Below are 230686 nucleotides of genomic sequence, written 5' to 3' on the forward strand. Positions count from 1 at the left end.
ATAGTAGTAGGAAACTCAGGTAGAAGCGGCTGGGAAAAAGTAAGACTAGGAAGCGTGGCAGAAGGAATCGTTAAAAAAGCAAGCCACCCAGTACTTGTAACACGGGTAAAAAACGACGACTACCTAAAAGACATACTAGAAATAGCCCGCCAAATGCCACTACCACGAATCGAAGAACTCGAAGAGATAAAAGACATAGATCTCGAAGAACTTGAAATCAAAAAACAACTCGGGCTCGCGTTCGGAACACTACTCGCATTTCTAATACCATTTTTCGGACTCGCATCAATGGTTTCATGGGCTCCCGATCTCGCAGCAAGAGAAATAATAGGATACAGTTTAAACACCGCTCTTTTCTGGATACTACTTATCTTCCCACTAGGATGGGTCACTGCAATACTCTTCAACCAATATGCAAAACGATACGACAGAGCCAAGGAGAGCTAAATAATGAATGTAATCGCATTATCAATCGTTTTAGTACTCGTCAGCATTACAATAGGAATAGCTTGGTACAGCAGACGTTGGACCAGAACAACATCAGAGTTCTACGTAGCAGGGCAAAAAATATCATGGGTGCAAAACGCACTCGCCCTAACCGGAGACTACCTAAGCGCAGCCAGCTTCCTCGGAGTAACCGGAGCTATAGCAATATTAGGAATAGACCGAACATGGGATGCAATCGGATACTTCGGAGGATACATAGTCCTACTAGCTCTCCTAGCAGTACCGCTACGTAAAGTAGGGAAGTTCACAGCATCAGAAATATTAACAACAAGGTTCCGAGCAAGTAAAACAGTAAGAACAAGCGCAATGCTAGGCAGCACAATAATATCATCATTCTACATAGTGCCACAGCTCGTTGGAGCAGGAGCTTTGATGCAGATATTATTAGGATGGGACTACGTTTTCTCAGTTCTCATCATCGGAACCATAGTTATAATATACGTCGTAATGGGTGGAATGCGAGCAACCACCTACAACGCTGTTATACAAGCCATAGTACTATGGTTCGCAATGCTACTCATACTCCTACTAACAGTGATACTCTTCTTCGACTACAACCCAATGAACATAATAGACTCAGTAAGCGGTTTAGTGCCACCCGAAGTAGCAGCTGGAATGATATCAGATGGAGCCGTGGTTGAAGGAAACTACCAAGAGGTAATAAATGAAGTTTCCGACAAACTAACCGGAGGTGCTGACACAGCACTAACACCAGGTGCTTTCGCACCCGACTGGATGAATCTGTTCGCACTAGCCACAGGACTTGTCTTCGGTACAGCTGGACTACCACACGTCCTCAAAAGATACTACACCGTTGACAAACCAAAAGACGCAAGAACAAGCACAATAGGAGTTCTGTTCGCAATAGGATCATTCTACGTAATGGCAATATTCGCAGGACTTGCAGCAATGGTATTGCTCTACCCAGACCTAATAGGGTTCTTCCAAGCAGGAGAAGAATCGGTCGCCCAAAACATGGCTATACCACTATTAGGAGAGTTAGTTGGTGGAGACGTACTACTAGGTCTCGCGATAGGTGGAGCTTTCTGTGCTATACTCAGTACAGTTGCAGGCCTACTCATGACAATAGGAACAACACTCACACACGACTACTACATGGAACTAATAAACCCAGATGCAAGTGAAAAGAAGGAAGTCTTCGTAGCCAAACTCTCAATAGTCGCAACCGGAATAATAGCCGTTTTAGTAGCTCTCGCCCTCGGAGATCAAAACGTCAGCTTCCTTGTAACACTCGCATTCGGAATAGCAGCAAGCGTATTCTTCCCAGTCCTATTCATGTCGGTCTGGTGGAAAGGATACACACGGCAAGGTGCAATCGCAACAATGGCCACCGGACTGATAATAGCTGTACTATTCGTAGTAGCACACCTAGTAGGAATGACAAGCGTGTTAGGACTTCCAGTGTTAGTCAACCCAGCGTTATACAGCTTGCCTTCAGCAATAATAGCCGGTATAGTTGTCAGCCTATTCACAAATGACGTAGGAGAAGTCGATAAGTTCATGGCGCTCGCCCATAGAAAAGAAGAATAAATTTTTTAGGTGGCGCTATCCCAACACGGATAGCCCACCACAATAAAATATAAATGAATAATCATTATAGAAAGGATTGTGTTAAATTTAATTTAATGAAAATGATTTGAGGTGTAAAGATGGAAAATTGGGACGAAACCCGAATTAAAATGGGTAAAAACGCAGCAAGACACTCTGAAGATTACGGAAAACAATGGGTAAAAGAAGACCCAGAACAAGAAGGAATATACTGGCCAACCGAAGAGATGAAGAAGAAAGCACACATAAACAACCCCGAAATATACAATGAAGCACGTGAAAACCCACATAAGTTCTGGGCGGAACAAGCAAAAAAAGAATACAGTTGGTTCGAAGAATGGGACGAAACATTCGAATGGGAACCCCCCTTCTTTAATTGGTTCTTAGGAAGCAAAACAAACCTCGCATACAACTGCTTAGACAGACATCTAGAAGACAAAAGAAACAAAGCAGCAATCATATGGGAACCTGAACCACTCGAAGAAGAGAAACGAATACTCACATACCAAGAACTCTACAACATGACAAACAAATTCGCAAACGCACTCAAAGACCTTGGAATAGAAGAAAACGAGCCAGTAACCTTCTGGATGCCCATGGTGCCAGAAACAGCAGTAGCAGCACTAGCATGCCAGAGGATCGGAGCATGGCACTCAATCGTATTCACAGCATTCAGCCCAAACGCAGTTAAACAAAGAATGGAAGACGCAGGATCAAAAACACTCATAACAATAGACGGGTTCTACAGAAGAGGCAAAGTAATCGAACTCAAAAGCCAGATAGGTGAAGTCCTAGATGAAGTAGATGCAGAAAACTGCATAGTCGTCAACAGAGCAAACACAGAACCACCAATGAAAGAAGGAAGAGACGTATACTTCGACGAAGTCGTAGAAGAAGCAGACAACTACTGCAAACCAGTAGAAAAAGAAGCCGAAGACACAGGATTCCTACTATACACCTCAGGAACAACCGGAAAACCAAAAGGAATTAAACACAGCTGTGGAGCATACGGAGCACAAGCCGCAATAACAATGAAATGGATATTCGACCTCCATGAAAACGACGTATTCTTCACAAGCGCAGACATAGGTTGGATAACAGGTCATAGCTACGCCCTATACGGACCACTCTCACTCGGAGCAACAGAGATCTGGTACGAAGGATCCCCAGACTACCCAGACCCCGACAGACTATGGAAAATAATCGAAGAAAACGGGGTAACCCAATTCTACACAGCACCAACAGCAATCAGAGCATTAAGACAAAAAGGAGACGAATGGGTAGAAAAACACGACCTAGGTTCACTAAGACTCCTAGGATCCGTTGGAGAACCAATAGACCACGACACATGGATGTGGTTCTTCGAAAAAGTCGGTGGAGGAAGATGCCCAATCGTAGACACATACTGGCAAACCGAAACTGGAGGAATACTACTAACATCACTACCAGGAATCGGGCCATTCGTACCAGGAGTAGCAGGACCAGCAATGCCCGGAATCGGATACGACATACTAGACGCAACAGGAGAGCCAGTAGAGCCAGGCGAAAGCGGAGAAATAGTAATAAAAGGACCAAACTTCGGTCCAGGAATGCTGAGAGGCGTATACAAAAACCCAGACAGATACGAAAACACATACTTCAGTGAATACGGAGACGAAACATACTTCAGCGGAGACGGCGGAGTAAAACGAGAAATGGAAATAGGCGGACAACAACTACTAGAGATCACAGGCCGAATAGACGACGTCCTAGAAGTAGCTGGACACAGACTCGGTTCAGCAGAAATAGAAGACGCAGTAGACCGAATAGACGAAATAGTAGAAGCCGCAGTCGTAGGAGAACCACACGAAGTCAAAGGAGAAGTCCCCGCAGTATTCGCAATCCTACAAGACGGTGTAGAACCATCCGAAGAACTAGAAAAACAGATAGTCAAAGTAGTTCGAGAAGAAGTAGGTCCAGTCGCAACACCACACGTAGCATACTTCGTATCAGACCTACCAAAGACAGAAAGCGGGAAAATAATAAGAAGATTCCTAAAAGGACTCGTCAGAAACACAGAACTGGGAGACATGACAACAGCAAGCAACCCAGAATGCCTCGTAGAAATCGCAGAAAAAACAGAATACGACGGCCCACAAGAAATACCAGGATACAACGCATAAAAAACAAAATTATCAACCCCACCCCATTTTTATTTATATTTTAATTTTTATTTTTTAGATCAAACCAGATAAAATACAATACACCACTAGTTTTAATACAATACACCACTAGTTTTAAACAATCCAAATACATCTTCAAGTAGTGATAAAATGGATATAGACAAAACTGCATATATCTCAGAAACAGCCTACGTAAACGGAGATATAACCATAGGCCGTAACTCAAGCGTCTGGCCCAACGCTACAATCAGAGCCGATTCACCCATCAAGATCGGAAGATCAACCAACATACAAGACAATGTAGTATTACACTCAATGGGCAGCGAACGCACAGAGATAGGAGATCGAGTTTCAATAGGACATTCAGCAGTCGTACACGGATGTGAAATAAAAGACGAATGCCTAATTGGAATGGGAGCAGTTATACTAAACGACGCAGTAGTAAACAAAAACTGCATAATAGGTGCACAAGCACTAGTTCTAGAAAACCAAGAAATACCTCCAAACTCACTGGTTGTAGGAGTCCCTGGAAAAATTGTACGAGAACTTAAAGAAAAAGACATAAAAAGAATAAAACAAAAAGCAAGTGAATACGAAGAACTCGCACAGAAATATAAAAACAAGGAATAAAACCATATAGAGGAATTTATTTTGAACCCAAGAATATTGATAGCAGGAACAAAAAGCGGTGTTGGCAAAACAACAATCACCATCGGCCTGATGGGAGCATTAAAACAAAAAGGATACGACGTACAGCCATTCAAAGTAGGTCCAGACTACATAGACCCTGGATTCCACACAAAAGTAACCGGAAACCGCTCCAGAAACCTAGACAGCTACCTACTAAACGAACAAGTAATCAAAGAAAGTTTCCACAATGCATCAAAAAACTCAGACATCTCAGTTATAGAAGGCGTCATGGGTTTATACGACGGCAAACACGCAAAAAAAGAATCCGGCGAATCAGGTAAAGGAAGTTCAGCAGAAATAGCTAAAATACTAAACACACCAATCATCTTAGTTCTAGACGCAGGTAAGATGGCGCAGAGTGCAGGAGCAATGATACATGGATACAGCACTTACGAACAAGATATCAATATAGCTGGAGTCATATTGAACAACATCAACAGCGAAAGACACTACCAAATGATAAAAAACTCAGTAAACCAAGAAATAAAATTCCTTGGATACCTACCTTGGAACGAAAACCTAGAACTACCTGAAAGACACCTAGGGTTAGTACCAACATACGAAAGCGAAAACCTAGATAAATACTTAAAAAACCTATCAAACTTCATATCAAAACACATAAACCTAAACCAACTAATAGAGATCTCCAACCAAACCCAAAAAATAGAACCCCAAAAATGGACCGTCTTCAAACAAAATAAAGACAAAAAAACTAAAATCGCAGTCGCATTCGACAAAGCATTCAATTTCTACTACTACGACAACCTAGATATACTGAAAACCATGGGTGCAGAAATAATCGAATTCAGCCCTATAAAAGACAAAAAACTACCCAAAGCTGACGCACTATACATAGGTGGAGGTTTCCCCGAAACATTCCTCCCCGAACTCGAACAAAACAAAACCATGAAAAAATCCATTAAAAAATTCCATAAAAACGGAAAACCAATCTACGCCGAATGCGGAGGACTAGCATACCTATCAAAACAGATAACAGACTTCGATAAAACAAAATACAAAATGGTAGGCCTCGTACCCGGAACAGTAGAGATGACCGAAACACTACAAGCAATGGGATACGTCGAAGCAAAATCAACCACAAACAACATACTAATGGACAAAAACACATCTACCAAAGGCCATGAATTCCACTACTCAAAAATAACAGGCATAGAAAAAAAAGACACCACATACAAACTATATGGAGGAAAAGGCGAAGACGGTAGACACGAAGGATACACAAATAAAAACCTACTAGCCAGCTATGTACACCTACATTTCGGTACAAACCCACAGATACCGAAAAAACTACTCAAAACAGCAATAAAAACACAGAAAACAAATTAAAAACAAACAAAAACAAGAAAAACCTCCAAACAACCACTACAAAAAAGATAGAATTCCAAGACACAAACTCAACCAAAAACATATTTTTTAAAAAACATCTCTTCCCAAAAACAGAATGGTCTCAACCTAAATTTAAAATAAACTAAATAAACCAATCAACTATAGAAACGAGAGGATAATGTGAGAAAGATATTAGTTACCACTGCATGGCCATACGGAAACGGACCAATACATCTAGGTCATTTCGCTGGAATGGTGTTGCCAGCAGATATTTTCGCCCGATACCATAGAATGAAAGGAAACAAAGTCGCTATGGTTTCAGGAACAGATATGCACGGCACACCAATATCATTAAAAGCAGAAGAAGAAGGAATGACCCCAAAGGAACTATCAGAGAAATACCATAAAATAATCAAAAAGTCATTACGCGACATGGGAGCTTCATACGAACTATACACAAAGACAACAACTGAAAACCACTACGAAACAACCCAAGACATATTCAAGACACTAAAAGAGAAAAACCACATCTACAAAGACACCATGGATCTTTTCTATTGCCCAAACTGCGATAGATTCCTCCCAGATAGATATGTAGAAGGAGTCTGCCCACACTGCGAAGCCGAAGACGCAAGAGGCGACCAATGCGACGAATGTGGAATGACCTTAGACCCAATAGACCTCAAACAACCATACTGTTCAATCTGCAACACAACCCCAATCGAAAAACAAAGCGAACACCACTTTCTAAAACTTTCAGAATTCAACGAACCATTATCAAAATGGATTAAAGAAAAAGAAGACGAATGGAAACCTAACGTAATAAATTTCACAAAACAATGGCTAGAAGATGGTTTAGAAGACAGGCCAATAACCAGAGACATGGAATGGGGAGTTCCAATACCCAATGGAGAAAAAGGAAAAAGCATATACGTATGGTTCGACGCAGTAATCGGATACCTATCCGCAACAAAAGAATACACAGAAAAATGGAGAGAATATTGGCAAGACGACGAAGCTGAAACATACTACTTCATTGGAAAAGACAACATACCCTTCCACGCAATCATATGGCCAGCCATGTTAATGGGATACAGCGGACTAAACCTACCCTACTGTGTATCTGCAAACGAATTCCTAAATCTAGAAGGCCGACAGTTCTCAACAAGCCGAAACTGGGCCGTATGGCTAAACGACGTCCCCTTCGACCCCGACGCAATAAGATACTACCTAACAAGCATAATGCCTGAAAACAAAGACTCAAACTTCACATGGGAAGGCTTCCAAACCAAAAACAATGAAGAATTAGTCTCAACCTACGGAAACTACGTACACAGAGTACTCACATTAACAGAAAACAAACTCAACGGAGAAATAAAAACAAATAAAAACGAAGTCGACCCCGAAGTCCAACAAAAAATCAACGAAACAGTAGAAGAAGCAGGAAAAAAAATAGACAACAGAGAGTTCAAAAAAGCACTCGAAAAAATCATATCACTAGCAGCATACGGAAACACATACCTAAACCAAAAAGAACCATGGAAAAACAACAACCCCTCCAAAACACTGTACAACTGCCTCAACATAGTAAAAACACTAGCAATAACAACAGCACCATTCATGCCAAACTCCTCAAACCAACTATGGAAAACACTCAACAACAACACCTCAATACACCAACAAAAATGGAGCGAAGCAAAAAAACCAATAAAAGACACAAAAATACACAAACCAAAACCACTATTCAAAAAAATAGAAAACGAAGAAATAGAACAACAAATAAACAAACTAGGAAGTGAAAAAATGGAAGACAAACAAGAAAAAATACCATTCGAAAAATTCCAAGAAATGGATATACGCATAGTAAAAATCAAAAAAGCAACACAAATAGAAGGATCAGACAAACTACTCAAAATCAAAGCAGACATAGGAAACGAAGAAAGACAGTTCGTAGCAGGACTAGCCAAAACACACAAACCACAAGAACTAGAAGGCAAACAAGTAGTAGCAATAACAAACCTAGAAGAAGCCAAAATATTCGGAGAAAAATCCCAAGGAATGATACTAGCAGCCGACGAAAACGACAAACCAATACTACTACAACCAGAAAACGAAACAAAAACAGGAACACCAATAAAATAAAACAAAAAAACCAAAACAAAATGAAACAATGAGGGGGAGAAAACCCCTCACAAAACCAATTTATCTAAAAAAACAAAGTAGAACCAAACTGAGCTAAACTAAACTGCTTTGCGTTTTGATTTAATAGAGAAATAGTTATTTTATTTTTTTGTGTGGATCGGTTTTTGGACTGTAGGTTTTTTATTCTTTTTTATGTTTTCTAATATTGTGTTAGGGTTGGCCGCTGTTGCCAGCGGCGTTTCTAACTAGAAAATGTTTATCGTGGTCCGTGTTCGTATGGGTTTCTCTCTAATGCTGTTCCTTCAGTGTTGTGTTGCCAGATCTCGTCACCCCATATGTATGCGTTAACGTTTGGTTGTGGTCCTATGTCTGTTAGTTCTATCTCTATTACTTGGCTTTCACCTGGTTCTAGGGAGGGTATTGTTTGTGTTTCGTTTCCTACTAATTCGCAGTTTATTGGTTCTACTTTTAGGTTTAGTTCTCCGGTTGAGTGTGTACTATCTTGGTTTGTTATTTGGAGTTGTAGTGTTTGGTTTGCTTCATCTGGTTCGAAGCCTGTTAGGAATTCGGCTTGTATTTCAGCGTAGTTTTGTTTTGCGAAGTATTGTGGGAGGTCATCCATAGCTAGGTATGTTATGAAGCCTAGGCTTCCTACTAGTAGTATTCCTATAGCTACTATTTTGCTTACTTGCCAGAACTCTTCTTTGTCTGGTTTTCTAGCTAGTTTTAGTACTCGTATGTATTCTGATAGTTTGTTTTTGAGGCCTTGTATGGCCTCATCCATGTCTTTATCCTTGCCTTTACCGCTACGTCTTGCCAACTTTTCACCGCCTTTTTTTAGTTTTGGTAGGAGTGTTCATCCGACGAAATCGATTCCATGTTTTTCGATTTCCTCCTTTTCTGCTTCTTTTGTTTTTCCTAATATTTGGGATGATTTTACTCCTGTTACGACTAACATCACTCTTACAGTATCTTCAAGGTTTTCTTCGATTTGGGCGCCCCATATGATCCGGCTTTCTTTGCTTATTCTATCGTGTACTTCTTTTACTACGCTTTCTGATTCTGAAACGCTTATGTCTGGACCGCCTGTGACGTTTATTAATGCTGCTTCTGCACCGCTGATGTCGACGTCGAGTAATGGGCTTTGTAGGCTTTTTTTAACTGCTTCGTGGGCTCTTTCTTCTCCTTCTGCTTGGCCTACCCCTATCATTGCGACTCCACCGCCTTCCATTATTGTTCTTACGTCTGCGAAATCGAGGTTTACGAGTCCTGGTTTTGTTATTAATTCGGTTATTCCTTTTACAGCTCTCATTAATACTTCGTCTGCAACTTTGAATGCTTTTTGCAGTGGTAGTCTTGGTACTGTCTCTGTTAGTTTGTCGTTTGGTATGACGATCACTGTGTCTGCTACGTTTCTTAGTCTTTGGAGACCTCCTTCTGCGTTCTCCATTCTTATTCTGCCTTCTACTTCGAACGGTAGTGTTACGACTGCTATTGTTAATGCTCCAAGTTCTTTGGCTACTTGGGCTACTACTGGTGCGGAGCCTGTTCCGGTACCTCCACCTAATCCACAGGTTACGAAAACCATGTCGGAGCCTTCTAATATCTGCTCGATTTCTCTTATGTTCTCTTCAGCGGCTTCTTTACCTATTTTAGGGAGGCTACCTGCTCCGAGGCCTTTTGTTCTGCTTTTTCCTATGAGTATTTTTCGGTGAGCTTCTGTTGTGACGAGGTGTTGTGCATCTGTGTTCAATGCTATCATTTCGGCTCCTTTGATTCCGGCTTCCATCATTCGGTTTACGGTGTTCGATCCACCTCCTCCACAACCAACTACTCTTATGGTTGTACCGATTTCTTTTATTACTCTCTGCAGCTCTTCGTCTTGTTCTTGTTTCTCTGGAGGTTTTATAGGTCTCGTTACGTCTTTGTTGTTTATTGAATTCTCTTCTTCATCTTCTGTTCTTTCTAAAGCTTCTTCAACTACGGATTTCATCCTAATCCCCATTTATCAACTGTTAGTTTGTTTATAACTCTAATTTAAATTTAAACCCGGGCCTACTTCATCGAGGACCTTGGGAGGGTATTTTACATTAATCGTTTTTTTATTTATATTATGTACCATAGCAGGTGTTATAGTTTTACCTTCTATCTCTAGTTCTCTGCCTCCAGAGAGGACTCCAAACTTGTTTTTTTCAATGCCAAGCGAGATTGCTTTGTCAGGATTAAATTTCTTTTCGGTTACTGTAATTTGTATGTGTCCGTCCTCCCTTGATACCTCTATGGGTTTTTCTTGTTCTATAGTTTTAATAGCACAGTTTATTAATTTTTCAATTCTATCTTTAAAACCTTTCGAAGGAACAAAGAACTTGTTCGTTATTGTTCCATTTTTTCTTTTATAATAAATGATTTCAAAACTATTTAAGCAATCTTTAAAGCCTTTAGGTTTTGAATCAACTCTTTGAGCCATGTTAATTAGTTTTTGATTTATTTTAACAAGTTTAAATTTATTGTATTGTTTTTTACCGGTGTATATCGGTTTTGAGTTCTCTGAAGCATTTTGGATAAAAATATCCCAATAATCCGGGTCGATTGGCTCTAGATCTCTAATCTCTCCCTCACGATATACAGGGATTTCAAACATTGACACTTGGTTTCTATCGATTTTATCTCCACATAGATGTATGAATCTACATCCCGGTGTTTTTTTTATCATCAACTCAAGCATTTCAGGGTCAAATGCATAATCCGGCATTATATGTCCTAAACCGATGTTTGTTTCTAACAAAAGACGGGTTTGTTCAGGTGCATAATGACCTCCTCCAACACTAACCCCATTTATAGGAGGTTTTTCAACATCTCTGATATTCAATATGGTTTCAGCTACAATCTCCCCTGCGACCGGGTCACGCCACTCATCTTCACCACTACCTATCTCAATGAACAATGTTGGTATCTCTATATTGGATGGACCATGGTGTGTAGCTTCTAGAGACGTTTTGTAATCAGTTTTTTTAGAAAGTTGTTTTAGTGTATTCAGAGCTATTTTTATTCGATTAGGCTCTGAACAAGAAATCTCTCTTGGATTCCCACCAACACTTGCCTCATCTCCTAAATTTCCTGGTGTATGTATCGACAGGAGTTTATCGCCATTATCACTACTGTGTCTAGATGGAAAAACAATACAATCTGCATCGATACCGTTTTCCCTTAACTCCTTATCAAGCCCATTTTGATCGATATGCCTATCTCCAACAACCATCAGATACTTATCGTTTTTAAATACCTCTCCATCCCTAAAAACACCTTCAACAGTCCATTCTGTTTTATCCAATAATCTTTCTTTGATGTTATAACTGGCTGGGTCTTCCTTAGAAATATAAATTATTATCGTCAATGTGGAAATGTTTTTGAGTCAGACCTGTAAATAATTTAAGCGTGAGTGAGAGATAGGTCGCTTAAGAGATGATACCTATGGAAGTTTCTAAAACTGCTGAAAAAATCAAAAAAATGGAGATTAGAGGTGCAGGAGACATAGCTCGAGCCACAGCCCGAGCACTACGTGATACGGCTAAAAAATCTGACGCAACTAATTTAGAAGAACTTAAAAAAGATATAGATGAAGCTAGTGAAACCTTACTATCCTCAAGACCTACGGCAGTATCGCTACCCAACTCAATTAGGTTGATAACTAAAAACCTAAAACAATATCAAACTTTAAATGAAGGCCGTAATGACGTAATAGAACGCGCAAACCGATTTATTGAGAGATCTAAAAAATCACTGGAAACCCTAGGTCGGATTGGCAGTAAACGAATACGAGACGGCGACACCATTTTAACTCACTGTAACTCTGAAGCTGCATTATCAATAATCAAGACCGCAGACAAAACAAAAAACATAAAAGTGATCGCCACCGAATCAAGACCCAGACTCCAAGGTAAGATAACTGCACGTGAACTAGCCGAAAACAACATCCCTGTAACATTAATAGTCGATTCCGCTGTCAGGTCAGCAATGAAAAATGTAGATATAGTTGTCGTAGGTGCAGATGCAATAGGAGTTAACGGAGCAGTTGCAAACAAAATCGGTACATCCCAGATAGCTTTAGCCGCAAACGAAGCAAGAGTAACATTTATGGTTGCAGCTGAAACATACAAATTCTCACCTAAAACAGCTGTTGGAGAGCCAATCAAAATAGAAGAAAGATCAGAAAAAGAAGTATGGGAAAAATGTCCAAACAACATCTGCATAAGCAACCCAGCATTTGATTTCACACCACCAGAATACATAGACCTCATATGCACCGAAATAGGGATGATATCCCCCCACATGTCATACTCAATACTCAAAGAAGAATTCGATTGGACAATCGAAGAACTAAAAAACGAATAAAAAAAACCAAAAAACCAGATAAATAAAAAAATACATTCCTAACAGTGATTGGATGAAAATAAAAATAAAAAAAGGTGATATAACACAGATAAATACGGAAGCCATCGTAAATCCATCAAATCCCTACTGCACTATGGGAGGAGGTTTAGCCAAACAGTTATTAGAGAAGGGTGGAACTCAAATAAAAAAAGAAGCAATTAAGCAAACACCAATCCAAATCGGCAAAGCTATAGTTACCGATGCAGGTAACCTACCCTCAAGATACATAATTCACACACCAACAGTTGAAAACCCAACCGGTAAAAGCAGTGAAGAAATAATATCAAAAGCCACAAAAGCAGTGATACAAAAATCAATCGAAAAAAACATAAAAACAATAGCAATACCCGGTTTAGGAACCGGAACAGGAAAACTACCATACGAAAAAAGCGTAAAAACTATCTACAAAATAATAAAACAAACCAACCCAGATATAGAAATCACATTCGTTTATAAAAACAAAGAACACGGCAGACAACTAAAAAAACACTTCAAAAAAATAACTAATTAAAAACAACCACCAAAACACCTAACGAATACTAAAATATTATCACTAACCGAATACATTAAACTTATTTCTGATTAATTGGATTCATTGATATCTGGGTCTAAATAAATTAAAGACCAAGTTATTTAGTCTAGGAGTTGGAAAGTCTTGTCAATCTATGATTTAATTGTTGTCGGTGCTAGTCCAGCTGGATTGCAGACCGCTATAGTAGCAGCAGAAAACGATCTCAACGTACTGATTATTGAAAAGAGAAGTGATTTTTCTGTAGACCCCGGACCTGCCGACACTTCTTTCTACGGTTTTTTCAAAAAAATGGGTTTCGAGCCTAAAGAAAAATATATTATGCATCATTTAGATGGAATGCGAATAACATCAGCATTAGGCACCACCATCGAAATTAATACACCTGGTTTCTCTATCGATCGAGAAAAATTTGACAAACATTACTTAAACAAATCGATTGATTGTGGAGCAACTGCACAACTCGGAAAAAGAGTAAAAAAAATCGATATAAACAACAAAGTCTCCATAGGAATGGAAGATGGTGAAACTTACAACTCCAAACTTGTTGTAATATCATCAGGTACAAGAGATAAATTAATAGAGAAAATCGGTTTAAACACAATGCGATACCCCAAAGACCTAGCAAAATCAATACAACTAGAAATGAAAAATGTTGACATACCTGAATCCCATTTCCACTACTATATAGGAAAAAAGATATCACCTGGATGGAAAGCAACAATCTCACCAAAAGGAGACGGAAAAGCAAGTATCGGTTCTTTTGTTAGAAACACAGACCCACAAAAATACATAGACCGTTTCCTAGATAGAGAGATGTTTAAAGACGCAGAAATCATCAGAAAACAAAAAGGAGAAGACCAAATAATAACAATACCAAGCCAGCTAGTAGGAGAGAGAGTAATGGTAGCCGGAGGAGCAGGTGGGCAAGCAGGAATACCCTTCGCAATGGCAGCAGGAAGACTAGCAGGCAATGTAGCAGTCAGAGCACTAAACCAAAACAACCTACGCAAAGAAAGCCTAATGGAATACCAAGACAGATGGCGTAAAAAATACCTAAAATACTATAGACTAGCCCGTTTCTCACTAAAAACAATCGAAAAAATGAACGACCAAGAAATAGAAGAAGTAATGAAAGCATTAAAACCAATCAACCTAACAAAACACCTCCAAAACAATAGATGGCTAACCACAACAGGGCTATCAATAGGTACAAAAGCCCTAATAAACAACCCATACCTACTGAAACACACAAAAAAACTAATCTAAAAAACCTCCCCCCCTATTTCTTAAATAAAAACAACCTTTTTTCAAAAAACTTATCCCCAACCATGTAAACTTGGTTACCAAAGAAGTACACCACATCCTGAAGTGGGAGGAAGTTTAAAATCCAGGACTCTAAGAGGTACTTAAATGAATAAGAAAACACGAGCCCTGAAAAACATAAACGGAAAAAACCAGTCTTATACAGCGCAATATCACCTAGCAAAACATTATACAACGAAACCCCCAACAGATAACAAAAGCAGTTAAAAACGACTACAAAGCAGGCGTAGACGCAACAATACCAGGAGACAATGTATCGCCGTTAACACAAAAAAAACAACCAGACAGTTATAAAAACAACCAAAAAAAAGACAGGAAAACGAATTAAAATAAAAAAAATAATTGGTTGGAGCTTCAAATCTCCAACCAAACCTACCGTTTATCAATTACCTATACAGCGAAATTACAAACCGTAGTTTTTGGGGTTGAATTTTGGTAGGTCGCCGTATTCGTTGAGGCATTCTTCTACGAATTTGTCTTCGTCTTCTGGTAGTGCTCTTAGGTCGGTGACTACTTTCTCTAATGTATCTTTTTCGTGTGCGCTGAGTTGGAGTTTTCCTTGTTCTTGTGCGTCTTCGATTAGTTCGGCTGCTTTGATTGCTGCTGCTTTGGATCTTCTGTAGTAGCTGTCTCCTTCTTCAACCATAGCTTCTCCTATTTTGTAGGCGTTGTCATATGCAATGATGTAGCTTTCTGGTGATCTGTATCTGTCTGAGGCCATGTAGATGTCTCTTAGTGTTTTGTCTTCTCCTAGTTCTTTGGCTGTGTTCATGAGGGATACTTCGTATCCTACTGCTTCTGCCCATGTTCCGCTGCTCCATCCACTGAATTCTTCATGGAATTCGGCTGACTCGTTGGACCATCCGTCACATACTTGAGCCGCTAGGTTACCCATCAAATCAGCATGCGCAACACTGCAATCCTTTCCCTCCATTACGGTTGGTTTGCCTGCTATTGCTTTTACGATTGGTCCTTCGTATCCGCAGTCTTTGTCTGGGCCGGTTGCTCCTTGTTCCCAGGCGACTATTGTTCGTCCTGCGCAGATTGCTCTTGTGATTGCGCTGAATGTTCTTGCTATGTCTTGGTCTAGGTATCCTCCGGCTATGAACATTGCTGTGTTTGCTGCTGGGCAGTTTGTGTCTCCTCCGGGTATTACGTTGTTTTTTTGTGCGATGTCGACTATTTGGCTCCAGAGCCATTCCATGTCGATTGATCCTAGGTATCCGATTCCGAATAGGAATGCTTTTATGTCTCCTCTTTGTATTCCGTAGTCGGCTAGTTCCATTCCGCCTGAGGATTCTATTTTTAGTACGTCTGCTCCGTTTTCGGCTGCTATTTCGAAGCTGCCTATTACTTTTTCTGGGTAGTATGATTCTCTGTCTTGTCCGTGTCTTAGTCCTTTTTCGGAGACTCTTAGGTCTGGTATTGTGTGTGTTGTTGCTGTTGCTATTCCGTATTCGTCCGCAAACTCCTCGGCGATTGCTGCTTGTTGTGCGATTGCTGGTTCTTGTGCGTATTCTACTGGGTTTTCTCCCATTTGGTGTACCCATTCGTTTTCTATTTCTTGTGTTGGGAAGCCTAGTGTTACTGCTCTTTGTAGTATTGTTTTGGTTATTTTTCGGAATTCTGTTTTGAGTTTTTCGGGTCGTGCTTCTGCTCCTGGTCTTGGTGCGATCTTGGTTACTCCGAATACTTGGCCGCCTCCTGCGGTTATTTGTGGGCCGTGTCCGTATGTTACAGGTTCTTTTGCTTCTCCGAACACCATTTCTTCTGCATCGTCATACGCCATTTCAGTATATTTAGCCATTTTTAACACCTCCATTTATGCTGCAGAAGGCACGATTTCGTCGTACTCTTCTCTTATTTCTTCCCAAGTCTTTCCTTCTTTAACTGCTTCGCAGATGCTTGGTCCGTCTGCTGCTTCATCTGCAAATATTCCCATTGGGAAACTGTGTACGAATGATTGGTTTACGGCTCCACCAGCTCCGATGAAAGCAACATCAAGTCCTTCTTCTTGTAGTCTTTTGGCTACTCGTGGGAAGGCTGTTTGTGTTGTTGTCATTAAGGCTGTTCCTGTAAGTACATCTGGGTTTTCTTTCTTGACTGCGTCTACTACGTCTTCGACTGGTACGTCTCGCCCCATGTCAATGACTTCGTAACCTTGTGCTTTGAGCATTGCTGCTGCGATGTCTTTTCCTATGTCGTGTGGATCTCCTTCAGCAACATGCATTAACACTTTTCCTTTTGCCTTTCTCTCTTGACCAGCTTCTCTCATAGCTTCTTCACAGAGTTCTATACCTTTACCCATCGCGTCTCCTGCGATAATGAGTTGTGGTAGGTAGTATATTCCTCTTGCATAGAGTTCTCCGTTGATGTCCATTCCTGGGATTAGTCCTTTGTTTATGACATCCTCAGGGTCATATTCATTTAGAGCTTCCTCTACTTCGTCGGTTACCTCTTCTAGGAAAACTAGTTTTTGTGTTATTGTTCTCCATGGTTCTTCTTTGGGCGCCATCTCCTCGAACAGTTCTTCAGGAGTGACTTCCTTCTCTGCTACGATATCATATCTGTTGAAGATATTATCGTAGCTTATGCCACTTATGTCTAACATTTTATTCCCCCTTTCATTATACATTTAAATAAAACCCGATATAAATAAGTTGTGACGTAGACATCACGGTGTGAAATATTTTTTGGTTGAAATCTAAATTAAAAAGTATTTTCAAATAAAAACAAAGTAAAAAAATAAACCCAACAGATTGACAATAAAATATAAATATAGGGAAAACGGGTATTTAAAAAAAATAGAATTATGAAATTTAATTTACTTTATTTCCAGTTAGGTATGCAAATGTATATCCATCTATCTTGATTTTATATTCACCACCTATTTTAACCGGGTTTTTAACGACAACTGGATTATAATCTCTGTCTCTACCTATATAAGTGTCTTTTTTACCTTCTTTAGTGACTAAAACAGTTCTTTTATCCCCTAATAATTTTTCTTTGTTTTTTTTGCCGTATTTTTTACGTAGTTGTGTCATTTTTTTGGATCTTTTCTTTTTTTCTGAAGATTCTATCTCTTCAAGTACATATGCATCGGTTTTTGGTCTAGGAGAATATCTAGTTATGTTGATTATGTCAGGTTCTATTTTTTTTATTATTTCAACTGTCTTTTGAAAGTCTTCCTTGGTTTCCCCCGGGAAACCAGTTATTATGTCTGTGGAGAATGACCCACCAACCTTTTGTTTATAACTATCCACAAGGTTCAGGAAATAATCTGGTGAGTATGGTCTATTCATTTTTTTCAATATTTTTGGTGAACCTGATTGTAGTGGTAGGTGAAGAAAGTTGTATACTTTGTCATGGCGGTACATATCGATTATTTCTTTTTCAATTCCTTTTGTATTGAAAGGATTCATCATCCCAACTCTTATTTTGAAATCCCCCTCTATATCTATTATTTTTTCCACGAGTTCTGGTAGGTTTTTATCGATATCCAATCCATATGCAGCAGTATCTTGAGCCGTTAACTGAATTTCCCTAACCCCTTCACCAACCAGAGACCTTACTCGATTCAATATTTCTTGTATAGAACTGCTTTCTAAACTTCCTCTAGCTTTTTTTGTTATACAGTAAGAACAACTGCCCTTGCAACCATCAGCAATCTGAATTCTACCAATAACCCCATCAACCTCCATCGGTGCAACCCATTTTTCAAAACAAACACCACCATCTAAATGTTCCAAGATATCTCCAACCCTTTCTGGAGGAAGAAGGTTTATCTGACTGTCTATATCTTTGATTAAACCTGGTTGAGCAGACGCAAGACACCCAGCAACAATAATATTTTTATCTTTCAATTCCTCTATACGTCTCAACATTCTTTTTTCGGTTTTATCAATCACCGTACAGGTATTTACAACTACATAATCAGCTTTATCAGGAGACTCAACTAACCGATATCCCGACGCCCTTACTATACCTTTCATAACATCTGTATCGGCTCGATTAGTAGTACAACCATAAGTTTCAAAATAAATCGAATTCATTCTATCCAAATATATTACATTTAAAATTTATTTATGACATCCTTCCCAAAAAAGAGAAGAAATCAACCCTGAATTAAAAAAGACAAAAATTAAATCCAATAACATCTCAACTAATTTCCTTTACTTTCATTTTATTTTATTTTATTTTTGTTCATAAACTCGGGTCATGCATCCAGCTATTAATCCTCCGATTACGTCATCTAAAAATATGTCGTTGTTGTCTAGTTTTTTTAATATTCCTGGTTTTTCTTTGTCATATCGAACGAAGTTGAATAGGGCATTTCTACCTCCAATGTATTGGGCTATTTCCATGCCTATTAGTTCGTCTGCTACGATGTATGCTTGGTCTTTTTTGTTTTGTATTTTTGCTCGTCTTCCGAGATACATTCCTGATTCTATTAGTGATTTGATGTTTTCATCTTTACATTTTTGTTTTAATAAATTTTGAAAGGCTTTTTTTTCGGTTTCTGAATACTGTCCGCCTTCATATAGACTGAATGCTGCTTCTGTCATATCTTCGATTTTTATTTCTTTTTCTTTTAGTTTATGTAGTATAGGGCGGTTGACTGAGTATCCTTCTTGTTTTTCTAATGCCTCAATAACTCCTTTTTCTACCAAGCTATATACTGTTTTACCTAAAGGGGTTGCGACACCTGAATATTTGACTATATCGCCTTTTTTTGAATTTTTAGCTACCGCGATAGCATCGGTGGGAGTTCCGGTAATTAGATCTCCATCGTGTGTTATCTCTAGGTATCTTAGTGCATTTGACTTTGCTTCAGTTATTACTATGAATAGGTTTGCCATTGCTGTTTGGCTTAAATTGATATCTGTAACGAGAATTATGTTTATAGTGTTGGTATCCTTCTCTAGACTGCTGCCAATGCCTGCTGTAATCCAGATATGGACTGTACCAATGTCGATATCTGCAGATCCTTGGTAAAATTTAGATACATCTGCACCTGTCATGAAACCAACAATACTGTCTAGATTTGTTTCATTTAAATCAAGGATTTCTGTGAAACTATCGGAAATCGGTTTATCGTTACTGCATTGACTACCATCTACATTTATATTAACTATTTTATTGCATTCACAAAATCCACCGTTAAGTGGAGCAGAACTTAAAACTTTGAAACTACCCGTGATTTCAAGATAATTTTTATATGAATTGAATTTCATTAAAATCAAATCCTCTGAAACCCTCTGAACCAAAACCATTAATTTTATATTTTAGAATTGTTTCGTTTGAAACAATCTAACCCCTCCCCTCACACCTAATTACTTCTCTTAGATAAAGATATTTTACTTCAAAAAAGTTTTCTGGAAAAAACTTATTCCTTATCAAAAAAGAAAGGTATAAATTCTAAACCACAAATAATCAATATGTGGATGCTTTATTGGTGTGAAGCATTTATTCAAGATCTGGTTACCATTTAAAAATTTACTCATCATTTCATACACCTTGGAAACCAGGTCTTTTAAAATTGAATAAGAGTTTCTATGCCATATTTAGAGTTTTATGGTTTTTTGTAGTTATGGTTTGATATATTTTAGGTATTTTGATGTTTTTACATTTTTGTTTCTGTAGGTTTTTTATTTGTTCCTTGGTTTTTCGATGTTTTTTTGTCGTTTGAGGTTTATTTCAATTTGGTGTTTGGATGGAAGATGATATGGATGATATTAAAGATGTTGAGGAGTTGGAGAAAGAGCTTCAGAATCTAAAGTCAACTGCTGTTTGGGTTGTAATTGCTTTAATTGCTGGTCTTTTCGGCTTGATTGCATTTGCATTCACATTCTAAGTTTATAGTTTGTTAGTTTATAGATTTCGTTGTTTTTTTATATCATCTTTTTTAAGGTGTGTTTAAGTTTGTTTTTTTGGTGTTATTTTTTGATCTTAATTTAAGGTTTAAAAACTATTCGTTTATAGATTGGATGCAGCTTGATAGATAGAGAAATCACTTATTGAAATCTTCCCCAACCTAAAGGAAGAGGTTTTACATCTTTTCATCCAATAAAAAAGGACTATGCGATAGTTAGTAGCCTATATCCTCTATCTAAGAATCCATACAACGAGACGTTACAAGAGATGGATCAGTATTTTTTCAATAAAGGTGGATATCTAAACTACTACAACGCATCGGAGAGATTAAAAAACGAAAGTTGGAAGTACAAAACTAACCTTATAAGGTAGGGCAGAATACTATGAAAAATTAACAAATACTTTCGATCTTATTTCAAGCTGTTGGAGAAAATTAGAGAAGGTAAATCATGACTCTAACAAGATACCTTAACCGAACTATCGTGGTAAGAATGGATTCTATTTACTTTACTTCTCTAAACAAATGTTCCAAATTAAAGATAACCGTTTAAGGATTGGGATTGCTAAAAAGTTTAGAGAAGAATTTGAATTTAAAAAGAAGGAGATTCCGGTGCATTTCACATGCCATAAATTGATGGAGCTTTAATTTGATGTTGGTTTGAACGGTGTTTTTAATATATAGGAAGGCCTGTGCCTGAAATCAACATGGGAGTGGAGAGTGGTGTTTTGGCAATGTTACAGAGAATTAAAATGTATCGAGACACTGAAATTTTACGGAACACCCTGGTCTTTAAGTTGGGAAGGATGTCACAGAGGTAGGTCTATGTTTAGTTCTTTTGCGAGTTCTTTGTATCTGTTTCTTATTGTTACTTCTGTTACTGAGGCTATTTCTGCGACTTCTCTTTGGGTTCTTTTTTCTCCGCATTTTAATGCGGATATGTATATTGCTGATGCTGCCACGCCTGTTGGGCCTCTACCGCTTACTAGTCCTTTTTCTATTGCTTCGTTTATTACTTCGTGTGCTACTTTTTCTACTGATTCTGATAGTTCGAGTTCGCTGCAGAATCTTGGTATGTAATCTTTTGGTGAGATTGGTAGTAGTTTGAATCCTAGTTCGCGGGATATGAATCTGAATGTTCGGCCTATTTCTTTTCTTGATACTCTTGCTACTTCGGCTATTTCGTCTAGTGTTCTTGGTACGTCTCTTTGGCGGCATGATGCGTATATTACTGATGCTGCGACGCCTTCTATGCTTCTTCCTCTTATGAGGTTTTCTTTTATTGCTTGTCTATATAAGACTGCTGAATCTTCTCTTACGCTTTGAGGTAGTTTTAGTTGTGAACACATTCTGTCTAGTTCGCTTAATGCGAAGGCTAGATTTCTTTCCATTGCGTTGCTTACTCGGACTCGTTTTTGCCATTTGCGCATTCGGTATAGTTTTGCTCTTTTACTTGATGATATGCTGCCGCCTTGGAAATCTCGGTTTCTCCAGTCTATCATTGTGGATAGACCTTTGTCGTGTATTGTGAATGTCATGGGTGCTCCCACTCGGCTTTTATTTTCTCTTTCTGAGCTGTCAAATGCTCTCCATTCTGGTCCGGTATCTATAAATTCGTCGTTTACTACTAAACCACATTTTTCACATATAAGTTCGGCTCTCTCATGGTCTACTGAGAGTTTGTTAGAACCGCATTCAATGCATTTGGTATCTTCTTCATACTCTCCAATAGATTCTCTTTTTATAATAGAGGGAGACCCCTCATCCCCCTTAGAGTTAGGTTGGTCATGGGAGTCTGTCAATATAAATCCTCCTTTAAAAAAACAGTTTCATTAAAATTCAGAGCAAGATAATAGCCCTTCACGATGTTTAGTAGTACTCTATGTTTAATAAAACTTCTTATAGTTTTGAAAAGAATTAAATTGATTTTTGTTGGTTTTTATTGGTTTTTATTGGTTTATTGTTGTTTTTTGGTGTTTTTTGGTGTTTTTTGGTGTTTTTTTTTGGTTTATTGGTTTTTGTTGTTGTTTTTTAGGTTTATTGTGTGGTAGGTTAGTTTAGAGTTTTTTTAGTTACTTTGTTTTGTAAAGTTTGATTGGTTTTGAAAAATAGGTTGTTTTTTTGTTGTCTAGAGTTTTTTTTGTTGTCTAGATTTATTGTTTTGGAGAGATGAATAGTATGTAAAAAATTTTTTTAGTGATTTTATGAAGATTGGTTTTGTAGGTGGAACTGGACATATTGGTAAAGGACTTGCACTCAGGTGGGGGAAAGGCAGTAACCATGAGATATTTATTGGGTCTCGTAATGAAAGTCGAGGTAGGGAAGCTGCTGAGGAGTACAGCCGGCTTCTTGATGAAGCTGGGTATGAGCATGAGATTAGTGGTGGTGATAATAGGTTTGCTGTTGAAAACAGTGATGTGGTTTTGGTTTGTATTCCATATAAATCGGTTTTTGAGACTATGGAGTCGCTTAGCAGTGTGTTTGATGATCAGGTCTTGATTTCTCCAGTTGTCCCTATGTTTAAGTCGGAAGGCCAGTTTGGTTGTGATGATTGTTGCGCTGCATTAGATATTGATAATGCGACTCCAGAAGGAGTTAGGGTTGTATCTGCTTTTCACACGGTTCCGGCTAAGCCTTTGTATGAGTTTGATAACCCGCTTGAATGTGATGTAATTGTTTGTGGGGAAAACGATGCAAAAATGGTTGTTTTTGATTTAATTGATGATATAGATGGTATGAGAGGGTTGGATGGTGGTGATTTATCTGTATCTAGATTGACTGAAGCTGTTACACCACTTCTTTTGAACGTGTCTATCAATAACGATATAAGCCATCCGATGATTAAGTTCATTTCACCCTGATTTTTTCTTGAATTACTAGGGGTGTTTCGAGAGATAGGAGGTGGTGGTTTCAGCCTTTCTTTTTTATTTTGGTTTTTTGGTTTTAGTTAGGGAGGTATTTATGTTTTTTTGGGTCTTTGGGTTTTGGTTGGTTTCTGGTTTTTTTGGTTTTTCTGTTTCTTGGTTTTTCGGTGTTTTTTTGTATTTGTTTACCAAAGGATTTTAAGGGTCTAGATACAAGTTCATAGGAAAAATTTTTAGTATTGCTAATTGGGGCAATCAGTATGAAAGATGCATTTCTTGCCTTGGAAGATGGCACGGTTTTTAGGGGCGAGGCTTTAGGTTCTGAGGGACTCGCTCGGGGTGAACTTGTTTTCAACACTTCTTTTACTGGGTATGAGGAGGCTATGACCGGCCCTTCATATAAAGGACAGCTATTGATGTTCACTTATCCATTGGTTGGTAATTATGGTTTGAGTTACGAATCGATTCAGTCTGATGAAGTGGGTGCTGAAGCTGTTGTAGTCAAAGAAGCTTGTGAAAAGCCTTCTCACAGAGATTCAAAGGCTAGTTTGGATGAGTTCCTCAAGGATATGGATACCCCTGGAATAGAGGGAATAGACACTAGGATGTTGACGATTAAAACTCGAGAGAGAGGGGTTCTTAAAGCCGCTGTCGCTGTTGGGGATTATAGCGTTGAAGAGGTTGTTGAGTATGCTAAAGGAGCTCCAGACATACAGGACCTAGATCTTGTAAGCCAGGTAACTTGTGAAGAAAGTTATCGAGTCAAGGGGGATGGTTCTAGAATCGCTGTTTTAGATTGTGGTGTCAGGAAAAGTATTTTAGATAGATTGAGCGAACATGGTTTTGATTTGAAGGTTTTTCCAGCTGATAGTTCTAGTGAAACTATTCGGGAGTACAATCCAGAAGCACTGTTTGTTTCAAATGGACCTGGCAATCCAAAGATGGCTAAAAACCCAATAAATCTGGTTAAAGAGTTTGTTGGAGAGATACCGGTTTTTGGTATTTGTTTTGGAACTCAAATCATCTCGCTTGCAGTTGGAGCAGATACATATAAAATGAGTTTTGGACATCGAGGCGGTAACCATCCAGTCAAAGACCATGAAACAGGTACAGTTCACATTACGTCTCAGAACCACGGTTTTGCAATAGATAAGGAAAGTCTCAATGGAACCGGCTTAGAAGTTACACAGACAAACGCTAACGACGGTACAGTAGAAGCGGTTGAATCTAAAAAACAAGAGATATACGGTGTTCAATATCATCCAGAAGCATATCCAGGTCCAAGAGACACAAAGGACCTGTTCTTAAATAAAATTTATAAAATTATTGAGGGTTAAAATGCCGAAGCGATCAGATATTAATAAGGTCTTAATGATTGGGAGTGGCCCTATACAGATTGGACAGGCGGCTGAATTCGATTACTCGGGCTCACAAGCATGTAGAGCTCTTCGTGAAGAAGGGATAGAGGTAGTTCTTGTAAACTCGAATCCAGCCACCATAATGACAGATCCGGAGATGGCTGACTCAGTCTACATAGAGCCATTAACAGTTGAATCTGTTAAAGAGATAATTGAAAAAGAAAAACCAGATGGAGTTGCAGCAGGTCTTGGAGGACAAACCGGATTAAACTTAACAGCCGAGCTCTCAGAAGCCGGTGTTCTCGATGAATACAACGTAGAGGTTTTAGGAACACCTATAGAAACTATCTACGACAGTGAAGATAGAGAGCGTTTCAGAAAGATGATGAATGAAATAGGAGAGCCTGTCGCAGAAAGCCAAGCTGTCGAATCAATAGAAGAAGCTAAAGAAGCTGCAAAAAAACTCGGACTACCCATCGTCGTCAGACCAGCATACACACTAGGAGGAACTGGTGGAGGTATTGCTAAAAACGAAAAACAACTTGAAGATATTGTTGAACGTGGATTAAAACTATCAAGAATCGACCAGGTTTTAATTGAAGAAAGCGTTCTTGGCTGGAAAGAGATGGAATACGAGGTTATGAGAGATGCAAACGACACCTGCTTAACAGTAGTTAACATGGAGAACTTCGATCCAATGGGTGTGCACACAGGTGAATCCATGGTCGTTGCTCCAAGCCAAACACTATCAGACGAAGACCACCAAAAAATGAGGACAGCGGCAATAAAAATAATAAGATCCCTCGGTATCGAAGGAGGATGCAACATCCAGTTCGCATTCAACTCCGAAACAGGTGACTACAAAATAGTTGAAGTAAACCCCAGAGTCTCCAGGTCTTCAGCCCTAGCATCCAAAGCAACCGGATATCCAATAGCAAGAGTATCAGCTAAAATCGCCATAGGCATGACATTAGATGAAATACCAAACGACGTAACAAAATCAACACCAGCCGCATTCGAACCAACAGTTGACTACACAGTAGTTAAAATCCCTAGATGGCCATTCGATAAATTCAGAGATATCGATAGAACACTGTCAACACAGATGAAAGCAACTGGAGAAGTAATGGCAATAGGCAGAACACTTGAAGAAAGCATCCAAAAAGCAGTTAGATCACTCGACATCGGAGAAGACGGATTAAAACCGAACAAAAGACGTGTATTCAAAGAGGAAGACGAAATAACTGAATACCTTGAAACACCAACCGACTTAAGATTGTTCGCCATCTACGACGCTCTCAAAAACGGATTCACAGTTGAAAAAATCAATGAAATAACTGGAATCGACCCATTCGTATTAAACAAAATCAAAAATATACAGGATTTTGAAAAAACAATTGAAGAAGATTGGAAATCCTGCATACAACAAGCCAAAAAACTCGGTTTCACCGACAGACAGATAGCAGATATAGCAGAAGTAGATGAAAAAATAGTACGTGAACATAGAAACAAAGAGACAACCCCTACATACAAAATGGTCGACACATGTGCAGCCGAATTCAAAGCTGAAACTCCCTACTACTACTCAACATACGAAGAAGAAAATGAATCCAAAGGAGAAAGCGACAAAGAAAAAGTATTAATACTAGGTGCCGGTCCAATCAGAATCGGACAAGGAATCGAGTTCGACTACTGCTGTGTACACGCAATCTCCGCACTTAAAGAAGAAGGCATCGAGACAATGATAATGAACAACAACCCAGAGACCGTTTCAACCGACTACGACACAAGCGACAACCTATTTTTCGACCCATTAACACTTGAAGACGTAATGAACGTTGTTGAAACCGAAAAACCAGATGGAGTCATGGTTCAATTCGGTGGCCAAACATCCGTAAACCTAGCCGTAGAACTAAAAAACGAATTAGAAGAAAGAGGATTGGACACCAAAATATACGGTACAGACCCTGAAAAAATGGATATGGCCGAAGATAGAGACCGGTTCAACAGATTACTTAAAAACATGGATATACGACAACCTGAAAGTGGAATAGCTTCATCAAGAGAAGAAGCTTTAGAGGTTGCAGAAAAAATCGGATATCCATTGCTTGTAAGACCATCATACGTATTAGGCGGTAGAGCAATGGAGATAGTTCACGACAACGCAGAACTAGAAGAGTATATCGAAGAAGCGGTTAAAGTAAGTCCAGACCACCCCATACTTATCGACCAGTTTATCGAAGACGGAATAGAGATAGACGTCGACGCAGTCTCAGATGGAGAAGAAGTCCTCATAGGCGGAGTAATGGAACACATCGAGCAAGCCGGAGTACACTCAGGAGATTCAGCATGTGTTTTACCACCACAATCCATATCACAAGAAACAATAGATGAAATAAAGAAATACGTACGAGAAATAACAAAAGAACTGGAGGTTATAGGTCTAATCAACATACAGATGGCTGTCAAAGACGGCAAAGTCTACCTACTCGAAGCAAACCCCCGATCAAGTAGAACAATACCATATGTAAGCAAAGCAACCGGCATCCCACTAGCAAAAATCGCAGCAAAAACAATGGTGGGTAAAACCATCAAAGAACTCGGATACGACGAAGTTGAAGACATAAAACACGTAGCAGTAAAAGAAGTAGTAATGCCTTTCGATAAACTACCTGGAGTAGACGCAGTACTAGGACCTGAAATGAAATCAACAGGTGAAGTAATGGGAATCGACTATGAATTCGGAAAAGCCTTCTACAAAGCCGAAATAGCAGCAGAAAACGAAATACCAACAGAAGGAACCGTATTCATGTCAATAAAAGACGAAGACAAAGAACCAATGGTTCCAATAGCAAAAAAATTCGAAGAATACGGATTAAAACTCGTAGCCACAAAAGGAACAGCCAAATACCTACGTAAAAAAGGAATAAAAATAGACACAATACAGAAAGTAAGCGAAGGCTCACCAAACATAGTAGACTGGATCCGTAAAGGAAAAGTCGACCTAATAATAAACACACCAACCTCCGGAAAACAACCTAAAAACGATGGATACAAAATAAGAAGAGCAGCCGTAGACCTAAAAACACCATACATAACAAACATACAAGCAGCTAAAGCAGCTGCAGACGCAATCGAAGCCATAAACAAAGGCGAAATAATAACAAAATCAATAAACAACTACCAAAAAGGAATAGGAGAAAACTAAGATGAAAAAAGTAATACTCGCATACTCAGGAGGACTAGACACATCAGTCTGCGTACCCCTACTAGAAGAAAAATATGGGTACGATGAAGTAATCACAGCAACGGTTGACGTAGGACAACCAAAAGAAGGATTAAAAGAAGCAAAAGAAAGAGCCGAACAAATGGACGTAAAACACTACGAAATAGACGCAGTCCAAGAATTCGTAGAAAACTACCTACACCCATTAATACAAGCAAATGGAAGCTACGAAGGCTACTACCTAGGACACGCAATAGCCAGACCACTAATAGCTAAAAAAGTATGCGAAATAGCCAAAAAAGAAAACGCAGACGCATTAGCCCACGGATGCACAGGCAAAGGAAACGACCAATTCAGATTCGAAACAACATACAGAATACACTCACAACCAAACACCAAAATAATAGCTCCAGTCAGAGAACTAAACATGACAAGAGACGAAGAAAAAAAATACGCCAAAAAAAGAGGATTAAACGTAGACTTCGAAGAAAAAAAATGGAGCATAGACGAAAACATATGGAGCCGAAGCATAGAAGGCGGAAAACTAGAAAACCCCAACTACATACCACCAGAAGAAATATTCCAATGGACAAAAAACCCAGAAAAAGCCCCAGACAAACCAGAAATACTAGAAATAACATTCAAAAACGGAACACCAACAAAAATAAACGGCGAAAAACACAACCCCGTAACACTAATACAAAAACTAAACAAAAAAGTCGGAAAACACGGAGTCGGCAGAGTAGACATGATAGAAGACCGAATACTAGGCCTAAAAGCAAGAGAAAACTACGAACACCCCGCAGCAACAGCACTAATAACAGCCCACAAAGACCTCGAAAAACTAGTACTAACACGAAAACAACTAAAATTCAAAAAAACAGTAGACCAAGAATGGGCCGAACTAGCATACAACGGACTACTATACGAACCACTATACAACTCACTACAAGCCTTCATCAAAAACACACAAAAACAAATGAATGGAACAGTTAAATTAAAGTTATACAAAGGCTCAATACAAGTAGTCGCAAGAGAATCCAAAAACGCCTTATACTCAAAAGAACTCGTATCATTCGATGACAAAACAATAGACCAAAAAGACGCAGAAGGAGCCCTCAAATACCACGGATACCAATCCAGACTCACAAAAACAAGACAAAATAAAAAATAAAAAAACAAAATAAAATAAAATAAAATAAAAGATACAAAAGAGGAAACAAAATGGCATTATATCACCATAAATCAAAAAGAAGACAATCCGGTGGAAGAAGAAGACCAAAAAGAAAAAAACGAAAATACGAACTCGGTTCAGAACCAATGCCCACCCAAGTAGGCGAAGAAAAAACCAAAAAAATACGAACAATGGGTGGAGACAACAAAACCAGACTACTAAAAACCAACAAAGCAAACGTAACAAACCCAGAAACAGGAGAAACAAACCAAACCGAAATCGAAGAAGTAACAGAAAACCAAGCAAACCCACACTACGTAAGAAGAGACATAATAACAAAAGGCGCAATAATACAAACAAAACAAGGAAAAGCAAAAGTAACAAACAGACCAGGACAAGACGGAGTAGTAAACGCCAAAATAATCAACTAAAAAAACAAAAAATCCATCCCAAACCGGGATGGATAAAAAAACAACAACACAACTACTCTCGCACTATCCCAGTAATCAATAGCAACTCTTTTTTAGAACCCTAACCCTAATCAGTAAATCTATCTTAAACCTCTATATAGATAGATTGATTTAGATTTTTTTATATCAAGGTTGTCAGGGTGTTTAGTGTTTAACACCCTTTAACCTATTACTTGTTTGATTAAACAGTTATTTAACCAGAATCTTGGTATTTAGACATTTCTGCTGTTAAATTCTGGATAGGCATTGTCTGTAGCCATATCTTTCCAGGTCCAACAAGGGTGGTTAAAAACATTCCTTCACCACCAAACAACATGTTTCGAGCCCCTTTAACTCGATCAATACTCATGTCAACTGTTTCTTCGAACATACCAACTGACCCAGTTTCAACTTTAATTTTCTCGCCAGGACCAAGCTCCACTATGTGGCATTCTCCATCAATCTCTACAAACGCATCACCTTCTCCTGATAGTTTTTGGAGAACAAACCCCTCGCCTCCGAAAAAACCAGTCCCAACTTTTTTCTGAAACGCCACATCATAATCTACAGTTTCTTCAGCACATAAAAAAGATCGTTTCTGGCACAAAACACTTTTCTCAGAAACATCTACCTCCAATATCTTACCGGGATATGTATGGCCAAAAGAAACTTTAGCTCCATCCTCTAAGCCTTCAAAGAAATTTAAAAAGGTTCCACCACCAGAAATTCTTCTCTTCAAAGCCTTAGTGATACCCCCCATCGATTTAGTTTCCATATTCACATTTGAATCCATCCACTTCATATTTCCAGTTTCAGAATAAACAGTCTCACCCTTATCTAACGTTAGCTCTACAAAAGGCATTACAGTACCCTTAATCTCATATTTCATATCGATTAAACACCATGAAAAAAAACTACCCTATAACATAAAAAACTTAGCTATAAAAAAACTCTAAAATACCTTTACCAAAAAACTGTTACACAAAAAGTAGATAATATTAGAAAAGTTGTAAACAAAAATAAACGTTATATTAAGTCGAAGAATGGATCAAAGAAATTAGTAGTTAAAAATAGTGTAATCAACGTAATCTCTTGGTAAGTTTGTTAGGTAGTGATGTTGGTTTTCTGTTTTTAGAAAAAAGAAGATATAGATTCCATTTCATTTAATATACAACTTCAAAATAAAAATATCATTTTTCAACAATACAATACAGTTTGAATTGCTTTGAATATTGAAGAATGGAAAAGAATTAGGTAGATTAAGCAGCTACTAAAAAACACCAAACTGGATATAGTTTTTTGTTTCTTTTTTAGTGGTAAATATAATATTTCTTGAGTTCCTATTTCTGGTGAAGTGTTATGTTATGGCCTGTGTTTTTTAAGGCCTTCGATTTAATTTATATGGGTTGACAGTTATTCAACCATGTATTTGGCTAGCAGTGTATTGATGAGTTCAGTTTGATTAAGTTCAGTTTGTTGTATTGTTTGGTGTGTTTGAGTGTTGTGATTTATTGTTTTGATGTTTTTGGAGTGTAAGTATGATCGATAAAGTAGATTTGGATTACGATCCTGAAGTGATTGAAGGGAGAGTCAGGGAGTTTTGGGAAGCGAATGATGTGTATGAGCGGTCGAGGAAGAGGGATCTTGATGTTGAGGAGAGATTTTATTTTGTTGATGGACCGCCGTACACTACGGGTAGGATTCATTTAGGAACTACTTGGAACAAGATTATTAAGGATGCGGTTTTGCGGTATACTACTCTTAAGGGGATTCCTGTTATGGATAGGGCTGGTTGGGATATGCATGGCCTGCCGATTGAAGTTAAGGTTGAGAAGGAGTTTGATTTTGAGAGTAAGCAGGATATTGAGGATTTCGGTATAGATAATTTTGTGGATGAATGTAAGAACTATGCTTTGCAGTATAAGGAGAGTATGACGGAGCAGTTTAAGGAGTTGGGGGCTTGGCTTGATTGGGATGACCCCTATATGACGATTAACAATAATTATATTGAGTCTGCTTGGTGGACTCTTAAACGTGCAGATGAACGTGGTTTGCTTGAGAAGGGTAAGAGGATTGTTAATTGGTGTCCTAGATGTGAAACTGCTTTAGCTGATAGTGAAGTTGAGTATGATGAGGTATTAGATCCTTCGATATTTGTTAAGTTTCCGGTTAAAGGTGAGGAAAACAGGTTTATCGTTATTTGGACTACAACTCCATGGACGATTCCGTCAAATCTTGCGGTGGCTGTAAATCCAGATTATGAGTATTCTGTAGTTAAAGCATATAGAGACGGTGATTCGGAAGAGCTGATTGTTTCGTCAGAACTTGTCGAAAATGTTTTAAAAGAAGGTAGGTATGAGGATTATGAGGTTTTAGAGACTTTTGAAGGTAGTGAACTAGAGGGGTTAAAGTATGAGTTCCCACTAGCAAGTCAGGTTCCTGAACAAAAAGAACTTGAATCTGATTTAGTTCACACGGTTTTTGCAGAAGAGTTTGTTACAGTTGAGAAAACCGGGTTGGTTCATTCAGCACCAAGCCATGGACATGAAGATTTTGATATGGGTCAAAAGAGGGGGCTGCCTTTATTCAGTATTGTAAACGCTGAAGGACGTTATACAGATAAAGGCGGTAAGTACAGTGGAAAGTACGTTAAAGATGCAAACTCAGTGATAATAGACGATTTAAATGAAAATGGTTTACTACTTTCAAGCGACGAAATCACACATAGATATGGACATTGCTGGAGATGCGATACTTCAATTATATATCTAGCAACGACACAGTGGTTCCTTAATGTTTCTCAACTGAAAGATAAAATGGTTAGTGAAGTAGATAGGGTGGATTGGACACCAGAGTGGGCCGGCTCTTCCAGATTTAAAGATTGGGTGTCAAACGCCAAGGATTGGTGTATATCTCGTCAGCGATATTGGGGAATACCACTGCCTGTCTGGGAATGTAGTTGTGGTGCTAGAGAGACAATTGGAACGATAGAAGAATTAAAAGAAAAATCAATAAATTGTCCGGAAAGTGGTTTAGAACTGCATCGACCTCATGTGGATAAAATAAAGTTAGAGTGTAATGATTGTGGCCTTAAAATGCAGAGGGTTGAGGACGTTATAGACGTTTGGTTCGACTCTGGAGTAGCGAGTTGGGCTAACCTAAAATTCCCTCAAGAAGAAGACGCTTTTGAAGAATGGTGGCCTGCAGACTTCATTGTAGAGGGTCACGACCAAACTAGAGGTTGGTTCTATTCACAGTTAGGAGCAGGTGTCCTAGCTTTCGACAGAGCACCATATGAATCGGTTTTAATGCATGGCTTTGTATTAGATGAAAACGGAAAGAAAATGAGTAAGAGTGTCGGAAACGTAGTACAGCCCGAAGAAATAATAGAGAAATATGGAACCGATACATTAAGACTCTACCTACTTAGCGAATGTGCACCATGGGAAGACCTGAAATTCAATTGGGACGAATGTCAGAACGTGAAGAGAACACTAAATGTTTTCTGGAACGTCTATAAATTCGCTTCAACATACATGGCACTCGATGAATTCGAACCAAAGAAAGACCTTAAAAAAGAAGACTTAAAAATCGAAGACAGATGGATACTCAGTAAACTCAACAACCTAATGAAAAATGTAAAAACAGCAATGGAAAACCGTCAGATACATAAAGGCGCTAGATACATTAAATCATTCATCCTGGAAGACCTATCCCGTTGGTACGTCCGGTTGATTCGAGACCGAACCTGGGTCGAAGCAGAAGACAAGGACAAATACACAGCCTACGAAACACTTCACGAAGTAATGCATAAAACACTCATAGTGATGTCACCATACACCCCATTCATAACGGAAAACATATACCAAAACCTAGTTAAAAACCTAAGTTTTGGAAAAGAATCTGTGCACCTCGAAACATACCCAACCCAAAACAAAGAGTTCATAGACAACGAGCTGGAACAACAGATGGAGATTGCTCGAGAAATAATAGAATCAGCATCACATGCCAGACAACTCATAGAACTAAACCTAAGATGGCCAGTTAACAAAATAACAATAGAGCCAAACAACAACGAAATCGTCGAAGCAATAGAAGCCATGGATGAAATAATAAAAGACCAAGTAAACACTAAAAAAATTGAAACACTAACCCCTAACAGTGAGTTCCCAGAACTACAGACAGTTTTACAGCCAGATATGGGAGTAATAGGCCCTAAATTCAAAGGAAAAGCAGAAAAAGTAATGAACATTATCAAAGAAAAAAACATAAAGCCTGAAGAACTCCCAAAAACAATAGAAGTTGACGGCGAAGAGATAGAGATAACAAAGAACATGGTGAACCAAGAAACAAAAGTACCAGAAAGATACTCCAAATCCAGTTTCACAAACGGAGAAATATACGTAGATGGAGAACTAACCGAAAAACTAAAACAAGAAGGATACGCTAAAGAAACGATACGAAGAATACAAGAAATGCGAAAAGAACTAGACCTACACGTAGAAGAATATATAGAAGTTCAAATAGACATACCCAACAACGAACTAGAAACATCAATAACTGAATGGAGAGACCACATATCCCACGAAACAAGAGCCAAAAAACTAGAGATAGACACAGCCAATGGAAAACTCACCAAACAATGGGAGATAAATGGAAAACCACTAAAAATCGCAGTAACACCAACAAAATAAAAACCCATAAAAAACCTAAAAATATTTTTTCCCTATTTTTTTGTTTTATTGATCTACATGGAATGAATTAAAATGGATTACAGCGAATGGCTACCAATCTATAGAGAGATCGCCGAAGATCTAGATATATCGATGGCTGAAGATAGAGCGTCAGCAAGAAAACTAGAAAAAAAACTAACGAAAAAACCAAACCTAAAAAAACTAGAGAAAACTGTCAAAGAAAAAACAATAGTACTCGGAGACGCACCAACACTACAAAAAGAAATAAAAAAAATAAAACATGAAACAGATATTAAAACAGTTATAGCAGCAGACAACGCAACAAAAACAGCTTTAGAACACAATATAACTCCAGACATCGTTACAACAGATTTAGACGGAGACATAAACTCAATTCTAGAGGCTGACAAAAAAGGAGCTATAACAATAGTGCACGCCCATGGAGACAACCAACAACTTATAGAAAAATGGACACCACAAATAAAAAACATAATCGGTTCAACACAAAACCAACCCACAGATAAACTAATAAACTACGGCGGCTTCACAGATGGAGACCGAGCAATATATATAGCACATGAATTTGGAGCAAGAGAGATACACCTAATAGGTTTCGACTATGAAAAAGCAGAAAAAAATAAAAAAAAGAAACTAAAATGGGCTGAAAAACTGATAAACAACCTAAAAACAAAAGGCGTTAAAATCACCTCACAAAAATAACAATAACCCATAAAATCACGGAAAAAATTAAATGAATATAGCTACAAATAATAAACACGATCAATTATGACTAAAACTGAAGATGGCCTGAAAGAAGCTTTTGCTGGTGAATCACAGGCTAGAAATAAATATGAAGCTTATTCAAGAAAGGCCGAGAAAGATGGATACACACAGATAGCTAAACTATTCAAGGCCGCATCAGAAGCTGAAAGAGTTCATGCTAAAAACCATTTCGAAAACCTAGATAAAATCCAAGAAACAAAAGAAAACCTCAAAGACGCCATAGAAGGCGAAAAATTTGAACACGAAGACATGTACCCCGAGTTCGTTGAAGCAGCTAAAGAAGAAAACGAGGACAGTGCACTAGAATCATTCATGTACGCAATGGAAGTTGAAAAAATACATGAAACCCTATACAAAGAAGCTCTAGAATCAGTTCAAAACGACGAAGACCTCGAAGAAACAGACATATACGTCTGCCAGATATGTGGTAACACAGTTTTCGACGAACCACCAGCAGCCTGCCCAATCTGCGGATACCCCAAAGACGAATTCAAAAAAGTCGAATAAACAATAAAACCCACGGACAACCTCCGTGGGACCCATAAACCAAAATTATAAACCAAAAAAACTCTTCTGCGTTTAATATACTATATTTCTAAATCTTTTAATCGACAACCTTCCTACGATAAATCATCTAAATTCCATACAAGGGCCCCAATACCAACCCACAAAGGATGGTATTGAGTTTATACAGAGTTATTTGAAATTTTCATGGTATATGTAGTTAGTTATATGTGGTTTGATTTCTCTCTGATAAGTCTTGTTAGCCTTGTTTGAATCGCATAAGACGTGGGATAGGTCGTACTTCACAATTCTTTTTTTCTGAAAAACCGTATCTAGTGCAATACTTATGTATACCTATAAGGTAATACTGTTTAATTTCGGAACCCTTCTTATAAATCATTGGAGGTTGAGTACTGTTTGTCGGTTTGATATTGATATTTAAGGCCGGTGATTCTTGATGAATTTTCTGTATAAACCTGGTTTTGTTATCTTTTTTTGAAAAACTTTATTTAAATCTATTTTATAGGTATGCATTGATGGATGGTGATGAAGGGTCAGATTTAACTGAGTTGGTTAGGGAGTTTGAAAAACTTGAAGACTCGGTTGAATCTAAAAAGCATAAAACACATATACAGGGTTTGAAGGAAAAAGCTATTCAGTTATCTAAACCAAGAATATTTGGTGTTGTAGTTGAGGATTTTAATCGACGTGACATTGTTGAAGCTTTTTTAGGCAGTCTATTAATCGGGATACCTGTGATCATAGAGGAAGGAACTTTGGAGATTGGGGAGTATATAGCTCAACACCCGATATTTCTGATAGGCACCATTATATTTGGGGTTCTAATTGTAATTGGAATTCTTTACTACACAGATATACAGGAAGTGAAGATTAAAAATCCGTTTTTTGGGGTAATACCTAGAAGGTTGGTTGGAATTATTTTAATTGCCTTCTTAAGTGCTTTATTGCTCATGACAGTTTGGGGTAGAGTTGACTGGAGTGAACCAATGGTTGCATTATCCCAATGTGCTTTTACCTTTGTAGCGATGGCTATTGGAGCTGCTTTAGCAGATATACTACCCGGCACGTAACATCCTAACCAGCCAGATCTTACGGTTTGGAAGATGGTTTATCGGGTAAAAAGTTAGAATTTCAATATAAATAGTATGGATTGGATTATATGTGAACTACCTCGGGGTAGAGCCCCGAGGAACTCTCCCTTCTAATCTGTAGATAGGTTGATATTCTCCAGCTCTAAAGATGGGGGGGATGTTAATTTTGAGTTGAGGTAAAAAAAAGGGGTTTTTTAGTGAGAAACCTGTTTTTATTTTTTTAGGGTTCCTTCGTATACTGTTTTGGCTGGGCCTTCCATGTATGCGGTGTTGTTTTGGAAGATTATTTTTAGTTCTCCTCCTTTTGTTTCGACTGGGATTGTGTTTTTGTCTATTAAACCTGTTTTTCTGGCTATTGCTGCAGATGCTACTGACCCTGTTCCACAGCTTAGTGTTTCTGCTTCTACTCCTCTTTCGTAGGTTCTTACTAATATTTTGTTTTTGTGTTTTTGAATGAAGTTGACGTTTGCTCCTTCTGGGAATATGGGGTTGTTTCTTATGGGTGGTGCTTCTTGCATTATGTCGATTGATTCGATGTCGTTGGTTTGAACTACTGCGTGTGGAACTCCTACGTTGCAGGCGCTTACTTCATGGTTTGTGTTGTTTATTTTTTGTTTTATTAGTTCGCCTTTGTGTTTGGCCGGTATTTTTTTTCGGTTGTAGAGTGGTTTACCCATATTTACTTTGGCCCAAAACTTGTTGTTTTGTTTTGTTTCTATCTCTAGTGTTCCTGCTTTGGTTTCTATGTTGACTGTGTTGTTTTTTGTTTTGTTTTCGACTGTGTATTTTGCTGCGCATCTTATTCCGTTTCCACACATTTCTGCTTCGGTTCCGTCTGAATTGAATATACGCATTTTTAGGTCGGCTTTTTTTGATGGTTGTAGGTATAGTATTCCGTCTGCTCCTATGTTGAATTTTCTTTTGCAGTGTTTTTTTGTGAAGTTTGGTTTTTTTGATTCGGGTATCAATGTCTGATCGATTTCGTCGATTATTATGAAGTCGTTTCCGTTTCCATGCATTTTTGTGAATTTTATTGTTTTTGTCATGTTGGTTACCTTTAGTTGGTTTTCTGTTTTGAAAGTAGGTCTCTGTGTGTTTCTCTTTCTCTAATGAGTTTTGTTTCACCGTTTTCGATGAGTATTTCTGCGGGTAATGGCCTGCTGTTGTATCTTGATGCCATGCTGTATCCGTATGCACCGGTGTCTAGTATTGCTAGTATATCTCCTGCTTTGGCAGTTATCTCTCGGTTTTGTGCTATTATATCTCCTGATTCACATAGTGGTCCAGCTATCTCTGCTTTACGGTCTACTCCTTCTTTTGGTGCGTTTTTGATGTAGTTTCCTGCGTTTTTTGGGTTTGATGCGTTTACGACTCCGTGGTGGGATCCATACATTGCTGGTCTTTGTAGTGTGTTGAATCCAGCGTCGATACCTATGTATCTGTGGAATGGGTTTTCTTTTATGTCGTTTACTTTTGTGAGCAGTATGGATGAGTCTCCGACTAAGTATCGGCCTGGTTCTAAGGCTAGAATGGGTTGGTTTAGGTTGTGTTGTTTGAGTCCTTTTTTATATTCTTTGGTGACCATTTCGGCGAACTTATCGATGTTTAGTGGTTTTTCGTTTGGTTTGTATGGTATTCCTAGGCCTCCGCCGATGTCTATGAATTCTAGGTCTATATCTACTTCGTTGGTGATTTTCCCTACTAACTCCATCATTTTTTGGACTGCTGGCCGGAACTTTTCTACTTCTAGTATTCCGGAGCCTATGTGCATGTGTATTCCTATGGGGGTTAGTCCTAGGTCGATTGCTTCTTTGTATGTGTCTATTATGTCGTCTTCCCATATACCGAATTTGCTTTCTTTTCCTCCGGTTATGCAGTGGTCGTGGTGTCCTGCTCCTACTCCGGGGTTTACGCGGAAGCTTACTTTGGTTGATGTTATTTCGCTTAGTCTACGCATTTCGTGTGCGCTATCGAGGTTTATCATGACGCCTTTGTCTGCTGCGTATTTTAGTTCTTGGTTGCTTACGCTTGTGCCGGTGTATAATATTTTTTCTGGAGAGTATCCTGCTTTTAATGCGCTGTATATCTCTCCGGTGCTTACAGCGTCTATGTGGCATCCTTCTTGTTCTAGTATTTTAAGTATGTTTATGTTTGTGTTTGCTTTGCAGGCGTAATGTAGTCTTATTTTTGGGTAGTGGTTTTGTAGTGCTTGTTTGAGTTTTCTGTATTTTTGTTTTATTCGGTCGCCGCTGGTTACGTATAGTGGTGTGTCGTGTTTTTTGGCTAGTTCGGTTGTGTCGACTCCATCTATTTTGAGGTTTTTTTCAACTTTTAGGTGTGGTCTAGTCAAATTTTATTCCCTCCATTCTTTCTACGGCTTCTTCTATTCTGCCTAGGCTTCTTGTTAGGGCGAATCTTATGTATCCTTCTCCGTGTTCTCCGAATCCGGATCCTGGTGTTGCTACGATTCCTGCTTCGTTTAATAGTTTTTTAGATGTTTCCATGGAGTTGTATCCTTCTGGACATTTTGTCCATATATAGAATGTTGCTTCTGTTTTTGTTGGTTCGAGGTCGGTTGTTTGTATTCCTTCTAGTAGTAGGTCTCTTCTGTCTCTGTATGTATTGTTGCTTTGTTGGACGCATTCTTGTGGACCTTCTAACGCGGTTATTGCTGCTTTCTGTATGGCTTGGAATACACCGCTGTCTACGTTTGTTTTGACCTTTCCGATTCCTTTTATGATTTCTGGGTTTCCTACTACGAAACCGATTCTCCAGCCTGTCATGTTGTATGTTTTGGAGAGTGAGTGGAATTCTACTCCTACTTCTTTTGCTCCGTCTACGTTTAGGAGGCTTGGTGGTTTATGTTCGTAGGATATTTCTGTGTATGCTGCGTCGTGGCATATTATTATGTCATGTTCTTTTGCGAATTCTACTGCTTCTTGGAAGAATTTTTGGTTGGCTGTACCGGCTGTTGGGTTGTTTGGGTAGTTTAAGTACATTATTTTGGCGTCTTGGGCGTCTTCTTCTGTTATTTCATCTAGGTTTGGTAGGAAGTTGTTTTCTTCTTTTAGTGGCATAGGTACTGGTTCTCCACCGGAGAGTATTGTGCCGATTTTGTATACTGGGTATGCTGGGTCTGGGACCAATGTTTTATCGCCTGGGTTTACAAAGGCTAGTGGCATGTGGGCGATGCCTTCTTTGCTCCCTATTAATGAAATAGCTTCTGTTTCTGGGTTTATATCTACTTTAAATCTATTTGAATACCAGTTTGATACTGTTTCTCTATATTCTTTCATTCCTTTGTAGCTTGGATAGCTGTGGGTTGATGGGTCGTTTACTGCGTTCTGCATCGACTGCACGATGTGGTCTGGTGTTGATAGGTCGGGGTCTCCTACGCCGAGGTCTATTATGTCGATTCCTTGTTTTTCTTTTTCTTTTTTCGCTCTATCGAGTTCTGCAAATAGGTATGGTGGTAATGAGTTAATCCTGTCTGAATACATTTTATCCCTTATTGTTTTTTTATAGATTTTTGATTACTCTGTTGGGCCTTATCTCTTTATTCCTTTAGTTTTATTATTTTGCTGGAGATAAGGAATGGATTTAAAAAAAATATAGTTTTTTTTGTTTTTTTTTGTTGGTTTTTTATGTTGTTTGGGTTCGGTTTTTTTGTTTTATCTCCATCTTCTTTTAGATCCTTGTATCTTTGTTTTTATGTTTTTTCGGAGTTTTTCCAGTGTCACGTTTTTTTCTTTGTCGGTGTGGTATTCTATATCTTGTTTTGTTTTTTTACCTACCCCGCATAGTGACATCATGCCGCTTTGGTCTTTGTAGAAGACTTTGAACCATTCTTCTGAAAATGCTATTTCGGCTATTTCGTTTCCTTCGTTTTTTTGGCTGAAGATAAGATGGTTTTTTTGGTTTTCCTCTGTTACTGTTTTTTCGAAGTCTCCTGTTTGGTCTATTATTTCGTATATTTCTTTTACGGCTTGTCTTAGTTCTTGTGGGAGGTATGCTGCTAGTTTGTCTATTTTTGGGCCTGGTATTATTCCTAGTTCTTTTCTTAGGACGTCGTTGAATGTTTGCGCTCCTGTTTCTCGTTTTAATCTTTCTAGTTCTCTATGTACGCTTTCGTCTACTTTTATGTTCTTAGTTGGCTGAACCATTGGTAACCTCACTTCCTATTTTGGTTTTCCTTTTAGTTTTATTCTTTTTGTTTTTGGATGTTTGTTTCCGGGTTTGTTACCGCGGTTTTCTATGTTTATTCTTGAGTGATATTAACAATATCCTTTATCTCCAGTATACTGATTATCTTTTAGATAAACAATATATTTTTGCATAAAATTTATATTGGATAAAAACATTATTACTTAGTGGAGGCAATAACAATGGAAAACAACAGTATACACAAAACAAAAGGACTGAATAAAGACATAGAGAACCTAACAAAATACGACCTCCTTTTGACGGCGATACCCGCAATACTAATAAGCATGTTTTTAATAGGGTACGCAGCGCCAATACCAGTCGAATTAGGAATTATAGCAGCATCGCTATTATCTTCAGGCCTCATATTATTCGGAATACTAGACATAGCGCCTGGACAAAAAAACAAACCACAGGGAAATTAAACCATATTTCCCATTCAGTCTCTTAAAAAAGATTGATAAACCCGCTCGAAAACCGAGAGCGGGTGTAAAATCAAAAACTCATTTTTTCTCTACAAAACCTTTAACAACAAAATAAAAACGACAACACATACAATATTTTTTAATTGGATTTTTCTACTTCTTCTAAACATTTATTTCTGAACAATTAAACAATATCACTATGTTTACAGTTGATTTGTTGTTAAAGTATTAATTGGATTTACGATTATTTTTAAATGGGTGATTGTGAGTTGACGGAGTTTGAACGGGATTTGGTTAAAAGTTTCAATAGTTATTTTGAAAAAAATGGTGTTAGGGCTATAGCTTATCGAAGAAAACAACATCGTTTTTCTAGCCAGTTTGTAGATATATTGGTTGATTCAATAAAACCTGACTATTATATAGCGATTGAGAATAAATCGATTTCAACTGCTAAAGGAGCAAAGAAACTATATTTTTCTCAACATTTTTCAAAAAACCAAGTTGAAAGGATAGATACTTTCTTGAATAAAAGCGGTCGAAATGGCTATCTAGCCGTCGAACTTAAACAAGGAAGAGGTAAACCTCGACAGGCCTTCATGATCCCATGGAATGTAATCATTAAGCGTTATCATGAAGATGAAAGTGGGTTAGGGGTTAAAGAGATAAAGAGGTTTATGGAGATTGAGAGAAATGGTGAAAAATACAAGGTAGGGTCTTTCTTTAACGAGGACCTTTGATAAAAAATAAGGGTTGTAGTTTATTCTACCTTGTTTCACCAAGGTTTTTTGGTTGGTTTGTTTAGGTTGTCTGTATCTTCTTACCTGTGTTTATGCTTTCCATCACTTGTTGGGCGATTGCTGTTCCCTTTCTTATCTTAATTGTTCCGTCTTGGCCAACAGTGGCTGTTAAGAGGTATTCATCACTGGCATGGATATCTACTGTTTCGCCTGATTTTTCTTTACCCAAATCTAATACTACTTGATCGGATTTTATTGAGACGTTTACGTTATGAGTTCCCATTTCTTTGGATTTGTTCTTAGTTCGTTTGTTTTTCATTTCTGAGAAGGGTCTGACATCTATGCTTAGGCCTAAGTCTTCTTCAACCATCGATATGTTTTCTCCTCCTCGACCTAACAATCGGGCTATCTGGTTTTCAGGTACGTAGACTATTGTGCTGTCGTCTGATTTAATTTCAGCTTTTACGTTTCCACCTACGTATTTTCTTATTTCCCGTTCAACCTGTTTTTCTGCCATTTTCCATACCGGTTTTGTCGTCTCAGATTCTTCGATTGGCATTACAACTACCTGTTCGCCATATGTATATATCTCATATTCTACTTCGTCGGTTTCAAAGTTTTTTACCTCTATTACCGGTCTGGCTAGGTCTTTCTCCATCATTCCCGCAGGTACTTTTACTGTGAACCCTATGTCGTATACCTTAGCTATTTTAGCTTCATCCAAGAACACAACTGTGTCAACAACTTGTGGAACCATACCTAGTTCTACTCTACCTATTAATCTCTGTAATGCATCTATACCTCTGTTTGCGTGTGTTACACCTATCATTCCTACACCGGCTAGACGCATGTCTGCAAATACTTTGAAGTCTGATGTCTTTCTGACTTCGTCATATATAGTGTAGTCGGGTCTGACTAGGAGTAGTAGGTCTGCTGTCAGGTCTATCCTACCTTCTAGTGAAGTGTATTGGGTTATTTCATCCGATACCTGAAGGTCTCTTGGATCTTCCATTGTCTTGACTACATAATCTTTTTCAAGCAGGTAGTCTGCAATTGCTTGAGCTAATGTGCTTTTACCCGCTCCTGGAGCTCCTGCAAGCAATACTCCTCTTTGTTTCTCCGCCAACCTGTGTTTTAGTTCGGTGGATAGTCGATAGTCATCTAGGGATACCTTTGTTATGGGGCGTACAGCGGTTATTTCAAATCCATCGGCAAATGGGGGTCGAGATATAGAAATACGCATGTCTCTTAGTTGTACTACAGTGGCCCCACCTTTATCAAACTCTATGAATCCTTTAGAACTACGTTTTGCTTTTTCAACTATCTCTCTAGATAGTTTCTGAACCTTGTTTGCAGTCATTATCTGGTCATCAATTACCTTCATCTTCATTTCACCAGGAACACCAACTTTACCTTTGACTTTAGTGCCCTGTTTTATGTGAACCGACATCACATTATCCATCGAATTGAAGTAATCTATAAGCCTTATATCCGTTTCAGTGTCCTCAGTTTCGGGCTGTAGGTATTTCACCTCCAATCCTTTGACCCTACCAATTTCAGCTTGAACTACATCACTTGTTAAAAGCATTGCATTCTCTTCAATCGCTAGATCTCTAATCAAATAATCTATCTCGCCACCTGAAGCTAACTTAATCTGTTCCAGGTTAGGTCTAGCACCTTTGAAGGTTAGTTTGATTACGCCTGTATCTTGGAGTTTTCTGAGTTTCTGAATCTCCTCGATTCCATTTAAACCGATTTCTTGTCCTTTATTCGCTTGGGATTCAAGTTCTCCAACTACGGCTTCAGATATTATAACCTCTATCTCATCAAAATCCCCTAACTCTTCATCTTCAATTATCTTTGTAACTCTACCATCTATGACAACACTTGTATCAGGAACAATCTTCTTCATTTTTAATCTCCATAAACTATATTTGGATCGAAAACCTTACTTTCAACTTCTTTAAATCCATCATCTGTTAACTTTCTATAAAAACAGGTGTAGTGGCCGGTATGGCAAGCACCACCTTTCTGTTTCACTTTTAGCAGAACGGTATCTCCATCACAATCTAAATATAAATCAATCACTTTTTGAGTATTACCAGACTCTTCTCCCTTCTTCCAAAGTTTCTGACGACTACGACTCCAGTAATACGCAGTTTTTTCTTCAATTGTTTTCTCTAAAGCCTCTTCATTCATATAAGCAACCATTAAAATCTCATTGTCCTCAAAATCCTGCACAACTACAGGAACAAGCTCTCGTTCAAAATCTATTTTATCTTTAATATCGGTAAACTCAACATTATTCAATACAACCACCAACCTCCGACCAAAAAACCAAAAACTATGACTATTAAATCTTTATAACTATTTAAGGCTTTCAACACCATTTAGTCTTTCCCCAACCTAATTAATAAACCAAAAAAACCCCAACCATTCTCTAAAAGCTCTAAAAATATACCTTTTAATAGAATAAACAAACACTAAAACAAAAAAAACAAAAATAACCTATACAAAACGAACAACCAAATCCAATATGAAAACTATTATAAAGTATACCTTAAAAAACCATAAAACCATAATAAAAGGAAGTATACATCTTGAATAAAAAAACAGTTAAAATAACATTATACTTAACGATATTACTATTCTTGTTATTAGGAACAACCATCTCAATTCTAATAGACAATATAAACTCCTTCTTAATCGGTGTTATAGGCGTGGGTATACTGGTTTCTCTATACAGAGTTATTATTTGGCAGCATGAACAAACCAAAAACAATAAAAAAACCTACAGGAAATAAATTCACACCAAAAACTTAACCAAGCGAAAAGCCAATTAACTATAGGAAAAAGAGTGTTATCTAAAGAAACTGTTGATTATAACGAAACGGCTCAAGCTTCCTCAGCTTATTATTGCGACCAATGTGGCCTTTTTATGAAAACACAGGTCGAAGAATCCATGCCACCTGCATGGCTATCTAAAGAACATAAAAAATACATCGAAACACCAGGTTTATTGGTCTGTAGATGTCCATTATGCCAGAGCACAACCCGTCATGTTTCCTAAAACGAAAATGAGTATATACACCACAAGTATATAACTCTGACTTCATGTAGAATAATGGACGGTTTATCGATGAAGAAATTTAAGTTTTTAGAACACACCGCTGACGCACAGTTCATCGCATATGGACGAACCATCGAGGAAGCATTTGAAAATGTAGGACTAGCAACATTTGAAGCTATGTTAAATACCGACCGTATCGATCTAGAAGAAAAAATAGAAATCGATTTACACGCTCAACAAATTGAAGAACTGGTATATGAATGGCTTTCCGAACTGATATTCTTATTCAGTGCAAACAACATAGTTTTCAACAAATTTGATGTAAACATAGATAGAGACGAAGATGGTTTCAAACTATCTGGAAGTATTTTGGGTGAGAAAATAGATATGGAGAAACATAAAATCCATACTGAAGTTAAAGCCCCAACATACCATGGACTCTCAGTTAAACAAAACGATTTTTTCGAAATTAAAGTTCTCTTAGATACTTAAACAACAAATAAATGTATTTCAATATGTTTAAGTATATTTTATATTTAATCAAGTAAGTTTGGAGGTATTATCATGAAGAGAGATAGATTAATGAAAATTAACGACTTAACATGGGAGATCCCAGAAAAATATAAAAACTGTATGCGGGTTCCAGGCCGAATGTACCTATCCGAAGAGTTGGTGGATATAGTTGAAGAAGACACCTACGAACAGGTGGCTAATGTAGCGTGCCTACCAGGAATAGTAAAATACTCCCTAGCAATGCCAGAAGCACACCTTGGATATGGATTTCCAATAGGTGGTGTGGCAGGAATCGATATTGAAGACGGCGTAATAAGCCCCGGTGGCGTAGGTTTCGATATAAACTGTGGTGTTAAAACCTTAAAAACAAACCTAACACTGGAAGATGTTCAAGGCGGTGTTGAAGAACTTATAAACAGATTATTCTCAAACATACCGTCAGGAGTGGGTTCAGAAAGCAAATTAAAATTAAGCCACGACGAACTAGATTATCTATTAGAAAACGGTTTAGATTGGGCCTTAGAAAATGGATATGCAAAACAAGACGACGTAATTCACTGTGAAGAAGAAGGTTGTATAACAACAGCAGACGCAAACAAGGTTAGTAACAAAGCTAAAAAAAGAGGACTCAGCCAAGTTGGGACACTTGGAAGCGGCAACCACTTCCTAGAGGTACAGTATGTAGATGAAGTTATCGATCAAGACACAGCAGAGAAATTTGGATTAACAAAAAACCAAATCATCGTAATGATACATACAGGAAGCCGTGGATTCGGACACCAAGTATGCACAGATTATGTAAAAAAACTCGAAAAAGCAACAAAAAAATACAACATCGATATACCGGACAAACAACTAGCCTGCGCCCCATTTGACTCAAAAGAAGGACAAGACTACTTCGCAGCAATGGCCTGCGCAGCCAACTACGCCTGGGTCAACAGGCAGGTGATAGCCAGCTGGGTAAGAGACGTATTCCACAACTACTATGGTCAAGACACCGAGCTGGAAACACTATACGACGTAGCACACAACATAGCCAAAAAAGAAACCCACACAGTAAATGGAGAAAAAAAAGAGTTGATAGTACACCGTAAAGGTGCTACAAGAGCCTTCGGACCAAACCACAAAGAACTACCAAGTTCCTACCAAGAAACAGGACAACCAGTAATGATACCCGGTAACATGGGAGCCCCATCCTACATACTGAGAGGAACACAGTTCGCTATGGAAAACACATTCGGTTCAACATGCCACGGAGCAGGAAGAAAAATGAGTAGGTCTCAAGCTAAAAGAGAGTACTGGGGTGAAACAGTTCAAAAAGAACTTTCAAAACAAAAAATATATGTAAAAGCTACACACGGAGCAGTAATAGCAGAAGAAGCTCCTGGAGCATATAAAAACCCAGATAAAGTTGTAAACGTAGCACACAACCTCGGTATCTCCAAAAAAGTAGTTAAACTAAAACCTCTCGGAGTGGCCAAAGGATAACATACCTAACAAAAAACACGAAAAAGATTCATTAGGATGGTTTTTTGGGTGGCATTCAAACAACTCCACCACCCATCCTCTTAAAACACAAAAAAACATTTACTAAAAACTTTTACTGAAAACCTAAAACCTAATTGGTTTTTAAAAAAAAAATTTGTAGGGTTTTATCTGTCTTGAAGTGTTTCTACTTCTTCTACTAGTTGTTTTCCTGCTGCTACTTCGTCTATGCTGTGTATAACGGCTCCTGTTTCTTCGATGATTTTTTGTACTTCATCGAAATTGATGTTGTTTCCTTCGATTGTGACTTTTACGTTTTCGGTCTGTTGGTCTACTTCGTATAGGCTTAGGTTTACGCCTTCTATGCCTGTGGTAGTGCTTATTCTTGTAGCTAGTTCTAGCAGGCTTGGTTCATGTGGTTTCAATACGTCTAAAACAACTCTTTTGATAACTCCTGACATCTTCAATCTATATTATACTGTGATAGTTAAGTGCTTTTTTCTTTGTTTTCAATCATATTTAACTGTTTAAGTAGGTTTGACGATGGCTATAAAAAAAGGGAATAAAAATATGGGGGGGCCTCGGGTGAGGCTTTATCTTTCTAGTTTTGCTTTAACTCGTTTTAGTCGGAAGAAGGATTCTCTTTCCATTTCGTCGAGTTTCATTTCGATGTAGTCTACGGTGTTTTCGAATTTTGGTATTAGGTTGTATTCTAGTGCGTTTACTCGTCTTTTTGTTTTTTCGATTTCTTCTGATAGTAGTCGTATGCTTTCTTCGATTTCTGCGACTAGTACTATCATGTTGAGGACTTCTTCGAATCTTTCTGCGGCTTCGTCGAGTTGTGGTGGGGTGTCTATTGGTGAGAAGCCTCTTTCTCGGTATTTTCGTTTTGGGTTGCCTTGTTTTTCTAGTTTGGGTACGGTTACTCCCATGATGTTTTTCTTTGCGGCGTCGAACTCTAGTTCGGTTTCGCTGACGGAGGTTGTTAATGATTCGATTTTGACTGCTCCTGATTCGGCTTCGGCTTCTATTAGCATTCGGAATGCTTCTTCGAGTTCTTTTTCTAGTTCTTCTCGGATTCCTTTGGCTTCTTTGACTACTTCGAATAACTCCATTATTAATGCGTCTCTTTTTTCTTCGAGTAGGTCGTGTCCTTTTTCCGCTAGCTCCAGTCTTTCCCGCATCTCTAGGAGGTCCATCCTTATTGGACGGACGCCGTCAACGATATCTTTAGACATTGTTTTACCTCGTTATTGTTGTTCAGCTGTAGACTCTGTTTCTTCGGTTTCTTCGGTTTCTGCTGATTCGTAATATTCGGCTATGTAGTCTCGGTCGATTCGTTTTAGTTCTTTCTTTGGGAGTTTGGAGAATATGTCCCAAGCGGTTTGTAGTGTTTCCTCGATTGTTCTTCTTTCGTCTAGGTCTTGTGAGACGTATTTTTCTTCGAAGTCGTCGGCGATCTGTAGGTACATTCGGTCTCTTTCTGTCAATGCTTCTTCTCCGACTACGGCTACGAGGTCTCTTAGGTCTCTTCCTTCTGCGTAGCTTGAGTATAGTTGGTCGCTGACGTCGCTGTGGTCTTCTCTTGTTTTTCCTTCCCCTATTCCTGCGTCCATTAGTCTTGAGAGGCAGGGTAGGACGTCTATCGGTGGGTATATACCTTTTCGGTGTATGTTTCTTGAGAAAACAATCTGGCCTTCTGTTATGTATCCTGTTAGGTCTGGGATTGGGTGTGTTATGTCGTCGTCGGGCATTGTGAGCATTGGGATCTGTGTGATTGTTCCTTCTTTGTTTTTGATTCGGCCTGCTCTTTCGTATATACCTGCTAGGTCGGTGTACATGTATCCTGGGTATCCTCTTCTTCCTGGTACTTCTTCTCTTGCTGCTGCGATTTCTCGTAGTGATTCGCAGTAGTTTGTTAGGTCGGTTAGTAGTACGAGGATGTGCATGTCTTTTTCGTATGCGAGGTATTCGGCTATTGTTAGGGCTATTCTTGGTGTTACGATTCTTTCAACTGCTGGGTCGTCGGCTAGGTTCAGTAGGACGACTGTTCTTTCTAGTGCGCCTGTTCTTTCGAAGCTTTTCATGAAGAAGTTTGATTCTTCGTTTGTTATTCCCATTGCTGCGAAGACGACCGCGAAATCTTTTTCTTCTCCACCACGAACTTTTGCTTGTCTTGCTATTTGGGCTGCGAGTTCGTTGTGTGGTAGTCCTGAGACTGTGAATACTGGTAGTTTCTGTCCTCTTACAAGGGTGTTCATTCCGTCTATTACGGATATTCCTGTTTCGATGAATTCTTCTGGGTGTTCTCGGGCTTCTGGGTTTATTGATGACCCGTATATGTCTCGTTCTTCTTCTGGTATTATTTCAGGTCCACCGTCTATTGGTTGGCCTGTTCCGTCTAGGACTCTTCCGAGTAGGTCTTCGGAGACTCCTATTGTCATTGTTTTTCCGGTGAATCGTACTTTTGTGTTTTTTGTGTCCAGGCCTCTTGTTCCTTCGAATACTTGGATTACGGCTCGGTCTCCTTCGGCTTCAAGTACTTTTCCTCTTCTTTTCACTCCGTCGTTTCCAACTACTTCTACAACCTCGTCGTATGCTACTCCTGATACGTCTTCAACGACCATTATGGAGCCTGATACTTCAGATACTGTTGAATATTCTATTGCTCCGGATTTGCTCATCTTCTAACCTCCTTTTTAAGTTTGTCTACTTCATTTTTCATTTGGTTCCGGATGTCAGTTAGTTCTTGTTCGAATTCGTCTTCTGGTACTTCTTTCATCCGGGCTATTCTTTGTTTGACTTCCATTTCTGCTATTTTGTCTGCGGGTACGCCTTGGTCAACTGCTTCTGATGCTACATCATAGAACTGTAGGATTGTTTCTATCATGTCCATTTGTTTTTTTGGTGAACAGTATGTGTCTATGTCGTGGAACGCGTTTTGTTGTAGGAAGTCTTCCCGTAGTATTCTTGAGACATCTAGTACGACTCTTTCTTTTTCTGGTAAGGCGTCTGGCCCTACGAGTTGCACTACTTCTTGTAGTTCGTCTTCCTGTTGTAGTAGTTCGAGTGATCTTCTTCTGAGTTCAAGCCATCCGTCTTTTATTTCTTGGTCCCACCATTTTTTGACGTCTTCGTTGTATAGTGAGTATGATTCTAGCCAGTCTATGGCTGGGAAGTGTCTTCTGTCTTTTAGTTCTGTGCTTAGAGCCCAGAATACTTTGACTATCCGGAGCGTGTTTTGGGTTACCGGCTCTGAGAAGTCACCGCCTGGTGGTGATACTGCACCTACAACGGATACTGAACCGGTTCTATCTTGTTGTCTTACCATTCCTGCTCTTTCGTAGAACTCTGCTAGTCTTGTTGCAAGGTATGCTGGATATCCTTCTTCTCCAGGCATTTCTTCTAGTCGGCCTGATATTTCTCTTAATGCTTCGGCCCACCTTGATGTTGAGTCGGCTTGAAGTGCTACGTTGTATCCCATGTCTCTATAGTATTCTGCTAGTGTTATTCCGGTGTATATTGATGATTCTCGTGCTGCAACGGGCATGTTGCTGGTGTTTGCGATTAGTATTGTTCTTTCCATCAGTGATTCACCGGTTTCTGGGTCTTCTAGTGCTGGGAATTCTTCAAGTACTTCAGCCATTTCGTTTCCTCTTTCTCCACAGCCTATGAAGATTATTACGTCTGCGTCTGCCCATTTTGATACTTGGTGTTGTAGGACTGTTTTTCCTGTTCCGAAACCACCTGGTATTGCTGCTGTACCGCCTTTTGTCATTGGGAAGAATGTGTCAAGGACTCTCTGTCCTGTTATCAATGGTTCGTTTGGATTGAGTTTTTCGTCTTGTGGTCTTGGTTCTCTCACCGGCCATCTTCTTAGCATCTGTATTTCTATTACTTCTCCTTCTGGGGTTTCTATTTCCGCAATTGTTTCGTCTACGGTGAACTCCCCTTCTTTTATTGTTTTAACGACTCCTTGAGTTCCTCTGGGAACCATTACTCGATGTTCAACTATTTTTGTTTCTGGTACTGTTCCGAGTATATCTAGTTCACCTACTTCGTCTCCTTCAGATACTTCTGGTGTGAACTTCCATTCTTTTTCGTAATCTACAGAGGGAACTTCTATACCACGTGGTATGAAGTCACCGCCTTCTTCTCTAATGTAGTTTAGCGGTCTTTGTATTCCATCGAATATTGAGCTCATTAGTCCTGGGGCTAGGTCGACAGACAGGGGTTGGCCTGTGTTAACGACCTTTTCACCTGGAGCTACGCCTGATGTTTCTTCATAACATTGTATTACGGCTTTGTCGCCGTCTAGTTCGATAACTTCTCCGAATAGACCCATTTCTCCAATTTCAACAACCTCGTGCATCTCTGTTCCTTTCATGTTGTCGGCTTCGACAACTGGGCCTGAAACTTTAATTATTCTCCCTTCTTCACCACTGGATTCCACTTTACTTTTAGTAGAAATCTTATAACCTCCTTTTTTTATTTAGTTTAGATGTCTTCTAGATCTATCTCGACACCAACAGCTTTTTTAACCATTTCCTGCAACTGGGATTGTGTAGACCCATGTTTGTCAGGTATTTCAACTATAATTGGGAATACATCTCGTCTGTCTCTAAATCTTTTAAGTGATTCTCGGTTTTCTTCTGCAATTCTTTCTGTTGTTATCACTATACCTATTTCGTCACTTAATTCGTATAGAGCGTCTTCGAACTCGTCTCCTTCTTTTGCAACCGAGGCTTCTTTCACTCCGGCTAGTTTGAAGCCGGTTACTGTATCTTCATCTGCTACTACAGCTACTTTCACAGTACCAAGACCTCCTTGATATCTTCGTAACCTATGCCAGCGTTTTTGTATGTGAATATTTTTCTTAGGTTCTGTATCTCTATCCTTTTTAGTGCTAGATATCCTAGTATAACGCCTGGCCCTAATGGTTCGTCTCTATATATCTCCATTGCTGTTTTTTTCTGTAGTTTATCGAGTTTGATTGATGCTTCTTCTATTACTTCCGGACAGTCGCAGTCATGCAGTTCAGCGAGTGTTTCGAAGTAGGTGTCTTTGAGTTCTAGCACTGCGTTTCCTAATTCATCGTATTCAGCCATTGTGAGTAGTGTGTCCATATCTATTTGGTATGGGTTTATTAGAAATTCCTCGACTTCTTCTGGCTCCATTTCATCTCTTATTGATCTGAGTACCGTTTCAACGTTTACGCGGTCGACTAGTAATCCGAAGTATTTTTCGATGTTTTGGTTGTGTTTTTCGAAGTATTTTTTTACTCTGGTATCGCTGCGTGTAACCTTGTCCATGATGTTTTCATATAGCTTTAGGTCCAACAGTACTTCTGGCTCTATGAGTCCATCGTGTTCTTCGTCTATTTCCTGTAGTATTGGAACAAGGAACTCGTATTCTGTGTCTTTGAGTTTTTCTGCTGCTTCTTTATAGTTTTCTGATTCAGCTATATCGTCAATTAGTTTGTATAGTTCTGAATCTGTTTTTATTAAGAACTCTCTGTATTCATGGTCTTTTTCTTTAATCGCTCTCAATGCTACTTTGAGGTTCTGCACGTCCCATCGGTTCATGTATTCCCTGAATACTTTTTTAAGTATCTCTGGACTGTATTTCGCTATATTGTTTTCTTCTTCAAGAAGGTGGTTACTGAGTTCTCTATCTACATCAAAATAGTCCTCATCTTTCGATATGTTTTCACTGTACTCTGTGTCTTTCAACATCTCTATTGCTTCAGACACAGTGTCGGTTTGAGCGATCTCTGTCATTTTTTGTGGCGAAATTAATTTCGCTTTTTTCGCCCTTACCCTACCAAGAGAAAATTCTAGTGAAGAGATTCCTGTTTCTTTCATTTAATTACCCGGCCAAAAAAATTTTATTAATACTTATAATATCTGTTAACAACTGCCATCATTCTCAATCTGCTTTTTTTTATTTAAACTTTTGTTATCTAATTGACTAAATTACCTCTAAAAACCTATGTATTGCTAGCACTGTTAACTAAAAACCTACTGGTTATAGTAAACTACCCACTACCATACCTCGGGTATGCCTTGGTGTGGAAGGGGTTTCCTGTTTCGATGACGCAACTTGCAGATACATCACAGAACTGAATCTGGTGTTTGTTGTCTGTAGAGGTTGCAGTCTCCGCAGACGTAACTTCGGCAAGTCCCTTACCTAAAATATTATCTGCTGCGTTGAGTTCTTCAGGGAAGTGGTTGTAGATTTGTCGGCACAGTTCAAGATGTTTTTCCAGTTCTTGCTTGTCCTGTTCTGAAGGGTAGGGACGATACTTGTAACTCCTATTCATAGTCATACTCCATAAGGTAACTTCCTCAACAACTTTTTTATTGGTTCGGGTGATCCATCCCCAACCTAACTCCACCTTCGTTCCATAAGGAAAAGGACTTCACACCCCAAATAAGTTAAAACTACTTGGTTTAAATAACGAGTTGGTTTGGAATAGAGATGATGAGGTAGTTTGTTTGGTTTGAAAGATAGTTTGTACTGGCTTAGCTTAATTTATGTGTTTTGCTGTTATTCTGACTTTATGGAACTCGAGTCCTTCGGGCTCCATAGATAGTATTCTTTCTTTGTTTTGTGTCTCTTTTATTTCAAGTCCGTTTTGGTTTAGTTTTTCTTGTAGTTCTTTCTGTGTGTTGGCGCCGGCTAGACATGTAACAACCATAGATATATCTTTTCTGAGTTTTCCAGGTATGTCTTTGTTTACTATTATTTCTGAGAAATATGCATGGCCGGTTGGTTTAAGTATTTTTTTTATAGATTTTATGGCTTTTTCTTTTTTAATTAGGTTTAACACACAGTTTGTGAATATTATGTCGAATGTGTTTTTTTGGAACGGTATGTTCTCGGCGTCTCCTACTACAAAATGTATGTTCTCGATTTTAAGGTCGTTTATGTCTTTTTGTGCTTTAACCGCCATCTCTCCAGAGAAGTCTAGCCCTACTACTTCTCCGTTTGGAACTAGTTGGGATGTTATGAAGCAGTTTATTCCTCCTCCGGACCCTAACTCCAAGACTTTTTCGTTTCCTTCGACCTCTATGTCTTGAAGGGGGTAGTCACATCCAAGTGATATAAGGTGTTTGGAGGCGTTTTCAGCCTCCGGTGACTCGTTTACATCTATTTCTGTGAATCCTTCGAACTCTCCTTCCGCGACTTTTGAGTAGAACTCCTTTATTTCTTCTTTCATTGGATCATTTCCTGTATTTTGAGAATATTTTTTCTCTGTATAGGGATTCTCCATCTTTGTTTGTTAGGTTGAAGTTGCAGAACGGTATCATTCTTCCATCTGGGACAACTACGTGTATACAACATTTTTCTGTTCTGTTTGTTTCATGTGTCCATGCGTCTTGGAAATCCATTATTGAGATCGTTAGGTAGTTTTCCATTGCCCTTCGAACGAAGTCTTCCCAACCACCTGCTTCACAGCAGGAATCACTTGAATCTATGTCTAATAGTTCTTCTGGACTTGATTCACATCCGCATCTGCTTCCTTTCCACCTGTTTTCTACGGAAGATTTTGTCTTTTCTGCTATGTCTCCTACTTCTCCTGAAGCTCCCAATGTTTTATCTGTTAATGGAAGGAACTCATCGTTTTCATCTACGATTGCAAGACAACTTATGTCGCAGTGTACGCTTGGACATGAGGTGGGTGTGAAGTTCTTCACCTTTATTTCGCCTTGGGTTTGGTTTTCTATGGCTTTAGCGGTTTCCCAAAGCGTTACCCTACTGTCTTCATCTAGCCATGTTGGTGATCTACCGAACAATGAAACCGGTTGGAAGTGAACTCCTTTGACAGCGGGAATGAGTTCTTTTGCAAAATTTACTATATCTCCAACTTCCTGGTAGTTGTAGCCTTTTGCTACGGTTGGAACTAATACGACACCAACTCCAGCTTCAGCAGCTCTCTCTATCGCTTTGACTTTTTCTTCAAGAAGTGGTTTTCCATATCTTTTTTCATATACACTATCTGAAACACCATCGAAACTCAGGTATATGGAGTCTATCCCTTCTTTACATATTTCTTCGAAAAAATCTGGGTCTTCAGCTATTCTAACACCATTTGTATTTAGTTCAATATGGTCTATCCCGACCTCACGTCCCATCCTAATTATTTCAGGTAGGTCATTCCTTATTGTTGGTTCCCCTCCAGATATTTGAACCAAAGAACTACCATCCGACCTATCTTTAACCGTTTGGAACATATCTCTAATCTGGCCTAGTGATGGTTCGTAGTACTCACCACCTTTTTTCGAGTCAGCGAAACATATTGAACAGTTCATATCACAGTTTTCTGTGACTTCTAACACTGCGATACACGTGTGTTGTTCATGTTCATCGCATAATCCACAGTCTGTTGGACAGCCTTCATCTCTCTCAGTCGTTGGAGATGTCGGTTTAGTACGGTCTACCTCGAAACCCTCCATATCCATATAAAAATCTGCGTTCCTTGATGTCACCGCTTTAAAAACACCATGTTCACTGCATTTTTTTTCAAGAACCACTTCACCATCTTCTATGTACTTTTCTCCAACAATGACTTCAAGACATTCAGGACATACACTTCTATATTCTCCTAATTTTTTAACCAAAAAATACACCTCATACCATAGGCCAACCCTATGAACATAATTGAAATAGAAATAACTGGCTAATTATAATCTAACATAATATAATATTGTATTGTTTAGTGAAGCTGTATATAGTGGTTTTTTAGGTATTTTTTTATTTTTATGTTAAAAATTTTGCTTTTGTTTTTTTATTTAGCTATCGCTGGAAGACTGATTTATAAAAAAAATAAACTGGGTCAAGGGGTGTTTATACCCCTTACTCCCTATTTCTATAGAGTTTTTAAGCTCTTTTTTCTTCAAGAATGTTAGCCGCTGTTGGTAATGTTTTTACAGCGAGGTCTTCTGACACGTATCCTTGTTCGCAGTCTGGGCAATATACTCCTAATACGGGCCGTGTGATCCCAAGATAGCTTATATCTAGGTTTTTCTCTACGGCGTTTCCACCACATGCCTCGCAGACCCATTCTTCAATTTCTTCTCCTTCTCCATCTGAGGATGGGCCTTCTATAGACATTTTATGTCCATATGCGGAGATTAACTTCATTTTGTCTCCGTCGATTTTTTCATATCTTGCGTATGTTGTTAGGTTATCGCCTTCTTTTTTAGCCAGTATCGATCCATCGTCTTTGTTAACTAGTTTATGTCCTGATTTCTCGCCTTCTTGTATTGCTGCTTTTATACTTTTTTGATCTAGGCCTCTTTCTTCTACGAGTTCTTTTACTTCACTTGACATTTCTAATTCGAATTTTGGTTTCTTTTTCCAAATCATTCTTCATACCCCCTTTAGAACCTCTCATACTGTCCATGGTCTTTCGCTGCTCTCACCATTGCGTGTATGTTTGCTACTGGAGAGTATGTTGGACATTCACATGCAGTTCCTAGTATGAAACCTCTTGGACTGTCTTTTCCTTTTTTTAGTTGTTCGGATGCTTGGTCATAAACCTCTCTAGGGGATCCCATTTGTACGAGCGATGTGTCGACTACACCTAGTGTTGTAGCTTTGTCTCCGAAGTTTTCTACTAATTTGTCTGCTGGGAATATTTCTCCATCTTCATATCCAATTTGGAATACGGTGAACGGAGACATTGGTGCATCTGTCCATAGGTCCCAATCGTCTTTGTGTTCTCCACATAGGTGGTAGTATACTCCTGGGCCTGCTCCGGCTTTTAATGTATCTTTAACTGCTTTACAGGTTGGTTCGAAATTGAATCTCTCAATTTGATCTCTATTCAGTAGGTCGCCGTTTGCGACAACTGAACCTGCGATCATTACGTTCATTCCGTATCTGTCTGCAACGACCTTGTTTGCGTTCACCATGTGTTCAGCCATTTTGTATACTAGGTCATCCACTATCTCTGGTTCTCGTATCAACCACATTAATAGTTGTTCAGCTTGAACCATGTTGGATGCTATGTCGAATGCTCCATTGAATTGTGTTACCGGTGCAAACATATCTGGATATTCATCTAGACAGGTGTCGAGGGCTGTTAGGTGTTTTTCGAATGTTGGGCCGTCTTTCAGTTCTTCTGGGCCTTTTACTTCTAGTTTATCGACGTCTTCAGGTTCTTTTAATGGGTATTCGTCTATTACTGGTGGGCTTTTCTCTGTGTATTTGAGTTTGGCTCCATAGTCTTGTCCCCAGTAATCTCCCCATAGGTAGTGGCCTACTGGAGTTATGTCGTATATTTCACAAGCGTTACAAACCATTCTAACGGCTTCATCGGGATTCTGCCAGAAATATTTTGTGTCTTTTCTGAACAGGGTGGCTGCGTGTGACAGAAGTATCGGGTCAACTATAACCCGGTCCGATGGTGTGTCCGCGAATGGTGTCGTCCATAATGTAGCGGCTTTTGCTAACCATTCTTCATCTATATTGGGTAAAAAATCCTCTCTTGGCATACTCTAAAACCTGTTTATAGATTTGACAACATTTATTATTTATACCTTTCGGTTTTGGGAGATATAGAATCGTTTATTAAGAGTTATATCTCTATATAAACTCTATTTAAATCTTTTTTCCTTAAAAAATGATTATTAGAATAATTTTTGTAGAAATAAAGAACAAGAACCTGATTTAATTGATTTAAAAACAATTTAGTGTTTTTATGTTACTTAACTTTTCAACGTTAACTTAGAGAAAGATAGATGGGTTAATTAGTTTAAAGATTTCTTTGTTTTTTATTTTTGATTTATTTTTTTATTGGATAATAACCATATATCTGAAATTAACATACCTGATGTTATTGATTAGTTTGTTTATCCTTTAAAAATAGAGGTCTAATGGCGAATTTAATGATGTTTATTGAGTGATTGTTTGGCACCACCCTTTGTGGGTGGCTGGCCAAACTTTTTTCACAAAAACTGAACCCTAAAAAATTGTTAAAATTGTAAATACTAAAAAACGGTTTTTTCATGTTTGTCGGTTTATTTAGGTTTACGGTTTACCCACTCCATATCACCTTCTTTATTTCTCCATCTCTTTTTTCTTTTTTTTGACATGCCATTTAAACACTTTGAAGGATAGTAGCACCGTGATTAGGAATCCTGTTAAGGTTCCTACTACGATGCCTATACCTGGGAACGTAACCCTTTCGCCGATTAGTAGTCCGGCGAAAGAGGATGCGATTACTATGCCCGCAAACACTACGCCCCATAGCATGCCTTTTAATATTACCTGTTTACTCATTTTTCAAAACACTTTGTTTTCTTTAAATACCGAATACTAGTAGTAGCGAAATCAACAGTCCGTATATAGCTAGAGCTTCCGCGAAAGCTACGTATATAATTGTTATACCGCTTACTTCTGGGTTCTCTGCTATTGCGCCTGCGCTTGCTACACCTACTTTGGATATCGCCCATGCAGCTGCGAAAGCTGGTATTGCTATAGCAAGCAATGCTGCTAGGTTTACTCCAAACTCTATCTCCATATCTTCACCTCCTTTGTTTTTTTTATTTTAGTTTAAATGGAATGAAGCGTCTTGAACCTCCACTGTAGAACTTTTCGAACCATTCGTAGTAATGTAGCCTTAGTGAGTGTAGGAATACGATTATTCCGTCTAAAGCTAATATTACTAGTGTTGCTATGCTGTAAAACAATATCCAACCTATTGCTACTCCTACGGCACCTCCACCAGCTAGTGATGTGAATACTTCGGCTACTTCTACTAGTGCGAGGAATAGTCCTATGTGTACGAGTGATAGTGCGAAAAGCCTGCTGTATGAGATTGTGTTTGAGACGAATGAGAGAACTCCGTGGAATGCTTCAAAAGCACCTTCTCCGAGAAGTGTTACTGCTTCTTTTGGACCGTTGAAATGACCTATTTCTGCTATTAGCTCTCCTAATGCGAGTAGTATTACTGGTGGTATGAGAACTGCTAAGAAGAGTGGTATGTTCCATGCCATTGGATCCATGCCGTATTCAAGTATTGAGGTGGCTACGAGTCCAGCAGCTCCTAATAGGATCCATATTTTAGATATTGGTATTACTGTTGCTCTTACAGAGTGTTTGAGTTTGTTGAATATGTCGAGTCCCATTCCAACGGTCATGTGTATTATCCCGAATGTTAGGGCTATTACCAAGAATGTAATTGGTTCGTCTATTGGGTATAGGAATAATGCGTGGTCGGCTGGTGTTAAAGCGAATCCAAACATATCGACTTGACCGCTGGGTGTTAATCCCATGAACTTACCGTATATGAATCCGAATATCATTGCAAAGAAACCTAGTGGTAGCATTACTACTGCAAGGTCTTTTATTGCTCCTTTAGCTACTTTTAGTAGTAATAGGCCTGCTAAGAATACTATTAATCCGTGTCCAACGTCTCCGAACATGACACCAAATAATAGTGGTAGGAATAGTGCCATTACGGCGGTTGGGTCGACTTCATTGTATTTTGGTAGTGCGTATGTTGATGTTAGTAGTTCGAATCCTTTGAAGTATGATGGGTTGTCCAGTTCTACGGGTACGTCATCGTTTTCTGTGGGTTCTCTGATTTCTGTTAATGCTATTCCATTCGTTATTTTTCCGACTATTTCTTTTAGTTCCCTGGATTTTTCTTTAGGTATCCATCCTTCGACTATGGATACTCTTGTGCTTTCACCCATTTTTTCTTGGGCGTCTTTTCGGTCTAGCATTACTTCAAGTGTTTTTTTGATTTTGGTTGTTTTGTCTCGGTGTGTTTTGTCCATTTCTGTGATTCGGTTTATTATGTTTGTTTTGGTTTCTTTGATTTTCTTTATTGATGCTTCGGTTTCTCGGACTATTTGGCTTGGTGTTTTTTCTGGTTTTTCTTTTGGGGTGAATAGTTCTACATCGTGTTCGTTGAATGTTTCAAGGATTTCTTCTTTTTGTTCTTTGAGGAATGTTGCTGCTAGTGTGTCTTTGCCTTCTTCGTTTTTCTTTATGTTTATCCAGATTGTTTTTTCGTTGGTTTGTAGTTTGTCTAGGAGTTTTTCTCCTTTTTCTCTAGGGACTTTACCGATAACTGTATGGGTGTACTTTGTTTCTCCGAGGTTGCTTAGCGGTATGTCGAATCTTGTGTATTGTTTGATTTGGGCTTGATGTTCTTTGATTTTTTCTTTTTCGTTTTCCAACTCTGTTAACTGGTTTTCAAGTCTTTTTGCTTGTTCTACTGTTTCATCGATAAAGTCAAGGTCTTCTGTTTCTACTTTCAGTTTTGGTTCGATTGTTTTTTGTGTTTTTTCTTCGCTTGAGAATAAGTTTTTAATTTTTTCTCTGAAGGATTCTTCTTCTGTTGTTATTTCTTCTATTTTGTCAAATATATCGAGGATTCTCCTGGATTTAAGGTGGTATGACCTTAAGTTCTTTTTTTCTTCACTTGCATCGCTAAATGTGAAGAAATCTGGAAAATCCTGTATGCTTTGGGTTGCCTCATCTATGTGTACGAGGCCTGCTTTCTGCAGTTCTTCGATAAGTGGGTCTCGATAGTTACGTAGGGTTACGATCTCCACTTTTTCCATTCGTTTGGGCCAGAACAATTATTTCCCTCCATAGGTTGGTTTGTTTTGAGTATGTTTAGGTTGAAATTCGGTTTTGGTTGTGTTTTTTGTGTTGTTTTTGGGTGTCGACTTATTATGACTAATTTCGCAATTATTTAAACCTTTCTGGGTTGTTAGAGGTGTTTGGTTTGGTGAGTTTGATTTTTTCGTCACTTATTTCAACCATGTCTTGTTTTTAGAAGCATACTCGATTGATTATCTGTCTTATCTCTCCTCTTTTTCTCCTGATTCTTTCTTCGATTGTGTTGTCTATTGTGATTGAGCCTTCTGGTGGTTTTGCTGTTACTCCGCCTACTGTTTCTATTGTTTCTCCGATCTGTATTTCGACTTGTTTGTCTAGTTTTTCGGAGATTTCTGTTTCGATTTGTTGTTTGTTTTCTTGTATAAGTTCTTTGTCTTGGTTGTTTGAGTTTATTGTTAATTTATCTGTGTTTATTTCTATGAATGATTCTTTTATGAGGTTTTTTAGTAGTTCTAGTTTTTCTTGGTCGCTGTATTCTGAAATTGTTGTTTTTACGTTTTCGATTATTTCGTTTATTAGTTCTTCTTTAACGTCAAGTTTTGCTCGTTTTGATTTGAGTTTTGCGTCTGCCATTACGCTTCTTTTTTCTTGTTCTATTTCTTCTCTTCTTTCTTCGATTATTTCTTGTTTTTTCTGGCTGGCTTTTTCTCTAGCGTTTTGTTTGATGTTTTCTGCTCTTTTTTTGGCTTCTGAAACAAGTTGTTCTGCTTCTTCCTCTGCCTTGTTAGTTATCTCTTTTGTTATTTTTTCAACGCCGCTTTCCATCTGCATGTGTATACACCAATATATTTTTAGGTTTTTTGTTGGGTTTGGGTAGTTCGGTTAGGAGCCTGTTAGTATTTCGAATACTTCTTTTTCGGCTTTTTCTGTGCTATCTTTGGCTTTTTCTAGCATTTCTTCAGCTCTGGATTCTCCTTCACTAATTATCTCTTCGGCTTCTTTGTTTGTTTCTTCAAGTTCTTCTTGCTTAATTTTCTCTATTTCTTCCCGAGCTTCTGTCTTTGCGTTGTTTATTATTTCCCGGGACTCCATCTCGGCCTCTCTGACTATGTCTTCAGCTTCAGATTGAGCGTTCTCTATTATCTCAAGCGCCTCTTTTTCGGCTTGTTTTATTTTTTCTAGTTTTTCTTTTTCCATTGAATAACCCTCTCCTGATTAAGACCATTCTTTTAGAAGGTCTTTTAACCATAGTGGTTCGAATTCATAACGATGTGAATCGATTGTACCATGAAACTCCGATCGTGTTTTACAAGTTTATGGAAATTAACACATTATTCCTCATGTATTGTTTTCTTTTTAACTTTATCCCATTTTGAGTTTGGTTTGTTTAGTTGTGTTTGGGTTTGTTTTTTTATTATGGTTTAGAACATGAGGATTGAGTAGATCATGTAGATTGCTAACATTAGTACTATTAGGAATATTGCAAAGCTTACTCCTCTTCCGCTGTCTATGTCGTAGTTTTTTTGTTCTTGTTTCTGTGCTGTTATTGATTTTAGTATCGGTTCGAAGATGTTTGTTGATACGTATCTATTGAATGTTGCTCCTGTTGTGTTTATTATTTTTGATGTGGCTGTTATTGATTTTAGTATTGTGTTGTAGATGTTGTTTACTGTGAACCAGTTAGGCCAACTTCTTGTTTCAAGTTTAAGTATGTATGCCCCTGTGTATAGTGCGATACCTATGGCGAATGATGTTATGACTGCTGTTAGGTCTTCGGTTATGAATACATTTATTTCTGATACGTATGCGACTGATTCTGGGTTTAGTGCGTGTGTTTCTAGGACTGGTGTTATTAGGTTTTGGAGTAGTGTTGTTGGGAACAGCCCTATCAATATTATTAGGGTTGCTATTGCTCCAACTGATACGGCCATTAGTTTTGGTGCTTTTTTGATTTCTTTGGTTTCTTTGTTTTTGTTTCCTGTTAGGAATGTTGAGATTATTAGTTTTAGGGAGTATGCGACTGTTCCTCCGCCTATTATTTTGAATAGTATTTCAGCTATGTATAGTGCTTGGTCTCCGTTTAGGGCGTAGGCATCGTATAATGCGTGGTGTATTATTGTTTTACTTACGTATCCGTTGAATAATGGCATTCCAGCTATTCCTAATAGGGCTATTATGCATAGTATGAATGTTATTGGCATTTTTTTGTATAGCTGGCCCATCTCGCTCATTTTCAGGGTGCCGGTTCGGAAGTATATGATTCCTGCTATGAAGAATAATGCTGATTTGTATAGTGCGTGGTTTGCTACGTGGTATAGTGAGCCGGCGTATCCCATTGCACCGCCTTCGTATCCTAGGTAGGCAGCTGCTCCTACTCCTATCATGAGTAGGCCTATCTGGCTTATTGTGCTGTATGCTAGTAGGGTTTTTATGTTGTCTTGGAATAATGCGAATATCCAGCCGATGAAGGATGTGATTATTGCTATCCAGATTACCCAGTATCCTATTTCTGGTAGTGACCAGGCTGCTGCGAGGTCTGATGGTGTGAATATTGTTCCTGTGGTTCTGAATATTCCGTATATTCCTGCTTTGACCATTATTGCTGAGAGTAGAGCTGATGCGGGTGTTGGTGCTACTGGATGTGCTTTGGGAAGCCATATATGCACTGGGAATATACCTGCTTTTCCTCCGAAACCTAGTATCATTAATCCGGCTATAAGGTATTTGAGGTTTCCAAGCTCTTCGATTTCTCCGAAACGGCTGTCTATCGACATCGAGCCTGTGTTCATGTAGAGTAGTATTATCCCTATTAATAACATTAGTCCACAGAACGCGCCGACGTAGAAGTATACTTTACCTGCTTCGTATGATTCTCGTGTTTGTTCGTGTATAACCAGCATTAGTGAGAAGAGTGCAAGTAGTTCGAAAAAGATGTATATTACGAATAGGTCGCCTCCGACTATGACGCCCATGTTGACGGCGAGTGTTAGTATGAGGAATAGGAAGTATCGGTTTGTTGCGTGTTCTTTTTTAACGTATGTTATGGAGTAGATTGTTGCAACCATCCAGATGAAGGAGGTTGCTAGTGCGAATATGAATGCGAATGAGTCTACGTAGAATGTGATTGGGTACATCGTGGTTAGTGAGGTTAGTGTGTATTCGATTTCACCTCCACCACCGATGTATGGATACATCAGGGCTGTGGTTATGAATGTTATTGTCGCGATAAAAGCAGCTGTGTAATGGCCATATTTTTCACGCCAAACCCTACCGATTATATAGGAGATGAATGCGCCGATTAGGGGTATAAGCACTACTAAGGCCGGTAGTGAGATCGTTGTTGCCTGTGTTGACATTGGGATCATGGTTTTACCTCTAGGATTTGTGGGGTGGATTACGTAGTTAGGGGTGGTTGTATCTTTAAACCCTATTAAACCAGATATGTTTCGATTTGGTTTGGTTTGGTTTTCTATTTAGGTGTTAGGGTTGTGGATTCCCCTTTCTTTTTTTCTCCCGATATTTTACAACCTAGCTATATTTAAAACTTTTAGGTCTATTGGGGTTTGTTTTGGTTTTCTATTTTGTTTGTTTTTTGAGGTTTCCATCTCTGTCTATCTGTCCTTTTCTGATTCTGGTTGATGAGATTGGTTTTCCGTCTTCTGCGGTTTGTAGTGGGATTTCTATTATTTTTAGTGGTTTGTTTCCTTTTTCGATTCGTTTTTTGTTTATTTCTATGGCGTTTTTGCGTGTTTCGGGTGATACTATTATTGCGTCGAGGTTTTTTTGTAGGCTTACTCCCACTTTGTCTTCTATTTTTGTTATCTGGTATTCTGTGTTTTGTGAGATTGTTTCGATGTATTTTTTTAGTTGTTTTTTACGTGTTTTGTAGTCTTGGATTTCGCCGTGTTTGTTTTGGCACATTTTGTTTGATGTTATTCCGATTATTACGTGGTCTCCATGGTTGAATGCTTTTTTTAGTAGTGTTTTATGGCCTTTGTGTAAGTGGGAGAATGTTCCGCCTACTACTACTTTCATTTTAGGTCACGTGTTGGGGGTTATCGGGTTTCTATTTCTTTTTGGTTTAGGTGTTTTTTTACTTCTTCTACGGTGTATTCGTTGTAGTGGAATATGCTTGCGGCGAGGCAGGCGTCTACGTCTGCTGTTTTGAATGCTTGGTACATGTGTTCAGGGGTTCCTGCTCCTCCTGATGCTATTACCGGTATGTCTACTGCGTTTGTTATCGCTTTGTTTAGTATGTTGTCGTATCCGTCTTTTGTTCCGTCTCTATCCATGCTTGTTAGTAGTATTTCACCGGCTCCTCGTTTTTCAACTTCTTTGGCCCATTCTATTGCGTCGATGCCTGTTGATTCACGTCCTCCGTATATCACTACTTCGAACCAGCCTTTTTCGCCATTTTCGAATTCGATGTTGTTTTTGTCTTTTTGGGGTTTTCTTCTTTTGGCGTCTATTGCTATTACTATGCATTGGTTTCCATATTTCTGGGATGCTTTGTTTATTAGGTCTGGGTTTTTAACTGCGGCTGTGTTGATTCCTACTTTGTCTGCTCCTGCTCTTAATGTACGGTTTATGTCTTCGATGGATCCTATTCCGCCTCCTACGGTGAATGGGATGAATACTTCGTTTGCTGTTTCTTTTATAATGTCGGTCATGTTTTCTCGGCCTTCTGCTGAGGCGGTGATGTCTAGGAATATTAGTTCGTCAGCGCCTTGGTCGTTGTATTTTTTAGCTAGGTCGACGGGGGTTCCTGTTTGTTTAAGGTCTTTGAATTCAATGCCTTTTACAACCATTCCGCCTTCTTCGGAGAGTTTTACGTCTAAACAGGGTATTATTCGTTTTGCGACCAAATTTATCCCTTCATTAGTTTTTTTATATAGTTGTATTGGTTTTCAAGTTCTTTGAGGCTCCAGGTGTTTTTTTCTCCTATTACCTTGACCTCTAGTTTGTTTTCTTGGGCCTGACCGATTTTGGTGAGGTTGCTGTCTTCTATATCTAGTTTTTCTTCTGTTGCTATGAGGAATCTTCCATAGCTTTCTGAGAACAATAGTTCTTCTTTGTCTAGGTTTCCTTGTATCTCGGTTAGATCTGTTTTTATTCCAACGTTGTTTTTTACAGCGGTTTTAGATAAGGCGGTTATTAATCCACCTCTGGATATCGATCTAACCATTGATAGGTCGTTTTCTCTAACTAGGTCTACCATGTTTTCAATGTTGTTTATGTCTTGTTGGCGTGGTTTGGGTGGGTTTTCTCCAATGGATTGGTATATTTCTTTGAAGTATTGTGAGGCTCCTAACTCTGGTCGTGTTTCTCCGTATATGTATATGTGGTCTCCAGGTGAGACCTTCATGTTTGGGGTTTGGTTTACTTCGGGTATCCATCCGACCATACCGATGTTTGGTGTTGGTTTAACTGTTGAACCGTATTCTGCACTCTCGTTGTATAGGGATACATTTCCTCCAACAACTGGTATATTCATTTTTTCGGCCATTTCAGCCATTCCTTCAACTGTTTTTTTGAACTCCCAGTAGATGTCTTCTCTTTCTGGGTTTCCGAAGTTTAAGCAGTCAACCATTGCGATAGGTCTGGCTCCTACGGTTGCTAAGTTCATTGCGTTTATTAATACAGATCCTTTGCCTCCATTTGATGGGTCTAGGTATGTGTGGTGTGAGTTACATCCTGTTGTTAAAGCTACTCCACCTTCATCCAGTTTTAGTACGGCGGAATCTGATCCTGGTTTTATTACCGTTCTTATTTGAACTTCATGGTCGTATTGGCTGTATATCCATTCTTTTGAAGCTATGTTTGGGTTTGCCATTAATTTAGTTAGAGCTTCTTTTGTTGGTGGTGTTGTTCTTGATGTTATTTTTTCAGACCTATTGTCTTCTTTATGTTCTCGGGTGTATGTGGGTGCTTCATCTGTCAGTAATTTGATTGGTACGTCAACAACTTTTTCTTGGTTGTACAGGGCGATGTATTGTTCTTCTTCGATAACTTTTCCAACTACATTTGATTCGAGGTCGTATTTCTCTGTTAGTTCGGTTGCTTTATCGATGTTTTCAGGTTTTATTTCAACAAGCATTCTTTCTTGGGATTCGGATAACAATATCTCTAGGGGATGCATGTTTTCTTCACGTAGATGTACTTTGTTTAAATCGATTTCTGCTCCATAACCACCTAGTGAACACATCTCTGATGAAGCTCCTCCTAAACCGGCTGCACCTAGGTCTCTACATGCCTCTATCAACCCATCTTCAGCCATCTCAAGTATGCAGTCGACCAATAGTTTTTCTGTGAATGGATCTCCAACCTGTACATTCGGTCTATCTTTGTCAGAGTCTTCTTCAAGTTCTTGTGAAGCAAATGAAGCTCCTCCCAACCCATCTCTACCTGTACTGGCTCCAACAAGAAGTAAGGGGTTGTCTGGGGTGGTTGCTTTAGCTGTAAGTAGGTTTTCTACGATACCTACACAGAATGCGTTTACAAGTGGGTTTCCATTATAGCTTGAATCGAACTCGACCTCTCCTCCGACCGTTGGAACCCCTATGCTGTTCCCATAACTAGATATTCCATCTACAACTCCTTCAAGCAGGTATCTGTTTTTCTCTTCCTCTAAATCTCCGAAACGAAGTGGGTCCAGTAATGCAATAGGTCTGGCGCCCATGGAAAGAACATCTCTAACTATACCTCCAACACCGGTTGCAGCACCGTTGTAAGGATCTATATATGAAGGGTGGTTATGGCTTTCTATGGCAAGCGCCAACAACTCTCCATTAGGAAGTTCTATAACTCCAGCGTCATCACCGGGCCCAATAACGACGTTTTCTCCTTCTGTAACAAAACTACTTAAAACTGGCCTGCTGGACCTGTATGCACAATGCTCACTCCATAGGTTAACGAAAAACTCTGTCTCCACTTCATTGGGCTCTCTACCGAGTCTATTTTTTATAATATCTAAATCTTCTTTTTCAAGCGTCAAGACATGCACCTCTTATAACAATCAAAACAGCACTCCAACCCTAGCTGCATAACTTGAAAAACATCTACATATACAAGTTTCTACTGGTTTTCTAACTTGATTTGTAGGTATGGTTATTCTTTTTGTATTTTGTCTAGAGGTAGTTTACCGGCCTGCATGCTTAGGTCGGTTATTACGATGGCTGCCATCGACTCTAATACGGGTACTACTCTGGGGCAGATGCATGGGTCGTGTCTTCCCTCGATCTCTATCTCTATATCCTTCATCTCCTTTAGGTTGATTGTTTTTTGTTTTTTGTTGATCGATGGGGTTGGTTTTATTGCAGCTCTAAAGACGACAGGCATTCCGGTGGAGATACCGCCTAAAACACCACCTGAATTGTTCCCCTCCAACTCAATCTGGTTGTTTATTATTTTGATTGGGTCGTTTGACATACTTCCCTTCATATCGGCTACCTTGAATCCAGCACCTACCTCAAACCCTTTTACAGCACCTACCGACATAACCGCTCTCGCTAACTCAGACTCTAGTTTTTTGTATACCGGTTCTCCAATGCCTGCTGGTATTCCTTCAACTATAACTTCAACTATCCCTCCAACCGAGTCCCCCATTTTCTGGGTTTTAAGTATCTCCTCTTCCATCTCAATGGCTTTATCTGGATCTGCACACCTAACCGGGTTTTCCTCTGTAAAACTCTTTATCTGGCTGTATGTTGGGTTTGACTCAACCCTACCTACCTTTTTAACATGCCCATAGATCTCTATATCGATTAGGTCGAGGATTTTTTTTGCAATAGCTCCACCACATACCCTACCAACCGTTTCACGGCCTGAAGACCTTCCTCCACCTCTAAAATCTCTAAAACCATATTTAAGTTCGTATGTGAGGTCTGCATGACCTGGCCGTATTTCAAAACGACTGTATTTAGAGGAGTCTACATCACGGTTTTCAACCAACATACCTATCGGAGTTCCAATTGTTTTTCCTTTGAAAACGCCTGACAATATCTTCACTAGGTCCTTTTCATCACGTGTTGTTGAAACATCACTCTGTCCAGGCCGCCTCCTATCTAACTCAGACTGTATATCTTCTTTAGAGAGCTCCAGGCCTGCGGGACAGCCATCAACAACTGCACCTACTGAACCTCCATGTGACTCTCCAAATGTAGTAACGCTGAATAAATTACCAAAACTATTTGACAAAACTAAACACCCAAGATACCTATAACTCAAATTTACTTAGTTTTTGAGCAAGTATGACATACCCTATTCCTACAAAATATGATAAAAATGTTTTTTGTCAATATTTTCTGTCTTGTTTTTTGATTTGGTTGATTCTGTCTTTGTTTTTCTCTATCCTGATCCTTATCTTCATCAAAGTGATGTATAGCAATGTGAATGCAATCACTGAAACTATCATGGTTATGAACATCGATGTATCCATACTTATCTCGCCACCTCTGATAACGGTTGGATGTAGTGTTTCCCATATCTCTATCGATAGGTATGTAAGCGGTACGCTTATAAATGCTATTACGCCATAAACCGCTGACAACCTACCTTTTTTTTGTGTTTCAATGCTTTTTCTGAGAGTTAGATACCCAATGTATATTATAAACATCACTAGAGTCGTTGTAAGTCGGGGGTCCCATGTCCACCAGACCCCCCAGGTGGTTTCAGCCCAAATCGAACCTAAAACCAAGGTTAGGCCGGTGAACAACACACCTATCTCTGCCGATGTGTATGCTGTTATATCCCATTTTCTCGATTCAGTTCTAAGGTATTGTATGCTGGATATGAATACTATGAAAAACGCGAGAAATGATGTCCAAGCTAAAGCGACATGGAAATAGAATACTTTCTGTATAACACCCATCTCAACCTCTATGGGTGAGTATATGAAAACAAGGTAGATAGCTATCGCCATTACAATAGCTGTTGATATCAAGGCTTTTTCTTTGGATAGCTGTTTTATTGTTTTTTTCAGTTTTTCATTCCCCCATTACGTAGTTGAATGTTAGTATTGAAGCTGTAAAGAATATCACTGCGTATGCAATTAACAACTGTATCCACGGTATGTAGTCACCGCCTCCTGTTATAGCGAGTTGGGTCGCCTCTACAGACCCAACTAAGATTGGTAGTATGACTGGAAACAAGAGGACAGGCAGTATCATCGTTTGTAATCTGCTTGAAGAGGTTATTGCAGAGAGTAAGGTTCCAACAGATATAAAACCGAAGGTACCTACTAAAATCACCAAAACAATCTTTGGTAGGTATTCAATTATCCAGGTTAAGTTGAACAAGGCAATAAAAACTAATAGTGTCAATAACTCGACAGATAATATTATTATGTAGTTTGAAATCGTTTTACCAAGATAAATCGCACTCCAATCTATCGGTGTCTGAAGCACACCTTTAATCGAGTTAGATTCTCTTTCAAACGCAAAACTCTGGTTTAATCCTAATATCCCAGCAAAAACAAAAGTAATCCAAAGCAATCCAGGAAATATCTCTTTAAATTCACTAACAGAATAACTGGGTAATGCAAAATTTAGTATTATTATAACCATAGTTGAGAAAGCCAACATCGTTGTCAACATCTCTTTGGTTTTCATCTCAACTAAAAGGTCTTTATAAACCAAAACCAGTGTTTTAGAAAGATAAATCCTCATAATAGCTCCAGATTACCATCGTTTCAGTCTAAATCTACAACACCTTCGATATATATCTACCCTATATCAGGTATATATAAGTTTTTTATTCCTCCTTTTTTGGTTTGTCGACAGATTTCATTCCTTCTATTAATATTACCGGGCCATATGTTGCTTCTTTTATCTTCTTTGATATATCTCCAAGTATAAGGTCTTTCAAGTCCCTATCCACTCTACCTATCATCAATAATCCATAATCAGCTGACCTATTTTCAATCTCGTTAACTATGTCCTCCCTATCCGTTTCAATCCGTTCCTTAATGTTTTCTAGTTTAACTCCTTGCTTCATCAGTTTTGAAACTCCTTGGTCCAATGTTGTTTCGTCAGGTTCGACCAACATCAAACCAATTTCGCTCCCACCTAATCCAAATTGGTTTATTAGCGCTCCTGCTTTCTCTAAGTTCTCTATATACCTATATACCAACAGGATATTTTTTTGTGGGGGTATAGGATTCAACAAAATTGTTGCATCTACGTTTTCCTCTCTCTCTATTCTCTCAATTGTTTCTGCTTTGTTATGTGTGAAAGCTTGTCTTGTCTTTGTTTTTGCCCCAGCTTCATCGAAACTCTGTTTTATTTTATTTAAAATACTGTCCACCTTCTCTTTGTATTGAGAACTAGCTTGACTTGCAGCCGTCTGCTCCGGAATCTCGTGAACACCAAGAAGTATGACCTCGACACCGGACATCAAGTCGACCACTCCCTCTGGTACCGATTCTTTTTCAAGAACCTCGATTGGAATCAATATTTTTTTATTCATCATCCAACACTCCTTTAAGTTCTACATCTGAAGCATAAATCAATGTCCACACACCCGCTATCAATAAGATCACTATACCTATCCATCTAGAAACAGGCTCCATAAAAGCTATTAAAGCAAAACTCGCCACTCCACCTACAACCGGTAAAACAGGATATCCAGGTGTCTTAAACTCTGGAGAATACCAATCCGGCGACATCCTCCTGAAAAAAATCACCGAGAAACAAATCAATCCATACATAATCAGATGGAGAAACGAAGCAACCTCTGCAAGCAGTTCAACTTCACCCACCAAAACCAACCCAACAACGAGTATACCTGCAGATATCAAAGCGATATGAGGAGTACCATACCTCAAGTTAATCTTACTTAACCCTTGAGGTAAAAGCCTATCCCTACTCACACTGTAAAGAGCTCTTGATGAAGCAAGTATAGAAGCATTAGCACTAGAGATAGTTGCTAACAAACCAGCCATAAGAATCACAATGGCGCCTAAAACCCCAAGTAGTTCCCTAGAAACCTCGATTATAGCTGTCTCACCAAACCCACCAAGAGTTACACTATCTATCGTGCCTGTAGCAACAAAAATGGTTAAAGCATACAACACAGTTACAATCACAACAGAACCAACCATCGCTAAAGGTAGATTCCGGCTAGGCCGTTCAATATCACCTGCAATAGTTGCAACCTGAGCAAAACCAAGGTACGAAGTGAAAACCAATGCAGCGGTAGAAAAAACCGATCCAATACCAAATGGTGCAAACTCCTCCGGAATTCTTTCACGACCCAACACACCAACCACCTCTAAAACACCATACACCAAAAACACAACCAAAATCACAATCAAAAGAGATACAACCAAGTTCTGAAGCTTCTCAGTATTTTCAGTACCAGAAATACTGATAGCAACCAATAAAACACCAAAAAACACAGACAACAAAACAACAGGATCAAAACCAACAGTCAACCCAAGCTCATACATAACTTCAACAGCATAATACCCAAAACCAACCAAATAGAAAGCAGTAGCAAAAACCAATCCAAACCAAAGCGATATACCCACCATACCACCAGGCTTAGCACCCATAGCCCTTGAAACAAAAAAATAACCACCCCCACTCCTAGGCATCGCAGTCGCCAACTCAGAAGCAGGTAACGCAACCAACAAAGCGATTAAACCACCAATAATAAAACTCAAGATGGCTGCAGGACCGGCATTCCCAGCAGCAAGGCCTGGAAAAACAAATATACCAGCCCCAATCATCGTTCCAACACCAATAGTAAGCCCACCCATCAACCCAATAGTTCTCTCAAGCTCAACACCCTCCTCATGGATACTAACATCCTCAGCATCCTCCTCAGGAACAGGTACATCCACAACATCATCCGAACCAACTTCACCAGACACAACAACAACCACAATAATATAAAACTAAAAACACCCATTTATTTTTTAGGTACAAAAAACCAGAAAACCACCTTAAAATAACCAGCCACATCAACAATATCGACTTCATTCTCTAAACAACCTAAGACCACTAAACCCAGGCTTGGTAGTTCAAAAACGTTGGGGAGTTAGTCCTGTTGTAGTTGGTGGATTGTGGTTGTGATGTTACGCGCTTCCTCCCACGACTGAAGTCGTGGATTTCCGCGCTGCTTCTATAATGAAAACTAATATTGGATGAAGGGTTTATAGTCTATAAGGAAGTTGAGGTTTATTTTGATTAGATTTTGGGTTTGTTTTGTTGTTTGGTGGGTTTATGCTTGAGGTTGAAGCTATTGTTAAGGATTTTGGGTATACGAGGGCTTTAAATGAAGTTAGTTTTGTTGCCAGTGGTTTTAAAACTATTTTTGGACCTAATGGTGCCGGTAAAACCACATTGATTAAAATATTGTCTACAGTTATGGCGCCTTCATCTGGTACCGCGTTTGTTAATGGAGTGGATTTAAATAAAGATCCAGTTGGTGTTAGGTCCCAAGTAGGGGTTGTTTCCCATAAATCCTATTTTTATAACAAACTAACTGCATTAGAAAATTTGAGTTTTTACGCTGGTTTATATGAAGTTGATATGGAGCAGGTTCACACTCTTCTATCCAAAGTGGGTTTGTCTAATCGACGTTTCGACCTGGTTGAAGATTTCAGTAGAGGCATGAAACAAAGGCTATCTATTGCCAGAGCACTTCTTCACGACCCCCCGGTTCTTTTATTGGATGAACCATATACCGGTCTCGACCTACAGGCCAGTGAGATGTTAAGAGATACATTATCAGAGTTGGATTCAAAAACTGTTTTGATGACTACTCATAACACCGAGAGAGGACTTGAATTATGTGACTCGGTATCGATATTGAAAGAGGGTAGAGTTGTATTCGATAAAGAAGTTGATGAAATAGATTTAAATGAATTCCCTGATACATACAGGTCTTTAGTGCTGAATTCAGCTACCCACCGCTGAAACAGCAGTACTGTAGGCACTCCTGTTCAAACTTCAAATTGAAGCAAACGTTGGACGTCACTAACAATGAACTTACACCACTTCAGGGCGACCTGACCATAACCCACATCATCAAGGCTTTACTCCAATGGTAAAGCTAAAAAAACAGAGGCCGATGTTTTTCAACACTATAGCCCCTATCCACCAACAATCGTTTCACAGCGGTAAAGCGCGGAAGCCCTATGGGTGGGGGGTAGCGCAAACGCTTCGTGAAAAAACCCAATGAACACTCCAAGTAACGCTGTGGAGCGTGGTTCAAGCCCTAAATAACTCATACTGTTCTTTATATAGGTGTTTTTTTTGTTGTTTTATTTTGTTTTAGTTTGTTTTTTGTTTCATTTTCGATTCACTCTCTTGGAAATCGGTTTTTGTTTAGGTTTCTATTTTTATTTGGTTATGTTTAGTACTGGATTTGTTGGGTTTGATAGGGTTATAGAATCTTCTTTGTTTAGTGGTGGGAATGTTATTTTATTTAGAGGTAGTGGTTGTCTTGATGTTTTTTATAGGTTTGTTGCTGTTAATGCTGGTGTTTGTGTTGTTGTAGATGGTGGTGGTTCTTTCAATCCATATAGGTTGGGTAGGGAGGGGGATAGTGTGGGGGTAGGTAGGGAGGATGTGTTAAAGGTCTTGGTTTCAAGGGCTTTCACCGGTTATCAGGTTTTTGGATTGATTGAGAAGCTTTGGAGTGTTAGTTTTAGTGTTTTTTGTTTTCTGGATCCATTGGTTCTTTTTAAGAGCGGTGATATGGGTGGTGAAGAGGGGTTAGGGGTTTTTGAGAACTGTTTAGCAGAGCTAAAGAAGGTATCTGTCGATAAAAATGTTGTTTCGGTTGTTTTTTCACGTGGGGGGTTAGGGGTTTTTGAAGATGTTTTAGATGTTTTTGTGGATGAAGTGGTCTATCTTGAGAAACGTGAGGATAGTGTTAAAGTTCGTTGGAGGGATAGAGTTGGAGGTTTTTCTATAGATCTAGATAAAGAGCAAACCACAATAGATCGTTATATTCAGGCTGAGGGTGTTAGGGAGTTTAGTTTTCCATTTAGGGTTCAGAAGAAATTAAGTCATTTTGTTGAGGTGGATATTGATGGGTAGAACTACGCCTACATATAGAGATTTGGTTAAAGAGAAAAAGAGAGAGTGGAGTGACTATAGAGCTGCGCTTCGTCAAAAAGAACGTAATGCTTTTGACAGGGTTTTTGAAATGGCTATAGAGACCGCGCATGCTGGAACAAATCAAGCTCCGTTGTATCCAATGGAATCGATCTATCTATCAATCTTATTGAAGATGGAGCTCAGGATTCAGGAGCTTGAAGAAAAAATTAACGAGAAAGATGATTCTGTTCGATATAAGCGTTGACAAAAACCAAAACATTGAGTTATGGTTTAAATCTAAAAACAGAATACATAAGAAGTGTATAGAGTTCTATCCAAAGTTCTATTTTAAATCCAACAATACAAAAAAAGCATTTAACAAACTAAGCAGCTATGACGTAGATACCCGGGTTGTTGAAAAACGTGGATGGCCTGGTCAGAAAACGAGTGATTTCATCGAGGTTATAGTTAAGAATCCAAGAAAACTACATAAAATCTCCAGAGAACTATATCAAAACGGTGGATATAAAGAACATACGTTGTACAACGTTGATTTAAGCATTCCATTCAGATATCTACTACAAAACGGTTTATATCCAACTTTAGATTTAAAGAGACATGATAGATGGAATCTAGATTATGTAAATCCAGATTTAAAGACAGTTGAAATAGATATTAAGACAGCTAACGGGTCTTTAAACGATAAATCATTGAAATCACTAGAGCTTGATGGATCAGAGTTTAAGGGGAGCGAACAAGAGAAAATAGATTCCTTGGTTAAAGAGATAAGGAAACAGGACCCAGATATAATCTATACCGATGATGGTGTTCTAAACTACCTGAAAGAAAGAGCCGAAAAAGATATTCATTTTGGTAGGTTACCTGGAGACAAAGAGATTGGGGGAGATACCTATAGGTCTTATGGCCAGACAATATACAAACCAATGTCACTGTATATGAGAGGACGCATACAAATAAATAAAAATAGCTTCATATATGGTGAAAGTGGTTTAGATGGTGTTCTAGAGCTATCAAGGCTTTCAAGCCGACCAATACATGAAGTTTGTCGAGCAAGTCCTGGAACAGTTATCTCTTCAATGCAGATAGCTAAAGCTTTTGAATCCAACATACTTATTCCATGGAAGAAAAGTGTACCTGAAGACTTCAAAAGTGCTAGAAAGCTTATCAAAGCCGATCGAGGAGGTTTAACCCTTCAACCTATCACCGGGTTCCACAGCGATGTAGTTGAAGTAGATTACTCATCATTGTTTCCCAACATAATTTTAAAAAAGAACATTTCACCTGAAACCATAAACTGCAGCTGCAACCATGGTAACAAAAAAATCCCACAACTGGATTATACAGTATGTAATAAAAAGGGTTTTTTACCCAAGGTTATAGAGCCAGTCATACTTAGAAGGAAACAGCTTAAAAAAAGAACCAAGAATGGTGGTTGCCTTAGAGATAGACGTCGAGTTGTAGCTTTAAAATGGATACTTGTCACTTGCTTCGGATACACTGGATATAAAAACGCCAAATATGGTAAAATTGAATGCCACGAATCAATCTGTGCATATGGAAGAGATATACTGGTTAAAACAAGCCATATAGCTCAAAAACATGGTTTTAAAGTAATACATGGTGTTGTAGACTCCTTATGGCTCTCCGGAGATGGAGACATAAACAAATTTAAAAAACAGGTCAACGAAGAAATAGGGATACCTATCGAAATAGAAGACAAATATAAATGGATGGTTTTCCTACCAAAACTTGACAGCAAAACAGGAGCACTAAACAAATATTACGGAGTTAAACAAAACGAAGAATTAAAAACAAGAGGTATAGAAACCCGTCGACATGATACACCCAAAATAATCAAAAAATTCCAGAAAGAAGTTCTAGAAATACTTAAAAAAGCCAATACAGAAAAAGAATATAAACAAAAACAGATTGAAGCCCTAGAAGTCCTAGAAAAATATAAAAACAAACTAAAAAACAAATCTATACCAAGAGAAAAACTCGCATACACATCCAAACCATCTAAAAAAATAAAAAACTACAAAACAATGAACCGAAACAAAGCAGCCCTAATCAAACACAAAGAAAAAAACATAGACAAAAAACCCGGAGAAAAAATCAAATACATAATAAGAAACTCAAAACTAAAAAACCGAGACAAAATAGCATTAATCAACCAAAAAACCCCCATCGACACCAAACACTACATAAAACAACTAGAAAGAGCCTACAAAACCCTACAGCCAAAACAAAAAAACACACAAACAAAAAACCAACAAACCCAACTAACCAAACAAAAAACCAAGCCAAACCAAACCAAAACAAAAAAGTTAGACAAAAATCCTAACCGATAAAAAATCTTTGAAAAAACAGTATTAAATAAAATAAATGAATATTCATAGAGCTGTGACATACTCCCCGCCCTGAAGGAAGGGGTCTTAGCCCTGATTTAAGAGATAATATAAAAACATATATTTTAGCTACACCATAGGGGCCTATATTTTTTGTTATTTTATTTTTTGTAGGATCCAGGCTATGTTTTCGCCTAGGTCTTTCATTGTTTCCATTCCTTCTGTATCTTTTAGGACTTCTTTTTTGTCGCCACCCATCGCTAGGTTCCAGTAGCTGGAGCCGGCTACAAACATTTCGTTTATTAGGTAGAAGTGGTTTATTGAATCTAAAGTGTTGATTGATCCGGCTCTTCTAACTGCGGAGACACTTGCGCCTATTTTTCTACGTAAGAAATTGTCGTTAGCTGAACATACGTATCCAGCTCTATCGATAAGTGCTTTTGTTTCTGGTGTTAGGTCGGAGTAGTATGTTGGGGAACCGATTATAATACAGTCAGCTTCAGCCATTTTACCAATACATTTATTTATTATATCATCGTTGATTGTACACTTCATGTTTTTGTTATCGAAGCATTTTAGGCATGCAGTGCACCCTCTAACTTGTTTTCCACCGACCTGTATCGATTCACAATCGATACCTCTGTCTTCAAGTTCATCAAAAACTTTTTCAATTAAAATCTTAGTGTTTCCATCACTACGAGGGCTTCCGTTAAAACCAACAGCTTTCATTATTAGCACCAAAACACCAATACAACCGAGAAAAACATTAGTTTTTCCAAAAAAATGTTTTTTAGATAAAACCAGAGTGTTGTTCACACACTGTTTTTAACCAATCTGAAGAGAACTGCGCCAAAGTTAAGACCACAAGCTTCTGAGTTTATTTATGGGTGTGGGTGTTGTTAAATAAATCTAGGTGTTTTTTCTATGTATTTTTGGTATTGTTTCGGGTTGTCGATTGATTTCATGACTTCTTTTTCTTCATCGACGGTTAGTTTGTAGTAGAAGTAGGTTAGAACTGGGAGCATGGCTAGGGTGAGTAGGGATGGCCAGTGAATGAACCAGCCGAAGGCTATTAATATGATTCCTAGGTATTGAGGGTGGCGTGAATAACGGTATATTCCAGTGGTTACGAGGTCTTCTTTTTGTCTTTTTTTATATAAAGTAATCCATCCGAGAACCACGATCACCATGCCGATTATACTTATTATTGCTCCAATAATTTTCCAGAGGGTCATTGATAGGGATTGGCCTAGGAAGGTGAATGAGAAAATGACTTCTTGGGTTGGAGGTGCTCCAGCTGGTGAGAAAATTGTTGCAGATGAGAGGTAGACTGTTAATGGAATGCCATACATCTCAACAAATAGTGATATAATGAATGCTGTGTATATTCCCATCGATTTCCATTCGATTTTACGTCTAAATGAGAGTGGTAGTAGGAAGATGAGGAAAATTCCTACGTTAAGTAGGACGAGGTCCCATCTGCCTTGGATCACCATTGACTCTACATGCCCCGTCATAAACCAACGAGCATGTTCGAAAAAAGACGGTAGGGATAGTAAGGCTATTATACTTAAAACAATAAATCCGGTTTTACGCCAATCCAGTCGATCCATTTTATTTGAATCCTATAACAGAATTGTTTTATATCTATATTGGTTTTATTTTTTTTCAGTATTTTTATTGTTTGTTTTGATTTGGTTTGGAGAGTTTTTTTATTAGTTGGGTACTTAGTTTCTATTAGGTTTTGTTTTTTAGGTGTGATGTTTTATGAATGTTGTTGTTTTGGTTTTTGATACTGTTAGGAGGGATCGCTTGTCTCCGTATAATGGTGATATCGATTTTACTCCAGTTTTTCAGGAGTTTGCGGAATCCTCTGATGTGTATATGAATGCTTTTAGTCAGGCACCTTGGAGTTTTCCATCTCAACTTTCATTTCTTTCCGGTTTATATCCATGGCAGCATCAAGGAAACCAATCAAAACCGTTTGTAGATGGTGGGATCGATTGTTTACCTGTTAAGTTACGTGATGAAGGATATTTTACTTCGATGATTCATAATAATAGTTGGTTAACACCTGTTACTGGGGCTACTAAGGGTTTTGATGAAGATAGAACTATATTGGGTAAATCTAGGTATTTCCATAGTTTTTGGAGTTCGTTAGGGAAGAGTGATCTGGATATTGTTCAAAGAAAACTGATTTTGTCTTTTTCTAAACTTAATCTACTTAATCCACCTAAAGATTGTTATGGTATTTTAGATCAAATTAGGTCTATAGAACGTTTTTTAGATAGACATAGTGGCCGGGATTTTTTTTGTTATATCAATTTGGTTGAGTCACATTATCCGTATAACCCACCTGAGAGATATAAAAAAAGGCATGGTGTGGAGAGAGATGTTGGTGATTTAAAGTCGATGCCTTTGGAGTATGGTGGTAGGGTGTTTATGGATGAGTTGGATGTGTTGAATCGTTTGTATAATGCTGAGATTGATTTTCTCGATGATCTGTTCGGTGTGGTTTTGAATTTATTTAAGAAATATGGAGTTTATGAAGATACTTTGTTTGTTGTTTTCTCCGATCATGGTGAGTTAATTGGTGAGGAATGTAAGTTCGGACATCATTTTTCCACCAATAAACACTTGATAAATGTTCCATTGATTGTAAAGAAACCAGGTGTTGAAGGAAGGGTTATAGAAGAGGTTACTGAAGTTAGAGAGCTCCATTATATGATTTTAAATGAGGTTGGAGCTAACCAATATGATGAAATTAAATTGATGGATGGTTATGCCTGTGGAATGTATGAAAAACCAGTTATTTATAGGGAAAAACTTGATTCATTTTATGATTATTGTTTGAATGATGTTTTCTATATTGCTAATGAAGATGGTGTTTTCAGAGTATATGGGCCTTAAACCAACTTTTATATAAAGCAGTTTTTAGGTAGGGTTTTTTCAAACAATATATCTCTAAAAATCCGATAAAGTTTGTATTAACACCTATTTAGAGATGAATTGATGTAAAATAAGCTATAGAACCAAAAAAATTGTGTTTTTAATTTAGTTCTTTGTTTTTTGTTTTTAGTGGGCCCGCCCGGATTCGAACCGGGGATCTCACGGTTATCAGCCGTGCGCTTTAACCGCCTAAGCCACAGGCCCTCGTGGCCACAGTTTATTTTACCTGACCTCTCTTAAGTTTTATCTGGTTTTGTGGTTCATATTTTATGATTTTTTGGTTATTGCAGTTTTAAGGCTGGTGTTTTTTAATGGGAATATAATGATATAGGCTGTTGTTAGTGCTAATAAAGCTGTTGTAGTGGCTGTGAAGAATGGGCCTGTGGTTATTAATACCAATATCAATAGTATTCCAGCGGCAATTCTGGGTTTGAATGGTATTTTTGGGTATTTTATCTCTGATATCATCAATATCGATAATGCGAGAACTATGATGGTGGTCATTATCAATTCGTCGAAGTAGATTGTGTATATTGCAAGTGTTAATCCTGCACAGGTTGTTGGTATACCTTGGAAATAATCTTCGGTTTGGGTTATGTTGAATCTTGCAAGCCTTATTATTGACGCTGATAGGAATAAAACTGCTAAAACGATTGCAAAAACGGTGTTTAGTGTTGTATACAGTATTAATGCTGGAAGTACACCAAATGATGTTGCATCAGCGAGTGAGTCCAGTTGGGCGCCGAACTTGCTGGAGTCGTCTTCTTGTAATTTTCTAGCCAGAACGCCGTCTAGGCCGTCTAGTATTGCTGCTAGGACTACTAGTTTGATTGATATCAATGGTTGTCCGTGTATTAAGTATACTATCCCTATGAATCCAGCTATTAGGTTTCCTATTGTAACTATGTCAGGTATGGTAAGGTTGGTTTTCATCTAGCTGTCCTTTCCTAAAAATTCTTTTTTAAAGTTTGTTTTTATGGTTTATGTTTATGTTTAGGTTTTTATCGGGTTTTTTGAGGTGTTTAAACAAAAACTTTTTAAAATATTTTTTATTTTATTCAAAAACTCTTTAATTACTTAAGTTTTTGTGTAAAAAACTAGTCCTCCGGTAGGTCAGCGACCTTAGTAACCCCTGCAACCAACCTATCTCCCTCATCAACACCAATACAATCCAAATCAAATTCCTCTGGAAAATACAGGTCAACCCTGGAGCTGAAAGCAATCAAACCAAACCTCGAACCCCTATCAACAACCTCACCAGGATTGATGTAACACCTAATCCTTCTCGCAGAAAAACCAGCTATCTGAACCACCTTAAACTCACCCCAATCAGTTGACAAGAAAACCTCATTCCTCTCATTATTCTCAGACTCCTTCTTGAAGGCTGGAATATACCTACCAGGATGGTGTTCAACATCTACTACTTCACCAGAGAGGGGTACTCGATTCACATGAACGTCGAGCAAACTGAGAAAAATACATACAACCGGCCTACCTCCTACCGTTTTCACATCCAAAACCTTACCATCCGCAGGAGAAACAACTCCTTCACCATTAATCTCACGATCAGGGTCTCTAAAGAAAAACAAAACAGCTAAAGCGAAAAACAAAAAGACGGAACCTAGCACTAAATACCTTAGATAGAAAAAAACGATAGATAAACCGAACAACACACCCGATATCTTAAGTCCCTCACTAGCAACCTTCATTTCAAACCCCTAAACATCTTAATTGGAACCAACAACACACGTACAACCATCTTTTGAAGCTGTGGCAACACAGTTAACAAGAAATACGCTAGTACAAAAAGAACAATCAAAGAACCTATTTTAGCAAACACATGATGAGCAATGTTAAAACTACCCGTTATACCCAATATTGTCAAATCACCAAATAAATCATTACCTGTTGCATAAACAATAAAAACATTCCTAACCAAGTTAAGTAGATAAATAACAGGAACGGTGATAAAAGCCTTCAACTTACTATTTAAAGCGTCATGAGAAGAAAGAATAGCGGCAGTAAATACTGCCATACTCTCAATACCAGTACAAGCAAAAATAATATCTATATTCGTCATAGAACTACCATCTAAATAAACTAAAGTAGTTCCATAACGATCAACGGACATCCCTATCAACTCAAGGATAAAAGCAGTGTTATGAGCAACCAATACCTGTAGAAAATCAAAACCACCTCCAGCCAAATAAGCTAAAGGAAAGTAAATACCCCCAGCAATAGCAGCCAATCTAGTTAAAAAAACAGACTCCTCTCTAAACTCAGCGTTCCACACACTCCTAAACTCAAGATAACCAACAGCCCACGACAAAAACGATGCAGAGCCGGTTAAAACCGCATTAAAATAATCCTGAATCTCAATATAACCTTCAGGAACAGAAAGCCAATAAACCCCAAACAACAACCAACCAACACCACCAACTACATGAACAATCCTACTATCCCTCCTATACACAGAGAAGACAGCAGCCAATAAAAACAAAAACAAAGCTATCCAAACAAAATATCCATAACCAATCATAAAACGCCAACTAAATACATTTCTTCCTTTAAATAGTTATCATTTTTCTATGAAAACATACAAAAAAACCATAAAAACAAAAAAAAGAGTATATTTTAGCTCTTGTTTTTCAGTTGGATTGTTTCATAGATTGCTTTAAAATAGCCGACATCACTTTAAAGAACGGTACTCCCTCTTTAACAAGGTTCTTCATTATGTATGTTGGTCTTAAATAAAACTCCTTGAAAGCTTGTTTCTGTAGGCTATGTATCTCCTCTAAAGTTAGGGTAGTTGTCTCTACAACAGGGGAAAACAGGTCATAATCCCCCCACTCACCCTTAATCTTACCGATATCCTTCATATTATTGTAGAACTCAGTTCCAGGGTAGGGCGTGGCAATCGAAAACAAAGCGTAGTTAGCCTTAATATCTTTGACAAACTGAATACTTCTATTAACCGTTTCTCTTGTCTCACCTGGCAAGCCAATAGCTAATGAAGCCACCGTTCTCATTCCAACATCGTTAGCTGTTTCAAATATCTTTTTAACCTGACTGGTTTGAGTCCCTTTCTTAACCCTGTCAAGTATCTCTTGGTTACCAGATTCAACACCTATAAAAATAGTGTGGCATCCGGCATCCCTCATCAACTCTATCATGTCTCTATCGATCTTGTCAACTCTTGCAGTACATCCCCACCCGATATCTATATCTCTATCCTTCAACTCTCTACAAAATTCACGAACCCAGTCAGGAAGCAATGTAAACGTGTCATCCATAAACGCAATAGTGGATACATCTAGTGTTTCTTTAACATGCTCCATCTCATCAACAACATCTGTAGGAGACCTCTTACGAATTGCTTTACCATGTAGAGCAGAAGAGGCGCAGAACGAACATTGCATCGGACATCCCCTGCTACAGACCATAGTTGTGATAGACATCCTGTCATCGAAAACCACATATTTATCGGTAGGAAGCAGATGCCTAGCTGGATATGGTAAGGAATCAAGATCTTCAATTAAAGCTCGGTCCTCATTTTCAACAACTCTACCCTCAGACCTAAACACAATTCCTTCAACATTACTTAAGTCACCCTCCTCTCTCAAAGTCTGATATAGGTCTAAAACTGTGTACTCCCCCTCACCTTTAACTACAAAATCTACCGATTCATTCTGGTTAAGAATATCTTCATGCATAAATGTAGGGTGTGGCCCACCTAACACTGTATATGCATTGGAAGCTTCTTTAGCAACTTGAATAGACCTCAGAGCTTCAGGTATCAATGGTGTTGTAGATGTAACCCCAACCAAAAAAGGATCTAACTCCCCAACCTTTCGCGCCATCTCATCATAACCTATATCCTCTGCAGCACAATCCATTAAAACTACATCTATATCGTTCTCATCTAAAACTGACGCAATATAAGCAATCCCTAACGGAGGCGCCCTGATATTAAAATATTTTTTATATTTAGACTTGAAATCCGGTGGGTTAATAAGGAGTACTTCAGTTGTCATCAATAATATATATCGTACACAATCAATTATAAATTCAGGCCAAACAACCAAAAGATAGATTTCATACCTTATATTAAGAGACCGGTTGAGAAAACTTATTGGTGATGCATCGAATCGAAACAATACCCCTATTTTATGTGACTAAAAATGTTTTTTGTATTATGGTTCCTAATAAATATAGTGAGTGAATTTGGTTTTAGGGCATAAGAGGTATTTAAATGGGAGAAGACTGGTTATCCAAGTCATTAGGGAAAATCTTCCGCAGAATGGGTAGTTCATTTGAGGAAGCGAAAAAAGAGTTTAAGTATGGATACAAAGACTCATTACTGGAGAGTGACAACACCAGATCCAAAGGTGAAAAAAAGGGTAAAAAAAAGCCTTTCGTTGATGTATTTAAGAAAGGTGATAGACTCAAGGTGTTGGTTGAAGCTCCCGGCGCGATAAAAGAAAAAATACATATAGGAGTATACAATGAAGATACATTGCACATCTACATTCCATCAAAAACAAAAGAAGACTACTCAGTCGATATTAAACTACCCTCTAAAGTAAAAACGAAAAAAGCCCGATATAAATACAACAACGGCGTCATGGCCGTATCACTTGATATACAAGACTAAATTATTATGTTAAAACCTTATACAAAATTTTTATTCCACTGGTTTGTAAACCAGTTTTTTGCATAGATTTTATTGTTATCTCTATAATAGATAAGTCGAGATACTACTATGAGTTTAGAAAATGAGTATAAACTGGATTTCCTTCAGGACAATGATTTTATAAGAAAAGAATGTAGTGAGTGTGGATACTATTTCTGGAGTTTAGATGGAGATCGAGAAACCTGTGGAGATCCTCCTTGTGATGATTACTCGTTTATCGAAAATCCACCTATCGATGGAGAGTTTAATTTAACGGAGATGCGGGAACACTACCTAAGTTTTTTCGAAGACCGTATGCACGATCGTGTTGAACGTCGACCGGTCATCGCTAGATGGAGGGACGATATATTCCTAACCATCGCTTCGATAGCTGATTTCCAGCCTCATGTGACCGGTGGCCATTGCCTGCCTCCAGCAAACCCGTTAACGATATCTCAACCGTGTATACGGCTTGATGACATCGATTCGGTTGGTAGAAGCGGTAGACATCTAACTAATTTTGAAATGATGGCACATCATGCCTTCAATTTTGATGAAGAACATATTTATTGGAAAGATAAAACAGTAGAGTTGTGCCATGAGTTTTTCACTGAACTTGGTATACCTGGTAGAGAGATTATTTATAAAGAAAACCCTTGGGCTGGTGGTGGAAACGCAGGTCCAGCTTTTGAAGTTTTATGTCGTGGGTTAGAGCTCGCCACTCTTGTTTTCATGAACATGGAGTTGGATCCAAATGGTGAGTATGAAATTAAAGGTGACCGGTACCGAAAAATGGATTCAACGATTGTAGACACTGGATATGGTTTGGAGAGAATTGTGTGGGCTTCTAAAGGAAGTCCAACCATATATGACGCTGTTTTCGATGAAGCGGTCAACCATGTTGTGGATTTAGCTGGAATAAACCACCACTTAAAAGACCCTGAATACCGGGAACTACTTGGTGAACACGCCAAACTATCTGGCTACATGGATGTTGAGGTCGGCAGCGACCTAATGGAGATACGTAGAAAAGTTGCAGATAGACTGGATTTCGATGTAGATCAACTAAAAGAGATGATGGAGCCTATTGAAGAGGCTTACGCAATAGTTGACCACAGCCGGACAATCACATTTATGCTTGGAGACGGTATCGTTCCTTCAAACGTGAAAGCCGGATATCTAGCTCGCCACGTAATTCGACGTGCCTTAAGAATGATGATGTCTTTAGAGATAGAAACACCGTTATCTGAGATTGTTCAACTACAAATAGACATGATGAAAGACGACTACCCTGAATTCAAGAGACGTGAAGATATAATACTGGAGATAGTTGATTTAGAAGAAAAAAGATTCGATGAAACCGTTTCAAAAGGCAGAAACCTAGTTAAAAAAACCGCTGAACACTACCATGATAAAGATGGTGAGATACCTCTAGACTCGGTTCTCGAGCTATATGACACACATGGAGTCCCCCCTGAAATAATTAAGGAGGTTGGCGAAGAGGTAGGTGTCGATGTAGAGGTTCCAGACGACTTCTATACAAGAGTTGCAAAAAAACATGAAGGAGAAACGAAAGAAGTTGAAGAACCAACAGAACTAGAAGAGAGATTAAAAGATTATCCCGCTACAAAACTCTTGTTCTACAGCCAACCAAACGACATAAGTTTCGAAGGAGTTATAATAGATTCATTCGAGAACAAAATCGTTCTAGACCAAACCTTATTCTATCCAGAGGGTGGTGGCCAACCAGCAGACCACGGAACAATCGATACAGGTGAACGTATCTACAACATAACAGACGTACAGAAAATAGGAGACGTTGTAGTTCATACATTTGAAAACGAAAACGGAGACGGCAGCGATATAAAGAAAGGAGTTGTAGTACAAGGCAAAATAGACCAAGAAAGAAGAAGAGCACACACAAGACATCACACCGCAACACACGTACTGCTAGGAGCCGCAAGAAACGTACTAGGATACCACGTATTCCAACAAGGATCAAACCTATCAACAAGTCAAGCACGACTGGACATAAGCCATTACAAACCCATCACCATGAACGAGATAAAAGAGATCGAATGGAAGATCAACCAAATCGTAATGGACAACCGTTCAGTAACAACAAAAACCATGGATCGGAACGAAGCGGAAAAAAAACATGGATACGTCTTATACCAAGGCGGAGTACCAATGGGCGACGAAATACGTGTCGTAGAAACCGAAGACTGGAACGTACAGGCATGTGGTGGTACACACTGCGAAAGCACAGGTAAAATAGGACCAATAAAAATACTATCAACCGAAAGCGTCCAAGACGGTGTTATAAGACTAAATTTCTCCGCCGGAGAAGCCGCCATCGAAAGCATACACGAAAGAGACGAAATACTACAACAAACATCCGACAAATTCTCAGTTCACTACCAAGAACTACCTAAAACAGCCGAGAGGTTCTTCAACGAATGGAAAGAACGAGGAAAAGAGATCGATAGACTACAACAAGAACTAGCCAAACTACGTAGACAACAACTATCAAACGAAGCAGTCGAGGTCAACGGAATAAAAATAGTAAGCCAAAAACTAACCGAAGCCAAAATGGATGAAATAAGAGCAACAGCAGAAGAAACATCGAACAGAGGAGCCACATCCATGATAACAGGAGACCAAGGACACACAGCAATCTCAGTAAGCAAAGAAGCAATAAATAAAGGATTAAACGCAAACAAACTACTTCAAACAATAACCAAAAAATACAGTGGCGGTGGAGGCGGCAACGAAAAAATAGCACAAGGAAAAATACCACCACACAAAATAGACAAAGCAATAGAAGAATTCAACAAAATGGTGAAAAAAGAGTTAAACGCCAACTAAAAAACAAAAACGGTCAGGTGGATACCTGACCAAAAAACACAGACATAGATAAACACACACCTATAGATATAGATGTCCAGATCTACAAAAAACCCCTATCTATAAGAGGGCTGCGTCAGATCAGAACTATCTTATTTTTTCTATGGTTTTTTGTGGTTTCTTTACTCGTTCTGGCTTTCGTTCGGTATTGTGCCGGGCCGGTGGTCTGTGCGGACGTATTCGATCTCTCCGGATGTGGGTATGTTTTCTTTCAGGAATCTATATGCGTGTCCATGTGGAGCTCCGTTTAATATCATCTCTATTGCTTCTATTGTTGCTGTTACCCTTTCGGGTTTGCCTATACAGGAGACTGTTTTTCCATATATTGATATGTTTGTTCCCGATATGTCTTCTAGTAGGTTTCGGGTTTTCCCTTTTTTACCTATTACCCTTCCTTTCAGTCTTTTTCTTGATTTCTTTGTTGTAGCGTAGTTTGTTATATCAAGTATCTGTAGTACGTAGTTGTCTTTGAGTAGTTTGACTGCTTTTTCTGGTGTGAATCCCCGGCCTATTGCTCTAACTACCTTGCTTGTCTTCCACCCTAGAACTGGGTCGGCGTCTTCTCTGTTTATTTCGACGTTTCCGTCATTACTATCGATAGTTAGTTTAACGCCTGTTCGCGCCTCTATATCTTCTTTTGTTCTACCTTTTTTACCTATCAATACCCCTATTCTGTCGTTGGGGATTTTTACGTAGTCTATATTTTCCGGCATTTTTCTTCAATTAGACAGTTTTTTATACTTTCAGCTTACCATGCTCTCTTAGCCAACGGACATCCCACTGTTTGTATCTCCATTTTATATCGGCTTTTTCATCTTGGAAGTCCCAAGGCTCGATGAGTACGACATCGTCTTCTCTTATCCAGTTTCTTTTCTGCATTTTACCCGGTATTCTCGCAATACGGGTTTCACCATCTTCTGAATGAACTCTAACTCTGTTAGCACCAAGCATATTTATCACACGGGCCTGTATCTCTCTTCCACGTGGAAGTCTTGGGCTCCTATGTGTATTTCCATCATTGTCATTCTTTTTTCCCAGATTAACACCTCCATTTTGATTTATCTCATTTTGATCTTGAAATTAGAAATCAGAGCTTTAATGAAAAACCAAGTTATAGGTGGTTCAACCAGTTTTCCATATAAGTTAAGTTGTGGAGCTGATTTCATTTTTAATTTATTTATCAGTCGGTTGTTTGTTTTTTTGTTCTTCCCATACCTTCAAACTATCCCTTAACATTTCTTTTTATTGGTTTACAGAACTTTTTCAATATTTTTTAGGAAATTTTCTTTTATTAAGTTTATTCTGTTTGTTTTGTTTTGTGTTTTTGTTTGTGGGTAGGAGTTATTTACTATTAGGTGGTATACGGTTTATTGTAATGTTGTTTTGTTCAGGAGGTTGTTTGTTTGAGTGGTATTAAAGCTGGGGATATAATGATTCCTTGTAGTCGTGTTGTTTGTATTGGTCCTGATGATCATCTTGCTAAAGCAAGGTTGGTTATGTCTAGGAATAATGTTGGTGGTCTTCCTGTCACTGTTGAGGGGCGTATTGTTGGGTTTATCACTTTGAGAGATATTACTTTGTGTCCTGCGCCACCTGAGTTCAGGGTTTCTGAAATGATGACGCGGGATGTTATAACTAAGGATGTTGATACCTCGGTTAAGGAGCTTGCCGATATTATGGTTGAAACTGGTATCCAGCGTATTCCTATTGTTAGTGGTGGTAGTTTGGTGGGTTTGGTTACTCAGAGTTCAGTTATTAAAGCTGCGCGTGACGTGCTTTAAGTTTTTTTCTTCAAATATTTCTTTTGCTATTGATGCAAGGTATTTGTCGACGTGGTGTTTTTCTCTTCTTTTGTATCCGTTTCTTCTGGCTATACGGTCTATTTCACGGTCGATTCTGCTTCCGTATTGTAGGGATTTTTTAGGTCTTTGTGTGATGTCTTGGGGGAGTATTTTTTTGGCTCCAGTTCTCAATATTTGTTTTTCGATTTGGTTTGAGTTTGGGGTTCGGTGTTTAAGTGGTATAGATAATGCGGTTTCGACGAATTTTTGGTCTAGGAATGGGTTTTTAGGTATTATCCCATGGGCGGTGAATATTTGGTGGTCTCGTTCTAGGTCTTTTTTAGCTATATGTTCGATGTCTTTGTACATCTCGGTTTCTGGGTTTTCTGTGTTTCTGTATTTTGTGTATCCTCCGAATAGTTCGTCTGAGCCTTGGCCGGTTAGTATTGTTGTATATCCGTCTTTTTTTAGTTGTTCGGCTAGTATGTAGAATGGTAGGCCGACTCCTGTTGTGAGTCGGGTTGCGTCGCATGTTGTCTCTATGGTTTTTGGTATTGTTTTTTCTATTTGGTTGAGGTCTATCTCTATCGGTTTGTGGGGGAGGTTTAGGTTTTTTGCTGCTTTTTTGCTCCATTTTATGTCGGGGGAGTCTGTATATCCTACGGTGTATAGGGTTGTTTCTGTGTGTTTGCTTGCGAGTTTTGCTATTAAAGAGCTGTCTATACCGCCTGAGAATGCTATTGCCGTTTCACCGTTGATTCTTTTTTGGATGGCTTGGTCTAGTTTTTTTATTAGTTGTTTTCCGTATTCTTCAGGTTTTTTGTTTTTATCTATCTCTTTTTTTGTTTCACGTGTTTTGATTATAACTTTATCTGTTATTTTGTTGTCTCTGATTGTGTGTATGTGGCCTGGAGTTATTCTATGTGGTTTTTTGTTGGTTGTTTGTAGTAGTGTTTTTTTGTTGGTTGAGAATGCTATTCCATCGGTTGTTTTTGTGTAGTATAGGGGTATGGTTCCGATGTGATCTCTGCCTAGTGTTATTTGGTTTTTGGTTTGCCATGCGAATGCGAACTCTCCATCCATTTTTATTAGTTTTTTGGGGCTTTCGGTTTCTTGGATTGTTTTTTTCAGGTTTGGTTTTTTGTTTCTGTATAACACACCTGATACTGCTATTGTGGTGTTTTTTTTCTCGATTATCTCTGATTCTGGATGGTTTTTCTGTATTGATATATGTATACCGTTTTTTTTGTGAGTTTCTATTGGTTTATCGATTTTTTTATCAAGTTTTGTTTTTAGTTTTGTGGATGTGGCGCCCCAAATCGTCACTGTTTTATACCTCCCTGTTTTTTTCGTAGTTGTCTACCACGTTTTCTATATGTTCGTTTACACAGCCTAGGTAGTTTGAAGGATCTATTACTTTATCTATTTCTTCATCGGTCATGTGTTCTCTGACTACCTGGTTTTCCATCAATGCTTGTTTTAATGTTTTGTTGGATTGGTATGCGTCCATTGCGCAGTCTCTAACAACTTTGTGTGCTGTTTGCCGGCCTAATCCTTTTTTAAACAACTCGATCATTACTGCTTCGCTCATGTTTAATCCACCGGTCATGTTGAGAACTTTCTCGATGTTTTCTTCGTCTATGACTAATCCGTCTACTATGTATTTCATGAGTTTGAGTTGTTCATCTACTAAGAGGAATGTTGTTGGTAGTACCATTCTTTCAGATGAGGAGTTGGTAAGGTCTCTTTCGTGTTCTAGAGGTACGTTCTCTAGTTCTGTTGTTACATTTGACCGAACTACTTTTGCAAGCCCACCGATTCTTTCGCTGCGCATCGGGTTTTTCTTTTGAGGCATCGTGCTTGAACCAACTTGTTTGTCTCCAAATGGTTCTTGCATTTCACCTATCTCTGTTCTCTGAAGGTTTCTAACCTCTTTGGCTATTTTATCAAGGGAACTGGATATTATTGCTAGTTTTGATATTAATTCAGCATATCTATCTCTCTGGATCACTTGGTTTGAGATGGTTACCGGTTTAAGCCCCAGTATTTCATTCACTCGTTTGTGGATATCTTCTCCAACATCTCCTAAAGAGGCTTGAGTTCCGACGGCCCCTGTAATCTGACCAACCAGTATACGTGGCTTGAGTTCCTCGATTCTATCTATATGTCTTCGTATCTCCGCTGCATAGATAGCAAATTTATGGCCAACTGTGGTTGGAACTGCGTGTTGTCCGTGTGTACGGCCTACACAAGCCAGGGTTTTAGTTATTTTTGATTTTTCTATCAAGGAGTCCTCTAACTCTCGTAACCGCCTCATTATTATTGAGAGGGAGTTTTTGAATTGAAGTGCTCTGGTTGTGTCGGAAATGTCATTGCTTGTAGCCCCTAGATGTACGTATTCACCTGCATCGCCTTCACATTGTTCTGACAATGCTTTCACAATAGCCATTATATCGTGTTTTATCTCGGCTTCAATCTCTTTCACTCTTTCAAGCGAAACGTAATCTAGGTTAGCTTTTTCATTAATCTCATCTGCAGCCTCATCTGGGATTAAACCAAACTCTGCTTCAGCTCTAGCTAAAGCAGCTTCAACTTTTAGCATGAACTCTAGTTCGGATTTCTTCTTCCATATCTCCCGCATCTCTTCAGAACCATACCTGCCTTCTATTGGATGAATTGACATCGGTTTATTTTAATTGAACAATGTATTAATGATTTTCCAGATACAGTACCGGTTATATATGCTGTTAAACTCGAATGTTTTAAGGATTAAGAACATCACTGTTATCTGGTAGTTCGGTCGAGAAATATAGTTCTGATGAGTGCAAAAACACAATAAGGTTTTTTGTAAGTGATTCTATATGAATTTGGATAGATATTCGTTGGTTACTAGGAATACAGAGGAAATTGTTGTAGAAGATGAGTTGAAGGAGCTATTAAAGGATGAAGAACAGCCAGTCACCTACGTTGGTTACGAACCTAGCGGAGCTCTCCATCTAGGACATCTAATGACGGCTAACAAACTTATTGACCTCCAAAAAGCTGGTTTTAAAGTAAAGGTATTGTTAGCAGATTTCCATGCATATCTAAATGAAAAAGGCAGTCTTCCAGATATTAAAGAAACAGCTGAGATGAACAAAAAATGTTTTTTAGCTTACGGTTTAGATCCAGATAAAACTGAGTTCATTTTCGGAAGTGAATACCAACTAGATGAAGAATACACAAAAAAGGTGTATGAACTCTCACTTCAAGTTACTTTGAACAGAGCTACAAGAAGTATGGATGAAATCTCCCGACGACATGAAAACCCAATCATGGGTCAGATGTTATACCCAATAATGCAAGCCATAGACATCGGCTGGCTAGATGTAGACGTAGCTATGGGTGGTACAGACCAACGTAAAATCCACATGCTTGCTAGAGAGAAACTTCCAAAAGTAGGATATAACTCACCAATATGCATCCACACACCAATACTAACAGGATTGGACGGAGAAAAAATGAGTTCCTCTAAAGACAACTGGATAGACATCTCCGACACCCCTGAAAAAGTAGAAGAAAAAATAATGGACGCCTACTGTCCAGAAAAACAACTAGAAAACAACCCTATAACCGAAATAATGAAATACCACGTTATGCCCAGATACGAAGAAATAACAATTGAAAGACCCGAAAAATTCGGAGGCAACCTAACATACACCCAATACAAAGAGCTAGCAAAAGACTACAAAACCGGTGAACTACACCCACTAGACCTCAAAAACACAGCCAAAGAATACCTAAACGAGGTCTTAGAGCCCGCAAGAAAAAAACTCAAAACATAAACCCCTCATATCCATTTTATTTTTTAAGTTGGTTGTGCCCTTCCACATGCTATTTTTAGAAAAACAAAAAACACATCCACAATAAAAAACCCCCTATATTATTAGATACACATTAAGAGAAAAACAACAATAAAAAAATTGTGTGTGCACAAAGATACCATATTAATTATACGCTCATGAATCACGATCAAGTCAAAGGTGGTTATACTTAACTAACCGGTTTTTTGATTTAGCTATTAAGTATTTAGTACATAATCAAAAATTTGTTCTATACAGACAACATGGCCTAAGTAGATATCTAAAATCCTCGATTTTTTGATAATAACTTATTTGTTTTCAACAAAATGAAGAACAAATGTAAAAGCGATTAATAGTACTACAAGGAACAGTATCAAAGGAGTGTGTATTTCCAATGGAATACCAAACCCTAAATTTCCAAATGCATTGATGCTAGCATGCATTAATACAGGAAGGAGAATGCTTTTTGTTTTGTAAAATATAAGTGTTAAAATTAGAGAATAAACAACTGTAGAAAGAAGATATGTTGAAAATGCATAATCATAATGAGCAAAAACATCAATTAAAAATAAAGGAGCATGCCAAACACCCCATAAAACACCTATACCTATACCTATTACCATTAGATTTAGTTTTTTTGATAGAGTATCTTGTAAAATACCACGCCATCCAAGTTCTTCAATACCGCCAGCAAAAATCATAAAACCAAATAAAATTGGAAAAGCAATGATTTCAGCCATTTCCAAACCAGGATACCACCAACCATCGTTATAGATAAGATTTGCAACCAGACCTATAACAAGCGGTGAGAAAAGTGCTAAAATCCACCAGAAAAAATGAACTTTATATAGAAAGACACGTTTCCAATATGTTTTTTTCTCTTCTTCGCTGTACATTTTAAACAACATTATAATTGCTGCAAATGCTGGAGCACCCCCACCAATAATACTAAGTACATTTAAAGGTAGGCTACCCCACTCTAACGATGTTGTTTCAAGTAAAAAAACAATCATGGCATGTGAAATATACATTAACCCAAAAGTTAAAACCAAAAATATTATAGTTCTTTTAGTAATCTTTGACGTAGTAAAAACCCCTTTATCAATTTTAATTCAGCACTTTAAAAAGTTAAATTATCAATTTTATTTTTCAACTATAAAGCGACCTAAAAAAACTACAATAAAAAAATCATGTATGCACAAACCTACATATATGATATCTCATTGTATGCGCATGCAGTTTTTTTGTTGTACTGTTTAGGTTTGTTGGAATTATCTTTAGTCTAATATAAAAATTGGGTGAGGAGACACCTATCCATATACTATATGAGGTTGTTACTATTTGAATAGTATATGGGTTTTAAGGTAGGTATGTGTCTGCTGCTATGAATGCTAGTTCTAGGAAGCCGTATGGTAGTAGTGCGAACAGGCCTAGTAGTATTGTTCCTGCCATTGCGAATACCATTGGGATTGATATCCATTTGGGTACTGGTGCTTTTACTTTTACATCTGGTTTTTTGAAGAATGCTCTGTATATGACTGGCCAGAAGACGAGTATGTTTAGTATTGCGCTTGCTATTAGTACTAGCACGAATATGTAGAGTTCGGCTTGTACTGCTCCTTTTATTAGGTACCATTTTGATACGAATCCTACTAGGGGTGGGATTCCTGCTAGGCTTACTGCTCCTACTGAGAATACGAGTGTTGGTATTGGCATTCGCCAGCCTATGCCGTCCATTTCGCTTACGTATTCTTTTCCTGTTGCTACGAAGACTGCTCCTGCGAAGAAGAACATCCCTATTTTCATGAATGCGTGGTTTGATATGTGTATTATGCTTCCTGCTATTCCGAAGTAGCTTAGTAGGGCGGCTCCTAATACGATGTATGATAGTTCGTTTATGGTTGAGTATGCGAGTTTTGCTTTGAGTTTGTCTTTTTTAAGTGCGATCAGCATGGATAGTATTATTGTTATTGAGGCGATGGTTGCGAGTGCGATTCCCATTCCGATTGCACCGGTGAGTTCTACTCCGAATACGTTGTTTACGACTCGTATTACGCCGAAGGTACCTGATTTAACTACTGCTACACAGTGAAGTAGTGCTGAAACGGGGGTTGGAGCTATCATTGCTGATGGGAGCCAGCCGTGTAGTGGCATGATTGCTGCTTTTACTCCGAAGCCTATTATGAAGATTATGAATAGAAGTTGTAGCATCTGTGTTGAGGCCATTTCTTGTGTTAGGAATCCGTTGTCGGCGAATGTTAGTGTTCCTGATATGTCGTATGTTATGATTAGGGCGAGTAGTAGGAATATTGCTCCGGCTGTTAATGTATAGCCGAGGTATTTCCAACCGGCTTTCATGGCTTTTTTGTTTTCTTCGTGTATGACGAGGGGGTATGTTGCGATTGTTAGGATTTCGTAGAATATGAAGAGTGTGAATAGGTTTTGTGATGTGGCGATACCCATTGTTGCAGCTATTGAGATTGCGAAGGCTGCGTAATACCTTGTTTGTTTGTGTTCTTTTAAACCCCGCATGTAGCCTACGGAGAACATCGAGGTAACTATCCATAGGATGCTGGCGAGGAGCGCGAAGAACATTCCCAATGGGTCTACTAAGAAGGATATGGAGATGCCTGGGATTAGTTCGGGGGTTTCCAGTACGTATTCTCCACCCCCGTATATGTGGGGGGCCATTGAGGCTACTAGAACGAAGATTGTTATTGACGTGAGGAATGTGATGCCTTCTCTTATGTTTCGGCGTTTTTCTCCCGCCATATAGATTAGGACGGGTGCTATTAGGCCTATTAAGACTATTAGTAGTGGTCTGATATCTGTTACAGTCGTCATTTTTTCACCAGGTTGTTCTCCATTTTTTTGTTTTAGGTATTTGTTTAGTTTATTTTAGTTTTGTTTTTGTTTTTGTTTGTTTAGTGTTGTTTGCGGTGTTTTTTGGTTTTTTTATGGTTTTTTATTGCATTAGTGCTTCTGCGAATGGTTCGATTAGGTCTAGTGGTATTGAGAATCCAAATCCGAATATTATGCAGGATATTGCGAGTATTCCTATCGGTAGGATTATTGTTATTGGTTCTTTGATTTTTGACATGTCTTCGGTTTCTCTTGTGTACGCTATGTTTAGGACTCTGAAGAAGTATATTGCGTTTAGTATGCTGCTTAGTAGTATTACTATCACGAAGATCCATTGTCCTATGTCCACTGCTGCCCATGCGAGGTAGAACTTGCTTATGAATCCGTTTGTGGGTGGTATGCCTATCATTGCTAGGGCTGCGATGCCGAAGAAGGCCATTGTGTATGGCATTTTTTTACCTAAACCACTGTAGTCGTAGATGTTTCTTTTGCCTGTTAGGTAGATGACTGCTCCTGCTGCTAGGAATAACGCGGATTTCATTAATGCGTGGTTGAATAAGTGTAGGAGTCCGGCGGATAATCCTAGTGATGTTCCTAGGCCGAATCCAAACATTATGTATCCCATCTGACTGACGCTTGAGTAGGCAAGCATTCTCTTTATGTCTGTCTGGTATATTGCGAGTAATGAACCGAACAATACTGCGATTCCGGCTAGTATTAGGAATACTGTTGTTAGTGGTATTATTTCTGTTATGTATTCATAGCCGTATACGGTGAGTAATATCCTTATTAATCCATAGGCGGTTACTTCGACTAGTACGGCTGAGAATAATGCTGACACAGGGCTTAATGCTTTTGAGTGTGCGTCGGGGAGCCATACGTGTAGGGGGAACAACGCGCTTTTTATGCTGAGGCCTGTTACTATGAAGGCGATTGATGCGAATATCGCTGTCGATGGATATAGGTCGAGTTCTACTATTCTGGCTGCGAGGTCTGCGAAGTTCAAGGTCCCGGTCATTATATATAGGTATCCGATTCCGAGGAGGAAGAACGCGGATCCTACGGCACCCATTAAGAGGTAGTTAAATGCTGCTGTTAATGCTTTTTTATCTTGTGAAATAGCTGTTAAGCTGTATGAAGCTATTGAGAATATTTCTAGACCGACGAACATGTTGAAGGCGTCTGCAGCCATTATAAACCACAGTAGCCCACCGGTCATCAATAGGATTAAGGTGTAATACAAGACTTCTTTTTTTGGTTTAAGACTGTGTTTTACGTATTTTTTTGAAAATATTGTTGCTAGAAGTGTTACGCCTAATACTATTAGGGCCATGAGGGCTGCGAGGTGGTCTGCGAGTATTTCAACTCCCCATGGAGGTTCTTCTCCAACGGTGAAGTAATAGATCTCTCCATTCACTAATATCTCGCTTGCAAGTATTACTGCGAGTATTGTTGTTATGAGTATTATGATTGTTGTTAGTATGTTGGTTAGTTTTGGTTTGAAATATCCTACCAATGGTACTATGTATGCTCCTAGGAGTGGTAGGAGGATTATAAGCATTGGAAGTTGGTTTTCGATAGCGCTCAGTTTACCACAGCTCCTCTATTTCGTCTGAATTTAAGGTTCCATATTCTTCGTATATCCGTATTATCAATGCTAACGCGGTTGCTGTTATTGCTAAGGCGATTACTATCGCGGTGAGTATGATTATCGATGGTAGTGGGTTTGCATGTTGGTCTACATTTACTTGGTCGTAGTTATAGAGTACTGGTGCTATTGCATCGGCTTTATCAGCCATCGATATATAGAAAAGGAATATTGAGGTTTCAACTATGTTTAAACCCATGAATTTCTTTATTAAGTTCTTTTTAGCTATCATGGCGTAAAGACCGATCATGAATAGTATGATGCTGACCCAGTAGTTGTAGTGGAGGAGGTAGAACTCAAAGTTCATACTCTCGTTTCACCTCCCATTGTTATGAAAATCGATACAACTATTGCTGTTACCGTTATGCCTATCGCTATTTCAAGTACAGCTATAAAGGTAAGTATGGTTGTTGTATCTGGATATGGTAGTGGTATTGCGGGGTATTCTAGAAAGTTTCCACCCCATAACATAGCTGCCAATCCAACTAAGATGAATATAAGTGTTCCACCAGACTCCATCAAACGTCTAACGGTTTTGTTGGCGAAATCACGTCCTTTATCCAGACCATATACTAATATGTATAATACGAATGCGGCGGATACGATAACTCCACCTTGGAAACCTCCGCCGTGTGAAACGTGTCCATGCCCTATTACGTATGCGCCGAACAACATGATAGCGGGAATAAGCAGTCTAGAAACATTTTCCATCAATACCTCGTTCTTCATTAAGTCCGACATTGTTAATCCCATCCAAGTAACGCCATAATTGCTATTCCAGCCGCGAATATAACGGTTATCTCTCCAAACGTATCGTATGCCCGCCAATATACAAGTACGGCTGTAACCATGTTGTGAACTCCGGCTACATCATACGCCTCAAGTATGTATGTTGGTGATACGTGTGATGAAGCAGGGCTTTCTGGATCTCCGAAATCGGGCATGTCGGCTACTGCAATAGCCATGATTGCCCCTACGATTCCAACGAGAACCATCGATATTTTTTTATTCATCCTCCATCCTCTCCGTCCGTACTATAGTTATTATGAACAGTATTGTTGTAGCTCCTGCTCCTACTGCTGCTTCAGCTATACCTACATCCGGTGCGTTGAGTTGAACGTAGACTATTGCCATTATAAAACTGTATACAGAGAATATTAGCGCTGCAACGATCAGGTCTTTCGCCATAACCACTGCAATCGCAGTAATCGGCAGTAGGAGTAATAACAGTAGGTTTAGTAGTAACTCCATTTTAATCCCCCTCCTCCAATGGATCATTCTTTTGGTTCTTCCCCGATCCATGACCCATTTTTTCTGGTTTTTGTTCCCCGATGTCTTCTCCGGTGTCTTCTCCGGTGTCTTTTCTTCTGGGGGCTATTGTTTGTTTAGAGCATTTATCGTAGTTTGTTATTTTGCAGGGGTTGACTCCAGAAACATAACCGCCTTTAGATATTATCTGTGCGGCGGTTGGGTTTGTCAAGTAGACAAAGAATATTATCATGAACAGTTTGATTGAGGTTAAATCAAATCCCTGATAGACGATTAATCCAAGTAGTATAGCTCCGACTCCCAATGTATCACATTTAGTTGTTGCATGTAATCTTGTAAACACATCAGGTAGTCTAACCAACCCTATCAAACCTACAATGAAGAAAAAAGTTCCTACAGCTATCAACGCTATCGAGATTATTTCAAGTATTGTGGTCACTTGAAAACCTCCCCCGTTATCAAGTATCTACCTGCTATCACAGCTAAAAGGAAGTTAAGAAGTGCATAAGTTAAAGCCACATCAATGAACAACGGTTGGTTAGTGATGTAAGCTATTAAAACAAGAACTATTAAAGTCGCAGTACCTATAACCTGGATTGCAACAAGCCTGTCAGGAAGTGTAGGTCCTTTCACAGCCCTATAGATAGCTATTAAAGCGGTAATTACCAAGATTATAGCGACTACCAAAAACACCTGTTCCATAGCTATCATCGATCACCCTCCCTGAATATATGCCTAACTCTATCCTCCATACCGCTTTCAACCAGATCATCGTAATGGTGTTCAGCAAGGCAATGTATATGCATCTCCCGATTTTCATCGATGCTCACAGTCAACGTACCTGGAGTCAGCGTTATAGAGTTTCCAAAAACTGTGATAGCCATATCACTCTCGATTTCTGGAGAATGTTTAACAAATTTAGGTGAAATCGGTAGTTCTGGATTGAGAACAATCTTAGCCACATTTATGTTCGCCTTCACTATCTGGATAAAATGCCACAAAATATACCTAGAAAACCTAAATATCTCAGTTGGGAGGCCGGTTATATCTCTCCGCCTAATAAATAGGTCATGAGTTATATAAGCTATCAAGAGTGAAGCAATAACTCCCATAAATATATGTGCAAAGTCATAATAGCCTGATAGGAGTAACCAGAACCCCATCAAGGCTAGAAAAGTAACTAGAAATCCTGAAATTGATTTATTAGTTTTTTCCATTAACCGATTAGCCCCCGTCCCGAATTCAGTATACTTGAAGAACACTTAAATCTTTTGAGGAATTAAATAAAATCGATGCAAAAAAACACTGGACTAATTTTTGCAGCCGACCTAGAAAACGGTAGGCGTGCAATAAACATAACGAACGAAATATCCGATTTAATCGACGCTGTAAAAGTTAACTACCCAATAATCCTTTCAAACGGACTACAGATCGTAGAAGAACTCAGTAGAACCAAAACAGTGATAGCAGACCTCAAAATAGCGGACGTACCACACATAAACAGAAAAATATGTAGAAATGTATTCGAAGCAGGTGCGTCAGCAGTAATCTGCCATGGATTCACAGGTAAAAACAGCATAGAAGCCTGCATAGAAACAGCAAACCAGATGTACGGAGACGTCTACGTTGTCGCAGAAATGTCCCACCCAGACGCAGAACGCTTCATACACCACGCCTCAAAAGAAATAATCAATATAGCAAGCCAACTAGGAGCCGACGGATTAATAGCCCCAGCAAACGACCCAAAAAGACTACAAAAAGTCCGAAAACAAAGCAAAAACATGCGAATACTCTCACCCGGAGTCGGAGTTCAAGGAGGCGGAGCAAAAACAGCAATACAAGCCGGAGCAGACCAAATAATCGTCGGAAGAAGCATATACGACCACAGAGAACCAAGACAAGCCGCAGAAAAAATAGTACAAGACATAGGATACACAAACCCCTAACCCAATATTTTTATCTCAACCCACCCCAACACAAAACCAAAATCCAACAATTTTAGAAGAACAGCTCATCAAAAAACTTTTATTGTAATTTTTTCAGGAATTGAAAAACAATACATTTGCAAATTAAACAAATCAAACCAACCTCAACCAATCTACAGGTTTTCCAAATCCACAAAATAACTAACTGAAGTCAAACTAAATTAAAACTGATTAACTTCAACAAAATAATTAAACTAATTAGTTATTTAATTTTGTTAGATTTGATCCAACCGGTGATGTTTTTTTATGGGTAAAGGCGAGATACATCTTCTGAAAACCGCACACGTTAGCAAAAAAAGCGTTAGGGAAGTTGAAGAAGCTATAAACAAGATAGAGCCAGACATTGTAGCTGTAGAGCTTGACATAGCTAGATATAAATCTCTTAAAGGAGAAGACACCGAGATAAGTGTTAGAGATATCCTCAAAGGAAACGTCTTCATCTTTCTTTTCCAAATGCTTCTCTCCTACCTACAAAACCGAATCGGAGCCGACCTCGGTGTAGAGCCAGGCGCTGAAATGAAAAAAGCTATCGAACTAGCTGAAGAAAAAGACATCCAAGTAGCTTTAATCGATAGAGATATCCGTATAACCATGAAGAGGCTTTGGCATCAAATGACACTCCGAGAAAAACTAAAGATGATGGGTTCATTGGTGCTTGGAGCCCTCGGATTTGGAGACCAAAAAGAAGTAAAAATAGATGAAATAACCGAAGACGACACAATAGAAATGCTGCTCTCCGAATTTGAAAAATTCTCCCCAAACGCAGCAAAAGTATTGATAAACGAAAGAGACGCATATCTAGCCGCAAACCTCCTAAGAGAAGCTAAAAAAGAAAAAAAAGTATTAGGAGTTATTGGAGCCGGCCATGGAGAAGGAGTCAAACACTACTTGAAAAACTACGAAGAAATACCACCACTAAAAGAACTAGAAAAAATACCTAAATCACGTAAATACCTACGAGCCATAGGAATAATAATACCACTTTCAATACTAGCCTTATTCGGATACCTAGTTTTCGCAGGACAACCACTCTCAGTCATACTAACCGCCTTCGGCTACTGGTTCCTAATAAACGGCTCACTAGCAGCAATAGCCGCATTACTAGCCAGAGCCCACCCATTATCAATAGCAACCGCATTCTCCACAGCATGGCTAACCTCACTCTCCCCATTCCTAGCAGCCGGATGGTTCGCAGGAATGTCAGAAGCATACATAAGAAAACCATCAAGCCAAGACCTCAAAATACTAAAAGACGCAGAAAAACTAGACGAACTACTAAACAACAAACTATTCAAAGTAATACTCGTCGCCGCAGCAGCAAACGTAGGAAGCATACTAGGCACATTTATAGGAGCATACATACTACTAAAATTCGCAGGAATCGACATAGAAACCCTAATACCCTAAAACAAACAAAAACAAAAAACAACTATAAAAAAACTAAACAAACAAACCATAAACCAAAAACCCAACCCCAAACAAAATCTAGACCTTAAAAAACCAGTTTTTTAGATTTATTTAGATTTAACTTGATTTATTCTTGTGGAACCATTCCCATTTCTCCTAATTCGATTGCTGTTGTGAAGTCGCTTCTGCTTATTATGCCTACGACTTGTCGGTTTTTTGTTACTGGGATTCGGCCTATTCTTTCTCTTGAGATGATTCTTAGGGCTTCTATTGCATCGAGTTCTGGATCTACTGTTATAGGGTTTTTGGTCATTATGTCCTTTACATATGTTGCGACTCTGCGTTCTCGTGGTATTTGTCGTATATCTGAGAAGGTGATTATTCCAACGAGTTTTTCGTTCTTGGTTACTGGGTATCCCATGTGCTTTTTTTTCATCATTAGCTCGATCAGTTCTTCTGCGTTGGTTTCGGGTTGAACTGTTAATACATTTTCAGTCATTAGGTCTTTGACTTGGAGGTCTGAAAAAATCCTTGTGATTTTTGTGCTTTTTTCTTCTTGTGAGGCTCCAAAGTAGATGAATGCCGCTATCAAGATCAACCAGATGCCTGCGGGTAATAAAAGTAGGCCGACTAACCCTAACGAGAATGCGAATGCCTTTCCGATTCCAGCTGCTCTTTCAGTTGCTTTTAGGTAGGGCATTCTTTTCGCAAAGATTGACCTTAGAACTCGGCCGCCATCCATTGGGAATGCGGGTATTAGGTTGAATGCGGCAACTATTATGTTGATGTATCCGAGCCATCCGATGAATATGCCTGCAAGCGATCTTTCATCTGGGAATATGGGTGTTGGTAAGCCAGCTAGGTAGTTGATTGCGAGTAATACAATACCTATTGCTAGACTGACTAATGGGCCTGCTATGGCTAGTTTTAGTTCAATAGATGGGTCGTCTGGAGTTTCTTCCATAGCGGCGACGCCACCGAAAATCATTAATGTAATGCTGTTGATTGGGATGTCGTATTTAAGGGCTACGTATGAATGTCCTAGTTCGTGAAGTAATACGCACAAGAAGAACATCAATGTGAGTAGGGTGCCTAATGTGTAGGCGAGCCATGGTTCTACAATTCCTTGGAAAAAGAATGGGGAGTTTGCAAAGAGCCAGGCAAATGGTGGTAGAATTATTAAGAACGATATATGGAGTTTTATTGGTATACCCCATATTTCAATCATCTTAATTGAGCTTTTCATATATCAAGGCTCCCACGGCTTATTTATCTCCATATACGACGTAAAACACAAATATTTTTTTTAACCCTCTACATCTAAATTCAAAGACCCAGTACCTATCCATTGGTTATCTTTGGTTTCTGTATTTACATGTTTTAATTCTTTTTTAATCAACATACTTCTTTTCTTAATATACAGATAGGTTTGTTCTTGAAAGGATTTGTTTTAATAGTTTTAAATGTGTCTTGTTTTTGTCTTAGCTTGATTATTGGTTTCTTGAGTGGAGAGTGGGGTGTGTCTGTTGTTTTTAAAAAAAATATTGGTGTGGGGGAGGTGTGTTTGTTAGTTTTCGATTTTGATTTTATGTTTGTTTTTTATTTTGGCTATTGTTTTTAGCATTGTTCCGTATATTAGGTCGTCGGGGACTTCCTCGGCTATTACGTTTAGCACTAGATGTCCTTTTTGTATTTTGTTTACTTTGCCTGTTATGTCGACTTCGTTTGTTGCTCTGGGCATGCTTGCTTTGATGTATGAATCGCCGTCGTTAATGTAGGCTTTTATGTGGTGTATTTTGCCGCCGGTGTTTGTTATGTCGTTTTTTAAGTTTTGGAAGATGTCTTGCACCAGTTCTTGTGTTTTGGGTTGGTTTAATGGGGTTTTTGATTGGAATTTGAATTCTTCTCCCCTTTCATTTATTCCTGAGACTGATTTTAAGTATTCTTGGAACATTGCTGGTGATTTAAAATCGCTTCCTTGGTGTGTTTCCTTTAATAAAATCTCTAGGAGTTCATCTAGGTTGTTTCCATTTTTTGCTGACACTGAATGGATTTCTACATTAGGGTTTAGTTCGTAGACCATCTCTTTAATGTCTTTCAGTTCATCTTCTGATAATAGGTCAAGTTTATTGATTACTACTATTTCAGCGTCTTTAACCTGTCTTGCATCGATTAAAGGGAATTCTCTATCGTTATCTAAAACATCTTTCAGTTCACGTCCATCTAACAAAATAGTGATGGGGGATAAATCGATTTCATCGCCAAATTCATTTCTTAAGTCAAAATATAGTTTGGAGGGGAGGAAATATGAAACAGGCTCTACGAACAAAACATCTTTTTTCGACTTGTCCTCGATATTACGCATAATCTCTTTCAACCGATCCAAGTAAAAACATATACATCCACCTGTCAACTCATCTCCATCGAAACCAAGCTCTCGCACAAATAAGGGATCCACATTCGAGTTGCCTTTCTCATTATCGATGAACAATACAGTTTTACCGTCCTCTTTCAGCTTCTTAGACATCTCTGAAATCAACGTAGTCTTACCTGAGCCATAAAAACCACCAATAAATGATACCTTCAAAATTATCACTCTAAACCTAAATACAGAAACATAGTATTTAATATTTTCACAAAACACAAAAAACGGTAGATTGGGAGAGGAGAAAACATAATTATCTGTCGGAATACCTTATTGTTAGGTGGTTTGTTGAAACTTATTAAGCAGGTATCCGTCTTTCTAAAAAACCAGCCTGGTGAGCTAGCCAGGTTGTTTAAAACAGTAGATGACGGGGAACTGGTTGTATCTGCTTTCGAAATAGCTGAAGCAGGGGATTTCGGTGTAATTAGATTGATCGCGGCCAACCCAAACAAACTGGAACAAAAACTTGAAGAAAAAGACTACACAGTTTCAGAGGTAGATGTAATCTCTATAAAGAAACAAGATGTTTCACGTGTTTCAGACAAACTGGGTAAGAACGGTATAAACATCGAGTATGCATATTCAGCCTGTAACAACGGAGGAGAAGACATGGTGATTATGAAGGTCGATAACCCAGAAGCTGGTTTAAAAGCAATAAAAAACTAAAAAATAGCTATATTTAGTTGATTCCAAAAGAGATAATTGTTGATGGAGAGATAAACTAAATTACTGTAAAGTAAAAAATGTTTTTCTTTCGTTTTAAGTATAGAGAATCAATATCAAACTAAAGTTTGTTTTTTGAGTGTTTTGGTGGTTTTTATGAATAGTCTTGAAGAGACCTGCAGAGAGATTGCTCGTCGTATTGTTGAGGAAGATATACCTAGAGATATGATTGAATCGGTTAAGAGAGAGGTTTGTAGAGAGACCGGTGTTTCTCGTTTTCCAAGCAACCCTGAGATATTGAAGTATGTTGATAGTGATGAGGAGAGGGATAAGCTTAAGTTAAAACCAACCCGCTCCATCTCTGGAGTTAATATCGTTGCTGTTATGACCTCGCCTTATGAATGTCCTCATGGTCGGTGTGTTCCATGTCCTGGAGGGCCTGAACAAGACAGTCCACAGAGTTATACTGGTAAAGAACCGGCTGCTATGCGTGCTATAAGAGAGGGTTACGATCCTTATAGTCAAGTAGAAAAAAGGGTAGGTCAGCTTAAAGAGATTGGTCATGATGACGTGGAGAAGGTTGAGTTGATCGTTATGGGTGGTACCGCTCCAGCTCGCGAAGGATATATAGAAGGTTTTGTGAAAAGGTGTTTCGATGGGTTGAATGCCACCGAATCCAGCTCCCTTGAATCAGCTAAAACAAAGAATGAAGATGCTGACATTCGTTGCATCGGCCTTACTTTCGAAACAAGACCTGACTACTGTAAAGAAAAAGATATCGATAGAATGCTCGAGATGGGTTGCACCAGAGTCGAACTCGGAGTTCAAACGGTATACGACGATATATATGAAAAAATACAGCGAGGACACAGTGTTTCAGACGTTTATAAAGCGACAAAACTGCTTAAAGACTCTGGATTGAAAGTAACCTACCACATGATGTTAGGGCTACCGGGTTCAACCCCGGATAGAGACATAAAAACATTTAAAAAGATTTTTAACGACCAAAAGTTTCAGCCAGATGGCCTTAAAATATATCCAACCCAGGTTGTTGAGGGCACCGAACTATATAGTCTATACCAAAAAGGTGAATACACACCTCTTTCAAATGAGGAGACCGCTAACCTGATCGCCCAAGCTAAAAAACAGGTCCCACCACACGTCCGCATAATGCGAGTTATGCGCGACATACCTTCTCATGAAATAGATGCTGGACCCGATAAAACCAACCTACGTCAAGTTGCCCGTAAGAAACTGGTTGAAATGGAGGAGCCATGTAGGTGTATAAGGTGTAGGGAGGTAGGTCATAAAGAGATGAAGGATGGTGTTTCACCACAAAACGTCGAGCTGGTTTCTCGAGAGTATACAGCCTCCGGGGGTCGTGAGATAGTTTTAACTTATGAAGATATAGACCAAGATATATTGGTTGGTCTGCTTAGACTTAGAATACTTGAATCTCCTTTCAGGCCTGAACTAAATGATGGAGATGCCATGGTCAGAGAGCTACATGTCTATGGTGACGCAACCCCAATAGGTGAAAAAGGAGATTGGCAACACCATAGTTATGGTGAAAAACTATTACATGAAGCTGAAGAACGAGCCAGAGAGTTTCATGCAAAAGAGATATCTGTTATAAGTGGTGTTGGTGCCCGAAACTACTATAGAAAATATGGATACAACAAAAAAGGTGTCTATATGAATAAAAAATTATAAAAAAAGATAAAATTGCTTAACTTTATGGTTGTCGGGAAAATACATATCTTTCAAGTGTTTAATGATACCTATAGGTTTCTAGATTTATGGAGGAATTAATATATGGATGATGAGTTGCTTGGTGAGCTTGGAAAGATGGATCAAGATGCATTAGACTTTATCTCATCCCTAAGTGATGATAAATGGATTTTTGATGCCGACATACTCGTAGACATAGCTCATGTTTTAATGTTGATGGAGCAGGATATCGTTCCAGAAAGATCTGGCGTTGAAATAATACGTGCATTGAAAGAGATAAAATACGATGACCTAAGTGGTGAAGACGTCCATGTGGCAATAGAATCCCGTGTAAACGAGTTGGTTGGAGAAGAAACAGCAGGCTGGATGCATACCGCCCGTTCACGAAACGATGAAGTAGCAACCTGCATAAGAATCAGATTAAGACATGAACTATTAAATATCGCCTGGGACCTACATCAATTTCTAAAAAACATACTCAAAGTTGTTGAAGAAAACACCAACACAATGATGCCGGGATTCACCCACCTACAGCACGCAGAACCCACAACCATCGGACACCACTACCTAGCCTACTTCGAATCCTTCGACAGAAACCTAACAAGAATATTAGATTGTTTCGACCGAGCAAACAAAAGCCCACTAGGCTCATGCGCCCTAACCTCCACCACATTCAAAATAGACCGCGAGTTAACCGCCCAACTACTCGGTTTCAACGGAGTAATGAGAAACAGTATGGACGGAGTTAGCTCAAGAGACTTCGCACTAGAAGCCGTCTCATGCTTCAACAACATAATGCTCGACCTAAGCCGTCTCTCAGAAGAACTCATCATATGGAGCTCAACAGAATACTCATTCGTAGAACTACCCAACGAATACACATCAACCTCAAGCATAATGCCCCAAAAAAAGAACCCCGACACACTCGAACTAGTCAGAGCCAAATCAGGGTCAGTACTAGGAGACTACACAGCCATCTCAAGCATCCTAAAATCACTACCATACGCATACAACAGAGACCTCCAAGAACTAACACCAAAAATCTGGAGCAGCGTACAAAACCTCAGAGGATCACTCAACATAGCAAACGAAGTAATCAAAGAAACCGAATTCAACAACGAAAAACTAAAAAAATCCTCAAAAAAAGGACTAACAAGCGGAAGCGAACTAGCAAACTACCTAGTAAAACAACAAGAAATCCCCTTCCGAATAGCACACTCAAAAATCTCAAACCTAGTCAACAAAGGCCTAAACATAGAAGAAATGGCAAAACAACTAAACATACCAAAAAACACACTAAAACAAATAACAGACCCACAAAAAATACTAGAACAAAAAAACACCCACGGCTCACCCTCACCAAAAATAACAAAACAAGAAATCAAAAACGGACAACAAAGACTAAAAAAACACAAAAAACAAATCAAAACAAGAGAAAAAAAAGTAAACGACGGCCTAAAAAACCTAGAACAAAAAATGAACAACTACCTAAAAAAACACACATAACAAAACACAACAACCCAAACCAACTCAACCTAACTTAACTAAAACTAACTATAATTACTATAATTAACTAAAAATGATTTAGATAGATCAAGTTAAATTAATTTAGATTTGATTTGGTTTTTGTTTGATTTATTTTATTTTATTTTGGAGGCAATCGATGGATATTGAGCAGTTTATGATGGAGAATGGGATAGAGATAAACGATAAGGTTGAGATTGAAAAAGGAGGGCTTTCGTATTTTGGTAGGTTGATGCCTTCTTCCGGAGATGAGATAGCTGTCCTAAAGTTGGAGAATGGGTATAATATAGGAATAAATATAGTGGGTTGTCAAGCTACCTTGATTGAGAAATCGGTTGAAGGTGAAAAACCTATAGAGAGAGAGGTGGTTGGTTCTGGTTCTAGTGATAAGACTGTTTCAATGTTGTTGACAGGTGGTACGATAGCTAGTCGTGTGGATTATAGGACCGGGGGTGTTTCAAGTGATTTAAGTATAGATGAGATAGTTTCGGCGATACCGGAGTTGGAGGGCATGGCTAACTATCGTTTTAAAGTTGTTTCAAATATTCTGAGTGAGAATATACGGCCAGAAGATTGGGTTGAGATAAGTAGGGCGGTATATCAGGAGGTTGAAGCTGGAGCCGATGGAGTTGTGGTTGCACATGGAACCGATACGATGGCTCTCACTGCTTCAGCAGTTTCGTTTCTTATCGACACGCCGGTTCCAATAGTGTTTGTAGGTTCGCAGAGAAGTGCAGATCGGCCGAGCAGTGACAATGTGCTGAATGCTATTTCAGCTGTAAAACTTGCTAAATCCGATATAGCTGAAGTTATGGTTGTAATGCATGGAGAGACATCCGATACCTACTGTCTCGCACATAAAGCCACAAAAACACGTAAAATGCATACCTCTCGTCGGGACGCGTTCCGTTCAATTAATACAGAACCAATAGCTAAAATCAGAGATGAAGTAACTGCTAAAACTAGCTATACATCTAGAGATGAAGTGGAACTTTCTTACAACGGTGGATTAAATCCAAACATCGGACTATTAAAATTTACTCCAACAACTAAACCAGAAACACTTAGACATTATCTAGATACAATGGATGGAGTTGTAATCGAGGGAACAGGTCTTGGACATGTATCGAAACAACTCATACCTACTATAAAAGAAGGTATAGCTCAAAACACTCCAGTTGTAATGACTTCACAATGTCTGTATGGACGTGTTTGCAACAGAGTATATGACACAGGTCGAGACCTAATTAAAGCAGGTGTGATACCAGGGAAGGATATGCTTCCTGAAACAGCAATGGTGAAACTGATGTGGGTTACTGAACAAACCAGCGATATGAACAAGATAAAGAGATTGATGACAACGAACATCGCCGGTGAGATAACAAGCCGTAGCATACCAGACAAATTTCTTAAATAAAAAAACGTGATTTTTTATGAGTAAATACGACGAACTTGGATTAAAAGTCGGATTTGAATTTCATCAACAACTTGATACAGAACACAAACTTTTCTGCAACTGTCCAACAAAACTTTCAGAAAAAGATACGCCAGACTATACATTGACTAGATATCTACATCCAACCAAAAGTGAGTTGGGAGAGGTTGACCAGGCAGCTCTCGAAGAAGCAAGGCTCTCCAAACAATATAGATACCATGGCTATCAAGAGAACACATGCCTCATTGAATGTGATGAAGAACCACCCCAACCCATGAACATTGAGGCACTGGAGACCTGTATGGAGGTCAGCCTACTACTAAACGCAAGAATTGTAGATCAAGTTCACACCATGCGTAAAATAGTTATCGATGGCTCCAACACAACTGGGTTCCAGAGAACATCGATGATAGCAACACAAGGAAAGATAGAGACAGATGAAGGAGAAATCGGTATCGACGGAATCTCTCTAGAAGAAGAATCTTGCAGGAAGATAGAAGGAGACATCGGAGACATAGAGATAGTTTATTCATTAGACAGACTTGGAATCCCATTAATAGAGATAGGGAGTGAACCTGACATAAAGACTCCAAGCCAAGGCCGGAAATTCGCTGAAAAAATAGGAGAAATACTCAGGTCAACCCAAAAAGTCAAACGAGGAATTGGAACAATAAGGCAAGATATAAACATAAGCATTGAAGAGGGAAGCCGAATCGAACTAAAAGGAGCCCAGGAACTAGAGCTAATCGAAACATACATCGAAAAAGAAGTGGAAAGACAGACCAAACTCATAGAAATAAAAAAACAACTCCAAGAAAGAGGCGTGAAAGAAAAACAACTCAATGGAGAAATAAAAGACGTAACCCACCTATTCACCGATACAGATTCTGGAATAATAAAAAGCGCATTACAAAACGGAGTAGTACTAGCTCAAAAACTAAAAGGATTCAAAGGACTTGTTGGAAAAGAAATACAAGAAGACAGACGGCTTGGAACCGAACTATCCGACAGAGCAAAAAAAGCAGGTGGAGTAGGCGGAATCTTCCACACCGACGAACTACCAAAATATGGAATAACCCCCGAAGAAGTCGAAAAACTCAAAAAAGAACTAAATGCAGAGCCTGACGACTGCATAGTGATAATCGCAGACAAACCCAATAAAGCCAAAGAAGCACACAAAGCAGTAACCGAAAGAGCAAGACAAGCAACCAAAGGAGTTCCAGAAGAAACAAGAAAACCACTACCAAACGGTGGTTCAGAATACATGCGGCCACTACCCGGATCAGCAAGGATGTATCCAGAAACCGATATACCCCCAGTCAACATAAAAACCAAGAAAATCAAGGAAATAAAACAAAACCTACCAGAACTCATATCCGAAAAAATAGAGCGACTAAAAAAAGAATACAATATAAATAGAGAGATGGCGAGAAACATAATAAAAAACCAAAAAACCAGTTTGTTCGAAGAAACCGCTCAAAAAAACATCCCCGATACAATAATCGTCCGTACACTAACGGGAACACTACAAGAACTAGAATCAGAAGGATACAACACAAACAAAATAACAAAAAAACACTTCAAACAAACATTTCAACTACTAGAAAACCAAGAGATATCGAAAGAAGTCATACCAGACATACTCAAAACAATAACCAAAAACCCAGAACTAACAGCAGAACAAGCAGTACAAAAAACAGGGAAAACAACAATAGACACAGAACAAGCAAGAAAAACAATACAAGAAATAGCAAACCAAAAAGAAGAATTCATCCAAGAACGAGGAATGGGCGCCCTAGGACCTCTAATGGGCATTGTAATGCAAAAACTAGATAAACGAATAGACGGAGAAACAGCAAGCGAAATACTCAAAGAAGAGATACAACAAAAACTATAAAAAATTAAAAACAAAGGGTGCAAAGCGGATCAATCTTGGAGGGGATGGGATACCGCCAGCACACCCTTCATACTAAACCTTATTATCTAATGGTATAAAAAACCTACGCAAAAACAAAAACCATAGAAAACACCCAAAACACAAAACAAACCACACAAACACCACAAAAACCACATAAAAACACAAAAACAAAACAAAACAAACCAAAAAACCCATAAAAAACATATTATCTATTTTAAAGACCTACCTACCGTTTCAACTACACAGCCCTCATCGATATCCTAAAAACACAAAACACCATTCAAATAGTCAGAAAGAATTATTTTTATATCCCCAACCAATCTGGTTGGAGTTTTCTTATAATTAACAGTTAAAACAGAACTAAGACCTCTTCGCTCACAAAGAGGATACAGCCCGATAGTAATTTTATTTTTCATCATGGCTATACATATCTATTGTATGTGTCGGGTTCATGGCAAGTCTATGATATAAACCTCGTTCAAGTCTTTGGAGCCGAGTGTAAAAGGCATAAGGACTGTGGAGATTAAATACTCTGTAAAAAATGAACAGAGGCACCAATGAAAGTGCCCAAGAACCCTTTTAGCTCCGACCCGACCTCTATAGCCTGTAAGTCAATTAGCAACGGACAACCACCAACAATATCTACCAGAGAGTCGACGTGTTCTTCACAACACCTCCATCAATAACTCCCTAACCCCAAAAAAAAAGGAACGAATAGGATGAAGACCCCGTCCATTTAGGTCGGGGAGGATTTCACAGTCGGGTTACTCTTTTGAAGCCGGATAGTTCAACGACTTTTATATTGAATTTATCAACCATTTTATCGAGCAGTAGGTTTAGGCCTATTGAGTCGGAGGATATGTGGCCTGCTGCAACTACGTTGATGTTTTGTTTTTTAGCTTCTTTGATTTGTTTTTTGGACATATGCATTGCTATTATTGTGTTCACTCCTGATTGAGCCATTTTCTCTAGTCTTTCTTTACTTAGTTCTGTACCCCCTGTCATGTCGTATGCTACCTTTCCAACTCTATTTTTCTTTTTTCCATTGAATATTGTTGGTCCGAGGTCGTATTCAAGAGCCCATTCATATTCGGGTATCTCTATCAGTATGTCTATGAGGTCTGATATCCTATCTGGGTTTTTTTCTTCAACGTATTTTTCTAGATAGTTGTTGACATGGTTGTCTGCTACTGTGTGGAGACAGGCGTATGGGATATCTAGTAGGGTTGCTGTTTGTACAGACCTTGGGTGGTTTCCTGAGTGCACGCCTTTACGGACCTCGTCTACTCGTCCTCTAACAATGGCTTCTGCTTGTGAAATGCTGACACCTGTTTGTTCAAGTGTCTCAACCTGCATCTTCATCACTTGATGTAGGTTTGCGAGTCCACGGCCTTCTGGGTGGTGCGCTATTGCCGCATCGATCTCTATTCCTTTTTCGTTTAACCGGTCTATTAGAAGAAGGTCTTGTGTTTCTATGTCGATTCCAACAGCTATTTTCTCAACATCGGTGTTACCGGCATGCAAAATCTTACTGTCATCGTATGGGTTTTTTAGTCTATTTTGGTCGTATTTGTCTTTTCTGACTCCCTCTAGATCCTCGTATTTTTCATTTCTTTTTTGAAGTATCTCATCGATCCTGTCTTTATCTCGTGGGTCTACTTTGATAGCTTCTTCAACTGCAAACTCATGTAGTTCTTTTAATGTTACCATAGGCAAAACCTCTCTGTGACATCCTCTTCCACCGAACTCGCTAAGGTCGTTAGGAAGAGGCTTCCAGATAATAAGGTTGGTTTAACCTGAACCTTATTCTCTGTGGTGTTGCCACAACACCACTACTCTCTACTCCCATGTTGGTTTCGAGCATACCTGCTTTGTTTTGTCCATATCCGTATGTTTTGTGGACATGTTTTGGTCGAGCAATAGTCTACTGCTATTTAAACATTCTTTCTCTATGGCTATTATATCTGTCGGGCCTGTATCCTCATCATAAGGAAGAGTGGTCTTAGCCTTGTTTTAAGAATAAACTTGATTTAGTTCGTTATCCATGAAATATATTCTCATCAGGACAAAAAACCAATATCGATAGTGATTGTTTTTGTTTATGGATTTATTGTTATATGGGGGTTAATTTTGAATTTAAGTCGGAGGGATAAAATTAGGTTGGATAAGTATAGGGATGTTGTTAAGAGGGGTTGAGGGTTTTCTCTGTTATTTTGTGGTATAGGTTGGTTAGTGTGAGTATGTCTTGTCGGTTGTGGCTGAGTATTGGTAGGAGTGGGCCGGGGTTTTGTTTTTCTAGGTATGTTTGGTAGTATTTTGGTACTTGGCTGCTTGGTATGTCGATTTTTCTTTGGATGTTTAGTAGTTTTTTTTCGATGTGGTTTAGTTTGTTTTTGGGGAGGTTGTGTGTTTTTTTGGTGTAGTGGTATAGGTCGATGTGTGTTTTGTTTTTGGTTGGTGTTATGTTGTGGTGTTTTTGTCTTTTTTGTATGTAGGGGATGTCGAAGGTTTTTCCGTTGAATGTTATTATTGTTGTTTTGTTTTGGAGTTGTTTTTTGGTTTGTTGGAGGACGGTTTTTTCTTGTTTTGGGTTTTCGATTAGTAGTTGGTTTAGTTTTAGGTGGTTTTTTTGTGGGTGGCCGATTCCGATCAGTATTATTGGTTGGTTATGTAGGCCGAGTGTTTCTATGTCGAGTAATGCTATTTCTTTGTTTTTTAGTTTTGGTGTGTGTTTTAGTGCTTCGAGGCAGGTTGGATTGATTTTTTGGTGGAGTGTTTTTATTGTTGTTGCTGGGGTTGTTAGTTGTTTTAGGTGGTTTTGGCATTTATGGCTCCATTTTGGGTGTTTTTTGAGTTGTGTTATTGTTTTGTAGCCTTGTTTTTTGAGTTTTGTTTCGGTTTTGGGGCCTATTCCTGGTATGGCTTTGAGGTTGGTGTGTTTTTTTGTGGTTGTTTTTTGGGGTTTTATGGTTTGTTTTATTTTTTCGCTGCGTTTTATGTAGCTGCCGTTTTGGTTGTGGATTTTTTTGGTGTTTGGGAGTTGTGTTATTGTGGTGTTTTTGTATTTCTGGATTAGTTTTTGTTTTATGTGTTTTGGGTTTTTGTTGGCTGTTTCTGGGTTTATGTGTTTGGTCCAGTTATTTAGCATCTTTATCTTTATTTTTAGGTTTATTGGGGGGGTTTTAGAGGGTTGTTGCTGTTGAGGTGTTGTTTGTTTTTTGTATCTGTATTATGTTGTCTACGTAGCTTTCCATTTTTGGTTCGTGTGATACTAGGATTATTTGTTGCATGTTTAGTTCGTCTATTATGTCTCTTATTTTGTCTAGTTGGTTTGTGCTGAATCCGTCTGTTGGTTCGTCGAGTATGATCATGTTTTTTGTTTGTATGTCTTGTACTAGTTGGTTGATTACTCGGTTTAATGCGAGTCTGTATGCGAGTGCGATTGATGTTCTTTCTCCGCCTGAGAGTCTTTTGTATTCTGTTTCTGTTTTTCCGCGTTCTATTATTGGTGCGAAGCTTTGGTCTACGTGTACGTTTATGTCGCTGTCTTCTATTAGCATTCGGAACCATTTGTTGAATATTTCGTTGAAGTTCATCTGGATTTTTGTCATGTATTTGCGTTCTATTGTTGTTGATAGGTTTTTTAGGTTTTCTAGCCATTGTTTGTTGGTTTGTATTTTTTTCATTAGTTGTTTTGCTGTTTTTTTGTCTTTGATTTCTTTTTTTAGTTGTTTTAGTTCTCTTTTTTTGTTTTTTATGTTTGTTTTTGTTTCTGTGATTTTTTGTTCGGTTTTGTTTAGTTTGTTTCTTGTTTCTTCGATTTTGTTTTCTACTTCCTGGTTTTTTTGTTTGGTTTTCTGTTGTTTTTGGTGTTTTTGTTTGGTTTTTTGGAGTTGTTTTTGGTTTTGTTGTATCTGTTTTTTGTGTTTCTGTATTTTCTGTTTTTTCTGTTCTATTGTTTGTTTTAGTTGGCTGGCTTGCTGTTTTTTTTCTTTGTATTTATGTAGTTGCTGGTTTTTTTGTTGGAGTTCGTTGGTTTTTTGGTTTATTCTGTTGATTATTTCGTTGGTTTTTTGGTTTATTTCTTGTTCTAGTTGTTGTTTTTGTTGTTGTTTTTGTTGGAGTTTTTGTTTTTGGTTTTGTGTTTTGGTTTGGATTTCTTGGATTTCTTGTTGTTTTTTGTTGAGTTCTTTTTTTCTGTGTTTTTCGTTGAGTTGGTTTCCGCATATCGGGCATTTTGATTTGGTTTGTTTGAGTTTTTCTTGGTTTTTTTCGATTGTTTGTTTTTGTGCTTGATGGTGTTTTAGTTGGTCTTTGTGTTTTTCGATTTCTTCCTGGATCTCTTGTTTTTGTTTGATTTTTTTGTTTAGTGTTTTTTCGATGTCTGGTTGTTTTTTATGGCATTTTTCTTTGAGTTTTTGGAGTTGGTTTAGTTTTTCTTCAATTGTTTGTTGGCTGGTTTCTGTGGGTCGTTCTAGTTGTTTTATTTTGTTGTATCTGTTTTCTGTTTCCTGTAGTTCTTGTTCGTGTTCTTTTATTCTTTCTTTGGTGTTTTTGATGTTGTTTTTGATTTCGGTTTTCTTTTTATCCAGTTTATGGAGTTTTTCGATTTCTTCCTGGATCTCTTGTTTTTGTTGTTTCCATTTCTGGAGTTTTTGTGTGAGTGTTTTTTTTCTTTCTGTTTGTTTTTGTTCTAGGTTTTTGTGTTTTTCGATTTCTTCCTGGATCTCTTGTTTTTGTTTTTGTTTTTGTTCTAGGTTTTTGGTTGTTCCTTCGAGTTGGTTGTATGGTTTTTTTAGGTGGTTTCGGACGTCATCTATGTTTTCTCTTATTTTTTTGTAGCGGTTGATTCCTGTGATTTTTCTTAGTGTGTCGAGCCTGGTTTCTTCGTCGGCTTCTATTATTTTTTTCATTTCTTCTTGTGGGGTGTATACTGTGTATCGGTATATTAGGGATTTTCTTTTTGACACCATTTCCATTGGGTATCCGAGTATTTTGAATATTTCTGCTTTTAGTTCGGTTGGTGATAACTCGGTTTTTGTGTTTTGTTTGATGTATCCGTTGTCTTGTCTTATGTATTGGTTTTCTCTTGTTAGTTCTCTGTATGCTGTGATTGTTTGGTTGTTGATTGTGAATGTGAGTTCTACCCAACCTTTGTTGCTGCCTTCTCGTAGTAGGTCTCCACCGGATAGTTGGTTTCCTCTTAATCCGAATAGTGCGAACTCTATTGCCATGAGTAGTGATGATTTTCCGTGGCCTATGTCCCCTGATAATAAGAGTGTTCCTTGGGGGAATTCGATCTGTTCTTGTTTGTAGCTTCTTATGTTTTTTAGTTTGATTGAATCGATTTTCACGTTGTATCCTCAGGGGTTATAGGGTTTTTTCTAGTTCTTTTTTTATTCCGAGTGTTTTTAATGCGTCTTGAACGACTCTTTCTTTGTAGTCTTTCTTTTTTTCTCCGTCTTCTTTTTCTATAGATAGTTTGTCGAATAGTTGTTTTGTGAGTTGTTGTTTTTCTTTATCTGTTTTATCGTTCAGTTCGAACTGGCCGATGTGTTCTTCTATTAATTTCTGTTCAAGTTCTTTCCGGTCTCCTGCTTTGACATCGAACTCCTGGTATTCTTTTGTTTTGAGTTGGTTGATGTTTGTTCTTACTGCTGTTGCACCGAGGTCTTTTATTTTGTTTCGTATTTCATTGAGCCCTATTTCTGTTGTTTTACCGGTTTTAAGAACTCCATATATCTTTAATAGGGTTATTGAGTTTTCTATTTCTCTTTTCTTTATCTCTTTGTTTATGTTTTGTTCTACCATTTCGGGTGTTTTGTTTTCGGCATCTATTTCGATCGATGTTATGGGGGCTACTTCTATTTTTTCAGTTTGGATTTCTATTTGGTTTTCGTTTACGTCTACTATGTAGAAACTGCCGTGTTGGTTTTTTTCTAGTTCACGGTAGTCTGTTGGGAATATCGCTCCTGGGAATGTTATGTGGCCATAGTCTTCTTCATGGAATTTGTCTTGTTTGTGGACGTGGCCTCCTGCGTAGTAATCGAAGTTTTTCGGTAGGTATGAGAGTTTTATTCCTTTCATTCGTTTTAGGTATTCGGGTTTGTATTCGTTTATTGCTGAGTGGAACATGAATATTTTGAAGCCAGGTTCTTTTTCCAGTTGTTTTTGGTTGAGTAGTTGGTATGCTTTTGATTCTAGGGAGCCTGCTCTACCGAGCATGCCGGTTACTTTGACTCCCTCTGTTGGTTCGTGGAAATTTAGTTTTAGTTTTCCATTTTCCATCTGTCCCTGGCTTACGTTTGTTATGAGGTCGGCTGATTCAAGGACGTTAAGCATTGTGTTTCCGGAGGGTGAGAAGTCGTGGGAGCCTGGTACTACTAATACCTCGATGTTTTTTTTGTTTAGTTCTCGTAGTCTTCTGAATGCTTCCATTAGTACTGTTGTTGGGGGGCGGCCTGTTTCGAATAGGTCTCCTGATATTATTATGAAGTCTACGTTTTTGTTTATGCATCGGTCTATTGTTTGGTTGAATGCTTTTATGGCTAGTTGTTTTAGGTCTGTTCCACCCCAACTACCTAGGTGGACATCTGAGATGTGTGCGAAACGTGTTTGGATTTTGTTTACCTCCCTTTTTTTGTTTGTTTTAGGTTATTCCTCGGAACTCGATCTGTTCTGTTGGTTTTTGTTGTGTTTGGTCTACGATTTTTTTGAAGTATGGGATTTTTATTGGTATTGCGAAGTCGGTGAATGTTGAGGTTATAATTGCTTCTCCTTTGTCTAGAGTTGCTATGTTTCTGTCGTCTTTTGATAGGTCTTGTGACGCGCTTTCGACTATTGAATTTCTTTCGCTCCGCATCTCCATTCCTAAAATTATTTTAGTGTTCATGTTTGCCAGTATCTGTCTGGGGATGACGCTTGGTAGTTGTGTTATAGCTGTTAACCCTATCTTGAATTTACGTCCTTCTCTAGCTATTTTTTCGAATATGTTTCCTGACTGTATTATTGAGTTTTCCCCTATAACTCTGGGTGCTTCTTCTAATACGATGGATATAACTGGTTTTTGGTTGATTTGATCGGTCGATTTATATTTTTTATATCTATTGAAAAGTCTGTTTGCGATTATGGAGCCTACTAATAACTCTATTTTTGCTTCAAGGTTTGATGTATCTAATATCAGGGTTTTTGTTGATTCGAGAGATTGAACTATGTTTTCGATTGTTGATTCCCCTGCTTTTTCGTCAAAGATTCCTTTGCATGTAAGTTGGTTGTTTTTTTCGTGTATGTCGAGGTATACTGCTAACTTCCGTTTCATAGTTTCCAGAGTTACTTCCTGGATGTTGTTTATTGGTTCTTGTGACAACATGAGTTCTTTAATCCAGTTTTCCTTATGTTCTTGGTAGTATGCGTTTATTGCTTCGGTTTGTGCGTTTGATAGTTCGATTACTTTCATTAAATCCCATGGTTTTAGTTCCTGTATGTTGATTACGAGTTTGTTTACACCTACTTGGTTTTTTCCGGGTGAGTATGCCTCTACAAACTGGTTTGCCATTGGGTGGTTTGAGAGGCCTGGTGTTCCTTGGGTTCCATAGTATTCGTTGTGGGGATCGATTATTAGTAGTCCACAGTATTCTTGGTCTAGTAGTTCCCAGGCCATGGTTTTAACGAGGTTTGATTTGCCTTTACCTGTTGATGCTGGAACGAGTATGTGGTGTCTTAATACTTCTTCTCCAGGTAGGTTTATCTCTACATCTAGTTTCTGCGATCCTGTTCTGACGTTTCCAATCACCAATGGTTTTTCATGTGTTTGTATGAAGTTGAAATCTTTATCTTTTGCTCTACGCATTCCTGAGAAGAACTGGGGTAGTTTTTTGGGGGAGTGTGATGTGTTGTTGTTTTTTTCAACTGTAACCAAGCTTTTTAGGTCTGCTATTATGTAGTTGCTTAATTCGGGGTCGGTGAAGTCGAGGTCTCTTCCATATCCCTCTAACTTCATTCCGGCGACCAGGTTTTTTTCTTTATTAGATATTTGGGAGCCGTACATCAGGTCATGTACTTGTAGTATTGTGTATGAGTTTTGGTTTTCAGCTACCAGTAGGTCTCCCATCTCGATCGTTTCACTGGCTTTCTGTCTTATCTTTACTGTGTCGAAATCTCCACTAACAATTCTTCCTACAACATTCATGGTTATCACAATTCTTGGTAATCTTGGTTTGTTGGTTATCTTAGTTTGTTCAGGACGTCGTGTGCGTCAACGGCTGATAGGTATGTACGTAGTTCGCTCCAGAGACCTGTTCCTGATGTCATTGCTTTAAATCTAGCTCTATATCTTGAGGCTTCTTCTTTGGAGACGCTTGCCATTCTATCAGCATCTACCAACCCATATGGATATCCTGGAAACCTTACGTCTCGGGAGTTGTTCGATAATGCGGTTAATACCGATTCAATTTCCATTTTGCTTGCGTTTTTCTTCCAATCTCGCTGTAATTCATATCTGAAGGCGTATTGTGACTCTCTATAGAGTTTTACGAAATATATTTCGGCTTGGTGGTTTGGATCTACGTTTTTTACAACTGGGTAGTAGTACCATGGATATTCTATTTCACTTGCAAGGTCTTTAAGCGTTTTAACTAGACTGTTACCGGTTGTTGTGTGCAGTGTTGTTGTTTTAGATAACCCTGAATACACCACATCGTTTTCCAATGCTTTTTTATAGGCATTTTCTGCGTATCTGGTTTCGTTTTTGACAGATGTTTGGAGGCTTCCATCCATCACCATTATGTCTCCAGCACTGAGTTCTTGTTTGGATATCTCTCCAGCAACCTTCCACTCTGCGAACCTACGTGCAGCTGTACATATCCTCCCGATTCGGGACATACTCAACTGTTCATCTGGTTCGCTAACAACTTCACTAAGTTTTAACTCCAGGTCTTCTTCATCCGGTAGGTATTTCTTGTGGTTAGAGTTAACCGGATATATCTTTCCTTGATATTTGATTTCACCGTTTACTTCGGATGCGATTGCAAGTGCATAAAAATCTATTCTCTGGGGCAATTCTCCCGGCTCAATCCTCTCTCTACCTTTAAAAACATTATAATAAACACGAATCAGGTGTACGGAGAACATAGGTGAAGAAAAAAGCTCCATATTACCTCCATCGATAAAAGAGAGCTTCCGATCAGTATCTCCACCAGGTATTTTATAGAAATTATCTTCATCTAGCTTGATTGGTGTGTAGTTTAATCCTCTGAACAATGGTTGCCCATGCTCTGTCTGCTTAATGCTGTCACCAAGGTCGTTTAGTAGGTTAGCTAGAGCAATATCCTTCATATTAGAATCCACACCAATATATTGGGTACAACAACAAATCTCATTGTGGTGAGTTAACCGAAACAAAAAAACCAATGGAGAACCGTTAACATTCATATAACAATAGTTGGTTATAATGACGGGGGTATTAGTCCTATGGATAAAAAGATTGTTTTAATTTCATTGTTGATAGTTGGAGTTGTATTAGCAACAGCGGGATGTATTGGTGGTTACGATAAATCTGTTTCAGCTGAAGAAGGATTAGCCATGCTTACTGACGAAGAGATTGAACCTGAGATACAGAACCACATCGACCTTGAAGAGGTTGGTTTGGATGTAAGTGATGGCAACCTATTGATAGCGATAGAGACATATGGTGATATTCCATCTACTATCGATCCAGGAGCCAGTCAATACGAAGTTAATATACAGAATTTGGATGATGAAGAGATAGCTGATTTCTCCCTCACTCTTGAATTAATAGGGGATGCAGTCTACTTTGAATCGATGGCTACAGTTGAAGGCGAGGTATATGAGTTGGATGGAGTTGAATATACAGTTGACTCTAAATTCTTTGACGGCTCTGAGATAATAATGGAGGTACCTCTAGATGAATTAGGAGATCCTGATAAGGTTGGGGTGCAGGTTTCTTCAGAATGGTCTGAAACCGATGAACCTGGAACAGCAATGGATTTCGTTCCACTGGATGAAGATGGAAATGTTGACATAGACAACTACATAGAGTATGAAATCTAAAAAAATCTAAGAAATAACGAAGATGGTTGGTTTATCCAACTATGGTTTAGGTTGTGTTAGGGAGTTTTTTTGGAGGTACCAGGTTTCTGTGTTGGTCTGGTACGCTCCTAATTTGTTTTTTTATATTTTGGATAGTAGTTTTTGTATTGCTTTTTCTGGGTTTTTTGTTTTAACTACTCCGGAGGCCACCAATACTCCTTCGGCACCTAGTTCTATTGCTTTTTTTACGTCTTCTCCAGTTGAAACTCCTGCTCCACATAGTATTGGGGTTGTTGAGTTTTCTACTGATTTTTCGATTATTTCTGGGTCTGCTTTTGTGACTGATATGTCTCCGCCTATAAGTTCTGGTGGTTCTATTGCTACGTAGTCTGGGTTGAGTTTTGAGGCTGCCTTGGTGGTTTGTACGTTGTTTGTGCAGATTATTGTTTTTAGGTCGAGTTTTTTTGCTCGTTTGTTGGCTTTAGCGATTTGTTTTAGTGTTAGGTTTTTTTCTGAGTGGTTTATTAGGGTTCCTGTTGCCCCTGCCTGTTTTACTGCTTCTGGTAGTATGTGGCCTGTGTTGCTTCCGTAGTTGATGGGGTCGATGTGTTGTGCGTATATTGGAGTGTTTGTTTGTTCGTTGATTTTCTGGATATCTGTGGGTTGTGGGCATATTATTATTTCTGCGTCTGTTTCTTGCTGGATTTTTTCGATGGTTTTAGCGATTTCTATGGCGTTTTGGTTTGTTCCAGCCTTGTATGTTTTGAGGTTTATTATTAGTTTCATTTTTTTCCTATCTTTTTTAGAGTGTGGTTTTGATTTCTTCTATTATTTCTCTGGCGGCTCCTTCTGGGTCTTTGGCTCCTGTTATAGCTCTACCCACTACTAGGATGTCGGCGCCTGCATCTACTGCTTCTTTGACGTTTTGTGTTTTTATTCCACCTGCGACCGATATTAAGCCGTTGTTTAGTTCTTTTTTGAGTTCTGGGATGTTGTGCCATGCGTGTTCTGCTTGGTCTTCCATGTCTATTGCTCGATGTAGTTCTAGTATGTCTGGTTTTTTGTCGAGTTTTTTGATTAGTTCTATTGGGTTTTTCATGTTTATTGTGTCGATTATTGAGTATATGCCGGTTTTTTCTGCTTCTTCTATTACTCCTTCGATGGTTGGTTTGCTTGCTATTCCAGCTACAACTACTCCATCGCCTCCGGCGTCTGCTACCATTCGGGCTTCTAGGTTGCCTGTGTCAAGGGTTTTTAGGTCTACAACTATGAATGCGTCTTCTCTGATTTCTCGCATTCGGCTTACGACGTCTACTCCGTATTTCTTAACAAGTGGTGTTCCTACTTCGAATATTACGTTGTCGTTTTCGGGTATTTCTTTTAGTAGTTTTTCCACGTGCTGGAAGTTTGTTGTGTCGAGCGCTACCTGTAGGTATGGTGGTTTTGAGAGCCTTGTTATCCGGTTACCCATTATTGGATGGCCTCCAATGTCTTTTTCTTTTATAACTTCATTGGGGGTGGGTTCTTCGTTCAATGCTCTTTTTATTGCTAGTTTAGTTGCCCCGTAATTGTATCTATAGATTTTTTGGAAATCTGTTGCTTCTGGATGTATGAATACACTTGTTATGATTACTTTTTCTTCTGCGGTTTCAGGGTCGATTATTCCTTCTTCAAGTGAGTCTGCAACTGCTTTTGATACAGCTTCTTGTGCTGGACCGAATATTTTTTCTGTGTCCTCCATTCCTTGTATCGTTACTTTTGGAACGATCAAGGTTGAGGGTTTTGTAGGTAGGTTTGGTTTTATGACTCCTAGCAGGGGTGTGTGTCCCTGTGATAGGTTTGTTAATCCGTTTAGGAATGCTTGGCCTGCTGGCCCTGATTTATCTCCAATCACTAAATCGATGTGCGCTAACTCTGGTTCTTCTCCTATAAGAGCTTCTCCAACTTTGAACATTAAAAAATCACCGTATTAAAAAATCTTTTTTATATGATTTAGTTTAAAACTATAATATTCCATCCCTTAAAAACACAAAAACAATCTGTTTATCTTTTTACTGGTTGTTTTGTTGTTTGTTTTTTAGTTGGTTTTTTGGTTTAGGTGTTTGGTAGTGTTTTTTTGGCCAGTATGAATCCTATTGTTCCTATTAGTAGTATGGTTGCTGTTATCAGGAAGAATGTGTCGAATTGGTATGCGCTGGCTATGGCTCCGAGTGCTATTGAGCCTATTGCTATTCCCATGTCGAAGCTTGAGTTTATTAGTGCGCTTGCTTTTCCTCGTTCTAGTGGGTTTACTGTTTCTACTGAAAGGGCGAGTAGGGTTGTGTATGCTGCTCCGAATCCGATTCCGAATACGATTCCTGCTATGTAGAATCCGGTTTCGTTTGTTGTGATGCCTATTATTGTTATTCCTATTACGGATACAACCATCATTGGGGCTGTTAGTAAGCTGATTCCTTTTTTGTCTGCGTACCTGCCTACGGGGACGCGTACTATTAATGCGGCTGCTGCGTATATTGTGAAGAATAATCCGATTGTGAATTCTGTGTATCCTAGTCGGTTTGCGTATACTGGGAAGAAAGCTGTTACCGCTCCATATGCTGTTGTAAGTGCTAGGACTCCAATAACTGCTGATGTGACGTTGCTGTCTTTCAATACGTCTATGAATGTTGCGGTTGTGGTTCCGTCTATATCGCTTTCTGTAACCATTAACACTAGTATTAGTGATATGACTGCGAACATTGAGGCTATGTAGAATGCTTCGTTGTATCCGGTTAGGTCGACTAGGAAGCCTGCTATTCCGGGACCCAGTATCATGCCTAGCATGACTGGAACTCCGAATAGCCCCATCGCTTCTCCTAATCTCTTTTTTGGAACCATGTCAACGGCCATTGACATTGAGGCTACGCTGAATCCACCGATTCCAACTCCGTGGAGTATGCGTATTAGTGCTAGGGTGAGTAGGGATTCTGTTAGTGTGTATAATATGGGGGATATTATGAATATCAATGCGCCTATTATTAGGAGTGGTTTTCTTGCTACGTTGTCTGCGTAACGACCGAATGGTATTCGGCTTAGAACTGCTGAGAAGGCGAATATACCTACTATCACCCCGATCATCAGTTCTCCGGCTCCAAGTATTTCGGCGTATAGGCTGATTATTGGTACTATTGCGAAGAAGCTGACGAAGAACATGAATACGGCGGTGAGTAGGGTTAGGTATTCTGTGGTTAGTATTTTTCTGGCTTTCATAGTAGGTCTCCGAGCAGTTTTGTGGTGAAGACTCCGAAATATTTGATTAATGAGGGTTTGGTTTTAAGTATTTCTATTGCTACTTTGGATGGGTAATCCATGTCTCCGTAGTTTTCGATTGTTTTTATCAGTTTAGGGTTGTCGAGTTTTTTTATTAGTTTGTCAAGTTCTTTGTCGGATAGTGAGCATAGTGTTTTGTGTAGTGACATTCCGATTTTTAGTTCTCTACCTAGTTTTTTTCTCCAGTTTGTGTCGTATTCCTTTAGCTGGGTTTCCCCATCTAGATATCTGTTTATTGTTTTTGCGGCTGTTTTACCGCATACCATTCCTGTGTAGACTCCGCCTCCGGTTGTTGGTTTTACTTGTCCGGCTGCGTCACCAACCAACAGTGTTTTTTTATCATATAGCTTGCTTGGATATCCGATTGGTATTGCACCGTAGTTCCATTCTAACTCCTTATCTTTGTGTTTTTTTAGTTTTGGATGGTTTTTGATTAGGTTTTTTAGGTATTCGGTTGCGGGTTTTTTAGCCATTTCTGGGTCTATACACAACCCTATTCGTGTTGTTTTTCTGTCTGTAGGTATGCTCCAGGCGAAAAAACCGGGGGCTGTTTTTTGTCCAAGGAATATCTCTACGAAATCTGGTTTTTCGATTTCTGTTCCGGTGATTGTGAGTTGTGCTCCCGATAGGTATTTCTGTGGTCTTGGTAAGTTGATGCTGCGTCTTATTGTTGATTTAACTCCATCTGCTCCGACCACGACTTTTGGTTTTATTTTTTTGGTTTTAGTATTGTTTTTTGGAGTGCTGATCTCCAAGGTTTTGCCGTTCCAGTTTACTGCTCTCCAACCTAGTTTTAGGTTTGCTCCTGACTGCACTGCTGATTCGATTAGTTTTCGGTCGAACTGTGATCGATCTATTATGTAGGCTTGTGTTTCCGGCCTGCTTATCTCTATGGATTCTCCGTTTGGTGAGTGTATTTTTGCGCCTCTCACTCTGTTCTGTATGTAGTTGTCTTTTTTTAGTTCACTTTCTTCTATGGTTCTGGTGCTTACTATGCCGGCGCATTGAACTGGATTGCCTACGCTGTTGTCTTCTTCGATTACAAGTGTTTTTATATTATTTTCAGAGAGTTTTTCCGCTGTTTTCGCGCCGGATGGCCCTGCTCCGACAACCACTGCTCCATCGAATTCATGTTCCATTTGGATAACACAACCAGGTGTTCAGTGATTTCTCTCTATTACCAAAAAAAGATTCGTAACTAATATTAGTTAAGGATTCAGTCGGTTGTGGTTAGAACTGTTATAAAACTAGTTTTTGTTTGTTGGTTTGTCTTGGTTTAGGTTTTTTCGAATAGTTTTTTGATTTTTCTGTGTAGTTTGGTTGGTTTGTTGTTGTCGTTGTAGAACAGTTTAAGGCTTTGACAGTTTGGACATCGTATCTCGTTTGACATCAGTAGGTCTTTTTTGTATGTTGTGCTGCAGTTTTCGCATATGAACTCTATCTCCGTTTGGTGGTTTGCCTTGGGTTTTTTAGGTGGTTTTTTTTGTTTTTTCATGGTTATTGAGGTGGATTGGGTTTTTTTGGTTTCCGGCGGAAGCCGGGCCGTTTTTTCCCTAATGGGTGTTTTAATATTTTGGTATTTATTGTTTTCCCTTTTTTTGGTGTTTTTATTGTTGGTTTTTTATTGTTGGTTTTTGAATTGGTCGAGTGTTTTTATTCTTTGTGGTTTTGTTTTTGGTGGTTCTAGTTTTATGTGTTCGAGTTTTTGGTCTTCTATTCTTTTTTGAGCGTTTGGTGTGATCGATGGACTTACCAATATGCCTCTTATGTTTTTGTATCCTTTCTCTTGGTAGTAGTCTATGTATCTCTGTAGTTGGTCTACGGCTTTAGGTCCTACTCTTTTTCGTTTTAGTTCTATTATTACGTTGTTTCCCTGGCTGTCTCTACCGAAGAGGTCTATTCGACCGTATCCTGTTTTTCGTTCGGCTTCTATTATTCTAAGGCCTTCTTCGATTATCTCTGGGTTTTTGGTTATCTGTTTCTGCATCTGGGATTCTTGTTTGTTAAGTGTTAGTTGCGCTCCGTCTGTTAGGTTGTATGATGTTGTGTGAAGTGTTTCATGTATCGTTATTGTTAGTGTTTCGTTGGGTGATGTTCTCTCTGATTTGAGTTCTACCTTTTTGTTTTGTGTTTTTACTGATGGCCGGGATCCTGGTGGCTGCCAGTTTATTGGATCGCTGTTGTTTTTTTGGTGAACAAGTGTTGTGCCATCAGGTTTCAGTATGGTGATTCTTTCTCCAAGTGGTAGGTATCCATCTGCACGGCCTTGGTAATCTACCTCACATTTTCCAGCGATAGTTAGAAGTTTTGATTTCTTTATCGCGTTTTTTATAAATCTGGTTGTTTTTTCCGGGGTTGGTTTTTCCAGCGTGTTTATCTTACCCAACAGGGTGCCTCCATCAAGTTCCTTTACTATGTTCCTTAGAAAATAACGTGTTCTTCTTTGGTTTTCTCTTGTTATTTTTTGTATCGTAATTAGTTTTGGTTTGTGTTGTGTTTTGTTTTGTTGTGGGAGGGGTTTTGTGTTTGCCCTCCCTTTTTTTTTGTTTTAGATTATGCTTGGTTCTTCGATTTTTTCTTCTCTTTTTGCTTGGAAGTCTTTTGATATTTTTTGGTATTGTTCGATTTCTCCTCGGTCTTTTGAGGATCTGACTTTTTCTAGTGCTTGTTCGAAGTGGTTTTTGGTTATTTTTATGTTTTGGATTGCTTTTTTGGCTTCTTCTCTTGTCATTCCTTGTTTTACTTTTTCTCTTAGGGCTATCATTGATGCTTCTTTGCATACGCCTTCTATGTCGGATCCTACGTATCCGTCTGTTTTTTTGGCTAGTTTTTCTGTGTCTATGTTTTTGGCGGTTGGTTTGTTTTGGGTGTGTACTTTGAATATTTCTTTTCTGGCTTCTTGGTCTGGTGGTCCTACTTCTATGTGTTTTTCTAGTCTTCCTTGTCGGAGTAGTGCTGGGTCTATTAGGTCGGGTCTGTTTGTTGCTGCTATTACTACTACTTCTCCTCTTTCTTCGAGTCCGTCGAGTTCTGTTAGCATTTGGCTTATTACTCTTTCTGTTACTTGGCTGTCTCCGGACATTCCTCCTCGTCTTGGTGTTATGCTGTCGATTTCGTCGAAGAATATTATTGTGGGTGCTGATTGTTTTGCTTTTCTGAATGTTTCTCTTACTGCTTTTTCTGATTCTCCTACCCATTTGCTGAGTAGTTCGGGTCCTTTTACTGAGATGAAGTTTGCGTCTGATTCGTTTGCTACTGCTTTTGCGAGTAGTGTTTTTCCTGTTCCTGGTGGGCCGTGTAGTACGATTCCTCTTGGTGGTTGGGTGTCTATTTTTTGGAATGCTTCGGGGTATGTCATTGGCCATTCGACTGCTTCTCTTAGTTGTGTTTTTATTTCTTCTAGGCCTCCGACGTCTTTCCATGTTATGTCTGGTATTTCTACGAATACTTCTCTCATTGCTGAGGGCTCTATTTCTTTGTGTGCTTGTTCGAAGTCTTTTTTCTCGACTTCTAGTTCGTCGATTACTTTTTGTGGTATTTCGTCTGCGTCTATGTCTATTTCTGGTAGTATTCGGCGTAGTGCGTTCATTGCTGATTCTTTTGTTAGTGATTCTATGTCGGCTCCTACGAATCCGTAGGTTCTGTCTGCGAATTCGTCTAGGTTTATGTTTTCGGCTAGTGGCATGCTTCGTGTGTGTACTTCGAATATTTCTCTTCTTCCGTCTCGGTCTGGTACTCCTATTTCGATTTCTCGGTCGAATCGTCCGGGTCGTCTTAGTGCTGGGTCTATTAGGTTTATTTGGTTTGTTGTTGCGATGACTACTACTTCTCCTCTGGCTTCAAGGCCGTCCATTAGGGATAGTAGTTGTGCTACGACTCTTCTTTCTACTTCGCCGCTTACTTCTTCTCTTTTTGGTGCGATTGAGTCGAGTTCGTCTATGAATATTATTGAGGGTGAGTTTTCTTTGGCTTCTTCGAATAGTTCTCTTAGTTGTTTTTCGCTTTCTCCGTAGTATTTGCTCATTATTTCTGGTCCGCCTAGGCTTATGAAGTGGGCGTCGGTTTCGTTTGCTACTGCTTTTGCGATTAGTGTTTTTCCTGTTCCTGGTGGGCCGTGTAGTAGGACTCCTTTTGGTGGTTCTATTCCTAGTCTTTGGAATAGTTCTGGTTTTTTCATTGGTAGTTCTATCATTTCTCGGACTTTTCTGAGTTCTTTTTCTAGGCCTCCTATGTCTTCGTATGTTACTTGTGGTACTTCTTCGACTTCTTCGACTGGTTTGTCGTTTATCTGGATTTTTGTGTTGCTGTCTGCGATTACTGTTCCTGCTGGGTCGGTTTGCACTACTTTGTAGTTTATTGCTCTTCCGAAGAATTCTACTCTTATTTTTTGTCCTTTTGAGATTGGTCTTCCTTCTAGTATTTTGCGGACTCCGTCTGATGAGATTCTGAGGTTTATTTCTTCTGTTGGGGCGATTGCGATTTTTTTGGCTTTTTGTGCGTTTACTTTTTTGACTTCTACTTTGTCTCCTATTCCGGCTCCTGCGTTGTTTCGGACGCTTCCGTCGATTCTTATTGCGTCGTTTGGGTCGTTTGGGTAGCCTGGCCATACGACTGCTGTGGCTGTTCCTTTTCCGTCTATTTGGATTATGTCTCCGCTGGTTAGGTTGAGTTTTTGCATTACTTCTGTTGAGACTCTTGCTATGCCTCTTCCGGCGTCTCGATGTCTTGCTTCTGCTACTCTTAGTTTTATGGTTTTATTGGGCATTTTTACACCTTTTTTGGTTTTTAATTTTGATTTAATTTTTTTTGTTTTGGTTTGGGTTTGGGTTTGGTGGGGTTTTTTGGGGTTTTATAGGATGTTTTTTTCTCTTAGGTTTTTTACTGCTTCGTATATGTCGTCTATTTCGAGGTTTAGGCGTTTTGAGAGTTCTTCGGGTCTTACTTGTCCTTCTTTCATCATTTCTAGGAGTATGTCTTTTTCTTTTTGGTTTGTGACTTTTTTGTTGACTATTTGTTGGCCTGTGTGCATTAGTTCGTCTATTAGTTGGTAGAGGCGTTTTTCTGTTTTTTTGATTTTTTGGCATTGTTCTTCGATTTCTCTGATTAGTGTGAGTATTTGGCGGAAGTCTTGGTTTATTTCGTATTTTTTTCGTTCCATGCGTTCGATTTCTGGGAAGGTTGTTCTTGCTTGGTTTATGTCGTTTTGTGTCATTTCTAGGTCTTCGATTTGGATTTGGGTTGTGTTTTGTGTGATTATTATTTGTAGCATTAGGGTTTTGTTGATTTTGTAGTATTTTCTGTTGCCTTTTTTGTATGGTTTGATCAGTTCGTGGTTTTCGAGTATTTGGAGGTGTTCGATGACTGCTTTTCTACCTGTTTCTAGTTTTTTTGAGATTTCTGTTACGTACATTGGTTTTTCTGCGAGCATTTCTAGTATTTTTCTTCGGTTTTTGTTGCCGAGGATGTTTAGTGTGTTTTTTTGGTTTTTCAAGTTTAACCCCTAACCCATGAGTAACCTTGTGTAACTAAAATATACCTACATATATAAAAAATTTACGAAAAAACACAGATAAAAGTAACCAAAAGTAACTAATAGTTTTTTTTGACACAACAAAAACACAAATAAAAAAATGAAAAACAAGATAAAATGAACAAAAAAACCTATAAATCAACAATAAAATATGGTGATCAAAATATAATAAAAAAAACAAAATTAGAGATCCATTTCTTCCTCAATCTCCTGATAACGATTTCTTATAGTTACCTCGCTAACACCGGATACCTCACTTATACTGCTTTGAGTAACCTTTTTATCCATTATCTTTGCAACCAGATATGTAGCCGCTGCAGCAATACTAACCGGAGATCTCCCACTCAACAAACTACGTTCACTAGCCAACTCAATCACCTCAACAATACGGTTTTCAACCTCCTTACCCAAACCAAGCTCACTAACAAACCTAGGTACATAATCAACTGGAGACGCGGGTTTCAAATTAATATCAAGCTCGTCAACCAGATAACGCTCAGCCCTAGCAACCTCCTTCTTAGACACCCTAGCAGCATCAGACAACTCCTCCAATGTCCTAGGTAGCTCATAAAACCTAGATGCAATATAAATAGTTGCAGCAACCATAGCTTCAATACTACGGCCCTTCATCAACCCTTTATCGGAAGCAGTCTTATAGAAAACAGCAGCAACCTCATGAACATCCTTAGAGATATTAAGCTGACTAACCATCCTATGCATCTCTTGAAGCCCAGTACTCAAACTCCTCTCCTTACCAGAAGACCTTCTACTCTGAAGCTGAAGCCTCCTCAACCTATTAAACTGAGATTTCTTCTCCGGTGACAACTCCTTACCATACCTATCCTTAAAACCAATCTCAGTACTCAACCCCTTGTCATGTTTAGTGACACTTGAGGGAAGCCCTACATGCGACTTCTCCTTTTCATCATCATAAGAAAAAGCCCTCCAGTCAGGCCCAGAATCAATCAACTCCTCATCAACAACAAGTCCACAGCTCTCACACCTAACCTCATTATCCTCAGAGATAAGCTTTCCACCACATTCAGAACACCTCTCAACATCATTCAATTCAAAACCCCCAACACAACCGGAATAAACAACAAAACAACCGGAATAAACACCGATAACCCAGAAAAAACTACAATACACTTCTAAACAGAAATTAAGAAATTTATCTTATTTAAAAATATCGCAAAAACCCAGAAAAAAAAGAAAAAAATAAAGACCCACAGAAATGCAGGTCCGCAGAGACAATCAACCAATCAAAATCTCTTTAGCTTTCTCATCATCGGCTTCACCCATATACTTGATTCCAACCGCTTTCTCTGTCTCCCTGTTAGCAGCCATCAAATCATCTCTAGAAACACTGTCCAAACTGAAGTTTCTGGAGCCAGCCATCAACTGCTGTAAACCACCTTTCAACTTATCAACCAAGTTCCACAGCGCTACTGCACCGTACGGCAGTTCATCCATCCTATCCTCACCAACATGGTTAACAACGTCGTACCAACCAGCAAACATACTTTCAGGTGTTTCACCAACATCTTTCACAGTCTTCGGTAGACTATCCCAATTACCATTCAACTCTTCCTTACGCTCCGGCCTTAAAACACCCTCGATGTTAGAGCCTAAGAAACTTGGAATCATCAAAGCCCTACCCATACATACAAGTTTTACATATGGCGAGCCAAGAGCTAAAGCCTTGAACAGATGGTCTTCTCTTGCAAAACCACCAGCAAAACTGAGGTCTGGAACGAACAGATCCTGGTCATCAAGAATCTTAGCATACTCATGAGCCTTGTTATGCAACACCAAGGAAGGAACACCCCAATGCTCCATCATGTTCCAAGGACTCATTCCAGTACCCCCTCCAGCACCATCGATCGTCAATAGATCCAATTCAGCTTCAGAAGCCAGTTTGATAGAAGCAGCAAGGTCACGCATTCCATAAGCACCAGTCTTTAAAGAAAGCCTCTTGAACCCAAGACTTCTTAAATAATCGATTCTATCCATGAACTGTTCCTTCAATTCTTCGAAACTAGGTGCATCGGTAGCTCCAAGACGGCTATGTCGAGCGAAACCATCTATACCACCCTGCTTAAAGCTCTCTTCATTAGCTTCCACATTGGGGTCTGGATCGACAACATAACCCCTGTTACGCAGGAATTTAGCATAGTCCAAACTATCAACCTGTATCTCACCACCAATGCTCTTAGCTCCCTGACCCCACTTTACCTCGATAATCACATCATTACCATGTTTTTCAGCGATATACTCAGCAACCCCGTTACGCATATCCTCTACATTGAGCTGTATAAACAAACCACCATATTCATCGTCAGCAAACTCATAATACGTCTCAATACGCCTGTCAAGCTCGGGAGCATCTACAACCTTACCGTTCTCCAACTCAGCATCCTGGTCAACACCAACAACATTCTCCCCGATAACGATCGGAAAACCATTAACAGCAGCTCCAATCGCAAGCGACCTCCAATACTTAGCAGCGATAGCAGTAGAGCCTAACGCACCGGTCATTAAAGGAACCTTACACTTTGTCTTAATCTCACTACCAAACTCGGTTTCAACATCAACGTTCGTATAAAGACAGTCATCAGCGCTATCAGAAATTCCTTCAGGCCGTCCCTCAGAACCATAAGCATATCCTTTAACACGCAGCGAATGGTATCCAACTCCCTGAGGACTTAGATTACGAGACCCAGCAGTAATGTCTCCAAAATCTCTTGGATACAGCATCTTACGGCCTTTTAAAGACGACATCCATACCTCGCACTTACCTTTACAATCAGCCCTGCAAAGGGTGCAGAGACCTGATTCACACGGATTACCTCTATTAATCGTTCCTAACACATCATTTCTTTTCAAACTAGACATCATAAACACCAATTATTGTGGAGAGCGAGCAAAAACCCTGAAACACAATCCTGATAAGCCAGTGAGACCCAGCTAGCTACAAACATACTCTCCCGGCGCACACTATATAACCTAACAATTAATTTAAATTATTGTTCCCAAAAAAACCACAATCATGAAAAAACACAAATAAGACATCACTCCAAACTCACTCTCAACTTAGAGAAACCCTCACTAACCGTTACATCATACCCCATACCAATCAGTGTGTTCTTTATCAACTGTTTTATAAATTCCTTGCTTTCATTACTATTCAAAATCAATGTAAACTCTTTAGGTGAAGTCTGATTCAACTTAAAGAAGTTACAGGCCTCTATCCTCTCTAAATATTCTTTCGGATCGGTTATCGTGTCACCTAACTGTTCAGCATGAGATTCTGCCACCAACTCAAGGTCTTTCCAGAACCCACTGTCATCAGGAATATCCCTCAAGTATTTTAAGAAAAGTATCCAGTGATCCATATCCAGTATCACATGCTCGCCCTTGAACAGCATGTTCGCATAGAACTTAAGCCGGTCTTCACCGTAGCTATCCACAAACTCCTTATTTTCTGAATAAAACTTAAGAGCGTTTCTAACCACTTCACTCTGATTCTCCTCAAAATCCTGTTTAAGAGTCTCTAACAGATGTTGTGACTCTTCATCCAACACAATTGTTACTCTCTTAGTCATATTAAAACTCCATTTTTTTTAATCAGACATTGCAAGGGCTGCAGCCAACACTATAGCGTCTTCATAATTCTCACTGGCCCTTGAAGTATCGATATATGTTTTATCTAAATTCATTATTGGAGCGCCAACAGCCTTTCCATCACCCAAAAAAGTCAATGTCCTGAAAACAAGGTTTCCATTAATACCATCTGGCGGGATTATCATATCTGCCGTCTTTATCGCATCCTCAATCAATATTTGGTGGTTTTCAACATCAACCCCTTCACGCTCCAACCTCTCAGTAACTTTTTCTGCTTGATTTAAAGTAAAATCAACCCGCTCACTCCTACCATAGTCTTCAAAACGACCCCCAGACAAAACTGCCACACCACCAGACATACCAAGCCTATCCATCAATTGAGTTGCATACAAACCAAACTTAACCTTCTCACCAACAGTTTCACCTTCATCGATACCAACAGGAGCAAGTAAAAAAACCTTATCCAATGGATGAAGGGTCTCAAGAACCGCAACCCTATACAAAGACTCAAAACCAAACATCTTTTTAACAGAACCAAGTGTTTTCTCAGCACCCAAAGTACCCCTAACAACAGCATCAACCTCACCATCCCTCAACAAACCAACCAAACATTCCTCAGGACAATCCGATTCAACAAAATCAACATCAACAGAACCCCAGCCTTCAGACCCAACAACAACCACATCAACCAAACCAGATAACTCTCTAGCCGACTCAACAACCTTACTAGTATAGTCCTCTCTCTCACAACCTGCTCCAACAGCCACCTTAACACTACCCTGCTCAACTAAACTATATAAATCACTTAACCTCATAGCCATCAAAAAACAATACAACACAAAAACACTTAAAACAAACTAAAAAACAAACAACCAATCCTAAAAAAACCAAGTAGATAAAACTACCATTCTACTGTTTAGATTCCGGTTATAGAGCCGGGTTGGTTTCCAAACATTACCAAACCTATATAGATCTATATGGCTCTACAATGTTTTAACATAACCATGGCCTGGTTTCTTTTTATCTGTGTTGTTTTTTTGGTTTTCTGCAGGAGATTCCGGTTATTTTGTCTTTTTCGAAGTTGAATATGGTTTCTTTTTTGTCTCTATCTTTGATTATGAGTTTTCTGTGGTCACGTACTTTGCCTATTTTTTTGCTTGTTAGGTTTGATTTTTCGAATACCTCTATTGCTTTTTCTGTTTTTTCTGGTGGTGTTGTTACAACGAAACCCATTCCTGGATACATTTTGATCCAGTCTATCATGTCTATGTTTTTGGGTTTTGGTATGCTGTTTATATCGATCTCTGCTCCTTGGTTGCATGTCTCGATCATCATTCCTGCGGTTCCAACCATTCCTGGATTGCTTATGTCTTTACCGGCTGTAACCAGGTTTTGTTGAGCCAGTTTCTCCATAGAACCAAGTTGTTTTAAAAGTATCTCTTTGTCTTTCATCGTTGTTGTATCGTAGTTATATTGGAATGATGGGTGTACTCGGCCTTCTAGGTCGATGCCTACGACTATGTCGTCTCCTGGGTTTGCTGTTGTACTATATATAACGTGGTCTAGGTCTATTGTACCCATAATTGCTACGTCGATTGCGTTGTATTCACAATCAGGGTTTGTATGGCCTCCAACCATTGGTACGTTGAGTTTATCCATTCCTGTGTTTATGCCTTCAACAAGCCTGTTGCAGATTCCTTCGTTTGATGTACTGCAGATGCTTACCATTGCCAGTGGGGTTCCACCCATTGCAGCTATGTCGTGTGTGTTGACAAGTACTGAGCAATATCCTGCCCAAAATGGATCTGCTCTCATTAGTTTGTCCCAGATTCCATCTGCTGCGAAAACCAATCCCTCATCTCCTACTTCTATAACTGCAGCATCCTCTCCAAATGAAGCTATAACGTTTTCAGGATGGTCTGCGAACTTCTCAACCAACGGGCCTATAGGGTTTTTACGAGTGACCCCTGGAAAATTTCTAAGCTCCGATGCAAGTCTTTTTAGCATGGCATATCTGATAGATTCTATATCTTTTTATCTTTTTTGATAGAAAACTGGTTATACAACGTATTCAATACTGTAGTTTTCTCTTTATTTCTCTTATTTGTGCTTTGTTTTTATATCTATTTGTATCAAAGCATATTGGAGATATATTCTATTGTTTTTTCTTTTTTGGTTTGAAGCCAGTGCTGTAGGTAGGGGTATTGTTTCTAAGGAAATTGTTTTGTTGTTTTGGAAAGAATTTGTTTTGGAGGTATTTTTATCAGCGATCTTGGTTTTGGTTTTCCCGATCATCCTTCTAAGGTTGTTTGTGTTGGTTTGAATTATGTTGACCATGCTAGGGAGTTATCTATGGATGTTCCAGATAGGCCTGTGTTTTTTTATAAACCCCCCTCCAGTGTGATTGGTGATGGGGAACGGATTTTGGTTCCTTCTGAGGTTGGTCGTGTTGATTATGAAGCGGAGTTAGCGGTTGTTGTTGGGGAGCGATGTAAAAATGTTTCAAGTGGGGAGGTGGGTGATGTTATAGCTGGTTTCACCTGTTTGAATGACGTTACTGCGAGGGATGTTCAGGAAAATGAGTTACAGTGGGTTAGGTCGAAGGGTTTTGATAGTTTCTGTCCTATAGGTCCGTGTGTTGTTGACAGTGTACCGGAGGACGCTAGTGTTGTATGCAGGGTTAATGGGGTTGTGGAACAGGAGTCGGACATCACCAACTTTATATTTAGTATAGAAGAAATTATCATGGACCTTTCTAGCGTTATGACTTTGGAGAAGGGTGATGTTATATCTACTGGTACTCCACCTGGTGTAGGTCGTTTAAGTGACGGGGATGTTGTTGAGGTTGAAGTAGATGGCGTTGGTGTCCTAGAAAATGAGGTGAGTTATATTGAGTAATGTGGATTTTGAGTTTAATATAAGAGAGAGTGTATGGGTTTTCAGGCGTTATATCACTAAGATTGTTCCTTTCCTAGCGTTCATTTTAGGTCTTAATATAGTTGTACAGCTATTGGCAGTTCTTGGTTTTGGTACAGCATTTTCATATTTACATTTCACTGAAGGGTTAGGTACGTTCATCGATTTATTGGTTGAAGAAGAGTTTACATTGTTTATAGAGACCTTGTTGGCTCAAACAGGTTTTCTAGCTCTGTTTGGACTTACTGTTGTTGTATCAATAATCGCTAATATAGCTGGATATTCCTTGATAATGGGTGGTTTTGTAGAGCTTGTTAAAGAAACGTTTGTAAGTGATAAAGTTAATGTATCCGTTGGTTTGAAAGGCGCGGTAACATACTTCAAAAGATTGTTTTTACTACATATCTTTGGGTTAGCCTTGATTTTCGTAGGCTTGTTGTTGCCTTTTGTTTTTGGTCAAATCAGTCTCGTGTTAGGTATTTTAGTTGGTTTATTTGTCCTACTAGCATTTTTGGTTGGATTTATCGTTTTCTTCCTGTTTTCACCGGAAGCCATAGTTGTAGACGACGTTGGTGTATTTGGTGGTTTAAAGCGGAGCGCACAGTTTGTTAGGTATAATCTGCTTGAAGTTATCGGGTTTATAGTACTGTTTGTAGCGGTAATGATTGTCATAGGTATCTTGAGCCAGTTGTTCACATTCCTGTTCAGAATTCCAATCGAAAGTTTTGTAAGCATATTCATGTTACTCGTTGTTCTACCAATGTTCCTAATACTTAAAATCCGTTTGTACACCGCATACAAGGGTTTTGATAAGGTAGAGCAGTTCAATGCCGAGTACTGGCCTTGGATCAAAAATGGTTTCCTTAAATCATGGTCAACGTTTGTTGGTTTTACAAAAAACCAGATCGGGTTGTTTGGTGTTTCAATAGCTATATTCATGATAGGGGTATTCGGTGGTTGGTACTTAGGTGGATTAATACCGTTCGGACTACCTGAAATGGAGATACCTCAGCAAGTTGATTTAGGATTAAATGGCGCTTTCGCCAGCCTATTCCTATACCTAATGTTCCATAACTGGACAGTAGCCATCGGAATCGCATTCAGTGGAATAGTATTCGGACTACCTACAATCGGAGCGTTATTACTAAACGGCGGCATCGTAGGTATCGTGGGCGCATTAATAGACGACCTCGGTTTCTTCTTAGTCGGAATACTACCTCATGGAGTTGTAGAAATCCCAGCAATAGCCATAGCAGCAGCCATGGGTCTAAAAATAGGTATCAGCTTCAAAAACTATATAGGGAACAACATTGAAATAGAGGAGCTTGGCAACCAGATTGAAACTATGATGATAGCTTTAGTAGGATTGTTCCCACTGTTTGCAGTCGCAGGAATAATCGAGGCCTTCATAACACCATTGTTGATGTCGGTATTCACAGGAATACCAATGTTTTAACCGATTACTCCACAAAGGTAGAAATAACATTGGGAAAAAACTATTTCCCTCATTTTTTCCTGATGTTTTATATTATTTAATACCATTTTTTTCATCGATTTTTTTTATTAATAGGTAACATATAGAGCTTTTATAGATCCTACTCAGTTCGATTAGATGCTGAGTGTCTACTTAAAATATTTTGTTGGATTGGTTATTGTTATACATATTGGTTTTAATTTTATACCTAATTTTCACTGTCCTAAAAAAATTTTTATAACCTTTAATATAAATTAATAGTAGTTTTAATTCCTTTAGTTTTGATTTAGAGTGTTTTAGAATGATTTTGTATCCAAAAACTTTATATTTGAGTTAGTATATTAATTGAATCACCCTCAAAAGAAAGGGGGGAGAATAGATGGAAATGATCAAACAAAAAAACACACCAACCGACTCATGTGTAGAATGCATTGTCGAGAAATGTGCCAGTTGTATAAGACAAGGATGCACCCTTTCTGAAAGGGCATGTAATCTATGTAGTGAGGAACAAAATGACACACCAGAGTTTGAAGACATAATCGACGAAATCGAAGAATGCCAAAAAGAAAAACTCAACGACCCAGGAATAACAATTGGATATGAAGACGACATGTACAACGATGAACATTTCGATGGAGGATCCGACCCATACATGTACTAACAAAAAACTAGAAATATGATAAATCGATATCCAACTACATCGATTTTATGAAATATAACGATGTGGAATACGGTAAGGTTTATTGAGTGTGAGGACGGAAACAATCTGTAGAAGATGACTGAATCTATTAGACAAGAGATTGAAGAGCTTGAGGATGAAATTCAAAGCACTCCATATAACAAAGCAACTTCAAAGCATATCGGGAAACTTAAAGCAAAGGTTGCTAATTTAAAGGAGAAACTTGAGAAACAAAGTTCTGGTTCTAAAGGCGGAGAGGGATACGATGTTCAGAAAAGTGGTGACCGAACCGCTGTACTGGTCGGTTTCCCCTCCGTCGGTAAATCTACTTTATTATCTAAATTAACAGGAGCTGAATCTGAAATTGCTTCTTACGACTTCACAACCTTAGATGTAATCCCAGGTATGCTTAAACATAAAGGCTGCAACATACAGATACTGGATGTCCCTGGTTTAATCGAAGGCGCTTCAACAGATAGAGGTCGAGGACGAAGAGTTCTATCGGTAGTTAGAAACTGCGACCTGGTGTTAATCACCACAGATGTTCATAGAATGGAGCATATAACCAAAATCAAACAGGAACTGTATGACGCCGGCATACGATTAGATAAAAAACCACCTAAAATTGAAATCGAAAAAAAAGACAAAGGCGGCATCGACATAGTCAGTTCAGTCGAACAAGACCTCGATGAAGACACAATAAAAGCAATTCTCAAAGAATACAAAGTAATAAACGCAACAGTTATACTAAGAGAAAAATTCGATTTAGACCGTTTAATAGACGGAATATCAGGAAACAGAGTCTACATGCCATCACTCACAATAGTAAACAAAGTAGATGAAACACAAAAAAACATAAAAGAAGACAGCGAAGGACGTATCTACATATCAGCTGAACAAGAAATAAACCTAGAATACCTGAAAGACAAAATTCTAGAAAAACTCGACATAAAAAGAATCTACCTAAAACCCCAACGTGGCGAACCCGACATGGAAGACCCAATAGTTGTAGACCAAAACGCAACCGTAAAAGACGTATCAAGAAAGCTACATAGAGAGTTCGAGGAAAAATTCAGATACGCAAAAGTATGGGGCAACTCAGCAAAACACGACGGCCAACAAGTCGGTAAAGACCACCAACTAAAAGACGGAGACATACTAAGCATAGTAACAAACTAAAACAACCCTAACCCCCACCCAAAACCCAAAAAAAACAATACATTAAATCAAACAAAATTGAAATAAGTTTGTTGGTTTATAGTGTGTGCACTATTTTTTAGGGTTTGTAGGTGTTTGGGTTGTTATTTTTGGTGGTTTCTGGTTTTCGTGTATTTTTATTTTGTTTTTTTCATTGAATTGGTTTACTAGCCATGCGTTTGTTTTTGTATGCATCGTTATTTCGGTTGTTGTGTAGTTTCCACCGGCTAGTGATAAGGTTGGTATTAACTGGTCGGCACAGTATTTATCGATGTCTCCTTCTGTTTTGATTTGTTTTATCAGTTCTATAGCTGCTTCTTCCCCTACTTTTTCTGCTGGTTTTCCGGGTTTGCCTAGTGAACTTCCGGCGTAACGACATCCATTTTGGCTCCAAACTACGATGCCAGAGCCTTTACCTAACACATCGCATGTTTCTATTTCGATTTCGGTTGGTAATCCTATTTTCTTGAGTTTTTTAGTTGCTGTCTGTGCTTGTCGTATGGCTATGTGTCGTGGTAGGTTTCCGCAATGTGAAACTCCCTTGATTTTTTGGGGTTTTTTACAATCGATGGATTTTGAATTTAAGGTCAGATCTCTGGTGGTTAATGATATTTTTCCACCGCCTTTCGGATAATAACCTCTTTTAATTAAATCTAAATCAAACTCGATACCGAACTGGCTTAAAACTGGTTTTGTTACGTGTTTCAAGTAATCTATTGGGGGTGCCCATTTAACATCGGTTCCACCGACTGCAACAATTTTTAACTCGCTCGCTACATGGAGAGTTGGCACAACACACTGTATCAACAGGGATACACTTCCAGCGGTTCCTATATCTATCTCAACCTCTCCGCTAGGGGTTTTTTTGGGTTCGAAAAATAGTTCTGTAGACCTCAAGGTATCTCCAACAACCCTGGCATCGGTTAGCCTTTTCATTAATTCTACACAACTTAGGTGTTGATGGGATAAACCTGGTTTAGACCTGCCAGCCCGAATATTCTCTAATCTAAATGGTTTTTGTAAAACAGTTGACATAGCCAATGCGGTTCTAACTACCTGGCCACCACCCTCCCCATAAGAACCATCGATAACTAACAAAACAACCACAGACCGACTTAAGGTTTTTTACAACTCTGCTTTCCTTCCATATGAGTCTTCTTCCCTGACAATGTCTTTAAGTCTCTGAACACCGTCAACCTCATCAATAACTTCAAGTGTTCCCTCCGGAACCAAATGTGTCCATCTCTCATCCTCAATCATACGTCTTCTAATCTCAGTTCCAGAATATTCATCACGTTTAAATAAAGGTGGATGACGCACCTCATATCCTTCCTCTTTACATAACCTAACAACAAGAGGGTTATTACTATAAACAATATCAAAAGGCGGGGTCATCGACTCGAGATGTGAAGTCCAAATAGAATTTCTCTGAATATCTTCAATAGGAATTATATAAGACATCCCTTTAAATCCATTCAACTCAAGGGTCCGTCGAATCATAGCAACCCTCTCACCAGCAGTAAATGGATTATCAAGTTCATGACTAATTTGGGCACTACCAATACCAATCACAATCTCATCAACTACATCACTAATCTCCCATATAACATTCATATGGCCTTTATGAAACGGTTGATACCTACCTATCGTAAGAGCCCTCATACCCCAATATATAATCACAAAACACCATATACCTAATGGAAACCTCTTTAAACCTACCTAAACATAAAGAGAGAAATCCAAACCAATACAACCACAACCAATATCAATGTATAATCAATGTATATACTATCTAGATTTAGATTAAAAATCTAAACTAAAAACCTGATATACAACTTCTAAATTATGGTTTCTATCTTAGGTCGATATCTTGTTTTACTTCGAGGTATGCTGGTGGTATTTCATCTGCTACCCATACACCTTTAGCCGCCTTACGAATATCTACATCGCTTACCTGAGCTTCCCTGCTCCTAACTATTATCAATATGGGGTTGTCTGTTGATGAACTTGCAACCTGTAGGGCCGACTCTTTTTCTTCACTGAGATGGACCTTAACTTTATCCGCAGGCTTCAAACCTATTTCAAGAACCCTACCTGCTTCCTCCTCACTACTACCATAATAAAGTTCTTCAGGAGCTTCAACCATCGGTAGTTCTGGATCCACATCAACCGTATGGCCATATGTAGCTCTAATCTCCCCATCCCTAATCTCATACCTACCCTTTTCATCGGTCTGAACAAGAACCTCGATATGCTGTTTCTCAAGCCAGTTATACCGGTTTCTCCTACTAATAGAACTATACAAATTATCTAAAGAGGCCCAGCCATCATCATCCAACTCAACCCCTATATCACGTGGAAAATGTCTGAGAGAACCAGAAACAATCTTACCCAACGCAGTAACCTTATCCTCAGACATAAACAACTCTCCCTCATCCCCACAACCGCAGGAATCACCTCTAAAATAACCATGGACGGGACATTTCTTTATATGCATCCCTTAAAATGAAGTGCCACTCCTCTAAAAATTTTTCTATCAAAAAACACAACAAAACAAAAACCCCTTCATTACCTTTTAAAACCGATATAGATATACCAACATCCATCCATCTAAATATAATTAAATTAAATTAAATTTTAATTCAGTTTATAATTTAGTTTTTGAATTCAGTTTAGTGAGAGATTGTTTTGATTGAGTCAGAGTTTTTTAGTTTGGTTATATTGCCTTTATTGATTTTCACAGCTAGGGTCCTCGATGTCAGTATGGCTACAATAAGAACGATATTCGTTGTTAGGGGAATAAAATTTCTAGCTGCGTTTATAGGTTTTTTCGAGATATTAATCTGGTTACTTGCTATTGGCCAGATAATGGCAAATCTAACAGATCCAATAAACTACATAGCATATGCTGGTGGTTTCGCAACTGGAAGTTATGTTGGAATTGTTCTAGAGGATCGTTTGGCTATAGGAGACCTACTGATACGGGTCTTAACGACAGACAAAGCAGATGAAATGTCCAACAAACTATACAGAAAAGGATACAAAGTAACCAAGATACCGGCAACATCAAATGGAGACAAAATCGAGATACTATACATACATATAAAACGAAAAGAACTAGAAGAAATAATAAAAACAATAAAAAAACACGATCCAAAATCTCTCTACACAGTACACGATATAAGGGAAGCAAGCGACGAAAAAACAATAGAAATGGAACAAAAAAGATACCACAGACGTATCTTCGATTACCTAAGACGTGGAAAATAACACAAACCCACACAAAAACGATTAAACAACCACAAAATAAAACCCAACAATAAACTATATTATAACACTAAAACAAATAAAACAATCTAAAAAACAACTTACAAACAAACCAAAATTAATTCGATCCAACCTAATCTCCCTTACCTTAACCTCACAATTAATAATTTAATTTAATGTAAATCAACCTAATTTAATGTAAATAAACCCAATTGATATAAACTAACCCAACTAAATTCAACAGAACATTAAAACCAATTTAATTAAGGTTATTCAATTTGGCCTGATTTGATCTAGTTTGGTGTATGTTGGTTTGTGTTTGTTGTTTTGGTGGTAGGGTTGATTGTTTGGGATATGTCTGGTAGATCGGTTTGATGTAAAAAGTACAACTGGGGTTTTCAGCATATGGTGGATGAGTCTAAGAAAGAAAAAACGTTTCAACAAAAATTGGCTGAGGGAGATTATACGAGGATTGTCTCCATTATTACGGTGATTTTCGCTATAGTGGTTGGTACGTGGATGCGTATCAGTATGGGTACTTTGGATAGGTTGCAGAAATTTGATCCATTCCAACACTATTTATTGTCGGAGTATTGGTTTGAGAATTGGAGTTATGCCGTTCATGATTTAATGATGTATCCAGGGCCTGAGGGAGCTCTTCGTAGTGTTGGGTATCCTCCTTTAACCCATGCAGTTCCGGCGTTGATTACCGAGTTTGTAAATTTCTTTACGTCGGTAAGTGTTATGGATATCGTTATTCTTGGCCCGGTTATATTCACTGCTTTAATACCTGTTGTATATTGGGGTCTTGGAACAGAGCTGTACAATGAAAAGGTTGGTATTGTAGCGGCGTTGTTAACTCTTGTTTTTCCACATCTTATTGAGGTTGGTAGGGCTGGAGCTTACGACACAAATCCACATATCGCTTTGTTCTATCCATTGATCTTGTTATTGTTGGTTAAATCGTTTAGGCAGAGTACAGTTCGTGGTAGAGTGCAGTGGGGGTTAGGTGCTGGTGTAGCGATGGGTCTTTTTGGTTTGTTTTGGGCAGGATTTAACTCGATTTTCGCTTACACCGCTTTTGCGATAGCGATATATGTGTTGGTAGGGTCTTGGTTTAACAAGGTGAAAAAAGAAGACACCTACTCGTTATTAGGGATATTAGTTGCATATCCGATTATATCTTATTTCCACACACTCTCGTTCCCAGGTGAAGAGACCTTGTTGGTCGCTCCACTTGTCTTGTTGCCGTATATTGCAGCTAAACTGCCTGAGTGGTCTGAAAAACTAGATTTCGTTGGGGATGGACTTAGATTCAGAAATTACGTTACAACAAGTATTGCTGGAGTTATTTTCGCTGGAGCGTTGTTGGTTTGGTATGGAATAATTCCAATAGGTGTCAGTGGTTTCGGGTTGATTAGTGGTGAAGGCGTTTGGGGTACAGTAGCTGAGTTACAACCTACTTTTGGAACCGGGTTTGAAGCCGGTTTAACACCACTCTATAATCATTTTGGACATTGGGGAACCTTTTTACTGCCTCTGGTGTTTATCGGTCCAATTCTTTACACCGGCTACAAAATCTACAGTGATTTCAGAACTGAAAGGGTGTTTGAATTCACATTCATACTGTTGACCTTTATAATGATGTTCTGGGCTCATAGGTTCCTACCGCTCTACCTATACTTCATCCCACCTGTTGCCGCAGCAATGGTAGTTGGATTGGTGGAGTTTATCGGACTTAAAGACATACGTAAGGAGATGTCCCGTCGATGGGGCCAAGTTAAACGGTTTGACGCGATAAAAGTCGGAGTGGTAGTCCTATTTATATTCGCCGTATCGTTTGTTTCGGTACCGATCTCAGATGGTGAAGTACGGCAATATCCCTCAACAATATACCAAGAGAACAACGGGGCTTGGATATCCACCTTTGACCACATGAGCGGGTCAGAAGACTTCACTCCGGATGACCATGTAATGACATGGTGGGACTATGGATTCCCATTAAAAGCTCTTGGTGATGTAGGTGCCTTCACCGACAACACCCAATGGAACGTAGATGATGCAGCCGACTTCTATATGTCCAAAGATATAGAGGAAGCACATCAAATGTTGGTCGATTGGTCCGAAGACCGTGATGAAGAAGTAGACTACATAGTTGGAAACAAAGGACTCGGTGTATTAGTGCCGGATACAATGTATGGTGGAAAAACAAGTGCAGTGGCAACAGTAGCCGACGTAAACCCAGAAGACTACGTAGACGACTGGCCAGAAGGACAAGACAGTATATCACAACAAGTACCATGGTCGATAGTTTGGCAAGAAGGAATGGAAGAACCTAATGTTCCAGAAACACTTGAAAACACAACATACTACAACCTCGCGTTCCCAGAAGGAGTCAGTCCAGGAGACAACGAACCAGAAGTAGGAGACGTAATATACGACAAATTCGAAGTAGTATACAAAAGCCCTGAAAGTATTGGAGGACCCTTCGACGGAAGCGCAATAATCGTATACGAAGTAATATACGACTAAAAAAACAAATCAAATCAAATCAAATCAAAACAAGCACAAATGAAAGTTCCAAGCTTGTGCAATGGGCTTGGGACTCCCTATCCTTCTTTTTATCTATATCTATTTTTCGCTTCGTCTTTATTTTTAGTTTTAGATTTGGCTTTATTTTGGTTTTGGTTTTATTTTGGTTTTTTTGGTGTGGTTTATCGGAAAGGTTAAAACTTTTTGATGTAGATATCTCTATTTATGTTGTTAGTTTGTTTTGGTTTGGGGGGTTGTTGATTTTGGTTGTTAGGGATGTGTCTATTGTTGGTGGTGGTTTGTCTGGTTTGTTGACTGCTAGGTATTTGGATAGGGTTCCTGGTGTTGATGTTCGGGTTTTTGAGAGGCGTAGTAGGGAGAGGTATAGGGTGGATTGTGGTGGGGGTTTTATTGATTTGCGTGGTGTTTTGGGTTTGGTGAGTGATGAGGTTCGGTCGTTTGTTCGTTGTGAGGTGGGTAGTTCGGTTTGGAGGTTTAAGGGGGATTTTGGTGTTAGGAAGGTTAGTGTGGAGCATGATGATTTTTTTTGGATTATTGATAGGGTTGGTTGGCAGGAGAAGGTGATTGATGATCTCTGTGATGTTGATTTGGTTTTTGGTGAGGAGGTGGATGTGGAGTCTTTGGATAGTGATTTAGTTGTTGATGCTGGTGGTGCTCGCTATAGGTTGGGTAGTGCTGTGTATGGTGTGTATAAAGGTGATTTTTCTAAGTTATCTAATAGGGTTATTTTTGATTATAGACAAAGTTTAGATGGTTATTATTGGGTTTTTCCTATGGAGGATGGTTTTGCTAATATTGGTTGTGGTGAGTTTGGTGGTGATGTTGGTGAGGGTGTGCTTGATAGTTATGTTGGTGAACTGCCTTTTGAGGTTGGTTTTAAGGTGAAGCATGGGGGAGGTTATTTTGATTATACTTATTTTTTGAAGGATGTTAGAGGTAGGAGGAACAGGCTTATTCAAAAAAAGGATGGTGGTTGGTTGGCGAGGGTTGGGGATGCTGCTGGTGTTATGGATCCGTTGACTGGTGAAGGTATTGGTGGAGCGGTATCCACTGCTTACTGTCTTTCAAAAGCGGTTAAAAAAGATAGTCTTGATAAATATCCTGTTTGGGTTGAAAAACAAAACAACCATACAGTGCGTAAAAAAATGGCAGTACTTAGGAAGAAGGATTACCAAAGGTTTGTTAGGAGGATGGGTGTGTTTGATGGGGTTAGGTCAAGTGATTGTTATAGTGTTCCTAAATTCCTTATAAAACATCCAATCCGTTCGATTAAGTTCTTAAAATCCTGAGACTTAAAACAAAAAAACAGGTAGGTATTGGTATAATTGTATATGTTGTTTGGGTTTTTGCATTGGCTTTATTTTATAGAAAATAAATTACTTTTAGGTTAAAGTTTTTAGGTATAGTTTTGATTGGGACTGGTTAAATCAATGAGACTGGCAAAATCTTCGATCGCTGTTTTCTTAATAAAGATATTTGTTGCAGTAATTGGTTTTTTAGGTACTTGGTATGCTGCGAGGGTTGTTGGTGCTGAGGGGCTTGGTGTTTTTTATTTGTTTACAGCGGTTGTTTCGGGTTTGTCGTTGTTCACCAGTTTTGGTATTGGAAGTGCCACAACTAAGCGTGTGAGTGAAGGTCGGGAGCAGGGTGAGTTTTTGGGTGCTGCTTTTTTGATGAATTTAGGTCTCTATCTGGTGACCATATCTATTGCATTAATATTTAAAGATGAGATTATAGGTTTCATAGGTTATGAACCGGCCTACTACTTTATATTCATAGTTTTACTTTTCAAGGTTTTTAAAAAACCAATTAAGTATGCTTTGAAGGGTGAGAGGCGTGTAGCTACTGGTAAATCTCTTTCGCTTGTTAGTGATTCGGTTAGGGTTGGTTTGTGGGTTGTTTTGTTAACGGCTGGAGCCGGTGTGTTCGGGTTGGTTGTTGGGTATGTTGTGGGGTATCTAGCTGCTTTGGCTGTAGGTTTGTTTCTTATTTCGATTAGGCTTAAACTGCCTTCTAAAAGGCATTTTAAAAGTATTTTTGATTATTCTAAGTATAGTTGGTTGGGGTCGATTGAGAGTAAGGCGTTTAGTTGGACCGACACAATCGTTTTAGGGTTGTTTGTGGCTCCTGCTTATATCGGTATTTATGAGGTTGCTTGGAGTATTTCAGGGTTGTTCTATTTCGTGGCAGGTGCTATCGGTTCGGTTTTATTTCCTAATGTCAGTCATTTAGCGTCAAAAGGGAAGGTAGATGAAATTAGAGACATCATTGAGGAGGCGTTGATTTATGTGCCTATCATCGCGTTCCCAGGTTTGGTTGGAGCTGCAGTGGTAGGTGAAGGTGTTTTGAGGCTTTATGGTGAGGAGTTCACAATTGGTTATATAGTTCTGACTATATTGATTTTAGCACGCATAGGTAATACATTCAAATCTTCTATGACGAAAATAATCAATGGTATGGATAGGCCTGACCTATCTTTCAGGGTTTATGTTGTTTTCTTAGTTTTGAATCTGTCGTTGAATTTCGTTTTAGTTTATCTGTTTGGTTGGGTTGGAGCGGCTGTCGCAACAGCTTTCTCGATTACTGTGGCGGCTTTGATAGCCTATTATTATTTGAATAGGTTGATAAGTATTAAATTGCCTTTTAGAGAGCTTGGTAAAGAGGTTTTCGCTGCTTTAATTATGGGTCTTGCTTTATATCCACTTTCGATAGTTCTATCTCCATTGTTGTTTTTCGAAACTATCTTTTTGGTTGTTTTAGGTACATTGGTCTACTTTGGAGTCTTATTATTGATAAGCACTGAAATTCGGGTTAAGTTGCATGGTTTGTCTAAAACCATCTATATGGAGTATATCAAAGGTTGATTGGGTTTTTTGTATAGCTCCAATGGTTGGCTTCTCTCTTTATTGAATTTAGCAAGCCTGGGTAAAAGGATTGAGTTGGTTTGGGTTTGTGTTAAAACTAATTTGGTTCGAGGATGAATATGGTTGTAGGTTTTTGGTGTTTTTATGAAAGAGCGTATGACTAGTGTTGATGTTGCTGCTATTCAGAGTGAGTTAGGTAGGTTTGTTGATGCGAGGGTTGAGAAGTCTTATCAATTGACTGAGAATGAGGTTTTGATTAAGCTGTATCATCACATGCATGGTAAGGCTAATCTTTTGATTGTTGCTGGTGAGCGGATTCATTTTACCGAGTATCCACGGCCTGCTCCGGAACGACCCCCTAACTTCCCTATGGTTCTACGTAAACACACGAAGGGTGGTGTGATTACAGGTGTGCGTCAATATGATTTTGATCGTATTGTTGAGATAGATATTGAGAGGGGTGGTGAGGAGATGACTTTGGTTGCTGAGTTGTTTGGTGAGGGTAATGTGATACTGACATCTGGTGGTGAGATTATTGCTCCATTAAAGAGGAAGAGTTTCCGGGACAGGCGTATAAAGCGGGGGGATCGTTATGAATATCCTCCGAGCAATGAAAATCCATTGGAGCTTGAGTTAGGTGGTTTTAAAGAGATTTTCAGTGGTTCTGACTCCGATGTTGTTAGGACTTTAGCCACAAAACTCAATATCGGTGGTACCTACGCCGAAGAGATATGTCTTAGGTCGGGGGTTGAGAAAAACAAGGATGTATCTGTTGTTGGTGATAGTGAGTTAGAGCGTTTGTACAACGCTTTATCCAGTATTGCAAGTTCGATTAGAAGTGGAGATATCGATCCACAGATTGTTGAAGATGATGGTAAGGTTGATGTTGTTCCTTTAAAGCTCGAGATATATCAAGACATGAAGACAAGTGATTTTGATTCGTTTAACACCGCTTTGGATGAGTTTTTCAGCAAGGATGAGATACAGGAGTTGGAGGAAGAGAAGAAAAATAAATATAGAGAGAAACTTGAGGGGTTGGAGGGACGTAAAAAAGGACAGTTAGGTACTGCAAAGAAATATATGAACCAGTATCATGAGGGGATTGAGAAAGGAGACCTAATCTACGCCTATTTCACACAGCTTAAAGAGATACTTAACACAATCAGGGATGCAAGAGAGAACTATAGTTGGAGTGATATTAAAGATAAATTTCGACAAGCGAAAGAAAAAGAATTGGAACCTGCTAACATAGTTAAAGAGATCAATGAGAACAAAGGTGAGTTGGTTGTTAAACTCGATGACAAACAGGTCACAATAGATATACGTAAATCTATAGAGAAAAATGCCCAAAAAACCTACCAAAAAGCTAAAAAAATGAAGCGAAAGAGCAAGGGAGCGCGTAAAGCCGCAGAAAAAACCCAGGAATTGATCGATGAACTTAAAAAGAAAGACATAGAAGAGTTCAAGACACGTGAAATCCCACAAAGAAAAGTTCGTAAAAAAAACATGTGGTACGATAAATACCGTTGGTTCAAAAGCTCAGATGGTTTTTTAGTTATAGCCGGTAGAAACGCAACACAGAACGAAGAGATAGTTAAAAAACACATGGACGACAACGACCTGTTCTTCCACACACAGATGGAGGGAGCTCCAGCCGTCGTAATCAAATCTATGGGTAAAAAAATTCCAGAAACAACCAAAGAAGAAGCAGCAGTTTTCGCAGCATCCAACTCAAATGCATGGAAAAAATACTACTCAACAGACGTATACAGTGTATCACCCCACCAAGTAACCAAAACACCAGAAAGCGGTGAATACGTTGGCAAAGGAGGCTTCGTAATCCGAGGAGAAAGAGAATACTACCGAAACACACCACTAAAACACTCAGTTGGAATCCAAATCCAAGAACAAACAAGAGTGATCGGAGGACCCCCATCAAGCATAAAAACACACAGCGAATACAAAATAAACCTAAAACCAGGAGACACCGACCGGATGGAAGCCGCAGAAAAAATACAAAAACACTTCCTACAAACATGCAAACCTGAAGACCGCGACCTAATAAAAAAAATAGCCAAACCAACAGAAATAGACCGACACATACCACCAGGAGACGTGGAGATACAAAATGCAGATTCGTCATAAAAACCTTGAAGAAGGAGTACTAAAAATAGTTCCAGAAAACGTAGACGACTACTGGACAATACGCAACATAATAGAAAACGGCGATTACGTACGTTCACTAACATTCCGCAGTCCAGAAGACGCAGACGATAAAATAAGGCCAGAAGGACGTAAAAAACAAGCCATAAAACTAACAATCGAAGTAAACGAGATAGAATACCAAGATTTCTCAAACAGACTAAGAATAAGCGGAGAAATACGTGAAGGAAAAGAAGACTACATAGGAAGACACCACACAATCAACGTCGAAGAAAACAAACAACTCACAATCAAGAAAGAAAACTGGAAAAAAGACCAACTAGAACGTATAGAAACAGCTGTAAAAGAATCAAAAAAACCAAACATACTGGTAATAGCTATAGAAGAAGGCGAAGCAACCCTTGGAACCATACAGCGACACGGCATAGGAGAAACAACAACAATCAAATCAGGTTCAGGAAAAAACCTAGACGGCTCCACAAACAAAAGAAAAGATTTCTTCGGAGAAATAAACAAAATCCTAAAAAGAACCACCCAAACAAAAAACATAAACAACATCGTTCTCGCAGGCCCTGGATTCACAAAAGACGACCTATACAAATACCTAATCGACAAAACACCAGAACTAAAACAAAAAATAGTTAAAGAAGACACATCAAGCGGAGGAGAAGGCGGAATACACGAAGCCATAAAACGAGGAGCAATACAACGAATATGGAAAGAATCAAGAATAACACAAGAAGCAAACCTAATAGACAAACTACTAACAGAAATAGCAAAAAACGGAAAAGCCACCTATGGAAAAGAAGAAGTCGAAAGAGCAATAAAACTCGGCGCAGTAAAAAAACTAATAATAACCGAAAACACACTCCGAGAAAAAAGACAAGAAGGAACAGAAATCGAAAACCTACTAGAAAAAACAACACAACAAGGAGGAGAAAACACAGTCATAAGCAGCAAATTCGAACCAGGCGAAAAACTCGAAGCACTCGGCGGAATAGCCGCACTACTAAGATTCAAAACCTAAAAACACTACAAAAAAAAACAAAAACCCTAAAAACCAGAAACAACAGTATATTTTTTTATAGGTATTTTTTTATAGGTATTCATGGAATGGTTTTAGGTCTTCTATCTCCTCTTTATCCTTTCCTACCTCTTCTATTATTTTTGGTTTTGTATACAACTGTGTTTTGCATCTGGTTGACAGGGCCATGCAGTCGCTTGGACGTGCATCTATGTTGAGTTCCTTTCCTTTTTTAAGTAGGGTGAGTTGTGCGAAAAAAACACCGCCTTCCAGTTCGTCGATTATTGCTTTCTCAGCGTTGGCTCCAACCTTATCTAACAAATCGATTATTAGGTCATGTGAATATGGCCTTTTGAGTTCCATCCCTCTATGTCCTTTATCTATCGATATAGCTTCGGATAGCCCTACGTATACCTTCATATATTTGTTTTCTTTTGTTTTCAATACAACTACTGGAGCTATACCTTCAGTTGTCTCGGTTACACACACATCCTCTATATCTATTGGAATCAGGTTTTTTTCAGGCATTTTAGTTACTACCTACCGGGTTGGTTTAAAACGGGTTTGGATCTGGTATTCCACGTTCCTCTTCAGGATTGGTATACTCCCTACAATCTAGGCAGTAGTCAACATGTATCTTACCTCGCAATGAACAGTATACCATTGAGAAACTTCCACCCTCTACATACTTTATGAAGTATTTACAATCCGATGTCTCTAGGTCCTCTCTATGGCTAAACAAACCACCATTTATGTCATCGCCAGGAAACCTCTTGTCGTCATCTGTCATACCATTTATAGATTATTTGTGACACAATAAAACGTTATGCTCCCAACTATGTTTCGTTGGCCTCACTGTATTCCTGGGTTCTTAAGTCGTTTTTGAACCAAACAGACCGTTGTGGGAACGGTATGGTTATATCTTCTTCACGGAATCTTTCATCGATAAGGTAGTTCATCTGGCTTCTAACAGTTCGTCTTTCAAATGGACCTCTAACCCAACATTTTATAACAAACTCTAGTGAAGATCCACCGAACTCTCGAAACCTAACTGTCGGTTCAGGTGTTTCCAAAACCCCTTCAATCTCCTCAGCAACCTCATATAAAATCCTGGTTACCTTCTCGACATCGGAGCCGTATGCAACACCTACCGTAACATCCATCCTAACCTTCTCTTCAACATAGGAATAGTTGGTGAAAGATTTAGTAAACAACTCCTGGTTAGGAACGATTATAAATACATTATCACGGGTCCGGATTGTCGTAGACCTCATTCCGGTATCATAGACCTCACCGATAGTTCCATCCAACTCAATAACATCGCCTATTCTAACAGTTCCTTCACCCATCAAAAGAATCCCTGAAATCATGTTTGCAGTGATAGATTGCAAACCAAAACCGAGTATTATACCAACGATACCTGCAGCGGCTAACAGACCTGTGAGAGGTATCCCAATAACGTTAAACGCGACATAAACACCAAAGATAAGTAGTGTGTAGTAGGTTATCTTAACGAAAGGATGAATCTCTTTCTGATCAAACCCCCTACGCCTCAACGCCACTTTCAAAATATTTCTACCCCACCTGGCAACAAATATCGCTATAAATATAGCTATCAGAAAAATAATTATGTCCTTAAGACTGATAGAGGTCCCAGCTACGGTGAAAAGTTCGTAAGTCCAGAGGTCAAATAAACCTAAATCGAAATACATCCTACACCAAACACAATATATTAAACTACAGTTCTAAACAATCTAACTAATACCTTTTGTAATTATTACAATAAAAAAATAACCTATCTGAAAGGTAAAATACAATTTATAAAAATTTATTTATATTAGGTAAATAAAAACTGGAGTGAAAAATATGGATGGAAAGATTTTCGAAGCTAAAAGAGGGCATTATATAAAGAAAGACAAAGTAGAAGATGGTTTAGAAGAGATTTTTGGAGAATATACAAAAGAAAATGATATCTATGTTGTCAGTGACTACAAAGCTTTTAAAACTGTTGAGATCGAGGTGTTGGAGAACAAAAACAAAAAGAATAAACTACGTGTAGACACAGACTCCGACATGGATAAAGCAAGCCAGGCTTTAGATTCAAAGAGAGATTTAGATAACTTTCTAGAGTTGGTTACAGGATATACGCCTAAAGAGAGGATGAAAAAAGCTAAAGAAAAAGCAAAAAAATCCTGAAAGCTGGATAAAACCTACAAAAAATTTAAAGATATAATTAACAGTTAAAAAGAATCAAGTGCGGTTTGAGATGGCTCTATAATCTTCTTACCAGAGGTTAAGGCGATACATAGATCTCCGTTCGAAATCAACTGTCCCTTAACCCCGTATATCTCACCAGCAAACCGTCCTTTCCGCACCAACTTCCTACCTAATTTATCCGGATAGTTATAAATCTCCTGTAAATCTAAAACCCTGCCTTCAACACCGATAGGCCCCATAAAACTATCTAGTTTACATGGTTTCTTAATCAATTTCTCTTCCTTACGTATTGTCTGACTTACACCATGCTCTCTAGAGATTTTTTTCTCTAAATCCAATGCCTCCATAGAGGAAAGGCCATCTCTAACTTCAACACCGTAATCACCGCCTTGTTCCAGCCATCGCCTCACAAGTTTATCGGAGCGTGTGACACCAACCTTAACTTGACTGCCTGCCTGAACGAGATAAACGGAGAAATCAGCATCAACTCTGGCTGCAGAACGACCTATAACATAATCAGAGTATACATCTCTCTCGCGACAACTAAAACACTGGGAACCACTAACGATATCCCTGGTTTCCGGACATGGAACCAACCGACCGATATCACTGTAATATCCAGTGCAGACACGGCTGTCAACAACCTCAAACTCAACTAGATCTCCGACAACCAACTCCACTTCTCTATAACCTCCTTCACGGGTCAACTTCAAGATTGGCGTCCAACAACCGTTTTTATCACGCCAAACCACCTTTACAATACCACCAGCTATATCCAGGTCAAACACCCATCCAATATCTAACAAAATTTATATATCTATTTATTTTATTTGTTTAACTGGTTTCTGATAGCCTTTCCCCTATTTTATTACCTATTAAAGCTCCGATGAACACTATTCCTGCAAATGTAACTATTGTTGGGCCTGATGGTATGTCAAGTGCGTAGGATATCGATAAGCCTAGGTATGTGAATATTAGTGAGAATATTGTTGAGTATACCATCATGTGTTTAAGGTTGTATGTTAGTAGGCCTGCGATGGTTGGAGGTATAGATAGCATTGCTATAACCAAGATTATTCCAACAAATTTCAGAAGTAACACGATTGAGATTGAGACGATTAGTAGGAGTAGGTAGTAGATCAAGTTTGTGTTTATTCCAACTATCTCTGAAAATTCTTCGTCGAAACTGACTGCTTGGAACCTTCGGAAAAAAACGGTAATTATCAAAACGGTTATAACTGTTAGTATGGCGAGTAGTGTTACGTCTACCGATCTTATCATCAATATATTCCCGAATAGAAAACTTTCAGCTGAAGGTAGGTATCCTGGGGTTAGATAATAGAACAACGCTCCTAAAGCCATTCCAACAGCCCATATTATCCCTATTGTTGTGTCTTCTCTTTGAACAGATTCTCTACCTATATATCCTATTGAGATTGCGGAGCCTACTGCGAAGATTAATGCTCCAACCAGTGGATCCCAACCCAGGAAGAAGGCCATGCCTACACCTCCAAAGGATGCGTGGGCTATACCTCCACTTATGAAAACTATTCTTTTTACAACAACGAGGGTGCCGACCAAACCGAATATTATCGATGCAAGGAAACCAACGATTAAGGCGTTCTGGATAAATGTGTATTCAAGAAGCTCCAGCATTTTAGTTTTCACCAACGTTTTGATTCAGTTCAGGATGGTCCGGATGTTCATCTGAAAGTATGCTAACAGGAGCGCCGTATGCCTCTTCAAAAACCTCAAGCGGTATTTCGTCCTCTCCATGATATACGATTTTTTGGTTTATGCAGGCAATGCTAGTCATCTTTGAATAGACAACACCTGTGTCATGTGTTGAAACCAAAATGGTTATACCACTTTCATTCAAGGTTTCAAGTAATTCATAGATGTTCTCTTTTATTTTTTGGTCGATACTGGCTGTTGGTTCATCCAATAATAATATCTCTGGCCTTGTGGCTAGAGCTCTAGCTATCAAAACTCGTTGGTGTTGACCACCGGATAGGTCGGAGATCCGGCGGTCCATGAGGTCGGCCATCTCTACCTTCTCAAGCGATTCCCGAACTATCTCTTTATCCTTTTTACTGAATCTATTGAAAAACCCGGTTCGGCCTAAACGACCCATCTCCACGACCTCTCTAACATTTATTGGGAATTCAGGATCGAAATCCGAGTACTGCGGTACATACCCGATTTTTCCCTGTGTTTTTTCAGGTGGCCGTCCAAACACACTAACAACTCCCTGATCCGGCTTGATCAACCCTAAAATTATCTTAAGCAAGGTAGTTTTCCCCCCACCGTTAGGACCGACCAAACCCACAAAAGAGCCTTCATCTATCGATAGATCTATCTGTTTCAACGCATCAGCACCATCAAAACTCAATGAAACATTCTTCAACTCAATAGCCTTCAAAAAACCACCCCAAATAGTTTTAGAAAAATTCTGTTCATTCCAATGAGTCCTTCAACTTGTTGTAGATATCGAGTAGGTTATCATCAAGTTCTTTCTCTAATGGGTTCAGAAGCACTACCTCGCCATCGATTTCATCGGCTATCGATTGGGCTGCAGATTGATCGAATTCAGGTGAAACAAAGATGGTTTGGATCCCTTCTTCTCTGGCTTGGTCAATTATCCGCTGTTGACCGGCCGGTCCAGGCTCTTCACCCTCTTCCTCGATTGGAATCTGCTCTAGATTGTATTCGTGAGCAAAGTATCCGAGGCTTGGATGAAATATCATAAACTTCTCTTCAGAATGGTTCATCAAACCAGTTTTAATTTCATTGTCAATAGATTTCAAGTTGGAGATATATTGTTCCGCGTTTTGTTCATAGTAATCTGCGTTTTCAGGGTCCAGTTCAACCATAACCTCAAGTAGGTTTTCAGTCATCTGCACCACATTAGATGGGGATAACCAGATATGAGGGTCCTTATAGTCATGGTTATGGTCGTGATCATGGTCGTGATCATGGTTGCAGTCGGGACAGCAGGTGTGTTCCATGTCCTGTAGTGTTATGTTTTGGCTTGAGTCGGCTATTTTCATGTTTTTGTTTTGTTCGGTTATTGTGTCCATGTGTCTATCTTCGAATTCGAGTCCTGATCCTATTTTGAAGTATATGTCTGCTTTGGATAGGTCTTGGAGTCTTTGTGGGTTTGGTTCGGCTGTGTGTGGGTCTTCGCCTGGTGGTACCATGGTGGTTGTTGTGATTTTGTCTCCGCCTATTTTTTCTGCGATTTGTGTTTGTGGTGGTATTGTTAGGGCGATGTGGAGGTCTGCGTCTTGTTGGGTTATTTCGTCGGTGGCGATGTATGCGGTTCCGGCTGTTATGATTGTTATGAGGAGTATTATGGTGATTAGGGTGGTTTGTTTTTTTGTTATTTTCATGATTGCCTCATTTGATTTTTAGTGTTTTTTCTTTTATCCAGTGGCATTCGGGTAGGTGTTTGTTTGTGATTTTTTGTTGTGTATGGAAGTTGCATCTGTATTTCATATTGATTTCGGAGTTTTGTTCGATTTTTTTGATTAGTTTTTCGCTGAATGATGGTGCGATTTTGTATGATTCTTTGCAGGATTCTTCGGGTGTTAGGTTTAGGTGTGTTCTAAGGAAGTTTTCGACTATGTGGTGTTTTTTTATTTCGTTTTTTATTGTTTTGAGGCCTTTTTCTGTTATTAGGAAGCCTTTTCCTGGTATGTAGTCTCCGTATCCTTGTTTTGATAGTTTTTTCATTTTTTTGTATGCGCCTGCTCTGCTTATGTTTCGTTCTTTTGCTACTGTTGAGGGGCCTATTGGTTTTTTGTGGCCGTTTTTCTTTATGATGGTTCTTAGGTATTGGATGTTTTTTTCTGTTTTATCAATATACATGTTAACCCTTCCTTAACAAACTCGTTAACATATGGTTAACATCCTTTGTTTATAAAACTAACCCAACAAAAAAACACCAAAAAAGATAGTAATCCAACACGAATAAATCTATAATCATTTTAGATTACAGTTAAGTTCTGGAGAGTGTAAAACTTGAATGTTGACGATAAATTTGTATCAAAAGCAATAATAGACGAATTCAGCAAAGACTTCCTCGACTCACTATCAGTAGACGTAGCAATAGGCGGCGCCGGCCCCGCCGGAATGGTAGCAGCAAAATACCTAGCAGAAAACGACATCAAAACAGCCGTATTCGAAAGAAAACTAAGCGTAGGCGGAGGCATGTGGGGCGGAGGCATGATGTTCCCCCGAATAGTCATAAAAGAAAAAAGCCTACCAATCCTAGACGACCTCAACATAAACTACAGAGAATACCAAGACGGCTACTACATAGCCAACTCAATAGAAAGCGTAGGCCAAACCGCCGCAGAAGCAGTAAAAGCAGGAGCAGAAATATACAACCTAATGACAGTAGAAGACCTACACTACAAAGAAAACAAAGTCAATGGAGTAGTCATCAACTGGAGCTCAGTAGACCTAGCCGGACTACACGTAGACCCACTAACAATAGAATCAAAAATAACAATCGACGCAACAGGACACGACTGCGAACTTGTTAAAGTAGCACAAGAACGAATAAACAAAAAACTAAACACAAAAACCGGGAAAATAATGGGTGAAAAATCCATGTGGGCCGAACAAGGCGAAAAAGACGTCGTAGAACTAACAGGAGAAGTACTACCAGGCCTATACGTAACAGGCATGGCCGTAAACGCAGTCCACGGAAAACCAAGAATGGGTCCAATATTCGAAGGAATGCTACTATCAGGCAAAAAAGTAGCAGAACAATGCATCAAAAAACTAAAATAAAAAACACAACCCAAACCAAATCTACAGAAAAAGGTTATGGACCGACCGGGATTCGAACCCGGGGCCTCGTCCATGCCAAGGACGCGATCTACCGCTGATCTATCGGCCCAAACTCAACGTTATTTTGTGTTTTATAGTTAAAAAGATATAGGGAAAAAAGAACAAAAGAGATATCGAGATTATATATCTATTATCAATTTCTCCCCCACATCCACTTCCTTATAGTTCTTTTCTGGTATTTCAATTATTTTTTGAGCAACTCCCTTCGCCCTACCTCTCCATGCCTCCAGCTTACTAATCTTCCTAACCCTATCCCTCTCATCTAAAAAAAGAGCCGTGATGTTGAATGGGACAAAAAGCATGTGGAGATTTACCTCCTTTTCTTCCTTAAAAATAAAAACCATCGCATAGTCATCTGGTGGATTAAGTTTGAACATCAATCCCTTCATTCTCGTTAGGTATGTGTCTGCAACATCAATCTCCCTTGCAACCACCACTCCATCCTTGGTCTCTATCATAGTTATCTCTATCTAACTAATTTTTTTTGCACCGTTTCAAGTAGGTATGTCAATCCAACAATCAAGATGGTTGTTGTTATAATCAACGTGATCTCGTTGACGTTGGGCTCCAACAATGTATATCCAGCTAATACAGCTATTATCGGTCCTAAAATACCCACATTCATTATTTTGTTGTTTAATATTACTTTGAAGCTTAATCTATGGCCAATATAAAATATCAATGCTACTATAGAAACCAATATCCACCATGGAAGCCCTAGCTGTATAGCGATATACCATGCAAGCAATCCACCCCCTGCTCCAAAAACACCACCTGTTCTCTCAAACTTACGGAAAAATGTCTTGATATCCTGCTCCGTTCTAGGTGTTAGATACCAACCCACCGCTAAACTTGCTTCATAAAGTATTATGAAGACCACTGTAACTATCATCTGTGAAACAAGTGTAGGGTCAGGCGAAACAATGCTCGCTATCACGAAGAAACCAATATAAAAGAATATCCGTTTGTCTTTGAGAAATGTCGGTGAAATCAAATCGATCTTAATAGCCAGCAACATTACTATTGGAAGTTGGAACAAAAACCCGAAAGTCGCTATAATCGACATAACAAAGTTATAGGCAAGCTCTATCGATATAGCCGGCTCTACAACCCCTTCACCCATATAAAAAACAAGGTTTGCTACAACCGGTACAACCAGGAAATATGCAACAGCTACTCCCATGAAGAAAAGCAGCACCGACCCAGGAGTTATCAATGCAAAAAACCTCTTTTCATTTTCGAAAAGCCCCGGCTCCATAAACTTGAAAGCCTCATATATTATTAAAGGCAGGCCAACACCGATCGCGAAGATGAAAGAAAAATTAAACTGTATTAAAATAGTTTCCAAAGGATCGTAGACAACCAACTCGCTTGGATCCATAACCGGTTCAACAACCCAACCAATCAATTCAAACGAGAATATGAAAGCTATAACTGACAGTATTATTATGCCGACCAGTGTTACGACCATTCTGTCCCTAAGCTCGAGGATATGCTCCATCAAAGGACGTTCTTCATCCCCATCCGGATCCCCGAAATCTCTATTCTCCATTCACCTACCTCACAAACCCAATCATCTTTGAACCAATAAAACTTCAACAAAACCCTATTGTTCAAAGGGTTTAGAACCTAGAACAATAAAGAGTTTTTTTAGATAACAAGTTTTCGAACCAAAAAATAACTATACCCAATATATAAAATTGGAATTGAAAAATGGTTAAAGGCATTATTTAAGTCTTGTTCACCAATTCTGTATTGGTGGTTTAAGTGGTTGACACTGGTTTTTCAAGCTATATACATAAGGCAGGTGCGGCAGTTGGTGTTGATGAATCGGTTATAGATAGGATTATTAAGCCTGAAAAGGTTTTAGAGAGCTATGTATCTCTTGTTGTAGATGGAGAGCCTAAAACCTACAGATGTATCCGGTGTCAACATTCATCCCTATTAGGTCCCTACAAAGGTGGTGTGCGTTTCCATCCAAATATATCTATAGAAGAAACTTTAGAGCTAGCTCAGACAATGACTTTTAAAAACGCTGTTGTTGGAGTGCCTTTTGGAGGGGCTAAAGGAGCCGTCTGTTGTAATCCTAAAAAAATGAGCCATGAAGAACAAATGGAGTTGTCAAGACTTTATATAAAGAGTTTAAGCGGTTTTATTGGTCCTAAAAAAGATATTCCAGCTCCAGACGTTAACACTGGACCTGAAAACATGGCCGTTATGATGGATAGTTATTCAGAACTGACTGGTCAGAACACACCTGCCGTAGTAACCGGTAAACCTGTTGAAGTTGGTGGAACCGCCATAAGAACAGGTGCTACAGGCCGGGGAGTAGCCACTGTATACAAAGAGTATATAAAAGATGTTGGTTATCCAATCGATGAAGTAACAGTCGGTATTCAAGGATTTGGTAAAGTAGGGCAGGTAGCTGCAAAACACATAGAGATGATGGGTAGTAAGGTTGTCGGGGTAAGTGACTCTAATGGAGCAATACACAACAGAGATGGACTGCCAACACAAGAAGTTATTGATTGGAAAAAAAAGACAGGTTCTGTTGTTGATTTCGATAAAGCCACAAACATAACCAACGATCAACTAATAACCCACGACTTAGATATATTGATTCCAGCAGCACTAGCAAACGCCATAGACAAAGACACAGCAAGTAAAATAAAAGCTAAAGCCATAATAGAAGCTGCAAACAACCCAGTAACTCCAAAAGCCGATAAAAAACTAAATAAAGCCGGAGTCACAGTAATACCGGATATATTAGCAAACGCCGGTGGAGTAACAGCATCATACCTCGAGTGGATCCAAAACACACAGCACTACAACTGGAGACAAAAGAAACTACATAACGAACTTGACAACAGAATGAAAACTGCATACAACGAAGTTAAAAAAACACACGAAAAAAACGAACAAAACTACAGAGAAAGCGCAATGCAGGTCGCACTAAAAAAACTTGTGAAAACCCTAAAAATCCGTAAACCAATGTACCAAAAATAGCCAACAATTACCCTATAGCTAAACAACCTTAACTCAATTATACTAGGTCTATATGTTGTTGGATATTTTATATTTGGTTAGGAGGAAGTGTTTATGAAAATTATTGTAGATCAAGACGCCTGTATTGGGTGTGGTATATGTTCAGATGTCTGTAGTGAGGTTTTTGAGACAGATGACCTTGACATCTCTCAAATCGTTACAGAATATAGAAACGAGGATGTTAACGTAGGCGAGGTCGATGAAGAAATAGATTGCATAGATATAGCCGTTGAAGACTGTCCCGTAGCCGCAATAGAAATCGAGTAAAAAACTCTAAAACTCTTTCTTTATTTTTCTTTTTTGTTTTTGTTTTCTTTTTTGTTGAGTGGTATTTTTTGTACTTGGAATCTGTTTGAGGTTGGGTATATTTCGATTATGTCTGTTTTTAGTTGGTGTTTTGTTTGTAGTTCGATGTGTATTTGGTCTGCTATCCACCATGCTGTTTCTGTTTTTTGTTTGTGTTGTCCTATTTTGTTTTTGGGTACGTTGTATTGGGTTTTTAGTATTTTTTTTGTTTGTTTGGGTGGTTTTCCGGTGATTATTGCTCTTATTAGTGTTCCGTCTTTTGTTATTTCGTCGTATGGTTTTGCTTTTTGTTTTGCTGTTCTTTGTAGTCTTTTTCTTAGTTGGATTGAGTCTTTGTAGTTGGATGTGCAGAAGTGGATTGGTTTGTTTTGGTTTTGGTTTATTATTTTGGTTGCTGTTTCTCGGCTGTTTTTTATTGCGTGTGTGGTTTCTCCGATTGGTTTGTGGTTTTTTTGTTTGATTTTGTTGTAGTTTGTTTCTGAGTATTCGAATTCGTTTAGGTTGTAGAAGTCTATGTGTTGGTGTGTTTGGTTTATTATTTTTTGTATTTCTCTGGTTTTGTTGGGTATGGCGGGTATTTCTATTCCTGTTTCCATGTGTTTGGTTGATTGTTTGATTGGTTTGAGGTAGGGTTGGAGGTTTAGGTTTTTTATGTGGTATCTGATTTCATCTAATCCGTGTTTGCTTAGTTTTTTTATTGTTTTGGTTTTAGGGGGTTTTGATGTGTATAGGTGGATGTGATGGTCTCCCCCATATCGGTTTTTTAGTGTTTTTATGTATTTGAATAGTTTTTTTTGTTTTAGTAGTGGTTCTCCACCGGTTATTCCTGTTCCAGTGGCATTCATGTTTTCTATTTCTATGAATACGTCTTTAGGTGTTTTTACTAGTTTTTCATTGATCCATGTTTTATCTTTGTTTTTTCGTTTTTTTGAGATTGGGCAGTAGTAGCAGTTTTGGTCACATATTCCTGTGAGGAATAGGACAGCTTTTGCTCCTTTTCTGCAGTGTTTACATCCTGTTGCTATTTCTCCAGTGCTTATCGATTTATTGTTGTTTTCCATTTTATTTTGTCACACGTTTTTTTCTGCGTTTTCTGCTGCTTTTTCTAGTCTGTTTACTACGAATTCTTGGTCTAGTGATAGTAGGAACCATGCTGCTCTGGGTCCTGATGGCCTGCCTAACAATGCTATGTATATTGATGCGAATGCTTGTCTGGGCTGTAGGTCATGTTTTTTGAATATGTTGTAGATTTGGTTTTTTAGTTCTTGGTCGCTGTATTCATTGTTTTTTATTTTTTTACTGAGTTTTTTCAGGAACTTTGCTTGTTTTTGGTTTAGTTCATCGGTTTGTGGTGGTAGTTCTTTTTGTATCTGGAATTTTGCTTTTTCTGGTGCGTATTCTTGTACCCATGTTTTGGCTCTTTCTATCCATTGTTCTATCCATTCTTGGTTTACTTCTTGGTTCCAATGGCCTGTTCTTTCAAGTATTTTTTGTATTCCTTCTCTGTCGTTTGAAATCTGTACTGCGTTTACAAGGTGTTTGAATGGTATTTGATTTGGTTTTTGTTTTGGAGGTTGGTTGTTGGGTTGTGAGAGTTCGTATGTTTGTTCTTTCTCTTGGTCGAGCTCGTTGTTGTAGTACTGTTGTTCGTGTTTTTGGTAGTTGTTTATTGTTTGTATCATGCCGAACCCTGTGTCAATTTCGATATGCCGGTTTGGTGGTTTCTCAACCAACATATATCTTATTATTTCCGGTGGTAGGAACTCTAACATTCTTTTCGGTGTTAAAGCTATTCCTTTCGAGCTTGACATCTCGCCTTCGCCTTTCAAACCTACCTGTTCGTATATGATTGGGTATGGTTGTTCGTATCCATATACCTCTTTTGAGATTCTTTTACCGGTGTCGTATGAACCACCATCAGCTGCATGGTCTTTTCCAAAAGGCTCCACCGTTACGCCTAAAACTGTCCATTTAGCCGGCCAGTCCACTCTCCATGGTAGTTTACCCTCACCTTCCTCGATTTTAGCAGTTCCTTGATACCCACATTCACACGTATAAGAGACCTTTAGGTCTTTGTAGTCATGTGGAGTCGTTGTAGATATCCGGCCACACTCACTACATAATGGGTTATACGGGAGCCATCCATCCGGAAGTTCCCGTCCAGTTTCTTCCTCCAATATCTCCCTTATTTTCTTAGTTTCATCAAGGGCTTTTGCAGTTACTTTTGAGAAATCACCGTTCTTGTATAACTCACTTGCATACTTTATCTCCGGATTTATACCTAAAGTATCAAGACAACCTATAAACTCGGTGGCATAATGTTCTGCATAAGACCCATGACATCCCTCTGGATCTGGAACCATGGTTAAAGGCTTACCCACATGTTCACGATAGCTAGAATCAAGATACGGATACACCTTTCTCAAAGGATCAAAATCATCAAAAATAAATATCAACTCTGAATCCGCCTCAACCCTACCTAACGCTTTATGCATCAAATCAGCCGTCAATATCTCCCTAAAATTTCCATAATGAATCGGACCCGAAGGAGAGATACCCGAAGCTACAACATGTCTGTCTCCTTTCCACTTCACCGCTTCATCCGCTTTCGAAATAGACCAATGCAATTCTTTCAACTCCTTAAGAATAAACCAACAAATAGAAACACAACAACAAAGATAAAACCACGATCAATCAAACCAAATAAAGCCAAACCAAACCAAACTAAACTAAAATATATCGGTATTTTTGAGAGTTTTATTGATTTTGTTGTTGGGGGGTTGTGAAAACCATTTTTTTGTTTTGTTATGTCTTTGTTGTTTGGTTGTTTGTTTAGGTTGGTGGTTTTTGGTTTAATTTGTTTTGGATTGTTATTCTTTTACTTCTTCTTGTATCCAGTTTTGATATATTTCGGTTGTTTGGTTTACATCGAAGAATAGTATTGCTGGGTTTTCGTAGCTATGTAGTTCTTTAATTTTGTTTTTTGTTTGTTCAACAGCTTGTTCGGTTGTTTTAACTATTAAAGCATGTTCTTTATCTTTGTTTATCTCACTGTTCCACCAATATATAGATTCAATCTCCCCTATTAGGTTAGCACAAGCTATCAATCTTTCTTGAACCAACGCTTCAGCGATTTTCTGTGACTCCTGCTTAGACCCAGTTACTACATATCCAATTTTAACCATCAATATTCACTCCATGTATACCTATCCTAACCTTTAGTTTTTAGTATAATCGTAGTGAACTACCTACTACCATACCTCGGGTATGCTTTGGTGTGGAAGGGGTTTCCTGTTTCGATGACGCTACTTGCAGGTACATTACAGAACTGAATCTGGTGTTTGTTGTCTGTAGAGGTTGCAGTCTCCGCAGGCGTAACTTCGGTAAGTCCCTTACCTAAAATATTATCTGCTGCGTTGAGTTCTTCAGGGAAGTGGTTGTAGATTTGTCGGCACAGTTCAAGATGTTTTTCCAGTTCTTGCTTGTCCTGTTCTGAAGGGTAGGGACGATACTTGTAACTCCTATTCATAGTCATACTCCATAAGGTAACTTCCTCAACAACTTTTTTTATTGGTTCAGGTGATCCATCCCCAACCTTACTCCACATTCGTTCCATGAGGAAGAGAACTTCTCACCCCAAATAAGTTAAATCTGGTTAAACTAAGCAGGTATAGTCCGGTTTACCCTGATTTGATAAGTTGATTTTGTTTTTATGGTTTGTGTTTGTTATATCATTAGTAGGTAGATTATTGGTGCTAGGTATATTGCTATGAATATTATGCTTATTGTTCCGACTATCCATTTTGTTGCTTTTTTTGTGTTTTTGATTGTGTTTTGTTTTTCTAGTAGTGATTCTATGATTTCCCAGAATACTCTTCCTCCGTCTAGTGGGAATATTGGCATCATGTTTAGTATTCCGAGCCAGAAGTTGAGTAGTCCCATCCAGAATGCGCCTTGTGCTATTGTTAGGGCTATGTCTGGGTTTATTTGGGCGTCGTAGAATGGTGTGTCGAGTGTTGGCATTGTCATTCCCATTTGTGGTGTTATGTAGGCTATTGGGTTTGAGAATACTGAGTATAGTCCGTATACGTCGATTAGTTGTATTCCCATGTGGGGTTCTCCGTCTTGTTGTCCTAGTTGTAGTGTGTATTCTCCGTTTTGGGCGGTTTGTATTGTTATTGTGTCTCCGGGGTTGTGTTGGTTGATGATGTCTTGGAATTCTTGGTGGGTTTCTATTGTTTGGTTGTTTACGCCTGTTATTATCATGTCTTCTTGTATGCCTGCTTGGTAGGCTGGTGAGTTTTCTTGTACTTCGACGACTCCTATTCCTGGGGATACTGGTGTGAATGTTGTTGTTATAATTAGGAAGACTATTATTATTGAGATTGCGGCTAGGTATATGTTTGATGCTGGGCCGCTTGAGAACATCTTTAGTTTTTGTATTCTGGTGCTTTGTTTTATGTCTTCTATTTTGGGTTCGACGAATGCTAGTGGTAGTACGGCTAGTAGGCCGAATCCGACTGATTCGACTCCTATGTTTTCTACTCTTGCGTATATTGCGTGGGAGAACTCGTGTATTACTACTGCTACGATTAGGGCTATTAGGCCGAATATTATGGGTAGGGCTAGTCCTGGTAGGAGTATTGCTTCTGATATTGCTACGTCTGTTACTAGGTCGGGGCCTAGTACTATTATGAATAGTTGGAATGCTAGGAATATGGTTACTATTAGGATTGCTGCTAGTGATAGGATTATGTTGAGGGTTCCTAGTTTTTTTAGGGGTTTGCGCCATCTTTTTGCGATGTAATCCATCAGTTGTTTTCCTTTTTCGGTTCTCCATGCTAGGAATAGAGCGCTGTCTAGAGAGAACCCTAGGCGTTCTAGGTATCCTTTGTAGTTTAGTATGTTTAGGATTATCCAGAATGCGAAGAAGGCTAGTATTAGGTAGTATATTTCCATTTATTTTTTTCTCCGGTTAGCCGTATATGGGTGTTCCGATCTCTCCTGTTATTTCTTTGAATTTATCCATTAGTTTTTTGGTTATTTTTCCTGGGTTGCCGTCGCCGATTTGTCGGCCATCTACTTTTACTATTGGAGCGATTTCTGCTGCAGTGCCTGTTACAAATATTTCATCTGCTGTGTATATATCGAATAGTCCTAAATCGGTTTCTTGTACTTCGATTCCTTTGTTTTTGGCTATGTCTATTGCTGTTTTACGTGTTATTCCTTTTAGGTTGTTTAGTGCAGGTGGTGTGTATATCTGGTTGTCTTGTATTATGAATAGGTTGTCTCCGGAGCCTTCAGATATTTTTCCTTGTTGGTTGAGGAATATTGCTTCGTCTCCTCCTTTGACGTTTGCTTCGATTTTGGCGAGTATGTTGTTGAGGTAGTTTAGTGATTTTATGTTTGGTGGTAATGCGTCTATTGAGTTTCTTCTAACAGCTACGGTTACTGCTTTTAGGCCTTGGCTGTAGAGGTCGCCGTACATTGCGTCCCATTCTTGGACTATTATTATTACTGTTGGTTTTGGACATTTTTGTGGGTCGAGTCCTAGTGAACCTACGCCTCTTGTGATTAATGGTCTTATGTATGCGTTTTTTAGTTCGTTTTTCTGAAGTGTTTTTATGATTGCTTGGTTCATTTCTTTTTTTGTTATCGGGATATCTAGTTTTATAGCTTTTGCTGAGCGGTATAAACGGTCGATGTGTTCTTCGAGCTTGAATACTTTTCCTTCGTATGCTCTTATGCCTTCAAAAACTCCATCGCCATACAGCAATCCGTGGTCGAAAACGCTTACAGATGCTTCTTCTTCATGGACGTAATCGCCATCTATGTAGACATATGTCATCTATTTCCCTGCCTGTTTTTAATTTTATGTTAATATATAGGTTGTCAGTTTTTTTGAATATAGTTGGTTGTTTCTGGGTTTTGGTTGTTTGTTAGGTCTAAATATTTTTCGTTGAAAAACGGGTTTTTTTCTTGTATTTGTTTTTAGCTGTTTTATTTTGTTGTTTATAGGTATTGTTTTTTTGTTGTTTTTCACCAAAATTTAAGTTGTTAGCTCACATTTTATTTGCAGGTCTTATTATGAAGATTCCGAAAACTATGGTTACCCAACATCCTGATAGCGCCACTAAATATACTCCTATTCAGGATGAAGCTGAGGAGGGACTTGAGTCCTTAACATCTATTGAAGATGGTGGGCTTGGCTCCGATGAGTATATGGTGGATTATGAGGGGAAGATGACTCCTTACCATCAGGTTTCCCAAGTGGTTATGGGGATTATACAGAACACAGATCTTGTTCCTGGTGAAGATGTGTACATCACTCCTAGGATACCAAGTGCTTCTGAAGAAACTGTTTTTAGACAACTAATGACCTTAATGTCTATCATGGAAGCTAATCACCAAGCTTCTCAATACCAAGACAACCTACCTGTTTTTGAAGTTATACACCCAATGACAAAAGATGCTAACGAACTTCTTGATGTAAAAAAACGGTTTAGGTTTGTTTCAAAACTTAGCAAAGAAGAATTCAACATACCTGAAGATTTCAATTTCTACTTAATACCTCTCATTGAAGAAGTTCCCGAGTTGATGTCGATCGGCAAGATTCTTGACGAATACATCCAAGGTTGTGAACGAGAACTAGATGAACAACCAGAAAGGCTAAGGGTGATGCTTGGACGTTCAGACCCCGCATTGTCTTACGGAAACCTCCCTGCAGTTTTCAGTGCTAAAATCGCTATATCAGAATGTAACAAACTGAGCGACAAACTGGACTTAGATGTTGCACCAATCTATGGAGCCGGAGCACTCCCATTCAGAGGACACATCATGCCGGACAACATCGAAAGCGTTATGGAGGAATTCGCAGGTGCAAAAACAATAACAATACAATCCGGTATACGCTACGACATCGGTTATGAAGAAACCAGAAAACTAATCAAAAAACTACAAAAAGACCTATCAAAACAAGACCCCCTCCGATACGACGAACAAGAGATGGAGGAAATCAAAAACTACATAGGTGTTTTCACAAAACATTACCTAAGAACATTCTACCAAATAATAGAAACAGTAAAATCAATCTCAGACCTAATGCCAAGCCAACGTGACAGACTCGCAAGAAAAGGACCAGTAGGATACGCAAGAGACGTACCAATGCCAAGCGATATAGCCAAGTTAGTCAGCGACCAAGAACTACAAAAAGAACTAACAGAGATGCAGCTAAACAAACTACCTGAACTACCACGAGCAATCAGTTTCACAGCCAGCCTATACACAATCGGATTACCACCCGAATTCATAGGTACCGGCCGAGGCCTAGAAGAAGTAGGACGTAGATTCGGCGACGACGCAATAGACAAAATATTAAACAAATATTACCCATCAATAGAGAACGACCTTAAATTCGCCGGAAGATTCGTAAACCTCAACTTCGCGCAAGACTTCCTACCAGACCGATCAGTAAGAATGGTAGACCAAGACATAAAAACATTAATGGACTACATCGACTTCGAAATCGGACCAATGAACGACCAAGACGAAGTATACATGGACATCATGGAAACACTAAAACCAGTACTAAAAGAAGTATACATGGACAAACCAGGACTCATGAGCCAAGAAACCGAAGAACAACTATTCAAAAAAGGACTAGAAAGAATGGGAAAAATCCGAGGAAGCCTCGGATAAAACCCAACCCCAACCTACCTCATCAACCCCGTATTAAAAAAAATCTAACCAAAAAAACCAAATTAAACCCATCTTAATTTAGTTTAGTTTAGTTAGTCTTAGTGAGGTTTTTTGGTATGGGATATTTTATTTTTTTTTGTTTTTTGGGTTGTTGGTTTTATTTTATTTTTGTTTTTTGTTTTGTTTTGCTGTTTTTATTAGTCCTTGGAATGGTGGGCTTGGGTTTTCTAGTCTTGATTTGAATTCTGGGTGGAATTGTGTGCCCATGAAGAATGGGTGTTGTGGTAGTTCTAGTATTTCGATTAGGCCTGTTTTTTCTTCTTTTCCTGAGAATTTCATTCCTGCTTTTTCGAGTTGTGGTATGTATTCTGGGTTTACTTCGTATCGGTGGCGGTGTCTTTCGATTATTCTTGTTCTTTGGTAGAGTTTGTGTGCGAGTGTTTGTTTTTCGATTATTGTTGTTTGGTTTCCGAGTCTCATTGTTCCGCCTAGTGATTTGATGTTTTTTTGTTCTGGTAGTATGTCGATTACTGGTTCGTCTAGTTCGTCCATTATTTCGGAGCTTCCGCAGTTTTGTAGTTTGAGTACGTTTCGGGCGTATTCGATTACTGCTAGTTGGAAGCCGAAGCAGAGTCCTAGGAATGGTATTTTTTTGGTTCTTGCGGTTTTTATTGCTTTTATTTTTCCTTCGGATCCTCTTTTTCCGAATCCTCCTGGGACTATGATTCCGTCTACGTTTGTTAGTTGTTTTTCTATTTGGTTTTGTTTTTGTTTTTCGAGTTTTTCTGCGTTTATCCAGTTTATGTTTAGTTCGAGTCCTTCTTTGGCTGCTGAGTGTTTTAGTGCTTCTGTAACGCTCATGTAGGCGTCTTCTAGTTGTGTGTATTTTCCTACTAGGGCTATTTCGATGTCGTCGTTTGGTTCTAGTATGTTTTCGACGTGTTTTCGCCATTCTTGCATGTCTTTTTCTTTTGATTGTAGGTTTAGGTGGTTTAGTATGATGTCTGTGGCGCCTTCTTTTTCGAGTTGTAGTGGGACTTCGTATATGTCTCTTGCGTCTGGAGCGGATATAACCGATTTTTTAGGTACGTCGCAGAATAAGGCTATTTTTGATTTGGTTTTTTTGTTTAGGGGTTTTTGTGATCTACCTACTACTATGTCTGGGTGGAGTCCGAGTTCTCTTAGTTCTTTGACGCTGTGTTGTGTTGGTTTGGTTTTTTGTTCTCCGACTACTTCGAGTGTTGGTACGAGAGTTACATGCACTAACATGACGTTGTTGGGGCCTTCTTCGTTTATAAGCTGTCTTGTTGCTTCTAGGAAGGGCATTCCCTCTATGTCTCCTACTGTGCCTCCTAACTCGATTAGGCAGATGTCGGCGTAGCTATCTTCTGATACTTTTCGTATTCTATCTTTGATTTCGTTAGTTATGTGTGGTATTATCTGAACTGTTCTCCCTAGGTAGTCTCCATTCCGTTCTTTCTCTATGACTGATCGATATACCTTTCCAGTTGTTATGTTGTGTTCGCTGGTCAGTTCTTTGTTCAAAAATCTCTCGTAGTTTCCAAGGTCGAGGTCGACTTCACCTCCATCCTTTAACACATAGACCTCACCATGTTGGAATGGACTCATCGTTCCAGCGTCAACATTTAGGTATGGATCTATCTTTATCGCTGTGACGTCGAAACCACGTTCTTTAAGTATTCTCCCAATCGATGCGGCGGTAATCCCCTTACCTATACCGCTCATTACTCCTCCAGTTACGATAATATAATTCATGAATTGTCATCCTTTTAATGAAACTTGTCTTTGGCTGAACAACTCAGCTAGTGAACCTATAGAATTGGTTTGTTGGAAATGGATTTGTAGTTATCTTCTGGTTTTTTGTGGTTTTTTTGGTTTGTGTTTTTAGGGTTTGGTTATTTTTTGTTTTTTGTTTTTGGTAGTAGGTTTGGTATTCCTTGTTTTATTGGGTATTTTTGTTTGCATTTGCTGCAGGTTAGTGTTCCTTCTGTTATTTTGTTGTCTTTGGTTTTTTGTTTTGTTAGTTTTAGTTTGTCTCGGCATTTTGGGCATGCTAGTTTGTCGAGTAGTTTTTCTTTCATGTTAGAGTTTCTCCTTTCTTAGGTCTATTGTTTCATTGTTTTTTGGTCCTGTGGATATTAGTGTGACGGGTATGCCCAATTCGCTTTCTTTTGTTTCTATAAATTTTTTGGCTTTTGGGGTTAGGTTTTGGTATTGTGTGACTCCACGGCAGTTTTGGTCGTATTTGTCTATGCATGTTATGGCTGCTTGTGTTGCTCCGTTAACCATTACTGCATATTCGGCCCAGTCTTTCATCCAGCTTCCTACTCTTCTTGGTCGGCCTGTGACTGTTCCGTATTCTTCTACGCCGTGTTCGAGTGCTTCTTGTTTTGTGTATTCTGTTGGGAAGGGGCCTTTTCCTACTCTTGTTGGGTGGGCTTTGAATACGATTAGGACTTCGTCTATTTTTGTTGGGCCGATTCCTACGTCTGATGCGGCTTGGCTTGCTCCGGTGTCTTTGGATGTGACGTATGGGTATGTGCCGTATATTAGGGATAGTCCGAAGCCTTGTGCTCCTTCGACTATTATGTCTTCGTTTTTGTTTATTGCTTTGTTGATTTCTTTTGGTACGTCGGTTAGGTATTTTTTTAGTTTGGGTATGTCTTTTGCTTGTTTTAGTTTTCTTGCGGCTCTGTCTTCGTTTGCTGGACCACATCCTGTTCCAGTTGTTTCGATTTCTCCTGAGAGTCTTTTACTTTGTTTGTCTTTTTTGATGTGTTTTTGTTCTATTATTCCACATCTTTTGTCGATTCCGATTTTTTCTTCGATTTCTAGTTGTTGTATTTCTTTTTGCATTACTTCTGGGTCGATTAGTGTTCCAGCTCCTATTAGGAGTCTGCAGTTTTTGTTGAAGAATCCGGATGGGGTTAGTCTGGTTCCAAACTCCTTGTCTCCGATTTTTACTGTGTGTCCAGCGTTTGGACCTACTCCTCCTCGAGCTACGATTGATGGGGAGTCTTCGCGTACAAGGTGTGAAACTATCTTGCCTTTTCCTTCATCACCAAAAAAACCACCGATTACAATAGTTGTTGCCATAGGTACCCTACCTTCATCTATCTAAGGTTAGTTAATGTTTTCGAAAAAAAGTTGGTTTGAACTTTGTTTTTGGTGGGTTCAGCTAGCCTACTAGGTTTGCTAGGCCTGCGTCCATTACTATGTCTAGAGCTCTGTCTTTTTCTTCTGTTGTTAGTGTTCGGTTTATTTGGGGGTGGTTTTGGGCTTTGTATGTGGGTCTGTATTGGAACATTAGGTTGAATCTTGTGTTTTTACCTAGGTTTTTGCTTACCCAGTTTGCTATGTGTTTTGTGCAGCATTCGATGTGGCCTGGTAGGACTAGATGTCTTATTAGGACGTCTGTTTGTTGTTTTGCTTCGAGTAGGTTTCTTTCTACTGTTTGTGTGTATTTTGGTGTTTCTGATAGTTTTTCTGCGCATTTGTTTGTTCCGTATCTATAGTCTGCGAGGTATAGGTCTATTGTTCCGTCTAGTAGTCTCATTGTTTGTGTTGACATGTACATGTTTGAGTTCCATATTATGGGGATTTGGGCTGTGAAGTTGTTTAGTATCTGTAGTATTGTTTTTAGGTGTGGTGTTGGGTCGCCGCCTACGAAGTTTACGTTTTTGGAGCCCTCTATTTTTCTTCTAACTATTTTTTCACAGATGTTTGTGGGGTGTACTGCGGTTCCTCCTTTCGCTTCCTGTGATATCTCCCAGTTTTGGCAGTATGCGCATTTGAAGTTGCAGCCGTGGAAGAATATTGTGTGTGAGGGTACCAGTTCTGGTTCTTCTCCATAGTGTAGGAACTCGCTGCTGTATCTTGATACTGCGGGTATGTTGCAGATTCCGGTTTCTTTGGCTAGTCTGTTTACTTTGCAGCGGTGTTCGCAGAGGTGGCAGTTTCTTAATATCCTGCCTGCTAACTCGGTTTTTAGGTCGAGGTATGTGTGTGGGCCGTCTCCAACTGGGTTTTGATGTGTTTTCCATAGTTGTTCTGTTTCTGCATCAAGGTCTATGTCTACATGTTTTTTTTGGGTTGTTATGTAGTTGGGTTCTATACTGCCTTCCAGAACACTGTTGTAGTGTTCAAGCCCTTTTTTCATGTTGAGATCCTCGATTTGGTTTTTATTGAGGGGGTTACGATGTTTCCGATTTTTCTTACATCGTTCCCTATTTCAAGTATATCGTTAAGTAGTTCAAATATATTTCCTGATACCATTAGTTCTGATAGGGGTTGTAGTTCTCCGTTTTTTATTTCGAATGCTTCGTTTGTTCCTACTGAGAAATCGCCTGATATTTGGTTTGCTGTGTGTGCTCCTAATACGCTGCGTATAACTATTGTTCCATTTGTAAGGAGGTTTTGTTTGTCTGTTTTTGGGTTTATAACTAGGTTTCTTGGGGATATTTGTGGTAGTGAGCCGTATGATGGTCTTACTCCGTTTGAAGTGCTGTTGCAACCTTCTTTATACCCTGCTTTTAGGTTGTAGAATGCTCCTTTGAGAACTCCGTTCTCTATTATTTTGTGTTTTTTTGATGGGGTTCCTTCGTCGTCTGTAGGTCTTGAGTTTAAACCACCATCAAGTGTTCCATCATCGGTTATTTCCAGTATGTCTGGAGCGATTTCTTTGTTCATGTATTGTTGTGCTTTTGATCTACCACGCTGTATCTCTAATGCGTTTAGGGATGGAACTAATGTGGAGTTGAGTAGGCTGGTTAATGCTATTGGTTCTAGAACTAACTCTCGTTTTCCAGGGGATGTGGTTTCTCCTGACATTGATTTAACGGCTATCTCTGCTGCTTGGCTTCCAATCCACTGGTAATCCAGGTCGTTTTTCCTTGAATACTGGAATTCATATGATGTTGAGGCGTTTTCACCGGCTCCAGCTATCGTGCTTATACTTGCTTGCATCAATGTGGTTGTTGTTTCTACGTCAACACCATATGTGTTTTTTATCTGTGTTTTTGCTTTAGAGGTTTTTACTGAACCGGAGGTGGATCTAGCTTGACCTTTGTTTGCAGATTCTATCAACAATTTTGTTTTAGGTAGTAGGTCGTCGTATGTTGCATTAGCAACCTCACTATCGTAAACACCATTTACTTTAGGTGTTTTTCCTGAGGTTGCCAGGCTGCCGAGTGTTTTTTTACTGACCCCTGCGTGTTTTAATGCGTCATCTATCCTTTCACTTATCTTATCAGGGTCGGTAGTGCTTGAAAAACCAGGAGATTTATCTTTCAATACACGTATCCCCAACCCCCAATGGTCATCGGATTTCACATACTTTATCTCCTGTTTCTCGATCTCGATGTTCAAAGACTCTTCATCTTTTACATACACCTCAGCCTGACTGGCACCTCTCTCCAAACATGTTTCCAAGATTTTTTCAAGCTCTATCAACTGTCTCCACCTCCAACCAGTAGGTTGGAAACTCTTGTGTGTGGACCTCCATCTGTCACCGGAACTCCCTGACCACCTTTACCGCAAAAACCAGGGTAGTACTCAAGGTCGTTCGCCAATGCATCGATATTCAACAACGTCTTCAATGTTCTTCCTGAGAGTGAAACATCACGTAGGTGTTGATCCAGCTCCCCACCATCTATCGTATAGCCGTCTTCAGCGTTGAACTGGAAGGTTCCTTCACCACTCGATACCTGGCCTCCACGAGACCCACGTAGGTATACACCACTACCTATATCCTCCAACATCTCCTCTAAACTCCAGTCACCAGGCTTTATATATGTATTGCTCATCCTTACAAGAGGGTTGTTAGAATAGCTCTGGCTTCTGAAATTAGGGGTCACAGGAGACATAGTTTGGGCAGCACTCTCCCTAGAATTCAAGTAACCCTTCAAAACCCCGTTCTCTATAATCGTTGTAGGTTCAGCCGGCACACCCTCCCAATCAAATGGATAGTATCCAAAATTACCTTTAAGCGAAGGGTCATCAACAACGGTCACCACATCAGAACCAACCTGACTACCCAACCTACCTTTTAAAATAGAGTTGTCCATTGCAACCAGATCACCCTCACTCGCATGGCCAACAGCCTCATGAATGAAAACACCGGCAAGCTCCGGGTCCATTATAACCGGATACTGACCGCTAGGTGGCGACCCTGCATCCAACAAACTATCCGCCTTCCGACCCAAATCCCTACAAAGCTCTCTAAAACCCTGTTCTTCAAGTATCTCATATCCCTTAGAACCATAAACCCTCTCACCCGCCGTCTGCAACATATCTCCCTCTTTAGCAACAGCCTTACCAGAAACACCAGTTCTAACCAAGTTATAACTTGCTTCCTCACCACTAGAGTTGGAATAACTAAACTCAAACTCCGAGTCAGTGTAAGTAAACTTAGTGCTCTTCACCCGACCCTGCAATGCCTCATTATGACAACCAACCAAATAATCGATCTTCTCAGACAACTCAACAAACCTCGGATTAACCTCAACATCCAAAGACATTGAAGAGGGAGACCTATCAATCTCAACCGATTTAAAACCAGGTCTAGCGGGCGACAGCTCAGCAAGCCTACAAGCCTTCTCAACAACCCCTTCCATATCCAAACTACCTAGGTCGCTCACAGAAGTCGAAGCAAAACCCCAAGAACCATCGTCCAACGCCCTCACGGAAAAGCCACAAGAACTATCCGACTTAACATCCTCAACCTCACCATCCTCAACCTCAATACTCGAAGTATCAGAAACGACTGAAACTGACTCAAAAAAATCAACCATCTATACCACAACTAAAACAAAAAATAAAATCCATAATCAACAACACACTCCAACCATCATCCATACTAAACAATAATACATCAAACTACTTGAACCCACCCACACCCAAACACCAAACACATTTTGTTGACCATCAAAAAAAAACACAAAGAAGGTGTCTAACTAAGTTTCCAGAAAAACTTTTTTTTCGTTCAGCTTTGAAATGTCATTCAAATATGGGTTATTGGTGATTGTGTCCAGGTTATGGTGGTTGGGAATATAAAAAAATTGGGGAGGGGTTTTTTGTTTGGGGGTTGAAGAAAAGAAAGATGGGGGTTGTTATTGTGGTGTTGGTTGGTCGTCGAGTGAGACTCCTTCTACGCTGTCTTTTGCGATTGTTGCTATGTTTTTGAGTTTGTCTACGAAGTCTTTTTTCTTTTTGCCTGCTAGTGCTTCTTTCAGTACTTGGTCTATTGAGCTGACTGGTATTATCTCTATTTTTTCGCGGTATCTGTCTTCGACTAGTACGTCGTCTTCGTTGGCTTTTGGTATTAGTACTTTTTCGACTCCTGCTTCGGCTGCGGCTTCTATTTTGGCTGTTACTCCTCCTACTGGGAGTACTTCGCCTCTTACGCTTAGGCTTCCTGTCATTGCGATGTTTTGTTTGACTGGTATGTCTTCTAGGGCGCTTATTACTGCGGTGGCGACGCTTATTGATGCTGAATCGCCTTCTACGCCTTCGTATGTTCCTACGAATTGGATGTGTACGTCTAGGTTTGACATGTCTCGTCCGCTGAATTTTTTGACGAGTGCTGATACGTTTTGTACTGCTTCTTGCGCTATTTCTTGGAGTCGGCCTGTTGCTATTACTTGGCCTTCTTCTTTTGATTGTGCTGGTGTTATTTCTGTTACGATTGGTAGTACGATTCCTGAGTCGCCGCCCATTACTGCTAGGCCGTTTACTCTTCCTACTTTTTGGCCTTCGACTTCGAACATTCGGTATTCTTTTCTTTTTTCTATGTAGTCGTCTGCGACTTGTTGTTCTAGGGTTCTTGCTATTTTTTTGGCTTCTATGACGTTTTCTCTGTCTACGAGGTCGTTTCCTTGTGCTCTGGCTATGTCTCCTGCTACTCTGATTAGTCCTCCTAGTTCTCTTATTTTGAGTGTTAGTCTGCCTTTTCTTCCTGCTCTGCGTCGTGCTTCTCTTATTATTTCTGTTACGGCTTGGTTTTTGAAGTGTGGTATTTTTTCGTCTTTCAGTACTTCTTGTGCTACGACTCTTACGAGGTTTCTTCTGTTTTCTGGTGTGTCTTCCATGTGGTCGTTCATGTAGATTTCGTATCCGTATCCTCTGATTCTGGATCTGAGTGCTGGGTGCATTCCTTTTAATGCGTCTAGGTTTCCTGCTGCTACCATTATGAAGTCGGTTGGAACGGGTCTGGTGTTGACCATTGCTCCGCTGCTTCTTTCTGACTGTCCTTTTATTGAGAACTCTCTGTCTTGCATTGATGAGAGTAGTTGTTGTTGGCTTTCTATCCGTAGTGTGTTTATTTCGTCTACGAAGAGGACTCCTTTATTCGCTTTGTGTATTGCTCCTGGCTCAACTCTTTCGTGTGCTGGTGTTCCTAATCCACCTGATTGGAATGGGTCGTGTCTTACGTCTCCGAGCAATGCTCCTGAATGTGATCCTGTTGCATCTACGAATGGTGCTTTGTCTTCGCCTTCGTTGTTTACGAGTAGTTTTGGTACGGCTTTTTCATCTGAACCGGATATGTATCGTGCTGCAACGAAGACAACTGCTGCTGCGATGACAGCGAGGAACATTCCTGAGAACTCACCGGTCTGTATGTATGAAGCGATACCGAAAGCCATTATAGCCAGTATTATCAACATCAGTATGGCGTTTCTAGCTCTATTCCGTTTTTCAGCTTCTTCTTTGTGTGAGTCCACTATCTGTTTGCCTTTTCCAGCTGGTACAACCCTTACGTCAGGATTGTTTTCATCCTCTGGGTTTGGATAAATCAGTATGTCTTGTAGTTCTTCACTTGGCAGTATCTCGGCCATCGCTTTAGCCAACATAGATTTACCTGTTCCTGGAGGGCCGAGCATCATCACATGTCTTTTCTGTCTCGCGGCCTTTTTGATAACCTCTACGGCGTGGTCTTGACCTATAACCTGGTCTATAAGGTTATCGGGAACTTCTATTTCTTCTGTGGTTTCTATATCAAGGCCACCTAGAGGGTCGTCTTCCACTTCACTCATTATATATCACAAATTTCTAATCAAATTAATCAATATTGGTTAACAATCAACAATTCAGTCAACTATCTTACCACGACTATAGCTATCAGGTTTTTTCCTGTTCTAGCTGTAACTTCATATCAAGTTGGACAACAACTTAAATTAATGGGAAAAAACTGGTTTTTAGGTTGTTTTGTTCTCTTTAGTTTACATTTTGGTTTTTTATTTATATCTATTTTTTTATATATGTGGTTCGATATTGGTTTAATTTAAAGATATAAAAAAGGGTTTTTTGGTTGTTGGTTATCTTAGTGTGATGTGTATTCCTTGTTGTATTAGTGTGGCGACGACTGCTACGGTTAATGCGATCAATGCCATTTTTATTCCCATTCGGATTAGGTGTTTTTCTGATACTTTTCCTGATAGGAATCCTATTGCGAATGCGAATATGGCTGTTAGTGTTACTGCTATGAAGACTGCTTGTTCTGCTGGAAAGAAGAAGTAGGGGGCTACTGGTACAGATGCTCCGAGTACTGAGGATAGGCCATCCATTAGGGCTTTTATTCGGACTTGTTTTTTCTTTGTTTTGTGTAGTGTTGTGTTCTCCATCTCTTCCCTCAACATTGATTTTCGGATCTCTTTCATCCCGACCTCCATCTCTGTGCGTTCTGCTGAGAGGGCTGCGAAGGTGTTTGATAGTCCGCTTGCTACTCCACCGCTTATTCCAGCTGCTATTATGATTGTGGATTCGGCTCCATATGCCCCTATGACTATGCCTAATGTTGTTAGTATGCCGTCTATCGCTCCTCTGGTGATGTTTCCAAGTGTTGCTTCAATTATCTCTAAATATCTTGACATTTTGATATAACTATTTTTAAATAGTCTTTTTGTTTTAGTTTTTTTAGATGTGGTTTAAAACGGTTTGTAGGTTGGCTTCCACTTCTTTTGGTGGTTTGCAGACTTCTATTATCTCTTCTGAGTCCTTTAAGAGGTGTCCAGTTGTTACGCAGACAATTTTTTCATCCGGCTCTACCTCTCCATTGTCTACCAGTTTTTTTAATCCAGCTACAGATGAAGCGCTCGCTGGCTCTACCCCTATTCCTTCAAGTCGTGCGAGTTTTTTCTGCGCCTCAACTATCTCCTGGTCGGATACAGATTCTGCTGTACCACCGGTATCGTAGACAGCGTTTAATGCTTTAGGCCCGTTAACTGGGTTTCCAATTCTTATTGCAGTTGCTAGAGTTTCCGGCTCTCCTTCAGGCGTTATCTTTTTCTGGTTGTTTTTAATCGCCTTTACAAATGGTTTGGAGCCTTCAGACTGGATACCACACATCTTAGGTAGTTCTTCTATTATACCGTGTTGTCTCCACTCTCTCAAACCCTTGTGTATAGCCGATATATTGCCTGCATTACCTACCGGTAGAAACATCCTGTCCGGAACCTCCCAACCAAGCTGTTCAACCGCCTCATACCCAATTGTTTTCTGACCTTCAAGCCTAACTGGATTAACCGAGTTCAGTAGGTATATGTCTTTTTCATTACAAGCCTGCCTTACAAGCTCTAAAGCCCGATCGAAATTGTCTTTTATAGATATCACGTTAGCTCCATGCATCAATGCCTGAGCAACCTTACCCATAGCAACCTTACCAGCCGGCAACAATACTATTGCATCTATACCAGCCTTAGCACCATATATCGAGAGAGCTGCGCTTGTATTACCAGTTGAAGCACAACCAACCCTGCTCAAACCCATCTCCAAAGCCTTCGAAACACCAACAGTCATACCCCTATCCTTGAAACTACCGGTTGGATTACCACCCTCATTCTTTATATACAACTCATCAACACCAACCCAATCAGCAAGCCTATCCGTTTTATAAAGAGGAGTACCTCCCTCAGCAATACTTACTCTCTCATCACAAGGCAGAAAAGCCCGGTATTTCCAGACACCCAAAACACCAGACTTCATCTCATCAATATCCAGCCTCTCTTCAACCTCACCAGCCGTATAAGCCACTTCAAGCAGGCCGTCACAACTAGGACAAACATACAATATCTCTTGATCTGAAAACGTTGAATCACACTCTATACATCTAAGCGATGGCATACAAGTAGAGTTATCCTAAACCAATTTATTTTTTTAGGTAAAACACCCAAACACAAACCAAAACCAACCTACCACCACACTTCCCACCGATTCGTCGAGTGAACACAACAACCCCACAACCCGTGTATTTATATGTAAGTACTTATAAACAATATAAAGGGATATAATTATGGACCCAAAAATTAAAATTGAAAACGTTGTTGCCTCTACTTCTTTCGACCAAGAGATAGACCTTGACAAAATCTACAACGATTTTGAAGATGCCGAATACAACCAAGAAAAGTTCCCAGGTGTCGTATACCGACTCACAGAACCAAAAACCGCAGCACTAATCTTCTCATCAGGAAAACTAGTCTGCACAGGAGCCAAAAACGTAGACGACGTCGAAGTAGCAGTAGACAAAGTAATAAAGAAACTCAAAGGCGCCGGAGTAGACATAAAAAACAAACCCAAAACAGTAGTCCAAAACATAGTCGCATCCGCAAACCTAGACCACCCACTAAACCTAAACCAAATAGCAATCGGATTCGGACTAGAAAACGTAGAATACGAACCCGAACAATTCCCAGGCCTCGTATACAGACTAGAAGAACCAAAAGTCGTACTACTACTATTCGGAAGCGGAAAAATAGTCTGCACAGGCGGAAGAAAACCCGAAGACTGCGAAAAAGGAGTAAAGAAAGTCAAACAAGAACTAGAAGACCTTGGATTAATCTAAAAAACAACATAAATGTTACGGGCCTAACCGCCCGTAAACAAAAAACCCACAACACAACCTAAGTTTGATTTAGTTTTGTTTTGTTTATATTTGGTTTTATATTATTTTTAGTTTTTTTAGTGCTGTTGTGACGCCTTGTCCGTTTTGTTTGTTTATTTTGATGTCTGCTTTTTGTTTTAGTTTTTTTGTTGAGTTTCCTAGGGCTATTCCGGTTCCTGCTTTTTCTATCATTTCTATGTCGTTGTTTGAGTCGCCTATTGCTATGGTTTGTTCTAGTGGTATGTTGAGTTGGTTTGTTAGTTTTTGTAGTGCGGTTGCTTTATTTATGTTTTTGTTTTTGATGTGTATTGCGAACTTGGTGTGGATTACTTCGACATCGTAGTCTTTTATTATTTTCCGTACTTTGTTTGGAGCTATTGTGGGGGCGAATGCTTTTTCTGTATATCTATGGTCTTTGAACTCATTTATCTCGGTTTTTGTTTTTAGGTGTTTGAACGCTTCTATAACTTTTTTGTTATCGGCCAGTATCTGGTTATCGTTTATCCCATGGTTTATAACTCCACCATTCTCAGCAATCACCGGACAGTTCGTACCTAACAATATAGCTGTTGACCTAGCGAAGCAGGTTGCATTACCGGTAGCTAAAATAATCTTTATATCATTTTTTATAGCCCGCCTGATCGCTTTGGTCGCCGAAAGGCTAAGTCTCCTTTGATTATCAGTAATGGTTCCATCAATATCTATAGCAACAGCTTTTATACGACCAGATGGTTGGTTCATTTTATCCTAATCCAAAGCCAAGACTCTTTATCTAAAAAAATTGAGATGCCACCTATTACAAAACCTAACCTAAAAACGAGACCCCACCAACACACAACCAACAAAGTCAAAACCCAACCATTTTAGTAAAGGATTTATATAGTTTAGTTGTCTTGAGGTTAGGTTGGGTTAGGTCTGGTTTTGGTTTGTGTTTGGTTTTGTTTATGCGTCTCTGATTCCTTCTTCTCCTATTGTGAATACGCTTTCTCCTTCTGGCATGCATGGTGAGTCTACTAGGCGTGCGATTCTTTTGTCGCCTTTTGATTTTCTGAGGTAGAGTCTGTATGTTGCCATGTGGCCTAGTATGTTTCCTCCGACTGGTCTTGTTGGGTCTCCGAAGAATGCGTCTGGGTTGCTTTGTACTTGGTTGGTTACTAGGGCTGCTGCGTTGAATAGGTCTGTGAATTTGATTACTTCGTGTAGGTGTTTGTTTAGTTTTTGTTGTCTTTCGGCTAGTGATCCACGGCCTACGTATTCTGCTCTGAAGTGGGATGTTAGTGAGTCTATTATTAGGAGTTTTATTTTTTCTCCTTCTTCTTTTATTTTTTTGGCTAGTTCTCGTGCTTTTTCTGATAGTAGCATTTGGTGGTTGGAGTTGTATGCTCTTGCTACGTATATTTTGTCGAGGACTTCGTCTTCGTCGAGTTCTAGGCTTCTGGCCATTTGTTTGATTCTTTCTGGTCTGAATGAGTTTTCTGTGTCGATGTATATTGCGTTTGAGTTTAGGCCGCCTTTTTCTTTGGGTAGTTGTACTGCTACTGCTAGTTGGTGTGCTATTTGTGTTTTTCCGGAGCCGTATTCTCCGTACATTTCTGTTATTGTTTGTGTTTCGATTCCTCCGCCTAGTAGGCGGTCGAAGTCGTCTGCCATTGTTGTTATTTTACCTATGTTGGCTCTTTTTTCGAGTAGTTTGTTTCCTGTTTCGAATCCTCCGATGTCGGCTTCTTTTCTGGCGGCGTCTATTATGTTTATAGCGGTTTTTTCGCCTATGTCTACTTTTGCGGATAGTTCGGAGGGTGAGCTGACTGCTATTGCTTCTAGTGAGTCGAATTCGTTTTCCATTAGTTTGTCGGCTGTTGCGGGTCCAACTCCAGGTAGGTCTTCTAGTTTTTCTTGTTGAGATAGTTCGGACATATTTTTTCACGCTCTGTTATAGGTTTATTATTACAAATTTGGGGGTTTGGATAGATGTTTTAGTTTTATCCAGGGTGGGTATTGGTTTCTTTTATGGTTAAAAAAAGGTCTTTAGAGGGGGAGTGAAAGTATTATTTTTGTTTGTTTTTTGGTTTTTTCTGGTTGTTTTGTGTTTTGTTTGTGATTGTGTTTGCTTCTTCGAGTATTCTTTCTATGTCTTCGGGGTCTTGGTGTGTTTTTTCTATTTTTTGTGGTTTTACTGTGTGGGTTGATCCTTGTCTTTCTGCGGTTCCTTTTATTCTTACTGTGGTTCCTATTTCTGGTAGTTCTTGGTTTGGTATTTTGATGCATCCTGTTCCGTCGTCGATTATGTTTTTGGATATTACTGTTCCTTTGGTGTCTATTTTTGTTCCGCCGCGTACTTGGGATATGTCGCCTCTTATCTCTTTTATTTCGCTTTCGATTTTGTTTATTGTTGAGTTCCATCCGACGTTTAGTTCGGTTTGGTTTTGGTATCCTTCTTTGGCTTTTGTGTCCTCGATTCTTATTATGTCGCCGATTTCTAGTTGCTGTATTTTCTGGGTATGTTCGTTCCATAATGCGGCGCGTATTTCTTCTGTGCCGTCATCGATGTATATGTTTGTTACTTTGCCTTCGGTTCCATCTTTTTTTTGGAACGTTTTTGTTTCCTGGATTCCTGTTATGTTACCTATTACGTCGTATTGTTTTCCAGGTTCGATTTGGTTGATTGGTGTTGTTTCTGCTTGGTAGTTGACGTCTCTATCCGTTTTATTTATTTTACCTCGATATCCAACGTTTATTTCAAGTTCTCCATATCTCTCTTTTGTGTAGCCATGTTGGATTAAGACACGGTCTCCTACTTCAAGTTGTTTTTCAGCGTTTTCATCCCAAAGTGAGACCTTTATTTTACCAGTTTCATCCCCTATTTTTATCGATTTAACTTTACCGATATCTCCATCTTTTTTCGTAAACTCTTTGGTCGGAGTTACATCCAAGATCTCTCCAGCTACATGTACATTGCTCAACTCATCGGTAATTCCGGAGATTTTGGTTGTTTCCCTTTCATAAGAAACTTCAGAACTATCAATCTTCTCAATCCGACTACCGCCTCCAACATTCACTTCAATACCACTATAACCATCCTTGGTTTTAGCGTTCCTGACATTTAACACGTCACCAACTTCAATCTCACTGGTTTTAACCAAATCCGCCATACCATCCCAGAGAACAAGCCTTATCTCCCCCGACTCATCCCCCAACTCAAGATTCGCAACACGACCAACCGAACCATCATCCCGTTCAAACGTCCGAACACCATGCACATCAACAACCTTACCCTTAAACGAAACAGTCTCGCCTTCACCATCTATCTCAGAAATCTCAACAGGCCCATCACCACTTTCAACACCGATATCCTTAGCAACAAGCTTAGCAGCTGTATCCCGATCACACAAACCCCCTAACTCACCAACCTTCTCCTCAACACGGTCCACAAACTCTTCCTTACTCAAATCAACCTCAGACTCCTGAATCCTATCAAAAACTTCATCAATTCCCATAGACATCAACAAAAATAGTCCTCAAACATAATACAAACTGGGTAACAAAACCAAAACCCAGACCAACCAACCTAACCCAACCCAACCCTACGATTATCTATTCAATTCATCGTTTCTTTAGGTTTAATTTAGTTTTGTTTTTTTGTGTTGTTGGTTTTGTTTTAGAGTTGTTTTCCTTGTGCTTGTTTGATGTTGAATTGTGCTTTGTTTGAGATTGTCATTACTGCGAGTACTCCGGCTAGTGTGGGGTCTGAGACTACTAGGTCTGCTTGTTTGTGTGCGCTTCCGACGTTTTTTAGGCTTATTACCCATACTCCTTCTTTTTTTAGTTCTTTGACTGCTTTTGTTATTTCTCCGCCTAGTAGGGCGCCGGCTAGTACTAGGATTTTTGCGCGGTGTAGTCTTTTGACTGCTTTTACTGCTTCGGAGAGTGATTTTTCTCCTACTATTGGGAGGGTGTCGACTGATATTTTTTCTCCTCGTATGTTGTGTCGGTCGGCTTCGCTTATTGCTCCTTTTGCGACTTCTGATACTTGTGCGCCTCCTCCGAATATTATTACGCGTTTGCCGTATACTTCGTGGAATCTTGGTGATTCGGAGATTTTGATTATGTTTGGGTTGTTTTTTATTTGGTTGATTATTTTTTTGATTTTGTTTGTGTTGTTTATTTCCATGTAGATGTGGGCTTTTCCTTTGTGTTCTCCTCTGTCTAGGATGAATTGTTGGGTGTAGGTTATGTTTCCTTTTTCTTTAGCTACGATTTTTGTTATATCTCTGAGTACTCCGGGTTTGTCTTTTGCGATTGCTGAGATAGCGTTGACCATTTTAACCACATATATTTTAGATTGAAAGGCTATCTAAAGATTGTGGAGTTTTTATTCCTAAATGGATAAAAAATGTTTTTATTGAAGGTGGTTGTTTTTGGATACAGTACGTTTTGAAGATGATAAGGTTTTAATGATTGATCAAACTAAGTTGCCTAACGAACTTGAGTATCTGGAGCTTGAGAGTGTTGAGGAAGTTGCTATTGCTATTGAGGAGTTGAAGGTTCGTGGTGCTCCAGCTATTGGGGTGTCGGCTGCTTTTGGTTTGTTGTTGGCTAGTAAAGAAGGGGATTTAGAGGTATTGGAAGAGGCTGCTGATCGTTTAAGAAGGACTCGTCCCACTGCAGTGAATCTTTTTTGGGCTATAGATCGAGTTATGGATGTTGTGGATAGGTCTGGTGATTGGCAGAAAGCTGTAGAAAAAGAAGCAAAATCGATATTCATGGAAGACCGGGAGATCAACAAGAGGATGGGGGATAATGGAGCAGACCTACTCGATGATGGAGACACCGTTTTAACCCACTGTAACGCTGGTGCATTGGCGACATCAGGGATGTATGGAACTGCATTAGGTGTTATTAAGCGGGCCGTTGAAAGAGATATCGATATAGATGTAGTTTGCACTGAAACAAGACCCGTTCTACAGGGCGCTAGATTAACTTCATACGAACTAACCATGGATATAGGTGTCGACACTACATTGATTGTGGATAGCGCGGTCGGTGCTTTGATGCCTAAAATCGATAAGGTGGTTGTTGGGGCGGACCGTGTTGCCAGAGATGGTGTAGCAAATAAAATAGGCACATACAACATTGCTGTACTCGCAGATAGACATGGGGTAGAGTTTTATGTAGCTGCACCAAAATCAACTTTTGACGAAGAACTAACCATCGATGAAATAGAGATAGAAGAAAGAAGTGAAACCGAGATTAAACAGATATGTGGTTGTCAGATAGCTCCAAACAAAGTAAAAGCATACAACCAAGCATTCGACCTAACACCCGCAGAACTAATCGACGGAGTTATAACAGAAGATGGAGTTACAGAGCTATAGAAAAAATAAAAAGCATAGTTAATAAAAAAACCCAATATAAGGGGCCTCTAAAGAGGTTCAAGAAACTTGAAAGACAAAATAAAAAGACTGATAGGACGTATGTACACCTCTGGTGCACATACAAACGCCCATGAACTAACCTCCAAAGTACTAGGCCAACTTAACTTAAATGAAGAGTGGTCACAGTACGTCGATATAGAAGTTCGAAACATGATGGATCGGGAAGCATTCAAAAAAACCCCGATACATAAAAGAGCTTTATTCCTACCCCACTGTCTACGGAAAGCAGGGGAATGCAAAGGAGAGTACGGCGACCGTGGATTAAAATGCAAAAAATGCGGTAAATGCAATATCGCGGACATCATAGAATACGCAGAAAAACTAGGATACCAAATATACGTAGTTCCAGGAGGAAGCTTAGTATTCAAAGTACTAAAAAACGGCGACGTAGACGCAGTAGTAGGCGTTGCATGCTACGACGAACTAGACCAAGCAATAAAAAAAGCAAACCAAGCAGGATTACCCAGCCAAGGCATCCTACTAAGCGAAGACGGATGCGTCAACACCAAAGTAAACAAAATGGAAGTAGCACGCAAACTACAACTGTAACACCCCTAACAAACCTAAAAGACAGATAAAATACCCCCACAACCAAAATAGATAGGTAAATTAGTGTAATGGGTTGTGATCTACCTATCTAATTAGATAAGATAATGGGTGGAAAGTTTTTTGTGAGGTATATGGTGGGTGGTAGGGTTGGTTTTTTTGGTTTTAGTGGGTTTTTGTTTGGTTTTTTGGTATTTTTTGTGGTTCTATTTCTAGTGCTGTTATTGGGTGGTTTAGTTCGTATTTTTGGATTATTTTTGGGTGTATTTCTCCGTATTCTCCGATTTTTTTGTTGTTTTTTGTGATTTTGGCTGCTCTTCCTGGTATGTATGGTCCGTTTTGTAGTGGTTTGTGTTTGGTTTTTGTGTTGAGTTCGTTTAGTATTGCTTCTGTGTGTGATTTTATTTGGCTGTAGTTCATTTTGGGGCCTATTGCTATTGCTGTGAGGTGTCTGCATTCGTTTATTTTTTTGTTTTGGTGGAAGCATTCTCCGTATTCGAATATTTTTTGTGGTAGGTCTCTGTGTTTGTTGAGTTTCAGTATTTGCATTAGTTTGGGGTAGATTGTTTCTCTGAGTATTGTGTGGTCTGTTGATATTGGGTTTTGTATTTTTACTGGGTTTTTTGTTTGTTTGTTGAGTTTTTTTGTTTCTTGTTTGTTTGTTAGTGTTAGGGTCATTACTTCGTTGTATCCGAGGCCTGTCATTATGTCTCTTAGTTTGTCTCCTAGTTCTTCGGTTGGGTGGCTGGAGCCGATTCCTGGGGTTTTTGGTAGTTTTGGCTGTATGTTTTGGTATCCGTATCCGATTGCTATGTCTTCGATTATGTCCCATTTGTGGAGTATGTCTGCTCTGTAGTTGGGGGTCCATACTTCGATTTTGTTTTGTTTTTGTTTGGCTTTGTATCGCATTTTTTCTAGTGCTTTTGTTGCTTGTTGTGGGGTTATGTTTTGGCCTATTAGGTTTTGTATTTCTTTGTGTTTTATTGTGTGTTTTTTTGGTTTTAGGTTTGGTGTTTTTTGGTTGGTTTTTCCTGTTAGTTGTATTTGTTCTATCTGTCCGTTTCTTTCTGCGAGGGCTGTGGTTATTATGTTTAGTGCTTTGTTTATGCTGTGTTTTTGTGTGCCTGTTACGTCTATGAATACGTTTTTTGTGTTGGTGTTTACTTCTGTTAGTTTGCTGTTGATGATTGGTGGGAATGAGAGTATTTGGTTTTGGTTGTCGGTTATTATTGGGTATTTTTTTGAGTTTTGGATTATGTGTTTGTATTTTTGTCCTTTTGGGTGTTTTTTTAGTATTTGTTTGGGGGTCATTTTTTGGTTGGTGTTTAGTGGTGTGAATGGATGTGTGTTGGGGTTTACTGCTTTGTATGTGAATGGTGGGGTTGTTTTATCTAGGTCGTGTATTCCGATTGATACTTTTTTTCGGTCTCTTCCTAATCCCCAGTGTAGGTTTTCTTGGAGGTCCATTATTGTTTTAATGGTTTTTTCGTTTAGTTTTAGGTTTTTTACGATTGCTCCTACTGCTTCGGGTCGGACTTGGTTGACGGATTGGTGTATTTTCATTTTGGTTTTTGGTTGTTTGGTTTTGTATTGTGGTAGGCCGGTTTCTGTTTCTAGGAAGCCTTTTAGTGCTCTTGCTATTCCTTCTATGCTGAATAGGTCTGGTCTGTTCGGGAAGAACTCTATGTATGCTGTTTCTCCTTCAATTCGTTCTACGTCGGCTCCGATCATTGGTACGCGATCTAATATTGTTTCTCTGTCTTTTTGGACAAGTTCTTCTATTTCTGGTAGGTCTATTTCTATAACCGGCATGTTGGATTCCTCCTTAACCAATCTATATCGCTTTGGTATAGGTCTCTGAGGTCTGTTAGCCCTAGTTTTAGCATTGCTAGTCGGCCGATACCGAGTCCCCAGGCTAGTACTGGGTGTTCGACGCCGATGGGTTTTGTGACTTCGCGTCTGAAGACACCTGCTCCTCCTAACTCTACCCATTCACCTAACTCCTCTACATAAACTTCTGGTTCGACACTTGGTTCGGTGTATGGGAAGTATCCGGGTCGGAACCTGATTTCATCGAATCCCATGCGGCTGTAGAAGGTTGATAGGTATCCCAGTAGGTTGTTGAATGATAGTTTTTCTCCTAAAACTATGCCTTCAAGTTGGTAGAACTGGGGTAGGTGGGTTGCATCTATTGTTTCACGACGGTAGGCTCGGTCTATACTGAAAACTTTTTCTGGTGGCCTTGGGTTTCTGGCGAGATAGCTGATAGTTGTAGAGGTGGTGTGTGTTCTTAATACAGCTTTTTTAGATAGTGAACGGCTCCATGGGTCGCGCCAGCCAGTTGAATCTAACTCCCCTCCCTCTTCATGCATTTTTTTCACACGGCTAACCAGTTCGTCGTCAGGTAGGTCCAGTTCATTTGGAGTTTCTAGGTAGAACGTGTCTTGCATCTCTCTGGCAGGATGGTCTTGAGGTTGGAACAAAGCATCAAAGTTCCAGAAACTAGATTCAACGGTACGGCCTTTAATCTCCTTGAACCCCATGTCTCTAAATATCCGTCGTATATCATCTAAAATAAGTTGGTAAGGATGTCGTTTACCAGGATAAACCGGTTGAGTACTAGCTGTAACATCATACTTACGGAACTCCCGCTCCCTCCACTCTCCAGAACTAATCAACTCGGGAGTTAATTCATGTATATAGTTATCAAAATCTCTGTCCAAGCCATCTCTAACTACCTTACGGCCCTTATCGGTTATCTTCAACTCCCTACTAACCTTCTCAACCTTCTGAACAGCTTGGTTACGGCTCAACAACTCATCCAGAATACTTTCAGGATTATCAACCAACTGTTCAACACTACCCATAGATTTAGGTTCATCGCTCAAAAACCTCAAAACCTTTAGTTCAGGTTTCTCCTCCAACTCTAATCTATCTCTACCCTTATCTGTAAGCTTGATCTCACCACCAACTATCTCACCAAGACCCTTATCACGAATCCAACCAAGCCCGATGTTGAGCACATCACCTTCAAGCTCTTGAGACAAACTACCTAAAGAAGAAACACCATCCCCTACAAAACTTAATACCCTATCCTCAGGAAGTCCATATTCCAATAAACGACGGCCCTCACCACCAATCTCAAAAAAAATCTCACTAGATTCCTCGATCTCAACCAAACCCTTTTCCTGAAGCTCCAAACCAGCCCTCATCACACCGCTCTCATCAACATCTCCAACACCAGCAACCTCAGCTGGCGAAGCAGACCCCAAATCAGAAAGCACCTTCAAAACACCAACTTCATGCGAACGAAAATCCATAATAAATACCTCAAATCAAACAAACAACTAAATCCATGATATACTCCTAACCTACCAATATTACTCCCAAACCAAAATAAAATGGGTGACCCAACACCCCCAAACCAAACACAAACCACCACTACAACCCAAAACAAACTAACTTAATTCAAAACACATCACACGAAATATTTAGGGTAGGTTTGTTCAGAACCTCGGTTGGTGGTGTTAGGGTAATTTTTTTGTTTGGTGTTTTGTGGGTTTGTTTTGTTTATTTTAGGTTTATTGAGATGGTTCCTGTTTTTTTGTCTTTGTGTTTTTTTCCTAGTTTGTATTTTATTTTGTTTTTGAATAGGGGTCCGTTTGTTACGTATGTGTGGTATTCGCCGCCTTCTCCCATTGGATGTATTTTGTTGTTTTTTAGGTACTGTAGGAACTGTTGGTTTAGTGGTTTGCCGAGCCATTTTTCATCTATTTTTTGGGGGTCGATTTTTATTATGATTGCCGTGTACTGGTTGGTGAATTCTTTGTATAGTTTGGTTGGGTTTTCGTTCCATAATGGTAGTACGGGGGTTACTTTGTGTTTTTTGCAGAAGTTTGTGACCCAGTTCTTGTGTTCTTCGATATCCATGTCTCCAAAGACACCTATATCGGGGTTCAATTTTTCTAGTATTTTGCTGTAGTTTTCTTCATATGTATTCCATGTTACCTTTTTTTGTATTAGCTGTAGGTCTAATGCGTCTGCTTGTTTTTGTATATATTTGGGGGGTGTGCCGTGTCCGATTTTCCTGTCCTTGTTTATCATATTGATCAGGTAATCTATCTCCAAATCATGAGTGTTTATAGCGCGATCTAGTGATAGACAACTGTCTTTTCCTCCACTCCAACTGCAGAAACAAGTCATTAATTAACCAACTACCTGTACCTACAAAACGGTTGTCCCCACCATTAAACATAGTTTTTCAGGTGTTTTTTTGGGTGTTTTTTTGGTGTTTTTTAATGTGGTTGAGGTATATATTGGGTATTGTGATATTTTATGAAGGCTGTTGTTCTTGCTGGTGGTAGGGGTACTCGTCTTAGGCCTTTGAGTTTGGAGAGGCCTAAGCCGTTGGTGCCGATTCATGGTAGGGCGATTTTGGATTGGATTATTGATTCGCTTCCTGGTTATTTTGATGAGGTTTTGTTGGCTTGTAATTATATGAAGGATGAGATTAATCGGTATTATGGTGGGCGTGATGTTGGTGTTGAGGTTCGTGTTGTTGATGAGCCTCGGCCTCTTGGTACTGGTGGGGCGATAAAGAATATGGAGCCTTATATTGATGGGGATTTTGTTGTTTTTAATGGTGATATTCTTTCTTCTATCGATGTTGATGGTTTGGTTGGGTATCATCGTTCTAAGGGTGGTGTTGGAGCGATTGCTTTGTGGGGTGTTGAAAATCCAGGTAGGTATGGTATTGTGGGGTTGGATGGTGATGGTCGGATCAATAGGTTTGTGGAGAAACCGTCTCCGGATGAGGTTTTTTCAAATTTGATTAATGCTGGAATCTATGTTTTCGATCAAGAGGTGTTTGGTTATATGGAGCGTGGTAGGAAAACTTCGGTTGAACGTGAGGTTTTTCCAAGGCTTGTTGACGATTTATATGGTTATAGGTTTGATGGGTATTGGGTTGATATCGGTACTCCATCGAGTTATATAGATGCTCATCAAATCTTAGATTCAGATAGAGAACGTTCCAATATGATTAGGGGTAGTGTTGAGGGTTCCTACCTGTATGATGGGGTTGTTGTTGAGGAGGATGTTGTTGTAGAGAACTCGGTTTTGTTGGAGGGTGTTGAACTTAAAGAGGGTAGTAGGGTGTGTAACTCGGTTGTAGGAAGTGGTTCAATCATTATGGATTCTGTTGTTGAGGGTTCTGTTGTTGGTGATGGCTGTAAAGTATCTGGGGTGTGTGTTTGTGATGGTGTTCGGGTTTGGAATGGTGTTGATTTAAGTAGAGATGGTTTTGAGGTGATGTAAATTCCTGAGATTTTTGGTACAAATGGAGTTAGAGGTATAGCTAACGAGGAGATAACGCCTGAGTTTGCTGTTGAGATAGCGAGGTCACTTGCTTCATACGTGGAGGGAGCTATAACGGTTGGCCGGGACACACGTATCTCTGGAGATATGTTGCGTAGAGCCGTGGTGTCGGGGTTGCAGTCCTCGGGTGCAGACGTAATAGATTTAGGCGTTGTTCCCTCACCATGCCAACAATACTACACCAATACTTCGAACGCGGTTTCAGGGATCATAATAACCGCTAGCCACAACCCACCACAGTACAATGGATTGAAACTAATCGATGGTGAGGGAGTTGAGTATCCAGCAGACCGTTTAGATGAAATCGAATCTATATATCAAAAAAAGGATTTTAGGTATGCAGGTTGGGACAAACCAGGTAGGTACCGAAAAACAGACTGCATTAGGCAGTATATCGATGCGATTGTTGGTTTGGTTGACAGGGATTTAATTGCGGGTTGGAATCCAAAGGTAGTTGTTGACCCTGGAAATGGTGCCGGCCACAACGTAACTCCATACCTACTTAAGGAGCTTGGTTGTGAAGTTATCACGATCAACGGCCATCCAGACGGTACTTTCCCTGGACGGGATCCTGAACCGGTTCCAGAAAACATACAAGACCTATCTAAAACGGTTAAAGCGATAGATGCCGACCTCGGTATAGCTCACGATGGAGACGCAGATCGAGCCACATTTGTAACCGAAGATGGAACACCATTACTAGGAGACGTAACACTCGCATTACTATTCAAAGATATGTTAAGAAAAAGGGATGGGGACACGGTTGTAACACCGGTTAGCTCTGGAAACAAGGTTGCTGAAACCGTTTGGAACCATGGAGGCAATATAGTTTGGACCGAAGTCGGTAGCACCGCAGTCGCCCGTAAAATGATCGAATTAGGAAGTAGTTGTGTATGTGGTGGAGAAGAAAACGGAGGTGTAATCCACCCCGACTTCCAATACTGTCGAGACGGAGCCCTAACCACAACCAGAATCATCGAACTAATAGCACAGGAACAAACAACACTCGGAAAACTCACAGAACAACTACCAAACTACCACAACATAAAAACCAAAATCAAGGTCAACAACAAAACCCAGACAATGCAGAAAGTCATAAATAAACTAAGTAACGAAGGAACCGAACAAACAACAATAGACGGAATAAAAATATTCTACGAAGACAGCTGGCTATTAATACGGCCCAGCGGCACAGAACCCGTAATAAGAATTTTCACAGAAGCAAAAACAAAACAAAAAGCCAAAAAACTATCAAAACACGGATTAAAAACCATAAAAGAGGCAAAAAAATGAACATACTGATAACAGGGCACGCAGGATTCATCGGAACACACCTAACCAAAAAACTAATCAACAACGGCCACAACGTACGGGGACTCGACAACTACAGCGCAAGCAAAAAACTAAACCTAAAACAACTAAAAGAAATCAAAGGAGACATAAAAAACCAAAAAACAGTCGAAAAAGCAGCTGAAGGCTGTGACATCATATTTCATTTAGCAGCACAAAGCTCCGTACCAAAATCCACCAAAAACATAGATGAAGACTTCCAGACAAACACCAAAGGAACACTCAACATACTAAAAACAGCCATCAAAAAAGACATAGAAATAATCAACACCAGCACATCAACCGTCTATGGACCAACCAACAAAACACCAACACCAGAAAACGAACCACTAAAACCAATATCACCCTATGGAGCATCAAAAGCATCAGCAGAAATGTACTGCAACGCACTACACAACACACACAACCTAAACATAAAAACACTCAGACTATACAACGTCTACGGCCCAAAAAACAAAAAAGGAGTAATGTGGGACTTCTTCAACAAACTAACCAAAAACCCAAACAAACTCAAAATACTAGGAACAGGAAAACAAGAAAAAGACTACATATACATAAAAGACACCATAGACGCATTCATCAAAACATGGAAAAACGGAGAACCAGGAGAAACCTACAACGTAGGAACCGGCAAAACACTAACAGTAAACCAGATAGCCAAAAAAATAACAGACCTAATGAACATCAACCCAAAATACACCTACACCGGTGGAAAAAGCTGGAAAGGCGACATAGAAAAAACACAAGCAGACACAACAAAACTAAGACAAATAGGCTGGAAACCACAAACCACAGCAAACCAAGGAATCAAAAAAACATACAACTGGTACCAAAAAACACAAAACACCAGCCAAACCAACTAACAAACTTCATATGGAGACACACCATGAAAATCACCGTCGTAATACCAACATTAAACGAAGAAAAAGGAATCAAAAAAACACTAAAAAAACTACAACAACTAAAAAACGAATATGACGTCGAATACCTAGTTATCGACGGAGGCAGCACCGACCAAACACAAAAAAACGCCAAAAAACTAGGCGCCAAAGTAATAACCGAAAAACGCAAAGGCTACGGCCGAGCATACAAAACCGGATTCCAACACGCCACCGGAGACATAATAATAACAATGGACGGAGACAACTCCTACCCCGCAGAAAACATAAACAAACACCTAAAAACCTTCCTACAAAACGAAGTTGATTTCATGACAACCAACCGGTTCGCAAAACTCGGAGAAAACGCAATGTCAACCAAACACAAAATCGGAAACTGGATACTAACAACCACAACAAACCTACTATTCAACACAAACCTAAAAGACTCACAATCAGGAATGTGGATATTCAAAAAAGAAATACTAAACAAAATACAGCTAACAAGCAACGGAATGCCATTCTCAGAAGAAATAAAAATAGAAACAACAAAACACCCAGAAATCAAAACCACCGAAATACCAATCAAATACCAAAAAAGAACCGGAGAAGTCGTAATAAGCAGCTGGAAAGACGGCCTCAAAAACCTACTCTTCATACCAAAAAAACGACTCCAAAAAACCAAAACCAAAACAAAAACCCCAAAAAAACAAAACAAAACCAAAGCCAAGAGAAAATGAAGATCGCATACATAACCGACGTAATGTACCCCTGGGTAATAGGAGGTGCAGAAAAACGAACATGGGAAATAGCCAGCCGATTAACAGACAAACACGACATCCATATAATAACGATGAAGTGGTGGGACGGCCCCAAAACCAAAACAAAAAACGATGTAACACTCCATGGAATCTGTAAACCTAAAAAACTCTACACAAACAACCGTAGATCAATAAAACAAGCCCTCTACTTCGCAACACACCTCCTAAAAATCGATACAAACTACGACATAATAGACATAAACCAGTTCCCATACTTCCCAGCACTAACCACATACCTAAAAACCAGACTAAAAAACACAAAAACAGTGATCACATGGCACGAAGTCTGGAACGAATACTGGCTAGAATACCTAGGATGGCCAGGACACATCGGAAAAACAATAGAAAAAATAACAACAAAAACACCAAACCAAATCATAGCAGTATCAAAAACAACACAAAACAAACTAAAACAACACGGAGTAAACAGCACATACATACCCAACGGAATAAACATCAACCAAATCAACAAAATAAAACCAAACAAAAAAGGCTACGACGCCCTATACGTCGGCCGACTAATAGAACACAAAAACATAGACACACTAATAAAAGCAGTAGACAACACAAACATAACACTCGGCATCATCGGAACCGGCCCACAACAACAAAAACTCAAAAAACAAACACAAAAAACAAACGCAGAAATCGAATTCCTCGGAAATATCGAATACAAAAAACTAATAAGCATAATGAAAGCATCAAAAACACACATACTACCATCATCAAGAGAAGGATTCGGAATAACAGTAATAGAAGCAATGGCCTCCGGAACACCAACAATAACAGTAAACGAACCAAACAACGCAGCAAAACACCTAATAACACCAAAAACAGGAACCATAACACAACTAAACCCAAAAAAACTACAACAAACAATCAAAAAAACAATCCAAAACCCACCAAACCCAAAACAAACCAAAAAACAAGCACAAAAATACAGCTGGAAAAACATCACAAAAAAAACAAACAAACTATACAAAACAACCAAAAACAAATGACCAAAAAAATAAAAAAGAGAGGGGTAAAACCCCCAAAATCACCTAAATACTTTTCATTTAATTATTTACAGCGGTACAACATCAAGTCCAGTCAAAGTGCTTGGCACAATAAGCGTTGTCACTGTCTCAGTTCCCTGACCAGGATTTATAGTTACTTCAGCAGTATCACCAGTAGAAAGACCGTCTGCACCATTAAGTTCGCTAGTGTCTAGCGTTAATTGAACTCTATCCTGTTGATCTGTTATAACCATTTCTTCGTCAACTGAGTTACTTGGATCATAAATGCTCGTTATATTGAAAGTATTTTCTTTATCTGTCCACTCAGGAACATCTTCATTATCAGTAATGATGTTATGTGGGGTTAATTGTGTTGAAACATGGTCATCTATGTAGCTTATCGTTGTAGAATTTAAGTCAATGTTATCGCTTCCTGGCCTAAGATTAACAAGCAGATTAACTTCATCGACATAATTGTCATCAGTTACGCTACCCCATGTATCGTATATTTCTAGTCCATCGGAAACTGCTGATGTTGATTCTTCTCCTGTTCTTGTTGCTTGTTCTTGTAGGTATCCTGCTGTGTTGATTAGTACTGCAGCTGCTATTGCGGCTACTAGTACCATGGCTATGAAGACGATCAGTGTACCGATTCCGACCTGACCTTCTTCTGCCTGGAAGAAATTCTTTATCTTATTTTTCATCTTTCTATACACCTGTTTAATATAGAAGTATGGTTTAGTATATAAACCCACTTAGCATTTATCAAAAATGAAAAAACAATTATAATGTATTTAAATCTAAATTTATGGCTTTTCACACTGTTTTTTGGGTAGAAGTTTAAAAAAAGTTTTTTGTTAGTTTTTTTTGTTTGATTTTTTTTGGTTCTTAATTTTTTTGTTTTATTTTTTATTGGTTTTTTGTGGAGGGGTTGTTTGGTTGGTTGTTTGTGGAAAAAAGGTTTATATATGAGTTTGATAATATTTTATTGGTTATTTAGAATTTGTTTATTGTATTGATTTGTTAGGTTGGGTAATTATGAATTTTAATCCATTGAAGATGTTGTTAGGAAGGGGTTCCGAGGACGAAGAGGACTCTGTTGAGGATGATGAGGAGTTGTTTGAAGATGAGGGTTTTGATGATTTTGATGACGCTTCGGATGATTTTGATGATTTTGATGAAGAGGATGGGAGTTCTCAGTTGTCTGAGATTCAGAGTAGTATTGAAGCGTTAGAGACAGAGGTTGGTGGGCTTTCCTCAACGATTTCGGTGACTAAGGATGATATTGAGAGTATTGGTAATCGGGTTGATGATGTTGAGGAGAATGTTAAGAAGTTGCTTGATGTTTATGAGTTGGTTACTAAGGATATAAATCCGTTTACTGGTGGTGGCGAGGATTTGAGTAATCGGGATATTGAGAATGCCGATGGTTTCGGTGTTTTTGAAGGCAGTGAAGGTGAACAGGATTTCAGTGATGATTTCCTGGATGAAGATGACGATTTCCTTGATGAAGAGGATGATGTTGAGGATCTATCTGAAGAGGATGATGATAGGCAGGTTATAACTCCCGATGATTTCGATGAAGATGTGGATGAAGATGTGGATGATTTTCTTGAAGAGGATGTAGGTTCTGATTCTGTTTTTGATGATGAAGATCAAGGTTCTATGGAGGAGATTGATATTTCGGAAGAGAAACTTAAGAAACTTGAGAAGCGTATAGAGATGCTTGGCAAAAAGTTAGAGGCCGTTAGTAACGGTGATGATGAGTTTGGTGAAGATGGTTCTGGTGAACGTGAGTATTATTTGGAGGAGATTAAGCGGGATTATTATTCCGATATTGTGTTGATGAACTGGACTAACTTTTTGTTGACGATGGTTGATACGACTGAGTTCAGGCAGATACTGGATGTTTATGTGGATCTTAAGTGGATTTCTCCTGAGGTCAGGGATTATGTTGAACGGTTTGAAGAAAGTATTTCTACACAACCTATTTTCGAGTACGGTGTTAAGGCAAGTAAGTCTGGTACAGGGAACTCTTCCTATTCATCTGAGAAGGATGAGTTTATGAAGACTGATGGTGGTATGACGGTGGAAGATCATACCAGGTCGTTGATATTCATATCTAAGTTGAGAGATGATGAGGACGCTCTTTCAGAGAAAAATGTTGATAAGCTTAAGAAGGAGATAGACGACATACTTAAATATAACCTTGAAATCTAATGGGCTTCAGCGTATCTGCATCCACCATAATAATATTTATAGGGCTGGTAATGTCGGCAGGAATGATATACGGAGCTTGGGACTTCTCTCAAGACAGATTGATAGAGGGAGAAGACCTTAAAAATGAGATACAGCTCGACAAACAGCAGACCGACGTTGAGATACAAACCAACACCATCCAACACACAGATGAAATACTCGAGTTCGAGGCAACCAATGAAGGGAACACCGAACATGATATAAATAGTCTTTCAATAATCGCCGACGGCTCAATACTGGATGAATCGATCAACGAAGTCATGGTTATCGAATATCCAGACAGTGGGGTCTGGCTACCTGGAGACACAGTCTATTTTAACGTCACCATAGGTGAAGAGCCAGATAATCTAGTTTTGGTTGTGGACAATGGACTACAGGAATTCTGCAGGGAGTGGTGAAGTTGGCTGGAGCCTCCGGTAGTGAACTTATAATATTCATTGCATCGATTTTGATAGCAGCATCTGTAGCCGGAGTCATAACAACAGAAGTATATTTCGCAACAGATTCATTCAGAGAGTCAGCAACAAACATAGACAACCAGATCAGGGGAGACATAACAATAATCAACGACCCATCCATGATACCAAACGACGACGAAACAATGGAGATTTACGTCAAGAACACAGGTGCATCAACATTGCCAGGAGACCCCAACAAAACAAATGTACTAGTTGATGGAACCCACAAAACAAACATAGAACTAGATATCATCAATTCAGACGTATGGAATCCTGGAGACACAGCTCAAATCAACGTACCAATCGACCCAGAACAACACAACTCAGGAGACGACATAAAAATCATGGTATATGTCGAATCACTCCAAGATGAAATCACAGGAAGATTAACTTAAAAAAAATAACAATAGCGATAAGGTGTTTTATTAATGATTGAAAAAAAGGTGTTTTAAATGTCTGATAAAATTTATTCTCTCGGGCTTGAGGACCGGGATCGTCTTACGGAGAAGATTGGTGGTGGGATACCGAAGGGCTCGATTATGGCGATTGAAGCAGAGTACGGTGGAGGTAAAAGTGTCATCTCCCAACGGTTTGCATATGGTTTTTGTGAAGAAGGATATAGAGTAACATACCTATCAAGTGAGTTACGTGCATCCAGTTTTATAGAGCAGATGGATTCACTTAACTACAATGTCGAAGGACATCTTTTAGATGAAAACCTTCTTTTCCTACATGCATATATGGAACAGAGACAAGAAGGTGGTGGGAAGCCTTTAAGCAAGATTATGGATGCAAAAATGATGTGGAAAGCCGACGTTATAATAATCGATACCTTTGACGCAATCCTAAGAAACGATAAAAAATTCGACCACCTTGTTAGAGAGAGTGATGAAAGACAAGGCGCACTAGAAATAATCTCATTTTTCCGTGACCTCGCATCAGCCGGAAAAACAATAATACTAACAATAGACCCCACAACCCTAAACGATGAAGTACTCTCACCATTCAGAGCAATAACCGACGTACACCTACAAATAAACATGGAAGAAATAGGAAACGACATAAGCCGAACAATCCACGTAAACAGATTCTCAGGAATGGGCCAACAAGTAGGAGATAGAATCGGATTCAGCGTACGACCAGACATCGGAGTCGTAGTAGAATCCAGAAGCGTAACCTAACCAAATCACCTCCCCCCTCCCAACCCCAACACCTAATCCAAACCTCTCCACCAATCTTAAAAATTTATATAGCGCTCTATAACTCTAACCTTCTTTAAACAACTACCTCAAAATATATCTTATATTTTTTAATACATTTTTTAGGTATTTAGTGACCTACCCTAAATTTCTCGAAATCTATGATATTGTTATAATCGATTTTTAGTTAGCTATACAAAAATAGGATAAGAGGGTGGGGTTAAAATAGTAAGGTGGGGTGGGGTTATGTTTGTTGTTTTGGTTTTTGTTTGATTTGGTATTTTTGTCTGTCTTTTAGTTCTTGTTTTTTGGCTTCGTTCCATCCGCTTACTGCTTGTAGGTATCCTGTTACTCTTGATATGTGGTCGATGTTTTGGGAGTTGCAGTTTGTGCATTGGTTTTTGAGTCCGCTTTCTACGTGGAAGTCTTGGTTGCATATTGTCATGTCTTTTGTGTAGCTGAAGTATCCTGTTTGTGTGTTTTTGGCTATGTTTTCTGTGAATTTTCTGAGGCCGTCTGTGTTTGGTTGTGTTTCCCCTAGCCATATGTGCATTATGTTTCCGCCGTCTACTATTGGGAAGAATTTGTGTTCTATGTTGATTCTTTTTCCGAGTGATATGTCTGCGTCTACTGGTACGTGTGTTCCGTTTGTGTAGTATATTGGTACGTTTCTTGAGTTTTTTAGTTTGTTTTTGGCTTTTTGTATGTTTCCGCGTACGACTTGTTTTGCTTTTTGTTTGTATTTGTGGTGCATTAGGTCGGATACTGCGAATCTTTGTACTGTGCTTTCGGCTGGTGTTCTTGCGAGGGCTATGTCCATTTGGTGTTTTTGTTCGAGGTGGCGGGCGTATGATTCCATTTCGGCCATTGTTCTTAGTGCTAGTGCTAATGCGTCTTTTGATTGGTGCATCTGGTTGTTGGTGTGGTAGTGGACCATGTCGTTTATTCCTAGGACTCCTATTGTCCATACGAGTTGGTCGAGGTCTGCTGCTTGTGTTCCTTTTTCTCCGGTGTTGGGGTCTTTTGGTTGTTGTTGTGCGAAGGGTAGGCGGTTGTTTTTGCGCATTAGGTTCATCCATCGTTTTTTGGTTTTGAATATCTCTATGGCTGTGTCCATTTGGTTTTTGAGTTCTCTAAATAGTTTGTCGTCGTCTCCGTTGGCTTTGTATGCAGCTCTTGGACAGTTCAGTGTTATTACTTGCCATCCACCCATTGTGAAGTGTTTTCCATCTTCAAAATAGAGTTTGTCTTCGTAGTCGCTGTCTGTGTCTTCGTTTGCACTGAATTGGTAGGCGCAGCATTGGTAGCAGGATATACCGCCGTCTTGCCCACGGTATTCCGGTATCTCGTTATCGAAGTAGGGGGTTCCATATTTGCTGGTTAGCTCGTAGGCTAGTTCCCATTGTTCATCGTACTCAGGTGTTAGGAACTCGGGTTTTATGTTGATCTCTGGTTTTGGGAAGTTGAATGGTTTACCCCAGTAATCTCCCTTGATCATTACATTCATTAACGCTTTGAATGCCTGTTGCACCTGTTTTTCATAGCTGCCGTAGGTGTCTGGCCCTACCTGCCCTGCTTTGACGATCGGTTTGTCTCTCCATACCTCTGGTACGCCTGGGGTTAGTTGTATGCTGCTGAACACTAGTTGTCCACCTCGTGCAACCATCATCTGGGTCATTTCGTACACGAACATCTGCATCAGTTGCTCGATTTCTTGGTATGTCAGACCTTCTAGGTATGGAGCCAGGAATGTTAGGAAGTTGTAGAATCCCTGTCCACCAGCCCAGTTGGTTTGCGCTGACCCAAGAGCTTTTACTGCGTGTAGTACTGCGACCTCTGGTTTTTGAGATGGTCCAGCAACGCTTGATTTACGGCCGGTGCCATCAGGCATCAAACCATAGTATAAGAAGTAACGTAGGTCCCAATCCATGCAGAACGGGCGGGAAGCAAAGTACTCTAGGTCGTGTATATGTAGGTCTCCACGGAGATGTGCGTCAGCCAGTTCTGTTGGCATTGTCAATAGATACTGTTCCTTGGATATTTTGTCGGCTTTCTTTTTATGAGATGTCTCTGGATTACCGATTAGGTTGGCGTTTTCATTGCTTTCAAAACCACCGCCCACATCCATCTGGAACGCGTCGTATACCGGCGTACCTACTCTGGTCGATATATTTCGGTATAACTGGCCGGAGCTACCGTTTTCTTGTCCATGCTCCAGCAAGATTGTGTTAACTATCTCTCGGATTAAAGGTCCGGAAAGCTGATCAACCTCTAACTTCCTTATCCTTTTTTCTGCTTCACGAGCAACCTCCATAGCCAGTTCTCGTGAAATCGGGGGAGTGTCAAATATATATTCAGCTAGCTCCGTCTCCCTAGTAAGCTGCTTAACAATCTTCTCCCTATCCCAAGGAAGAAGATATCCATCGGTAGTTCGAACCTCAGGCAACCCCTCCACAGGCTCCCCACGTATATTAAGCTGAGTATACTCATCATCCTGACTCATCAATCTCTTCCTCCAAACCACTCAATAACTCTTTATTCAATTTAGAATCCAAAAACAAATCCGAAATCGTATAATACTCATCACCAAAATTCAACACCGGAGCCGATAACGTAAAAACCTCATTCATAGCCAACTCAGTCCTAGACTCAGGACTAGTCATATCAACCTCACTAAAATCAATCTCTTTCTCCAAAAAATACTGTTTCAACCTCTCACACTTACTACAGCTTTCGGTAGTGAAAATTCTCAAATCCATAAATACCACTCCAAATCAAATCAAACATAATTCAAATATAAATCAAATATAAATCAAATACAAATCAGATATCTAATTAGACTTTGGTCAAGCGTAAGTTTATTTTTGGTTTTTGTTGGTTGTTTTGGTTTGTTGTAATTGAGTTTATTTGGGTTTTGTTGATTTAATTGTTTTGAGTTTGGTTGTTTTTTGTTTAAACACCAATATTATTTTAAATTTATTTTAATTATTTCAATCTAATTGGATATTATCGGTGTTCCAACATCAAAAAACCCACCATAATTTTAGAGCCAACAAACCAAACATCTTTCCCAAACCAACAACAAACAAAAATCCAACAAAACACCCATGACATCATCACCCATCAAATCTTCCGATTCAGAAGGTGTCTTCTCGATCAACTTAGATACACGAACATAAATCAAAGGACACCAAAAACGATTGATATTTTTTCTTGTTTTGTTTTGTTTATTTTATTGTTTTGTGTTGGGTGGTTTGTTTTGGTGTGTTGAGTGAAACTGTTTTTTGTGTTTTGTGGTTAGTAAGTATTAATTTTGTTTAGCTCTTATTTAGTGTGGAGGATTTTTTGGATGGGATATGATAAGTGTTCGATTTGTAGTAGGGATTCTAGTGATGCTAAGGAGTGTATCGTGTGTGGGGAGACTGTTTGTTCTAATCATTTTAGGTTTTTTATGGGTGTTTGTACTGATTGTGCTCCTGAGAAGGGGGTTGGTGAATGTGGTCAGAAAGTTGATAAAACTGTTAAATGAGTTTGGTGGGGTTAAGTACGGAGATTTTACGCTTTCTTCTGGTGAGAAAAGTAGTTATTATATTGATATTAAGGCTGTCTGTACTGAACCGGTTTTTTTGAGGGAGGTTGCTAGGGAGATTAGTGGTGAGTTGGGTGGTGTTGATAGGGTTGCTGGTGTTGCTTTGGGTGGTGTTCCTTTGGTTACCGCTGTCTCTCTTGAATCCGAGGTTCCTTATTTGATGATTCGTAAAGAAGAGAAGGGGTATGGAACGAACGACCGTATCGAAGGTAGTTATTCTGTGGGTGATAGTGCAGTTATTATAGAAGATGTTACGACTACTGGTAACTCGGTTTTAGATGGGATTAAAGCTCTTAGAGATGCTGGCCTTTCTGTTGACAGGGCTTTTACAGTTGTTGATAGAGAGTCAGGCGCTATAGAGAATTTACAGGAAAACGGTGTGGAGTTGAAGGCAGTTATATCTGTTTCCGAACTAGTTAATCGTTGAATTTAATCGTTGAATTTAATCGTTGAATTGGTTTTAGATTTATGGTTGGATTTGGTTTTTGTGTTTTTGGGTGATAAGATAGTTAGTGGTTTGGGTGTATTTTATCTATGAGTTTTGTTTTTTTGAGGTATTAGTATGATTACAACATTTGATCTTGAGCTTAAGGATATTCCTGGTCAGTTGGTGGATGCGTTGGAGCCTTTTTCAAGTTATGGCGCCAACATCGTTAGTGTAGTTCATCATAGGGAGAAAAAGACGCCTAGGGGTACAGTTCCAGTGGAGTTGAAGGTTGAGGTGGATCGGGATAGGCTTGATAGGATTATGCAGGAACTTGAGGAGAGAGACATCCAGATTGTTCAGATGGGTGAGGAACGTCTTGGAATCTCTTTTTCAGTTGTACTTATCGGTCACATCGTACATACCGGTATTAGAGACACAATCGACCGCATCGATGAAACCGGGTATGCCGAGGTAATCGACCTATCACTATCGATGCCCGGTATCGGTCAGGAATCGAGTGCACGGCTATTGATAAAAACGATGGATGGAGAGAAAGCTGAAAAAACCATGGAGATTATTGAAGAGATAGCGAACGAAAAAAACCTTAAATTAATAAGAGAAATGGAAGTCTAAAAATGAAGATCGCTTTAATCGGTTTCGGAACTGTAGGACAAGAACTCGGTAAGATACTATTGAACCGACGGGATAAACTGAAAAAGGAGTTCAACTACCAACCCCAGATAGTTGCAATAGGAGACTCCCAAGGAACAATAAACAACCCCAACGGCATAGACATAAAAAAAGCCCTGAAAACCAAAGAAGAGAAAGGGAGCATCGTACATGGAAACTGGAACAAAGGAATGGACGTAGATTACGACGTACTCGTTGAATGCACACCAACAAACATCAAAGACGGAGAACCAGGGCTCACAAACATAAAAACCGCATTAAAACAAGGAAAAGACGTTGTAACCTCAAACAAAGGACCACTCGCACTAGAATGGGAACAACTCATGAAAACCGCAAAACAAAACAACGCAGCGCTAAAATTCGAAGCCTGCGTCGGCGGAGCAATGCCCATAATAAACCTAGCAAACGAAGTACTAGCCGGAAACCAAATAAAAAGCATACGCGGCATACTAAACGGAACCTGCAACTACATACTAACAAGAATGACAGCAGAAGGACTACCATACAACCACGTACTATCAGAAGCCCAAGACCTCGGAATAGCCGAAACAGACCCAACATACGACGTAGAAGGAATCGACACAGCCCTAAAAGTAGTAATAATAGCAAACTCAGTAATGAACCTAAACAAAACATACGACGACGTAAAACTCGAAGGAATAACAGGAATAACACCAGAAGCCCTAGAACTAGCAAAAAAAGACAACAAAGAAATCAAACTAATCGGAGAAATAAACAACAACCAACTACAAGTAGCACCAAAAATGGTCTCAAAAGACCACCCAATAGCCGTAAACGGAACACTAAACGTAGCCTCCGTAAAAGCAGACCTAGCCGGAGAAATAACAGTAACCGGAAAAGGAGCCGGAGGAAAAGAAACAGCCAGCTCAATACTAAGCGACCTAGTATCAATCTGGAGAAACAACAAACACTAAAACACAAACAAACATAGAAAAAAAATTAAAGCATAGAAACCAACAGAACCAAAACCCAACCCCCAGCCAACACAACATAGCAAATAAAAAATAATTTTTCTTGGTTGGGGGGTTACCAAGTTGGTTATTCCCAACCTATTTTTATCTTATTTAGCTATGTAGTTTTACTATGTTCTGTTTAGTCTATCTATCTTTTTGTGTTTCTTGGGTGGTTTGGTTAGGTTTTGGTTTTGAGTGTTTGGGTGCCTTTTCCTGGTTTTGTGATTATGAGTTTTGAGTTTATGTTTTTTTGTTTGTATGCTTTTTGGATTTGTTTTCCTATTTTTTTGGGGTTTGGTCCTACTGCTATTGTTGTTGGGCCTGATCCGCTTATTGTGCATCCGTGGGCTCCTGTTTTGAGAGCTTGTTTTTTGGCGTTTTTATAGCCTGGTATTGTTTTGGCCCTTATTGGTTCTGCAATTGTATCGTGCATTCCTTGTCCGATTTTTTCGATGTCTCCTTCAATAATTCCTTGTGTGATTAGTGATGCGTGGTAGATGTTTTGTTTTGCTTGGTTTAATGTGATTTTTCGGGGAATTTGTTTTCTTGCTTCTCTTGTTTTGCTTGTGTGTTCTGGGATTACGAGGGTTATTTTGAAGGGTTTTGGGGTTATTTGGTTGATTTGGTTGTTGTTTGGTTTTATTGTGCAGAATCCTCCAGTTATTGCGGGTCCTACGTTGTCTGAATGGGTTTCTCCAGCGGCTACTTCTTCCCCTTGTGCCGCTATATTTATCAATTCGTTTGTTGTGTGGTTTAGATTGAACAGTTTGTTTATTGCTACTGCTGTTGCTGCTGCGCTTGCAGCACTACTTCCTAACCCACTGCCAGGTGGAATCCCCTTATGCAGCTCTATATGTACCGATTGATCCGGAAGCATCTTTTGAGCCACAACACCAGCTGTATTATGTTCTGGATCCGTTGGTATATCTCCACTACCCACACCGTTTATAGTTATCTCAGTCTCACTCGATTTCTTAACCGTAACTCTATCAAATGGTCTTCTAACCGCAAGCCCAAAAACATCATATCCAGGCCCCATATTAGCAACAGTTGCCGGAGCCTTCACAGTAATTCTATCTATATCAATTACCTCCAAAAAAAGAAACCTACCAAACTAAAAAAATTATATAAAAGATACCACAATCCAATCCAGTCCAATCTAATATAATCTAATTTAATCTAATTTAATCTAATTTTGTTTATTTTAATTTTGTTTTTTTGTTGGTTTGGTTTTTGTTTTTTTATGTTTCCATTTTGAGTGATTGTTTGATTTTTTTGGCGTATCTGACTACCATTATTCCTAGGAATGCTATTGTTAGGCCTCCGATTATTGAGAATGCTAGTACTTGGTATGCTGTTGTTGTTGCGCCTTCTGATATGCTTAGTACGTAGGCGCTTCCTCCCCATATTATTAGGCCTGTTGCTATTGTGAGGAAGGGTAGTACTGTGTATCTCCATACGTGTTTTGATTTTTTTATGTAGCTGTCGAATAGTTTTCCGAGTAGGCCCATTATAGCTGCGGCTATTATCCACCATATGCTTGAGGTTAGTATGTGTGCGGTCATTACTAGGTTGGATGTTTGTTCGATTTCTAGGTATGTTAGGTATGCTTGCATTCCTCCTATTAGTAGTATTATGAATGAGGCTGTGTAGGTTACGAATGATATGTTTCCGCTTAGTAGTGATTCTTTTAGTTCGTATGCGATTCTGTAGATGTATTCTTCTCCGCCTATTGCTTTGAATATCATGTATAGTCCTAGTACGATGAATATGCCGCTGATGGCGAGTTCGGAGTGGCCGAGGAATGTGAATATTGAGTATGCGACTAATGCTAGGCCTATTGGTATGAAGAATGTTTGCATGAATCTGGGGTCTTCCATGAATCTTTTGAGTAGGTAGTATGTTGTTTCGAGGTTTTGGCTTTGTTTTACTACGACTCTTTTGACTGAGTTTACTTTTACTCTTGATTCTACGATTGGCATTACGTTTTCGTCTTCGGCTCCATCTGTGATGACGATTGCTCTTTCTATTGGGTGGTTTTCTAGTATTTCGTCAAGTTGTCTGGCGACTTCGTTATCCGATTCTATTCCAAGGTTTTCTGAACCGGTTACTGTTGCTAAAACAACATCTTCTCCCTGTTTTTTTAGGTCTCTAGCTGTTTTCACTCCTGCATACACCGAGTTTATATCAGAATCTTCTGGATCGTTTATAGCAAGTTTCTGAGCAGCTTCTAGGTTAGCTTCCTCCCCAACGATAGGGCCATCTACTCCTGCTTTCAACCCAATATCATTATCACGATCTATACAGAGTATAAGAGTCTTCATTGAACAAAATCCGTTTTTTCAAACCAAATACAACATTCAAAAACCTATACCCACAACCCCTGTACCTAAACTGAAACACTGAAGGCTTTGACGTAAGGAAAAATAGTTCATCATGCGCAATAAAAATATCGATTAACACACCAACCAACAACCACCAGCCAAAAACCTACTTCCTAACTCAAGAGATAACGATTTCAACAGGGAAAAAAGTTTTAATATATCTAAAAAAACTTACTCTCTAATCCTACACACGCCATACCTTGTTTTAAACTCTATTTGGATTTTTATTGTTGTGTTTTGTGGTTTGGTTTTGTTGGGGTTTTAGATTATGTTTTTTTGTTTGAGTTTTTCTGGTAGGTATGTTTTTGTTACGTAGTCGAGGCCGTATTTTGCTAGTGATTGTTGTTCTGATTTTTTTTCGAGTTCTAGTTGGAGTTTGATTTCGTTTTTCCAGAATGGTGTGTTGAATCGGGGGTCGGTTAGTTCGCTTTCTAGGGCTTTTTTGTCTTGTTCGTTTAGTGTGTCTGTTGGTAGTTCGTGTTCTACTATGTCGGTTGGGCATACTCCTATGAATTTTGCGTTTGGTGTTGCCATGTATTCTGATAGGTGGGCGCTTTTTATTGAGCCGTATGCTACGCTTGAGAATATTCGGTAGCTCCATGGGTCTGCGTCTGTGAATACTGTTATTGGTAGGTTGAGTTCTGTGTTTAGGCGTTTTATTATTCGTCTGGTGGAGCGTGCTGGCTGGCCTTTTAGGTGTACTACTATTGCGTTGTATTTTTCGTCGAATCCGTTTTCTATTAGTCGGTCTCTCATTCCGCCGGTTTCTATGGCTATTACGAAGTCTGCGTTGTGGTTTTTGAATTTTACGTTGTCGGGGTTGTTGGGGATTTGGTATCCTCCTTCTCCTACGTCGTATTGGCAGTGGATTTTTCTGGTTCCTCTTTTTGTTTTTTCTTCTATTGTTAGTGGTCCTATGATTGTTGCTCCGTCTTCTTCGGGTCGTATGTGGAAGTCTTCTCTTTTCATGTTGGTTACGATTTCGAGGTCTTCGATGAGTTTGTCTGATTCGCTTTGTTGTTTGAATTTGGCGTTTTTCCAGTTTTCGCTTATGTAGTATAGTTCTCGGAGGGTTGAGGAGCGTTGTTGTTCTAGTTGGGTTTTGAAGAAGTCTATTGTGTATAGCATTTTTAGTAGGCGGTAGGCTCCTCGTATTGTTTTTGCGGATCTGGTGCTTTTGTTGTCTCCGTATTTCCAGACCTGGTGTTTTTCGTCGAGTTCGATGTTGTTTTTGGTTCTTGTTGGTATTTTTATTTCTGGTATTTGTTTGTTTTCGAATTGGTTGTGGAATTGGTGTGCGATTTGGAGTATTTTTTTTATGTCTTGGTCGTTTTTATTGGTCATTTTGGTTTTCTCCTGTTTGTGTTATTGTTAGTATTTCTTTTGGTATGCCGGTTATTTGGGGTTTTATGTTGGGTTTTTGGTTTTTTGGTGTTTTTATTTTTAGTTTTAGTTTGTCTTTTTCTCCTGATGATAGTTGTCGGTTCCATTGTAGTGTGATGTGGTCTTCTGATATCTGTTTTTTTGGTTTTGGTTTTGCTTCGATTAGTTGGTCTGTTAGGGGTAGGTTTATTTGGATTTCTTTTTTTGTTCTGTCGTGGTTTTCTAGGTTGATTGTTGCTGTGTGGTGGTTTTGGTTTTTTGTTATGTTTGTTGTTACGAGGAAGTTGTTGTTGATTTTGGCTATTACTTGTTCTGTGTTTTTGGTTTGTTTGCCTGTTATTTTTTGTAGTTTTTGGGCCATGTCGGGTATTATTTTTTGTATTACGTTTCTTTTGCTTTTTCTTTGTGAGATTCGTTTTTGTCGTTTTAGGTATTTTTTGAGGTTTCTTGCGGTTTCTCTTACTGCTCTTTCGACTTCGTTTCTTATTTGTTCTACGTTTGCGATTGCGTCTTTGCTTTCGCTTGTGAATGGTACGTTTGTACTTGCTACGTGGATCATTATTACTGCTGGGCCTTTTGGTATGCCTGTTCCGCCTGATTGGTTGAGTTCGTATCTTCGCCAGTCGATGTCTTTGATTGCTTTTGTTGTTACGCATCCGCCTCTTTGGTATAGTAGGGGTACTCGGTTTGCGAGTCGTAGTAGGTCTATTTTTTCTTCTTCTGGTTTTTGGATGCCGTAGGCGATTCCGGTTTCTACTATGAATGGGTTTCCTGAGTATACGCTTGCTGATCTTGTGGTTGCGGTTATGTATTCGGCTTCTGGGTATTCTTTTGATAGGCCTTTTTCGATGCGGTCTCTGCCCATTGGGCTTAGGCAGTCGGTGGGTGGTGATATTAGGTTGACTTGTTTGAATGCGTTGATTAGTTTTTTTGCTTCTTTTCGACCCATTTTTTTTATTTCGGCTTGGGGTTTTAGGTTGGCTGTTTCACAGATTTCTTGGGCTGTGGTTTTACCGACTCTGGTGAACTCGTTTTTGAGGAATGCGTTTAGTTGTCGGGACTCGGTTTTTCGCATCATTTTTAGGAGGGTTCCTAGTTCGATTCCGGCTGGATGGGGTTTGATTTCTTTTGGTTTGGGTGGTAGTTCGTTTACGGCTCTTTCGAAGACTGTTCTTTTTTCACCGGGCTCTACAAATGTTATTCGGGCGTGTGGGTTTGCGATGCCGGTGGTTTTTAGGTAGTTGTATATGGATTGTCTCCGTCCTTTGACATACATTCCTGTTAGGTGTATTTCTATTCTTGTTCCATGTGGCCGGGTCCAGTCTACGACTTCGTCACGTGTTATCTCAGGTTCGTTTGTATCTGTGTTGATGTTTATTTCGTAGAGGTGGGCTGGGTCGTCTGGAGATATTTTTGAGATTATGCGGGCGCTTTTACCGGTTGTTAGTTGGCCGTATAGGACGGCGGCTGAGATACCGATACCTTGTTGGCCTCGTGACTGGACAAATTTATGGAATCTGGAGCCGTATAGGAGTTTTCCGAATATTTTGGGTATCTGTTTTTTTATGACTCCCGGGCCATTGTCTTCTATCACTACTTTGTATTCATCGTTTTTTTCAGTTATCTCTATATATAGGTCTGGGAGGTATCCTGCTTCCTCACACGCATCTAGACTGTTGTCAACCCCTTCTTTCACACAGGTTATCAGGCTGCGGGCGCTTGAATCAAATCCAAGCATCTGTCGGTTTCGTTCGAAAAACTCAGCTACACTTATCTCTTTCTGGCTCTCCGCGAGCGATTCAGCAATAGGATCCTCCATAAAACTACCTCTTATTATAAAAAAAATCTAAATTAAGTTCTTAACATTATTTTTTTTTGTTTTGTCGGTACGGTATAGGTCATTTTGCGTGTTTGTGTTAGTTTTGTGTTGGTTGGATGTCGGTTATTTTGTCGTTTTTGGTTTGCATTAGTTTTACTCCTTGTGTGTTTCTTGATTGTATTGATATGTCTGTTATTGGTATTCTGATTGTCATTCCTTTTTGGGTTGCGAGCATTAGGTATTGGTTTTTGTTTACTGCTTCGATTTTTTTTACTTTGCCGTTTCTTTTGTTTGTTTTTAGTGTGATTACGCCTTTTGAGCCTCTGTGTGTTTGTCTGTATTTTTTGGTTGGTGTTAGTTTTCCGTATCCGTTTTCTGATACTGTGAGTATGTGTTGGTTGTTGGTTGTTGTTGTTGCTCCGATGACTTCGTCGTTTTGTTCTAGTCTCATTCCGATTACGCCCATTGTGTTTCGGCCTGTTGGTCGTACTTCTGTTTCGTTGAATTTTGTTAGTTGGCCGTTTTTTGTTGCGATTATTATTTTTTGGTTTTTTTCTAGTTTTTTTACGTCTATTAGTTGGTCGTTGGGTTTTAGGTCGATTGCTATTATTCCTGTTTTTCGGGGGTTGCTGTATTTTTTTAGGGGTGTTCTTTTTATGTAGCCTTGTTTTGTTGTGAATAGTAGGTCTATGTTTTTTTCGAGGTTGTTGGTTGGTATTATTGTTGTGATTTTTTCGTTTTTGTCTAGTTGTAGGAGGTTTACTATTGGTTTTCCTCGGCTTCGTCGTGAGTATTCGGGTATTCGGTATGTTTCTAGCCAGTAGACGTTTCCTTGGTTTGTGAATAGTAGTAGCATGTCGTGTGTGGATGCTGTTGTGATTTGTCGTAGTTGGTCTGTTTGTTTTAGGTCTGTTCCGATTATTCCTGTTCCGCTTCTGTTTTGTATTCTGTATTCGGATAGTGGGGTTCTTTTTATGTAGCCTTGTTCTGTTAGGAATATTGTGACTTGTTTTTTGGGTATTAGGTCTATTTCTTGTATTGATTCCATTCCGTCTTTTATTTGGGTTTTTCGTGTGTCTCCGTGGTTTTCTTTGAGTTCTACGAGTTCTTTTTTCACTCGGTCGAGTAGGTTTTGGCGTTTGGATAGTAGGTTTTTGTATTGTTCGATTGATTTTTTGAGTGATTTGTGTTCTTTTTTTAGTGATTCTTTTTCGAGTTTTGTTAGTCTCTGTAGTCTCATGTTTAGGATTGCTTTTGTTTGTTTTTCTGTTAGGTTGTATTGTGTTTGTAGTTTTTGCATTGCGTCTTTTCGTCCTTCTGATGATTGTAGTAGTTCTAGGACGGTGTCGATGTTTTCTACTGCGTGTGTTAATCCTTTTACTATGTGTAGGCGTTTTTCGTCTCCTTTGAGTAGGTATTGGGTTCGTCTTTTCACTACGTTTGTTCTGTGGTCGATGTAGTGTTGGAGCATTTCTTTTAGTGATAGGACTTCGGGTTCGTTATCTACGATGGATAGGTTGTTTATTCCGAATGTGGTTTCTAGGGTTGTGCTTTTGTATATTCTGTTTTGCACTACTTCGGGGTTGGCGTCTCTTTTTAGTTCTATGACTACTCTGAGTCCTTCTCGGTCTGATTCGTCTCGTAGGTCGGATATGCCTTGTATTTTGTCTTCTTTTACGAGTTCGGCTATTTGTTCTACGATTTTGGATTTTTTGACTTGGTATGGGATGCTGTCTATTATGATCTGATTTTGGTCTTCGTCGATTCTGGTTTTGCCTCGGACGGTTATTTTTCCTCTACCGGTTTTGTATGCTTGGTAGATTCCTTCTCTTCCGATGATTTCTCCGGCTGTTGGGAAGTCGGGTCCTTCGACGTAATCCATTAGGTCTGTTATTTCTGCTTTTGGGTTGTCGATTAGGTGTATGGCTGCGTCTATGACTTCGGTTAGGTTGTGTGGTGGTATGTTTGTTGCCATTCCTACTGCTATTCCGGATGCGCCGTTTACGAGTAGGTTTGGTAGTTTTGCTGGTAGTACTGCGGGTTCTTTCATTGAGCCGTCGAAGTTGTCTTTCCAGTCTACGGTTTCTTTGTCGAGGTCTTCCAGCATCTCTTCGGCTTGTTCGGTTAATCTTGCTTCTGTGTATCGCATTGCTGCTGCGGAGTCTCCGTCGAGTGATCCATAGTTTCCTTGGCCGTCTACCAATCTGTATCTTAGTGAGAAGTCTTGGGCCATTCTGACCATTGCGTCGTATACGGCTGTGTCGCCGTGTGGATGGTATTTACCTAGGACGTCTCCGACTACTCTAGCGCTTTTTTTGTATGGCTTGTTGTGTCTTAGACCCATGTCGTGCATTGCGTATAGTATGCGGCGGTGTACTGGTTTTAATCCGTCTCGGACGTCGGGTAGTGCTCGACCTACTATGACGCTCATCGAGTAGTCTAGGTAGGCTTCTTTCATCTTGCTTTGTATTTGGACGTCTTCGACTCTGCGTGCTTCACTTGGGTTCAAAAAAATCACCTTTTTTAGATGTCAAGGTTTGTGACCTCTGATGCGTTTTCGATTATGAAGTTTCTTCTCGGCTCTACTTTCTCTCCCATAAGCATTGTGAATAGTTCGTCGGCTCCTACGTCATCGGGGTTCTGGATCTGTAGTAGGATCCGGTTCTCGGGGTTCATTGTGGTTTCCCATAGTTGTTGTGGTGACATCTCACCCAGGCCTTTGTATCGCTGTATCCCTGGGTTGTTGATTTCTTGAAGAGTTTTTTGTTTCTGTTGTTCTGTGTATACGTACTTGCTTTTTCCACGACCGGTTATCTTGTATAGTGGTGGTCTTGCGAGGTATACCATTCCCTCTTCGATTAATGGTTTCATATATCTATATAGGAATGTTAGTAGTAGGGTGGAGATGTGTGCTCCGTCTACGTCGGCGTCTGTCATTATTATTATTTTGTCGTAACGCCGGTTCTCTATGTCGAACTCGTCTCCTATCCCGGTTCCTATAGCGGTTATAAGGCTTTTTATCTCCTTGTTATCTAATATCCGGTCTAAACGAGCTTTCTCTACGTTGAGGATTTTTCCTTTTAGGGGTAGTATTGCTTGGAACCTACGGTCTCTTGCTTGTTTTGCTGAACCTCCAGCCGAGTCTCCCTCAACTACAAACAGTTCTGATAGTTCTGGGTCTCGGGAGGTGCAGTCTGATAGTTTTCCAGGTAGTTTGGTGCTTTCTAAAGCTGATTTACGTCTTGTTAGTTCTCGAGCTTCTTTAGCTGCTTTACGAGCCCGCATAGCTTGAACAGACTTGGATATAACGGTTTCAGCCACACCTGGGTTCTCCAATAAAAACTCCTTCAAACCGGAGTTGACTACGCTGCGAACTATACCACGAACCTCACCGTTACCCAACTTGGTTTTGGTTTGACCTTCAAACTGTGGTTCTTCAAGCCGTACACTCACTACAGCGGTCAAACCCTCACGCACATCCTGGCCAGACAACTTCTCATCATCTAAGATGCCCTTGTCACTACCAACCTGGTTTATAACTCTGGTTAAAGCGGATTTAAAACCACTTAGGTGTGTACCTCCATCCTTTGTATTGATGTTGTTTGCAAAAGACAGTACTTTCTGGCTGTATCCATCCGTATACTGTAGAGAAACCTCTACCTCCACATTGTCAACCGCATCGGTTATATAGATCGGTTCCGGATGCAAAACCTCTTTAGTATCATTAATCTTCTCAACAAAGGATTTGATACCTCCCTCGAAATGGAATGAATCGGTTCTACCGTTCCTACCATCCTTCAAATCGATTTGAAGACCCTTGTTAAGAAAAGCCAGCTCACGCATACGAGACAAAACACGGCTGTAATCCAGTTTGATTTCATCAAATATCTTGGGATCAGGTTTGAAAGAGATGGTTGTCCCGGTCTCACTGGAACTACCAACCCGCTTCAACTCAGTTACAGGTAAACCACGTTCATACCTCTGACAATAAACACCACCATCCCTCCTAACAGTCACTTCAAGCCATTGAGAGAGAGCGTTAACAACCGAAACACCAACACCATGCAACCCTCCAGAAACCTTGTAGGTTTTACGGTCAAACTTCCCTCCAGCATGAAGCTTGGTCATAACAACCTCAACACCGCTCTTACCAAGTTCAGGATGTTTATCTATCGGAACACCACGACCGTTATCACTGATCGTAACAGTCTCCCCATCCTCAACTGTGACATCTATCCGATCGCAATATCCAGCCATAGCCTCATCTATGCTGTTGTCAACTACCTCGTAAATCAAGTGGTGGAGGCCTTCCGGCCCGGTACTCCCTATATACATGCTTGGGCGTTTACGAACCGCTTTCAAGCCCTCCAATATCTCTATATCTCTAGAACTATACTCAATACCCATACATGCCCCTCCAGCCGTTACAGGCCAACATAACTAAATCTATCAGTTTAAGGCGCTCCAAATAAAATCTATACCATAATCTATACTACAAAAACAACCAATCAGGCTACCTATGTTTGGTCCTCGAAACACTTTAAATTTCTTGATATACCGAATGAAATGTCTTTCAAGACATCTCAGCACCTATAATTGTCTGTGTGGACAACACTCCACCTATCTCCCGTATCTCATCAACTATATCGTTCAACTTACTCAAACCATCGACTTCAACAATCACAATAAAATCATATTCACCAAACACATGAAGGACCTCACGAACACCATCACGGCTCTCAAGATCCCTCTGAATCTCACGCTCTGCACCAGGCTTTACATTCAATAAAGTAACTCCAACAACCATTTAAATCTCCACTTCACCATATTGATTTTCTTCCTCTTCTAATTTATCCACATCTAACGACCTAATCACACCATCATCAAGATACTTAATCTCACCAATCTGAGCATTAACAATCAACTTCTCACAAATCCTACACGGATACCCAGTCACATAAATAGTCGCACCCTCCATCAACTGCTTCTCACCCTGAACAACAGCATTCATCTCAGCATGAACACCACGACACAACTCATAACGCTGACCACTAGGAATCTCCAACTCCTCACGATTACAACCAGTAGAAGTACAATGCTCCCAACCCCTAGGAGCACCATTATACCCAGTACTAACAATCTCCTTATTCTTAACAATCACAGCCCCATGCTTCCTACGAGTACACGTAGAACGCTTAGCAACAACACGAGCAACCTCCATCCAATTCTCATCCAAACTCTGCCTCAAATCACCCAAAAAAACACCACCATCAACACAAAAAATAACCCCACAACAATAAGACATTTCTCCCCAAACACCACCAAAACCACAGAAAAAAAACAAAACCGAGCCAATACAAACACAAAAAAAGAGATAGGTAAATAAAGGTTAAATCTACTCTCCATCACATAAAAATCGAATCAATATGGGATTGGTAATTTTTTTTAGCGGGCTCGAGGGGATTTGAACCCCTGACCAACTGGTTAAGAGCCAGACGCTCTGCCAGGCTGAGCTACGAGCCCGAAAAAACATTTTAAAGTATTTTATGTCTGGTTTGGTTTGGTTTGTTGGTTTATGTTTGCTAGGAATTGTTTGTAGAGTGTTCGGCCGTATTTCTTTTTTTGGTTTGGGTCTTCTGGTAGTTGTGTTATGTTTTTGTCTAGTTCTGCTAGTTCGATTTTTATTTTGGCTTTTGTTTGGTCGTTTAGTGGTAGGTTGTTTATTGTTTTGCTCCATTTTTGGAGTAGTTTGTCGAATTTTTGGTTTTCTTGGTATATTAGTTGGTCGGTTTTTTTGATTGCTTGTTTTGTTTTTCCGTTTACTGCTTTTTGGAGGCTTTGTTTTATGTTTGTTTTTGTTGTTTGTTTCATTGTTTTTTTGATGTCTTCGACTGTGATTTTTTGTGTTGTTGTGCTGTTTAGTGTTTCTAGTAGTAGGAATGATTGTATTGGGTCGTTTTCTGTTGTGTATAGTAGTACTTTTGTTGCTTCTTTTGTTATGTTGATTTTTTCTTGTTTGATTGCTTTTTTTATTCTTTTTTGTGTGTTTTCTGTGGTTTTGGTTGGTATGTGTAGGCATCGGGATTGTAGTGCTGGGATTAGATTATTTAGGTCTGTTACTATGAATGCGTATCGGCAGTTGTCTCCGTATTTTTCTATTGTTCTTCTTAATGCGTTTTGTAGGTTTTTTGAGAGTCTTTCTGCTTCGAATAGTACTAGTAGTCTGTAGTTTGCTTGGCCTACTGGGTGGTTGCTTGACATTGTTTTTATGTATTGTTTGAATGCGTTTTCTTTGCTGACGCTGCCTGCTGATTTGTCGATGTCGTATCGTTGGTATAGTCGTTTGGTTTCTTGTCTAGCTTCTTTGAAGTATCTGGAGAATTTGGGGTCGTCTTTTAGGTCGTTTTTGGTTCTGGAGAAAAACTCTTCTACACTGGCGAACTCTGTGTTGTTTTCAAACTGCTCTCCAAACGCGGTTCTGGATAATGCGTAGACGAACTCTACTTTATCGCTGCCTTTTTTTCCAGATATAATTGTGTGTGGTAGTCCAGTTTGTTCAATCTGTCTTTCAAGGCCGTTTGAAATATCTTGACCTACAACTTCGTTTAGGTTTTTGGGTCTGTATTTATCGAACAACATAGCCATCAAAAATCACCTAATGATACCTGTGCTTCATCTTCGTCTTCATCTATCTCCCTGACCTCTTTGATCTCTTTATCCGCGATCTCAGGGTCACCACCCAAATAACCGACTTCATCCTCACTAAGCCTTAAGCGATGAGCTATCCTAACCGCTTGCTCCTCATCGGAACTGAAAATCAATTTCAGATAGGGAATCATTTCAACAGCCATATCCTCAGAAACAAAATAACCATCAGAAATCTTCCTCGTTAAACTGTTCTGTTTGTTCCTAACCGACCTAGCTTTAGACAACATCGAAAACATCTCAGGCCCCCGATACTGAGGTGCAGATTGAAAAGGCTTGTTCACACAAACCCCTAAAGTAGACATCTCCGAGGCATAACTCCACAAAGAATAGTTACCACTGGTTGAAACACGCCCCAAATAAACAGCAGCCCTACCCAAATACCTTGTTGGGCCAACCAAATCCTCCCCATCATACTTCTTAGGTAAGTTACTGTCAACCCAATGCAACAAATCATCCGGCGTTATATCAGAATCAAGATCCCGCTTAACCCTCAACAACTTACTAAAATCATCATTCCTAAACACAGAGTTAAGCAACTTCCAGATATTCTCCTCCCGATTCCGATCACCCAAATCAACATCATCCTTCCTCAAAACATCCTGCCCACCAACCAACTTAGATTCAGCTATCGACTGTAAATCGTTGATTGCACCACGAACATCACCATCCGCATTCCTAGCAATCTCCCTCAAAGCATTCTTATAAGCCTTAAAACCCTCCCTCCTCTGAACCCTCTGCAACGCCTTAACAACCTCACCCTGCCTCGGATGCTTAAACTCAATCTTCATCGTGTTACGCCGCATACCACCAGACATACCATACTCATCATTAGCAATCAAAACAATCGGCTGACTAGAACCCTTAATTATCTTAGTAATAGCCGCCTTACCACCACGATCCGCATTACCATGAAGATTATCAGCCTCATCAATAACCAAGAGACGCCTGCCACCAGTACCCATCGACAAAGTACCAGAAGACGAAGCAGTACCAGCCAACCGCTCAACAATATCCTTCGCACGCTCATCACTAGCATTCATCTCCATAACCTCCCAACCAAACTCACCAGCCAAAACATACGCAGCAGTAGTCTTACCAACACCCGGCGGACCAACCAAACGAACCGCCTTCTTACTAGGCGTTCCCTCTCTCCATTTCTTAGCCCACTTCACAAACTTCTTAACCGCCTTACTATTACCAGAAATCTCCTCAAAAGACTCCGGCCTATACTTCTCAACCCACTTCTCCTTAGACATAATCAACACAGACAGATTTATCGTTTAATGTTTAGATAAATTCGAAACAACATCTTACCTTCGCACCAAAACGTTAACCTTGAATCACTAAAGTATATATGTTAAATTTAATTAACCTGAAAAATGGTTCTTGTTTTTTAGTCTTCCAAGTTTTTTATTAGGTCTTGTAGGTCTGGATGATTCTGGTGTTTTTTTGCTTTCTCACTTAGTTCGCTGATTTTATTAGCCTTAGCAATTTCTTCACGAATTTTATGCCATTTCTTGTGGCGAAACCTAACTCTAACAGGTATTGATTTAATGTTTAGTATCTTAGCTAGTCTGAACCTGTGTCTACCGTTCCCATAACGTATTAAAGTCCCATCTTCATCAACATTAACTATAACTTCATTTTTTTCAGGGATTGGGGCTTTTTCTAACAAAGGTATTTCCTTACAATTTTCAAGTTCTTCATCTATTTCTCTCTGAGTCTTATATCCATCTTTTTTAAATTTATCAGCTAATTTATCAATTTCTTTAAATCTTTTATTTATTTTTTTAACTGTTCCATATCGATTATTTGGGTTGACTATCCCTTGTTCAGCCTTTTTAATTTTTTTCTGATAAAATCCAGTATCTTCCCAAGGCACACCCTCTATAAAGTGTTTATAAAACGATTTGTACTGTAATGATTCCTTGATACGGTAGTATTCATTTTTATTAAAGGGATTTTTTTTATATTTTGTTTTATATTCAATTTCCGATGGGTCTATGTAAAAAAGTTTATACGGACTTTCCCTTGACTTTCTAAACCTAAATCGATTGTAATAATATCTAAAAATATTTTTTAACTTATATTTTTTATTTAAATTGAGATATGGTTTTAATTGGGTATATACCTCTTTAGTTGCATTCCAGAATCCTTTTTCCTTCCATATATTTTTAAATGATTTGTATCTCGATTTTTGAAGTTCTTTATTAATCATTATATCCCAAGTTGTATATAATTCGAAGTATTCTATAAATTTAAAGTTTTAAATAAGAGGTTTTTTCCTCTTCAACACATAATAAAAAGATTAGGTTTTATGTACATTATTTAAAATTCGAAGATTTGATTTTTTTCAAAATATTTAATTATTTAATTAGGATACAATCAGATTTAATTGCTTAGAGTTAATATGTGTTAACTATATGAACTGTTTATTTATATCTTTCATGTCTGGATGATTTAAGTGTCTTTTTGGTTTATAACTTATTTTTTCTATCTTTTGAGCTTTTGCAATTTCTTTTCTTAGTTCCACCAATTTTCTATGTCTGACCATGACTCTAACTGGTATTTTATATAGTCCGATAGGTCTCACGATAATCAACCTATGTCTCCCTTCATAAAAAATTAAATATCCATCTCCCCCGATATTTATTCTGACTTCATTTTTCTGCAGAGGATAGTATATCAGTTTTTTTATTTTAATGGAACTGATTCAGATTTTGTTTTATTTTGGATTTCTTTCTGTGTTTTGTATCCCTCTTCTCTAATTGTTTTATATAGTTTATCAAGTCCTTTGATTCTTTTATTAAGCTTTTATTTGGTTCCAGTTCTTTTTTTGGGTCTTGGGTCTCTCTCATCAATTTTTTGGATTTTTTTGGTAGTACTCGGTTTCTTCTCAGGGAACACCGTCTACAAAATGCTTTTTAAAATTTTTATATTTAGAGTAGGTTTCGATTGGAACTAAAAACCTGTTTTCTTTGGTTTTATTTCTAATTTCTTTGTATTCAGAATAATCCTCTAGTTTATTTTTATCCCAGTTCCCACTCAGTGAATAAGTGAATAAACTCCCCTTAAAACGTGGTTTCTGCATATACTCAACCTTATTTGGGTTTATCTCTATGATTTTGAGTGGGTGTGGCATTGCACGCCTATATCTTAGTTTATCTTTTATATACCTATAGAGAGCGATTAAATTGCTTTTAAAGTTTCCTTCCTCAAAATAGTCTAATAAATATCTTAAAACACCTTTAAATCCATTTTCCTTGTATACCTTCTTAATTTTTCGGTAATATGAATTCTTAATCTCGTTATAAACCATTAAACTACCTCTAAAGGCTACTGGTAAACCTATTAATCTTACATTGATTATTTTACCTGTTCAAAAATAATATTTCTCTAATTAAATTTTGTATTACCACTGTATTACTAGTGCTTTTTTTAATTTAGGTATAAAGACATCCTCTTATTCGAATTAGGTTTATTGGTGATTATTTTGTCTGGTGATGTAAGTCAAATTAAGGTAGATATGGAGAGCTGTCGGGGTTGTAGACGTTGTGAAATTGTTTGCTCTTGGAATAAAAGCCGGTCTTTTGGTGAAAAGGGTGTTACTAATCCAAGGCGTTCAGGTGTGAAAGTCAAATCTGATGAAAAGAATGGTTTTTATCACCCCTTGGTTTGTGATCAATGTGATTCAAAGGATTGTCTCGAGGTTTGTGATACTAGAGCTATAACGGTAGATAATGGTGCAATCGTAGTTGATTTTGATTTGTGTAGTGGGTGTGGTAGGTGTACTGATGTGTGTGATAAGATATGGATAGATCCAAAGTCTGGGGTAGCTGTTAAATGTGATTTATGTGGTGATGAAGAACCTATATGTGTTGATGCTTGTAAGCATGATGTTTTGAGGTGTGTTTGATGTCTGATTGGTATGGTTGGAGTGGGAATGTTTTGGAAGTGGATTTAGATCGGGAGAAGGCTTTTGTTCGTGAGATGGATCGTGATGTTGCTAGGAGGTTTGTTGGTGGTGCTGGCTATAATGCTAAGGTTTTGTATGACCGGGTTGGGCCTGATGTAAGGCCTTTGGAGCCGGATAATGTGATTTGTTTTGGTAATGGCCCTCTTTCTGGTAGTTTGGCTCCTTCTTCTTCTAGGTTTACTGTGACTTCTAAGTCTCCGGTTACTGGTATTTTTGGTGATAGTAATTCTGGTGGTCATTGGGGTCCTGAGTTGCATAATGCTGGTTTTGATCATATTTTTGTTCAAGGACGGGCGGATAAACCGGTTTATCTATGGATTGATGACCATGATGTTGAGTTGAGGGATGCCAGTGATTTATGGGGCTGTGATACGTGGGAGACGACTGAAGCGATTCAAGAGGAGTTGGGGGATGATAGTGTTCGTGTGATTTCTATTGGTCAGGCTGGGGAGAATTTGGTTAAGTTTGCTTGTGTTATCTCCGATATGCATAGGGCTGCCGGCCGGACTGGTATGGGGGCTGTGATGGGCTCTAAAAACCTGAAGGCAATAGCTGTGCGTGGAACTAAAGGCGTTCAGGTTGCTGACCCCAGTTCTTTTTTAGAGGCTTGTAATGAGCTTGAGGAAGCCGTCATTAGTCATCCAAACTATGAAACTGTTTCAACGCTTGGTACAACAATTTTACAGCGAATTATTGACGATGCAGGTCTTGGTGGCTATAGACATTACCAAGGTGGTAGTTGGCCTGAGTGGGTTGAAGAATGTGGTGGCCAAACCTTACTTGAGAAGTATATTGTGAGTCATAAGGGTTGTTATGGATGTCCAGCAAGCTGCAGCAGATACTACCATGTAAAAGAGGGGGATTATCAAACACGTGGTGGTGGTCCTGAATATGAGAATGTAGCGGCTTTTGGAGCAGAACTAGGCAACATGAACTTGGCTTCAATCTTGAAATGTAATACACTGGCCAATAAATATGGTCTTGACACCATGCACACAGGACATTCTATCGCTGTAGCAATGCATCTCTACCAAGAAGGTTTGTTAAGCGATGAGTTGGTTGGTGATGTTAGTTTGGAGTGGGGTAATCCTGACTCTATAGTTAGGTTGTTGGAGATGACCGCTTTCCGTAAGGGTTTCGGCGATAAGTTGGCTGAAGGAGTATCCGAACTGGCTTCACTAGCAGGTGATACCGAAAGGGAGGTTGTTGTGGAGACAAAGGGTATGCGTGGTTCTCTCGGTGACATAAGAAGCCACTACCCATGGGCCTTGAATCAATGCACCGCCACAAGAGGTATGGATCACTTGAAAGGTCTTTCAGCTGCCTACCCAACCCAAGAAGTTGCCAAAAAAGCTGCCGACACAGAGATAGATGGTGAGCCAGAAGGCGTAGAAGTTTTCCTCGGTAAAGACACATTCCATGTTGTATGGAGCCAAAACAGACACACAGTGGTTGACTCCCTCGGCCTATGCAAATATGAAGGTATTGTCATGAACCCACAGAGACTAAAAAACTTCAGAGACCTACTATCCAGCGCAACAGGAATAAACTACAGCCTAAAAGACCTATATACCGCGGGAGAACGAATATACAACTTGGAACGAGCATTTAACATCCGTGAAGGAATCCGTAAAAAAGACGACTACCCACCAAAAAGGTTCTTCAAAGAACCAATCCCAGACGGCCCCGCAAAAGGAGCAAAACTAGATAAACAGAAATATACAAAAGTGCTAGAGGAATACTACGAAATACGGGGTTGGAGAACTAAAGATGGAGTTCCCTCCAAAGATAAATTAGATGAACTCGGTTTAAAAGAGGTTGCTAGAGATATCTATGCATGATTAAAAGCCCATTATGGGCTTTTTATTTTGTTTTTATTGTCTCTGGGTTCATTTTTAGGTAGTGTCCCTGACTTTGTACGTAGTTAATTAGGTTTCTGTAGGCCTTGTCTGTTCTGAGCGTTTCTGAGTCCCCTATTAGTATTAATTTTCTTTTCGCTCTTGTTATTGCGACGTTCAACCTACGGAGGTCTCTTAAGAACCCTATTTCTTGTTCTGGGTTTGATCTGACAAGGGAGACTACTATCACTTCTTTTTCTCTTCCCTGGAACCCATCAACAGTCTTTATCTCTAAGCCCTTGATGTCCGGTAGTTCCTGTCTTAGCTGGTCTACCTGGGCGTCATAAGGCGTAATCACTCCGATCTCACTTGGCTCTATATCCATATCTATTAATCTTTCTATGGTTTTGCGTGTAATTCTGGCTTCTCCCTTGTTTTGTCTTGAGTTCGAGCCTTCTGGCTGTCTTTCTGAAGAGCCTTCGGTGTCTATGAATGTTATTGGTTGTCTTGGCTCGATCAGGCTATCTGTTTTGTTTGTGATGTCTTTTAAACTGTGTCTTTTTACCTGGGGAGCTGCCTTTAGTTTATTTTTGTAGAACTCCCTGTTCGGATAACTCATTATTTTTTGATTCATTCTATACTGGATTGTTAGTAGGGTTTTGTGGTGGTTGCCTACGTTATTTATCATTCTTTCAAACAATGTCTTTTTCAGGCCTTTTTGTTTTGCTTTTTCGTTCAGTATTGTTGGTGGTAGTTGTTTGTGGTCACCAGCCATCACCACTTTATCGGTTTTTGTTATTGGTATGAGACAGGATGGCTCAGTTGATTGTGTTGCTTCATCAATGAATAGTGAATCAAATTTCTGGTTCTCCATCAAATCGCTACCTGCAGTTGAATTTGTAGTGCAGACAACCTCTGCCTCATCCAGTACTTTATTTATGGCTTTTTCTTCCAGTCTATCTGATTTATTGAATAACTGGTCTATCTGGCTTTGTAGTTCAAGCCATTTGGCCATGCTCTTTATTTTATCCAGAGGTATTCCCCTGGAGGTCTCATCTTTATCTGCGAGGTCCTTTATTGCCTTGTTGTTTAGGCCTCTTCTCCACCTACCACTTGGATAGGTATGCCTATCTTGTTTTTCGAGTAGTTTGAAGGCTTTTTTCCTTGTTTTTTCAGCCATTTGGTATTCTTTTGTCTTTTGTATCAAATTGTCAAGTGTATGTTGTTTCAATCTATTTGTGACTCTTGCTGGATGTCCAATCCTAACTACCTCTCTACCTCTTTTATACAACATCTCCACGAGGTTGTCGACCGCTACGTTTGAGTCCGCTGTAGCCAAAACAGAGTCTCCCCGATCAACATGTTGTTCTATCGCCTCCACTAACGTGGTGGTTTTACCGGTTCCTGGTGGACCATGTATCAAGAAGATGTCACTGGCTGCAAGTGATTTCCTTACAGCTTCAATCTGCGGTTCATTGAGTTTATCATTGTAGATTTCGATTTTAGGTTTGTTGTTTCTTTCAGGTTTTTTCTGTCCTAAAAGTTTCTCTTGGATTCTTTTTTGTTTGTCAGTAGGGTTCTCTAGTTTTTTGAGTGCCTCTAGCATTCTTTGGTATGTTATGTCGTTTAAATAGAGGTCTATTCGAACTTCTTTACTAAAAACAAATCTAGGGGGTTTACTGGTAAATTCAGTTGTTATGGAGTGGTTGGTTTGTTCTATAACGGTTCCAGTTGGATTTTCGGGATTTAACGGTTCATTTTTACTTATCATGACCAGGTCTCCAACCGATATCTCGTTATCCGGTAACTCTCTACCTCTGTTTTTAACAAACTTTATCTTGTATTTTTGACCGACTCCTCTCCCTTCATCTCTTTTATTCATGTTTAGTAGGGCGCGGCCTTTATCTTCACGTTCTCTAGGACTTAGTTCCTTGATTTCAGAGCGATGTCTCTCCATCTCTTCTTTACGTTCAAGTTCAACAAGCTTTGAAAAATGTTTTTTATATGAACTGTAATTTTGAAACATCTATACCCCCTCCGTTCTATCTGTGAGAAATAGGTTTTTGGTAGGGTTTTTGTTTGGTTGGTTTCCACGTATATTATATTTTTGAAGTCACTATTTAGTTAGGAGTGGTATTATGAATGAGTTTAGGCGTTCTAAGGAGCTTTTTGTTCGGTCGCAGGATTGTTTGGTTGGTGGTGTGAATAGTCCTGCTAGGTCTTATAGTCCTTTTCCGATTTTTATGGAGGATTCTGAGGGTTCTAAGATTTATGATGTTGATGGGAATGAGTTTATTGATTACTCGCTTGCTTTTGGTCCTCAGATTTTTGGTCACCGGCACCCGAGGATTAAGCAGGCTGTTGAAAGGCAGTTGGAGCGTGGTTGGGCTTTTGGAACCTCTACTGAAAAGGAGGTTGAGTTGGCTGAGCTGGTTTCAAAACATTATAGTAGTATAGATAAGGTTCGTGTTGTGAACACGGGTACTGAAGCTACTATGTCTGCATTAAGGCTTGCTCGTGGATATACGGGTCGGGATAAGATTGTTAAGTTTGAGGGTGGTTTCCATGGGGCTCATGACTCTGTTTTGGTTCAGGCTGGTAGTGGTGCTTCAACACATGGAGCTCCAGACAGTCCTGGAGTACCCCGTGAACTAGCTGAGAAAACGATTGTTTTGCCGTGGAACGATAAAGAAAAACTTAAAAGTGTTTTTGAAGAGATAGGGGGTGAGATTGCTTGTGTTATTGCGGAGCCGGTTTTTGGTAACGCTGGTTGTATACCGCCTAAAGATGGTTTTCTAGAGCTTATACGAGATCTGACGAGTGATTATGGGTCTTTGTTTGTGCTTGATGAAGTTATCACTGGTTTTCGTGTTTCTATGGGTGGTGCTCAAGAACTGTTTGGTTTGGAGCCTGACCTAACTACCTTGGGTAAGGTAGCTGGAGGTGGATACCCGATAGGGATTTTCGGTGGAAAACAAGAGATCATGAAACACTTGTCTCCGGAGGGTGATGTATATCAAGCAGGTACTTTCAGTGGAAACCCAGTTACCACTGCAGCAAGCATAGAGGCAATAAAACTCCTCAAAGAAGACAATATAATTGATAAAGCGAACAGAAAGGGAGAAAAAATACGCAGTAAACTTAATAAGGCGGTTAAAGGATTGCCAGTGAATGTTGAGGGGATTTCGTCTATGTTCTCAATATTCCTCTGCAGTGAAGAGATTAATGATTACGGGGATTTAGAGAAATGTGATTTTGAGGCCTATAAAAAGTTTCATAGGGAGATGGCTAAGAATGGCGTGTATCTACCGCCATCCCAATACGAGTTATGCTTCATATCATATGTACATTCAGATAGAGAGATAGAAGATACTGTTGATATTGCTAGTGACGTTTTGGAGAAAGTATTATGATTCGTGTTGGAACAAGGAAAAGCCGGCTTGCACAAGCTCAAACTGAGAAGGTAGTTGAAATACTGGAGAGGGAGACCGGTCGTAGCTATAGTATTCAGACGCTTGAGACACTTGGTGATAAAGAAAACTGGAAATCGATAGAGGATATCGAGGGTGAGGGTGTTTTCACTCGGGAGCTCGATGAAGCATTGATAAACGATGCTATCGACCTAGCAGTTCACAGCTGCAAAGACGTACCTACCAGAATGCGCAGTGAAATCAAGATCTCCGGCTATATAGAGAGAGGGGCTGCGAACGATGTGTTAGTTGGTGGTGCATTAGATGAACTACCGGAAGGCGGTGTTATAGGTACTGGAAGTCCTAGACGGCAAGCAATAATCAAGAAGTTAAGGCCCGACCTTAAACTTAAGTCGATTCGAGGAAATATCGACACACGGATACGTAAAGCGAGAGATGGTGATGTGGATGCTGTTATGTTGGCTGAAGCCGGCTTACATAGATTAGAGTTGGAAGATAAGATTGATTATCGATTTAAAGTTCCAGAAACATTGCCCGCACCGGCACAAGGCGCATTATGCATAACATGCCGAGCAAACGACAGAGAAATGGAAGAAATATGTAGTGCAGTAGACCATAAGCCGACACGGTATTCAGTTGTTGCTGAACGAGCAGCCATGAACGAGTTTGGTTACGGCTGCACAACACCGGTAGGAGCCTACGGACAGGTAGATGAAAAACTGGTTTTCACCCTTGAACACATAGAGATTGGGGAGAGAGTCAAGGTAGTAGGTGAACCTACAAATGCAGAAAAAATCGGTAGAAAAGCAGCTAGAATGATAATGGATAAAAACGATGTGTTTGAAAATGACAGGTAAAGTATATTTAATCGGAGCTGGACCCTCCAGCGACCTAATAACCCAGAGAGGACTAGACATAATATCAAAAGCAGACGTAGTTGTACACGACCGCTTGATAGACAAAAAAATACTAGATAAAGCTAGAAAGGACGCAGAGATAATAGATGCAGGAAAAAAAGCAGACAAACACAAACTAAAACAACACGAAATCGAAGAAATATTGGTAGACCGAGGAAAAAAAGGAAAAACAGTAGCACGAGTTAAAGGCGGCGACTCCTTCCTATTCGGACGCGGAGGAGAAGAAATGCTATCACTCAGAAACGCCAACCTAAAATACGAAATAATACCAGGAGTAACAACCGCAATATCAGTACCCGCCAGATTCGGAGTCCCAGTAACCCACAGAAACGTATCCTCATCACTAGCAATAGTAACAGGCCACGAAGACCCA

At 39.3% G+C, this 230686-nt stretch carries 209 protein-coding genes, 3 tRNA genes and 1 pseudogene (2 of these 213 only partly in view); 77 read left to right on the forward strand and 136 right to left on the reverse strand.

Annotated elements, in window-relative coordinates; all coding sequences use genetic code 11:
* The 6 genes from AMET1_RS03675 to metG form a co-directional block, all read left to right on the forward strand.
* Positions 1-447 carry the 3' portion of a universal stress protein gene (locus AMET1_RS03675; protein WP_086637125.1) on the forward strand. 321 nt of this gene lie to the left of the window's left edge, so only the last 447 of its 768 coding nucleotides appear in the window; its start codon lies off the left edge, out of view; its stop codon occupies positions 445-447.
* Positions 448-450: 3 nt separating this feature from the next.
* Positions 451-2058 (forward strand): sodium/solute symporter, encoded by a 1608-nt coding sequence (locus AMET1_RS03680; protein ID WP_086637126.1) that lies wholly within the window; start codon positions 451-453, stop codon positions 2056-2058.
* 119 nt (positions 2059-2177) lie between these two features.
* Positions 2178-4238 (forward strand): acetate--CoA ligase, encoded by a 2061-nt coding sequence (gene acs, locus AMET1_RS03685; RefSeq protein WP_201721264.1) that lies wholly within the window; start codon positions 2178-2180, stop codon positions 4236-4238.
* 150 nt (positions 4239-4388) lie between these two features.
* The gene (locus AMET1_RS03690; RefSeq protein WP_086637127.1) at positions 4389-4868 is read left to right on the forward strand and encodes a gamma carbonic anhydrase family protein; all 480 of its coding nucleotides are present in this window, start codon (positions 4389-4391) and stop codon (positions 4866-4868) included.
* Between the two features lie 21 nt (positions 4869-4889).
* Positions 4890-6275, forward strand: coding sequence for a cobyrinate a,c-diamide synthase (locus AMET1_RS03695; RefSeq protein WP_086637128.1), 1386 nt, complete (start codon positions 4890-4892; stop codon positions 6273-6275).
* A gap of 180 nt (positions 6276-6455) precedes the next feature.
* Positions 6456-8417, forward strand: a complete 1962-nt coding sequence (metG, locus tag AMET1_RS03700; RefSeq protein WP_086637129.1) for a methionine--tRNA ligase — start codon at positions 6456-6458, stop codon at positions 8415-8417.
* A gap of 256 nt (positions 8418-8673) precedes the next feature.
* On the opposite strand, the gene AMET1_RS03705 is transcribed toward metG, so the two are convergent.
* From AMET1_RS03705 to AMET1_RS03715, 3 genes are read right to left on the reverse strand one after another with little or no spacing between them, the layout of a single operon-like run.
* Positions 8674-9237, reverse strand: a complete 564-nt coding sequence (locus AMET1_RS03705) for a protein translocase SEC61 complex subunit gamma (RefSeq protein WP_201721265.1) — start codon at positions 9235-9237, stop codon at positions 8674-8676.
* A gap of 36 nt (positions 9238-9273) precedes the next feature.
* Positions 9274-10410, reverse strand: a complete 1137-nt coding sequence (gene ftsZ / locus AMET1_RS03710) for a cell division protein FtsZ (protein ID WP_086637130.1) — start codon at positions 10408-10410, stop codon at positions 9274-9276.
* Positions 10411-10449: 39 nt separating this feature from the next.
* The gene (locus AMET1_RS03715) at positions 10450-11811 is read right to left on the reverse strand and encodes a D-aminoacyl-tRNA deacylase (protein ID WP_086637131.1); all 1362 of its coding nucleotides are present in this window, start codon (positions 11809-11811) and stop codon (positions 10450-10452) included.
* Between the two features lie 77 nt (positions 11812-11888).
* Here AMET1_RS03715 and AMET1_RS03720 point away from each other — a divergent pair, with 77 nt between their 5' ends.
* From AMET1_RS03720 to AMET1_RS03730, 3 genes are all read left to right on the forward strand, one after another.
* Positions 11889-12809, forward strand: a complete 921-nt coding sequence (locus AMET1_RS03720) for a ribose 1,5-bisphosphate isomerase (RefSeq protein WP_086637132.1) — start codon at positions 11889-11891, stop codon at positions 12807-12809.
* A 52-nt stretch (positions 12810-12861) separates the two neighbouring features.
* Complete coding sequence (locus AMET1_RS03725; RefSeq protein ID WP_086637133.1) at positions 12862-13359, forward strand: macro domain-containing protein; 498 nt, start codon at positions 12862-12864, stop codon at positions 13357-13359.
* A gap of 144 nt (positions 13360-13503) precedes the next feature.
* Complete coding sequence (locus AMET1_RS03730) at positions 13504-14646, forward strand: NAD(P)/FAD-dependent oxidoreductase (protein ID WP_086637134.1); 1143 nt, start codon at positions 13504-13506, stop codon at positions 14644-14646.
* Positions 14647-15106: 460 nt separating this feature from the next.
* Here the strand turns inward: AMET1_RS03730 and AMET1_RS03740 are convergent, their stop codons facing one another.
* The 4 genes from AMET1_RS03740 to AMET1_RS03755 form a co-directional block, all read right to left on the reverse strand.
* Entirely contained in the window at positions 15107-16510 is a 1404-nt protein-coding gene (locus tag AMET1_RS03740; RefSeq protein WP_086637136.1) for a methyltransferase MtaB domain-containing protein, read from the reverse strand.
* Between the two features lie 15 nt (positions 16511-16525).
* On the reverse strand, positions 16526-17314 hold the full coding sequence (locus AMET1_RS03745; RefSeq protein ID WP_086637137.1) for a cobalamin-dependent protein: 789 nt from the start codon (positions 17312-17314) through the stop codon (positions 16526-16528).
* Positions 17315-17522: 208 nt separating this feature from the next.
* Positions 17523-18755, reverse strand: coding sequence for a tRNA (N(6)-L-threonylcarbamoyladenosine(37)-C(2))-methylthiotransferase (locus tag AMET1_RS03750; protein WP_086637138.1), 1233 nt, complete (start codon positions 18753-18755; stop codon positions 17523-17525).
* Positions 18756-18896: 141 nt separating this feature from the next.
* A complete protein-coding gene (locus AMET1_RS03755; RefSeq protein ID WP_161490747.1) occupies positions 18897-19937 on the reverse strand; it encodes a phosphatidylglycerophosphatase A in 1041 nt (346 codons plus the stop codon).
* Positions 19938-20416: 479 nt separating this feature from the next.
* On the opposite strand from AMET1_RS03755, the gene AMET1_RS07885 reads away from it, so the two are divergent.
* Positions 20417-20557 carry a hypothetical protein gene (locus tag AMET1_RS07885; protein ID WP_161490748.1) on the forward strand — a complete coding sequence of 47 codons (141 nt, stop codon included), beginning with the start codon at positions 20417-20419 and terminating at the stop codon, positions 20555-20557.
* Between the two features lie 827 nt (positions 20558-21384).
* On the opposite strand, the pseudogene AMET1_RS03760 reads toward AMET1_RS07885, so the two are convergent.
* A pseudogene (locus AMET1_RS03760) lies at positions 21385-22323 on the reverse strand (transcription initiation factor IIB); the annotation flags it as partial.
* Between the two features lie 456 nt (positions 22324-22779).
* Here AMET1_RS03760 and npdG point away from each other — a divergent pair.
* From npdG to AMET1_RS03785, 5 genes are all read left to right on the forward strand, one after another.
* Positions 22780-23436: an NADPH-dependent F420 reductase gene (gene npdG / locus AMET1_RS03765; RefSeq protein WP_086637141.1), complete on the forward strand. Its 657-nt coding sequence runs from the start codon at positions 22780-22782 to the stop codon at positions 23434-23436.
* Between the two features lie 263 nt (positions 23437-23699).
* Entirely contained in the window at positions 23700-24776 is a 1077-nt protein-coding gene (carA, locus tag AMET1_RS03770) for a glutamine-hydrolyzing carbamoyl-phosphate synthase small subunit (RefSeq protein ID WP_086637142.1), read from the forward strand.
* Position 24777: 1 nt separating this feature from the next.
* A complete protein-coding gene (carB, locus tag AMET1_RS03775) occupies positions 24778-28005 on the forward strand; it encodes a carbamoyl-phosphate synthase large subunit (RefSeq protein ID WP_086637143.1) in 3228 nt (1075 codons plus the stop codon).
* Position 28006: 1 nt separating this feature from the next.
* Positions 28007-29197: an argininosuccinate synthase gene (locus AMET1_RS03780; RefSeq protein ID WP_086637144.1), complete on the forward strand. Its 1191-nt coding sequence runs from the start codon at positions 28007-28009 to the stop codon at positions 29195-29197.
* A 50-nt stretch (positions 29198-29247) separates the two neighbouring features.
* Positions 29248-29628: a 30S ribosomal protein S8e gene (locus tag AMET1_RS03785; RefSeq protein WP_086637145.1), complete on the forward strand. Its 381-nt coding sequence runs from the start codon at positions 29248-29250 to the stop codon at positions 29626-29628.
* A gap of 232 nt (positions 29629-29860) precedes the next feature.
* Here the strand turns inward: AMET1_RS03785 and AMET1_RS03790 are convergent, their stop codons facing one another.
* Positions 29861-30535, reverse strand: coding sequence for a TIGR00266 family protein (locus AMET1_RS03790; protein ID WP_086637146.1), 675 nt, complete (start codon positions 30533-30535; stop codon positions 29861-29863).
* Between the two features lie 649 nt (positions 30536-31184).
* Here AMET1_RS03790 and ileS point away from each other — a divergent pair.
* The 4 genes from ileS to AMET1_RS03810 all read left to right on the forward strand — a co-directional run bounded on the left by ileS (position 31185) and on the right by AMET1_RS03810 (position 36718).
* Entirely contained in the window at positions 31185-34340 is a 3156-nt protein-coding gene (ileS, locus tag AMET1_RS03795) for an isoleucine--tRNA ligase (RefSeq protein WP_086637147.1), read from the forward strand.
* 72 nt (positions 34341-34412) lie between these two features.
* A complete protein-coding gene (locus tag AMET1_RS03800; protein WP_201721267.1) occupies positions 34413-35060 on the forward strand; it encodes a 6-hydroxymethylpterin diphosphokinase MptE-like protein in 648 nt (215 codons plus the stop codon).
* 66 nt (positions 35061-35126) lie between these two features.
* Complete coding sequence (locus tag AMET1_RS03805; protein WP_086637148.1) at positions 35127-35630, forward strand: rubrerythrin family protein; 504 nt, start codon at positions 35127-35129, stop codon at positions 35628-35630.
* 533 nt (positions 35631-36163) lie between these two features.
* A complete protein-coding gene (locus AMET1_RS03810; RefSeq protein ID WP_086637149.1) occupies positions 36164-36718 on the forward strand; it encodes a DUF2391 family protein in 555 nt (184 codons plus the stop codon).
* A gap of 233 nt (positions 36719-36951) precedes the next feature.
* Here AMET1_RS03810 and dapF read toward each other — a convergent pair whose 3' ends face one another.
* The 4 genes from dapF to AMET1_RS03830 all read right to left on the reverse strand — a co-directional run bounded on the left by dapF (position 36952) and on the right by AMET1_RS03830 (position 40902).
* Complete coding sequence (dapF, locus tag AMET1_RS03815; RefSeq protein WP_086637150.1) at positions 36952-37785, reverse strand: diaminopimelate epimerase; 834 nt, start codon at positions 37783-37785, stop codon at positions 36952-36954.
* Between the two features lie 11 nt (positions 37786-37796).
* Positions 37797-39089 (reverse strand): diaminopimelate decarboxylase, encoded by a 1293-nt coding sequence (gene lysA / locus AMET1_RS03820; RefSeq protein ID WP_086637151.1) that lies wholly within the window; start codon positions 39087-39089, stop codon positions 37797-37799.
* Positions 39082-40239: an LL-diaminopimelate aminotransferase gene (locus tag AMET1_RS03825; RefSeq protein WP_086637152.1), complete on the reverse strand. Its 1158-nt coding sequence runs from the start codon at positions 40237-40239 to the stop codon at positions 39082-39084. Before AMET1_RS03825 ends, lysA begins: the two co-directional genes overlap by 8 nt.
* Positions 40240-40410: 171 nt before the next feature.
* On the reverse strand, positions 40411-40902 hold the full coding sequence (locus AMET1_RS03830) for a hypothetical protein (RefSeq protein ID WP_086637153.1): 492 nt from the start codon (positions 40900-40902) through the stop codon (positions 40411-40413).
* Between the two features lie 222 nt (positions 40903-41124).
* On the opposite strand from AMET1_RS03830, the gene AMET1_RS03835 reads away from it, so the two are divergent.
* Together AMET1_RS03835 and AMET1_RS03840 are read left to right on the forward strand one after the other, a co-directional pair.
* Positions 41125-41367: a hypothetical protein gene (locus AMET1_RS03835; protein WP_086637154.1), complete on the forward strand. Its 243-nt coding sequence runs from the start codon at positions 41125-41127 to the stop codon at positions 41365-41367.
* A gap of 269 nt (positions 41368-41636) precedes the next feature.
* A complete protein-coding gene (locus tag AMET1_RS03840; protein ID WP_086637379.1) occupies positions 41637-42104 on the forward strand; it encodes a hypothetical protein in 468 nt (155 codons plus the stop codon).
* A 61-nt stretch (positions 42105-42165) separates the two neighbouring features.
* On the opposite strand, the gene AMET1_RS03845 is transcribed toward AMET1_RS03840, so the two are convergent.
* A complete protein-coding gene (locus tag AMET1_RS03845) occupies positions 42166-44016 on the reverse strand; it encodes a PINc/VapC family ATPase (protein ID WP_086637155.1) in 1851 nt (616 codons plus the stop codon).
* 2 nt (positions 44017-44018) lie between these two features.
* Positions 44019-44414: a phosphoribosyl-AMP cyclohydrolase gene (hisI, locus tag AMET1_RS03850; protein ID WP_086637156.1), complete on the reverse strand. Its 396-nt coding sequence runs from the start codon at positions 44412-44414 to the stop codon at positions 44019-44021.
* A 628-nt stretch (positions 44415-45042) separates the two neighbouring features.
* Here hisI and AMET1_RS08090 point away from each other — a divergent pair.
* The 3 genes from AMET1_RS08090 (at position 45043) to AMET1_RS03860 (ending at position 47175) form a co-directional block, all read left to right on the forward strand.
* A complete protein-coding gene (locus tag AMET1_RS08090) occupies positions 45043-45174 on the forward strand; it encodes a hypothetical protein (protein WP_269087990.1) in 132 nt (43 codons plus the stop codon).
* Positions 45175-45243: 69 nt separating this feature from the next.
* Positions 45244-45666, forward strand: a complete 423-nt coding sequence (locus tag AMET1_RS03855; RefSeq protein ID WP_161490749.1) for an archease — start codon at positions 45244-45246, stop codon at positions 45664-45666.
* Positions 45667-45738: 72 nt separating this feature from the next.
* The gene (locus AMET1_RS03860) at positions 45739-47175 is read left to right on the forward strand and encodes an RtcB family protein (protein WP_086637158.1); all 1437 of its coding nucleotides are present in this window, start codon (positions 45739-45741) and stop codon (positions 47173-47175) included.
* A gap of 164 nt (positions 47176-47339) precedes the next feature.
* On the opposite strand, the gene AMET1_RS03865 is transcribed toward AMET1_RS03860, so the two are convergent.
* The 25 genes from AMET1_RS03865 to AMET1_RS03985 all read right to left on the reverse strand — a co-directional run bounded on the left by AMET1_RS03865 (position 47340) and on the right by AMET1_RS03985 (position 72628).
* Complete coding sequence (locus AMET1_RS03865; protein ID WP_086637159.1) at positions 47340-47633, reverse strand: DUF211 domain-containing protein; 294 nt, start codon at positions 47631-47633, stop codon at positions 47340-47342.
* A 132-nt stretch (positions 47634-47765) separates the two neighbouring features.
* Positions 47766-48410 (reverse strand): V-type ATP synthase subunit D, encoded by a 645-nt coding sequence (locus AMET1_RS03870; RefSeq protein WP_086637160.1) that lies wholly within the window; start codon positions 48408-48410, stop codon positions 47766-47768.
* Positions 48411-48422: 12 nt separating this feature from the next.
* Positions 48423-49856 carry a V-type ATP synthase subunit B gene (locus AMET1_RS03875; protein ID WP_086637161.1) on the reverse strand — a complete coding sequence of 478 codons (1434 nt, stop codon included), beginning with the start codon at positions 49854-49856 and terminating at the stop codon, positions 48423-48425.
* Complete coding sequence (locus AMET1_RS03880; RefSeq protein ID WP_086637162.1) at positions 49853-51625, reverse strand: V-type ATP synthase subunit A; 1773 nt, start codon at positions 51623-51625, stop codon at positions 49853-49855. The genes AMET1_RS03875 and AMET1_RS03880 overlap by 4 nt, the downstream gene beginning before the upstream one ends.
* A 44-nt stretch (positions 51626-51669) precedes the next feature.
* Complete coding sequence (locus AMET1_RS03885) at positions 51670-51984, reverse strand: V-type ATP synthase subunit F (RefSeq protein ID WP_161490750.1); 315 nt, start codon at positions 51982-51984, stop codon at positions 51670-51672.
* Positions 51981-53036 (reverse strand): V-type ATPase subunit, encoded by a 1056-nt coding sequence (locus AMET1_RS03890; RefSeq protein ID WP_086637164.1) that lies wholly within the window; start codon positions 53034-53036, stop codon positions 51981-51983. Before AMET1_RS03890 ends, AMET1_RS03885 begins: the two co-directional genes overlap by 4 nt.
* A gap of 173 nt (positions 53037-53209) precedes the next feature.
* Positions 53210-53494, reverse strand: coding sequence for a helix-turn-helix domain-containing protein (locus AMET1_RS03895; protein WP_161490751.1), 285 nt, complete (start codon positions 53492-53494; stop codon positions 53210-53212).
* Between the two features lie 207 nt (positions 53495-53701).
* Positions 53702-54394 (reverse strand): methyltransferase domain-containing protein, encoded by a 693-nt coding sequence (locus AMET1_RS03900; protein WP_161490752.1) that lies wholly within the window; start codon positions 54392-54394, stop codon positions 53702-53704.
* Between the two features lie 4 nt (positions 54395-54398).
* Positions 54399-55796, reverse strand: a complete 1398-nt coding sequence (gene trsS, locus AMET1_RS03905) for a radical SAM (seleno)protein TrsS (RefSeq protein WP_086637167.1) — start codon at positions 55794-55796, stop codon at positions 54399-54401.
* Between the two features lie 259 nt (positions 55797-56055).
* On the reverse strand, positions 56056-56544 hold the full coding sequence (locus AMET1_RS03910) for a DUF7479 domain-containing protein (RefSeq protein WP_086637168.1): 489 nt from the start codon (positions 56542-56544) through the stop codon (positions 56056-56058).
* Positions 56545-56558: 14 nt separating this feature from the next.
* Complete coding sequence (locus tag AMET1_RS03915; RefSeq protein WP_086637169.1) at positions 56559-57674, reverse strand: uroporphyrinogen decarboxylase family protein; 1116 nt, start codon at positions 57672-57674, stop codon at positions 56559-56561.
* Between the two features lie 565 nt (positions 57675-58239).
* On the reverse strand, positions 58240-58461 hold the full coding sequence (locus tag AMET1_RS03920) for a hypothetical protein (protein ID WP_086637170.1): 222 nt from the start codon (positions 58459-58461) through the stop codon (positions 58240-58242).
* Between the two features lie 22 nt (positions 58462-58483).
* A complete protein-coding gene (locus tag AMET1_RS03925) occupies positions 58484-58702 on the reverse strand; it encodes an ATP synthase subunit C (RefSeq protein WP_086637171.1) in 219 nt (72 codons plus the stop codon).
* A 22-nt stretch (positions 58703-58724) separates the two neighbouring features.
* A complete protein-coding gene (locus AMET1_RS03930) occupies positions 58725-60773 on the reverse strand; it encodes a V-type ATP synthase subunit I (protein WP_086637172.1) in 2049 nt (682 codons plus the stop codon).
* 196 nt (positions 60774-60969) lie between these two features.
* Positions 60970-61587, reverse strand: coding sequence for a V-type ATP synthase subunit E family protein (locus AMET1_RS03935; RefSeq protein ID WP_086637173.1), 618 nt, complete (start codon positions 61585-61587; stop codon positions 60970-60972).
* A 51-nt stretch (positions 61588-61638) separates the two neighbouring features.
* Positions 61639-61953 carry a hypothetical protein gene (locus AMET1_RS03940; protein WP_086637174.1) on the reverse strand — a complete coding sequence of 105 codons (315 nt, stop codon included), beginning with the start codon at positions 61951-61953 and terminating at the stop codon, positions 61639-61641.
* Between the two features lie 224 nt (positions 61954-62177).
* Entirely contained in the window at positions 62178-64121 is a 1944-nt protein-coding gene (locus AMET1_RS03945; RefSeq protein WP_086637175.1) for a complex I subunit 5 family protein, read from the reverse strand.
* Between the two features lie 211 nt (positions 64122-64332).
* A complete protein-coding gene (locus AMET1_RS03950) occupies positions 64333-64791 on the reverse strand; it encodes a phosphopantetheine adenylyltransferase (protein ID WP_086637176.1) in 459 nt (152 codons plus the stop codon).
* 20 nt (positions 64792-64811) lie between these two features.
* The gene (gene hisF / locus AMET1_RS03955; RefSeq protein WP_086637177.1) at positions 64812-65621 is read right to left on the reverse strand and encodes an imidazole glycerol phosphate synthase subunit HisF; all 810 of its coding nucleotides are present in this window, start codon (positions 65619-65621) and stop codon (positions 64812-64814) included.
* A 2-nt stretch (positions 65622-65623) separates the two neighbouring features.
* A complete protein-coding gene (gene purL, locus AMET1_RS03960) occupies positions 65624-67750 on the reverse strand; it encodes a phosphoribosylformylglycinamidine synthase subunit PurL (RefSeq protein ID WP_086637178.1) in 2127 nt (708 codons plus the stop codon).
* A 113-nt stretch (positions 67751-67863) separates the two neighbouring features.
* Positions 67864-68952, reverse strand: a complete 1089-nt coding sequence (gene aroC / locus AMET1_RS03965; protein WP_201721268.1) for a chorismate synthase — start codon at positions 68950-68952, stop codon at positions 67864-67866.
* A 97-nt stretch (positions 68953-69049) separates the two neighbouring features.
* Positions 69050-69697 carry a cytochrome c biogenesis protein gene (locus tag AMET1_RS03970; RefSeq protein WP_269087991.1) on the reverse strand — a complete coding sequence of 216 codons (648 nt, stop codon included), beginning with the start codon at positions 69695-69697 and terminating at the stop codon, positions 69050-69052.
* 43 nt (positions 69698-69740) lie between these two features.
* On the reverse strand, positions 69741-70421 hold the full coding sequence (locus AMET1_RS03975) for a heme exporter protein CcmB (protein ID WP_086637181.1): 681 nt from the start codon (positions 70419-70421) through the stop codon (positions 69741-69743).
* An 85-nt stretch (positions 70422-70506) separates the two neighbouring features.
* Positions 70507-71223, reverse strand: coding sequence for a hypothetical protein (locus AMET1_RS03980; RefSeq protein ID WP_086637182.1), 717 nt, complete (start codon positions 71221-71223; stop codon positions 70507-70509).
* Positions 71213-72628 carry an APC family permease gene (locus AMET1_RS03985; RefSeq protein WP_201721269.1) on the reverse strand — a complete coding sequence of 472 codons (1416 nt, stop codon included), beginning with the start codon at positions 72626-72628 and terminating at the stop codon, positions 71213-71215. Before AMET1_RS03985 ends, AMET1_RS03980 begins: the two co-directional genes overlap by 11 nt.
* Before the next feature lie 352 nt (positions 72629-72980).
* Here AMET1_RS03985 and AMET1_RS03990 point away from each other — a divergent pair, with 352 nt between their 5' ends.
* The 4 genes from AMET1_RS03990 (at position 72981) to AMET1_RS04005 (ending at position 77176) form a co-directional block, all read left to right on the forward strand.
* On the forward strand, positions 72981-73676 hold the full coding sequence (locus tag AMET1_RS03990; RefSeq protein ID WP_086637183.1) for an ABC transporter ATP-binding protein: 696 nt from the start codon (positions 72981-72983) through the stop codon (positions 73674-73676).
* 435 nt (positions 73677-74111) lie between these two features.
* Positions 74112-74804, forward strand: coding sequence for a hypothetical protein (locus tag AMET1_RS03995; protein ID WP_143406839.1), 693 nt, complete (start codon positions 74112-74114; stop codon positions 74802-74804).
* Positions 74797-75069, forward strand: a complete 273-nt coding sequence (locus AMET1_RS04000) for a hypothetical protein (protein ID WP_086637185.1) — start codon at positions 74797-74799, stop codon at positions 75067-75069. The genes AMET1_RS03995 and AMET1_RS04000 overlap by 8 nt, the downstream gene beginning before the upstream one ends.
* Positions 75020-77176 (forward strand): DNA polymerase domain-containing protein, encoded by a 2157-nt coding sequence (locus tag AMET1_RS04005; protein ID WP_161490754.1) that lies wholly within the window; start codon positions 75020-75022, stop codon positions 77174-77176. The genes AMET1_RS04000 and AMET1_RS04005 overlap by 50 nt, the downstream gene beginning before the upstream one ends.
* 153 nt (positions 77177-77329) lie before the next feature.
* Here the strand turns inward: AMET1_RS04005 and AMET1_RS04010 are convergent, their stop codons facing one another.
* On the reverse strand, positions 77330-77902 hold the full coding sequence (locus AMET1_RS04010) for a flavodoxin family protein (RefSeq protein WP_086637381.1): 573 nt from the start codon (positions 77900-77902) through the stop codon (positions 77330-77332).
* A 170-nt stretch (positions 77903-78072) separates the two neighbouring features.
* Positions 78073-78786: a methyltransferase family protein gene (locus tag AMET1_RS04015; protein ID WP_086637187.1), complete on the reverse strand. Its 714-nt coding sequence runs from the start codon at positions 78784-78786 to the stop codon at positions 78073-78075.
* A gap of 154 nt (positions 78787-78940) precedes the next feature.
* Here AMET1_RS04015 and AMET1_RS04020 point away from each other — a divergent pair, with 154 nt between their 5' ends.
* A complete protein-coding gene (locus tag AMET1_RS04020; RefSeq protein ID WP_086637188.1) occupies positions 78941-80083 on the forward strand; it encodes a sulfatase-like hydrolase/transferase in 1143 nt (380 codons plus the stop codon).
* Between the two features lie 169 nt (positions 80084-80252).
* Here the strand turns inward: AMET1_RS04020 and AMET1_RS04025 are convergent.
* The 5 genes from AMET1_RS04025 to AMET1_RS04045 all read right to left on the reverse strand — a co-directional run bounded on the left by AMET1_RS04025 (position 80253) and on the right by AMET1_RS04045 (position 84156).
* Positions 80253-80326, reverse strand: a tRNA-Ile gene (locus AMET1_RS04025).
* A gap of 63 nt (positions 80327-80389) precedes the next feature.
* Positions 80390-81055, reverse strand: a complete 666-nt coding sequence (gene pssA, locus AMET1_RS04030; protein WP_086637189.1) for a CDP-diacylglycerol--serine O-phosphatidyltransferase — start codon at positions 81053-81055, stop codon at positions 80390-80392.
* A 164-nt stretch (positions 81056-81219) separates the two neighbouring features.
* Positions 81220-81831, reverse strand: coding sequence for a phosphatidylserine decarboxylase (locus AMET1_RS04035; RefSeq protein WP_086637190.1), 612 nt, complete (start codon positions 81829-81831; stop codon positions 81220-81222).
* Positions 81828-82661, reverse strand: coding sequence for an archaeosortase A (gene artA / locus AMET1_RS04040; RefSeq protein ID WP_086637191.1), 834 nt, complete (start codon positions 82659-82661; stop codon positions 81828-81830). Before artA ends, AMET1_RS04035 begins: the two co-directional genes overlap by 4 nt.
* 109 nt (positions 82662-82770) lie before the next feature.
* A complete protein-coding gene (locus AMET1_RS04045; protein WP_086637382.1) occupies positions 82771-84156 on the reverse strand; it encodes a B12-binding domain-containing radical SAM protein in 1386 nt (461 codons plus the stop codon).
* Positions 84157-84374: 218 nt separating this feature from the next.
* On the opposite strand from AMET1_RS04045, the gene AMET1_RS04050 reads away from it, so the two are divergent.
* Together AMET1_RS04050 and alaS are read left to right on the forward strand one after the other, a co-directional pair.
* The gene (locus AMET1_RS04050; RefSeq protein ID WP_086637192.1) at positions 84375-84776 is read left to right on the forward strand and encodes an Hsp20/alpha crystallin family protein; all 402 of its coding nucleotides are present in this window, start codon (positions 84375-84377) and stop codon (positions 84774-84776) included.
* 108 nt (positions 84777-84884) lie between these two features.
* The gene (gene alaS, locus AMET1_RS04055; protein WP_086637193.1) at positions 84885-87662 is read left to right on the forward strand and encodes an alanine--tRNA ligase; all 2778 of its coding nucleotides are present in this window, start codon (positions 84885-84887) and stop codon (positions 87660-87662) included.
* 161 nt (positions 87663-87823) lie between these two features.
* Here the strand turns inward: alaS and AMET1_RS04060 are convergent, their stop codons facing one another.
* Entirely contained in the window at positions 87824-88414 is a 591-nt protein-coding gene (locus AMET1_RS04060) for a KH domain-containing protein (protein WP_086637194.1), read from the reverse strand.
* A gap of 22 nt (positions 88415-88436) precedes the next feature.
* Positions 88437-88673 (reverse strand): translation initiation factor eIF-1A, encoded by a 237-nt coding sequence (locus tag AMET1_RS04065; protein ID WP_236629434.1) that lies wholly within the window; start codon positions 88671-88673, stop codon positions 88437-88439.
* A gap of 431 nt (positions 88674-89104) precedes the next feature.
* On the opposite strand from AMET1_RS04065, the gene AMET1_RS04070 reads away from it, so the two are divergent.
* Positions 89105-89482, forward strand: a complete 378-nt coding sequence (locus AMET1_RS04070) for a CBS domain-containing protein (RefSeq protein WP_201721270.1) — start codon at positions 89105-89107, stop codon at positions 89480-89482.
* Here AMET1_RS04070 and AMET1_RS04075 read toward each other — a convergent pair.
* Positions 89450-90808 (reverse strand): DUF7411 family protein, encoded by a 1359-nt coding sequence (locus AMET1_RS04075; RefSeq protein ID WP_086637196.1) that lies wholly within the window; start codon positions 90806-90808, stop codon positions 89450-89452. The two genes, AMET1_RS04070 and AMET1_RS04075, sit on opposite strands and share 33 nt — an antisense overlap.
* Positions 90809-90812: 4 nt before the next feature.
* Positions 90813-92165, reverse strand: coding sequence for an adenylosuccinate lyase (gene purB, locus AMET1_RS04080; protein ID WP_086637197.1), 1353 nt, complete (start codon positions 92163-92165; stop codon positions 90813-90815).
* Between the two features lie 184 nt (positions 92166-92349).
* On the opposite strand from purB, the gene AMET1_RS04085 reads away from it, so the two are divergent.
* Complete coding sequence (locus AMET1_RS04085; protein WP_086637384.1) at positions 92350-93306, forward strand: tyrosine--tRNA ligase; 957 nt, start codon at positions 92350-92352, stop codon at positions 93304-93306.
* Between the two features lie 326 nt (positions 93307-93632).
* On the opposite strand, the gene AMET1_RS04090 is transcribed toward AMET1_RS04085, so the two are convergent.
* The 10 genes from AMET1_RS04090 to AMET1_RS04135 all read right to left on the reverse strand — a co-directional run bounded on the left by AMET1_RS04090 (position 93633) and on the right by AMET1_RS04135 (position 100320).
* Entirely contained in the window at positions 93633-94355 is a 723-nt protein-coding gene (locus AMET1_RS04090; protein WP_086637198.1) for a CPBP family intramembrane glutamic endopeptidase, read from the reverse strand.
* Positions 94356-94683: 328 nt separating this feature from the next.
* The gene (locus AMET1_RS04095) at positions 94684-96168 is read right to left on the reverse strand and encodes a proton-conducting transporter transmembrane domain-containing protein (RefSeq protein WP_086637199.1); all 1485 of its coding nucleotides are present in this window, start codon (positions 96166-96168) and stop codon (positions 94684-94686) included.
* A 121-nt stretch (positions 96169-96289) separates the two neighbouring features.
* On the reverse strand, positions 96290-97747 hold the full coding sequence (locus AMET1_RS04100; RefSeq protein ID WP_086637200.1) for a complex I subunit 5 family protein: 1458 nt from the start codon (positions 97745-97747) through the stop codon (positions 96290-96292).
* Between the two features lie 28 nt (positions 97748-97775).
* Complete coding sequence (locus AMET1_RS04105) at positions 97776-98141, reverse strand: cation:proton antiporter subunit C (RefSeq protein ID WP_086637201.1); 366 nt, start codon at positions 98139-98141, stop codon at positions 97776-97778.
* The gene (locus AMET1_RS04110) at positions 98138-98575 is read right to left on the reverse strand and encodes an MnhB domain-containing protein (RefSeq protein ID WP_161490755.1); all 438 of its coding nucleotides are present in this window, start codon (positions 98573-98575) and stop codon (positions 98138-98140) included. The genes AMET1_RS04105 and AMET1_RS04110 overlap by 4 nt, the downstream gene beginning before the upstream one ends.
* A 2-nt stretch (positions 98576-98577) precedes the next feature.
* On the reverse strand, positions 98578-98847 hold the full coding sequence (mbhE, locus tag AMET1_RS04115; RefSeq protein ID WP_086637203.1) for a hydrogen gas-evolving membrane-bound hydrogenase subunit E: 270 nt from the start codon (positions 98845-98847) through the stop codon (positions 98578-98580).
* Positions 98840-99085, reverse strand: coding sequence for a Na(+)/H(+) antiporter subunit B (locus AMET1_RS04120; RefSeq protein WP_086637204.1), 246 nt, complete (start codon positions 99083-99085; stop codon positions 98840-98842). Before AMET1_RS04120 ends, mbhE begins: the two co-directional genes overlap by 8 nt.
* Position 99086: 1 nt before the next feature.
* Complete coding sequence (gene mnhG, locus AMET1_RS04125; protein ID WP_201721272.1) at positions 99087-99542, reverse strand: monovalent cation/H(+) antiporter subunit G; 456 nt, start codon at positions 99540-99542, stop codon at positions 99087-99089.
* The gene (locus AMET1_RS04130; protein ID WP_086637205.1) at positions 99539-99814 is read right to left on the reverse strand and encodes a monovalent cation/H+ antiporter complex subunit F; all 276 of its coding nucleotides are present in this window, start codon (positions 99812-99814) and stop codon (positions 99539-99541) included. The genes mnhG and AMET1_RS04130 overlap by 4 nt, the downstream gene beginning before the upstream one ends.
* Entirely contained in the window at positions 99811-100320 is a 510-nt protein-coding gene (locus tag AMET1_RS04135) for a Na+/H+ antiporter subunit E (protein WP_086637206.1), read from the reverse strand. The genes AMET1_RS04130 and AMET1_RS04135 overlap by 4 nt, the downstream gene beginning before the upstream one ends.
* Positions 100321-100395: 75 nt before the next feature.
* On the opposite strand from AMET1_RS04135, the gene pyrF reads away from it, so the two are divergent.
* The gene (gene pyrF / locus AMET1_RS04140) at positions 100396-101049 is read left to right on the forward strand and encodes an orotidine-5'-phosphate decarboxylase (RefSeq protein WP_086637207.1); all 654 of its coding nucleotides are present in this window, start codon (positions 100396-100398) and stop codon (positions 101047-101049) included.
* Positions 101050-101334: 285 nt separating this feature from the next.
* Positions 101335-102495 carry a TraB/GumN family protein gene (locus AMET1_RS04145; RefSeq protein WP_086637208.1) on the forward strand — a complete coding sequence of 387 codons (1161 nt, stop codon included), beginning with the start codon at positions 101335-101337 and terminating at the stop codon, positions 102493-102495.
* Positions 102496-102622: 127 nt separating this feature from the next.
* Here AMET1_RS04145 and AMET1_RS04150 read toward each other — a convergent pair whose 3' ends face one another.
* Both AMET1_RS04150 and AMET1_RS04155 read right to left on the reverse strand, forming a co-directional pair.
* Positions 102623-103741 (reverse strand): CBS domain-containing protein, encoded by a 1119-nt coding sequence (locus tag AMET1_RS04150; RefSeq protein WP_086637209.1) that lies wholly within the window; start codon positions 103739-103741, stop codon positions 102623-102625.
* A 321-nt stretch (positions 103742-104062) separates the two neighbouring features.
* Entirely contained in the window at positions 104063-105082 is a 1020-nt protein-coding gene (locus AMET1_RS04155) for a GTP-binding protein (RefSeq protein ID WP_161490757.1), read from the reverse strand.
* A gap of 126 nt (positions 105083-105208) precedes the next feature.
* Between AMET1_RS04155 and AMET1_RS04160 the strand changes: the two genes are divergently transcribed.
* The 5 genes from AMET1_RS04160 (at position 105209) to gatE (ending at position 112170) form a co-directional block, all read left to right on the forward strand.
* Positions 105209-105586, forward strand: a complete 378-nt coding sequence (locus tag AMET1_RS04160) for a hypothetical protein (protein ID WP_143406840.1) — start codon at positions 105209-105211, stop codon at positions 105584-105586.
* 153 nt (positions 105587-105739) lie between these two features.
* Positions 105740-107296: a tRNA uridine(34) 5-carboxymethylaminomethyl modification radical SAM/GNAT enzyme Elp3 gene (locus AMET1_RS04165; RefSeq protein WP_086637212.1), complete on the forward strand. Its 1557-nt coding sequence runs from the start codon at positions 105740-105742 to the stop codon at positions 107294-107296.
* A 102-nt stretch (positions 107297-107398) separates the two neighbouring features.
* Positions 107399-108820, forward strand: coding sequence for an argininosuccinate lyase (gene argH / locus AMET1_RS04170; protein ID WP_086637213.1), 1422 nt, complete (start codon positions 107399-107401; stop codon positions 108818-108820).
* 157 nt (positions 108821-108977) lie between these two features.
* Positions 108978-110255: a Glu-tRNA(Gln) amidotransferase subunit GatD gene (gene gatD, locus AMET1_RS04175; protein ID WP_201721273.1), complete on the forward strand. Its 1278-nt coding sequence runs from the start codon at positions 108978-108980 to the stop codon at positions 110253-110255.
* Positions 110256-110271: 16 nt separating this feature from the next.
* Positions 110272-112170 carry a Glu-tRNA(Gln) amidotransferase subunit GatE gene (gatE, locus tag AMET1_RS04180; protein WP_086637214.1) on the forward strand — a complete coding sequence of 633 codons (1899 nt, stop codon included), beginning with the start codon at positions 110272-110274 and terminating at the stop codon, positions 112168-112170.
* 774 nt (positions 112171-112944) lie between these two features.
* Here the strand turns inward: gatE and AMET1_RS04185 are convergent.
* The 6 genes from AMET1_RS04185 to AMET1_RS04210 form a co-directional block, all read right to left on the reverse strand.
* A complete protein-coding gene (locus AMET1_RS04185) occupies positions 112945-113901 on the reverse strand; it encodes a Nif3-like dinuclear metal center hexameric protein (protein ID WP_086637215.1) in 957 nt (318 codons plus the stop codon).
* A 472-nt stretch (positions 113902-114373) separates the two neighbouring features.
* Positions 114374-115339 (reverse strand): ribonuclease H-like domain-containing protein, encoded by a 966-nt coding sequence (locus AMET1_RS04190; protein ID WP_086637216.1) that lies wholly within the window; start codon positions 115337-115339, stop codon positions 114374-114376.
* Between the two features lie 34 nt (positions 115340-115373).
* On the reverse strand, positions 115374-117545 hold the full coding sequence (locus tag AMET1_RS04195) for an AAA family ATPase (RefSeq protein ID WP_086637217.1): 2172 nt from the start codon (positions 117543-117545) through the stop codon (positions 115374-115376).
* A gap of 16 nt (positions 117546-117561) precedes the next feature.
* A complete protein-coding gene (locus AMET1_RS04200) occupies positions 117562-118812 on the reverse strand; it encodes a metallophosphoesterase family protein (RefSeq protein ID WP_086637218.1) in 1251 nt (416 codons plus the stop codon).
* A 28-nt stretch (positions 118813-118840) separates the two neighbouring features.
* Entirely contained in the window at positions 118841-120379 is a 1539-nt protein-coding gene (locus tag AMET1_RS04205; protein ID WP_086637219.1) for an ATP-binding protein, read from the reverse strand.
* 35 nt (positions 120380-120414) lie between these two features.
* On the reverse strand, positions 120415-121524 hold the full coding sequence (locus tag AMET1_RS04210; RefSeq protein WP_161490758.1) for a DNA double-strand break repair nuclease NurA: 1110 nt from the start codon (positions 121522-121524) through the stop codon (positions 120415-120417).
* Positions 121525-121659: 135 nt separating this feature from the next.
* Here AMET1_RS04210 and AMET1_RS04215 point away from each other — a divergent pair, with 135 nt between their 5' ends.
* The gene (locus tag AMET1_RS04215) at positions 121660-122259 is read left to right on the forward strand and encodes a hypothetical protein (RefSeq protein ID WP_086637221.1); all 600 of its coding nucleotides are present in this window, start codon (positions 121660-121662) and stop codon (positions 122257-122259) included.
* 120 nt (positions 122260-122379) lie between these two features.
* Here AMET1_RS04215 and tpiA read toward each other — a convergent pair whose 3' ends face one another.
* The 13 genes from tpiA to AMET1_RS04280 form a co-directional block, all read right to left on the reverse strand.
* Positions 122380-123024, reverse strand: a complete 645-nt coding sequence (gene tpiA, locus AMET1_RS04220; RefSeq protein ID WP_086637222.1) for a triose-phosphate isomerase — start codon at positions 123022-123024, stop codon at positions 122380-122382.
* A gap of 16 nt (positions 123025-123040) precedes the next feature.
* Positions 123041-124192 carry a bifunctional 5,6,7,8-tetrahydromethanopterin hydro-lyase/3-hexulose-6-phosphate synthase gene (locus tag AMET1_RS04225; RefSeq protein WP_086637223.1) on the reverse strand — a complete coding sequence of 384 codons (1152 nt, stop codon included), beginning with the start codon at positions 124190-124192 and terminating at the stop codon, positions 123041-123043.
* A gap of 140 nt (positions 124193-124332) precedes the next feature.
* Complete coding sequence (locus AMET1_RS04230; RefSeq protein WP_086637224.1) at positions 124333-125487, reverse strand: MFS transporter; 1155 nt, start codon at positions 125485-125487, stop codon at positions 124333-124335.
* Positions 125484-126686 carry a geranylgeranyl reductase family protein gene (locus AMET1_RS04235; protein WP_086637225.1) on the reverse strand — a complete coding sequence of 401 codons (1203 nt, stop codon included), beginning with the start codon at positions 126684-126686 and terminating at the stop codon, positions 125484-125486. Before AMET1_RS04235 ends, AMET1_RS04230 begins: the two co-directional genes overlap by 4 nt.
* Before the next feature lie 137 nt (positions 126687-126823).
* Positions 126824-127042, reverse strand: a complete 219-nt coding sequence (locus tag AMET1_RS04240; RefSeq protein ID WP_086637226.1) for a hypothetical protein — start codon at positions 127040-127042, stop codon at positions 126824-126826.
* Between the two features lie 126 nt (positions 127043-127168).
* The gene (nucS, locus tag AMET1_RS04245; protein ID WP_161490759.1) at positions 127169-127933 is read right to left on the reverse strand and encodes an endonuclease NucS; all 765 of its coding nucleotides are present in this window, start codon (positions 127931-127933) and stop codon (positions 127169-127171) included.
* 162 nt (positions 127934-128095) lie between these two features.
* Complete coding sequence (locus AMET1_RS04250; RefSeq protein WP_086637228.1) at positions 128096-130312, reverse strand: CDC48 family AAA ATPase; 2217 nt, start codon at positions 130310-130312, stop codon at positions 128096-128098.
* An 84-nt stretch (positions 130313-130396) separates the two neighbouring features.
* Positions 130397-131038, reverse strand: coding sequence for an ArsR/SmtB family transcription factor (locus AMET1_RS04255; protein WP_086637229.1), 642 nt, complete (start codon positions 131036-131038; stop codon positions 130397-130399).
* 222 nt (positions 131039-131260) lie between these two features.
* Positions 131261-132145, reverse strand: a complete 885-nt coding sequence (locus AMET1_RS04260) for a transcription initiation factor IIB (RefSeq protein ID WP_161490760.1) — start codon at positions 132143-132145, stop codon at positions 131261-131263.
* 186 nt (positions 132146-132331) lie between these two features.
* The gene (locus AMET1_RS04265) at positions 132332-133975 is read right to left on the reverse strand and encodes a glutamate synthase-related protein (protein WP_086637231.1); all 1644 of its coding nucleotides are present in this window, start codon (positions 133973-133975) and stop codon (positions 132332-132334) included.
* 173 nt (positions 133976-134148) lie between these two features.
* The gene (locus AMET1_RS04270; protein ID WP_086637232.1) at positions 134149-134682 is read right to left on the reverse strand and encodes a hypothetical protein; all 534 of its coding nucleotides are present in this window, start codon (positions 134680-134682) and stop codon (positions 134149-134151) included.
* Between the two features lie 18 nt (positions 134683-134700).
* Positions 134701-135522, reverse strand: coding sequence for a methanogenesis marker protein Mmp4/MtxX (gene mtxX / locus AMET1_RS04275; protein WP_086637233.1), 822 nt, complete (start codon positions 135520-135522; stop codon positions 134701-134703).
* 199 nt (positions 135523-135721) lie between these two features.
* Positions 135722-136708: a methanogenesis marker 2 protein gene (locus AMET1_RS04280; protein WP_086637234.1), complete on the reverse strand. Its 987-nt coding sequence runs from the start codon at positions 136706-136708 to the stop codon at positions 135722-135724.
* 225 nt (positions 136709-136933) lie between these two features.
* On the opposite strand from AMET1_RS04280, the gene AMET1_RS04285 reads away from it, so the two are divergent.
* The 4 genes from AMET1_RS04285 (at position 136934) to AMET1_RS04300 (ending at position 140949) form a co-directional block, all read left to right on the forward strand.
* The gene (locus AMET1_RS04285; RefSeq protein WP_086637235.1) at positions 136934-137599 is read left to right on the forward strand and encodes a fumarylacetoacetate hydrolase family protein; all 666 of its coding nucleotides are present in this window, start codon (positions 136934-136936) and stop codon (positions 137597-137599) included.
* A 1-nt stretch (position 137600) separates the two neighbouring features.
* Complete coding sequence (locus AMET1_RS04290; RefSeq protein ID WP_236629438.1) at positions 137601-139073, forward strand: stage II sporulation protein M; 1473 nt, start codon at positions 137601-137603, stop codon at positions 139071-139073.
* 397 nt (positions 139074-139470) lie between these two features.
* Entirely contained in the window at positions 139471-139752 is a 282-nt protein-coding gene (locus tag AMET1_RS04295) for a hypothetical protein (protein WP_086637237.1), read from the forward strand.
* A gap of 114 nt (positions 139753-139866) precedes the next feature.
* Positions 139867-140949, forward strand: a complete 1083-nt coding sequence (locus AMET1_RS04300; RefSeq protein WP_086637238.1) for an OBG GTPase family GTP-binding protein — start codon at positions 139867-139869, stop codon at positions 140947-140949.
* A gap of 90 nt (positions 140950-141039) precedes the next feature.
* Here the strand turns inward: AMET1_RS04300 and rtcA are convergent, their stop codons facing one another.
* The 3 genes from rtcA to AMET1_RS04315 form a co-directional block, all read right to left on the reverse strand.
* On the reverse strand, positions 141040-142065 hold the full coding sequence (rtcA, locus tag AMET1_RS04305) for an RNA 3'-terminal phosphate cyclase (RefSeq protein WP_161490761.1): 1026 nt from the start codon (positions 142063-142065) through the stop codon (positions 141040-141042).
* Between the two features lie 27 nt (positions 142066-142092).
* Positions 142093-142629, reverse strand: coding sequence for a nicotinamide-nucleotide adenylyltransferase (locus tag AMET1_RS04310; protein ID WP_086637387.1), 537 nt, complete (start codon positions 142627-142629; stop codon positions 142093-142095).
* 190 nt (positions 142630-142819) lie between these two features.
* On the reverse strand, positions 142820-143386 hold the full coding sequence (locus AMET1_RS04315) for an RNA 2'-phosphotransferase (protein ID WP_161490762.1): 567 nt from the start codon (positions 143384-143386) through the stop codon (positions 142820-142822).
* Between the two features lie 269 nt (positions 143387-143655).
* Between AMET1_RS04315 and AMET1_RS04320 the strand changes: the two genes are divergently transcribed.
* The 6 genes from AMET1_RS04320 (at position 143656) to AMET1_RS04345 (ending at position 152841) form a co-directional block, all read left to right on the forward strand.
* Entirely contained in the window at positions 143656-144237 is a 582-nt protein-coding gene (locus tag AMET1_RS04320) for a DUF2179 domain-containing protein (protein WP_161490763.1), read from the forward strand.
* Between the two features lie 402 nt (positions 144238-144639).
* Positions 144640-146766 carry an STT3 domain-containing protein gene (locus tag AMET1_RS04325; RefSeq protein ID WP_086637242.1) on the forward strand — a complete coding sequence of 709 codons (2127 nt, stop codon included), beginning with the start codon at positions 144640-144642 and terminating at the stop codon, positions 146764-146766.
* Between the two features lie 257 nt (positions 146767-147023).
* The gene (locus tag AMET1_RS04330; protein ID WP_143406842.1) at positions 147024-148076 is read left to right on the forward strand and encodes an NAD(P)/FAD-dependent oxidoreductase; all 1053 of its coding nucleotides are present in this window, start codon (positions 147024-147026) and stop codon (positions 148074-148076) included.
* 141 nt (positions 148077-148217) lie between these two features.
* Entirely contained in the window at positions 148218-149651 is a 1434-nt protein-coding gene (locus AMET1_RS04335; protein WP_086637244.1) for an oligosaccharide flippase family protein, read from the forward strand.
* 144 nt (positions 149652-149795) lie between these two features.
* A complete protein-coding gene (gene rqcH / locus AMET1_RS04340) occupies positions 149796-151796 on the forward strand; it encodes a ribosome rescue protein RqcH (RefSeq protein ID WP_086637245.1) in 2001 nt (666 codons plus the stop codon).
* Positions 151780-152841, forward strand: a complete 1062-nt coding sequence (locus tag AMET1_RS04345; protein WP_086637246.1) for an mRNA surveillance protein pelota — start codon at positions 151780-151782, stop codon at positions 152839-152841. The genes rqcH and AMET1_RS04345 overlap by 17 nt, the downstream gene beginning before the upstream one ends.
* 69 nt (positions 152842-152910) lie before the next feature.
* Here AMET1_RS04345 and AMET1_RS04350 read toward each other — a convergent pair whose 3' ends face one another.
* Genes AMET1_RS04350 through AMET1_RS04355 form a run of 3 tightly spaced genes read right to left on the reverse strand, consistent with a single transcriptional unit; the run spans position 152911 to position 154400 of the window.
* A complete protein-coding gene (locus AMET1_RS04350) occupies positions 152911-153366 on the reverse strand; it encodes a bifunctional nuclease family protein (RefSeq protein ID WP_086637247.1) in 456 nt (151 codons plus the stop codon).
* Between the two features lie 25 nt (positions 153367-153391).
* Positions 153392-153628, reverse strand: a complete 237-nt coding sequence (locus AMET1_RS07790) for a hypothetical protein (protein WP_143406843.1) — start codon at positions 153626-153628, stop codon at positions 153392-153394.
* A 46-nt stretch (positions 153629-153674) separates the two neighbouring features.
* A complete protein-coding gene (locus tag AMET1_RS04355) occupies positions 153675-154400 on the reverse strand; it encodes a mechanosensitive ion channel family protein (protein ID WP_236629439.1) in 726 nt (241 codons plus the stop codon).
* A gap of 304 nt (positions 154401-154704) precedes the next feature.
* Here AMET1_RS04355 and AMET1_RS04360 point away from each other — a divergent pair, with 304 nt between their 5' ends.
* Complete coding sequence (locus tag AMET1_RS04360; protein ID WP_086637249.1) at positions 154705-155034, forward strand: DUF5611 family protein; 330 nt, start codon at positions 154705-154707, stop codon at positions 155032-155034.
* A gap of 44 nt (positions 155035-155078) precedes the next feature.
* Here AMET1_RS04360 and AMET1_RS04365 read toward each other — a convergent pair whose 3' ends face one another.
* From AMET1_RS04365 to AMET1_RS04385, 5 genes are read right to left on the reverse strand one after another with little or no spacing between them, the layout of a single operon-like run.
* Positions 155079-155843, reverse strand: coding sequence for a DUF2797 domain-containing protein (locus AMET1_RS04365; protein ID WP_161490765.1), 765 nt, complete (start codon positions 155841-155843; stop codon positions 155079-155081).
* A gap of 46 nt (positions 155844-155889) precedes the next feature.
* Positions 155890-156711 (reverse strand): metal ABC transporter permease, encoded by an 822-nt coding sequence (locus tag AMET1_RS04370; protein ID WP_201721276.1) that lies wholly within the window; start codon positions 156709-156711, stop codon positions 155890-155892.
* A gap of 1 nt (position 156712) precedes the next feature.
* Positions 156713-157477, reverse strand: coding sequence for a metal ABC transporter ATP-binding protein (locus tag AMET1_RS04375; RefSeq protein ID WP_086637251.1), 765 nt, complete (start codon positions 157475-157477; stop codon positions 156713-156715).
* Between the two features lie 34 nt (positions 157478-157511).
* Complete coding sequence (locus tag AMET1_RS04380; protein WP_086637252.1) at positions 157512-158447, reverse strand: metal ABC transporter solute-binding protein, Zn/Mn family; 936 nt, start codon at positions 158445-158447, stop codon at positions 157512-157514.
* 7 nt (positions 158448-158454) lie between these two features.
* On the reverse strand, positions 158455-158925 hold the full coding sequence (locus AMET1_RS04385; RefSeq protein ID WP_086637253.1) for a metal-dependent transcriptional regulator: 471 nt from the start codon (positions 158923-158925) through the stop codon (positions 158455-158457).
* Between the two features lie 153 nt (positions 158926-159078).
* Between AMET1_RS04385 and AMET1_RS04390 the strand changes: the two genes are divergently transcribed.
* Positions 159079-159855, forward strand: coding sequence for a sulfide-dependent adenosine diphosphate thiazole synthase (locus AMET1_RS04390; protein WP_086637254.1), 777 nt, complete (start codon positions 159079-159081; stop codon positions 159853-159855).
* Positions 159856-159892: 37 nt separating this feature from the next.
* Here the strand turns inward: AMET1_RS04390 and AMET1_RS04395 are convergent.
* The 3 genes from AMET1_RS04395 to tatC all read right to left on the reverse strand — a co-directional run bounded on the left by AMET1_RS04395 (position 159893) and on the right by tatC (position 161467).
* Positions 159893-159964, reverse strand: a tRNA-Ala gene (locus AMET1_RS04395).
* A 70-nt stretch (positions 159965-160034) separates the two neighbouring features.
* A complete protein-coding gene (locus AMET1_RS04400) occupies positions 160035-160373 on the reverse strand; it encodes a DUF192 domain-containing protein (protein WP_086637255.1) in 339 nt (112 codons plus the stop codon).
* An 8-nt stretch (positions 160374-160381) separates the two neighbouring features.
* On the reverse strand, positions 160382-161467 hold the full coding sequence (tatC, locus tag AMET1_RS04405; RefSeq protein WP_086637256.1) for a twin-arginine translocase subunit TatC: 1086 nt from the start codon (positions 161465-161467) through the stop codon (positions 160382-160384).
* Positions 161468-161682: 215 nt separating this feature from the next.
* Here tatC and AMET1_RS04410 point away from each other — a divergent pair, with 215 nt between their 5' ends.
* Together AMET1_RS04410 and AMET1_RS04415 are read left to right on the forward strand one after the other, a co-directional pair.
* Entirely contained in the window at positions 161683-162921 is a 1239-nt protein-coding gene (locus tag AMET1_RS04410; protein ID WP_086637257.1) for a Glu/Leu/Phe/Val family dehydrogenase, read from the forward strand.
* Between the two features lie 93 nt (positions 162922-163014).
* A complete protein-coding gene (locus tag AMET1_RS04415) occupies positions 163015-163227 on the forward strand; it encodes a ferredoxin (RefSeq protein ID WP_086637258.1) in 213 nt (70 codons plus the stop codon).
* A gap of 20 nt (positions 163228-163247) precedes the next feature.
* Here the strand turns inward: AMET1_RS04415 and AMET1_RS04420 are convergent, their stop codons facing one another.
* From AMET1_RS04420 to ilvE, 6 genes are all read right to left on the reverse strand, one after another.
* The gene (locus tag AMET1_RS04420; protein WP_086637259.1) at positions 163248-164327 is read right to left on the reverse strand and encodes a radical SAM protein; all 1080 of its coding nucleotides are present in this window, start codon (positions 164325-164327) and stop codon (positions 163248-163250) included.
* Between the two features lie 9 nt (positions 164328-164336).
* Positions 164337-165893 carry a lysine--tRNA ligase gene (gene lysS / locus AMET1_RS04425; protein WP_161490766.1) on the reverse strand — a complete coding sequence of 519 codons (1557 nt, stop codon included), beginning with the start codon at positions 165891-165893 and terminating at the stop codon, positions 164337-164339.
* A 243-nt stretch (positions 165894-166136) separates the two neighbouring features.
* Positions 166137-166451 carry a divalent-cation tolerance protein CutA gene (cutA, locus tag AMET1_RS04430; RefSeq protein ID WP_201721277.1) on the reverse strand — a complete coding sequence of 105 codons (315 nt, stop codon included), beginning with the start codon at positions 166449-166451 and terminating at the stop codon, positions 166137-166139.
* A gap of 59 nt (positions 166452-166510) precedes the next feature.
* Complete coding sequence (locus AMET1_RS04435) at positions 166511-166882, reverse strand: helix-turn-helix domain-containing protein (protein WP_086637262.1); 372 nt, start codon at positions 166880-166882, stop codon at positions 166511-166513.
* Positions 166883-166992: 110 nt separating this feature from the next.
* Positions 166993-168225 carry a site-2 protease family protein gene (locus AMET1_RS04440; protein WP_086637263.1) on the reverse strand — a complete coding sequence of 411 codons (1233 nt, stop codon included), beginning with the start codon at positions 168223-168225 and terminating at the stop codon, positions 166993-166995.
* 16 nt (positions 168226-168241) lie between these two features.
* Positions 168242-169114, reverse strand: a complete 873-nt coding sequence (ilvE, locus tag AMET1_RS04445; protein ID WP_086637264.1) for a branched-chain-amino-acid transaminase — start codon at positions 169112-169114, stop codon at positions 168242-168244.
* Positions 169115-169353: 239 nt separating this feature from the next.
* On the opposite strand from ilvE, the gene ppcA reads away from it, so the two are divergent.
* Positions 169354-170964: a phosphoenolpyruvate carboxylase gene (ppcA, locus tag AMET1_RS04450; RefSeq protein WP_086637265.1), complete on the forward strand. Its 1611-nt coding sequence runs from the start codon at positions 169354-169356 to the stop codon at positions 170962-170964.
* A 162-nt stretch (positions 170965-171126) separates the two neighbouring features.
* Here the strand turns inward: ppcA and pyrG are convergent, their stop codons facing one another.
* The 9 genes from pyrG to thrC all read right to left on the reverse strand — a co-directional run bounded on the left by pyrG (position 171127) and on the right by thrC (position 182103).
* On the reverse strand, positions 171127-172740 hold the full coding sequence (gene pyrG / locus AMET1_RS04455) for a glutamine hydrolyzing CTP synthase (RefSeq protein ID WP_086637266.1): 1614 nt from the start codon (positions 172738-172740) through the stop codon (positions 171127-171129).
* A 140-nt stretch (positions 172741-172880) separates the two neighbouring features.
* On the reverse strand, positions 172881-173066 hold the full coding sequence (locus AMET1_RS04460) for a methytransferase partner Trm112 (protein WP_086637267.1): 186 nt from the start codon (positions 173064-173066) through the stop codon (positions 172881-172883).
* 1 nt (position 173067) lies between these two features.
* On the reverse strand, positions 173068-174081 hold the full coding sequence (locus AMET1_RS04465) for an adenylosuccinate synthetase (protein ID WP_086637268.1): 1014 nt from the start codon (positions 174079-174081) through the stop codon (positions 173068-173070).
* 82 nt (positions 174082-174163) lie between these two features.
* Complete coding sequence (locus tag AMET1_RS04470) at positions 174164-175144, reverse strand: radical SAM protein (protein ID WP_086637269.1); 981 nt, start codon at positions 175142-175144, stop codon at positions 174164-174166.
* Complete coding sequence (locus tag AMET1_RS04475) at positions 175141-176436, reverse strand: TldD/PmbA family protein (RefSeq protein ID WP_086637270.1); 1296 nt, start codon at positions 176434-176436, stop codon at positions 175141-175143. Before AMET1_RS04475 ends, AMET1_RS04470 begins: the two co-directional genes overlap by 4 nt.
* Positions 176433-177776 (reverse strand): TldD/PmbA family protein, encoded by a 1344-nt coding sequence (locus AMET1_RS04480; RefSeq protein WP_086637271.1) that lies wholly within the window; start codon positions 177774-177776, stop codon positions 176433-176435. The genes AMET1_RS04475 and AMET1_RS04480 overlap by 4 nt, the downstream gene beginning before the upstream one ends.
* Before the next feature lie 318 nt (positions 177777-178094).
* Positions 178095-180017 carry an ATP-dependent protease LonB gene (lonB, locus tag AMET1_RS04485; RefSeq protein ID WP_086637272.1) on the reverse strand — a complete coding sequence of 641 codons (1923 nt, stop codon included), beginning with the start codon at positions 180015-180017 and terminating at the stop codon, positions 178095-178097.
* Positions 180018-180299: 282 nt separating this feature from the next.
* A complete protein-coding gene (locus tag AMET1_RS04490; protein ID WP_086637273.1) occupies positions 180300-180854 on the reverse strand; it encodes a VIT1/CCC1 transporter family protein in 555 nt (184 codons plus the stop codon).
* 43 nt (positions 180855-180897) lie between these two features.
* Positions 180898-182103, reverse strand: coding sequence for a threonine synthase (gene thrC / locus AMET1_RS04495; RefSeq protein ID WP_086637274.1), 1206 nt, complete (start codon positions 182101-182103; stop codon positions 180898-180900).
* A gap of 166 nt (positions 182104-182269) precedes the next feature.
* Between thrC and AMET1_RS04500 the strand changes: the two genes are divergently transcribed.
* Positions 182270-182821: a TATA-box-binding protein gene (locus tag AMET1_RS04500; protein ID WP_086637275.1), complete on the forward strand. Its 552-nt coding sequence runs from the start codon at positions 182270-182272 to the stop codon at positions 182819-182821.
* Between the two features lie 96 nt (positions 182822-182917).
* Here the strand turns inward: AMET1_RS04500 and AMET1_RS04505 are convergent, their stop codons facing one another.
* The 4 genes from AMET1_RS04505 to AMET1_RS04520 form a co-directional block, all read right to left on the reverse strand.
* A complete protein-coding gene (locus AMET1_RS04505; RefSeq protein ID WP_086637276.1) occupies positions 182918-183601 on the reverse strand; it encodes a phosphoglycolate phosphatase in 684 nt (227 codons plus the stop codon).
* A gap of 201 nt (positions 183602-183802) precedes the next feature.
* Entirely contained in the window at positions 183803-184774 is a 972-nt protein-coding gene (gene radA / locus AMET1_RS04510) for a DNA repair and recombination protein RadA (protein WP_086637277.1), read from the reverse strand.
* A gap of 131 nt (positions 184775-184905) precedes the next feature.
* Complete coding sequence (locus AMET1_RS04515) at positions 184906-186360, reverse strand: OB-fold nucleic acid binding domain-containing protein (RefSeq protein ID WP_086637278.1); 1455 nt, start codon at positions 186358-186360, stop codon at positions 184906-184908.
* Positions 186361-186515: 155 nt separating this feature from the next.
* Positions 186516-187178, reverse strand: coding sequence for a DUF5612 domain-containing protein (locus tag AMET1_RS04520; protein WP_086637279.1), 663 nt, complete (start codon positions 187176-187178; stop codon positions 186516-186518).
* A 97-nt stretch (positions 187179-187275) separates the two neighbouring features.
* On the opposite strand from AMET1_RS04520, the gene mtnA reads away from it, so the two are divergent.
* Positions 187276-188232 (forward strand): S-methyl-5-thioribose-1-phosphate isomerase, encoded by a 957-nt coding sequence (gene mtnA / locus AMET1_RS04525; RefSeq protein WP_086637280.1) that lies wholly within the window; start codon positions 187276-187278, stop codon positions 188230-188232.
* Positions 188233-188298: 66 nt separating this feature from the next.
* Positions 188299-188841: a DUF116 domain-containing protein gene (locus AMET1_RS04530; protein ID WP_086637281.1), complete on the forward strand. Its 543-nt coding sequence runs from the start codon at positions 188299-188301 to the stop codon at positions 188839-188841.
* A 162-nt stretch (positions 188842-189003) separates the two neighbouring features.
* Here AMET1_RS04530 and pheT read toward each other — a convergent pair whose 3' ends face one another.
* The 3 genes from pheT to AMET1_RS04540 all read right to left on the reverse strand — a co-directional run bounded on the left by pheT (position 189004) and on the right by AMET1_RS04540 (position 193041).
* Positions 189004-190650: a phenylalanine--tRNA ligase subunit beta gene (gene pheT, locus AMET1_RS04535; RefSeq protein WP_161490767.1), complete on the reverse strand. Its 1647-nt coding sequence runs from the start codon at positions 190648-190650 to the stop codon at positions 189004-189006.
* A complete protein-coding gene (gene pheS / locus AMET1_RS07795; RefSeq protein WP_143406844.1) occupies positions 190638-192158 on the reverse strand; it encodes a phenylalanine--tRNA ligase subunit alpha in 1521 nt (506 codons plus the stop codon). The genes pheT and pheS overlap by 13 nt, the downstream gene beginning before the upstream one ends.
* A gap of 250 nt (positions 192159-192408) precedes the next feature.
* Positions 192409-193041, reverse strand: coding sequence for a Dph6-related ATP pyrophosphatase (locus AMET1_RS04540; RefSeq protein ID WP_086637283.1), 633 nt, complete (start codon positions 193039-193041; stop codon positions 192409-192411).
* A gap of 132 nt (positions 193042-193173) precedes the next feature.
* Between AMET1_RS04540 and AMET1_RS04545 the strand changes: the two genes are divergently transcribed.
* The 5 genes from AMET1_RS04545 to AMET1_RS04565 are packed head-to-tail and all read left to right on the forward strand — an operon-like array spanning position 193174 to position 198264.
* Positions 193174-194154, forward strand: coding sequence for a sugar phosphate nucleotidyltransferase (locus tag AMET1_RS04545; protein WP_086637284.1), 981 nt, complete (start codon positions 193174-193176; stop codon positions 194152-194154).
* Between the two features lie 9 nt (positions 194155-194163).
* The gene (gene glmM, locus AMET1_RS04550) at positions 194164-195507 is read left to right on the forward strand and encodes a phosphoglucosamine mutase (protein WP_269087997.1); all 1344 of its coding nucleotides are present in this window, start codon (positions 194164-194166) and stop codon (positions 195505-195507) included.
* Positions 195504-196427, forward strand: coding sequence for an NAD-dependent epimerase/dehydratase family protein (locus AMET1_RS04555; protein ID WP_086637286.1), 924 nt, complete (start codon positions 195504-195506; stop codon positions 196425-196427). Before glmM ends, AMET1_RS04555 begins: the two co-directional genes overlap by 4 nt.
* Before the next feature lie 23 nt (positions 196428-196450).
* Positions 196451-197182: a glycosyltransferase family 2 protein gene (locus tag AMET1_RS04560; RefSeq protein ID WP_086637287.1), complete on the forward strand. Its 732-nt coding sequence runs from the start codon at positions 196451-196453 to the stop codon at positions 197180-197182.
* Positions 197179-198264: a glycosyltransferase family 4 protein gene (locus AMET1_RS04565; protein ID WP_086637288.1), complete on the forward strand. Its 1086-nt coding sequence runs from the start codon at positions 197179-197181 to the stop codon at positions 198262-198264. Before AMET1_RS04560 ends, AMET1_RS04565 begins: the two co-directional genes overlap by 4 nt.
* Before the next feature lie 65 nt (positions 198265-198329).
* On the opposite strand, the gene AMET1_RS04570 is transcribed toward AMET1_RS04565, so the two are convergent.
* Entirely contained in the window at positions 198330-198965 is a 636-nt protein-coding gene (locus tag AMET1_RS04570) for an archaellin/type IV pilin N-terminal domain-containing protein (protein WP_086637289.1), read from the reverse strand.
* Between the two features lie 334 nt (positions 198966-199299).
* Here AMET1_RS04570 and AMET1_RS04575 point away from each other — a divergent pair, with 334 nt between their 5' ends.
* The 4 genes from AMET1_RS04575 to AMET1_RS04590 are packed head-to-tail and all read left to right on the forward strand — an operon-like array spanning position 199300 to position 202159.
* Positions 199300-200481: a FlaD/FlaE family flagellar protein gene (locus tag AMET1_RS04575; RefSeq protein ID WP_086637290.1), complete on the forward strand. Its 1182-nt coding sequence runs from the start codon at positions 199300-199302 to the stop codon at positions 200479-200481.
* A gap of 50 nt (positions 200482-200531) precedes the next feature.
* Positions 200532-200918, forward strand: a complete 387-nt coding sequence (locus AMET1_RS04580) for a hypothetical protein (protein WP_161490768.1) — start codon at positions 200532-200534, stop codon at positions 200916-200918.
* Positions 200915-201373, forward strand: a complete 459-nt coding sequence (locus AMET1_RS04585; RefSeq protein WP_161490769.1) for a hypothetical protein — start codon at positions 200915-200917, stop codon at positions 201371-201373. The genes AMET1_RS04580 and AMET1_RS04585 overlap by 4 nt, the downstream gene beginning before the upstream one ends.
* A 57-nt stretch (positions 201374-201430) precedes the next feature.
* Positions 201431-202159 carry an ATPase domain-containing protein gene (locus AMET1_RS04590; RefSeq protein ID WP_086637293.1) on the forward strand — a complete coding sequence of 243 codons (729 nt, stop codon included), beginning with the start codon at positions 201431-201433 and terminating at the stop codon, positions 202157-202159.
* Positions 202160-202421: 262 nt separating this feature from the next.
* Here AMET1_RS04590 and nrdD read toward each other — a convergent pair whose 3' ends face one another.
* Together nrdD and AMET1_RS04600 are read right to left on the reverse strand one after the other, a co-directional pair.
* Entirely contained in the window at positions 202422-204680 is a 2259-nt protein-coding gene (gene nrdD, locus AMET1_RS04595) for an anaerobic ribonucleoside-triphosphate reductase (protein WP_086637294.1), read from the reverse strand.
* Complete coding sequence (locus AMET1_RS04600; RefSeq protein WP_201721279.1) at positions 204667-204936, reverse strand: glutaredoxin family protein; 270 nt, start codon at positions 204934-204936, stop codon at positions 204667-204669. The genes nrdD and AMET1_RS04600 overlap by 14 nt, the downstream gene beginning before the upstream one ends.
* A 590-nt stretch (positions 204937-205526) precedes the next feature.
* Between AMET1_RS04600 and AMET1_RS07800 the strand changes: the two genes are divergently transcribed.
* The 4 genes from AMET1_RS07800 to AMET1_RS04615 all read left to right on the forward strand — a co-directional run bounded on the left by AMET1_RS07800 (position 205527) and on the right by AMET1_RS04615 (position 207818).
* Positions 205527-205706: a hypothetical protein gene (locus tag AMET1_RS07800; protein WP_143406845.1), complete on the forward strand. Its 180-nt coding sequence runs from the start codon at positions 205527-205529 to the stop codon at positions 205704-205706.
* The gene (pyrE, locus tag AMET1_RS04605; protein WP_394334871.1) at positions 205633-206193 is read left to right on the forward strand and encodes an orotate phosphoribosyltransferase; all 561 of its coding nucleotides are present in this window, start codon (positions 205633-205635) and stop codon (positions 206191-206193) included. Before AMET1_RS07800 ends, pyrE begins: the two co-directional genes overlap by 74 nt.
* Before the next feature lie 135 nt (positions 206194-206328).
* Positions 206329-206826 carry an amino acid-binding protein gene (locus AMET1_RS04610; RefSeq protein WP_086637295.1) on the forward strand — a complete coding sequence of 166 codons (498 nt, stop codon included), beginning with the start codon at positions 206329-206331 and terminating at the stop codon, positions 206824-206826.
* 2 nt (positions 206827-206828) lie between these two features.
* Complete coding sequence (locus AMET1_RS04615; protein ID WP_086637296.1) at positions 206829-207818, forward strand: homoserine dehydrogenase; 990 nt, start codon at positions 206829-206831, stop codon at positions 207816-207818.
* A gap of 217 nt (positions 207819-208035) precedes the next feature.
* Here the strand turns inward: AMET1_RS04615 and AMET1_RS04620 are convergent, their stop codons facing one another.
* From AMET1_RS04620 to AMET1_RS04680, 14 genes are all read right to left on the reverse strand, one after another.
* Positions 208036-208953: a homoserine kinase gene (locus tag AMET1_RS04620; RefSeq protein ID WP_143406846.1), complete on the reverse strand. Its 918-nt coding sequence runs from the start codon at positions 208951-208953 to the stop codon at positions 208036-208038.
* A 145-nt stretch (positions 208954-209098) separates the two neighbouring features.
* Positions 209099-210181, reverse strand: coding sequence for a DUF373 family protein (locus tag AMET1_RS04625; protein WP_086637298.1), 1083 nt, complete (start codon positions 210179-210181; stop codon positions 209099-209101).
* Between the two features lie 321 nt (positions 210182-210502).
* On the reverse strand, positions 210503-211585 hold the full coding sequence (locus tag AMET1_RS04630; RefSeq protein ID WP_086637299.1) for a DNA topoisomerase IV subunit A: 1083 nt from the start codon (positions 211583-211585) through the stop codon (positions 210503-210505).
* A complete protein-coding gene (locus AMET1_RS04635; protein ID WP_086637300.1) occupies positions 211575-213443 on the reverse strand; it encodes a DNA topoisomerase VI subunit B in 1869 nt (622 codons plus the stop codon). The genes AMET1_RS04630 and AMET1_RS04635 overlap by 11 nt, the downstream gene beginning before the upstream one ends.
* Positions 213444-213540: 97 nt before the next feature.
* Complete coding sequence (gyrA, locus tag AMET1_RS04640; RefSeq protein WP_201721281.1) at positions 213541-215952, reverse strand: DNA gyrase subunit A; 2412 nt, start codon at positions 215950-215952, stop codon at positions 213541-213543.
* A 14-nt stretch (positions 215953-215966) separates the two neighbouring features.
* The gene (gene gyrB / locus AMET1_RS04645) at positions 215967-217850 is read right to left on the reverse strand and encodes a DNA topoisomerase (ATP-hydrolyzing) subunit B (RefSeq protein WP_086637301.1); all 1884 of its coding nucleotides are present in this window, start codon (positions 217848-217850) and stop codon (positions 215967-215969) included.
* Between the two features lie 166 nt (positions 217851-218016).
* Positions 218017-218250 carry an Lrp/AsnC ligand binding domain-containing protein gene (locus AMET1_RS04650; RefSeq protein ID WP_086637302.1) on the reverse strand — a complete coding sequence of 78 codons (234 nt, stop codon included), beginning with the start codon at positions 218248-218250 and terminating at the stop codon, positions 218017-218019.
* Positions 218251-218748 (reverse strand): deoxycytidylate deaminase, encoded by a 498-nt coding sequence (locus AMET1_RS04655; RefSeq protein ID WP_086637303.1) that lies wholly within the window; start codon positions 218746-218748, stop codon positions 218251-218253.
* A gap of 144 nt (positions 218749-218892) precedes the next feature.
* Positions 218893-218966, reverse strand: a tRNA-Lys gene (locus AMET1_RS04660).
* Positions 218967-218987: 21 nt separating this feature from the next.
* Entirely contained in the window at positions 218988-220088 is a 1101-nt protein-coding gene (locus tag AMET1_RS04665; RefSeq protein ID WP_086637304.1) for a hypothetical protein, read from the reverse strand.
* Positions 220088-221407: a replication factor C large subunit gene (locus AMET1_RS04670; RefSeq protein WP_086637305.1), complete on the reverse strand. Its 1320-nt coding sequence runs from the start codon at positions 221405-221407 to the stop codon at positions 220088-220090. The genes AMET1_RS04665 and AMET1_RS04670 overlap by 1 nt, the downstream gene beginning before the upstream one ends.
* 137 nt (positions 221408-221544) lie before the next feature.
* Positions 221545-222369, reverse strand: coding sequence for a hypothetical protein (locus tag AMET1_RS04675; protein WP_086637306.1), 825 nt, complete (start codon positions 222367-222369; stop codon positions 221545-221547).
* Positions 222370-222570: 201 nt separating this feature from the next.
* The gene (locus tag AMET1_RS07890; RefSeq protein ID WP_161490770.1) at positions 222571-222753 is read right to left on the reverse strand and encodes a hypothetical protein; all 183 of its coding nucleotides are present in this window, start codon (positions 222751-222753) and stop codon (positions 222571-222573) included.
* A gap of 294 nt (positions 222754-223047) precedes the next feature.
* Complete coding sequence (locus tag AMET1_RS04680) at positions 223048-223470, reverse strand: hypothetical protein (RefSeq protein WP_086637307.1); 423 nt, start codon at positions 223468-223470, stop codon at positions 223048-223050.
* 174 nt (positions 223471-223644) lie between these two features.
* Between AMET1_RS04680 and AMET1_RS04685 the strand changes: the two genes are divergently transcribed.
* Both AMET1_RS04685 and AMET1_RS04690 read left to right on the forward strand, forming a co-directional pair.
* A complete protein-coding gene (locus AMET1_RS04685; RefSeq protein ID WP_086637308.1) occupies positions 223645-224067 on the forward strand; it encodes a 4Fe-4S binding protein in 423 nt (140 codons plus the stop codon).
* A complete protein-coding gene (locus AMET1_RS04690; RefSeq protein ID WP_086637309.1) occupies positions 224067-225968 on the forward strand; it encodes an aldehyde ferredoxin oxidoreductase family protein in 1902 nt (633 codons plus the stop codon). The genes AMET1_RS04685 and AMET1_RS04690 overlap by 1 nt, the downstream gene beginning before the upstream one ends.
* A 22-nt stretch (positions 225969-225990) precedes the next feature.
* Here AMET1_RS04690 and AMET1_RS04695 read toward each other — a convergent pair whose 3' ends face one another.
* Positions 225991-227991 (reverse strand): IGHMBP2 family helicase, encoded by a 2001-nt coding sequence (locus AMET1_RS04695; RefSeq protein WP_086637310.1) that lies wholly within the window; start codon positions 227989-227991, stop codon positions 225991-225993.
* 112 nt (positions 227992-228103) lie between these two features.
* Here AMET1_RS04695 and hemL point away from each other — a divergent pair, with 112 nt between their 5' ends.
* The 3 genes in view from hemL to cobA are tightly spaced (each overlapping or abutting the next) and all read left to right on the forward strand, a layout consistent with a single transcriptional unit that may run on beyond the window.
* The gene (gene hemL, locus AMET1_RS04700) at positions 228104-229378 is read left to right on the forward strand and encodes a glutamate-1-semialdehyde 2,1-aminomutase (protein ID WP_086637311.1); all 1275 of its coding nucleotides are present in this window, start codon (positions 228104-228106) and stop codon (positions 229376-229378) included.
* Positions 229375-230253 carry a hydroxymethylbilane synthase gene (gene hemC, locus AMET1_RS04705; protein WP_086637312.1) on the forward strand — a complete coding sequence of 293 codons (879 nt, stop codon included), beginning with the start codon at positions 229375-229377 and terminating at the stop codon, positions 230251-230253. The genes hemL and hemC overlap by 4 nt, the downstream gene beginning before the upstream one ends.
* A protein-coding gene (cobA, locus tag AMET1_RS04710) for a uroporphyrinogen-III C-methyltransferase (RefSeq protein WP_086637313.1) crosses the window boundary here: on the forward strand, positions 230243-230686 show its 5' portion. The gene runs 306 nt beyond the window's last position; only the first 444 of its 750 coding nucleotides appear in the window; the start codon lies at positions 230243-230245; the stop codon falls past the right edge of the window. The genes hemC and cobA overlap by 11 nt, the downstream gene beginning before the upstream one ends.

The organism is Methanonatronarchaeum thermophilum, from assembly GCF_002153915.1.
Lineage (GTDB): Archaea > Halobacteriota > Methanonatronarchaeia > Methanonatronarchaeales > Methanonatronarchaeaceae > Methanonatronarchaeum > Methanonatronarchaeum thermophilum.

Excerpts from the sequence above, each read along its gene's own strand:
- AMET1_RS03680 (WP_086637126.1), top strand. The coding sequence starts at position 451 with ATGAATGTAATCGCATTATCAATCGTTTTAGTACTCGTCAGCATTACA.
- acs (WP_201721264.1), top strand. The coding sequence starts at position 2,178 with ATGGAAAATTGGGACGAAACCCGAATTAAAATGGGTAAAAACGCAGCA.
- AMET1_RS03690 (WP_086637127.1), top strand. The coding sequence starts at position 4,389 with ATGGATATAGACAAAACTGCATATATCTCAGAAACAGCCTACGTAAAC.
- ftsZ (WP_086637130.1), bottom strand. The coding sequence starts at position 10,410 with ATGAAATCCGTAGTTGAAGAAGCTTTAGAAAGAACAGAAGATGAAGAA.
- AMET1_RS03720 (WP_086637132.1), top strand. The coding sequence starts at position 11,889 with ATGGAAGTTTCTAAAACTGCTGAAAAAATCAAAAAAATGGAGATTAGA.
- AMET1_RS03725 (WP_086637133.1), top strand. The coding sequence starts at position 12,862 with ATGAAAATAAAAATAAAAAAAGGTGATATAACACAGATAAATACGGAA.
- AMET1_RS03740 (WP_086637136.1), bottom strand. The coding sequence starts at position 16,510 with ATGGCTAAATATACTGAAATGGCGTATGACGATGCAGAAGAAATGGTG.
- AMET1_RS03745 (WP_086637137.1), bottom strand. The coding sequence starts at position 17,314 with ATGTTAGACATAAGTGGCATAAGCTACGATAATATCTTCAACAGATAT.
- AMET1_RS03750 (WP_086637138.1), bottom strand. The coding sequence starts at position 18,755 with ATGAATTCGATTTATTTTGAAACTTATGGTTGTACTACTAATCGAGCC.
- AMET1_RS03755 (WP_161490747.1), bottom strand. The coding sequence starts at position 19,937 with ATGAAATTCAATTCATATAAAAATTATCTTGAAATCACGGGTAGTTTC.
- AMET1_RS07885 (WP_161490748.1), top strand. The coding sequence starts at position 20,417 with ATGGAAGATGATATGGATGATATTAAAGATGTTGAGGAGTTGGAGAAA.
- npdG (WP_086637141.1), top strand. The coding sequence starts at position 22,780 with ATGAAGATTGGTTTTGTAGGTGGAACTGGACATATTGGTAAAGGACTT.
- carA (WP_086637142.1), top strand. The coding sequence starts at position 23,700 with ATGAAAGATGCATTTCTTGCCTTGGAAGATGGCACGGTTTTTAGGGGC.
- carB (WP_086637143.1), top strand. The coding sequence starts at position 24,778 with ATGCCGAAGCGATCAGATATTAATAAGGTCTTAATGATTGGGAGTGGC.
- AMET1_RS03780 (WP_086637144.1), top strand. The coding sequence starts at position 28,007 with ATGAAAAAAGTAATACTCGCATACTCAGGAGGACTAGACACATCAGTC.
- AMET1_RS03785 (WP_086637145.1), top strand. The coding sequence starts at position 29,248 with ATGGCATTATATCACCATAAATCAAAAAGAAGACAATCCGGTGGAAGA.
- AMET1_RS03790 (WP_086637146.1), bottom strand. The coding sequence starts at position 30,535 with ATGAAATATGAGATTAAGGGTACTGTAATGCCTTTTGTAGAGCTAACG.
- ileS (WP_086637147.1), top strand. The coding sequence starts at position 31,185 with ATGATCGATAAAGTAGATTTGGATTACGATCCTGAAGTGATTGAAGGG.
- AMET1_RS03800 (WP_201721267.1), top strand. The coding sequence starts at position 34,413 with ATGGATTACAGCGAATGGCTACCAATCTATAGAGAGATCGCCGAAGAT.
- AMET1_RS03805 (WP_086637148.1), top strand. The coding sequence starts at position 35,127 with ATGACTAAAACTGAAGATGGCCTGAAAGAAGCTTTTGCTGGTGAATCA.
- AMET1_RS03810 (WP_086637149.1), top strand. The coding sequence starts at position 36,164 with ATGGATGGTGATGAAGGGTCAGATTTAACTGAGTTGGTTAGGGAGTTT.
- dapF (WP_086637150.1), bottom strand. The coding sequence starts at position 37,785 with ATGACAAAAACAATAAAATTCACAAAAATGCATGGAAACGGAAACGAC.
- AMET1_RS03825 (WP_086637152.1), bottom strand. The coding sequence starts at position 40,239 with ATGTATTCAGACAGGATTAACTCATTACCACCATACCTATTTGCAGAA.
- AMET1_RS03830 (WP_086637153.1), bottom strand. The coding sequence starts at position 40,902 with ATGGTTCAGCCAACTAAGAACATAAAAGTAGACGAAAGCGTACATAGA.
- AMET1_RS03835 (WP_086637154.1), top strand. The coding sequence starts at position 41,125 with ATGGAAAACAACAGTATACACAAAACAAAAGGACTGAATAAAGACATA.
- AMET1_RS03845 (WP_086637155.1), bottom strand. The coding sequence starts at position 44,016 with ATGAAGAAGATTGTTCCTGATACAAGTGTTGTCATAGATGGTAGAGTT.
- AMET1_RS08090 (WP_269087990.1), top strand. The coding sequence starts at position 45,043 with ATGAAAACACAGGTCGAAGAATCCATGCCACCTGCATGGCTATCTAAA.
- AMET1_RS03855 (WP_161490749.1), top strand. The coding sequence starts at position 45,244 with ATGAAGAAATTTAAGTTTTTAGAACACACCGCTGACGCACAGTTCATC.
- AMET1_RS03860 (WP_086637158.1), top strand. The coding sequence starts at position 45,739 with ATGAAGAGAGATAGATTAATGAAAATTAACGACTTAACATGGGAGATC.
- AMET1_RS03865 (WP_086637159.1), bottom strand. The coding sequence starts at position 47,633 with ATGTCAGGAGTTATCAAAAGAGTTGTTTTAGACGTATTGAAACCACAT.
- AMET1_RS03870 (WP_086637160.1), bottom strand. The coding sequence starts at position 48,410 with ATGTCTAAAGATATCGTTGACGGCGTCCGTCCAATAAGGATGGACCTC.
- AMET1_RS03875 (WP_086637161.1), bottom strand. The coding sequence starts at position 49,856 with ATGAGCAAATCCGGAGCAATAGAATATTCAACAGTATCTGAAGTATCA.
- AMET1_RS03890 (WP_086637164.1), bottom strand. The coding sequence starts at position 53,036 with ATGAAAGAAACAGGAATCTCTTCACTAGAATTTTCTCTTGGTAGGGTA.
- AMET1_RS03895 (WP_161490751.1), bottom strand. The coding sequence starts at position 53,494 with ATGAATAGGAGTTACAAGTATCGTCCCTACCCTTCAGAACAGGACAAG.
- AMET1_RS03900 (WP_161490752.1), bottom strand. The coding sequence starts at position 54,394 with ATGAAAGAAGAAATAAAGGAGTTCTACTCAAAAGTCGCGGAAGGAGAG.
- AMET1_RS03910 (WP_086637168.1), bottom strand. The coding sequence starts at position 56,544 with ATGATTTGGAAAAAGAAACCAAAATTCGAATTAGAAATGTCAAGTGAA.
- AMET1_RS03915 (WP_086637169.1), bottom strand. The coding sequence starts at position 57,674 with ATGCCAAGAGAGGATTTTTTACCCAATATAGATGAAGAATGGTTAGCA.
- AMET1_RS03920 (WP_086637170.1), bottom strand. The coding sequence starts at position 58,461 with ATGAGTAAACAGGTAATATTAAAAGGCATGCTATGGGGCGTAGTGTTT.
- AMET1_RS03925 (WP_086637171.1), bottom strand. The coding sequence starts at position 58,702 with ATGGAGATAGAGTTTGGAGTAAACCTAGCAGCATTGCTTGCTATAGCA.
- AMET1_RS03935 (WP_086637173.1), bottom strand. The coding sequence starts at position 61,587 with ATGCAGATGGAAAGCGGCGTTGAAAAAATAACAAAAGAGATAACTAAC.
- AMET1_RS03940 (WP_086637174.1), bottom strand. The coding sequence starts at position 61,953 with ATGGAAAAAGAAAAACTAGAAAAAATAAAACAAGCCGAAAAAGAGGCG.
- AMET1_RS03945 (WP_086637175.1), bottom strand. The coding sequence starts at position 64,121 with ATGATCCCAATGTCAACACAGGCAACAACGATCTCACTACCGGCCTTA.
- AMET1_RS03950 (WP_086637176.1), bottom strand. The coding sequence starts at position 64,791 with ATGAAAGTAGTAGTAGGCGGAACATTCTCCCACTTACACAAAGGCCAT.
- AMET1_RS03975 (WP_086637181.1), bottom strand. The coding sequence starts at position 70,421 with ATGAGGATTTATCTTTCTAAAACACTGGTTTTGGTTTATAAAGACCTT.
- AMET1_RS03980 (WP_086637182.1), bottom strand. The coding sequence starts at position 71,223 with ATGATGAATAAAAAAATATTGATTCCAATCGAGGTTCTTGAAAAAGAA.
- AMET1_RS03990 (WP_086637183.1), top strand. The coding sequence starts at position 72,981 with ATGCTTGAGGTTGAAGCTATTGTTAAGGATTTTGGGTATACGAGGGCT.
- AMET1_RS03995 (WP_143406839.1), top strand. The coding sequence starts at position 74,112 with ATGTTTAGTACTGGATTTGTTGGGTTTGATAGGGTTATAGAATCTTCT.
- AMET1_RS04000 (WP_086637185.1), top strand. The coding sequence starts at position 74,797 with ATGGGTAGAACTACGCCTACATATAGAGATTTGGTTAAAGAGAAAAAG.
- AMET1_RS04010 (WP_086637381.1), bottom strand. The coding sequence starts at position 77,902 with ATGAAAGCTGTTGGTTTTAACGGAAGCCCTCGTAGTGATGGAAACACT.
- AMET1_RS04015 (WP_086637187.1), bottom strand. The coding sequence starts at position 78,786 with ATGGATCGACTGGATTGGCGTAAAACCGGATTTATTGTTTTAAGTATA.
- AMET1_RS04020 (WP_086637188.1), top strand. The coding sequence starts at position 78,941 with ATGAATGTTGTTGTTTTGGTTTTTGATACTGTTAGGAGGGATCGCTTG.
- pssA (WP_086637189.1), bottom strand. The coding sequence starts at position 81,055 with ATGAAAACCAACCTTACCATACCTGACATAGTTACAATAGGAAACCTA.
- AMET1_RS04035 (WP_086637190.1), bottom strand. The coding sequence starts at position 81,831 with ATGAAGGTTGCTAGTGAGGGACTTAAGATATCGGGTGTGTTGTTCGGT.
- artA (WP_086637191.1), bottom strand. The coding sequence starts at position 82,661 with ATGATTGGTTATGGATATTTTGTTTGGATAGCTTTGTTTTTGTTTTTA.
- AMET1_RS04045 (WP_086637382.1), bottom strand. The coding sequence starts at position 84,156 with ATGACAACTGAAGTACTCCTTATTAACCCACCGGATTTCAAGTCTAAA.
- AMET1_RS04050 (WP_086637192.1), top strand. The coding sequence starts at position 84,375 with ATGGGAGAAGACTGGTTATCCAAGTCATTAGGGAAAATCTTCCGCAGA.
- alaS (WP_086637193.1), top strand. The coding sequence starts at position 84,885 with ATGAGTTTAGAAAATGAGTATAAACTGGATTTCCTTCAGGACAATGAT.
- AMET1_RS04060 (WP_086637194.1), bottom strand. The coding sequence starts at position 88,414 with ATGCCGGAAAATATAGACTACGTAAAAATCCCCAACGACAGAATAGGG.
- purB (WP_086637197.1), bottom strand. The coding sequence starts at position 92,165 with ATGTCAATTCATCCAATAGAAGGCAGGTATGGTTCTGAAGAGATGCGG.
- AMET1_RS04090 (WP_086637198.1), bottom strand. The coding sequence starts at position 94,355 with ATGTATATTTCACATGCCATGATTGTTTTTTTACTTGAAACAACATCG.
- AMET1_RS04095 (WP_086637199.1), bottom strand. The coding sequence starts at position 96,168 with ATGACGACTGTAACAGATATCAGACCACTACTAATAGTCTTAATAGGC.
- AMET1_RS04100 (WP_086637200.1), bottom strand. The coding sequence starts at position 97,747 with ATGCTTATAATCCTCCTACCACTCCTAGGAGCATACATAGTACCATTG.
- AMET1_RS04105 (WP_086637201.1), bottom strand. The coding sequence starts at position 98,141 with ATGAACTTTGAGTTCTACCTCCTCCACTACAACTACTGGGTCAGCATC.
- AMET1_RS04110 (WP_161490755.1), bottom strand. The coding sequence starts at position 98,575 with ATGTCGGACTTAATGAAGAACGAGGTATTGATGGAAAATGTTTCTAGA.
- mbhE (WP_086637203.1), bottom strand. The coding sequence starts at position 98,847 with ATGAATAAAAAAATATCGATGGTTCTCGTTGGAATCGTAGGGGCAATC.
- AMET1_RS04120 (WP_086637204.1), bottom strand. The coding sequence starts at position 99,085 with ATGGAGTTACTACTAAACCTACTGTTATTACTCCTACTGCCGATTACT.
- AMET1_RS04130 (WP_086637205.1), bottom strand. The coding sequence starts at position 99,814 with ATGATAGCTATGGAACAGGTGTTTTTGGTAGTCGCTATAATCTTGGTA.
- AMET1_RS04135 (WP_086637206.1), bottom strand. The coding sequence starts at position 100,320 with ATGGAAAAAACTAATAAATCAATTTCAGGATTTCTAGTTACTTTTCTA.
- pyrF (WP_086637207.1), top strand. The coding sequence starts at position 100,396 with ATGCAAAAAAACACTGGACTAATTTTTGCAGCCGACCTAGAAAACGGT.
- AMET1_RS04145 (WP_086637208.1), top strand. The coding sequence starts at position 101,335 with ATGGGTAAAGGCGAGATACATCTTCTGAAAACCGCACACGTTAGCAAA.
- AMET1_RS04150 (WP_086637209.1), bottom strand. The coding sequence starts at position 103,741 with ATGAAAAGCTCAATTAAGATGATTGAAATATGGGGTATACCAATAAAA.
- AMET1_RS04165 (WP_086637212.1), top strand. The coding sequence starts at position 105,740 with ATGAATAGTCTTGAAGAGACCTGCAGAGAGATTGCTCGTCGTATTGTT.
- argH (WP_086637213.1), top strand. The coding sequence starts at position 107,399 with ATGGATGATGAGTTGCTTGGTGAGCTTGGAAAGATGGATCAAGATGCA.
- gatD (WP_201721273.1), top strand. The coding sequence starts at position 108,978 with ATGGATATTGAGCAGTTTATGATGGAGAATGGGATAGAGATAAACGAT.
- gatE (WP_086637214.1), top strand. The coding sequence starts at position 110,272 with ATGAGTAAATACGACGAACTTGGATTAAAAGTCGGATTTGAATTTCAT.
- AMET1_RS04185 (WP_086637215.1), bottom strand. The coding sequence starts at position 113,901 with ATGGTAACATTAAAAGAACTACATGAGTTTGCAGTTGAAGAAGCTATC.
- AMET1_RS04190 (WP_086637216.1), bottom strand. The coding sequence starts at position 115,339 with ATGCTAAATAACTGGACCAAACACATAAACCCAGAAACAGCCAACAAA.
- AMET1_RS04205 (WP_086637219.1), bottom strand. The coding sequence starts at position 120,379 with ATGAATGTTGTAGGAAGAATTGTTAGTGGAGATTTCGACACAGTAAAG.
- AMET1_RS04210 (WP_161490758.1), bottom strand. The coding sequence starts at position 121,524 with ATGAAGGATATTGCTCTAGCTAACCTACTAAACGACCTTGGTGACAGC.
- AMET1_RS04215 (WP_086637221.1), top strand. The coding sequence starts at position 121,660 with ATGGATAAAAAGATTGTTTTAATTTCATTGTTGATAGTTGGAGTTGTA.
- tpiA (WP_086637222.1), bottom strand. The coding sequence starts at position 123,024 with ATGAAACTAATAATAAACCTCAAAACATACAAGGCTGGAACAAACCAA.
- AMET1_RS04225 (WP_086637223.1), bottom strand. The coding sequence starts at position 124,192 with ATGTTCAAAGTTGGAGAAGCTCTTATAGGAGAAGAACCAGAGTTAGCG.
- AMET1_RS04230 (WP_086637224.1), bottom strand. The coding sequence starts at position 125,487 with ATGAAAGCCAGAAAAATACTAACCACAGAATACCTAACCCTACTCACC.
- AMET1_RS04235 (WP_086637225.1), bottom strand. The coding sequence starts at position 126,686 with ATGGAACATGAATTCGATGGAGCAGTGGTTGTCGGAGCAGGGCCATCC.
- AMET1_RS04240 (WP_086637226.1), bottom strand. The coding sequence starts at position 127,042 with ATGAAAAAACAAAAAAAACCACCTAAAAAACCCAAGGCAAACCACCAA.
- AMET1_RS04250 (WP_086637228.1), bottom strand. The coding sequence starts at position 130,312 with ATGCCCAATAAAACCATAAAACTAAGAGTAGCAGAAGCAAGACATCGA.
- AMET1_RS04265 (WP_086637231.1), bottom strand. The coding sequence starts at position 133,975 with ATGATGTCTAGTTTGAAAAGAAATGATGTGTTAGGAACGATTAATAGA.
- AMET1_RS04270 (WP_086637232.1), bottom strand. The coding sequence starts at position 134,682 with ATGACTAAGAGAGTAACAATTGTGTTGGATGAAGAGTCACAACATCTG.
- mtxX (WP_086637233.1), bottom strand. The coding sequence starts at position 135,522 with ATGGCTATGAGGTTAAGTGATTTATATAGTTTAGTTGAGCAGGGTAGT.
- AMET1_RS04280 (WP_086637234.1), bottom strand. The coding sequence starts at position 136,708 with ATGCTAAAAAGACTTGCATCGGAGCTTAGAAATTTTCCAGGGGTCACT.
- AMET1_RS04295 (WP_086637237.1), top strand. The coding sequence starts at position 139,471 with ATGGAAATGATCAAACAAAAAAACACACCAACCGACTCATGTGTAGAA.
- AMET1_RS04300 (WP_086637238.1), top strand. The coding sequence starts at position 139,867 with ATGACTGAATCTATTAGACAAGAGATTGAAGAGCTTGAGGATGAAATT.
- AMET1_RS04310 (WP_086637387.1), bottom strand. The coding sequence starts at position 142,629 with ATGAGGGCTCTTACGATAGGTAGGTATCAACCGTTTCATAAAGGCCAT.
- AMET1_RS04315 (WP_161490762.1), bottom strand. The coding sequence starts at position 143,386 with ATGTCTGAGGATAAGGTTACTGCGTTGGGTAAGATTGTTTCTGGTTCT.
- AMET1_RS04325 (WP_086637242.1), top strand. The coding sequence starts at position 144,640 with ATGGTGGATGAGTCTAAGAAAGAAAAAACGTTTCAACAAAAATTGGCT.
- AMET1_RS04335 (WP_086637244.1), top strand. The coding sequence starts at position 148,218 with ATGAGACTGGCAAAATCTTCGATCGCTGTTTTCTTAATAAAGATATTT.
- rqcH (WP_086637245.1), top strand. The coding sequence starts at position 149,796 with ATGAAAGAGCGTATGACTAGTGTTGATGTTGCTGCTATTCAGAGTGAG.
- AMET1_RS04345 (WP_086637246.1), top strand. The coding sequence starts at position 151,780 with ATGCAGATTCGTCATAAAAACCTTGAAGAAGGAGTACTAAAAATAGTT.
- AMET1_RS04350 (WP_086637247.1), bottom strand. The coding sequence starts at position 153,366 with ATGCCTGAAAAAAACCTGATTCCAATAGATATAGAGGATGTGTGTGTA.
- AMET1_RS07790 (WP_143406843.1), bottom strand. The coding sequence starts at position 153,628 with ATGACAGATGACGACAAGAGGTTTCCTGGCGATGACATAAATGGTGGT.
- AMET1_RS04360 (WP_086637249.1), top strand. The coding sequence starts at position 154,705 with ATGGATGGAAAGATTTTCGAAGCTAAAAGAGGGCATTATATAAAGAAA.
- AMET1_RS04370 (WP_201721276.1), bottom strand. The coding sequence starts at position 156,711 with ATGCTGGAGCTTCTTGAATACACATTTATCCAGAACGCCTTAATCGTT.
- AMET1_RS04380 (WP_086637252.1), bottom strand. The coding sequence starts at position 158,447 with ATGAAAATAACAAAAAAACAAACCACCCTAATCACCATAATACTCCTC.
- AMET1_RS04385 (WP_086637253.1), bottom strand. The coding sequence starts at position 158,925 with ATGTATATTGATAAAACAGAAAAAAACATCCAATACCTAAGAACCATC.
- AMET1_RS04400 (WP_086637255.1), bottom strand. The coding sequence starts at position 160,373 with ATGATAGAGACCAAGGATGGAGTGGTGGTTGCAAGGGAGATTGATGTT.
- tatC (WP_086637256.1), bottom strand. The coding sequence starts at position 161,467 with ATGGAGAATAGAGATTTCGGGGATCCGGATGGGGATGAAGAACGTCCT.
- AMET1_RS04415 (WP_086637258.1), top strand. The coding sequence starts at position 163,015 with ATGAAAATTATTGTAGATCAAGACGCCTGTATTGGGTGTGGTATATGT.
- AMET1_RS04420 (WP_086637259.1), bottom strand. The coding sequence starts at position 164,327 with ATGGAAAACAACAATAAATCGATAAGCACTGGAGAAATAGCAACAGGA.
- cutA (WP_201721277.1), bottom strand. The coding sequence starts at position 166,451 with ATGGTTAAAATTGGATATGTAGTAACTGGGTCTAAGCAGGAGTCACAG.
- AMET1_RS04435 (WP_086637262.1), bottom strand. The coding sequence starts at position 166,882 with ATGGAACGAATGTGGAGTAAGGTTGGGGATGGATCACCTGAACCAATA.
- AMET1_RS04440 (WP_086637263.1), bottom strand. The coding sequence starts at position 168,225 with ATGGAAATATACTACCTAATACTAGCCTTCTTCGCATTCTGGATAATC.
- ilvE (WP_086637264.1), bottom strand. The coding sequence starts at position 169,114 with ATGACATATGTCTACATAGATGGCGATTACGTCCATGAAGAAGAAGCA.
- ppcA (WP_086637265.1), top strand. The coding sequence starts at position 169,354 with ATGAAGATTCCGAAAACTATGGTTACCCAACATCCTGATAGCGCCACT.
- pyrG (WP_086637266.1), bottom strand. The coding sequence starts at position 172,740 with ATGAATTATATTATCGTAACTGGAGGAGTAATGAGCGGTATAGGTAAG.
- AMET1_RS04460 (WP_086637267.1), bottom strand. The coding sequence starts at position 173,066 with ATGAAAGAAAAACTACTCGACAAACTAGCATGCCCAAAATGCCGAGAC.
- AMET1_RS04465 (WP_086637268.1), bottom strand. The coding sequence starts at position 174,081 with ATGGCAACAACTATTGTAATCGGTGGTTTTTTTGGTGATGAAGGAAAA.
- AMET1_RS04470 (WP_086637269.1), bottom strand. The coding sequence starts at position 175,144 with ATGAAAAAAGGGCTTGAACACTACAACAGTGTTCTGGAAGGCAGTATA.
- AMET1_RS04480 (WP_086637271.1), bottom strand. The coding sequence starts at position 177,776 with ATGGTTGATTTTTTTGAGTCAGTTTCAGTCGTTTCTGATACTTCGAGT.
- lonB (WP_086637272.1), bottom strand. The coding sequence starts at position 180,017 with ATGAGTGAAGTGGAAGACGACCCTCTAGGTGGCCTTGATATAGAAACC.
- AMET1_RS04490 (WP_086637273.1), bottom strand. The coding sequence starts at position 180,854 with ATGTCAAGATATTTAGAGATAATTGAAGCAACACTTGGAAACATCACC.
- thrC (WP_086637274.1), bottom strand. The coding sequence starts at position 182,103 with ATGCCATCGCTTAGATGTATAGAGTGTGATTCAACGTTTTCAGATCAA.
- AMET1_RS04505 (WP_086637276.1), bottom strand. The coding sequence starts at position 183,601 with ATGAACCAACCATCTGGTCGTATAAAAGCTGTTGCTATAGATATTGAT.
- radA (WP_086637277.1), bottom strand. The coding sequence starts at position 184,774 with ATGTCCGAACTATCTCAACAAGAAAAACTAGAAGACCTACCTGGAGTT.
- AMET1_RS04515 (WP_086637278.1), bottom strand. The coding sequence starts at position 186,360 with ATGTCTATGGGAATTGATGAAGTTTTTGATAGGATTCAGGAGTCTGAG.
- AMET1_RS04520 (WP_086637279.1), bottom strand. The coding sequence starts at position 187,178 with ATGGTCAACGCTATCTCAGCAATCGCAAAAGACAAACCCGGAGTACTC.
- pheT (WP_161490767.1), bottom strand. The coding sequence starts at position 190,650 with ATGCCGGTTATAGAAATAGACCTACCAGAAATAGAAGAACTTGTCCAA.
- pheS (WP_143406844.1), bottom strand. The coding sequence starts at position 192,158 with ATGGATTTTCGTTCGCATGAAGTTGGTGTTTTGAAGGTGCTTTCTGAT.
- AMET1_RS04540 (WP_086637283.1), bottom strand. The coding sequence starts at position 193,041 with ATGACTTGTTTCTGCAGTTGGAGTGGAGGAAAAGACAGTTGTCTATCA.
- AMET1_RS04545 (WP_086637284.1), top strand. The coding sequence starts at position 193,174 with ATGAAGGCTGTTGTTCTTGCTGGTGGTAGGGGTACTCGTCTTAGGCCT.
- AMET1_RS04555 (WP_086637286.1), top strand. The coding sequence starts at position 195,504 with ATGAACATACTGATAACAGGGCACGCAGGATTCATCGGAACACACCTA.
- AMET1_RS04560 (WP_086637287.1), top strand. The coding sequence starts at position 196,451 with ATGAAAATCACCGTCGTAATACCAACATTAAACGAAGAAAAAGGAATC.
- AMET1_RS04565 (WP_086637288.1), top strand. The coding sequence starts at position 197,179 with ATGAAGATCGCATACATAACCGACGTAATGTACCCCTGGGTAATAGGA.
- AMET1_RS04570 (WP_086637289.1), bottom strand. The coding sequence starts at position 198,965 with ATGAAAAATAAGATAAAGAATTTCTTCCAGGCAGAAGAAGGTCAGGTC.
- AMET1_RS04575 (WP_086637290.1), top strand. The coding sequence starts at position 199,300 with ATGAATTTTAATCCATTGAAGATGTTGTTAGGAAGGGGTTCCGAGGAC.
- AMET1_RS04580 (WP_161490768.1), top strand. The coding sequence starts at position 200,532 with ATGTCGGCAGGAATGATATACGGAGCTTGGGACTTCTCTCAAGACAGA.
- AMET1_RS04590 (WP_086637293.1), top strand. The coding sequence starts at position 201,431 with ATGTCTGATAAAATTTATTCTCTCGGGCTTGAGGACCGGGATCGTCTT.
- nrdD (WP_086637294.1), bottom strand. The coding sequence starts at position 204,680 with ATGAGTCAGGATGATGAGTATACTCAGCTTAATATACGTGGGGAGCCT.
- AMET1_RS04600 (WP_201721279.1), bottom strand. The coding sequence starts at position 204,936 with ATGGATTTGAGAATTTTCACTACCGAAAGCTGTAGTAAGTGTGAGAGG.
- AMET1_RS07800 (WP_143406845.1), top strand. The coding sequence starts at position 205,527 with ATGGGATATGATAAGTGTTCGATTTGTAGTAGGGATTCTAGTGATGCT.
- AMET1_RS04610 (WP_086637295.1), top strand. The coding sequence starts at position 206,329 with ATGATTACAACATTTGATCTTGAGCTTAAGGATATTCCTGGTCAGTTG.
- AMET1_RS04615 (WP_086637296.1), top strand. The coding sequence starts at position 206,829 with ATGAAGATCGCTTTAATCGGTTTCGGAACTGTAGGACAAGAACTCGGT.
- AMET1_RS04625 (WP_086637298.1), bottom strand. The coding sequence starts at position 210,181 with ATGAAGACTCTTATACTCTGTATAGATCGTGATAATGATATTGGGTTG.
- AMET1_RS04630 (WP_086637299.1), bottom strand. The coding sequence starts at position 211,585 with ATGACCAATAAAAACGACCAAGACATAAAAAAAATACTCCAAATCGCA.
- AMET1_RS04635 (WP_086637300.1), bottom strand. The coding sequence starts at position 213,443 with ATGGAGGATCCTATTGCTGAATCGCTCGCGGAGAGCCAGAAAGAGATA.
- gyrB (WP_086637301.1), bottom strand. The coding sequence starts at position 217,850 with ATGGGTATTGAGTATAGTTCTAGAGATATAGAGATATTGGAGGGCTTG.
- AMET1_RS04650 (WP_086637302.1), bottom strand. The coding sequence starts at position 218,250 with ATGGTTGTTGGAGTTACTTTATTGAATGTAAAGCCTGGTGCAGAGCGT.
- AMET1_RS04655 (WP_086637303.1), bottom strand. The coding sequence starts at position 218,748 with ATGTCTTATTGTTGTGGGGTTATTTTTTGTGTTGATGGTGGTGTTTTT.
- AMET1_RS04665 (WP_086637304.1), bottom strand. The coding sequence starts at position 220,088 with ATGGCTATGTTGTTCGATAAATACAGACCCAAAAACCTAAACGAAGTT.
- AMET1_RS04670 (WP_086637305.1), bottom strand. The coding sequence starts at position 221,407 with ATGTCTAAGGAGAAGTGGGTTGAGAAGTATAGGCCGGAGTCTTTTGAG.
- AMET1_RS04675 (WP_086637306.1), bottom strand. The coding sequence starts at position 222,369 with ATGATTAATAAAGAACTTCAAAAATCGAGATACAAATCATTTAAAAAT.
- AMET1_RS04680 (WP_086637307.1), bottom strand. The coding sequence starts at position 223,470 with ATGGTTTATAACGAGATTAAGAATTCATATTACCGAAAAATTAAGAAG.
- AMET1_RS04690 (WP_086637309.1), top strand. The coding sequence starts at position 224,067 with ATGTCTGATTGGTATGGTTGGAGTGGGAATGTTTTGGAAGTGGATTTA.
- AMET1_RS04695 (WP_086637310.1), bottom strand. The coding sequence starts at position 227,991 with ATGTTTCAAAATTACAGTTCATATAAAAAACATTTTTCAAAGCTTGTT.
- hemL (WP_086637311.1), top strand. The coding sequence starts at position 228,104 with ATGAATGAGTTTAGGCGTTCTAAGGAGCTTTTTGTTCGGTCGCAGGAT.
- hemC (WP_086637312.1), top strand. The coding sequence starts at position 229,375 with ATGATTCGTGTTGGAACAAGGAAAAGCCGGCTTGCACAAGCTCAAACT.